Consider the following 230686-nt stretch of genomic DNA (forward strand, 5'->3'; position numbering starts at 1 on the left):
TTGAGATAACGGAATCCAATTATTACCATTAGTACTTATATATGAATTATTAGTATATGATTTGTTTATTGATTCAATTAAATCCTGAACTACTATGTATGTAGGAAAATTATCAATATTTTGTATTTTTACGACTGTGGTAATATTATCATTCTTTTCTAATGGTATGGTTGAATCTAATTCTATTGTTTTATAGCCTATTGATTTTATCGTGTTATTTTGTATGTATTGAAGCTTATTATTTTTGTAGATGTAAATTGTACAATTTGAAGGATTGAGGAAAAAGGTTCCCACTGCTTTTATACTTTCATTATTTAATGATTCATAATTATTTTTAACCCAGACAGTACTAGAATAATTTAAATCTATAGCATCACCTGATAACTTGGTATTTTGGTATATATTTGAATAATTAACTGTATCATTTAATACAAATACATAATTATTCCTATTGTTTTGTATGTTTATTCCTGCAAGTGTTTTATCATAATATGAAATATAAACATATCCTTTTTTGTCGAAATTTTTACCCCAACTATTTTTTATTATGAACGCTCCATTACCCTCTGGTCTAGTACCATTGTATTCAAAGTTATTTTTACTATAATTATCATCCCATCCTATGATAGCTACAGAGTGTGTAGTACCTAATGAGGGATTATTACAATACCAGTTATCTCCATCGAATTGTGCATAGATTACTGTTTCTACTGCACCGTATTTTAGAATCATTTCTTTAATTAGGTTATTGTCTGTGCAATTTTTTCTGTCTGGTACAAATATTACATTTTGAATATGTAAGTCAGGGTCTAATGTTGGTGAAAATATACTGTATTCATCGTAGGGGTCTCTGTTTTCCTTTATTGGTCCTAACCAACTTATGAGATAACTAATACTGCTTAATGCTGATCGTCCAGTGTTAGGCTCCCTATTTATTCCATCGTATGAATTTTTACTTATAATATTTTTGATATTGTTTTCAGATAAATCTATGGTCTTATTTAATGATTTTAATATGTTTGATTCTAGTGCGCCGTATGTTCCAAAAGCCCAGCAACTACCACTAGCTCCCTGATCTCTAACATCAGTTACAAGATGATATTTCCTTAAGTCGAATGTGTTGTTGTTTTGTTGTATATATAGGTTAGTATTGATTGTTTTTGCATTATAATTTGAATTACCCTTATAAGTGTATTGAACTTTTTTTATAGTATAATAGGAATTATTCCATGTTGTTGGAACTTTATAGTTATACTGAATTGTTCCTTTATTAATTATTACTGAAGATATTGTTGTTCCATCTATTTTAATTGTAATATTTCCAGTTATATCGTTGTTTATTTTTGCTTTTAATATGATTGTTTTTCCAGGTATTGCTATTTGATCATTTGATTCTATTATTGGATTTTTTTTAGTTGAAATTATTGTTTTTTCTATTGTTTGGTTTTTTGATGCTATTGTCATGTTTATATTTATTCTTTTTTCCTGATATTTGCTGTTTCCACCATATACAAAGGTTACTTTGTAAATTCCTGTCCATGTGAATGGTACTGTGAATTTATGTTGTATTAATCCATTATCTGGTCTGATGTATAAAGGGAGATTATTTTCATCTTTTAGTGTTACATCATTTATTTTTATGCATGTTTTTCCGGTTATGTCTTTATTAATATGTGCTGTTAATATTATTGTACTACCTGGTTTTACTGTTATATTATTAGATTTGAAATCTGGTTCTAATTTTGTATTTGATGGAACTATTTGGTTGTCTATTTTAGTAGTTATTTCATCTTCTAAGTTTGTTGTAATGTATTCAAGGTTATCTTGGATATTATATGTTTTAGTAGTCCCAGATAATTGTATTATTAATTGGCGTGTTGGTAGTGTGTATTTTATTACTTTTCCCGTGTTTAATGTGTTTAGTGTTATTTTTATTTTTCGTGTATTATTTGTTATTGTATTTGTTACTTGCATGACGTACCATGTTTCAGGAACAATATTATTAGTCACTATTTTAAAGTCTGGGTTATTGACACCCCACCAATTATCATTGATGTTATATATACTGCTGTCATCAAATGATATTAAGTTTTTGGCTTTGTAGAAATCCTATTTTTGCAAAATTTGAATAGATCTATAAATATTATAAAACACATTTTTTAATTTTGTTTCTTTTATTTGTAATTTCGTAGATCTACTATTGTTTATTCCATTAAATCTTCTTTTTTGAATACTATTCACACATTCTACTTGATTTCTGAAGTTATATACTGGTTTTAAGAAGATAGTTCTACATTTACTCCTATATTTTCCTGATTTTTGTCTAGTTTTCACAGGTATTTGTGGTAATGCTGTTGTTTCTTCTACTATTGTTTTTTTAATTATTTCTGAGTCATATGCTCTATCTGCTAATATATACCGTGGTTTGTACTTCTTTATTGCTCTAATTGCACTTATTGCAAATACTGTATCGAATTTTGGTCCTTTTAAAGCATTGTAATGTCTTATTAACATATATTTTGAATCGATTGTGATATGGTTTTTTATGTATTGTCGTCTTGTTTTATTTGTTCTATTGTTGTAATAGATGTCTGAATAGGAATTAGTGTATCCTGTTCCATCTAAACTGAAATAACACTCTTTCACAGGGAAATATTGTAATAATAGTCTGTTAATATTGTTTATTTGTTTTGTTTCTATTCTTTTGAAGAATTTCTGAATTGTTGTGTGATGTGGTATCGTTTTTAGTCTTAAAGCTTTCTGTAATTTAGTTGATACGTTTAGATTATCAATTGTTGTTCTGTAATCGTATTTATTGTATATTTTATAAGCTATTATTGCAAATAATTGTGGTTGTGTGTATTTTTTCTTTGAATAGTGTGATGAATATTTGTTAAAAGTTAATTTAGCATAATTATATGCTGTTAATACGAAATCTAACATCATATTGTGTGTTAAATTTATTTTTTCATTTTTGGATATTTCTGATAAATAATTATTATTTTGTCTTTGAATTCCAAAATCGAAAAGTTTAAGTTGTTTAGAATTCAAATACTTATTTGTAGAATAGATATTTTCGTTTAGCATATTTATATCTATTCTACTCTTTAAATAAATACTTATTCTTATTGTATTACTTTTAAACTTATTATTATTCTTTGATTTTATAATTTAGATTAATTTCAAGTGTAATTTTTTTATTTAATTATCTATTTTCTATTATAATTTAATTTTAAAAGATCTGATAATGTTTTCATAAAGATTTTTATTATAAAATTATATGTTTTCTACAAAGCCAAGTTTTTATTAGTATTTGATATTATGACGTTGTTTGTTAAATCGAAGTTGCCTCTTTTTATGTTAACTGCTGTTCCGATTTTATTAGCTGTATTATTTAAAAATATTGATTTTTCTATTGATGAAAGATCACTTGATTCTAATGAAATTGCTCCGCCTGTTGTGTTAGCATAGTTATTTGTGAAATTAGATGATTCAATGTATAAGTAGGGATACATTCCATATATAGCTCCACCTTCGTATACTGTAGCTGTGTTATTATAAAAAGAGGAATTGTTAATATTAAGAAGTGTGTTACCCATGTGAAATATTGCTCCACCACATTTAGCATGATTACTGGAAAATATTGTGTTATTAATCTCAATATCTGAATCTATTGAATAAATGGCACCACCCATAGTAGCATGGTTATTACATAAACGTGAATCATCAATATTTATAGAAGAATTAGTTGTGTAAATAGATCCGTATTTGTTTACTGTATTATTATTGATATTAGACTCGTTAATATTTATAATAGAATTATTAGAATAAATTATATTTTCTTTAGCAGAATTATTGGTTATATTTGAATTTAAAATGGATAGATTTCCAGATTTGAAGTTAATTATACTATTATTTTTATTTATATTGTTTTTGATAATACTATTGTTTAATTGAATATTGGATTTAATAATATAGAAGACTCCATTTGGGTTATTACATGAATTATTTTCGCATGTCAAATTATTAATTGCTACGTCGCTGAAAAAACTAGTTATTAAGTGGTTATTATCTCCTGAATTATTCATAAATGTATTATTTTCCATATTTATTGTAGAAGATTCCGAATAAATTATTTCAGAATATTCTGATGCGTGATTGTTTTTAAATATTGAATTTGATAGGAATAATTTAGTGTAGGAACAAAATATACAACTTGTTGTCCTATTAATATTTGTAAAAATACAAGATGTTATAGTATTGAGTTCAACATAATGTATAGATTTAATAAAAATAGGAGAATGGTTATTGTTTGTAAAATTGTTATCAGATAAATAAATAATACCTCGAGAATATATTGCACTACCTCCATAATATATAGTATTACCCTCTGATATTATATTTTTATCATAAGTACATCTAGTCATATTTAATGTTCCATTATTATATATTGCACCACCCTTACTTGATGCGGTATTTCCTTTAAATGTTGATTTTTTTGCTATTAGAATTCCATTATTAAATATTCCTCCACCATAAGATGCATGTGAAGATGTTATTTTAACAGAATCTAACATTAAATTACCCTCATTTAGTATTGCTCCACCAATATCATAGTTGAGTGATGAATTATTAGCAACACCATTTGTTATAGTAAGAGCATGAAAGGTAACCTTACTTCCATTTCCAATGGTAAATATGTGATTTTGTTTTCCATTAATTATTACATTATTAGAACTGTTTCCATGGATATTAATATTTTTTGAAATGGTAATGTTATACTCTGTGTATGTACCATTATCAAGATATATTGTACCTCCATCATTAACTATTCTTAATGCTTCTCTTATTGTAGCTTTAGGAGAACTACTATTACCTGTGTTAGAATCTTGTCCAGTTTTACTAACATACACTTCATCTAAACTATTTGTAGAAGTTTTAATTATTTTAGTTGATGAATTAGTAGAATTATTTGAATTAATAGAGATAATTTTGTTATTTATATAATTATTTTTAGAAGAATTAATTATGCTTGTATTTATTGAATCATGATTGAGTTTAGTATTCTTTTTTGAAGTAATACTCTTATTAGAATTAATTGCACTATTATCTTTATTGTACTCTAAATTATTGGTATGATTATGTATTATTTGATTAGAATAAATTGAATTATCGCTTACATGATGATTATAACTTGATTGATTAGATACGGAATATATCTGATTTGATGCAAATGCCGTAGAACTTAATAAGATTAACAGGATAATAAATAGTAATAATTTGTTAATTTTCATTTCTTTTCCCTCCTGCTGATTTATAATAAAAATCATTGGTTTAAATTGAATAAACCTAATACTATATCACTACTCAAAAGTATATAAAATTATCATTATTAATTATTATAATTTATTTGAAAATATAGCATTACAAAACCATTTATAATAATTAGTATGGATTAAATACGTAATATCAATTAAAAATATTAAATATATTTAATTTTATTAGTAATACCTCTTATATAACGATAAATCATACAGCAATTAATGAAATAATAACCAAATGGTAAACAACTACTTAAAAATAACTAATAGAAAAATATTCTAATAGTATACCTCCTAACAGATAATACTATTGATTAATTATTATTTTTTAGAGAATAGGGGAAAAATATTAATTAAATGAAGATTTTCAAGATAAATATAGTATGTCGTACTTTTATTTCATCGTTTATTATACTTATTGAATTATATCATATTTTAAAAAAGATTTGGTAAAATCAATATTAATAACTTTAAGTTAGAGTTTTCACGTGATATTATTAACTTTTTTTTAAATTAGCTGAATCCGTTATGAATTGATATATTATTGTATAAAAGTTAGGTGATTTTGGTAATGTCTCTAATTGTTATTTCAGATTATATCAAAAAAAATAAATAAAAAATACAAGTAATATATAATCATGCTTAAAATCCCTTGGTGGAGGCATTAATATTACAGATAATAATATAGAAAATGATGAAACTCAACTTTTAATAAATGAAAATAATAAGATTATTTTGAAAAATCTTAGTAATGCTGGTTTACGTGTATTGATTATGTGGTTTTTATCTAAAGAGAAATTACATGGATATATATTGATAAAGAAAATTAATCAGTTCTTTAAGCCTCAAATTGATCATAATTTGATGACACCTATAAGAGCTAGTAAAATGTATCCTGTATTAAAACGTATGGAAGAGGATGGCTTAATTATTAGTTCTGAGGGTATGCATAATAATAAAAAGGTTAAGGAATATGAGATAACACCACAGGGTTATGAAGTATATCATACAATTAGATTACAATTAAAAGAATTTATAGAATCAGATATGTGGTTTGATTTTTTATTGGATTTATTAGTAACAGAATAAGGGTTATATCAATTAATTAGAGTTTTCATATAAACAGTTATATAAAAAAAAAGAAGTAGTGTAAAAAAAAAATAATAGTTGAATTAATAACTTTTTTTATTCTTTACTAATTTTAATCATTTCACTTAGTAGTGTGTGTCCAACGATTGTACCATATTTTCCTTTTGACATGTCTTCAGAGAATACTTCTGTTGCATCTGGTTCTTTTATGCTGGTACTGTAGATTGCAAATGGTACTGGAGTCATAGTATGTGTTTTTACATTAATTGGTGTTGGATGATCAGGTAATACTGCTATTGTGTATTCTTCATCTATATTTGGTAATTCTTTTAATAGTTTTTCAAGAATTATACTGTCAATGTTTTCTATTGCTCTTATTTTTTCAGGTAAGTTACCCTCATGACCTGCTTCATCAGGTGCTTCAATGTGTATGAATTGTACATCATGTGTTTTAAGAGATTCTAGTGCATAATCAACCTTGTTCTGGTAGTTTGTATCAAAGTATGCTGTTGCTCCAGGTACTTCTATTACATCTAATCCTATGTATGTACTTATACCTTTTAGTAGGTCTACTCCTGTTATTGTTGCTCCTTTTAATCCGTATTTTTCTTGGAAGTTGCCTATAACTGGTTTGGATCCTTGTCCCCATAACCATATCATATTAGCAGGTAATTTTCCTTCTTCTATTCTTTTCTTGTTTACAGGATGGTTTTCCAGTACTTCTATTGAATCTTCCATTAGTTTGTTGATTATTCTTGATTTCTCGTTATCTGGTTTTAGGTTGTTGTCAGATGTTTGTTGTCCTACAACATCATGTGGTGGTGTTGATGTTAAATCTTCCATTTCTATGTCATTGATTACGAAGAGGTTTCTGTAGCTTACTCCTGTGTAGAATTTTCCTATGTCTCCGAATTTTTCATTTAATGTTTTTATTAGTTCATCTGCCTCTTCTGTTGTTATGTGATCTGCTGTGAAGTCATTTATTGCTCCATCTTTAATGTTGATGAAGTTTAGTCTGAATGCTACGTCATTATCATTTAGTTCAACTCCTACACTTGGTGCTTCGAGTGGTCCTCTTCCTTTTAGCATTGATGGGTCAAATCCCATTATTGACGTGTTTGCCACATCGGATCCTGGTGTTTTTCCATCTGGTACATTTTTTGTTAATCCTGTATATCCATTTTTTGCTATGAAGTCCATGTTTGGTGTGTTTGCATGTACTACGGGTGTTTCTCCGTTGATTTCTTTTATTGGTTCGTCTGCCATTCCGTCAGCTATTACTATTACGTATTTCATAGAATCACTTAATTTTTATATTTTCTTATTTTATTATATTTAATTAGATATTTTTAATTCTTTTCATAATTTTTAGGTTAACCTTAAATTTTTGTGTTGTGTACATGGTTACACATGCATCTTTCCTTACTATATGGCTGTCCAGAGATATCCCAGTCAATCATGTCATAATTTTTAAACACGTCCTTGACAACATCCCTAATTTCCATCATTGCAAGACCAAAATAATTATGACCCCTGTATTTACCATCATCTTCGATAATACCAAATTCCAGGTTATCACTCTTAAATAAGATAGGATGGTCACCAGTTTTTATTAATTCCTTAGTAAAATTAATATCTGCTATAATCTTATAATATAATGCATTAAGATAAACTGTATACTTTAATTCATCCCATACAACTGATGGTTTATCACGGAAATCCTCTTCTGATAATTCAATAATCTCCTTAACAGAGGAATAGGTACCAGTGCCTATATGAATATGGTAGGAAGTATCCTTATATATTGTATCATACATGAAAATATTTTCACCAGCAGTATTAACATCCAGATCATATTTGGGCCTACCATCTTCACTCCATAACTTAATGAATAATGGCTTGGATTTACTTGTAAGATACTTAACTGTATCATCATTTAATGATTCTGACGGACTTATCTCAGATGCGAATGTTGGAGCTACTGGGAATAACTTTTCATATTCTGTCCTGTTTTCCACTTGTTTATTATATTTAACAAGGTACTCTGCACCTGTGCCTGTCTTCCAGAAACTAGAATTTTGAGGGGTTGTCGGATATTTTATCCATGGAGGTGCTATATATTTTCTATTATCTTGCATAAGTTAATCAATTCCTTTTAAATCTTTTATTGTATCTGTATTTATTACGAGAGATTTATTTTAAATTCTTTTAAATTCCCGAGAAAAAGTAGTGAAAATTAGTTTTTAGTATATGATATAATAAAAAAATGTAGAAGCAGAATATAATACATTTAATTTGTATTATATTTTCCTATACTAATTATATCACTTAGTAATGCTGAAGCAGTTTCAATACTACCAGCACCAACACCTACAACTGTAACATCCTCTGATAAATCAGTTTTAAGTGTTATTACATTTAATGTACCGTTTACTGCAAATGGTGAACCTTCTTTTACTAACATTGGAGCAACAGTTAATTTACCATCATTTGCTTCTGCTACTAATTTAATTAAATATCCATCTTTAAGAGCAAGTTTAACTGCATTTGATGAAATATCTGAAATTCCATGTAGTGATACATCATCTAGTGTTACATCCCATCCCATTAAAGAGTTTGCTATGATAACAATTTTACATGCAGCATCTAATCCTTCTACATCCTGGTATGGATTTGTCTCTGCAATACCTAGCTCCTGTGCCTCTTTAAGTGTTGGCTCATATTCTGTTCCTTCATTTGCCATACGTGATAGTATGTAATTAGTTGTACCATTTAATATACCTTGTACTGAATGAATTTTGTTACCTGCTAATGATTCTCTTGCTAGGTTAATAACAGGCATTGTTCCACCAACAGATGCTTCAAATCTGAATTTGATATTATTTTCACGTGCTGTGTCAATTAATGTTTTGAAATTTAATGCTAATGGACCTTTGTTTGATGTTACAACATCCTTCTTATCATTCATAGCTTTAAGTATATGTGACTGAGTTGGTTCTCCATCTTCAATATTTGTAGGAGTTACTTCTACCAGACAATCATATTCTGCTTTGTCTAATACTGCAATACCATCAATATCACTTACACCATAATCAGGGTAATCTTTTATTTTTCCAGTTTCTTCTTTAGTATCTAAAGCTAGTTGTGGATCTAATCCATCAGGATTTATTGCAGCTCCTGATCTGTCAGATATAGCAGTAATCACTAAATCTAGATTATATCTTTCAATTAATTCATCATGCTTCATCTGTACTACTTTTGCTAGTCCCTGTCCAACAGCTCCAAAACCAAGAATACATAATCTCATTTTATTTGAACTCATCAAATTAACTCCCCTAGATTTCCTTAATTAATACTAAATCGTCTTCATCTGCAATTTCTTGTATTTGACGAATAGCTTCTAAGCGTTTATTATTCCTAGTTTCAATAACTACTTTACATACAGATTCTTTAAGGTCATTACCTATGTTAAGATCGACGCTAGAGATTTTAATGTTTTTTAGTTGGTCAATTTTATGCACTGTATCCATCATGTTATTTGTTGAAATATTTCCTAATAGTAGGAATGTCTGTGTTTCCTTCTGTAATACACCATCTATCTCCACTATATCTATATTTTCTGCACGGATTACTTCAAGACCTCTTTTTAGTATATCACGTGATCCTTCTATTGTGAAGTGTACTGGTATTTTACCATCAACGGTTCTATTATCATGTTCATGTATAATAGTGGATACATTAGCACCTAACCCTGATAATGGTCGTAAAATATTAACTAATTGCCCAGGAGTATCTGGTAATTCTATTAATAATTTTAGTCTCATTTTGTCCATTTCCCCTTCTCGGCTATTACACTGCCCTGTTTATCAACGTGAGCGTTACGTAAGATTTTTTCAGGATTTTTTTCTACTTTTTCATCTTCTCGTGTTCTGTTTAGATTATCTACCATGTATTGTGTTTCTTCTAAATCTGGTATTTGATCTAATACATCTGAGAACTTTTTCAATATATTTTCTGCTTCTTTTTCTATTTCCATACATAATGCTCCTTTGTATTTTTTTAGTGTTATTATTAATATACGCTATTGTTATTTATTATATTTATTTTAATTTAAATAGATTTATATAATATAGCTTCTATTTTATTTAATTATACTCTTGTAGGGTTCTTTTTTAATAATTTTTTTTCTGATTATTTTATCAATTCCTGTACCATATTGTGCCGCCTTTTTAGGCCTGTATGCTATCTGTTCTGGTACACCGATTTCATATGCTGCATCTCTAAGTATATGTTTTCGCATGTTATCCTCTGCTGAATCTAAGAGGTACTTTACTGGCATGTGCAGTGCTGTGTTTATCACCTTCTTGTCAAGAAATGGTACTCTTAGTTCTACTGAGTTACTCATTGTTGCCTTATCATCTCTTTCTAAGTTAACATCATAGATATTGTTAAGGTCATGTTCTAGTTCTTTGATTAGTTCGTCTTGCTGGCTGTATTTTTTCTTGTATCTATTGTATCCGGCAAATAATTCATCTGCTCCTTGTCCTGATAATATGACTTTATGATTATTTTCATGTGCTAGCTGTGATGTTAGCTTAATTGTCATGCCAACCCCTATTTTCATAAGATTCTTGTCTTCAATTGTATCTATTGTAGGACAGAATTCATCTAACACCACGTCCTTATCAATTATCCTAGTTACTATAGGTAAATCTATATTTGATGCTGTTTTTCTTGCTACTTTTAAGTCCTGACTATTTTCAGTGCCAATAGTATACAATGTAGTGTCAACATCATACTGTTTTAGTATAGTAGCAATCAGTGTACTGTCTACACCGCCAGAAAATAATAATGCCACATCATCCAGGTCATCTACACGTTTAAGAACAGCTTCTATTATTGCTTCCTTTAAAGATTCCTTAGCATAATCATAATCTGTGTATGGCTCCGCATGCTTCCATTGTGAGCGTACCTCCACTATATCATCATTATATATCATACAGGTAGGCTTAAGATTATAAATACTAGTCATGCCAATTTCCTTTAATGCCTTCTGTTCAGATGCAAATGCAAATGTATTATCATCATATGCATAGTATACTGGTTTAACACCAACACAATCACGGATAACAATATAATCCGCGCCATCCGTAATACAAAAAGCATAATCACCATCAAAGAAGGGTATAGCTCTTAAAACAGCGTCCTTTAAATCATCATCATAGAAGTGTTCAATAACCTTTAAGATAATCTCACAATCAGAGTTAGTTTTTAGATTAGTTAAATTAAATTCATCAATCAGATTCTTATAATTATATAATTCAGCATTGGATACTAATACCAGATTGCTGGCAACAATAGGCTGTAATTCATTTGTACCTACAATTGATAATAAATTATGTCCAATCATAAAATCCGAGTCATTAATATCATCTACCTGACTATTATATGCTATCCGGGTACCTGAATAAACGCCCTTTCCATCAGGTCCTCTGTGGGATAAAACATCTAGCATACATAGTAATCTGTCTTTAACATTTACTCCATTAATACCAGCAATTGAACACATAAAAATATTACCCTAAATAGATTCTATTAAAAAAAGTTTTATTATGGGTGGTTATAGTAATTTAGATAAAATAAATAATTAATTTATAAATAATTTAAAAGCATGATCCAAACTACTAACCACATGAAATAAAATGGTAATATACCATTAGTAATCCATGATCCTAATGATATCTTTTCTCTTCCGTATTTACTTTCAGCCAGTTTACCTAATAAGTATACAATTACAATAGATATTAGTACACCTAACATTTCATTAGTTATAGGTAATACTCCTGTACTGAAAGCATATGATATGATTCCTGCTACAATTCCGCCTATGATATGTTCATAGGACATTATACTTACTTCATCCATTATATCAACGTCTTTATATTATTCCCTAAATCAGATTATATATAGATTTCTATAATATTATTAATATACTTTATTCTATTAACAGAAAACTGACAGTAGTATAATAATTCAATAGATAACAATAATTTAACTATTTTCTAATCAAATGACGCCTATAAATGTCTAAGTACTCATCAGCCATCTGTTCTGTAGATTTAAACTGTATTTCCTGTATTTCACGGGCAACCTTCAAGTAATTATCATAATCATCAAAAATACTGATTATCTGATGATATGCTTTCTCCGGATTACCTGAAATTAGGAAACCACCACCATTAGCATGAATTCTCTCACCTAATGCACCAATATCCATCGATACAACTGGAACACCACAGCTCCATGATTCAGATAAAGTATGACAGTATGTTTCAGGCCATATTGAGAATATACCAATTAAATGTGGATTAATCTCATATACTAACCTGCAAAACTCACTTCTTTTATATGGTCCATGAAGTACACCCACCTCTTCTAGATGATAATCCGGATTAACATTACCTATAAAGTGTAATTCCAGCTTATTATTTACATCAAACTTTTTCATAGCTTTAATAAATAATCCGCCCTTACTTGCACTAATATTACCTGGAATAACAATTCGTATAGGTTCCTCACTATCAAGTGGTGGTATAATCTTATCCACATTATCAGGTGTTTTTAAGTCACGTCCATGCTCTATAATATCAAACTCCTCATCACCTAATTGAGGATAGAATTCATTATAGATATCATATGCTGACTTGGATGTTGTTACAAAAGCTGAGCAACATGATAACATGTCACTAACATATTTTCTCCAAGTAGTGATGAACGGTTTTAGTAATGGAGCATCTAATCCCATTGTAATATTACATTGTCCTTCATAGGTATCTGTACTGGTTATTGGCGTACAGTGTCCTCCGCAGTAATTATTCTTGTCATCAATTAAGTTATGTGCCGGGCATACATAGTAGAAGTCATGGAATGATAATATTACTGGAATACCCATTGCCCGTGCAATGTATGGCATGTCAAATGAGTGTCTTATAAGATGTCTTATATGAACTATGTCTATATGCAATATTTTTAGGATATTGAAGTATATTATTGCAAACTCCTTAATTCGTGGATTTTTAATTGAATATTTTGACTTATAATTCCATGATGCTAACTGGAATAGATGACCCTTAAATTCATCATCATTTCCCTCATCGCTACCAAAATCACTGTACTTATACAGTTTAAAGTCTTTTCTGCTAGCTGTAAGAAGGTAAACATCCATTGTCTTATTAATATGCCTCATAAGATCTACACTAGTATATAATGTGCCGCCCTTTCCTTGGTGTATCACGTATAATATTCTCTTCCTATTATACTTATCTTTACAATCTGACTGTAGAGTATAGCCTATTTGTCTTCTTATATTAGCATATGAAGGTGATTTAACAAAATTATTTACTCGTTTCTTATATGATGGATGTCGTTTTTTAACATAGTTTTTATGTTTATCTATTAATTTCTGTTTTTCTTCACCAAATGACACGTTACGATTATGATAAATGTATGTTGATGTATCTACTACATTCTTCCATCCAGCATTTACTAGTCTCATACAGAAATCATTTTCTTCACCATAACCTTTACCATATAATAGGTCTAATGGTCCTACATCACGTAATGCTTCCTGTTTAATATACATACAGAATCCATTACCTGTTGGAACATCAATAAGTACATTATCACTAATCTTCTCTACTATATTAGCTGTACCCTGTATTCCTAATTCTTCATCAATGATATTATCCTTATTAATTACAGGTACAGAGAATGCTCCAGCATTATTAGATACAGGTGTCACTGTTGCTATCTTTGAATCAGAGTATGCTGCAAATTTCAGTTTCTGCAGCCATTTATATGTGACTATTGTATCACTGTTTAGCATCACAACATCCTTATCACCTGATATGCTAAATCCTATGTTAATGTTTCTGACAAATCCCTGGTTTGACTGGTTATTCACAAAGAATACATTATCCTCTTTTGATAACTCTGTTAGTAATTGCTCTATTCTTGAATCAGTACTGCAGTCATTGATTAATACCAGTTCATATGGTAACAGTGTATATTTCTTCACTGATTCTATACATGCCTTTGTTTCCTCGTATGCATTGTATATTGGTATGATTATTAATGTCTTCCTCTGCATTTCATCAATTATAGGATCTAACTCCTTTGATGCATATTTTAATTCTAGTTTTGATTGTGTTTGATGCAGTACTCTTTGGAAGTATTGATTTTTAAAGTAGAATATATCGCTTTTATCATATTGGAAGTTATTCTTCCAGCATACATAGTTGAAGCTTATCTGGTCTCTACGGCTATGATTTATTACTTCGTTATACCATTGTTCCATGATATTTATTACTTCTCTATCATGATGATTCCTGAAGAGTATTCCACTTGCTATTAATCCATTATGTGCTGGCAGTCCTTCCTCTTTGTATTTCTGCACCTGTGAATCTATAATTTCTGGTGAATCCTTTTTGAGTCTTTTACATGCCTCTGCTTCATCATATATACAGTTTCGTTCCTCGTGTTGGATTGCTAGTAGTTTTCCATGTTTATTGTATTTGTTAATGTAGTGTTTTATGTCACCTATAACATCAAAGTTGGAGTCTATCCATATTGTATAATCATAGTCTGCCAGGTATTTGTGTGGAAGTATTTTATAGTGTCTTGCCTTTCTTATTTCATCCAAGTCCAGATCTTCCATCATTCTAATCTGCCAGAAGTTTGATTTAAGTTCAGGGTTATCTGTATAGCATATGTAGTCAAAGTCCGGTTCTATTACTGTTGGCAGTATTAATTCATCATAGTTTCCGGTTACTGCCGTATATACTGCTACTTTCTTATCTGTGAAATCTATGAATTGTTTTTTCTGTTCTACTATGTCTTCGAATGAATCCTGCGGATTTAATGTGTTTTCTATGACATCTAACAGTTCTTCATCCTTGAAGTATAATCCCTCGTATAATGTTTCTATTTCCATGTATGTGACTAGTTTCATGAATTCTGATTGCTCTGTATGATCTGGCCTGTAGTAGTTGTAGAAGTGTCTTACATATAACATGTCTATTTTCAGGTTTACTAGGATGTTAAAGTAGAATGTTTTGAAGTCTTCTATCTGGTCTATTGCCCATTGTCTTACTGTGATGAATGTACCTATATGGTTATATATCTGTAGTGCTAGTTTATTTTCATCATAATCTATTGTTAGTATGTAACAGTAGTAGTGCCTAGACATTTCATAGAAGTTCTTATCCAGGTATGGTTCTGTATCATTCATACGTGTAACGTATAATATTCTCTCAGAATCCTTGTATGGCTTTATATGCTGTTTCATACGATTTAATGAGTTTTTTAGTTTATCTGAGTCAACAAATTCATCCCATAAATCATATACATCTGGATGTCTTTGTCTTATTATCTTCTTATTAGCCTGTTTTAGTTTTGCTGTTTTTTCTGTTGTGAATGAGGCATGGCGTCTATGATAAACAAATACTGATGTGTTACGTATGTTTTTCCATCCTTTCTCTCTTGCCCTTGATGTGAAATCTGTTTCCTCACCATATCCCCTGCCAAATATTTCATCAAATAAGCCCACATCATCTATTGCCACACGCTTAATAAATAGGCAGAATCCATTTCCTGTCGGACTTTGAATGTATTCCTCCTTTGAAAGCTTGTTTACTTGACGTGCATTTTTATCCAGATATAATAAGTCATTGGTTTCTCCTAGCTCTTGCACTGCTATATCTGATGAGTTACTAATTGGTGTCACTGTTGCTATTCTACCATCACGGTATGCGGATAATACTATCTGAGATAACCATCTAGGTGTTACTATTGTATCACTATTTAATAGCACTACATCTCCCGTTGATGCTTTTATACCCATGTTAATGTTTTTCACAAATCCCTGGTTCTGCTTGTTTTGTATTATTCTGACAAATGGTATGTCCTCCACATAGTTTAGCAGTACATTTATTCGCGGATCTGTACTGCAGTCATTGATGAGTATTAATTCATAGTTTATATGCGTGTTTAATAGTACGCTTCTGATGCATTCCTTAGTTTCCTCGTATGCATTATATATCGGTATGATGATTGATACCTTGTCCTGTAAGTGGTTATAGATTTTATGTGATAGTATTCCATGGAAGCGTGTGTCAAAGTTATCTTTTACTTCTCCTGCGTATGGGTATGCCCTGTATGATGCTGTATTTCCATATTCCAGGTAGTGATATAGCGGGTTTATTGTTATTTTATCCCCGGCTATGTTGTTTGTGTATTCCTTGGTGTTGAAGAATCTGGATGGATTTAATCCTTTTTCTGCACCTATTAATATGTAGTGTATTATTGGATCCATGTCTCCTATTGGTTCATCCAAGTTTTCTAGGTAGTAGTTAGTGTCAAATAGTGTTGAATCATAGATTTTATTATAGTATCTTTGTATTTTTTCATTGTTTTTATATTCCTCGTGTTCATCGAAGTTTATTCTGTCATATCTATAGTTTCTTTTCTCGTCTATTCCGAGCTTTAAGAAGTGTATGAGCGGATTCATCTTTGATCTTTTCACATCAGGATATGCGTCCCGGTACCATTCCTGGCTAAAGTATCTGCTTGTAGGACATAGTTCTGTTCTTCCATGTAGTAGGAAGTATTGAATTGGTATGTCTTTACTGGTTATGTTTGGATTATTGTTGTAGTAGTAGGTGCTGTCGAAGAATTTTGATTGTTTAAGCAGTTCATAATCCTCATAGTATGCATCATATACGTGAATGTTATCTTTTTCCAAACTTTTACTCCCCTATATTAATTGTTATAATATCATAGAATTAAAAATTAAATATCCTTGTAATCATTGTTAATGTTAGATTTGTATTGTATCTTCATTAACTTGATTACTCTATTAGAGTTTTATTTTTTAGTCTAATAGTTTTATGTTAGTTTAATGTTTGTTAGAATCAGGATATAAAAATTATGTAATTAAGAAAAATAGTTGGTTTAAGTGTAATATTATAAAATTAGCATAATAAGATTTAAAAAAAATAGGGAAATGAAGATAAAAACATGCTGTATTTATTCATATGTTTTTTTATCCTTTAATCCCTCGAATGGTTCTATGTGAATAATTATATCTATTACTTCTGGAAATTCCTTTTTAATAGCATCTTCACATTCATGGGATATTTTATGAGCCTCTGTTAAGCTTAAGTCATCATCTAATACTAGGTACATGTCCATAAATATTGCTGAATGTGTACCTCTTGAACGTACATTATGAACATCTCGAACTCCCTTAATATATGCTACAGTTTGTCTTACTTTATCCTCGGAGATTATTGATTTATCCATGAGAACATTAATATTTTTATATAATATTTCAATTCCAGCCTTTAATATGAGAATTGCTACAAATATGGATAGTATTGGGTCAAGTATAACATAACCCATCTGTATAAATACTAAACCGATAATAATTACCAGTGTAGCAAGTGAATCACTCCTAGTATGCTTACTATCAGAAATCAATATGTCACTATTATATTCCTCACCCATTCTCTTTTCATATAATGACACAATATAATTTATAACAACAGTAGCCAGGAGTACAATGTAACTTATCAGTGTTACACTAGGAATTCCAACACCATTGAATCTATCTATAGCTGATGTTATAATCTCATAACTTACAATCAATAATGATATTGCAATAAGTATGGATGCAAATGTTTCAATCTTAGAATGACCATACCTGTGCTCTGAATCACCTGGCTTACAGGCTATCATCATAGCAACGATACCAATAATATTAGATACAGCATCGAATAATGAATCATATCCGTCTGCACTTATACTTAATATATTAGCATGATAACCATATCCCAGCTTAATAGCAGCTACAAATAAGTTAAAGAAGAATACTATAATTAATATTCTATTCACTTTTTTATAATAAGTCCCCATATTCACCACCATAATCACATAATTAATAAATAATTTAACCAGTATTCTAAATTCCAGTAATTAATCTAATATTAGAAAATAATACAGTATATAAATATTGTTTTTTAAGTATAACTAAACCAGTACTGTTTAAAAGAATAAAAGATTAGGCTAAGCTAAATATATTGAATATAATAGGATAAAAAAATCAGAGTACAAAAAAGCGAAATAATATGTAATCATAAAGTCTATGTGGATATACTTATAATTAAGATAAGAATCAAAAATATAATATAAATGAATAATGAATAAAAGGGGTGCAGTAAAATATGAAATCAATGTCAAATGTAGACATTCATACAATAATAAAAGAATTAAACAATGAACTAGTAGATGCAAGAATCGATAAAGCATATCAGCCGGCAAACGACACAATAAGGATAAAAATAAGAAAGGCTGGAGAAGGAAGAAAAGACCTTGTAATACAAGCAGGAGTAAGAATACACTTAACAGACTATCCGCAGCCAAATCCTACAATACCACCAAACTTTCCGATGCTGCTAAGAAAACATCTAAGTGGCGGAAGCATAACATCCATAAAACAGCATAACTTTGACAGAATACTAGAAATAAATGTTCAGAAAAAGGAACAATACACAATAATTGTTGAATTGTTCAGTAAAGGAAATGTTATTCTACTAGATAAGGATAAGAACATAATATCACCCCTAAAACATAGACAATGGCATGACAGAAAGATAACATCTCATGAAAAATACAAGTATCCGCCAGAAAAGGGAATAAACATAAACAATACAAATCCCGAGAAACTACGGGAAATCATAAAACAATCAGATAAAGATATAACAAGAACCATTGCAACAAACGGATTAGGAGGATTATATGCAGAGGAAATAATAAGCTACACCAACATAGACAAACAGAAACCTGCACAGGACATAACAGACGAGGAAATCATCCAACTAGACAATGCAATAAAAACATTACTAGATAAGATAGAAAATCATCCAAATCCACAGATAATCATAGAAGAAAAAGATGGAAAACCTAAAGATAAGGATTTTGTACCAATAGACTTAAACAAGTACCAGGACTATGAAAAGAAAACATTTGACAGCTTTAACAAGGCAGCTGACGAATTCTACAGTAAGAAGATTGTGAAAGACGTAGAATCAAAAGAAGAAAAAATATGGGCTAAGAGAATAGGAAAATATGAGAAACGTCTGAAGATGCAGGAAGATACACTGGAAGGATTCTATAAGACAATTGAAGACACACAACATAAAGGAGATACAATATATGCCCATTATAATGAAATACAGGAAGTAATTGATATCATACTACAGGCAAGAGAAAAATATTCCTGGAAGGAAATATCCACAATCATCAAGAAGGCTAAAAAGGATAAAAGTGTTCAGGGATTAGATATGATAGAATCCATTGATAAAATGGGAATTCTAAGTCTTAAATTAGATGATACTCATGTGCAAATAGACCCAAAAATAGGCATACCTGAAAGCACAGAGAAATACTATAATAAGGGTAAAAAGGCAAAAAGAAAAATAGATGGAGTAAATATTGCTATAGAGAATACTAAAAATGAAATAAAAAAACTTGAAAACAAGAAAGAAGTAGCAATAGATGAACTAAAAGAAAAACAGCAGCATAAAGAAAGAAGAGAGCTTAAATGGTATGAAAAGTTACGCTGGTTTATTAGCAGGGATGGCTATCTTGTAATCGGCGGTAGAGATGCTAATAGTAATGAAAAAGTAGTTAAACATTACTCTAAAACTAATGATATATACTTCCACTGTGATATTCATGGTGCACCTTCAACAATAGTGCAGAATACTGGCGATGATGAAATTCCTGAGACCACCTTGTATGATGCAGCATGTTTTGCTAGTAGTTTTAGCAGTGCCTGGACAGAAGGATTCAGTTCATATGATGCTTACTGGGTGAATATGGACCAAGTATCTAAAACTCCTCAAAGCGGTGAATTTCTTAAAAAGGGATCATTTGTCATCAGAGGTAAAAAGAATTTCATACGTAACGTGCCTGTTCTGGTAGGTTTAGGTATTGTTGATTATGATAATGATAAGAGGATAATGTCCGGCCCTGTAGAATGTGTTAAACGTATGACTGATAAATTTGTTGTCATAAAGCCAGGTTTTACAAAAAAAGAACGTATATCTAAGGAAATATTACATATTATTGACCCTGACAAGAACTTTAGTATTGATGATATTGTACGTAGTTTACCAAGCGGTAAATGTGATATCATGGATATTAGAGAATATAATCAGAAGTACGCTAATAAGTAAATTCTCAACTTCCCTATTTTTTTTATAACTTATATTATTGATATTATCACATGTTTTTAATAATATACTATATTAACTAGCAGTTATAATTAATAAAAAAGTTATTTGTTAAAAAAAGTTAAATTAGTATGGAAAGATTATTGTTTTTAAGAGTATTGATTTATTCAATATTCTTTAGGTTTGATATAGGATATAATTTAGTTAAACCTTTCCTACTATTATAAAAATTTATTTTTGTTTATATATAAAGTTTAGTTATTATGAGAATTATTCTTCATAATCCTCACTGTAAGATTCACCCGGCTGTAATGGTACTGTGAATGTGCCTATACTTTCATCTTCAACAAATTTTGCAAAGAGTTCCGGGTCTTGTTCTATTTCTGGGAATGTGTTATAGTGCATTGGTATTACAATTCTTGCCTGTACCCATGCTGCTGCTATTGCTGCATCCTCTATTCCCATGGTGAATTTATCTCCTATTGGCAGTAATGCTATGTCCGGCTTGTATATGTCTCCTATCACTGTTTTCATATCTCCGAACAGGCCTGTATCTCCTGCATGGTAGATTTTCTTTCCGCTTTCTAATGTTATGATAAATCCTGTTGATACTCCGCCTTCTTCTAAATCCTCCATGAAGTCTATTGCTGAGGTATGTCTTGCATCTACCATTGTAATGTTTATCAGGTTGTTTACGGATATTGATCCACCTATGTTCATGCCTATTGCATGGAATCCCTGTTTCTGTACGAATGTTGCTAGTTCGTGTGTTGTTATGACTGTTGCTCCTGAGTTATTTGCTATTTCCAGTGTATCTCCGAAGTGGTCTGAATGTCCATGGGTTACTAGTATTATGTCCGGTTTTAGTTCTTCGACCGGTGTTGTGCATGCAGGGTTACTGCTTATGAATGGGTCTATTAATATTTTTAATCCTTCTTCTGTTATTATTTTAAATGCTGAATGTCCTAGATATTCTATTTTCATATATTATCAATCCCCTTTCAATTATTTTAATGATATATATTATTTTTCTTTTTTTCTATATATTTACATTTTCAATTAATTTTAATGCATTTTCCTTTCCATTATATTGTATGAAGTCCTCGTATGATTCCTTGTTTACTTCTATTTGGTCCAGATTGTCTAGTGTGTTGTTGATTATTGTCAGTAGTTCTTCCTTGTTGTTAATTGATGCTTTTTCTGTTATATTGTATTCCATCATTCTTGCTATGTTTTTTTCTTGTTCTACGTGGTTATTCAGTGGTATTAGTATGTTTGGCTTCTTGATTGATAGTAATTCCATTGATGTTGTATGTCCTGCTATTGCTATTGTCAAGTCTGATAGTTTCATCCATTCTATCAGGTCATATGTGAATTGTCTGATGATTATCTTCTCATCATTTTCAGGTATGTTGAAGGAGTTTGGATTTATTTCTAGTCCTGTGAACATGAATATTTTATCTGCTTTTATTTTATCTGATATTTCACATATGTTTGTTAGTAGTTTTTTTCCGAAGTTGCTTCCGCCTATTGTCACAACGATTACTGTATCTTCCTGTTTTACGTTGTATTTTTCCCGTAGTTTTTCTTTGGATTCTATTATATCAACGTCTTTGTGCAGCAGTGGTCCTATGAATTGTGATTTGTTTTTGAGTTGTTCGGGTATTTCAATTGATCCTGGTATGTCCGGCACCAGTATTTTCTGGCATCCCTTTGATATTTCCATTATGAATTTGCTTACGCTTTTTTCAAAGTATTTTACTATATGTGCATTTGTTGAGTCGGAGAATCCGAATGTCAGGTCATTGGTTATTATATAGCAGGGTATGTTTAGAAATTTGGCCATGATTGGTGCTGAGTAATCTGAGTCTGTTAGTATCAGGTCCGGTTTTATTTTTCTTACTATTTTTGCTTCTTTGTACATGCTTTTTAGGAATGTGAATGGTATGTCTTTTGATTGTTTTAATGATTCCTCGACATCTATTCCTCCGTCTGATGCTTGAAAGTTCATTTCGGGCAGATGGTATGGTTTGTAGTTATTTTTTTGATAGTAGTGTAGTCCTGAGCCATAGCTTGCAAATTCTATTTGGTGGCCGTGTTCTTTCAGTTGTTCTGCTAGGGCTAAATCACGTGATGCATGTCCTATACCTACTCCACAGGTGAATATTAATATTTTCATGTTTTTTTACTCCTGATATTATAATATTGTTTGGAAGTATTATATTAAACGTTTTAATTGTCTGCATCAACATACGTATTACTATTAAGTATAAAAAGTAATACTTTTATAATTTGTATTACTAATAGTAATATGTAGTAATACTATGGAGGTGAAAATTATGAATATACTAGAAGACGAAACAGGACAAGGAGCAGCAGAATACATCCTACTATTCGGGGGAGTGATAATCATAGCACTTGTAGCACTGGAAATATACTCAAACTACTTCTCAAACGGTAACACATTCAGTGCACATGATGATGCACAGCAAATAAGACAAAATCTGACAACAAGCAAATGAAACTAGATAACAAGGGACAGACAAGTGCAGAGCTAATATTAATACTAGCCTCAATGAGCATGATAGTGCTGGTAGCAGCTTATTACACGACTAACTACTTAAACACTATAACAAATCATACAAAAACAGTGATAATAAATAGTAGAAATAATTTTCTATCACAGATATAAGATAAAAAAAAGAGAGATTATAAGGAATATGAGATTATAATAAGTTACCCTTCTGGTCTATTTCACCTTTACGAATACGTGTAGATGAAATAGGTACGCCATCATCAGCTAAAATCCATTCAATAACAATAATATCCAATGGGTCTAATCCATTTTTAATACGAATCTTATTAATATTTACCGCGGATTGCTCGGTTTCCTCACTAACAACTATTGCTTCTAATTCAGGGTCTTTATCAGCAGTTCCACTAGGATCAACTATTTCTTTAATCTCATATTCTTTATCATAATCACTGATAATATTAGTTAATCTTTTTATTCTAGTTTGACATGATTCAATGTCATGGCTTTTATTACTAGCAAATTCATCAGAGGTTATACCTATAAGTACACAATCCCCCATTTTAAAGGCTGTTCTTATAAGTGCCTCATGACCCTTATGTAGCTTATCAAAAGTTCCGCCGACAGCTACTTTTTTATATGTTTCTTCCATTAAAAACCTCTAATTCCTATTTGATTAAATGATGATATATCATTCAACGTTAAATCTATTTTTGTTATTTATTTTATATAAATAATTTCGTGGATAATATGAGGTTATGTGTACTTAATTTGGATGTTATGTTATTTTTTGTTGTATTCCTGTATTGTTTTGTATGTTTTTTGGTAAAGTATAAATAGTATGAATGATTTAAGTTTTAAATACATCATTGCATAGGCAACTATTGTGATGTAAAGAATCAATTTTATTTTTTAGTTAATTTTTATCAATTGCATAATTAATCATAAAAATTATTCAGTAATACTTGTATAAGCAATAGTTTGAAATACAAGTGTTATTGGGAAAATCAAATAAAAGGAGAGGTGAGCTTTTGAGTCCTGAGATAGAACTAAAAGATGAAGCACATACAAATGAGAAAATAGAATTAATAAAGGGAGACCCGAAAGCAGCTATCAGAGCCATAGCATGGCCAATGATTATAACACTAGTACTAAACATGGTATATAACATGGTTGATAGAGTATGGGTATCAGGATTAGGATCTGATCCCCTAGCAGCACTAGGATTTGTAACACCATTATTTATTATATACGGTGGACTAGCAAACGGATTTGGAGCAGGAGCAAATTCACTAATATCCAGATACATAGGCTCAGATGACAGAGAAAACGCAAGTAACAGTGCACTACACGGAGTACTGACTGGAATAATAATATCAATTCTACTGATAATAATAGTAATACCATGCCTAGATCCAATGCTTGTAGCAATGGGAGCATCATCAGTAATGCAATATGCAAAACCATACGCAGCAATAATAACCCTAGGATCATTTACAATCATATTTAACGGAATACTATCCAGTGAACTAAGAGCAGAAGGAGATGTGAAAAGAGCAACTCTAGCACTGGCATTCACTGGTATACTAAATATGATAATAGACCCAATATTCATATACACACTAGGATGGGGAGTAGAAGGAGCAGCAATAGCAACCATACTATCAGCACTAGTAGCAACATGTCTGATGATATACTGGATGTTCATCAAAAAAGACACATATGTAGACCTATCCAGAAAACAATTCAAATACAGCAACAAAATAATGAAGGAATTAATGAGTGTATCCATACCAGCAAGTGTAGAACAGCTGATAATATCACTCATATCAATAATACTAAACGCACTGATAGCAATGGTAGCATCAACCCAAATAGTAGCAGGATTCACAGCAGCATTCAGTATCATACAAGTATTCATGATGACAACAGTAGGTATATGTACATCAGCAATCACAGTAGCAGGAGTAGGGTTTGGAGCACACGACTATGATAAAGTAAACACAACATGCTACTACTCAATGAAAATATCATTAATCGTAGCAGTAATAGCTGTGATAATCATACAGTTATTTGCACCACAGCTAGCACTACTATTTAGTTACTCAGAAACCAGTGCAAATCTAGGTCCGATAATAACAGAAATACTAAGAATACTATCATTCTTCCTTGTAGCAATACCAATAGGATTCAGCTGCGCATGTGTATTCCAGGGAATGGGAAAAGGTACAATATCACTAATACTAACAGTGCTAAGAGAACTTGTACTAGTACTCGTATTCACACTGATATTCCTATTCATATTCCACACAGGACACTACGGAATATACTATGGAATGATACTAGGAGCACTACTAGGTTCAATAATAGGATTAATAGTATTTAGAGGATACATGAGAAGAATAAGAAAATACAGAACATAAACCATCCTCATTTTCACTTTTTTTTAAACTATATTAAACATTAAAGAAAAAACTAAAATATAATCAAAGAGAGTTTGTGATAAACATGGAATTACCAGAAAACTTTACAGAAAATACAATTGACCAATTTCCAATAAACTTCATATTTGACTTAATAGGCAGACAACACCACATAGCACTGAAAAAGGAACTGGAACCATACAACATAAATGTCAGCGAATATCATATAATCATGAAATTATACACAGAAGGAAAAAAAACACAGCAAGACATAGCAAGAAGCTTCTACCTAACCGAAGGAACAGTAGCCAGGTCAATAAGACACCTTGAAGATAAAAATCTAATAAAACGAGAAATAGACGAAAACAACAGACGAAGAAATTTCGTATACCTCACAGATAAAAGTAAAAAACTAGCATCAAAGATAGATGACCTCGACAATCAATGGGAAAACACGGTATGCAACTTTTTAACAAAGGAAGATATTCATAACCTAAAACAGGTATTATACAAGATAACAATCAACTCCATTAATACAAAAGAAAAACTTTAAACCATTTACTTCTTTTAAAAAAAAAAGCTAATTTTAAAACTCCACCCATATTTTATACTATCTTATTATAATAATAATGAAATACACAATATATAATACGAATAACTAGACTGATAAGGTATATTATATGATAGAAGAATACAATACAGTAATCAAAAATCCGAGAAAAGTAATCACAAGATTCGCGTCATGCTACCCTAACATATACAGAGTAGCTATGTCATCAATGGGCTATCATATCATCTACGACTACCTGAATGCCAGAGAAGACATATACTGTGAAAGAGTAATATATCCGCAGACAAAGAGCATAGAAACAAGATCAGACCTTGCAGATTTTGACATAGTAAGTTTCACACTACAATTTGAACAAGACTACTTTAACATGATAGACATGCTCAAACGCAGTAATATACCACTAGAAAGTAAAAACAGAAGACCGACAGATCCACTGGTAATTGCAGGCGGACCATGTGCAGCATCAAACCCCCTGCCAATATCAACATTCGTAGACCTTTTTGTAATAGGAGACGCAGAAGTAACACTAGACAAAATAATCGACGTAAGAAGTGATACAAACAACCCCCGCGCAGACATCTACGACTTCCTGGACATACCAGGCGTATACAAGCCAGGAGAACCAGCAAAAATACAGCAAGTAAAAAACATGAAAGACGCATGGCGGCCAATATACCAGATAGTAACAAAAACAGACAACAAGAAATTCATGCCAGCATTCGGAGACAACGCATTCCTACTAGAAGTATCCAGAGGATGCACAAGAGGATGCAGATTCTGCATGAGTGGATGCATGTACAGGCCAAGAAGAGAAACACCACTAAAAACACTGCTAGAAACAGCAGAAAAAACAAGACAAGTAACAGGACACAACAAAGTAGCACTAATAGGAGAAGCAGTGAGCGACTACAGTAAAATAGAAGAACTATGCTGGGAACTAACACAGGAAGGATTCCAAATAGCAACACCATCACTAAGAATAGAATCAGTGACAGACGAACTACTGGAAATACTAAAACAAAGCGGCCTGAAAACAATAACCATCGCACCAGAAACAATACAAAAACAACGATGGAAATTAAACAAGCCAATCACCGACACAGAAATATACCACACAGTAGACAGAGCAATAGCACTGAAACTAAAAGTCAAAATGTACCTGCTACTAGGAACACCAGGAGAAACAACAGACGACATAATGGAACTAATCAACTTCCTAAGGCAACTAACCTCAAAAGGAGTACGTTACAATACAATAACAACCAGCGTAAACCCCCTAATACCAAAACCACACACACCACTACAATACATGGGATTCGACTACGACGACCTATACGACAAATTCAAGAAATACAGCACAAGACTAAAACATAGAAACAAGAAAGAAAACCTTAAAAAAGCAACAATACAATACGTACTAACAAACAGCGGAGCAGAACTAAACAGCCTACTGAAAATAGGAAAAAAAATAGCATTCAAAGACTGGCATAAACTTGCATACAAGATAAACGAAGAAAAAGAAAAAGAAAACTACACCCTACCATGGCACGAAATAGACGTGGGGATAAAAAACTCATTCCTCAAAAAAGAATATAAAAAAGTAGAAGCAGGAGAAATAACACCATGGTGTGAAACAGATGGATGTTATAACTGTGGATCATGTGAATAATAAAAAAAATGGAGAAAATAAATATGAATTATGGAGCAGACAGAGTAAAAAATATAAACCTATCACAAGTAAGAAAAATGTTCGAACAAGCAAGTCCAACAGCAATCAACCTAGCACTAGGAGAACCAGACTTCAACACACCACCACACATCATAGAATCACTGAAAAATGCACTAGACCAAAACTACACACACTACTCACAAAACAAAGGAGAACCAGAACTAAGAGAACAAATATCAAAGAAACTGAAAAAAGACAACAACATAAACACAACAAGCGATGATATAATAGTAACAGTAGGAGCAAGTGAAGCATTATACGCTGGAATACAAGCACTAATAAATCCGGGTGATGACGTACTAATACCAGACCCAGGATTTCTATCATACAAGGAATGCGTAACCCTAGCAGGAGCAAACAGCATCCCAGTACAAACAAGTGCAGAAAATGGATTCCAAACAACAATAGAAGACATAGAAAAAAGCCTAACCGATAATACAAAAGCAATAATAATAAACTCACCATGTAACCCTACAGGAGCAGTAATGGAAAAAGAAGACATAAAACAAATAGCAGACCTAGCAACAGACAAGGATTTAATCATATTCTCCGATGAAATATATGAAAAAATAATCTATGACAGAAAACATTACAGCTTCCAAGCATACACAGATAATGCTGTTACAATAAACGGATTCTCAAAATCATATGCAATGACCGGACTAAGAATAGGATACTGCACAAGTAATCCAGATATCATTAATGAAATACTTAAAGTACACCAGTATGATGTAGCATGTATAGATACATCAGTACAGAAAGCAGCAATAACAGCATTATCAGGACCACAGGACTGTGTTACAAGTATGACAAATGAGTTCAGAAAAAGAAGAGACCTTGTAGTTGAATCATTAAATGACATGGGATTAGATTGTGTAATGCCTAATGGTGCATTCTATGTATTCTTCAGATGCGAAAATCCAGAGGAATTTGTTAAAAAGGCTGTTAAAGAAGACGTAGTATTAGTACCTGGTGCTGCATTTGGTGAGATGGGTAAGAATTATATCAGATTATCTTATGCTCAGAGTTATGAAAATCTAGAAGTAGCAATGAGTAGATTAGAAAAAATAGTATAAATATTTTCACTACTTCTATTAACTTTTTTTTATTCCCAATTTTTTAGTTTATCAGCTATTTTTCTTAGTTTTTCAATTATTTCCCTTGTCATTTGCTGGTTATCAGTGTATAATTCTATTTTTTTCTCGTAGATATTTATTAATGGCAGGCAGTCCTGATAGAACTCACTATCTTCATCCTGTGATTTATAAAATTTTAGTGAACGCTTATTCTTATTAACTTCCCGTATGCAGTGGTTAATGTACTGAGTTAACTCATCTTCTTCATCATAGGCATCTTTTCTTATTTGAACATAGTTCTGGTATACTTCATTAATGTTGCTTCTGAAATATTTTGGTAAATCTTCCTCGCTAACTGAGAAATCATGCATATTATCTATTATGAAATGTTCAAGGTCTTTATAGAATTTATCATAACCCTGTATAGCATTTTCCAGTTCTTTATGTTCTGTTTCTACTTTTTCTAGGCTTTTAGTTTCTGTTTTTATTTTTTGTTCAATTTCAGCTTTTGCTTTTGATGAAACTTGTTTATCTGCATTTTCCATAATATCTACTCGAGAAATTTTTTGATTATTTAACTAAGAATAATGAATAATGTTAGTTATTTATTAGATATTATTTTATATATTTAAAAATTTTTTGAAAAGTAATTCTATAACGCTTATATTATCCATAATTTTAGTTAAATTATGCTTAATAAACCAAATGTTGATTAAATTATTTAGAATTGTTATTTGTATAGTTAATATCAGTAAAAATAGTTGGTTAAGCGCCGAGGCCGGGATTCGAACCCGGGTGGGCATCTGCCCAGTGGCTTAGCAGGCCACCGCCGTACCAGGCTGGGCCACCTCGACATGTTAAAACAGTATTTAATAGTTTATATTTTATTACATTTATAATTTACTATATTTTATATTTTTTAAGCGGCATGTAATTGGATGGACATACCTCATAAAAATAGGTTATCTATATCTGTAACTCCACCCCGCTGATCCATAAACATCAGTTGTCTAAAACAGAGCTGCTTCTTTCCAGACCTGACCCATTCAATTAATTAAGATAGTTAACTTTAACCCTACAGTTAAAATCCTACCACCGCTAATCCTACGGGACGAGACTTCGACGTTACAAATATAGGCCTATTAGTATTTAATATGCCTCTCCAAAAACTTCGATTGCTCCATATAGAGGATTTGAGCTTACAAGAGACCACTAACCTCCCAACCTAGCCTATCATTTATTTATATTTGTTTAAGTTTATAAACTTTTTCATACAATTAGAATATATCTTCATTTATTTTGATAACAATAAATTATAAAACTACTGATTATAATATATGACATGTACATGTATTATTAAGTAAATATTGTTTTAAATAATACAATTATAATGATTAGATTAATGTTGAATTAAAATAAATCTATAATTATTTTCTATAATATCATGGATACTTTTTATCATTTACTGGCAAGAATAACTGACCCATAATATACTGCTATTTTCCATAAAAACACTGACTATTTTGTGATATATACTATTTATGATAATATATTTTAATTAAAAAAGAGATAAATATTAAATGTTTAAATTGATTGTTATAGATTTGAGCATATGAATAAAAAAGCTATAATTTGTTGTTTAATTGCATTATGCATATTAATTGTTGGTATTTTTTATATAGATAACCTATATAAACCACAATCCCAGCTTCCATCAATCAATTCAAACCTGGAATCTGGTAACACCAAATATAATGAAGCAGTTGGATATATAAACAATGAAAACTATGAAAAAGCAACTCAATCAATAGATGAATCACTGACAAATTACAATAAAGCAAAAAATGATACACAAATTGCATTAAACAAATCAATAAATCGGAATGATACCGTTCTAACACAATACTTTGACTACACACTAGACGAACTAGACATGAAAATTAATGCAGCTAATGAGATGAAAAATGGTTTAGCACTGATAAATCCAAATGATTATTCATTATCCAAAGAACATTTTAACAAATCAAATGAAATAATGCAGAACACAACACAATATAATGATATACGTGAAGAGTTAGAGAATCAAAATCCTGACAAATTCACTGAAAAATAATCTAAGATTATTTATTATATTATATTTTTTTATTCAAAAATTAGGAGAACCATATATGAAGAAAAATCAAAACGCATCTACTAATGATAAACCAATAGTATATGTGTTAAGTCCTTCATGTCAAATTGAAGACCTAGAAATAGGCAGTGACTATGAAGGAGTCATTACTAGAGTAGAAAAATATGGGTTCTTTGTTAGTCTAAGTAAAAGTGTATATGGACTACTGAGAACACGTAATCCTAAAGAAAAAGTAGGAGATAAAATAGTAGTAAAAATTGCTGAAATCAAGCCTCATAAAGGTAAAATGGATGTTGATTTAGGCTACTCAAAAACAAAATATGGTAATGACTACGAAAAAATAACTGTTAAAAGAAATGTGAAAAGAACTAAGATTTCTGACTTATCAGAGGATAACCTTGGACGTAATATTGCAATTCAAGGTGAAATCATACAAATTCAGCAGACAAGTGGTCCTACAATATTCACAGTTAGAGATGAAACAGATGTAACATGGGCAGCTGCTTTTAACGAACCTGGTGTAAGAATGTACCCGGAATTAGAAGTAGATGATGTTGTAGAAATACTTGGAGAAATATCACTACATAGCGGTAAAATACAGATTGAATCTGAATCAATTGAAAAACTTGATGAAGATGATGAAAACAATCTTAGAGAATTAATAGAGGAATCCATTAATCAAAAAGCCGAACCAAAAGATACTTCTGTAATGATTGAAGAAAGTGAAGTTCTACAGAAACTAAGACCAAAACTTGCAAAAGCAGCAAAAACTATTAGAAGAGCAATACTTGACGGCAGATCAATACTTGTACGTCACCATGCTGATGCTGATGGTATATGTGCTGGTGTAGCAGTAGAGCAGGCAGTATTACCACTTCTAAGAGAAGAAAGTAATGATGCTGATGCTGAATGGCACTTCTTTAAGAGATCCCCTAGTAAGGCACCTTTCTATGAATTAGAAGATGTTGTAAAAGATTTATCTTATGCACTAGAAGACCAGGAACGTCATGGACAAAAATTACCATTACTTGTATTACTGGATAATGGTTCCACAGAGGAAGATGTAGCAGCATTAAGTCATGCTAAAGTTTATGGTATTGAATCAATAGTTGTTGACCATCATTATCCTGGAGAAGTTGAAAATGGTCGTTCATTAATTGATAACTATGTTGACATACATGTAAATCCTTACCTTGTTGGCGGAGATTCACAGTTAACAGCTGGTGCATTAGCAGTGGAATTAGCTGGTATGATAAATCCAGATGTACGTAGTGAAATCAGACATTTCCCTGGTATTGCAGCTGTAGGTGACCATGCTGAATGTTCAGAAGTTGACAGATACCTTGAGATTGCAGCAGAGGAAGGATATTCTCGTGACGACCTCGACAAAGTAGCAACCTGTGTTGATTTTGAAGCATACTTCTTAAGATTCATGAATGGTAGAGGAGTAATGAACACCATACTAGGATTAGAAGACAAAGAACGTCAGGAAGAACTATTAAATGTACTAATGAAAGAATCAGATAAAAGAATTGAAACACAACTTAAAGCAGCAATGCCAAACGTTCAAACTGAATACTTTGATAATGGTATACAATTAAATAGATTAGACGTTGAAAAATATGCACATAAATTCACCTATCCAGCACCTGGAAAAACAACAGGTTATGTACATGATAAAATTGTACAGGAAAAAGGAGAAGATAAACCAATAATGACCCTAGCAAATGGACCAGACTTTGCAGTTATAAGAGCAACTGAAGTAATTAAAAACGACTTTGACTTCAACTTAAACAATGTAATCACAAAAATACAAGAAGAAATACCACAAGCTGGAGCAGATGGTGGAGGACACGAAGTTGCAGGATCCTTAAAATTTGTAGAAGGATTACAAGAAGAAGTTTTAAACTTATTCATTGAAGAGGTTAAAAATCTTAAACGATAAATCAACCTCCTTAACTAAATTTCTCTTTACATAAGAGAAGTTGATTAATTCTTTTTTTAATAAAACAATTTTTTTATAAATAGTATTATTATAAAATTTAGAATATAATTAAATTACTTGTTCTTTTTTATCTAAATTTGAATTAATTCATTACATCTTTTTATTTAAAATTAGTAATCCATAAATTATATGATTAATTAATGTAAAATAAAGATAAATTCAATTAAAAATAGCTATATCTTTTTTTAATAAAAAAAGGTAATGTTAAGGAAGTATTCCCTAATTATCCTTAACAATAACATTTTTTTCAAATCATAAGAATATTAAAACCATAACTAATCCAATGAGATTATGAAAATATTAAATTCCCTGTAAATATGTAAGTAGCATATTTTTCAATATTTTCTATTTCGAGTAATTAGTTACTATTCATAAATATAGCATCATACTATTTAAATATTCCTCTTTTATGTACTATTTTTTGTTGATTTAATCCTAAAATATGCACATTATTATAATAATAGTTCTTATTATAGGAACTATTTATTTAAAAAAATATAAAAAAAGATTTCAATTAATTAAATTTCATCCAGAGATTTATATAATTCACATAAATCAGTGAAAGGACATTCCATGTGCTGTGGATTAATAGGTTTACAAATATTCTGGCCAAACTGCACCATCAAATCATTAATAGGTAACCAATAATTCTTCGGTACTATTTCTCTTAGGACTTCCTCTGTTTCCTCAGGTTCCTTGGTATGAACTAATCCTAATCTATTGGAAATTCTATGAACATGAACATCTACAGGTATAGCATCTTCCTGAAAACCGAACACTAAAACACAGTTAGCTGTTTTACGTCCAACCCCTGGTAATTTAATTAATTCATCAATACTATCTGGTACAATACCATCATATTCCTCTAATAATATATTAGATACTTCTTTTATTCGACCAGCCTTTACATTATAAAAACCAGCAGGCCTGACAAGTTTAGCAATTTCCTCAACAGGTGCCTCAGCAATATCCTCCATTGTAGGATATACTTCAAATAAGTTAGCAGTAGCCCGGTCAGTATTTTCATCACGTGTTCTCTGGGATAATATTGTTCTAACTAGTACTTCATAGGGACTTTGATCCTCAAATGTTCTGCGGTCAAATATTTTCTCTAATTCATCCACAATATACTCTATTTGCTCAACAGTAAAATCTCCCTTCATATCCTCAGTTATCATAATAACCACCTTTATTCTGATATTTCATTCATAACATCCAGGAAGTTAGGAAATGACACATCATAACAAGCAGCATCCTTTATTGTTATATTACCAGTTTTTAATCCTAGAACATAGAATGCCATTACCATACGATGATCTAGGTGAGAGTTTACTACTCCTCCTGTCGGATTCCCCTTGATAATAAGACCATCCTTCATTTCCTCAACTTCTATTCCTACATTAGATAATTCTATTGCACAGTTATGCACACGGTCTGTCTCCTTATATCTTGCATGTTCCACGCCAGTTATCACTGATGTTCCCTCAGCCTCTGCCATGAGTACTGCTACTGTTGGAAGTAGGTCCGGTGCATTTTCAAGGTTTATGTCAAATGCCTTTAACTGTCCATCACTTTCTATGTGAACCTCAGTATCGGATACCTTGACTGTTGCACCCATCTTCTCTATTATATCCAGTATTACCTTATCACCCTGCATTGAATCACTGTAGAGATTCTTAATTGTGATTGATGATGGTATCATAGCTGCTGCTGCTATCATGTATGATGCTGATGAGTAATCTCCTTCTATTATGTATTCTGTTGCCTCATATTTTTGTGGTTCTATGTAGTATGATGAATACTCAGGGACATTTGTTGTATCATATTCGAAGTCTATACCGAACTTACTAATTACGGATAATGTCATGTTAACATACGGCTTAGATACAAATGTTCCACGCACATTTAGTGTTACAGGCTTCTTTGAATATGGAGCAGCCATTATTATTGATGATATAAACTGACTACTAACATCACCCTTGATATCTGTTTCTCCACCATCAAATCCACCCTTTACTATTATTGGTGGTGTTCCATTACTCTGTGAGGAGTAGATTGTTACTCCCAGATTCTTTAGTGCATCAATAAGATCTTGCATTGGACGTTTTCTTAGTGATTCATCACCAGTGAATATTGTATAATTTGCTCTTGGTGCAATAGCTGCTACACTACTTAGTATCCTTACACTAGTACCTGAATTTTTTACATCAATAACATTATCAGGTGTTCTGATATATCCAGCAGTTCCCTGAACTATACATTTATCAGGATACCTCTGAAATAATGCACCTAACTGTTCACATGCTTCAAGAGTTGCTAATGTATCCTCAGAATATAATGGGTCTTTTAATACTGACTGACCCTCAGCTAGTGCGGCTGCGATGAATGCTCGATGAGAATAACTTTTTGATGCTGGAGCCTTAATACTTCCTCCGATTCTACTTATCTTCTCAACTTGTAAATCCATAAGTAATTTCTCCAAATAATATAGTTATAAAAAAATCATATATTTATAAAAAAAGTGGGTAATAAGAAGTAGTTATTGCTGTACTTCTAAGAGAATATCAAATTCCTCTGTACGTAGTATGTCAACAACTTCTCCTGTCTGACTAACTAGTTCTGATTCTGTTGTAACATGTTCCTTGGTAAATGCTACTTCACCAACAGTTACCTGTCCGTCTTTCTCTAGTTTTTCTGCAATTTCTTCTGGGTCATTACTTGCAATGTATGAAATTATATCCTTTGCATGTTGCTTGAATTCCGGTCCTACTTTACTCATTATTGGCTCCATTGAAATTACTTTTTCACGTAAATCTGGTTTACCATTCTGTACTGTTATATTATCCACTTTGTTAGTATTTTTAATATCCTCTATGGTGGTTTCTATTTTCTTTACATCTTCTGTATATATGTTTACAGTATTTAGTAACTGGTTTAATGGTATTCCATGTGATGATTTGTATCTTCTAAGTTCATCTATGATATCTATTGCATAGCTACCTATTAATTCTACATCATCATCAATATATTCTTCATGGAGTTCTGGCCATCCGCCGATATGTAATTCTTTTGATTCCTTACCAAGGTATTGAGACACATTATCTGAGAAGAATGGTGTTATTGGTGCCATTAATGCTAATGTTGTTTCTATTACAGTTTTAAGAGTATACTTTGCATCAGCTGTAGAATCTATGTCTTCATATAATCTGTATTTAACAGCCTCAATATACTCATCACAGAAATCATGCCATACAAAGTCATATATAGCTTGTTCTGCCTTTGCAAAGTTATATTCTTCAAATGCATCAGTCACTACCTTGTTTAATCTGTTTAACTTAGATAATATCCATTTATCAATAATATTATCTCCACTAAGTTCTTCTGGTACATTCTCATCCAGGTGCATGTTAATAAATCTGAATGCATTCCAGAATTTACGTAGGAACTTATATGCATGTTTAATATCCTTCCAGCCAAATGGCACATCTGCTCCCGGTACACTGTTAGCAGACCATAATCTAAGAGCATCAGCACCATACTCATCTATAACAGCCTCAGGCTGTATTACATTACCTAATGATTTACTCATTTTATGGCCGTCCTCACCAAATACCATACCATTAATTACAAGTTCATCAAATGGTTTTTCACCGGTAAGAGCATAACATCTTAGAATTGTATAAAATGCCCATGTTCTTATAATATCATGTCCCTGTGGCCTTAAAGTTGCAGGGTATACAGTTTCCCATCCAGGATTTGGCCAATCAGCTATAGTTAATGGAGTTATTGAACTATCCATCCAAGTATCTAGTACATCCTCCTCTGGTGTGAAGCTGGTGCATCCACAGCTACATGCATGGTCAGGCTGGTCAATAGTAGGATCCACTGGTAACTGTTCCTCACTAGGTAGTACTACCTTATGACAATCATTACAATACCATACAGGTATAGGAGTAGCAAATATTCTCTGTCTGGATATACACCAATCCCAATCCATACTGTTAGCCCAGTTTTCTAACCTGTGATACATATGGTCAGGTACCCATCTCATACTCTTTGCCTGTTCAATGATGTCCTCTGTCATATTCTTTACAGCTACAAACCATTGTTTCTTGGTCATGATTTCTATAGGAGTCTTACATCTCCAGCATACACCAACATTCTGGTCTACATCTTCCTGTTTTATGAGGAATCCTTCCTCTTTTAAGTCATTGATAATAGCTTTTCTACATTCCTTGATAGGCATGCCAGCATATTTACCTGCTACTGGTAGCATTTCACCTTTTTCATCAATAGCATCTATGATGTCAAGGTCATAACGTGTAACCCATTCAACATCAGTCTTATCACCAAAGGTACAAATCATTACCACACCAGTACCATATTCAGGGTCTACTGTTTCATCAGTGATAATTTTAACCTCACGGTTATAGATTGGTAGTTTAACAGTTTTACCATGAAGATTACTGTAACGTTCATCATCAGGATGTACTACAACAGCCACACAGGCACATAACAATTCAGGACGGGTAGTAGCAATAGTAGCATTACCAGAGCCATCAGCAGCTGGGAAGTTAACATAATTTAACTTAGTAGTATTATCCTTATACTCAACCTCTGCAAATGCTATAGCAGTTTCACATCTAGGACACCAATTAATAGGATGAATATCCTGATAAATCATGTCCTTATTATACAATTTAAGGAAAGAAAGCTGAGTTCTCCTCTTATTCTCAGGAAGCATGGTGATATACTCGTGATCCCAGTCCTGGGAATAACCCATCTTACGCATCTGTAAACGCATCTTCTCAATATTATCATGAGTCAAGTCAATACAATAATCCCTAAATGTCTCACGGGAAACATCATTCTTCTTAATATCATGAATCTCCTCAACTTTAACCTCTGTTGGAAGACCATGACAATCCCATCCCTGTGGGAATAAAACATCGAAATTATTCATACGTTTATACCGGGCAATAATATCCATATAAACCCAATTCAAAACGTGACCCATATGAAGCTTACCTGTAGGATAAGGAGGAGGAGTATCAATAATATAAGTTGGCTTAGTACCGTCACCTATAAATCTATACGTATTATCTCTTTGCCATAATTCCTGCAATTCTTCTTCTGTAGTATGATCATAATCCTTTGGAATATCATTATTACTCATATATTATGTATCTCCTAAAATTCAGGTTTAATAAAATAAAAAAATATTATCATAAATACCTTGAATTATCATTAGAGATAAGTAAAAACTCATCAACCAATGATAAATATACAATATGATATTATATATGTGAAAAATAGAATATAATTTTATTTATTGAAATGACTATTAAATAAGTAAAATTATAACCAAAAAAAGTTGATAAATGAATGATTCAATCTTATTATTATACACCCAGGATTCCTCAAAGATTATGTTATTTTCCAACTAATTTCATGAATACTTTCTTTATTATAAAATTATAGGTTTTCTACAAAGCAGTTATTTCAAAAAACTATACTTAATAAACATTTTTACACTTAAGTAATTTTTTTATAAAATAAAAAAGAAAAATAGAAACAATAAAACGTTAGAGTGATATTTTTGAAGAAATATGATTATTTAATAGTTGGTTCAGGATTATTTGGGTCAGTATTTGCACATGAAATGAACAAAAAGGGTAAACAATGTCTAGTTATAGAAAAAAGAAATACTGTTGGTGGAAATATATATACTGAGAAAATTGAAAACATTAACGTGCATAAATACGGTGCACATATATTCCACACAAATAATGAAGAGATATGGCAATACATAAATCAATTCGCTAAATTTAACAGATTTACAAACTCACCAATAGCAAACTATGAAGGAAAATTATATAATCTTCCATTCAATATGAACACATTTTATCAAATATGGGGCGTAAAAACACCTGAAAAAGCAAAAAAAATTATAGAAGAAGAAAAAAAGGAATATAAAACAGATAATCCTTCAAACCTAGAAGAACAAGCAATAAATCTTGTTGGTTCCACAATATATAAATTATTAATCAAAGGATACACTGAAAAACAATGGGGAAAATCCTGCACCGAACTACCATCATTTATCATAAAAAGATTACCTGTACGTTTCACATATGATAACAATTACTTTAATGACCTATATCAAGGAATACCAATAGGCGGATATACTCAAATAATAGAAAAATTATTAAATGGTATTGAAGTAAAATTAAATACTGATTATTTTGACAACAAAGAAAAATGGGATAATATAGCTGACAAAGTACTATTTACAGGAATGATTGACCAATACTTTGATTACTGTTATGGTGAATTAGAGTACAGAGGATTAAAATTTGAAACTGAAATTAAAGATACAGACAACTACCAAGGAAATGCAGTAATCAATTATACCGAAAGAAAAATACCATACACGCGTATTATTGAACATAAACACTTTGAAAACAGTGCATCAGAAAAAACAATAATTACTAAAGAATATCCGCAAACATGGAAAAAAGGCGAAGAAGCATATTACCCTGTCAACGATGCTAAAAACTCAGAGTTATATAACAAATATCAAAAACTAGCTGAAAAAGAACCAAATATCCTATTTGGTGGAAGATTAGGAATGTACAAATATATGAATATGGACCAAGTTATAGAAGAAGCACTAACATTAACAAAAAAAGAAAATAACATGAATTTATGAACATATTCCAACAAACAATAGTTATATTGTTTCAGCCATTATCAACACAATTATTTAAAAAAAAATAAATTCATAAGTATTGTATTACTAGAATCATGTTATAAATTATTTTTAAAACTCTAAAAATACTACTCTATAATCATATTAAAAATTCAAAAATAAGAAAAAAGGAAAGAGATTAATTATTTAATTTAGATAATACATCCTTCCTAGATTTACCTTTATACGTAGGATTTGGCTTTCTACTCTCATCAATTCCATTACATACATAATGTGTTTCAGGTGTTAACAATTTACACCACTTTCGTCTAGTTAAATCTCTATTATTATTCAAATAATAACCAATATTAAACCAGCTATTGTTTTGTAATGCCCGGTATAATCTAATATTCAATACAATGTTAGATAAACCACCTGATTTTAATAATATATATACATAAGGAATCCATAATAATACCTTCTTCTTAAGAGATCCCTTTAATTTATAATATTCAATAGTAGTATCATCATCTTTCAGTTTATCTGTAGTTCTTAATGTGTTAGTATTTATTAATTTATTATGCATGGTAGAGTATTCATTTCGAAGATTCTTCTTTGAAACAATTCTAGACACATTATATACAATTTCATTAACAGAATTATGGTTAAAATACTTAATATTATTATGCATATAAGCCTTTTTGATAATATCATTCCATCTATTCATTACTGCTTCTTCAGAACATTTCTCACGAATTGTCTTTCTAGCATTAACCCCATATTCCATTGATTTCTCAGGATTGTTTATGAAGAATAATATACTTTCTGCTAATTGTTCTACATTATATTGTTCTACAAGTAGTCCATTTTCATTATTTATGATTACATCGGAAGGTCCATAATTTATATCATAGCTTATCACAGGTACCCCATTAGCCATGGATTCTAGTATAACCATAGGTAAACCTTCAAAGTGAGATACTAATATTGTTACAAGTGAAGAAGCCATTTCTTCATTGACATTATTAACATGACCCCTAAAGTTTATAATATCTTCTAAGTCATTTTCTTTAATATATTCCTGTAACTTATCATATTCTTTTATTTCGTTAGGCTTCAATGCTCTTCCAAATATATCTAAATAGACATTAGGATTAGATTCATGAACTATTTTCATAGCTTTTAAAGCATCAATTAAATTTTTTTCAGTAGATACCCTAGCAAATATAGATATCTTATTAACATCTATAGAGTCATAATCCCTATCTTGAATATAATCATCCATATCAATAACATTACTTATATTATATATATTATCCATATGGAATTGATTTTTAAGATCATTATTCAAAGATTCTGTTAAGGAAATTAAAACATCTAAATCCTCTTTATTATTAAATAAAGCTATATCTCTTAGTTCGTTATCGGAGGAAGATGGATTTTTATAAGGATTAGAATGTAAAAAGCCAATTTTATATGCAAGACTTGAATCAACATTTTCTATAGAAGGAACAACACCAGAGCAATCATTGATTAAAAATGGTTTCACTTCCTGACTCTTACATTGTTCAACTACAAAATATGTTACAAATTCTTTATAATCCTCAAAATCTGTAACTGTACTTGTAATTCTATCATTTAATTGTATTGAATAATTATTTTTATTATATTTTAATTTTAAATAATTAAATCCATCAACTGTATAAAAATTACTTTCTATTAATACCGTATGACTTAAAATTGTTTCAATAAATAATGAGTCATTAATATATAACTCTGATCTAGCTAATACTATAGAAGAAGTATCTAAATCGCTTAATTTAAAATCATTATCCTTATTATCACGTAGAGTAAATAAATCATTTACATCAAAGGAATCTTTAAGATAATAATCATATAAAATTGAATCATCATCTTTTACAGTTTTTTTGATGACAAAATCATCAGAAACATATATTTCTCCATCAAAATCTACAAAATAATTACTTTTATAGTTGGAATCTACATCCATAGTATTAATATCACGATAATAATGATACATGTTACGAATTTCGACATTATCATTAAGATAACCTAATTCACGATGATGCTTTTCAATGAAAGAAATATTTTTAAAATTACGAGCTAAATTACTTTTAAAAAGATTAGGATCAACATTTAATAAAGTAACATCATATCCTGCATGATCAAACATATTAGCTCTGTTAAAAACTGCTTTAGCTAGTCCACCTATATCACAATCAAAACCAAAGAATAACATGAAAAATTTAGATTTTTTAATTAACGGATTTATATCTACATCATTCATAGCTATTGCTAAGTAATCAGAGATAGCGAGTGCATTAATATATTCATGTTTAGCAACTAAATCAAAAAATTTTTTTAAATCTTTTGGAGGATTTAAATTATCGGATTCAGCAAATACTTCATATAATTGATTTGCATCCTTTAACAGTTCAACTTTATCTTCAGGGCCTAAATTACTTGTGACAAGTTGTCTTGTCCAGAAGAAAAGATGTCTTGCTGCATACCAATTATATTCTGGATTATATTCATTTAATAAATTATAAAATAAATTATATGATTTAATGAATCCTTTTAAATTTTTTTTACTCTTTTTAGATGTTACTGAGACATGTTTATTCTTGTTATCTACATTAGAACTTGTCTGATATTTTAATACAGGTTTATTAATAAAAACTGTATTACTTGATTTTAATAAACATTCTCCTACAAATACTAAATCCTGGGCAGGTAGATATTCTGGAAATTTTATTTTGTTATCTAATACAAATTCCTTCTTAAAAATTTTAGCCCATACAGAAGGATTTGTTTTAAATAGATCTGTATTCTCATCAATAGTATTTACTTGAATTATGTCATTGTCATCTAATTCTAAAAAGTTCCAATTCATAGGAACATATTTTCCATTTTCATATTTGACATAATTTCCTGAAACAAAATCAGAGTCATACTTTTGTATAGTGTCATATAACACTTCACAAGCATCAGAAGTATACTCATCATCAGGGTCTAAAAACATTAAATATGATGCAGTAGCATTTTCAATACCTATATTTCGAGGTTTTCCTGCAAAACCACTATTTTCGTCCATTGGAATAAATTTAACATTAGAGTATTCAACTGATAATTTAGTTAATATGTCTCGACTGTTATCTGTAGAATAATCATCTACAAATATAACTTCTAAGTTTTTAAAGCCTATAGATTGATTATATATAGATTTAAAAGCAGATTTAATTGTATTTTCTACGTTATATACTGGTATCACTATGGAAATTTTATACATATTTTTTATCCCATTAACTGTTTTTCTTTAGTAATTGTATATGTTTATATTTTCTATAATATATAGTTTGAAATAATAAAAATAATCAGATGAATATTGTTATTATTACATATTTTTTATTATTATTCGAAATAACCTTTTAAAAGTATTATTTAATAAAAAAAAGATGGTAATTATAATACTATATTATATTCAAGGTTTGAATCTTTATAGAATTTTTTTATATAAAGAATATAATCTATTTTTTCTGTCATGTAATGAAAATTTTAATAATAATTACAATCATTTCATGAAAATAATTATTGCAATTTAGCCAGTATATCTTTCTTACTCATTTTTTTAAAGTATTTAGAATTAGGTTTCCTATTTTCATAGTAGCCATTACATATATAATGAGTTTCTGGAGTTAATATCTCACACCACTTTCTTTTAGAAAGATCATTATTTTTATTTAGATAATATCCAACATCAAACCATGTGTTATTTTGTAAAGCTCTGTATAATCTTATGTTTAATATTATTTCTGATGATTTTCTTGAATTAAATAAGATATATATGTATGGTAGCCAGGAAAATAATTTTTTTCTTGTTAATCCGTTATATTTATAATATTCAAGTGTTGTTTTCATATCATTTAGTTGTTGTTTTTGGTTATTTGCTTGATTATCTGCTAATGATGATGTTAAATTAAATATTTTTCCTCTCTCATATTCTCTAGTCAGATTGAATAATCTAATTTTATTAGATAGGAATGCATCTTCAAACACTTGTTCCCATTTACTTGCAACTGCATTTGATGAGAAGTTTTTTATTATTGATTCTCTAGCATTATCCCCATATTCTTTTGATTTATCTGGATTGTTTATGAAGAATAAAATACTTTCTGCTAATTGTTCCACATTATATTGTTCCACAAGTATTCCATTGACATTATTTATGATTACATCGGAAGGTCCATAATTTATATCATAACTTATCACTGGCACTCCATTAGCCATGGATTCTAGTATAACCATAGGTAAGCCTTCAAAGTGAGATACTAGTATTGTTACTAGAGATGTTTGCATTTGTTTGTTAACATCATCTACATGACCCCTGAATATTACTGTATCTTCTAAACCATATTCTTTTATTAATGTTTGTAGTTTATCCTGTTCCTCTAATTCTTTTTGTTTTAAAGCTCTTCCAAAGATTTCTAGTCTTACATCAGGATTAGTTTCATGTACTATTTTCATTGCTTCAATTGCATCTTCTAAATTTTTTTCAACACTAACTCTTGCAAATATGGATATTTTATTTTTGTCAACTTTGTTAAAATCTCTTTGATTAGGATAATCTTCTATGTTTATAAAGTTTGGAATAGTATATATTTTTTCATAATCAAATTCCTTATTGAAATCTTCTCTTTCCCTGTTTGTTAAGGTCACTAGTGCATCCAAGTCTTCAATATTATCCAGAACTGCTACATTCCTCATTTGTCCGCCATATCTATATGGCTTTTTATATGGATTTGAATAAATATTTCCTATTTTATAAACTAGCTGAGGTGATATTGTCTCTATTGATGGAACAGAACCTGAACAATCATTTATTAAGAATGGTTTAGTATCTACTTGTTTGATATAATCATATAAGAAGTTATTTACAAAATCTTTAAATGAAGTATATGTAGTTTTTGAGTCTAATGTTCTATTAAATAAGTTTATTTTCAGATTTTTGTTTATATCATATTCTACTGAAACAAACTTAAAACCATCACAAGTATAAATATTATTTTCTTTTAGTATACCATTAGAATATATTGTTTCAGTTTTTAGACTATTATTAATATATAATTCACTTTTAAACAGCTTATCTTCTACATTAAGATTATCTCTGATGATAAATTCTTCATTTTTTACATTCTCTTGTAATAATGTTATTTCCTCTGTTGAAAAATTATTTCTATTATAATAGTTATATAACTGTGAATCATCCATATGATTAATTTTCTCTATAATATATCGGTCATCAACATAAATATTATTTTCAAAATCTATATAATCTAAACTTCTATTAGATTCCGTATAGTCCACAGTGTTTTTCTTACTTAAGTATTCAAACATGTTAACAAATTTTACATTATCATTGATGTATCCTAAGTCTCTGAAGTGATTTTCAATCAAATTAACATTTTTATAAGTCTCAGATAAACTTTTATCTATAATGTTAGGATCTATGTTTAATAATGTTACTCTGTATCCATTTTCATCTAACATGTTAGCTCTATTAAATACTGCTTTTGCTAATCCGCCTATGTTCATATCAAAGCCATAGAAGAGAATTAATACATCCTTGTTCTTTGTTATTCTGGTTATATTACTATCATTTAGATACAATGATAATAAATCTGATAATTTAATAGCGTGGTAGTAATCTTTTTGATATACTAATTCAAAGAATAATTCAAATTCTTTCTGTGGTTTTAGGTTATCTGATTTCTGGAATTTTTCATATAATTCTCCAGCATCTGTTAATAATGATAATTTATCCTCAAATCCTAGTTGACATGTACAGAATTGTGTTGTCCAGAAATAGAGGTGTCGTACAGCTATCCATGTGTAACTAGGATTATATTCTTCAAGTAAGTTGTATAATAGTTTATATGATTTAATAAATCCGGATAGTGTATTGAAACTTTTTCGTGATGTTACAGATACATGTTTATTACCAGAGTCAATATTATCACTAGTAATATATTTTACTACAGGTTTATTAATGAATACCGTGTTTTTTGATTTTAGTAGACATTCACCTACAAATACCATGTCCTGTGCAGGTAGAAATTCAGGAAATATAATATTATTTTCTGTTATAAAATCTTTTCTTATTATTTTAGCCCATACTGATGGATTAACTTTCAATAAATCTACTTCTTCATCAATTGTTTTTACTTGTATTATACTATTCTCTAGATTTAAATAATCCCAATTCATGGAACTATATTCATTATTTTCATATTTAACATAGTTTCCAGATACTAAATCTGCATTATAGTTTTTAATAGCATTATATAGTATCTCACATGCATTGGATAAGAACTGATCATCAGGATCTAAAAACATCACATAATCTGATGACGCATTTTTTATTCCAATATTACGTGGCTTTCCAGCATATCCACTATTTTCTTCTAATGATAATGCCAGAACATTATCATATTTAGATGCATAGTCTTGAATTATGTTAAGGCTATTATCTGTGGAACAATCATCAACAAATATAACTTCAATATCCTGGAAATCAATGCTTTGATTATATATAGAATCAAATGCCTTTGAAATAGTGTTTTCCACATTATAAACCGGTGAAATTACTGAGATTTTATACATTTTTACACCCAATCATATAAACTCTTGAATTAATAAAAAGAAACGCTGAGTCTATTATTATATTTAATTTAATTCCCCTATTTTAATAATAGATTAATATTAATAATATATAGTAATTGTAACTTTATAAAATTTAGTTAAATATTTAGTATGAATTATGTATAAAATAATTTAAAAATAGTATCTAAATATAAAACAATAGTAATATATAAAAAAGGAAAGAAAATAAAGGTTAGAACCATGTGATAAAATCATATTTAGGTGTGCATATGATTCCCTGATTTTTTAATCCATAAAATGCCTTAAATGTGTATTCTATACCTTTTTCATCCAATTTTTCCTGGAGGTTTTTCATAGTATTTTGTTCACCAGTTCTATCATAATCATCAAGAATAATTATAAATTCATCATCTAATTTATCAATTAAAGTCAATATATTACTTCTAGGATAACTCTGAAATTCTCCGGAAGGTAAGAATCCTGTAGGACCATCTATGATTACTAAATCTAATTTATTATCAGATAATTTTTCTTCTAAATCTCTGTATCTTGTGTTGGTAGTGTTATTGTATTCGAATTCCTCTACTTCTACATATTTAATTGATATATTTTTACAGAAATCCAGATTTTTAGAGAAGTTTTCAATCCATGTCTTATCCTGATCGATTATTGTTAATTTTGAATGAGTGAATTTATTTGTGTATTGAGTGGTTAATTTTGATGATTGACCTAATCCCAGTTCTAGAATATTTGATGGTTTTACCTCATTTAATATTCTGTATAAGAGGTATAGGAATGAATAATTAGCTGCTCCATTATTTGATGAGAAATTTTCATTATGTAGCCATGATGAATTCTTTATTGTATCATTAAATACTAGTCCATAATTTACTTCCCTAATTCTTCTTAGAATATCATTATATGTCCCTTTATATTGTTCTAGATTGTTTTGTGATTCCTGGATGTTAGAATGAAATATTCTGAATTTAGCTTCTAAATCTTCAACATTTTCATTAATACAATCTAATCTATCATTCAAATCATTTTCTACTAAATTATCCTTAGTAGTCATATCCTGACTAAATTCCTTAAAGTTTCCATCCAGATTAGTAATAGTATCTTTTAAGTCAGAAGTACTTTTATCAATAGATTTAATATCTTGACTAAAATCATTGAAACTATCATTTAAATTATTAATAACCTCTTTTAATTCAGAAGTATTTTTATCAAATGATTCAATACCTTGACTAAATCCCTGGAAGTTATCATTTAAATTAGTAATAGTGTTTTTTAATTCTGAGTTGTTTTTATCAGAGGATTCTGTCATTACTTCTATATCATCTTGTATCAATAGACTGTTCGTTCTGATATTATCCTTTATTTTATTAATATTCTCGGATAATTCATTGTTATTCTGATTAATTATGTTGAAATTATCATTAATCCTGTCACTAAGTGCATTGAGGTCTTCTTTAATGTTTTTATATTGGTTATCTGATTCTTTGAGTTCTTCATTTATTCTATGTAGATTTTTATTTTCTTTTTGTAATGTTTTGATAAGTTTTTTATTATCTGTATTCTGTGAAACTAGTTTCTTATAATTATCTTTGTAAAATTGATAACTATTACTAGATGTAATTATCTTCTCCTTCATGTTGTCTATAAATGACATATCTTAAAACACCTCTATTTAGAAACTTGTCTGTGTTACTTGATGATTATCTCTAGGTCGAATTTATCTAATGAATTCAAGAATTAAATTTTATTCAAGTTTATTATTAAGATCTTCTTTAATTGAAGAACCAGTGGATATGAGTTCTTTTAAATCATTAGACATGTTCAAATGATTGTATTCAATTTTTTTAACTAGTTCTCTGTTGTTATTATTTAAATTATTAAAGTTATTTGAAACATTTCTATTTAGATTATCTATATCATCTTTTATGGATGAATATGATTCATTAACTCTGGTTAAATTAGAATTTATCCTATTTAAATTCTCATTTTCCTTAAATAGATTCTCGTTTTCTCTTTTTAGTACTTGGATTAATGTTTCTTTCTTATGGATTTCCTCATTCAACTTTTCATAGTTTTCTTTGTAAAATTTAAAACTATTACTTGAACTTATAATTTTTAATTTTATTTTACCAAAAAAGGACATAGATTTTACCTCATAACTAAAAAAAATTTTTATATTACTAATATATTTACTTTTTTTCATATTAAATTATTTGCAAATTATCAAAAAACAGCAAGTATTTATTATTAAGTAACAATGAAAAATAATTCTCAAAATAAATAATTAAATATTCAGTAAATAAAAAAATAATAATATACTAAATCAAATAGGGATAAAAGGGAAAAACATGGTTAAGATTTCAGTAATAATGCCAGTATATAATGAAGAACAATACCTTGAAAAAACATGTCAAAGTCTAAAACAACAAACACTGGATGACATAGAACTTATCTGCATAAATGATGGCTCAACAGATAATTCAACAGATATACTAACTAATCTAGCAACTGAATATGATAATATAAGAATCATAAACCAGGAAAATCAGGGTTCAGGAATAGCAAGAAATAAAGGAATAGATGAAGCTAAAGGAGAATACATAGCATTCTTAGATGCTGATGACAAATACATTGACCCCTATAGTTTAAAAAAAATGTATGAATACGGCTATAAAAATAATGCAGACATTATTTGTGGAAATCTGAAACGAATATCAAGTGAAGGCAAATTAGAAGATAACTTTAATTATGTTGAAGGAAACTATGCATACTTCCCAGAATACGATAAATTAACACCACAGGACTATGGAATACCATGGGCATTCTATAAAAATATCTACAGAAAGAAATTTCTAGATGAAAACAATATAAGATTTCCTGATCTTAAACGTGGCCAAGACCCTGTATTTCTTGCAGACGTGCTGACAAAGGCTGATGTAATCTATACTGTGCCTGTATATCTTTATGGTTATAATTATTCAGCTAGTGGTGGAGCAAATAGTAAAGTAAACTCACATGACAAGAAACTAGATTATCTCGAACACTTCAAGGAAACATTTAGAATACTTGAAGATAACGGATTCTACAATATTTCCCAGAAATACAAGGAACGTTTAATATTATACTTGCAATTACAGAATAACAGAACTGATAAAGAACTAATCCAACTAGTGCATGAAGTATTTGAAGATGATGACCCTCAATACTTCAACAATATTGAAGATGAAGTATTGTATCTTCAAATTTATCTGATAAACAATACAAATCCCATAGCTTATAAAACTAGTATTGCTGATGTAAAAGAACAATTATACATGAAGGTAACAACTGATAATGTAAACTATGATATCATGAAGAAATACCTGGAAATCATGGATAAAAACTATGAGGACAATGAAATTATAGTAGAAAAACTTAAAGAAGAAAATGATAATACTAAAAATTCCAGTAGTTGGAAAACAACAGGATTCATAAGGTCTATCGAAAAAATAGCATTCAAGGGAAAAAATAAATGTAAAAGAATGTTGGTGAGCATATGGTAAAAGTATCAGTAGTAATACCAGTATATAATGTAGAAGAATATCTTAGAGAATGTCTTGATACTATTGTAAATCAGACACTGAAAGATATAGAGATAATATGTGTAAATGATGGTTCAACTGATAAATCACTAGATATACTAAAGGAATATGCAGATAAAGATGACCGTATGACTGTTTTATCACAGGAAAATTGTGGTCATGCAGTAGCTACAAATAGGGGAATAGACCTTGCAAAGGGAGAATACCTATTTCTCATGGATTCTGATGACATGCTAAAATTAAATGCATTAGAAGATACTTATAATATTGCACAGCAAAAAAATGTGGACTTTGTACTATTCAGGGCATTAAATTATAATGATAAAGAAGATAAAACCTACAAAGCAGAAAATTATAGTATGAATAGGCTAGCAAGAAAAGTAGGAGATAACATCTTTAACTACAAAGATATTGGTGATTTGATATTTAAAATAACAGTTACGCCATGGAGTAAACTCTACAAAAGAGATTTTATAGAAGAAAATCATGTGAGATTTCCTGAAGGCTTAGTATTTGATGATAATGTATTCTTCTGGAAGGCACTCTTTAGTGCAGAAAGAATATACTTCTACAAGGAATATTTATTTATGAGAAGATGGTATCCAACATCATCAACAACTGCTGGAAATCAGCACTTTATTGATTCAATAGCAATATATAATCTTGTATGGGATGTATTTAAGGAATATGATTTATTTGGTAAATACAAGGTAACACTATATAATAATAAGATGTTTCTAGCATACATGAGATTTTCAAAGATTAAAGAGGAATTTAAAGAAGATTACTATAATACTATGCGTGAGGATTTCATGAAAATATTCAATGACAAAGAATTATACAGGGATATGATGAAAAACATTGAGCCTAAGTATAAAAAAATGTTTGAATTAGTGCTAATATCAGACACATCAGAGGAATTCATATTATCAAAAGAATACTGTCAGATGAAAAATTCACTAAGCTGGAATATAACAAAACCATTACGTAAGATAAATACACTAACAAGAAAAGCTAAAAATAAGCTATAATCCCCCTTTAACATTTTTCTCATCATACTTTTTTTATAATAAAATTACATACAAATTCCAGGATTATTAAAGAAATAACATTTACATAATTAATAAATTATTTCATACAAGAAAAACAGAAATAGTAATAGTAAATAAATTTTTTAAATAATGGTGGATGTATAATCGTGGATTTTGAAATTAAATACAAAGATGCTATGGGTAGAGTAGGTAAGTTTAAAACACCACATGGTACTGTAACTACACCAGCACTCATGCCAGTAGTTCATCCAGGTAAACAAACATTAGATGTGAAGAAATTTGGAGCAGAAATTGTTATCACAAATTCTTACATCATATACAAGAATGAAGAACTTAAAAAGAAGGCACTAGAGGAAGGAGTGCACAGTTTAATTGATTTTCCGGGAACTATAGAAACAGATTCCGGTTCATTCCAATTATCAGTTTATGGTGATATTGACATAACAAATGAAGAAGTAATAAAATTTCAGGAAGCAATAGGAACAGATATAGGAACTTCCCTTGATATTCCGACAGCACCCTATGTAAAACGTGAAGAAGCAGAAGAAGACCTTGAAATAACAATAAAAAGAGCAGAAGAAGCATCACGTGTTAGAAGTAATCTCTTGCTAAATAGTGTAGTTCAGGGATCTACATTTCCTGATTTAAGAGAAAAATGTGCAAAAGAAATAGCACAATATGATGCAGATATTTATCCTATTGGTGCAGTTGTACCCTTAATGGAAATGTACAGGTATGCTGATTTAGTTGATGCAGTAATTTATTCTATGAGAGGATTACCAGAGAATAAACCTAGACATCTTATGGGTGCAGGTCATCCAATGGTATTTGCACTAGCTGTTGCAATGGGATGTGACCTATTCGATAGTGCCGCATACATACTTTATGCTAATAAAGACAGATTCATGATGCCTGAAGGTACACTTAAACTAGAAGATCTTATAGAAATGCCATGTAGCTGCAGAGTTTGTACAGAATATACTGTAGATGAATTAAAACAAATGGATAAAGAAAAAAGAGCTAAACTTATAGCTGAACATAACCTTCATGTTAGCTTTGCAGAAATAAGAAGAATAAGACAAGCTATCGTTGATGGTGAATTAATGAAACTTGTAGAATTACGTTGCAGGTCACACCCATTCCTATTAGATGGTCTTAGAAGATTAAAAGAATACCAGCAGGACATGGAAAAACTTAATCCTAGCAGTAAAAAAACAGCATTCTTCTACACAGGATACGAATCATTATCCAGACCCGAAGTTTCAAAACACATAAAATGTCTTAATAATCTTAAACCAAAGAATAAAAATCTTGTAATACTACCGCATACTCGTAAACCATATAGCAAGTATGTTCATAGAGAATACATTAAAAAGTATACTCCAAAGATTCCAACATTCTACTCTAACAATGATACATATTTAGATTACAGTAATAGTGATGTTGTAGTGGCAGATGTTCCATTCGGAATTATTCCACTTAGTTTAGATGAGTATTATCCATTAGCACAGAACGAATCTCCATCAATACATGATGAGGACTCAAAACAATTTATCAGAAATGCTATTGATGAATATACAACCATATATGATAATATATTAATTCACAGGAAAGTTATGGACAAGTTTGATTTAAAAGGATATAATCTTGTTGAAGAAGAGCTTGAACTACCAGATGCAATTGTATCTGATTTTGATAGATTAAAGGATATTGCTGATTACCAGTTTGGTACTGGTGCTGGAACAGCATTATTTGGTGATAATCCAGATAACATAACTATTGAGAAGAGTCGTAAAACCAAGAAGATTAGACACGTCTTCGAGGATGGTGCTAATATTGTTAACATGAGAGCTAATGATGGATTTCTCATATTATCTGATTTAGGTGCTATCAGATTACATGAATTCTTTGATGCTCCTCATATGCGTGTTGTTGTTACAGAGGATTCAGAGCCATTTGCACTTAAAGGAAAATCAGTATTTAACAAATTCGTCATGGATTGTGATGAAAATATAAGACGAAATGATGAAGTACTGATTGTTAATAAGGATGATAAATTACTAGCATTCGGTAAATCATTATTATCTAGTTATGAGATTAATGATTTTATGAGTGGTCAAGCAATAAAAACACGTAAATGGAAAAATCCCCGTGAATAGAGGTTGATTTATATGGTTAAAGATGAATTAAAAGTAAAACGTATAAAAAATGGTACAGTTATTGATCATATTAAGGCTAATCGTGCTTTGAATATATTAAGCATGCTTAATTTACCTGATGATGAAACTCCTATCATGGTTGCTATTAATGTTGAATCATCACATATGGGTAAGAAGGATATTATTAAGATTGAAGGTCGTGAATTATCACAGGAAGAAGTTGATAAATTAGTACTTCTTGCTCCTCAGGCTACTCTTAATATTATACGTGATTATGAAAATATACGTAAATCTCCTGTTGAACTTAAGGATGAAATTGTTGGCGTTGTGAAATGTAGTAATCCTAATTGTATTACAAATTCTAATGAACCAATAGAAAACAGATTCTATGTACAAAATAAGGAGCCTGTTAAATTAAGATGTTATTATTGTGAGAGAACTATGGATTATGAAGACATAGAATCACAATTCTAGGAGTGTACACTAATATGTCAATAATACATGACATGATACATACCAACACAAATCAAAATGTTGAAGTTATCAATATTACAAGTAATGTAAATGATATTATTAGAAAACATGATATAACAAACGGCATAGTAAACATATCCACCAAACATACAACTTCAAGTATAATGATTAACGAAGATGAAGAAGGTCTGAAAAAAGATTATGTTAAATTCTTAGAAAAAATAGTTCCTAATGATAACTACCTTCATGACAGAATAGATAATAATGCTACTAGCCATTTAAAAGCAATGCTTACAACACCAACACAAACATTACCCATAATTGATGGAAAAATAAGCCTTGGAACATGGCAAAGCATATTCTTTGTAGAATTAGACGGACCAAGAAGTAATAGAACAATAAACATAATGATAATAGGTGATTAAACCTATTCATCTATACTACTTTTCTAAGAGTAAATTATTCAAAAAACAGTTATTGATATTCTTATTTTTAATGTACATTGCCCAGTAATCGTAATTAAATATCATTATTTAATTTAGTTATAATGAAAAAAAACTACTCCAAATTACATAAAAATTAAATATTATCTCTTAAAAAAATATGAATAATAGTAATAAAGGATGTAAAATATGGTTGAAATTTCTGTTATTATTCCTGTTTTCAATAGTGAGGAATTTTTGAATAAATGTTTAGATTCCCTATTAAACCAATCGTTCACAGATATTGAGATTATTTGTGTTGACGATGGATCTACTGACAACTCATTAAAAATTTTAAAATCATATGCCAATAAAGATGATAGAGTAAGAGTTTTCACACAAGAGAATAATGGTGCTGGTGCTGCCCGTAATTTAGGATTAAAATATGTTAATGGTAAATATATTTTATTTGTAGATTCTGATGATTGGTTTGAAGAAGATGGGTTTAAATCACTTTATGATAAAGCTGAACAGCTTAATGTTGACCTACTTTTATTTGATTCTATCGAATATAAAACAAATAATCAAGTTGCAGAAAGAAGATTTTTTAATAAAAATGAAGATGATTTTAGTAATTTAGTATTTGATTATCATTACAAAAATAATAAATTAGTAATGAATAGTTTTTTTGTTCCATGGACTAAACTGTATAGAACAAAATTCTTATTAGACAAGAATATTAAATTTTCAGAAATACCTATTTTTAATGATATGTATTTTAACGTTGCTGTCACTATTTTAGCTTCAAAAATTGCATATTATCCTAAAATTCTATACCATTACAATAAAATAAATGAATCATCTATACAGGCAAAAATTAAATCAAATAGAAAAGCTCTTATTATTGTAGATGTTTATAAAAGTATTGAGAATTTTTTAAGAAAAAACAATTTTTATGAAGAATTAGAACTTGATTATTTGTCTTCTAAAATTGCAGAGTATCGTAGTATTTTAAATAGAGTTCATAAAGATTGTAAAGAAATATTATTTAATAAAATAAAAGAAGATTTTATGAATTTAAACTTATCTAACGAAGCTATCTTTAAAAAATTATATTTGAAAAGATATTCCTTTTATATTCGTGTGCTAAATTCTAATTCTTTTGAGGAATTGGATAAATTTAATAAAGTTAATTTATTAGATAATATTGAAACAGATATAACACATCAAAATGTTTTATATGCTAGTTATGTTGATGCTGATTATGTTAAATCTTTTGAAAAAATAAAAGATGATATTGATAAGTTAGAATTATTTGATAAAGACTATTATGTTAATAACTACGACTATAATGGTGATATAGACCCTCTTATTGATTACTTGTGTGATGGAGTTTATAAGGGATATAATCCATCACAAAGATTTAATACTGAATTTTATTCAGAGGAATATAATATAACCTCTAATCCACTAGTATATTTTGTTAATAAGGGCTATTATGAAGGAAAAATAAAAGTAAATCCCACAGTTAATAATATCAAATCAATTAATAGATTAAAATTAGATGATGAAATTTCTAATTTTAAAGAGGTAGGTGTTAATAATAATATTGAAGGCCGTGAAGAAATTATTGTTTCATTAACCTCTTTTCCAGAACGTATGCATGATATTAAATACTGCATATATTCTCTGCTCACTCAATCTTTTAAACCCGACAAAGTAATTTTATGGTTAGCTTATGATGAATTTCCAAATAAAGAAGAGGATATTCCACAATCCGTTTTAAATTTAAAAGAAAATGGTTTGACAATTAAATGGTGTGAAAATTATCGTTCATATAAAAAATTAATACCTACATTAAAAGAATACCCTAATTCATGTATAGTTACAGCGGATGATGATTTATATTATCCTAAAGATTGGTTACAGAATTTATATGAAGACCATATTAATTATCCAAATAATATTATATCAACAAGATGTAGAGAGGTTCAATTAGACGATTATAATAATTTTAAAAAATATAATCAATGGAAAGTAGCTACTGCTGGTACTGATAGTTCCTTTTTAAACTTTCCTACAAATGGTGCTGGAACGTTATTTCCACCACATTCATTAAATGAAAAAGTAACCGATGATAAATTATTTAGAAAACTATGTCCAAATACTGATGATATATGGTTTTGGACAATGGCTGTTCTAAATAAAACAAAAATAAAAAAATGTAAAAAATTAATACCATATTGCACATATATTAATCCTTATCGAGAAATATACTCAGAAAACATATTATGGCGTGAAAACAGTAAAGGACGTAATGACACCGAATTAAACAATGTTTTAAAAGAATTTCCAGATATTGAAGAAATAATGATAACTGATAAACCATAGGAATGGATAAAATGTTAAATTATGAAAATAACGTAATAGATAAAGAAAAAGATAATGAAAAAATAATCTTTGAAAATAAAGAATATATTTTAACATTAGAAGCATCTTTATACAAAAGATCACAGGAATACGATACATTATATGGTATTTACAATAGAACAAAAGATAATTACAATAAATTATTAAATAATTATGATAAATTAGCTAATAATTATGATAAAATATCCAGTAACTATGATAATATATCTGATAAATATGAACAATTAGCTAACAATTATGATAGAATATTTAATGATTATAATCAACTAACTGATAAATATGAAAAAAAATCCGCAGAATATACTCATTTATCCAATGACCACGAAAAAATAATGAATAATTATAACCAATTAAATGATAAATATGATAAAATATCCCTAGATTATAGTCAGTTATCTAACAAATATAATGAAAAAATAGATGATTACACACAATTATCTGAAAAATATGATAAAATATCCCTAGATTATAGTCAATTATCTAACAAATATAATGAAAAAATAGATGATTACACACAATTATCCGGTAAATATGATAAAGTAGTTAGAGATTTAAAAGTGGTTATAAATTCAAAAAGTTGGAAAATTACAAAACCTTTTAGAGATTTTATGAACTTCTTTAGAAAAAGAAAGACCAATAAAAACTAATTATGGAATTTCATATTTATAGTTATTCATTTTATATTTTTTTATTTAAATACAGTATTATCCTTAGTAAACCATTATTTTTTTCACTGTAATAGTTAAATTACTAATATACAAATATGAAAAAAATGCAAAAATAAATAGTATTTCATAAAGATATACTAAGTACTAAATGATAAAGATGAAAAAATATGGTTAAAATTTCTGTTATTATTCCTATTTTTAATACAAGGAAATTTTTGAATAAATGTTTAGATTCCCTATTAAACCAATCTCTCACAGATATTGAGATTATTTGTGTTGACGATGGGTCTACTGATAACTCATTAAAAATCTTAAAATCATATGCCAATAAAGATGATAGAGTAAAAGTTTTAACACGAGAGAATAATGGTGCTGGTGCTGCCCGTAATTTAGGATTAAAATATGTTAATGGTAAATATATTTTATTTGTAGATTCTGATGATTGGTTTGAAGAAGATGGGTTAAAATTGCTTTATGATAAAGCTGAACAGCTTAATGTTGACCTACTTTTATTTGATTCAATTGAACATAAAATAAATAATCAAGTTACAGAAAGAAAATATTTTAATAAAAATGAAGATGATTTTAGTAATTTAGTATTTGATTATCATTATAAAAATAATAAATTAGTAATGAATAGTTTTTTTGTTCCATGGACTAAACTGTATAAAACAAAATTCTTATTAGACAAGAATATTAAATTTTCAGAAATACCTATTTTTGAGGATATGTTTTTTAACGTTGCTGTCACTACTTTAGCTTCAAAAATTGCATATTATCCCAAAATTCTATATCATTACAACAGATTAAATTCATCCTCAATAACATCAGATATTAAATATGGTGCAAAAGCTCTTATTATTACAGGGGTTTATAAAAATATTGAGAATTTTCTAAGAAAAAACAATTTTTATGAAGAATTAGAACCTAACTATATATTATCTAAAATTAAGGAGTATATTAATGTTTTAAACAGAATTCATGAAGATTACAAAGAAATATTATTTAATAAAATTAAAGAAGATTTCATAAATTTAAACTTATTTAACAAAGATATCTTTAAAAATCTATATTTAATAGGATACTCCTTTTATATCCATGTACTAAATTCCAATTCATATAAAGAACTGAATAAATTTAATTCATTAAAAGCTATTGAATCAGATATAACGCTGAAAAATGTTTTACATCCAAATTATGTTGATGCTGATTATGTTAAATCTTTTGAAAAAACAAAAGATGATATTGATAAGTTAGAATTATTTGATAAAGAATATTATATCAATACTTATAATTATGATGGTCTTTTAGACCCTCTAATTGATTATTTATGTGATGGAGTTTATAAGGGATATAATCCATCACAAAGATTTAATACTGAATTTTATTCAGAAGAATATAATATAACCTCTAATCCATTAGTATATTTTGTTAATAAGGGCTATTATGAAGGAAAAATAAAAGTAAATCCCACAGTTAATAATATCAAATCAATTAATAGATTAAAATTAGATGATGAAATTTCTAATTTTAAAGAAACAGGTATTAGTAATAATAATAGTATGGATGAAGATATTATTCTTTCATTAACATCTTTTCCGGAACGTATGGATGATGTTAAATACTGTTTATATTCTTTGCTTAATCAATCTTTTAAACCAAACAAAGTAATTTTATGGTTAGCTTATGATGAATTTCCAAATAAAGAAGAGGATATTCCACAATCCGTTTTAAATTTAAAAGAAAATGGTTTGACAATTAAATGGTGTGAAAATTATCGTTCATATAAAAAATTAATACCTACATTAAAAGAATACCCTAATTCATGTATAGTTACAGCGGATGATGATTTATATTATCCTAAAGATTGGTTACAGAATTTATATGAAGACCATATTAATTATCCAAATAATATTATATCAACAAGATGTAGAGAGGTTCAATTAGACGATTATAATAATTTTAAAAAATATAATCAATGGAAAGTAGCTACTGCTGGTACTGATAGTTCCTTTTTAAACTTTCCTACAAATGGTGCTGGAACGTTATTTCCACCACATTCATTAAATGAAAAAGTAACCGATGATAAATTATTTAGAAAACTATGTCCAAATACTGATGATATATGGTTTTGGACAATGGCTGTTCTAAATAAAACAAAAATAAAAAAAATGTAAAAAATTAATACCATATTGTACATATATTAATCCTTATCGAGAAATATACTCAAAAAATATATTATGGCATGAAAATAGTAAAGGACGTAACGATACCGAGTTAAATAATGTTTTAAAAGAATTTCCAAATGTTAAAGAAATAGTAATAAATGATAATTATAGAAATGAATAAAATGTTAAATTACGAAAATAACATAATATTTAAATAAAAATATAATGAAAAGACAGTTGACTATATTCATTAGATATTGTACTGATTCTATTTAACTGAACAATATTCTTGGATTGAAAAAGTACTGTAATATATTATTATCTTAATATTATTTATTTATAATAATTCATACAAATTTCAAGTTTTAATTTGTATAAAAAAAAGAGTTATTTAAAAAAAAGTATGAAATTAATTAAATAATTTCAATTAGTGCTTATAAGAATTTCAAGAATATACTTAATCCGAAATTGAAGAAAAAATAATAATTTATAGTTTAAGTATTTTTATTAATTTACGTAGGGGATACGTTATTTTCCAACTTTTTGAATTATATACATCTTTTTTAAATTGAAGTAATTCTTGATTTTTTTCCATGACTTTATTGTATTTTTCTTCATTTGTTTTTAAAGCTTTTTGTTTTTCGTCGATAGTTTTCATAGCTTTCTTATATTTTTCCTCTTGAGCTTTTATTGTTTTTTGATATTCATCGTTTAACTGTATAACTTTTTGATATTTACTTATTTCATCGTATTCTATGAATTCCACATTTTTCAGAAATTTTATTAATTCATTATTCGTTATACATAAATGATTTTTATTTTTTCCATCTAGTCTAATTTTAATTTTATTTCTATTATTATTAGCTTTGTAAGGAAGAGTATCTAATTCTTCAAAAAATGGAAGAAAACTTACTTTGAAATCATGTTCATAAGTACAGTCAAGAATAAGATAAGCATTAGGGATATACTGTTCCTTTTTCATCAATTCAATTATGTCAAAACGATATTTGTATTTTTCAAATTCTTCATCAGACAAACCATTATAAAGATAAGATCTTATAGCAGGATACTGTTTATATGCATTACTTTGAAGAATTTCAGCAATACAAATAGAATTTTTCAGTAATATTGAAAGCATAAATGATATAGAACCACCCATAGAACTTCCATGAAATATAATATTATTATAACGATTACTGTCATTATAATCGAAGATATTATTAGCTATTGTTTTTATTATGTCTGCAGTTTTCTTTAAATGCCAGTCTTCAGGAGTTCCGACTAACCAGGATCCCCTTATTTCAGGATTAACATAGCGTCCTGTATCATTTATACAAATAGATGATTCTTCCCATTCCCACATTCTATTATAATATGGTTTTCCTTTGAACTCATTTACTTGTTCTCTTGTTACTGCTCCTGGTGATAGAACTAATAATTTATCTGATTTTTTTAAACGACAGAAAAATTCATATTTTAAATTATTAAGGTTAACAATTAGATTAAATGGTTCTCCGTTAATTGGAAAATTAAAATTAGACAAAGAATCCAAGTCATTGAATTCATATGTTTTATATTTCAAAAGATTTTTCTCTTTATTATTTTCCATATAAAATCCCTTTTATTATATAATTAGTAATTATAAGTAAAATTTATTATCTATACTTTGTTTATATTTGATATTTTTTACTTTTATTATTTATTCTATAAATAATTTTTATTTTAATTTATTTAATATATGTTTTATAAATAATAGCTTTGTATATGCCTTTTTCAAGTGTTTTAATACATATGATAAAAAGTAAAGATAATTTTTCGTTCTATAAGTTATTATAATGTTGATAGAGGTTTTATAAATACTATTTAGTACTAACCAATCATTAAAAAAAAGAGTGTAAATAGAAAAGTTATTTTATTATAGTATTTTTAGTCATCGAATAGATTTTTTGATATTTTTATTAGTTCTGCATCTTGTTTTAATAGATTTTTTTCTGTTACGTTTTTTGTGCATTCTTTTTTCTGTGAACTGTATTCTTGTGCAAATGATATGCTCATAAAGTCTATGCCTTTAAAGTCTAGTATTATATCATTATCACTTATTTTGTTTATTTCCTTAAATAATTCTATTGCTGCTACGTCGGCTGATAGCATTCGTGGTAGTATATCTATTACTTTAATCTCTTCAGTCATATTATTCACCAAAATGTTCTTCTACTATTTTTAATTTTTCAGGAATATTTATTGATTGAGGACATGATTCTATGCATTTTCCGCATCCTACACAGTTATGGGCTTTTTTGTCTTCATGCATATGAAATCTGTATTGTACTGAGTTTATTGTTTCATCTCCTAGCATGTCCATGTTGTATTCTCTAAAACACTTAGGTATATTTACGCCAAATGGGCAGGGCATACAATAGTTACAGGCTGTACATGGAATACTTATTAGTTTATCGTATTCTTCTTTTACATCTATTAGCACTTGTTTATCTTCATTGTCTAGCATGCCTATTTCTGCATTATCTACTAATGCTATGTTTTCTTTTACTTGGTTTAGGTTACTCATACCACTTAGTACACAGTCTATTTCTGGTTTGTTCCATAGATAGTTAAATGCCCATTCTATTGGTTTATAGTTTCTCTTGGATTTGTGGAATATTTCCTGAACTGGTTTAGGCTGATTATTTGCTAGTTTTCCACCCCGGAGTGGTTCCATAATCATTGTGCCTATGCCTTTATTGTCAAGTGTTTTTATTCCTTGCAGTCCTGTATTATCATTTTCATCCAGATAATTTAGTTGGGTTAGTGTGCATTCCCATTTGTCATAATCATCTAGTATTTGATTTAATAATTCATTAGATCCATGTGTTGAGAAACATGCATGTTTTATTCTGCCATCACTTAGGGCTCTGTCTACAAATTCGTATAATCCTCCTTCTTTAATATTATCATAGAATGAGTCTTTTATGGAGTGTACGAAAAATAGTTCTATCTGATCTGTTTTTAATCGTTTTAATTGTTCATCTAATGTTTTATCAAAGTATTCCCAGCTTTTTATTTCCCATGATGGCATTTTGGTTGAAACGTGTACTTTATCATAGAATCCTGAGCTTAATATATCACCAAGTATTGATTCACTTACACCTGGTTTTGATCTGTCAGTTGTATGATAAACCCATGCTGTGTCAAACATGTTTACTCCATGTTTAACTGCATACTCTATCATTTGTTCTGTTTGTTTTATATCGACGTGTTCAGGATTTTCATCTAATAAGGGTAACCTCATAGCACCGAATCCTAGAATTGATGCTGATATACCTGTTTTTCCAAGTGTTCTATATTTCATAAATATTATATTTGATATTAATATACTAAATATTTAATGATTTATTGTTATAAATTTTTCGATAATATGAAATAAATACACACTTTTTTTAAACATTATTACATTTAGGATATAGTCCCTATAAGATTTATAAGAAAAAAAGGTATATATAGAAATGAAATATATAATATATGATAATCTGAGGTGAAATAATATGACAGAATTACCATTAGCACCCCTAAAAAGAATTCTTAAAAATGCAGGTGCTACACGAATTAGTGACGAGGCAGTAGAAGAACTAGCAAAAGTATTAGAACAATTAGGGAAGATGTCGGCGGTGAAGCAGTTAAATATGCAAAACATGCAAATAGAAAAACTGTTAAGGCAAACGACATTAAATTTGTAATTGATAATAAATAATTTCACATAGAATAACTATATCTTTTTCTAAGATAATCTAATAAAAACATATAATTATTTCCCAATATCCACGACATGTATTGGGAATAAAATTACTCTTTTTTATAATGAAAAATTATCCAACATAAATACAAACTAATTAAACTAAAAAGAATCTTCTAAATAAATAAGGAGTTATCCATTTTGTCAGGAAAATCACAAACTACACACGGGAAAATAACAGATAACATATTTAAATTCACGATATTCATTAAAATATCCTGTGATATCTACTTAGATAATACAATTACATCAATAATTAACCAAACAATGGACTTCAAAAACAATATCCAAGTAATATTATTAATTGATACCTATAAAACTCCCATAAATATAGATGAACATATTAGAAGATATCCTGAAAATATCACTGTTATTCACCTCAAGGACTCAGCTAATTATATAACTAATAAATCAGAATTAATAAAGGGAAAATACGTCTCATTAATTAACTGTGGAGATTATATAACAAGCACCACACTAGAGAATACTTATAACTATCTGGAAGAATACTTCGATGAAATAGATTTAGTATCAATACCCGTATACACGACTGATAAACACGTTCCTGATAACTTAAACTATAAATTCAGTACTAGTAATGTTATTAACCTTGTAAATAAGCCTAACAATCCATTAACCTATATTAAATCTACATTTATCAAAAAAGATGTGCTATTAAGTGTATACTCAGAGAATAATCATGAACAACTACCAGGTTCTACAGTAATTAATCAAATAATATTAAAACGATTGAAGTATGGTGTTCTAAGCACTGATAAATACTATGCAAATACAATTAATAACCCGCACGTTGAGAATATACTAGATTACATGGATAATTATCTTATTAAACTATTAAACATAGTCCGTGATAATAAGAATAGTTTTCCATACATATCCTATCTAATAACATATGAATTACAGAACATAATCAGAATACACACACTTGACATGTTAAATAATAAAGAAAAAAAGCTGTTCTGGAATAAGCTAGAATATCTTTTAAGCTTTATAAATGAGCAATATATTATAAACAATCCTAATATTACAAGTGAAAATAAAACATTTCTGTTATACCTCATAAACAAGGATGAAAACACAATCATCACAACTAGCAGTAATGATGCAGTCATTAAAATTAAGGATTATGACATAGACAGGTTAAGTAATAACAAGATTATAATAGACATTGCAGAGATAAAGGATGACGTGCTTGATATTGAAGGCTGCTATTCATCAAGTTTTAACAACCAGCGAATAGATGTAAAGCTCATCGTCAATACAAAGAGTGACAGTCATGAGTATAATCCTGAATACATTACATATGATAGTCCTGAACGTAGTAATATACAGCATATCTCGATAACATGGAAATATATCAAAAACTTTGTATTTAAAATTCCATTAGAAAAAAATGTTAATGCTACATATACCTTGGAAATTGTGTTAAAACATGGGGGAGAAAGAATTGTATATAAACCTCTTATAAGCTTTGGTGGATCAGCATCAATATCCATGTCTACACCATACCATGTAAGAGATGATAAAATATTATCATTCAAGGATAACAAGTTACAGGTAGAAAAATATTCATTCCATAAAATGATTAAATATGAAGCTAAATCATTGATGAAGATATTACATGAAAAAAAGAAAGGATACATGCATGCATTGAAATTACACCTACTGTACCTGATTCTTTATCCATACATGAATAATAAGAAAATATGGTTATTCATGGATAGATCAGACTCTGCTGATGATAATGCAAAATACCTATTTGAGTACTGTAACAGTGCAGAAGATAATATCAGTAAATACTTTGTAATCAGCAATGAATGCAGAGATTATACCAAATTAAATGATAAATATGATAATATAATATGTTTTCAGTCATTAAAACATGAATTATTATACTTGTTTGCCAAGAAAAATATTAGTTCATATGTGAATGATTTTCATACAAATCCATTCTATGATAAGAATAACCAGTTATACAGGGGAATAGCCAGACCGGATAAGATATTCTTACAGCATGGCGTTACTAAGGATAATCTATCAGAATACACTAATAAATATAAGAAAAATGTATCACTGTTAACAACAGTATCCACATTAGAACGTGACGCATTCCTAAGGGAAAACTATAATTATGATGAAAATGTAGTGCAAGTGCTAGGATTTCCTAGATATGACTCACTTACAAGTCAGCCTGAGAAAATAGTTCTATTTGCACCCACATGGAGAAATAATATTAACAGTGCCGAGAAATTCATTAACTCCGGTTATTATGAGATGATACAGGAGGTCTTATCTAGTAAACAGTTAGAGAATACTATCAAGGAAACTGGTTATAGGTTAGTGTTTAAAGCTCATCCACTACTAGAGGAGTATGTTGACCTGCTAAATATACCTGATTATATAATCGTTTCCAGGAATGAATCATATCAGGAATTATTCATGAAAAGTTCTCTGTTAATCACTGATTATTCCTCTGTCTTCTTTGATTTTGCATACCTTAAAAAGCCTGTTATATATTACCATCCGATAAAGGATTATCATTACAGGGGAGGTTATTATAACTATGATACTATGGGCTTTGGAGAAGTATGTGTAACAGAGAATAAGTTAATAAGTATAATAGAAAAGTATCTTAGTAATGATTGTATTATGGAGGATGAATATAAATCTAGAGTAGATGCATTCTTCAAGTATCATGATTCCAGTAATTGTATGAGAGTCTACAAATGGCTCTTAAAACATTGAAAAAAAATAAGTATTGAAATAAAAGGGAGAATAATTTAATGTTCTCCAAAAATCTTTTTTTTATTCATTTTTAGCAAATTCCACTTCAAATGCTATGACAGGATATTCTAATTCAAAGTTTGTTAATACTTCCGGATGTATTTCTCCAAAGTATCCCTTGAATGTGAATGGTGTGTTATCATTTAATGGTTTTGTTGTGAATTCTGCACATCTGCCCTGTATGAATGTTGGATTATCAGAGTCAGCTAATTCCATTTCAAATCCCATGTTAGCTACAAATGATTCTACTATTGATTTTATTGTTGTAAAGTTTGCCTCGGATGATATCTGTGCTGCTGCAAGTTTTTTAACTGTGACCATTTGTGTTTCCTGTTCTGGGTCCAGGTATGCAACATCACCTATCTCGAATATTTTCTGTGGTAATTCCTCGTGTTTGTTATCCTCTAAAAATTCCAGTAGACTATTTATTAATGATTTTCTTATCATTGTTCTGTCTTGTGTGATTGGCTGTGCTACTGTTACTCTGTCTTCTTCCACTTCTTTTCTTAGTTTTGTGTAGTGTTGTTCTTCACTTGTTAACATTAAGCTTTTTATTTCTGTGAATGATAATCCTATCATTACTTGTTCTATTATTTGGTCAAACTGTCTTTTAGGGTCTGGATTTGCTATGGTTGCAAAGTCTGGTAGTTCAGCTGGTAATTCATTGAATCCGTATCCTAGTGCTATGTTTTCTATTATGTCTACTTCGTGTAGTATGTCTATCCTGTATCTTGGCACTGTTACTCTTACTGTGTTTTCATCTATTTTCTCTGCATTGAATCTGGTTCTTTCTAGTGTTTCTACTATTTTATCTGATGTTAGATCTATTCCTATGTATTCTTCTGCTGTTTTAGTATGTACATCTATTATTTTTGGTTCAAATTGTGGGTATGTTATGTTGTCCCTGTATGGATAGTTTACTTCTATTGTTTCTATTGTTGCTCCGTTTTCTGATAGGTTTGCTGCTATTATGTTTAGTGAGTTTGTTACTGCTGTTAGGTCTGTTCCTGTCACATCTATGAATAGGTTTTTTGTGTCTGTTGTTAGTTTTGTTAGGTCACTGTTTATGATTGGTGGCATTGACATTATGTTTCCTTTTCCATCGACTATTAATGGGTATTTGTCAAAGTCTTTTAGGAGTTTTGCATATTTTTCTCCTTTAGCATGTTTTTCTAGTATTTCGTTTAAGGTTAGGTTTTCTGTTGATTCTAATGGGATAAATTTTACTTCATCTGGATTTCCTGCTTTGTAATAAAATGGTCCTTCTACTTTATCGAAGTCGTGGATTCCTATTGCTACTTTTTTTCTGTCTCTTCCTATTACCCAGTGTAGGTGTTCCTGGAATTCCATTATGTTGACTAGTTCTGCATCGTCTATTTCTACATTTCTTATTATGCAACTTGCAACGTATGGTCTGATGTTTTCTAGTTCAGGGTCTACTGTTATTGTGTTATCTGATTCTTGTACGTTGTATTCTGGTATTCCTTTTTCTAGGTTCAGGTATCCTTTTAGTGATCTTACTATTCCTTCGATACTATAGTTGTCTGGACGGTTTGGGAAGAATTCTGCCTTGACTTCGGTATCATCGTATGATTCTACATCACTTGATATCATTGGTAGTATGTTTATTAGTTCGTCTTTTGGTAATTCTTCTCCTAATTGTTTGTATAATTCTTCATATGTAAAATTTATTACAGGCATTTTATTATCATCCTTTGTTTTATTTTTTTAGTTGTGAAATTGTATTATAATTATTTTAAGAAGTTTATGTGAAAAAAAATTAAATTTATTTTTTATTTTTGTGTGGAATCAAGTGTTTTCTTTTACATTGCTAGTATTATCATAAAGAATATTGATTCTATCACAAAGTGTAGTGATCTGTGTTGGAGCCACGTCATCTCTAGGTTAAAGTAGTTGTGGTATAAGTCTATTACTAGGTGTATTGCTCCTGCCAGTATTCCTATTGTTGGTGACTGGAATACTAGTGTTAGTATTATTACATGAAATATTGCTTCTAATACTTCGTGTGTTATCCATGTTATGAATGATGATTGTACTATGTTGTATACCATTTCTCCAAAGATAATATAGAAATCTGAGAATGTGTGCCATATTATTCCGTGGAGTTCATCGGAACAAGCTAGTACTATTGCTATATAAAACCATTCTATGTTCATTGATTTCACCAAAAAGTTGTTAAAAATTTATACATTTTATTTGTTCAACTTTTATATTATATTTATTTATATGTATTTCTTTTCTTATTATTTTTTTCTAATCTTTTTGTTTGTTTACTGATAAACTTACTATACTATTTTTATTAATTTATGACTATATGTGAAAATAACGATATACTTTTCTAAATAATTAAGTCATCATATGTTCTTTAACAATGTGAAATTTATATATATCATAGAACTATATTATAATTATTAAATAAGAAAAAGAATAATTAAATAAATAAAATAATAAAAAAATATTTTTAATTAAAACGAAATTAATTAATAAGTAATAAAATAGGAGGAAATAATCATGAAACCACCATGTGAAATAGTCGTATGGTATGTTATACCATCAATAAGATCAAAATTAGCTAAAGAACTATTAAATTTAGGAATGAAACAAAAAGACATTTCTGAGTTATTAGATATTACCCAGCCAGCTGTATCACAATACATCAGTGACAAACGTGGACATGAAATAGATTTCGCACCAGAAGTAGAACAATACATTAAAGACATGGCAAAAGACATGAAAAATGGTGATCTACAACCTATAGACTTAATACCAAGATTCTGTCATGTATGTAAAACCATCAAAACACAGGAAGTTTTATGTCAATTACATAAAGAAAAAGTTAACATTCCTGAACACTGTAATGTATGTATGGGTAGCTTATCCAATAGAACTGCAGATGAATTAAGAGAATAATCTTAATAAATTTTCAGTATTTTCTTTTTTTTAAAAATTAAAAATTTTATGAAATCATTTTTTTTTATACTAGAATAATACAGTTTGTTTAGAATCTCTTAGTAGTAAACGTTTATTCTTGGATTGTGTTATCTTATCTTTTTCTGTGATTTTACCTAACAAGAGTGGTGACTCTGGATTATGTAATTTATAGTTATTTTTTGCTAATCTCTGATTTCTGTTAGCATAACAGTATTTACATTGATTAGGACAGGTATTATATGCTCCAAAGTCATGTGTTGGAACACATCTGCAGCCGTCTCTTAGTCCGGTATGCTTAATTTTTCTGAATTTTATGTTATTAGCCTCTTCTAGTATCTTTGTTGTTACACATGCACTATTTCTGATTCCATACTTAGTTAAATCTTCATTAATTAAACAGGTTTGTATAGGTATACTGTACTTATTTGCTATTTTTCCTAAGTGCTTTATTATATATTGAGTATCTTCCCTTGTAAATGGTATTATCTCTGGCATGTTTATTTTTACTTTCCTGTACATGTCAACAAAACTAAAGATTGAATAATTAATATAATTGTTTATTTCTGAGGCAATATATTCAAATGTCTCCAGGTGGTCATCTATTGTATAGTTGTCTGTTATTAGTATTGGATCATATCTCCATGCTATCCTTTCTTTTCCTATTATCTCTGATAATTCTGTTAATGTTTCTATGCTTTCATCTATGCTTGGTACGTTGGGCTCTACGTCTTTTCCATAGGCTGTGATAGTGTACTGACATAGTATATTATAATTTTTGTTTATCTTGTCTATGTGGTCCAGGAGTGGTTTGTAGTTTTTTGAGCAGAATATCATTGCATCAACTTGTTCTGGTCTTAGGTCAAACTTTGATACTTGGTGCTTGTCGTATGGATTTCTTGAGTAAACATATCCCTCTTTCAGTCTATTAAGTAGCCATGGCGTGTAGTAGTTTACTATGTCTGTTCTTATACTTACGTTATATATCATGTTTTGACCAGCTGTTTTTCTCGGTTATTAATTGTTTTGTTATATTTTTTTATAAATGTTATTTTCTATTATATCAATAATTTTATAACAATGTTAAAAATATTTAATAAGAACTAAAAACTAATAAAATATTATGACACTATTTACAACGAAAACTCTGCAAAAAACATTAACTCCACAAGAGATATTAGCAGGAAACTTTGGATTAGAAAAAGAGGGACTACGTATAACCAAAGAAGGAAAACTAGCAACACCACCTCATCCACAAATATTCGGAAAAAAACTCGAAAACCCATACATAACAACAGATTTCTCAGAAAGCCAAGTAGAAATAGTCACACCAACATACGACACAATAGACAAGGCATACTACAATATATCCTTCCTAGTAGACATAGTAAACACAAACATACCCGACGATGAATACATATGGAACAACTCACTGCCATGCATACTACCACCACCAGAAGAAATACCGATAGCAAAATACGATAAAACCAACAAAGCAGGAAAACAGGCAGAAGAATACAGAAAACAACTATCAAAAAAATATGGAACAAAAAAACAACTAATATCCGGTATACACTACAACTTCTCATTCAAAGAAGAAACAATAGAAAAACTATACAAAAACACGACACACAACTACACCTACCGTGAATTCAAAGACCAATTATACCTGAAAATAACAAGAAACTACCTGAGATACAGATGGCTAATAATATACCTAACAGGATGCTCAGTAGGAGCACATAAAACATTCACCAAACAATGTCTCAGTCTACTAGAAAAGGAAGACGGAAACGACGGATACTACAGTACAAAAGGACCATCATTCAGAAATGGTACAAGCGGATATAAAAACATAGAACACCTCTACCCACGCTATGATACAGTGAAAAACTTCCTTGATGATGTAAACAGATTTATAGATAATGGAAAACTATCAGAAGCCAAGGAATTATACACTCAAATCAGACTAAAACCAAAAGATAAAAACAACATGATACAATCATTAAGAGATGATGGTATACTATACATTGAAATAAGAACTGTAGATATTAACTCATTCGATAAATGTGGAATATCTAAAAAAGACATGCAATTCCTACATCTATTTATAATATATCTCTTAATTAAAGAAGAAACAGAATATGATAAATGGCAGGAAGAAGGAGTATACAATGAAGAAAAAATAGCAGAGCAGGGATATAATCCACATACAGTACTACTAAAAAATGGCCAGGAAACAAATCTGAAAGAATGGGGACAAGAAATAGTCAATGAAATGAAGGAAATGAATAAAGAGTTAAACCTACAGAAAGAAGAACTAATTAATATGGCTGAGGTAAAAATAAATGATTTCTCAAAAACTCATGGAAAAGAATTAGTAAATATTATACAGAACAAGGGATTTATAAACAGTCAGATATCAATAGCTAAAAATAATAAGGAAACAAGTATTGACATGATTGACGAGGAATATATAAGAAATAATAAAAACCTAAAAGAAACATATGTCAAAGCATTACCTGGAAGATTCAAATACATATCCTCCCAGTAAATACTTCTTTTAACCATCAATTATCCGAATAATTATAGTAAAATATTCTATAATAGATACTACTACTTTTAAATAAACAAGTCTCTAACTATAAAATAAGAAATTATAAATAATCCATGTACATACAACACTCTATTTTTATTAGAATTCATATTATGAAAAAAATAAATAACTACAATTCAATAGATAATTAATATATAACAATATTATATTACACTTACAAAAAAAATTAAATACAATACAACGGAGAAAAAGATAAAATGAAAAAAGATATAAACGACTCAAACTGGATAAGACCAATGCCAAACGCACTAGTATCCTGTAAAAGCAAAGATGGAAAAGAAAATGCACTAGCAATAGGATTCATATCAAACGCGGGAACAGATCCACTACTAATAATGGTAGCAGTAAGACCATCCCGTTACTCAAACAAGGTAATAAGAGAAACAAAAAACTTCGTAGTAAACCTACCAACAAAAGACTACCAGGAAGAATTCAGCTACCTAGGCAGTGCATCCGGATTTGATGAAGATAAACTGGAAAAGATTAACACAGAAAAAGCAGATATCGTTGATTCACCAATACTCAGTGACTGTCCAATCAACTATGAATGCACATTAACAGATATATACTCACCAGGTAGTCATGACTTATTCATAGGAAAAGTAGAAAAAGTACACTGTGATGAAGAATACTTAAACGATGACGGAACAGTAAACTGGGATAAAATAAATCTATTATAACATTACTGGAGGAAAATAAAATGAAAAAAGATGCTATAATTGATAAATCAAGAATTGAACCAAAACCTAACACAATCATATCCTGCCGTAAAGATGATGTAGATAATGCATTAGCAGTAGGATTTGCATCCAATGCAAGTCTAGAACCAGCAATGGTAATGGTAGGAATTGTACCAACAAGATACTCATATCATATGATAAAAGATACAGGAAAATTTGTAGTTAACATACCTGGCAAAGACTTTGCTGATGAATTCAAGTATCTTGGAACAGTATCACGCAGAGATGAAGATAAACTAGCAAATATTAACACTGCTGATGGTGATGTTGTAGATGCACCTATTTTAACAGACTGTCCTGTTAACTTTGAATGTACTGTTGTTACTTCCGTAAAACCAGAGAATGGTACTCATGAATTATTCATTGGTAAAGTAGAGAAAGTACACTGTGATGAGGAATACCTCGAAGAGGGTATAATTCAGTGGGATAAAATAGACTTATTATAATTTCTCCCCATCATATAACCTTTTTTTTAACTTCTTTTATCTAGATTATAAATACATCCTAATTTTATAATACTTTAAATGAAAAAAAAGTAGGGTGGTTATTTTAATACATTAACTTTTAACAGTATATGTATATTATATTCTGTTTAGAAATCTGTTTCTGTTTCTGCTAGTGTTTTCCATTTCTGGTCTTTTTCTGATAATATCAATTCATCAATATCATCCATAGGCCATTCGATTCCTATTTCTGGGTCATCCCATTTAATTCCGCCTTCATCTCCAGGGTTATAGAAATCTGTACATTTGTATGTGAATTCTGCTATATCGGATAATACTAAAAATCCGTGTGCGAAGCCTTCAGGGATGTAGAATTGTTTTTTGTTTTCCTCTGATAGGATTACTCCTTCCCATTTTCCATATGTTGGGGAATCTTTTCGGAGGTCTACTGCTACATCAAATACTTCTCCTTTTATTACTCTTACCAGTTTTCCTTGTGGTTGTGTGTATTGGAAGTGTAGTCCTCTGAGTACTCCTTTCTTTGAGCGTGACTGGTTGTCCTGCACAAAGTTAAATTCTAGTCCTGCCTCGTCAAATAGGTCTTTTTGGTATGTTTCCATGAAGTATCCTCTTTCATCACCAAATACCTGGTTTTCAATTATGTATACTCCTTCAATTGATGTTTTGTTAAATGTGAATTGTGCCATAATTATCTGTTCCTCATATTTTTGGTTATTATATGTTTTATCATTTTTGTGTTATACTTCTTATTAGTACAATTTTAATTGTATGGTTAATAAGTGATAGTTAACTCTTTTATTAAAGTATTCTTTATTTTTTTTAATTAAATATTAATATATTATTAAATATAGATTAATATTACTTAACGAATTAATCATAAGATAAAACAACAAAGAGAGGTGTTATGATGAAAGTTGTTATTCTAGCTGGAGGATTCGGAACAAGAATATCAGAGGAATCACATTTAAAACCTAAACCGATGATTGAAATTGGTGAAAAACCTATACTTTGGCATATTATGAAAATATATTCATACTACGGATTCAATGAATTCATCATATGTTTAGGATACAAGGGACATATGATTAAGGAATTCTTCGCAGATTACTATCTACACACATCAGACGTTACATTCGATTTATCAAAAAATGAAATGACAGTACACAACAATTACTCAGAACCATGGAAAGTCACACTAGTAGACACAGGATTAAATACCATGACTGGTGGTAGAATAAAAAGAATAAGAGAATATTTACCAGATGATGAACCATTCATGCTAACATATGGAGACGGGGTATGTGACGTAAACTTGCAGGACCTACTGGAATTCCATAAAAAACATGGAAAACTAGCAACAATAACCGCAGTGAACCTGGCAGGACGATTCGGAGTACTGACAATAGACGAAGACGAGACAATCACACAATTCTCCGAGAAAACAAAAGAAGATGGTGGATGGATAAATGGTGGATTCATGGTAATGCAGCCAGAAGTAATAGACTACATAAAGGATGACACAACAGTATTTGAAAAAGATCCACTGGAAAATCTAGCACATGATGGTGAACTAAAATCATACAAACATCATGGATTCTGGAAATGTATGGATACAAAAAGAGACCATGACGCACTGGAAAAACTATGGCAAGAAGATAAAGCTCCATGGTATATATGGAAGGAATAAATCAGTATTATGGTGATATAATGCATGAATTTTATAAAGATAAAAAAGTATTAGTTACAGGTCACACAGGATTTAAAGGCTCCTGGATTTCAGAATGCCTGGCTAATATGGATGCAGATGTAGTGGGTTACTCCCTTAATCCACCTACAGAACCTAATCTTTATAATTTATTAGATCTTAATTCAAGAATAACATCTATAATAGGAGACATACGGGATATTGACAATCTGAAAAAGGTCTTCAATGAATATGAACCGGAAATTGTTATTCACATGGCAGCTCAGCCAATCGTCAGAGATAGCTACAAAGACCCATTATACACATATCAGACAAATGTCATGGGTACTGTCAATATCTGTGAATGCATAAGACAAACTGGTAGTGTAAAATCATTTCTGAATGTTACCACAGATAAGGTTTACGAAAATGTGGAAAAAGATGAAGGATATGTGGAAGATGATAAATTAGATGGCTATGACCCATATTCTAATAGTAAATCATGCTCAGAACTTGTTACACACTCATATAACAATTCATTCTTCAAAGATATAGGTATAGCTTGTTCGACAGCCCGTGCAGGTAATGTTATTGGTGGTGGTGATTTTGCTAATGATAGAATCATTCCAGACTGTGTGAGAGCAGTTGGTAGAAAAGAAGATATAATCATCAGAAATCCATACTCTATCAGGCCATATCAGCACGTTTTAGAGCCAATATTTATCTATTTAACAATAATGAAAGAACAATACAATAACAGTAAGTATGCAGGTTACTATAATATTGGGCCAGATACCAGTGATTGTATTACTACTGGTGAATTAGCAGATTTATTCTGTAAGTACTATAACAAGGATAATGATTTTAAAGTTAAATGGGTCAACAAATCAGATGACGGACCTCATGAAGCTAAGTTCCTGAAACTTGATAACAATAAAATTAAAGAAGTATTTAACTGGAAGCCTGTATGGAATATAGAAAAAGCGATAGAGAAAACAGTGAAATGGACAAAAGCTTATTATAATAATGATAACTTATTAGAAGTAACTCATGAACAAATGCATGAATACTGTCAAGAATTACATGGAGGTAATTAAAATATTTGAAAATAAAACAGAAGGAGAAGCACGGAAAAAAATACTGGAATTAGTAAAGGAATATACTGACAGATATCATAACCAGGAAAAGCCATTCAAGCAGGGAGATAGGATATCTTATGCTTCAAGGGTTTATGATCATGATGAAGTTATGAATCTAGTAGATAGTGCTCTTGAGTTTTGGTTAACCTCTGGAAGATATACTGAGGAATTTGAGAAAAAATTAGCAGAATATCTTGGTGTTACCTATTGTTCCTTTGTAAACTCTGGATCATCAGCTAATCTTCTTGCATTCATGTCATTAACTTCACCATTACTGGAGGAACGTCAGGTAAAACCTGGTGATGAAGTGATAACGGTAGCTGCAGGATTTCCTACAACAGTAGCTCCTATTATACAGTATGGTGCTGTACCAGTATTTGTTGATGTTACTATTCCACAGTATAATATTGATGCTGAACAAGTGGAAGAGGCCATAACTGATAAGACAAAGGCTATAATGGTTGCACATACTCTTGGTAATCCATTTAATCTGGAAAAAATTGTGAAAATATGTAAGAAGTATAATTTATGGTTAATTGAGGATAACTGTGATGCTCTTGGCAGTACTTATACAATTGATGGTAAAACAAAACTTACAGGTACAGTAGGTGATATTGGTACTAGTAGTTTTTATCCACCACATCATATGACTACTGGTGAGGGTGGTGCTATTTATACTAATAATCCCCTTCTTAATAGAATTGTAAGGTCCTTCAGGGATTGGGGTAGAGATTGTCAGTGTGCACCTGGCCAGGATAACTTCTGTGGAAATAGATTTACACAGAAATATGGTGAGTTACCTGTTGGATATGACCATAAATATGTTTACTCTCACTTTGGATATAATTTAAAGGCTACTGATATGCAGGCGGCTGTAGGATGTGCACAGCTAGATAAATTCCCATCATTTGTTGAGAGAAGAAAACAGAATTTCAAAATGTTATATGAGGGATTGAAGGATTTAGATGATAAACTAATACTTCCAGAGAAAGAGCCTAATTCAGATCCTAGCTGGTTCGGATTTATGATTACTGTCAAGGATAACTTAAACAGGAATGATATTGTTCAATATCTCGAAACTCATGGTGTTCAGACAAGAATGTTATTTGCGGGTAATCTTATTAAACATCCATGTTTTGACCAGATACGTGGCGATGATAGTAAATATCGTGTTATAGGTAATCTTGAAAATACTGATAAAATAATGAAAGATACCTTCTGGATTGGAGTATATCCTGGTATGACAAATGAAAAACTAGATTACATGATTAAATGTATAAAAGAAGCCATAAATCAATAAAAAAATAGATAGTTAATTATGGTAATGGTTAATTATTTTCTTTAAACCATTCCACTGTCTTTTTAATTCCTTCCTTGAAGGATGTTTCTATTCTAAAGTTAGTATCCTCTTCTAACTTTGATATATCACCCGTAAGATACATTACTTGATTAGGATTATAATCTCTTTTTCCAAATCCTAATTCATAATCAGGATTAATACAATCTTTTAAATCGATCAGATAATCCTTTAACCTTCTTTTTTTACCAGAGCATATTATATATGTTTGATTATTAACTCCATTTATTGCTATTTCATACAGTGCCTTTGCACAATCCCCTGAGTATATATAATCCCATACCTGGTCACCATTAGTTGTGTCAAATGGCTGATTATTTAATATTGCATTAATACAGGACCCTATGAGAGTTTTTTTATCTCCTGGTCCATATACACTTAAGATTCTAGTCCAGCAATGCTTGATATTTAATTCATCAGCATATAATCTGCTTAATTTTCCAGAAGTATATTTGGCTATTCCGTATGGTGTTACTGGATTAATACTAGTGTCCTCTGTTAAGGTTTCATTATGATTACCATATTCTGCCTGGGAACCTGTACCTACAAAGGATTTACATCCTAATAGTGATGCTAGTTTCACTGCATCCATGGTAATTTTTATATTATCTATCTGTGAATAGATGTCATTACGATAATTTCCATAGGTTCCCCTCCATCCTAGGTGGAAGAATATATCTGCCTGTTCTATCTTATCTTCCAGGCTACTTAGATTATTTAAATCACATTCTATGATTTTAACGTTAGAGTGCTGTGGAATATATTTTATCTTATCTGAATTAGGACGTGTGATAGCATATACAATATTTTCATTTTTCAATAAATTAATCAATGCTAATCCTATCATTCCTGTTGAACCTGTGATGACTATTTTCATATACTGCCACCCCCCCACCATCTTACTCATTTTTTAATAAGTCGATGTACATGTTTTCCTCTAATTCTTTTCTATCAAGGAATGGTTTCATATCTTCAAGCGGTGCAGATACCATTTTACCGTCAGGTAACTTTTTAGATGCAGATTTTGGTTCAAATGATTGTTCTGTATCAACAAATACCTCACAAATCATAGGAGTGCTTGCCTCTAATGTAGCTTTAATCACGTCACTTAAAGTATCTAATGAATCAGAGCTAATATATGGTATGTCAAATGCATAAGCAATCTTCTTCATTTCAGGGAAGCTTATGTCACCGCTATCAGGTCCTATTCCTACAAATGGTTTTTCAAAGAAGGAACGTTGTGTAATTCGTATTGACTGATATCCTTCATTATTTATTATAAATATCTTGATTGGCAAGTTAAGATGTGCAATTGTTTCTAGTTCCTGGATATTCATCTGAATACTTCCATCACCACATACACATATTATATTCTCCTCAACACCCAGACATGCTCCAATAGCTGCTGGTAAATCATAGCCCATTGATGCTACTCCGGAATTAACTACTAATCTCTGACCTTTCTTAAGCTTATATCCATGGATACATGCACATGCAGCTCCATTTCCTGCAACTATTTTATCATTCTCTTTCATATTTTCAGACAAGGTATCTAGAAATGCATAGACGTTGATTTTTTCTCTCTGTTCATATTTTGAATTATCACATACTGGATATTTATATTTCCATACATTACACTGTTTTACCCAGTCAGAGTAGTCAAAGGTATAATCATGATAATTATCATCAAGGTATTTGTTTAGTTTTGTTAAGAATTCCTTAATGTCTGATTGTATAGGCATATCTATTGTTAATGTTGGTTTTTTGATTTCATTCGGATCTATTTCTACCATTATCTTATAAGCTTCTCTTGCCCAGCTGTCATAAGCAAATGATACTTGTCTAGTACTAAGTCTACATCCTAGTGAAAATACGAGATCACTGTTTTGAACTGCAAAGTTTGCAGGTCTATCTCCAAATGAACCACCACATCCAACAGTTAACTCATTTTCATATTCTAGTGAATCAGTTGCATTCCATGCATTTACCACTGGAATATTTAATTTCTCAACTACACTAATAAACTCATCATAAGCACTGTTAGTTCTTATAGCACTTCCAGCATAAATTACTGGTCTTTTTGCTTCTATGATTTTATCTATTACCTTCTGTAATACTTCATCTGTCACTGGTTTACCAAGGTCTAACTCCAATTCATCCGGATTAAAGCTGATAAGGTCATCAGTATCTATTATTGCTCCCTGTATATCTAATGGCACATCTATCCAGCATGGTCCTGGCCTGCCTATCATTGCCAAATATAATGCTTTTTCAAGGCAGTATTTTATCTTGTTAGGGTCAGTCACCATTTCCGCATATTTTGTCATTGAATCTACTGTGGATACTATGTCCCATTCCTGGTCCCCTAATTGTCTTAGGTCTAATCCTGTGCTAGCTACTGTCATCTCATATTTTACCTGTCCTGATATTACTAGCATTGGTATGGAATCCAGATAGGCTCCCAGTACGCCTGTTATTGCATTAGTTCCTCCGGGTCCTGTTGTTACACATACTGCCGGTAATTTGTTTGACATTCTATAGTAGCCTTCAGCTGCGATTGTACATGCTTGTTCATGATGATTGTGTATACAGTGTAGGTCTTTATTATGTCCAAATCCATCATTCAGATGCATCGCACCTCCACCTACAACTGTGAATAAGGTGGTTATATCATGTTCTACTAAAAATTGTGCTATGTAATCTGCTACTCTTATCTTCATCTTTTGCCTCTGAAATATTATATTATTATATTGTTTTGTTATCTTTGTACTCTTCCTGTACCATTACCTTTACTAAGATTTTCTACTTCTTCAACTGTGACTATGTTAAAGTCTCCTTCAATGGAATGTTTTAAACAGCTTGCCGCCGTTGCAAATTCTAGTGAATCCTGTAGTGACATTTTCTGTAGGATTCCGTAGATTAATCCTGCTGCAAAACTATCTCCTCCACCTACACGGTCTACTATGTGAATGGAGTATTCTTTTGGCTGATATATTTTTGCACCGTCATATAGTATTGATGTGAATTTATTATCACTTGCTGATATGGATGTTCTTAGTGTGCATGCTACTATTTTACAGCCAAATTTATCATGTATCTGTTTTGCTACACTTTCATATCCCTGATAGTTTATTTTTCCTTTTTCTACGTCAGTATTTTCAGCTTTTATTCCAAATACTTTATCTATATCTTCCTCGTTAGCTATGCATACATCTACGTATGGCATGATTTCTGTCATTATCTTATTTGCCTCTGTAGTTGTCCATAGTTTTGAACGGTAATTAAGGTCACAGCTTACTGTGACGTTATGTTGTTTTGCTTTTTTACATGCGGTGATACATATCTGGGATAATTGCTTGCTTAATGCTGGCGTTATTCCTGAGAAATGGAACCATTCTGCATCGTTAAATATTTCATCCCAGTTAAAATCAGTTGGTTTTGCCTGTGATATTGAGGAGTATGCTCTGTCATATATTACTTTGGATGGTCTTTGACTTGCACCTTTTTCCATGTAGTATATTCCCAGACGTTCTCCTCCACGTACTATACTATTTGTATCTACATTGTATTGTCTTAATGTGTTTATAGCGGCTTGTCCTATTTCATTAGACGGTATTTTTGTTATGAATACTGAGTTTATTCCATAATTAGCTAATGAGATAGCTACGTTTGCTTCGCTTCCACCATAATTTACATCAAATTTATTTGCTTGGAGAAATCTGTAATAGCCCTCGGGGGATAATCTTAGCATTATTTCTCCAAATGTCACTACTTTATTCATATAATCACTATAATTCTACATCAACTCTGCTTTTAAGGTCATCGAATCTTTGTTTGTCTTCATCTACTATTGACTGGTAATAGTTTAGCTTGTTTTTCAGGTATAGGTATTCGAATGTTATTGCTGTGTCAATTGCTTCTGAGTAATTTCCGTTGAGTTTTTCTATGTCAAATACTATTTTTCTTGTTTCAAATCTATCTATTTTATCTTCTAGTTCTTTGATGAAATCTATACTTTTTACTGATATTGTTCCTCCGAATGCTGAGTTAAATCCGTAATCATTTGATTTGTCAATTATGTTTGTACAATATTCCATCATTTGTTTACCGTTAATATCTAATTTTGGTATGTTGCATGATTTTGAGAAGTCACTTCTTCCAATTACTACTGTGTTTAGAAAATCCTGGTTTTCTTTGAATATGTCATCCATATTGTTGTATGCTGTGATTGTTTCTAGATTTATTATTTTGTCTATTGTTCCATCGGATTTTGAGGGGAATACTTTGTTAAATGCTCCTCTGAATTTTGAAGCTGCGAATGCTGTTTCTATCATTGGTGCCATTATTCCGTCTGCTCCAAATATTTTACAATCGTCTAAATCACGTACGGCTTCACATCCTCCTATTTTGATGTACATTTTTAAGCCTGATTTGGATATGATGTCGCGTAGTTTTGTTAGTTCATCTTTTCTTGATCCTTCTGTTTCAAATTCAGATTTTACTGCTATTACTCCGTAATCTTTCTTTAATGTCTTCAATATTTCAATCATTTGTTTCTCTGTATCATTCATGAAAACACTCCACCGTTATTCAAATATTAAAAATGAAAGATTATTCTAAAAATAGAATAAAAATTCTTATAATAATATATATTACCACTGAATTTATTAAAATTAACTTAATTTTTAATTTTATTAAACAAAAATTAATAAATAATTATTCTAAATATAAATATTAATAAAAAAATGGAACGATAATAATGTTAGAAGACCTATTAGAATTAATACTAATCACATACAACAGAGATTCCTATTTAGATAAAACATTAGAACAATTATTAGATAGCCCATTCAAAAACTGTAAAATAACAATACTAGATAATTGCTCACCAGATAACACCCAGGAAATATGTAAAAAATACGTAGGTAAATTTCCAAACATGATAATAAAACGTCATAACATTAATATCGGGGGAAATGCTAATATACTACGAGCTGTTGAAACATCCACATCCTATTACACATGGATTGTAGGAGATAATGATGATTATGATTTCACAGTTACAGATGATGTGATAGAAGCCATTGAATCTAAAAAATATGATATCATAGATATATGCTCACCAATGCTACCGACAACACCAGAAAATCCGTCAGACGAATCATTAAATCAATTACTAGACAAGAAGAATAAAATTGAAGGAACTGATAAGACAAGCACCCGTGAAATATACACACAGGAATTAATTGACATAATGCAGGGAAACTTCTTCATGGACATGGCATTCATCTCTGGATACATCTACAGAACAAGTATTTATGATACTGAAGCAATGATACATGGATATGATAATATTCCAAACTTCTTCCCGCACTTCGTGTTAATTAATAAGGCAGTTGAAAATAATTATTTCATATATAAATCAGAAAGAGATCTTGTTATTCAACGTGAAAATCCACAGAATGATTCATTCACGTACACATTCACCAAGTTCTATGACGGATGGCTAAACTCAGCATTAATGATAAAAGATTCAAAGTATAGAAAGATTTGTTATCAAAATCTGGATAATCATTCACTAACCACAAACAATTACCTGATAGTATTACCTGTTGCTGTAATGGTAGATAAAGCCACAGGTCGACCTGACATTAAAAATAATCTCATATCACTAATAGCAGTATTATATAAACATAGCGGATGGATTAAGGGATTTTTCATATCATTATTATTATTACTGGTTTATGTAGTTCCTAGTGGAATATATAAACGATTATATGAACCAATGTATAACAGAGAACAGGAAAAATTAAAAAACAAGTAGAAAATGTTAGTTAAGTTATAGTAAAAAAAACTTTAAAAACATTATTTTAGGAAATTAGTCTATTATTATACTATGGCTAAATATAACACAGAATAATTCAAAATAATGTTCCCTGTTAATGTTTTTTTATAAAACTCAAAAGGTGTTTTTATATATAAAACTTATGTATTTGTCTGTATAGGTAACAGACAATAAAAAATCTTAAAATTTTTATATATATAAGTTACCCTAATTTCCTCAAAATATCGCTTATTTTTTAAAATAAAGTAATTACCTATTTAAAAAAAATGATATTAGTATACTTTTTGAAAATAAATCAGATATCATAGAATACTAATAAAATATTCTTAATTATAATTTTTATATAACTATTTGGAAAATTAAAGAATACTTAACCTAAAAATAGATAATATTTATATTATGTTACTATAAATATGAAGTATGTATTTATTATTTATTAAAAATCTACTGTTATAGTAGATATAAAGGAATATAGGACTAAGTTAAAATGAAATTTTGTATGATTTTAGAATCATTTTCACCTAACTCAAAAAATGGTGGAAATTTTCGATGTTGTGAACTAAGTAAAAACTTAGTAAAGCTTGGACATGATGTTGACATAATTTCAATGAAAAGCGAGGATAATGATGCTGAACATGAAGTATTGAATGGTGTTCACATATACCGTATAGGTCCAAAAATGAAACAATCAGAAAATATAGTTAAATACACTGTTTTAAACTATGTGAAATCAATTCTATTATGGATAAGAAAACATGATTATGACATAATAGATATTCAGTCACGTTCATCATCAATATATACAACACTAGTATCTAAATTAAGCCATACACCAGTAATAGGCACAGTATACGAATTAAATAATGATGATACAGAAACATTCAACAATTTTGTTAACAAAGTATCAATTAAAAAGTATGATAAAGTATTAACAACTAATGAATCCACTAAAAATGAATTAGTAAACAAATATGATGTCAATCCAGATAAGATAGCATTAATGTCTATAGGTGTAAATCTTAATAATATTGATAAAATTAAATGCAAGACAAAAAATCATGATAGAATATTGTATGTAGGTACTCTGACAGCATATAAAAATATAGATCATCTGCTAACAATAATATGTCATCTAAAAGAAGTTCAGCCAGGTATTAAACTTGTAATTATAGGTGACGGACCTGAAAAAGAACATCTGGAAGAGATTATTAGGACAAATAATATTCAGAATCATGTTGAATTTATAGACAATGTAAGCCAGGAAGAACTAATCTATCAGATGAAGCTTGCAAATCTTCTAGTATTACCATCAACACATGAGAAATTTGGAATATTGTCTACAACAGCTAATGCTTGTTACACACCGACAATAGCATATAAATCCAAGGGAATTAAAGAAGTTATAAAAGATAAAAAGACAGGATATCTTGTTAAACCTGAAAATATTGAAGAATTAGAAGAGAAAATACGATATGTTCTAGAAAATGATGATGTTAACAAGACACTACGTAGACAAGCAAGAGAATATATTGAAAGCAAGAACAATTGGGATGATATAACATTATCCTACATAAATATGGCATCAAAGCTTGTTAACTGCTCAAAACTATAAGGAAGTTAGTAGTATGAAAGTTGTGGGAATTGTAGGAAGTCCTAGAAGTAAGGGTAACACCGAATTTCTAGTACAGACAGCACTTAACAGAATAGCCAGTGAAGGTATAGAAACTAAATTAATCACATTACATGATAAAGATATTAACTTCTGCAGGGGATGTGATGCCTGTAAGAAGACTGATAAATGTGTCATTGATGATGACATGATTGATATTGCAGAAATTGTCAGAGATGCTGACGGTATTATTATGAGTAGTCCTGTATACTTCGGGGATATGACTGGACTTGCTAAGACATTTATTGACAGATTACGTCCACTACGTAATAATCATGCATTGAAGAATACTGTTTGCGGTGCTATCAGTACTGGCGGATTCCGTAACGGCGGTCAGGAGAGTACTATTGCATCTATTCATGATTTCTTCCTGATACAGGGTGCTATTATTATTGGAGATAACAGGCCTACTGCTCATTATGGTGGTACTGGTGCCGGAAATACCAGTGCGGATGATGTGGGTATTGAAACATCTGTAAATCTTGCTACTAGAATGGTTGATGTTCTAAGACTGGTGAATGAATAATTATTTAACTTGTGAATTTAGTCCCATCTTATTTTTTTATTAAATTTTTTTGGAATTTTTTTTGATTACCTGTGTATATAATTCTGTTTCTAAGTGATAAATTCAAGTTATTTTTAAAAAATATAAAAAGAACTTTCTATATAAATATAACATAACATTTTAAATAAAATTATTAAAGGAAATAAAACAGGTCAATAACAAAATGAACAAAGAAAACATACCTCCGATAACATCTAAAATTTACATTATACTATCCTGTTACAATGAAGAAAAAACTCTTGAAAAAGTAACCTCCGAACTTGTTGAACGTGGATTTTACGTATTAATAATAGATGACGGATCAATGGATAATAGTCCGGTAATAGCACGTAAATTAGTAAGAAAATATCGTGGAAAAGTATGGCATTACAGACATGCTATTAATATTGGACTTGGCGGTGCTATTCAAACAGGAATTAAAGCAGCCTTAAGTAAAGATGCAGATATCATAATCACATTTGATGCTGACGGCCAGCATAATCCGGATGATCTTTATAATATGTATCCACCATTACAAAATCATGAGGCGGATGTTGTAATCGGTGCAAGAGATTTTGAAGACATGCCATCAGGAAGAAAATTTGGTAACACAGTAATGAATCATATAACATTTCTATTCCAGGGAAAGATGGTAACAGATTCACAGTCAGGACTAAGAGCATTCACAGCAGATGCAGCACGTAAACTACAGTTAAAATCACCGCAATATGGTGTTTCATCAGAAATTATCGGTGAAATAAAAAGAAGAAATCTAAAACTGCTAGAAGTACCAATGACAACAATATATGATAAAAGAACCATAGAAAAAGGAACAAATACCCTTGTAGGTATAAAGATTTTACTAGAATTCCTAAATGAAACAATAAAATAGGAGTAGGACACTTTGTTTACATATCAAATAATTATAATAATAATAAGCCTTCTTGCCATGTTTCTGATAACTAGGAGATTTCAAAAAGATACTCTTAACCTTGGAATGTATCTGCTATGGCTAGCAATATGGATACTGGTAATAATAGCAGCAGTATTCCCAGAGATAAGTATACATCTAGCTAGTATCTTTGGATTAGGAAGAGGTCTTGATGTATTATATATTACAGCGATAATTATACTGTTTTACCTATTATTTAAACTATTTAATAGAATAGAAGACCAGAAAAAACGTATAAATAAGCTTGTAAGTGAATTAGCCCTACAAGAACATGAAAACGATGAAGATGATGAATAATATACCAATACTTCCCTCCCCCCACTCACTATTTTTTTTAAAGATAAATTTAATAATTTAATCCAACTAATTAAATAAAATCATTTAAACTACATAACTAATTCTAAAATCATAATATTAAAAAAGATTAATTTTAATATAATAAAAATCACATATAGATATAAATAGAATACAATGATATAATCTTAAAAAATATATCATTAGTTTAAGGACTCGATTTTTATTAACACGATAATAACGAGAATTCAAATTATAGGAGGAATAATGTTATGTTTCCAGGTGGAAAAATAAATCCAAAACAATTAAAACAAATGGAAAGAACCATGAAAAAAATGGGTATGAACATGAAAGAACTTAAAGGAGTAGAAGAAGTAGTGATTGTACTCAAAGACAAAGAAATAGTAATCAAAGATGCTGAAGTAAACATCATGAACGCTATGGGACAAGAAACATACCAAGTTACAGGTAAAGCAGAAGAAAGAATAAAAAACAGTGAAAGTACTGAAGAAGCAGAGATATCTGATGAAGACATTGAATTAGTAGCATCACAGACAGGAAAATCCAAAAAAGAAGCAGAAAAAACTTTAAAAGAAACTAATGGAGATTTAGCTGAAGCTATAATGAGGTTATCCTAGATGACAACTATTGTCCATATATCAGATTTACATACTGGTTACACTCAGTTTAGAGAAGACCTATTACTACAAACTATTGATGAAATAAATGAAATGAAACCATCTGCTGTAATTATTACAGGAGACTTGACAGATCATGGATTCTATAGGGAATTTGTTGAAGCAAAGAAATACATTGACATGATAGAACCTACTAAGATAATAGTACCGGGAAATCATGATGCACGTAATATTGGTGACGAAGTATTTGAAGATCTCTTTGGTGAAAGATATGGTACTCTTGAATTAAAAGAGGAAGCAATAAAGATAATAGGATTGGACAGTAGTGAACCTGATCTAGGACATGGTAAAATTGGTCGACTTCAGAAGAAATTCATGGAAGAAGAAATAGCCGATGCTAAGGAAAGAGGATTATTTATAATAATAGCTCTTCACCACCATATCATCTCTATACCAAACACTGGAAGAGAGAGAAATATTCTAAGTGATGCTGGAGATATATTGTTAGCATTACTGAAAAATGATGTTAACCTAGTATTATCTGGACACAAACACGTTCCACATTTATGGAAGATGAAAAATACGATATTCTCTACTGCAGGAACAGTTTCATCAATGAAGCTAAGAGGAAATACTTGTCCTTCCTATAATATTATAGAGATAGACAATCAATATGTTGAGATAACACAGCATAATTCTGATGGAACAGAGAAAGAATTAACACAACCATAAATCTAATTTAGATTATAAAAGATAACTATAAAAAATGTTATATACAGATATAATTATTAATAATGGAACAGTTTTTTAAATTAAAATAAACATATAAAAGGTGATCTTTTGAAAATAATTGTTGATGGGTCAAATGTAGCATATTACGGACAACAAGCTGATGAAGAAACAGGAAAAGTAACACCCAGCTTAAAGACTCTAAAAGTAGCTATAAATACCCTTAAAAAGTTAGGACATGAACCAATCGTTCTAGCCGATGCACCACTACGACATGAAATTGATGATAAAGATGGCTTTAATGAAATGATTCAGAACGAAGAAGTATTCCCAGTACCAGCTGGAACTATAGCTGATCATTACATATTAAACCTAGCATATGAAAAAGACGCAAAAATATTATCAAACGATTTATTTAGAGATTATAGAGACGAATTTCAGGATATAGACAGTCGAAGACTACCATACAGAGTAAAAAATGGTCGCTTCCAAATTGGAAAACCAGCGCCTCCTAAAAAAGTAAAAAACATACTTCAAAAAATCTGTTCTAAATCATTAAATGAATTTGAAAAAAGAGGATTTGACGTATATAAATCTAAGAAAAATCGTAAATTTTCAGGACTTGCAGTAGCACAGGAAGCTATAAGCAGAGTAAGTGATGAAGACGCAAACGCTATTGATTCAAAACTAGAAGATGTATTCTTAAAAATACCAATATTAAACAAAATGGTAAGCTTTGTAGATGAAGGAATGGAAGAATCAGACTTCCTAATATTCGTACTGGTAAACCCAAAAGATTACAAAGAAGCAGTACGTAACGCAGGAACAATAGCAATAACCGTAAGAAACAAGTTAAACCTTGACCACTCACCACTAGTAGCAGTAAGAAATGACTTATTCACAAGACCTGGAACATTCGAATTAAACATAATATACTCAGATGAAGTACTAGAAGAATCACCATACAACCTAGACATAATAATAAATGACTCAGATTACTCATTTATTAAACACAACTCAAGAAATATAGCAAGTACAATGGCAGCCAGACTAGGAACATGGAAATTCCCAATAGTATCAGTAAAACCAAGTATGTTAATGGAAAAACCAGGACAATTCGAAATTTCAATAGAACGTGGAGGCAAAAGATAAATGGCTTTTGAAGGATTATTAAAAATCCTATTCTCTCGTCTATTAAATAAAAAAGTTATTAGTATAGGAACAAATTACTACGCTACAAATGATTTAGAAACAGAATATGTTTCACTCATAAACCTCACAAAAACAATGCTTGTAGAAATCAAGCCTGCTGAGATAAATAGTCAAAGTATTTTTCAAAACCTTGAAAGAGAAATAGATCAACGTGACCTACCATTAAACAGGAAATTCATTGAAATCAGACCAGCAGAAAATAAAATCAATGAATATGCACTGCTAAGTAACATTATAATGGGAAATGATCGTTATCTATACATAGAAATATTCAAACGATCACCAGTTATAGAATCTTTCGCAAAGATGGTTGAAGTAGTAGGTGGAGAAATCATAGAAAAAAGTAAAACAGAACTTGTTTCACACATGCCTTCAAAGAAGGAAGGTATAAGAATAGCAATTAAAATGATTTCTCTGGGAATGCAGCAAGGAGTTAACGTAAGAGGAGCAGTGGGAATGACTGGTGCAGCCTCCATTGAAAGAGCAATAGAAATGGATGCTCAAATAGGAGAAGTGTCAGGAGTCGGATTCACCAAACTCGGAGGAGAATATGGTGTAATATTCGAAACAATACCTACCACTGAAAAAGTTAAACTCACACCTGTACAAGTAGACAATTTTATGTATATAGATGCAAAGGATTCCACAGGATTTATATCAAAATACGGAAAAGACAGGCTCATAGAGATTATGAATGATATTAATGCATACATAGCCAATGAGGGACAAGGTAAAATTGAGGGTTACCGTGTAGGTGGAGACGATTTAATTATTAACTATCCATCAAAGTCCATAGCACTGAAAACAGGACTGGACTGTGCATGGTATGCATTAAATAATGGACTAAATCTACGAGTAGGAATAGGAAACAGTAGAAAAGAAGCTGGAGAAAATGCTCATCTAACAGATTCAATCAAGATACATGACAACACACCAGTAATAGTATTTGACATGGCAAATGGTAAATACGCATACTACATACCAACAGAATTCACAAGATCAATGATAGACTATCTTACAACAAAATCTGCAACACTAATTGGAGTATTCATATTCATATTCTTGTTAACACTGGTTGGTTGGAATACTGGAAACATGTGGCTAGGATTAATAGGTATACTGATAACCCTGATAATCGTAGTAGCCACAGGAGAATAGGGGAGGTATTAAAATTAAGTCATCAACAAATTCAAAGATAATACTTGTATTAGTTGTAGGAATAATTGCAATGCTATGTGGCTCACTAGGCGCAACTGTAATACACTTCGATGCACCCTCCCTAGATTTAGGAAGTTTATTCGAAAACAATGGCACAAATAATACAACACTGAACAATACAACAAACGAAACAAACAATACTACAATAATATACGAACAAACAAGCAATAACAATTACAACAACTACAATACAACTTCAGGTAAAGGAAATAATTCAAATAACAATAATAATAACCACAATAAGAACAATAACAATAATAACAACAATAACAACAACAATAATAATAATAATAATAATAACAATAATAACAATAACAATAATAAAAACGGTTCTGAAAATCAACAACAAAAGAACAATAATTAATGGAAACAACATATAAATAATAAAAAATTATTATTAAAATAAAATATTACGAATACTCAAATAAAATAGGGGAGTATTCATTTTTACTCTTAATCTTCTTTTCTAGAATGAAAATTATTTTTTAAAAATTTCTTTTTATAATACGGATGATATGATGAAAATTTTAGACAATGGTATATGTTCCATTAGTAGTTTACAAGCTAGTGGATATAAGGAAGGTAAATATGGTGTAAGCATACTTTACCATGAAAACTCAACAGCTGCTGCTGTTTACACACAAAACAAGGTATATGCAGCTCCTATTGATATTACAAGAAAACATTTAGAAAATGGTAAAATTTCAGCTGTTATAATTAACAGTGGAAATGCTAACTGTTATACTAAAGAGGACGGTATGAAAAAAGGTTTAGAATTAGCACAGCTTGTTGCTGATACATTAGACATTCCGGTTGAGGATGTTGCAACAGCATCTACTGGTGTTATTGGTAGGCAGATGCCTATGGATATTATTAAACCAGTAGCAGAGGAATCTCTTAAACGTCTTGGTAATAGCAGGGAATGTGCCAGCTGTGCAGCTGATGTTATTCGTACAACAGACCTTGTCAGTAAGGAATGTGCTGTTGAATCAGCATTAAATGATGGCACCGTCTTCAGAGTAGCTGGTATGTGTAAGGGTTCTGGTATGATTGCACCTAATATGGGTACTATGCTAGCATTCATAGTCACAGACCTTGAAATGGATAAGGATACATTACAGGATGCTATACGTGACAGTGTACAGAAATCATTTAACATGGTTGTTGTTGATGGTGATGAAAGTACTAATGATACTGCATTATTAATGAGTACTAATGATGTTAAAGGTGCTGTTGATGATAACTTCTATGAGGCACTTGATTATGTATGCACTAACCTTGCTAAGAAGATTGCGAAGGATGGTGAGGGTGCCACCAAGTTAATAGAAGTTGTATGTGATGGTGCTGATAGCTATGATGATGCAGTTGTTGTGGCTAAAAGTGTTGTATCCAGTAGTTTAGTTAAAACTGCTGTTGCTGGTGCTGATCCTAATTGGGGTAGAATTATTAGTGCTATGGGTTATTCTGGTGTTGATTTTGACCCGGATAATATTTCTATTAGTATTGGTTCTGGTGATGATAATGTTGTTATTGTTGATAAGGGTACAGTTACAACTTATGATGACCCTGAGAAGTTAGAGGCTGCTGAGAATCTTATGCAGAAGGATGAGTTAATTATACGTGTTAATCTACATGAGGGCAGTGAAAATGCTACTGCTTACGGCTGTGATTTAACGTATGATTATGTTAGAATTAATGCGGAGTACACTACGTAGATATTTTATTTATTTTGGATTATTTAATGGAGTTAGTTGAGATTTATGGTAGAACAAGAACAGTTAGAAATTAGTAATGTTTTAATTGAAGCATTACCTTATATTAAGAAATTTCATGATAAGAAGATTATGATTAAGTATGGTGGACATGCTATGATTGATGAGCATGCTATGAGTTCCACTGCAAGAGACACAGTATTACTTAAATATGTAGGTATGCAGCCTATTGTAGTTCATGGTGGTGGTCCTGAGATATCACGTTCCATGGATAAAATGGGTAAGGAACCTAAATTTATTGGTGGTTTAAGAGTTACTGATAAGGAGACCATGGAGATTGTTAAGATGGTTCTTGTTGGTAAGATCAATACTGAGATTGTGTCTAAAATCGGTTTACATGGTGGTAAGAGTTTAGGTATTTCTGGTAAGGACGGATATCTTCTTGAATCATCACGTAAGGGTCCTACAAAGATCAGACATGAAGATGGTGAAATATTAGAGGTTGACCTTGGATATGTTGGTAAGATTGATAAGGTTAACAGGAAGATTGTTGATGATTTAACTGATAATAATTATATTCCGGTTATATCACCTCTTGGTATTGATAAGGATGGTAATACTCTTAACTTGAATGCTGATACTGTTGCAGGTTCTATTGCTAGTAGTGTTGATGCTGAGAAGTTAATTGTATTGACTGATGTTCCAGGTATTTTAACTGACCCTGATGATCCTGATAGTCTTATTAGACGTATCAGAACTGATGAGTTAAAAGAGTTAATCCGTGAGGGTGTTATTACTGGTGGTATGATTCCTAAGGTTGAAACTTGTATTAATGCTGTGGAGAATGGTGTTAAAACTGCTCATATATTGGATGGTAGACTTAATCATTCTATATTACTTGAGATTTTCACTAAGCATGGTATTGGTACAATGGTACGTGAATAATCACCCTCTCTTTTTATCTATTTTTTTAAGTGAAGAATATTTTTTTATGTAAAAGTTATTTTCAGTGTTTTATTATGAAATCTATAAAGTTAACAGATGATGAGATTAGTAAGTTTATTTATCAGACTCGTAATTTACGTCATGAAAAGCCTCACCAGTATGAACGTATCCGTATTAAGGATGGTGATGTTGTTCTTATTTTGTATAATTCTAGGAAGTTAGTTTTTAATGACAATAGTAGTACCCGTAATTTGCTGGGTTCTGTCTTAGAATTAAAAGAATACAATTCCACAGGTGAAACTTATACTAATAATAAAAGTATGCAGTATAATCCTGATATTTTACTAGATGACTATAGTTTTACCATAGGCTCTGATGAAACTGGTAAAGGTGAATGGTATGGACCGCTTGTTGTAACAGCAGTATCTACATCACATGATGATAATTTGAAATTAAAACGTATTGGAGTGACTGATAGTAAGAAATTATCAACAAAACAAATCTATAAACTATACCCTAAAATAGAAAAACTAGGCATTAACAGCAGAACAATCATTCTTAAACCATTCAGTTACAATAGATTATACCAGAAATTCACCAGTAAGGGAAAAAACCTGAATCACTTACTGGCATACCTTCATTCAAAGGTTATAACAGAATTACTGCAGGATATTCAGACAACAGATGTACTGGTTATTATTGATAAATTTGATTATAAAAAGATGAATGAATATCTTAACATTAATGATAAAATCAAAGTAATACAGGAATCAAACGGTGAAAAATACATACCCGTTGCTACAAGTAGCATAATAGCAAAATACAATTATGAACAAACCTTAAAAGAAATAGAAGAAAGATATAATATTAACTTAAGAAAAACAAAACCAAAAAATATTAACAAAGACGTAATAAATAAAGTTGCAAAAACACACTTCAAAAACGTTAAACCATACGCATATTAATAAATTAATTATAAGGAGCAATATAAAATGAGTAAAATAGATGTAGCAATAATAGGTGCTAGTGGATATACTGGCGGAGAACTAATGAGAATACTACTAAGACATCCAAAAGTAAACATAAAAACTGTTACAAGCCGTAAAAATGAGGGAGAATATGTATCAGAACTACATCCAAATCTAGAAGGAGTAGATCTTAAATTCACAAACCCAAAACCAGAGGATGTGGATGCTGATGTTGTATTCAGTGCACTTCCACACGGAGCATCAATGAAACTAGTGCCAGAATACCTGAACAATGGATCAAAGGTAATCGATCTAAGCGGAGATTTCAGATTCAGTGATTATAAAGTGTATGAGAAATGGTATGGAATGAAACATTTACATCCAGAATTAGATGCAGTATTCGGATTACCTGAGATAAACAGAGACCAGATAAAAGATGCAACATTAATAGCTAACCCTGGATGTTTCCCAACAGGAGGAATATTATCTAGTCTACCAATAGTAGAAAACCAGTTAGTAGATAGAATAATTCTAGACAGTAAAAGTGGTGTAAGTGGAGCAGGAGTAAAACCTAATGAAAGAACACATTACCCGACCTGTACTGATAACGTTAAACCATACGCTATAGCAAACCACAGACACACACCTGAAATAAGAGAACAACTAAGAAACTTTGGTAGTAAAGATGTTAAAGTATCATTCACACCACACCTTGTACCAGTAATTCGTGGAATACTCACAACTAATCACAGCTTCCTAATAAAAGATGATGTGACAGCAGAAGATATATACAACCTATACAGTGAATACTATAAGGATGAACCATTTGTACAGGTGTTAAAGGATAATAAAGTACCACTGCTAGCAAGTGTACGTGGATCTAACAACTGCCAAATAGGTGGTATTTCTCTTGATGATGAAGACCAGCTAGTAGTTATCTCTGCAATTGATAACCTTGTTAAAGGAGCATCAGGTCAGGCAGTTCAAAACATGAATATCATGTTTGGATTTGATGAGACAACAGGATTAAAAGAAGTAGGATTATATCCTTAAAAGTACATGTAAGTATAAATATCAAAATAAACTTTATATAACTAGGTGGCTTATAAATGACAGACTTAGTAATATACTATACAAGAACAAATAAAACAAAGACTATTGCAGAGGAAATAGCAAAAGAAAAAGATGCTCAATTATTAGAAGTTATTGATAAAACAAATAGGGATGGATCAATCAAATTCTTAACTAGTGCAATAGATGCAATGCGTGGAAAGAAGACAAGCATTGAATATGATGCTGTGGATTTATCAGAATATGACACAATATATATTGGTTCTCCAGTATGGGCATCTAAAGCAACACCAGCCATACTTGAGTTTGTAGAGGAAAATGACTTTAATAATACTAATGTAGTAAGTTTTGTAACACTTACAAGTAATGGTGCAGAAAAGGCTCTGGATAACTTAAACGATGCTATAAAATCAAAGGGTGGAAAGATTATCAGGTCTTTCTCTATTATAACAAAAGATACAGATATCATTAAATTAACCCATGATGCATTAAATGATGAATAAACTATATTCATCTATCACCCCTTATACTTAAACTATTTTTTAAAAGAAACTAAATCAAAAAATATAAACTTGAATGAAAAACATAATAATAAGTATAGAACAAAAATAAAGTAAATTTTTTTTAAATTATATAAACAATAATTGAAATAGGGGTTAAAAAAAATATGAATGATATAGTAATTTATTATTCAAGAACAGGAAAAACAAAATTAGTAGCTAAAACAATAGCAAAAGAAATAGCTGCTGATACACAAGAAATTAAAGATTTAACAAATAGATCTGGTCTACGTGGCTTCGTAAAAGGAGTTATAGACATAAAATTCAACGCAAATACCGAAATAAGTCCTGAAAGAGTAGATTTAAAAGATTATGATACAATATATATCGGTTCCCCTGTATGGGGTGCAAGAATAGCACCAGCCATAATGCAACTAGTAAACAACTGTGACTTTGAAGGCAAAAACGTTATAACATTTGTAACAATGAGCGGATCAGGTTCAGATAATGCATTATCAGAATTAAACAATCAGATAAAAACAAAGAAAGGAAACATAACCAACTCCTTTGCAATAATTACTAAAAACACTGACATTCCCAAATTAACAAAGAAAGCATTAAATGATTTGGAGAATTAAGATGAGAAGCTTAGTTATAGTATACTCTAATTCAGGCAACACATTAACCGTTGCAAAAACAATTAAAAAAGAATTAAAAGCTCATTTAAGGGAAATTACTGATTATACTATCCATAGAACAGTTCTAGATTATCTGTTTACTAGTGCTATTGATTCAGCTAGTATTAACCCAAGAAAGATAGATGTTGACTATTATGAAACAATATTTATTGGTACACCTGTATGGTTAGGTAGTGTAACTCCTGCAATAAAGAAAATTATAGATAACACCGATTTCAAAAATAAAAATGTAATATTATTCAATACACTAAAATGTATTGGTGGCGACATTGCCATGAAACGTCTTGCAAGACAAGTGAAAAAACATAATGGCAATGTCATAGGTGGCTTCTCCATATACAGTAATGGAACAAAAGAAGATATGATAAATAATACACGAATAGCCTTATCAGATTTTAATTTAGTATAAACATGTAAAAGAGGATTATTATGACTGTTTTAGTAACATATTCAACAAATAAGGAAATCAGAATTGTTTCAGAATTCTTAGCTAAAAGGGTGAATGGTGAATGTATAGAAATAATTGATTTAAAAAGAAAGAAAGGTTTCTTTAATAGTATTCGTAATAATTATAATGCTATGCGTTCTACTAAAACAGAAATTCAGCCAAATAGTATAGATTTAAGTAAATATAATCTTATTTTAATGGGAAGTCCTTCTACACTAGGTAATCCTTCACCCGCTATATTAACTTTTATAGATAATTGCGACTTTAAGAATAAGGATGTAATTATATACACAACAACTCATACCAGGCAGGGACATGGCGTCTTAAATGATATGAAAAAAAGAATTGAATCAAGAGGTGGTCGTATAATCAATTCTTTTATCATAAGAGTTAATGATAAAACTGAGGAAGAAATTATTCGAAACACTTTACGCGTAATCTATGCATTAGATTTAGATTTATATCTATAATAAATCATTATTCTTATTTTATTTTAAAAAAAATTAGTAGTGAAGGAGATTAGTATTAGTTTTTGTTTTCTTCTTTTATTTTATTCTTAATTATATTCCATACAGCTTGTTCTTCACCACAGCCCGTGACTATTATATTAGAATATTCTGATTCATTAATTAGTTTTACAATTCCTTTTATTCGTTTGTCGAAATCATATTCTATTGGATAGTAACTTGCATTTAATCCACTTTCAACTATTTTCTCATAGTACTTCTCTGCAGCATCTAAGGATACTCTTCCAGGAACTACTGTTATATGTGTTGGATTAACTGTTTTTAATGTTTTTAGATGATCTTCAAATATTTCTTCTTCATTAGCATCTGGCGTACAGTATATGAATTCTGCTTCTGAATTAAATAATTCCCTTTTCATGAATAATACATTTACTTTTAATGCATCACATTATCTCCCTGACCTATTCCTACTAGTTTATCACCTAGTTTTTCTACTTCAAATCTGCCTGGTGGTAGAATTGAGAAATCAAGTGAATTGAAATAATTTGTTATATTAGATTCAATATTTTCAGGTTCAGGTGTGAAGCATGCATATGCTGTGAGTGATGCTAGTGTATTATATACGTTATGTGTACCAAATAATGGTAGACTTAGCTCTACATCTATAGATACATTATCATCAAATGAATAATTGTACACAGAACCTATCACATGAACATCTAATCTACCATTTGAACTTAGTACTTTTGTAACTTTAATATCTGGTTCATGACGTGCGAATCCACATTCACATGAATACACTCCTCTCTGATTCATGTAATGACGTGAATATTCTAATTTTTTACCACATCTTGGACAATAAGAATCTGCTGGTTCATAAACATCTTCCACCATGTCTGTATCTAATCCATAATAAATTACATGGCCCTCCTCTTGCTTGTTTAATCCAATATTACATGTATTTGGATCATCAGTGTTTACCATTACAACTCCATTCATCATGTCCTTAGATAGTAATGTTTTAGCCTTCACATATTGTTCAAATGAATTCTTCTTACCAAGTACCTGTGTATGCTCACGGGATATACTGGTGTATAATACTCCTTTTGGCTGAACATACTTCTGTACTTTGTCAGGTATTCCATGTTCAATATCTCTTATACCATATTCAAAGACTCCGATATTAGCCTTTTTTGAAAGTAATGCCGTTGTAAGAGCATATATTGTATTATTATCCACACTAGATATAATATCCGTATCTTTAGATAATAGGTTTATTAGCATGGTTGTAGTGGTTGTTTTACCATTAGTTCCAGTAATAAGAATTGAACCTGTTTCTAATTGTTCGTTTGCAAGTTTTTTAATAGAATCTAGGCCAGCATACTTTATAAATAAATACCCCGGATAAGATTTACCTCCTGTTGGTAAGACTTTTAATAATTTATAAGTAAACTGGCTAAATTTTTTAGTTAAGTTATAATTATTCAACCTCGTATCTCCAAAAAAAAATTATCAATAAAACATATAAACTAAATATAATTAAGTTATAATCTAAAAATTTAATCTTTCTAGTTACTTTTTTGTATAATATACTATATATATTTGATATTTTTTAAATGAATTAAAAGATTCGATTATGATTAAATAAGATAAAAAGAGGTTATATTCAATAAATAGAATAATATCAAGAAATCAAAATTAAAAAAGAACTATAATACTTGAAAATAAAAAAACAGGATTAGGAAATTCAAGTAAAATTAATAGTAAGTATATTCCTATTTCAAAAATAATTTAGTATATATCTAATTTTATATATTTAAAAAAATATAATTATACTATAATAAATATCCTTATGATAATTATTAAAAAAGTTTCTTAATAAACAAAAATTATAAGAAAAAATATTAAAATCATAGACATAGGAGACAAAGATACATGGTAGATATAATAAAATATATTACCCGCCAGTCTCATAAACCTCTGATTTTAATTCCTGTGATATTAATGATACTTTCACTCTTATATCTAGGAGCCTTCGGATTAAATGAAGGTGTAGATTTAAAGGGAGGTACCATGGTCACAGTAGAACTAAAACAAAGTATGACAGAATCACAAATAACAGACTTAGTTCAAAGTAACCTGGGAGTAAGTGATGTTGAAACATCCTTATCAGGTAACACAGCTACAATAACCATATCTGGGGATGTAGATCAGGCCGAATTTGACCAGAAATTCAGTAATCAATTCAATATACTGAGCTTCAGAAGTGTAGGTGCTCTGCTAAGTCAAGCTGCGATGGATCAGATAGTATATGCATTACTTTTTGCATTTGTATTTATGGCCATAACAGTATTTTTTGTATTTAGAGATTTAGTTCCATCTGCTGCTATAGTCTTATCAGCATTATGTAACATATCTATTGCAGTTGGTAGTATGTCACTATTTGGCATACCATTATCTGTTGCTAGTGTAGGTGCATTACTGATGCTTATAGGTTATGGTGTGGATACAGATATATTATTAACTACACGTTTACTAAAACGACACGCTGGAGATCTTGATGATCGAGCAGAAGGTGCATGTAGAACAGGTATAACTTTAACATTTGCAGCATTAGCCTCAATGGTTGTATTATTTGTAGTTGTTAAAGTATTCATTCCATCAGCACAAGTATTAGAAGACATATCAGCAGTACTTATTATGGGATTATTATCAGATTTATTATCAACATGGCTTATGAACCTGGGTATACTCAAATGGCACATGGAAAGAGGTGGTCACAATTAATCAAGCCACTAAACAATTTCTAAAAAGACCTAGAACAATAATATTAGCAGTACTACTTATTGCTAGTGTTGTATCTATTGCTGTATTTGGATTACAAGAAGGTCTTGACCTTGCAGGAGGATCAATGATACAATTACATCTTGAAAAACCTGTAGACCAAGATACAATGAACACGGTAACCGCAGTGTTAGATAAAAGGTTAAATGCATTTGGTATTAGTGATGTTCAGGTAAGACAGAGTGGTGATCAAGATATTATAGTTGAAATAGCGGGAGTGCGACCTGAGGAAGTAGAACATATTATTAGTACTCCGGGTAAGTTCGAAGCTAAAATCAACAATAAAACAGCTCTCACTGGTTCAGATATTACTAGTGTTTCAGGAGCAGAAGTAACAGGTACCCAGTGGAAAGTACCGTTTTCAGTATCAACAGATGCTGCAAATAAATTTGCATCTGTTGCTGAAGGTCAAGCTGGATCTACTGTAGATATGTACCTTGATGATAAATTAATATCATCACCACAATTAGATGCTGGACTAGCTAACGGTGTAGGATCAACTGATATTGAAGTATCTGGTGGAGAACAAACAAAAGAACAGGCACAAAACCAGGCAAATGAAATACACACAGTTCTAGAATCTGGTGCATTGCCTGTAAAACTTTCAATTAGTGGAGTTAACAGTGTATCAGCAGAACTAGGTTCCCAATTTGAAACCGGTGCATTAATTGCTGGTTTCCTAGCATTACTAGCTATTGTAGCCGTAGTATCTATTAAATATAGGTCACCATCATTAGTAGTTCCTATCATAGTAACTAGTTTATCAGAATTAGTGCTTATCCTAGGATTTGCAGCTGTAACACATTGGAACTTAGATTTATCTGCAATTGCAGGTATAATTGCTTCCATTGGTACTGGTGTAGACGACCAAATTGTAATGACAGATGAAGTACTTGCTAGACGAGACAGAAGTGACAGGAAAAACATTGTTAAAACAAGAATTAAACATGCATTTTTCATAGTATATGCTTCAGCAGGTACTTTAATTGCAGCAATGCTACCTTTAGCTTACATTGGATTTTCAAGAGGTGCAACAGGAATAGGTATGCTTACTGGTTTTGCAGTAACTACTGTAGTAGGTGTACTTGTAGGTATCTTTATCACAAGACCTGTGTTTGCAGATTACATGGAAACATTCCTTATTAAAAGTCCTCAAAGTCAGATGCGTGAAAGAAAATCTGGAAAAAAACCTAAAAGAAATAAGAAAAAAGGTAGAAAAACTATTGCTAGAGAAGAAGCTCAGAATAAATAGATTTCTTCTCTATTCTTCTAATTTTTTTTAACATTTTTGTATTATTATCTACTTTTTATAAAAATTATACTAACTTCTAAATATTAAGAAAAACTAATTTTATATTATGTTAAATAAGAATCATCCAAGATATCAATCATTAGTATATAGAGATAAAATAGTTAAGGCTCATGAGAATGGAATACTAGCAGATTCTGGTATGATAGCACATGGACGTGGAGAAACATTTGATTATTTGATTGGCGAGAAAACAACAGATAATTCACAGAATACTATTGATGTTGCTGCATGCTATTTTTTAACTAGTAAAAATCCTGTATTAAGTGTTAATGGTAATACAACAGCACTTGTATCCGAGGAAATTGCACAGTTAGCTGATTTATTAGATATTCCTGTTGAGATTAACTTGTATTATAGAACACCTGAAAGAATTGTTAATATTGAGAAAGTTTATAAGGATTTAGGTGTTAAAAACATACTTGGTACAGATGATGATGATTTTATTGATACTCCTGATTTAGACGGACCAAGGTCTCCTGTGAGTATTGAGGGAATTAAAAAGGCTGATTTAGTATTTATACCATTAGAGGATGGTGACCGTGCAGAGAAGTTATATGCTCTTGGTAAAGATATTGTTAATGTTGATTTAAATCCATTATCTAGAACAGCACAGACTTCTACAGTTACTATTGTTGATAATATTGTAAGGGTTATGCCGGCACTTATTAAATCTGTTGAGAAATACAGTGATTATGATAATTCAGATCTTCAGGAGAAGATTGATAAATTTAATAATAATGTTAATTTAGATACAGCTATTCATGATATAATTAAAAGATTTGAGTAAGATTAGTATCATATTATTATTTTTATTATTTTTAGATAAGTTAATTAGGAGATAGTGATTTTGAAGGTTTTTGGAGTAACAGGTCTTCCAGGTTCAGGAAAAAGTATAATTTCACGTATTGCTAAAAAAGAGGGAATATATACCATTAGTATGGGTGATGTTATACGGGAAGAAGCTGAAAGACGTAATATCACTACTGGTAAGGCAGCAGTTATTTTAAGAAAGAAATATGGTAATAATGTTGTTGCTAGCAGATGTGTTACAAAGATTAAAAATCACTCTAAGAATAGACATAATAAGAGAGCTACTGTAAAGAAGATGTACAATAGTCGTACTAATCATAATAAGCATCCACCTAAGAAGTATAAGAAAATAGAACAGGATATTTATCTTATTGAAGGTATTCGAAGTCCATATGAAGTAGCATATTTCAAGAAACATTTTAATAATTTCAAGGTAATTGCTATTCATTCTAGTCCAAATGAACGCTTTAATAGATTGAAAAGAAGAAAAAGAAATGATGATTCTCCTGATTATAACAAGTTTGTTGAAAGAGATCAGAGAGAGTTAAATTTTGGAATTGGTAAGGTTATTGCATTAGCTGATTATATGTTAATTAATGAGGGACCGATTCCTAATTTTAAGAATAATGTGAGAGCACTGATTACAAATGAAATCAAACCTAAACGGAAAAACATCAATAGAAAACGTAAAAGTAAAAATAAAAACAAGAGTAAACAGAACAGAAAATATCAAAAAGGTAAAAAACAGTATAATAAACATAACAACAGAAAAAACCATAATAAACAGAACAGAAGATAATTACCTATATACTATAGGTGACATTGAATTATTAAGAACTATTAGTAAGCTCATTAAATCTAATGAAATAAGTGAAGTTGCAAACACTATACTTAACAAGAATAAACAAGATAATGGTATAACCTTTTTTATTAATAAACAAGCAGCATATCATAATAAATTTCATATGATAGATGAGAATATGTCCACACTGGATGATATTGAAGTAATAATAAATACTCAACAGCCAGATGCTGTTATAGATTGGATATTAAACTAAGAATAAAAAAAATAGTAAAAAGATAATTCATGAAGGGGGATTATAGTATAACTATTCTAAACTATAATCATATTTTTCTTCTAGATGAGCTTTGGTAATATTATAAATACCGCTATCAACATCCCAGTAAACATCAGCCTCATCAACTACAATACGTCTATCATACATTGGAGCATCAAGTACTAGTGTTTCAGCTTCTCCTCCCTCAAATGCTGGATGAATACCATATTTCTTATTTAGTTTTACTAATTCATCCACTGTTTCTCTTGTTATTTTACGTCCCAGCCATTTCTTATCAAGACCATATGCTGCCACACTTGTGATTATTACTTCAAATCCAAGGTCTACTATTTCATTCATATATTCAACAGGGTCTTGATGCCACATAGGTGATATGCATTTTAATGATAATTTTTCACAAATACCCCCTATACGTGACCTTTGATATTCAGATGCTAAAGCACCAGTATATACTGCTTCCACATCTTTATCTTTCATACGTATGAGTAATGATTCTAAATCACCTAATTCCTCTTCTTTTATTCCATCAGTTAATACATCAATCACTGGAATTTCCATTGCTGCTGAGCAATAATCAACCATGTGTATATCAGGTACATGGAACATGTATGATTCCTTATTTCTAGATACCATTGTTAATAAAGCATATACCTCATCACCATTTTTTAGTGCATGATATACTGCCATTGTACTATCTTTACCACCAGAATATAAAACAACTGCTTTCATTTAATAACTCCCTATACTTATATCAATGTTTAATATTATTGTTTTTATTACTTTAAAAAAATATGTTATGTAAACTTGTTTTAATCAAAAAATAAGTATTATATAAAAATAATTTAATAAAAAAAAGTTAAGAAAGTGGAATATAATATTACTCTCTTCTTTTCGGTTTGATTCTCGGAACTTTTCGTTCTTTAGAAGAGTTATTATGTTTTTCCTCTTTCTCTTGTTTTCTAGGCTCTGATTTTTTATTATTACCTGATGATCTACGGAATATATTAGATAATCCACTGAATCTGCCGCCCTTATTTTCATCAGTTTTTTCTCTTGTTTTCAAATCATCTTCAGATAATTCTTTAAAGTTTTTGTTTGAACCGATATTCTGTTTAGGACTTTGATCAAATGAATCATCAAATATATCTATTGAATCTTTTCTAGGTACTTTATCATTTTTAGAACGCCTACGATTCTTAGAATTATTCTTCTGTCCAGTTCCCGGGACTGTTTTTCTTTTAATTCTATCTCTTGATGTTTCTCTGCGTGAATTTCTTCTTTTCCTATTATTTCTGAAAGTGTATATACTATCAATAAAGAATCCTGCAAGTGCTACAATAACACCTATTATACCAGATATTAAAATTACATTTGTTTTGTCTGGCATGTATTGATTTATTGCATTGGTTCTGTCCTCTGTCGGACCAGAAACATTAACTATCATTGCATTATTCTGAGATATTGCTGACATAATATTAGTAACATTATTAGCTTCTACTGTTGCATTAGCTGTCATTGCAGTATATCTCAAGTTGGTATAGGTACCTTCACTAAATACCCCGTAAATACTATTTAATACAGCTTGTGGGTCTCCACCTTCACTAATTCTAACAAAGAATGTATTATTACCTGTATCTTCAACAGAAACAATATTATCATTACTGTTATTTATTGCTGTTTCAAAGTTCGATTGGGCATTATCCGAGTCAAAGTTACCGTCAACTTTTATTGTAATTCCTTCATATTCAACCTTCTGAACTCCATGTATAGAGCTTATATTTTGAATGATTTCTGTCAGATTTCCGTTTGTTGATAAATCCATTTCTATAACATCGCTTCCAGTAACACTATCCTCTACGAGTGTACGGGTAAAATCTGGTACATCATCCATTATAGGTGATAACAAGAATGCTCCTCCAACCACACCTACAATTAATCCTAGTAGAACTACTGTGATTAGATTCTTTTTACCAATGTACGGTGTTAATAGTGCTGTTGAAAATACGAATATCATTGCTATAACAAATAGTATCAACATTATTACAATTGTCAATGCATCCATATTTTTCCACTCTCTTAAAAAAAGAATAAAATATTCTTTCCCTATTAGTTTTTAATCATGAATATTTTTGTTAATTACTTTATTAGTAGTTTATCATAAATAATAAAATAAAATAATTTAATAAGTAAAAGTAACTATAATATTATATATACAGAATAAAATGTATAAAAAAAATAATTTAATTCGATTTATTTAACCGAAAATAATCATTTAACATAATAAATGCGAGGTTTAACAATGAAAGAATTACTAAAAAAATTATCTGAAGCTTGCGGAATTTCAGGCTTTGAATCAGAAGTACGCGACATAATAAAAGATGAACTAAAAGATCACGTAGATGAAATGGAAACAGACGTAATGGGAAACCTAATAACAACACACAAAGGTAAAGAAGGAAAACCAACAGTTATGCTAGCTTCACACATGGACGAAATCGGTCTAATGGTAAGTTTCATAGATGATGATGGATATTTAAGATTTGTTAAAATCGGTGGAATCAACGACCAAATGTTACTAAACCAGAAAGTATACGTACAAACAGAAAATGGAGAAGTACCAGGTATAATCGGATCCAAACCACCACACATTACAAGTGCAGCAGAAGCTAAAAAAATCATACCATACAAAGACATGTTCATAGACATCGGAGCAAAAGACAAAGAACAAGCAGAAAGTTTAGTATCAGTTGGAGACCCAATCGTATTCCACACTGACTTCGAAGAATGTTTAAATGATCTTGTAATGGGTAAAGCATTAGATAACCGTGTAGGCTGTGCAGTAATGACAGAAGTAATGAAACAGACAGACTGTGATGCTACAGTATACGGTGTAGGAACAGTACAAGAAGAAGTAGGATTAAAAGGAGCAAAAACAGCAGCATTCAAATTAAACCCTGACATGGCAATTGCATTAGATGTAACTATTGCAGGAGACCACCCAGGAGTAAAACCTGAAGATGCACCAGTAAAAGCAGGAAAAGGACCTGTAATATCATTCGCAGATGCTAGTGGTAGAGGTTTATTAACACATCCAATGATGAAAAAATTATTAGTAGAAGCAGCAGAAGCAGCAGGAATTGACTACCAAATAGAAGTAGGAGACGGCGGAACAACAGATGCAACAGCAATACACCTTACAAGAGAAGGAATTGCAACAGCAACATTATCCAGTGGTTCAAGATATATCCATACACCTATAAGTGTAGTTAACGTAAAAGATGTTGAAGACACTGTAAAGCTAATCCTCGAATTCCTTAAAAGATTATAGATGAACTCTACTTCATCTACCATTTTTTTTAAACTCCACAAATAGAATAAGATAATGCTATTTTTCTATAAAACTAATTTTAATAAAAAAAGAAAGAAGTATTGATGAAATTAATTTATATTAACTCCACCCATCTGAATATTACTATTCAATTCTAATCTATTAGATGAACTATCAAAATTATTTCCCTTAAATTCTGTAGCAGAAACATTCTGATAATTATTATTTGAATTTGTTCCTCCAAGATTAATCTTAGATATAATATGACCTACTGGCTGATTTAATCCTATATTTACACCACCAATATCAATAGTAGTAGCAATATTAGTTTGGCCGTTAGGAATTCCTTCAATATTAACTCCACCAACACTAGTTTCAAAGTTTAAATTATTTAAAGAACCACCATTTAAGTCAATATTTGCTCCTCCAGCTGTCATGTTACTATTCAATGAGTTAACTCTTGCACCATTGGATACGTTAATAGCATATCCGCCAGCAACATAATTTACATTAATATCATAATTGTACTTATTACTTAATACAATATTATTTCCTGTCTCATTACCTGTTACATTAACTTCTAATGTATCTCCATTAACAGCGTATGTTACTTTGCCTTTATTATTATCTGAGGATATGTTGTATATATTATTAGAATCTGTGAAGTTTATATTTGCTCCACCTGTCGGACTGTTGATATTTAGTACAACTCTTTGTATTGAACTGTTATTTGTATTGTTTTGTAATATTTGAGATAATTGATCCTCAGTTAATTGCTGATATGTTATGTTTGATTGTTCTTCCTGAATACCATTATATAATGAATAACCAACAAGACATACAGATATTATTAAAGCTATTATTATTAAAATACCTATTATTTTATCGCCTTTCATTATAATAACCCCACGATAACAGTTAATATTAGAATTAGTATACCATATGTTGCTAAGAATGATTTACCAAAACCAATTTCAAATTCAGTGTTCACAGCTGTAATATTAATAACCATTCTCCATGGAATTACTAATAATATAAGTGGCATTATTACCATGTTATTAATACTTGTTAATGCTAATCCTAGGATTAAAAATACATCTAATACACTTGAATATGATATTAAATTCAGTGTACTACGATAACTTCCTTTACCTCCCAGAATCCTTGAAAAAATGTATATGAAAATAGCTTGTATTACCTTAAATAGTAATGTTACAATAATAGCGCCTATTACCAGGAATACTATGACTATAGGTTCTCCCGTAAGAAGCCCGATAATCAATCCAAGAAATGCAGAGTAAAATATAGCAGATATAATACCATTATAATCTCTACTCTGACTTTTTAGATAGAATAGTTCGTCTGGCGATATTAGAACTTTACCACTTTCAGTAAAAAAGCTTATAAGTCTAGACATCATGATTTATAGTCTATCATAAATATTATTTATATATAATAGTGAAAGAAGAATAATATTTAAAAAAAGAACTAAATTAACAGGTTACACTGAGAACATGAGTTTTAGAGATTTTATATATTCAATTTTAATTGAATAAAATTTAATAATAAAGAAGTATGAAGTATTAAGTAATACTTAATAAGGATGAAAAATTATGAAAGTAATAACTGTAATCGCAAGTCCACGAAAATACGGAAATTGTAGTACAATAGTAAAAGAAATGACAAAAAGTATACAAGAAAATAAGGGTGAAAATACTATTTACTACGTAGATGATATGAATATAAAACCATGTCAGGGATGTAAAGCGTGCAGAAATCCTAAAAAACCAAGTAAATGTATAATTAATGATGATTTTAGAAAAGTTATGGATGAAATGGAAAAATCAGATGCCCTTATATTTGCTGCTCCTAATTATTTTGGAGAAATAAATGCACAAGGCCATATATTCATGGACCGTTTTTATTCCATGACAAAAAGTACACCAAACCAGTTAAAAGGTAATAAAAAAGCAGTAATTATATTCACTTATGGTGCAAAAACAGGTACTTATGATGAATACATACAAAAACGAGCAAGACTTTTTGAATCAATAGGCCTCAAGGTACATGAAATACTATCTGTTGGTGATGGAAAACCATTAAGTGGAAACAGTGAAGAATTACTAGAAAGGGCTAGACAAATTGGACGCGAAATATCAGTAAAACGAAACGATGAAGAATACGAGATAATAAGAATACTTAGAAGTAAAGACCGAGTATTAAAAGCAGAAATAATGTCTGACGAATTAAAAAAGAAGATTACAAAACTTGAAATGAAAAGATTAGATGAAATGGTACCTGTAATAAACAAGGGATTGAAACAAGCATTAGATGAAAAAGAAGCAATAGCAGTAGTTATTGACAATACAGATGTAGATGTTTCAATCGAGGATTACACTCCTTCACTAACACTACAATCAAATAAAGGTACAATAATTGGAGAAGAAATCTATGACCCAAATGAATTAGAGGAATTAAAACATAATCCTAATGTTTATTTCATATCAGACTATTTTGCAACATACCCTAATCTATCAGTACCCGGCGAAAAACAATTCTTCGTAGTATCAGAATTAGAAGGTGAATTAGATTACGAAGATGAATTAAAAAATAGTGTAAGTAGAATGGTAATCTCATCACCATCAACAGAAGCAGATCATTACATTAAAAAAATATTAAATATCCCACAGAAAGAAAAAATCACAACATTAATCATTGGATTCACAGAATAATTAATAACTAAATAAATAAAATAATAACATTTAATCCTGACTTTTTCTATTAAAAACTATGAATAAAATCAAAGACCATTTAAATAAACGATATACCCAATTTTAGCCTTATTATTATCTATAATTACTTAAATATAAAAAAACATAGTAAATATCAATCATTTTAACTAAAAATAAATAGATGAAAACTATGGAACAAAAAATGGAAAAAGAATACACGATACTAAACATTCTTAGAAGTAAGGATAGAGTATTAAAAGCAGAAATAATGTCTGATGATTTAAAAAAAGAAATTACAAAACTTGAAATGAAAAGATTAGATGAAATGGTACCACTGATAAACAAGGGATTAAAAGAGGCATTAGATGAAGAAGAAGCTATTGTAGCAGTTATCGATAAAACAGATATTATTCTTCCGGATGAAGAATTAATACCTACATTAACTCTACAATCAGAAAATGGTAGAATAATAGGAGAAGAAATATATGACCCCGAGGAATTAGAGGAACTGAAAAATGATCCAAATGTCTATTTCATATCAGAACATTTTGCAACATATCCTAACCTATCCGTACCTGGTGAAAAACAGTTCTTCGTAGTATCAGAATTAGTAGGCGAACTAGACTATGAAGATGAGCTGAGAGATACTGTAAGTCATATGGTAATAGCCGCACCATCAACAGAGGCCGACCATTACATTAAGGATTTATTTAAAATCCCACAGGAAGAAAGAATAACCACATTAATCATTGGATTTACAGAATAAAAAAATACAGCATATCTTTTTTTTAATTATTCACCTGATAAATTTTGTTTAATTAATTTAATTATAACAAAAACATCCCCTCTTGTTTTTAACTTTTCATATATAATTACTTAAATATATAAAACCATAATTATTATTAATTTAGTTTAACTACAATTAACAGGTGAAAAACAATGGAACAAGAATATGAAATAGAAAAAATGCTAAAAAAAGAGGATAATGTTATACTAGTAAAAGTATTAGACGACGAAATGAAAAAGAACATCCTATTATATGAAATGAAACGTTTAGACGAAATTGTTCCATTCATTAATCAAGGAATGAAAAAAGCTATGGGCGAAAAAGAGGCTTTATTATTAATAAAAGAAAACAAGGATGATTTTAATACCGATCAAAATAAGCCTAAAGCTTCTGAAAATTCATTTACACTAAGAACAGAAAACGGTGAGATTATTGGTGAAATGATATATGATGAAGATGAACTAGAAGAGTTACGTAATGACCCTAGTGTATATTTCTTGTCTGATAATTTCGTAACATATAATAATGTAGGTAGTAGTGGTCAAAAACAATTCTTTGTAATGGATGAAGAGCCAAGTTCTTTTATAACAGATCAAGATATAGATAGTACAGTAAAAAGTCTGGCTGTAGCAATTCCATCTACTGAAACAGACCATTATATTAAAGATTGTTTTGACCTACCGCATGATGAAGCTATAGGTACTGTTGTTATTGGTTTTACACCTTTTGATGAATAATAAAGTTATTTATTATGTAGGATGTGTTATTATGAGAATAATGGAATATGCAAAATCATTAAGTGATGTGTGTGGTGTTGCTAATCTTGCAAAAGATGAAAAAAAGTTAATTGAAAACTATGGAGATGATATTTGCAAGTATCCTTATGCTATTGTTATTGGCCATAAGATGATTGAGGAAATTATTGAAAAAATACCTTTAACCTATAATAATGATAAATATGCTCAGGAGTATCTTGATGAATACTTTAATTCACATCAGAGAGTATCTAAGATTGCATCAGAGATAGCGTTATATATTGAGGATGAAGGTTATCATGCGATTGTATTAGATGTTTCTGGTAAGAGTGATGAGATTGATTTGAAAAAACCTTTTAGTAATAAGGCTAGTGCTCATATTGCTGGTGTAGGATGGCTTGGTAAAAATAATCTTCTTACAACAGAGGAGTTCGGTCCTAGGTTAACCTGGGCTACCGTTCTTACTGATGCACCACTTGAAGAGTATGCTGGTGATGAAATGGAATCTTTATGTGGTGATTGTACAATGTGTGTTACTGCTTGTCCTGGTAAAGCTATTGTTGACTTACCAGACCCAGCAGAGTCTTATAGTCCTGAGAAATGTGGTAATTATCTTATGAAAAGAAAAGAGGAGAATCATCCCGTAGCTTGTGGGATGTGTTTATACATATGTCCTTATGGTAATGAAAAAAGTAGAAAACTGTTAAACAAGAATTAATTGTTTTTATCCTTTTTTCTATCATTTTGTAATGTGTCATATATTGTTTTAGCTAATTTTTTATGTATACCATTGACTTCCTCTATTTCCTCTAAACTAGCATCATATATTGCATCCAGACTTTTGAAGTGTGTGAGTAATGCTTGTTTTCTCTTCTTACCCACACCAGGTATGTCATCAAGAACAGACTTCGTGAAAGCTTTACCCCTGATAGTTCTATGGAAAGTAATAGCAAATCTATGTGATTCATCACGAACATACTGAAGTAACTGTAAAGCCGTTGACCTTCTAGGAAGAACAATAGGTTCACTTCTACCAGGAACATACAATTCCTCAAACTTCTTAGCTAAACCAACCAGTGGAACATCAGTGATATTTAGCTCCTTGAATACTTCAACAGCCATTCCAAGCTGACCCTTACCTCCATCAATTAATACTAAATCAGGACGTATATTAATTGAATCATCAGGATTTTTAACATCATCCTGATAATCAGGTGATATATGAGAGTATCTTCTTGTAAGAACTTCCTTCATCATAGCAAAATCATTAGGTCCGGGAGTATTCATTTTAAACTTACGATACATGTTTTTAGCTGGTTTACCATTTTCAAAGACAACCATTGATGCTACAGCATAAATACCTGATATATTTGAAATATCAAAACCCTCTATATGATATGGAAGTCGTGGAAGGTTAAGATATTGTTCCAATGTTAATAATGGATTTTCTTCTTCCTTAGTATTTTCTGTTAGACTAATATGAGCATTTTTCTTAGCAATCTTTATTAATGTTAGATAATGACCGTCCTCTGCCACCTTAATCTTAACATTATGGCCTTCCTTGTCAGATAACCATTCCTTGATAATATCAGCATCTTCAATATCATCCTCAATAATTATCTGCTCTGGTATAGGTGCTGTTGAATAATATTGTTTAATAAATTCTGTGAGTATCTCCTTATCTGAAAAGCCATTAATACCTTTTAGTATTAAATCATCTTTCTTATTTGTTTTACCGTTACGGACAGATATTATCACAACGGCAGCTTCCTGGTCATTATGGTCAATTCCAATAATATCTTGGTCTACATCTTTTGTTGGCTGTATATTCTGTTTTTCCAATGTTATTTTTATTGTTTCTATCTGATCTCTTATCATTGCAGCCTTTTCAAATTCCAGATTTTTAGAGTAATGTTTCATATCTTTTTCTAGCTTCTTGATTGTCTTCTTGTATCTTCCCTGCAGTAGTAATTTTGCTCTTCTGATATTTCTGTTATACTCCTTTTGTGATATCTTATTAATACATGGTGCACTACACTGTTTAATCTGATAGTTTAAACATGGGCCATCCATATTTTTACATGTTCTTATCTTAAAGTTCTTATTTAGAAAGTCAATGAATTGTCTTGCATTTGTAGAATCAGTGTATGGCCCATAATATGATGCTTTATCATTTTTAAGGCTTCTTGTTATCAGTATTCTTGGAAATTCATCTTTTGTTATCTTAATATATGGATATTGTTTCCCATCTTTAAGGCTTATATTGTAATGAGGCATGTATCTTTTAATGAGATTTGCTTCTAGTATTAATGCTTCTTTTTCTGTGTCTGTTAATATGTATTCTAGGTATGCAAAGTGTCTCATTAACACTTGTGTTTTTGGTCTGTCTAGTTTGTCTTCATCTCTAAAATAACTTTTAACCCTGTTTCGTAATTTTTTTGCTTTTCCGACATATATTATTTCATCATCACTGTTGTGCATTATATATACGCCAGGTTTTTTTGGTAATTCATTTGGATCTGTTATTTTCATAGACATTAATCTTACCTCAATAATTATCTATTTTAGTTTAAATCTGAGTATCTAATTTATCATCATATTTATTAAATAGTATTTAATAATATTAGTATTACAATAATTATATATTTATGATTAGTTTAATCAATTACTTTTAAGAGATATAATAATATGTCAAAATTCAATTTACATTCTGATTATAAACCATTTGGTGATCAACCAAAAGCAATTAATTCATTAGTTGAACATTTTAAAAATGGAGATAATGAGCAGACATTGGAGGGAGTTACTGGTTCTGGAAAAACGTTTACCATGGCTAATGTTATAGAACAATTAGATAAGCCTACTCTTGTAATGTCACACAATAAGACTCTTGCATCACAATTATATGAGGAATTTAAAGAATTTTTCCCAGATAATGCTGTTGAATATTTTGTAAGTTATTATGACTTCTACCAACCAGAGGCATATGTAGCACAGACTGATACATTTATAGACAAAGAATCAGCAGTTAATGAAGAAATAGATAGGCTACGTCACTCAGCAACACAGTCACTACTTACAAGAGATGATGTTATAGTAGTATCAAGTGTATCATGTATCTATGGTATTGGTTCACCAGAGGATTATTTGGAATTCACATTACCCTTAGAAGTTGAGCAGGAAATTTCACGTGATGAAATAACACGTCAACTAATTGATATGCAGTACTCAAGAAATGACATTGAATTTGAAAGAGGCCGATTCAGAGTACGTGGTGATGTTCTAGAAATATACCCGATAAACGCTAACTATGCTATACGTATTGAAATGTGGGGCGATGAGATAGATGTTATATATAAAATAGACCCACTAAAAGGTGACATAATAGAAGAACTAAGAAAAGTTATAATATTTCCGGCAAAACACTTCGTAATAGCTAAAGAGAAACAAGAAAAAGCAATAAAGAATATTAAGAAAGAATTAGAAGAACGTGTTAATACCTTCAAGGCTACTGGAAAATATGTTGAAGCTCAAAGAATTGAGCAAAGAACTAACTTTGACATAGAAATGATTCAGGAAATAGGATATTGTTCAGGTATAGAAAACTATTCAATGCACATGAACGGACGCCAGTGGGGTGAAACACCATACTCTCTTCTAAGATATTTCCCTGATGACTATCTGACAATAATCGATGAGTCACACGTTACAGTACCTCAGATTAGGGGAATGTATGAAGGAGACAGAGCAAGAAAAGAAACATTAATACAGTATGGATTCAGATTACCAAGTGCTAAGGAGAATCGTCCACTGAGATTTGATGAATTCATGAGACAACAAAACCAGATACTATACGTGTCAGCTACTCCTGGAGCATTTGAGCTTGGACGTAGTCAGAATAAGGTTGAACAGATTATTAGACCAACGGGACTAGTGGATCCTAAACCAATAATCAGACCTGTTAAAAACCAGGTGGATGACCTTCTTGGAGAGATACGTAAGAGAGTTGATAAAAATCAGAGGATTCTTGTAACATCCTTAACTAAGAAGATGGCTGAAGATTTAACAGATTATTATATTAAGATGGATGTTAAGGCCAGATATTTACACTCTGAGATTACAACTTTAGAGAGAACTGAAATCATTGATGATTTAAGAAGAGGAGAGTTTGACTGTCTAATCGGTGTTAACTTATTAAGAGAAGGATTAGACCTCCCGGAAGTATCACTTGTTGCAATTTTAGATGCTGATAAAGAGGGATTTCTACGTTCACAAACATCACTCATACAGACTATTGGTAGAGCAGCACGTAATGTTGATGGTGAAGTAATACTATACGCAGATAACATGACAGACTCAGTGAGAAATGCAGTTAACATAACAGAAAGAAGAAGAAAAATACAAATGCAATACAACAAGGACAATCATATCACACCAAGAAGTGTTGTAAGAAAACTTAAAGACAAGAAAATTGAAGATAAAGTTGAAGATATACAGGAAATTGATAACATATCAATTGATGAAATAGATGAATTAATAGATGAACTTGAAAAAGAAATGAGAAAAGCAGCAAAAGAATTAGACTTTGAGAAAGCTGCAAAACTAAGAGATAGGATAAAAGAATTAAAAGAGGAATAAGAATATGGAATCAACAGATGACTTAAGAAGAAAAGCTATCCAAGATAGAAAAATCATCATAAAAGGAGCACGTCAGCACAACCTCCAAAACATAGACGTAACAATACCACGTGATAGCTTCATAGTAATAACAGGATTAAGTGGATCTGGTAAATCCTCACTAGCATTTGATACAATATATGCTGAAGGACAAAGAAGATATGTTGAATCACTATCAGCATATGCTAGACAATTTTTAGGACAAATGGACAAACCGGAAGTAGATTACATAGAAGGATTATCACCTGCAATATCCATAGACCAGAAAACAACAAGAGTAAATCCTCGTTCAACAGTAGGAACTGTTACGGAAATATATGATTACCTCAGATTATTATATGCAAGAATAGGAATACCACACTGCTACAATTGTGGAAAAGAAATATCTCAGCAAACACCAGGACAAATAGCAAACGAAATAATAGACAAAAATGATCAACAAAAAATATACATCCTCGCACCAGTAATCAAAGATAGAAAAGGAATGCATAAAAAAATATTCACAGAATACAAACAAAAAGGATTTGTAAGAGCAAGAGTAGATGGAGAAATACGTTCACTGGACGAGGAAATAAACCTAAACAAGAACAATAAACACGTAATAGAAATAGTTATAGACAGATTAAAAGTAACAAACAATGAAAATTTCAGAAAAAGATTAGTAGAATCAGTAGAAACAGGACTCAAAATAAGTGATGGTCTAATAACAGTAGCAAACAGTGATAACAGCATACCTGACCAATTCTACAGTGAATCACTAGCATGCCCTGATTGTGGAATAAACTTCACAGAAATAAGTCCAAGAATGTTCTCATTCAACAATCCACAAGCAGCATGCCCGGCATGTAATGGTATAGGAAGCATACTTGAAATAGACCCGGAGCTAGTAGTACCGGATAGAACATTATCCATAAGAGATGGAGCAATAAAACCATGGAGTAACTCAAACAGAACAGAAAGCTACTACAATAAAATACTAGCAGGACTAGCAAATCATTATGGCTTTAAACTAGACTCACCATACCATACATTACCAGATGACGTGAAAGATGCAATACTATATGGTAGTAATGGCGAGAAAATAACCTTCATCTTCACAAGAGGAGACTCTGAGAGAAAGGTTACAAAACCATTCGAGGGCGTAATTCCACATATGAAAAGAACATATATTGAAACAAGCTCCCGATACCGAAGAAAAGCTATACGTAATTACATGACCCTACGTGATTGTCCGACATGTCATGGAGACAGACTTAAACCCGAAATGTTAGCAGTGACAATTAATGACATGAACATAGCAGACCTAACAAAACTATCCCTTGTAGATACAAAAGAATTCTTTGACAATCTAAAACTAACAAAACGTCAGGAATTTATTGGTAAAGAAATACTAAAGGAAATAAAAGAAAGACTGGAATTTCTTAATAATGTAGGATTAAATTACTTAACACTAGCAAGATCATCTGGAACATTATCCGGTGGAGAAGCACAGCGTATCAGACTAGCAACACAAATAGGTAGCAGATTAGTAGGAGTATTATATGTCCTAGACGAGCCAAGTATAGGATTACATCAACGGGACAACATGAAATTAATAAACACGTTAAAACACCTACGTGATATTGGTAACACATTAATAGTAGTAGAACACGATGAAGAGACAATACTCGAAGCAGACCATGTTATAGATATAGGTCCTGGTGCAGGTGATAAAGGAGGACGTCTGACAGCACAGGGAACACCAACAGAAATAAAAAATAATCCTAATTCACTCACTGGACAGTACCTATCAGGTGCAAAAGAAATACCAGTACCACAAAAAAGACATAAAGGAAATGGTAAATCAATAAAAATCATAGGAGCTAAAGAGAATAATCTTAAAGATATTGATGTAACATTCCCATTAGGTGAATTTATCTGTGTAACAGGAGTATCTGGTTCTGGAAAAAGTACACTTGTAAATGAAATATTATATCATGGAATCTATGAACAATTAACTCACAAACATAAACATAAAATAGGTAAACATACTGCAATAGAAGGTGTGGAAAACATTGATAAGATAATTGTCATAGACCAATCTCCTATAGGACGTACACCAAGATCAAATCCAGCAACATATATTGGAGTATTTACATATATTCGTGAACTATTTGCACAAACACCAGAAGCAAAACAACGTGGATATAAACCAGGACGATTCAGCTTTAATGTTAAAGGAGGACGTTGTGAAGCATGTTGCGGTGATGGTATTGTAAAAATAGAGATGCACTTCCTAGCAGATGTGTATGTACCATGTGAAGTATGTGAAGGAAAACGATACAATCAGGATACACTTAATATTCGATACAAAGGTAAAAATATCAACGATGTACTAGAAATGACTAGTGAAGAGGCTCTTGAATTCTTTGAAAATATTCCAAAAATAAAAAGAAAACTACAAACATTAGTAGATGTAGGATTAGGCTATGTGAAATTAGGACAGCCTGCTACAACATTATCTGGAGGAGAAGCACAACGTGTAAAATTAGCAAAAGAATTGAGTAGACAAAACACATCTAACACTCTATATATTCTTGATGAACCTACAACAGGTCTACACTTTGATGATATCAATAGATTATTAAAAGTACTACTAAAGCTACGTGACCAAGGAAATACATTAATAGTAATAGAACATAACTTAGATGTTATAAAAACCGCTGACCATATCATTGACCTTGGACCAGAGGGTGGAAAGGATGGTGGTCAATTAATAGCTGAGGGCACACCTGAAGAAGTTGCAGAAAAAGGTACATATACAGGCATCTATCTTAAACCTATGCTTAAAAAAAGCAAGGAGAATTAGTTATTAATGAAATCTATCATGATTAATCAGTTAATTTTATTGTAAAAAAAGTATTTATTAGTAATAAATTATAGGTAATTATATATACGTCGATACAATAATTAATAATTAGATAATTATTATTACGGTAATAATTAGAAGATAAACAAATAAAAAGGAGATAGTATGAAACTACAATTCTTAGGAACTGGTGGTGGTAGATTTGCTACCATTAGTCAGAAAAGAATGACGGGTGGTTTCAGAATTGACGATATCGACGGTAAAAATATACATGTAGACCCAGGACCAGGAGCTTTAGTACGAAGCCATCAGTATGGGTTAAATCCACGGAAAATAAATCTTCTTTTAGTTAGTCATAGTCATACGGACCATTATAATGATGCCGAAGTATTAATAGAAGCTATGACACAAGGAATGACTAAAAAGACAGGACATATTGTAGGTAGTGAAAGTGTCATAAATGGAAGTGGCGATTTAGGACCCTGTATATCACAATATCATCAATCGAAACCAAACGTATCAGTATTAAAAGCTGGTGATACAGTTAAAGAAGGTAATATTACTATAAGAGGAACTAAAACACATCACGGTGACCCAACATGTGTAGGTTTTAACATTAAATATAAAAACTTATGTATTAGTTATACCTCAGATACAGAATATTTCCCTGAATTAGCTGAAGAACATAAAGATGCAGATATCCTGATTGGAAATGTAATAAAAGAAGGGGAAAGAAAGATTAAAGGTCATTTACGTACCATTGACTTTAAAAATTTAATTGAAGAAGTACAACCTAAAGTAGCTATTATGACTCATTTAGGTGTTAATTTAATTATGAATAACCCTTTCCAAAATACAAGAGTAATAACTCAAGAAACAGGAATCCGAACAATAGCAGCAACAGATGGATTAACTATGAATTTAGACCAGTATCTAAATACTTAATCCATTATTCTTTTTTTAATGCCCCAATGGCTCAGCCAGGAACAGTACCTGACTCGTAATCAGGGGGTCGGGGGTTCAAATCCCTCTTGGGGCTTCCAATAATCTTAAAACTATTGTATTCTATCAGGGTTGATGTGGCCAGCTCTTATCATATGGTCTGCTATAACCATTGCACATGCTGATTCTGCTACTGTTGTTATTCTAGGACATATACATGGGTCATGACGTCCTTCTATTTCTATAGTTGTCTCTTTTCTGTATTCTAGATTAACAGTATCCTGTATTCCATTTACTGATGGTGTTGGTTTTACAGCTATTCTTAGAATTAAAGGCATACCATTGGTCATACCACCTAATACTCCTCCAGAATTATTTGTTTTTGTTTTTATTTGATCATCATCTAAGTAGTATTGGTCATTCATCTCTTTTCCTGTGAGTGTAGCACTTTCAAATCCTAGACCTACTTCTACTCCTTTTACTGCACCAATATTCATTAATGCCTTCGCAAGGTCTCCATCTATTTTATCAAATACTGGTTGACCTAATCCTATTGGTAGGTTATCTATAATTATTTCTACTATTCCACCAACACTATTTCCTTCCTTTTTATATTTTAGTATTTCTTCTTCCATTTTCTCAGCTATTACAGAATCTGCACATCTTACATTATTTTCTGTGATGTTTTGTTTTATTTGTTCTAGTGTGTATTTCTTGGTAGATTTTATATTATGTATTGCTGTTACATGTGCTGTTGTTGTTATATTGTATTGTTCTAAGAGTTTTTTACTTACTGCTCCTCCTATTACATGACCTATTGTTACTCTTCCACTGCTTCTTCCTCCACCACGGTAATCATAGTTTCCATATTTTTCTTGCCAGCATAGGTCTCCATGTCCTGGTCTTGGATTATTTTTTAGGTTATCATAGTTTTTACTTCTTTGATCTTTGTTTCTTACTATTGCTGCTATCGGCGTACCATCTGTTTTTCCTTCAAATACTCCTGATAGTATTTCTACTTTATCTTTCTCATCTCTTGCTGTTGTTATCTTGCTTGTTCCAGGTCGTCTCTTGTTTAGTTCATTTTGTATATCTTCCTCTGTTAATGGTAATCCTGCCGGACATCCATCTACTACTGCTCCTAATGCAGTTCCATGACTTAATCCAAAGGTTGTTACTTTAAATATTTCTCCTGTTATGTTTGCTGCCATATTTTTACTCTCCTATTCTAATATTTTTCTTATTCTATTGCGTTATCATCTAGGTAGGTTACTGATTGTTTTATGGATTCATTTACGTTTGGTATGTGTTTTTCTAGGAAGTTTAGTATGTCTGCTGCGGTATCATTTTCTTGTTGTGGTTGTGTGTGCTGTATATCTGTTGAGTTTATCCAATCAATTATCCACTGGTAAGATACATGCATTAATGGATATATTGTATTTTCTTCGTAATGGTTTGTTATTTTATTTCCAGATATCATTAAATTAATATATTCTAATGCAAATTTATCTAGATACTTGGGATTTGCGTTTATTGTATCATTATCTTTTTTGCTTGTTATTGTTATTCCATATTTTCTCTGATAAGGTTCTAATAATACATGTAATAATATATTCTCTGGTGCTAAATCATCACTTATGTATATCTTATCACGTGGCTTAACCTGATTTTTTATTGTTCGTGATGCTTTTATACATATTTTCTGAAATATCTTTGACCTTATCACTTCTATTTCAGGATATTCTTTGTGGAATTTTTCTTCCTTGTTTCTTGAGAATTTAGAGAATTTTAGATTATTAATATATATTTTATTATTGTATAGACTAATGTATCTAGTATCTACGCCTATCTTATTCAGTTTTTTAATAATGATTCGTTCTTCGTCATTCATACTATCAAATCAGTATTTTAGCTTTCTAATAATTTCATCTGTTGTTTTTATATCTAATTGTCCAGGAGCTGATTGGATATCAATAGCTGCATATGTAATAGGAGCGCCAATAATAGGACCAATAACTCTTGTATATGCACCTATTTTATCCATGGAAATACCAATCATATCCCTGTATTTCATCATTAATTTTAATAAAATAAATGTATCCTCTAGTTTCTGTGGTTTAACAGCTACTTTAGGTATGTCACCAATATTCTTGGCTTTTATTACAATATTTTCAAGATATTCAAAAGAAGGAGTTTCATTAAAATTATGATATGATATAATTGTCTTATTTGCATTATCAATTACTTTTTGTCTTAATGTACTTTCTGTGCTAAGTTCAACATCGGTGTATTCAACAAAACATGCATTATCACTGAGAATTTTAATTCTTTCCTCTTCACTTCCCTGGAAGAATCCACCCTCAATTTTTGTTCTATTAGTAAGAATAATAGGAATATCAGATATGGACTTCATTTTATTAATAATATATGATACTCTTGCAGATGTAACATCCTTTATAACATCTGCTCTTAGCTCAACATAATCAACATCACAAGATATAGCTTTTTGAAATGTATTAATTATATCATCCTCATTTTCCTCAACTATAGATCCACAAACTCCTGTAAAAATATTAACTACACTCCTTTTAATCAAATTATCATTCTCTCATTACTATGTAAATATTAATATATCTATTAATCAAATAAAAAAAATTTTTTGTAAAAAAAAAGTAAAGTTAGTATAAGAGAATATTAATTTTATGTTACCTGTTTCTTCTATCATATTCTTTAGAAAGTATGATGGTTAAAATCTATAAATTATTTTATTCACTTTTTTTATGGGATTAGTTTTTATTATTAGGATACATAGTTATTATTAGTAAGAAAAATTTTTTAGGAGTAAATTTTTTATGAAGATGGTATGCTTTGGAATTGATATTTCAAATAATGATATTTCTTGTAGTGATAGTCTTATTAATAATGTCGAAGCTGATCTAAGTAATATTGAGGATGCTGGCGCTGAATTTGCAAGATTAAGTAATATTACTGGTGATGATATTGTTATAACCGCTGTGACTAATGATGATTGTCTTGAAACTGTAAATAAGGCTATTTACGATGTTTTATATGATAATGCTGAGGGCTTTGATGATTTGAATGGTGTTGGTTCCAGCCCCAGTGAAGCTGGTGAAGGTATTTCATATGCCTGTATTGATTTAGATAGGAAGTTCTATCCTGATGCTGTTATTCTTGCCTTTGACACGTATTGTGGTGAGCCTTTTGTTGACAAGGTTGCGAATTCTGCTATGAAAGCTGCTATTGGTATGGATTCTGTTGGTGATGTGGCTTGTAGTAGTGTTAAAGAGGTACGTGAGATTCCTGGTGTAGGATATGTTTCTAGTCAAACTGATGACCCAGTAGTTGTTGCTTCTGTTAATAATGTTGAGGATGTTGGTGTTGTTGCTGGTGCTATGATTGGTGCCGTTCTTGGAAGTAAGAATACTTATCTAGTTAAACGTCATACTCCTGCTAATGTTATTCCAGGTAGTGTTATTTGCAGTGTGACTGCAATTATGAATAGTAATGTTATTGATCTAGCTAAGCCATTAGCTTATAAAATGAGAATTCTAGAATAATCTTCTAATTTCAACTTCCTATTTTTTTATTCCTTTTAAAGTGATGATTTATGTTAATCATGAAAAATTTAAATATTGTTTAAGATTTCTTAAAAAGACTATAGGAATTAATATATATCATTACTACTTTTTAATGCAAGTAAAGATAAAATAAGTAACATTTAATATAAAAATAGGATAAATATAAAAGTAATGAAAGAATTGTTAAAATACAATTCAATATAGTTAGTTTTTAAAAAATTTTTCTATATCCATTACATTAAAGGGGGACTTTTTGTGATTTTAGTAAATGAAGAAACTAAAGCAATTGTACAAGGAATTACAGGAAAACAGGGAAGATTCCATACTAAAGAAATGTTAAAATACGGTACAAACATAGTAGCAGGTACTAGTCCTGGTAAAGCTGGTCAAAAGGTTGAAGACATACCTGTATATAATTCTATTGAAGAAATAAAAAGAGATTTTCCAGATATAAATGCTAGTATTATTTTTATACCAGCACCATTTGTTAAAGATGCAGCTTTTGAAGCAATATCAGAGTTAGATTTAGTTGTAATCATCACAGAACACATACCAATACATGATACAATGGAAATTGTAGAATACGCAAAAGAACATGATACTATCCTAATAGGACCAAATACTCCTGGAATAATCACACCAGGTGTTGGTAAACTAGGAATTATGCCAACACACATCTTTAACAAAGGACATATAGGATTAGTGTCCAGAAGTGGTACATTAACATATGAAATTGCAAGTCAAATATCAGATGATGGCTATGGTATAAGTACTGGTGTAGGAATTGGTGGAGACCCAGTAACTGGTCAGAACTTTATTGATATTCTTAAAAGATTTGAAAACGACCCTGAAACAGAACAAATTGTTATGCTAGGTGAAATTGGTGGAGTACCAGAAGTAAAAGCTGCTAAATATGCAGAGGAACACTTATCCAAACCAATCGTATCATTCATTGCAGGAGTATCAGCACCATTAGGTAAACGTATGGGACACGCTGGAGCTATCATCGAGGGAACAGATGGTACAGCAGAAAATAAAAAGGAATTACTAAGACAGCATGGTGTCCACGTTGCTGACACACCAAAGGATATTGTAAAAATAATAGAAGAGTTACAATAAACATTTTATAACCCATATAACTCTTTTATAATATTGATTGAAAATAATTTTTTTTAAAAACTAGTTATATTTAACCTTCCTTTCTTTTTTTAATAACTATCTAATTATAGATAAATTTTATTATATTACAATCCAGTTTTATATTTCCAAATAATTTTTTTATTAGAATATTAATAATATAATAAACAAAAATAAATCATAATAAAATAATAATTGGTGTATTTTTATGGACTTAACAGAAAAGGAAATATTAGAAAAACTAGATTCTGGTGAAATCAGAATTTTTGAAATAGAAAAATATACTGATACAGCTAATCATGCTACAGATATTAGACGTAAATATATTGAAAATAAAACTGGAGTAGACCTTAATCATATTTCAAAGTATTCCATTGATATGACAGATACCTCAAAGAAGAATATTGAAAATCCTATAGGTACAGTACAGGTACCTGTTGGAGTAGCAGGACCACTGTTAATACATACTGAAGATGAGGAAATAGAAACATACATACCACTTGCTACTACAGAGGGAGCATTACTTGCTAGTATTAATAGGGGATGCTCAGCAATAAGAAGATCAGGTGGATGTAATGTTGCAATACTTGCAAATCAGATGACAAGAGCACCAGTGTTAAAAACAAAAAGTGTTACTGATGCAAAAAAATTAAAAGACTGGATAAAAGAGCACTTTGATGAAATAAAAGAAAAAGCTGAATCCACTACTAGTCATGGAAAACTGTTAAAGATAGACCCAATAGCAATTGTCGGACGTTTTGTATATCCAAGATTTGTATATGAAACCGGGGACAGTATGGGAATGAATATGGTAACAATAGCTACCGAGGAATCTTTAAAATATATTGAAAAAGAAAATGATATTTCTATACTAGCACTTAGCGGTAATTTCTGTATTGATAAGAAACCCTCTGCACTTAATCTCATAGAAGGAAGAGGAAAAAGTGTAGTGGCAGAGGTAGTAGTACCAAAAGAAGTAGTTGAAAAAACACTGAAAACAACAACTGATGCAATAGTTGAGGTTAACTATGCAAAAAATCTACTAGGCTCAGCTATAGCCGGCAGCTACGGATACAATGCACATTATGCAAACATAGTAGCAGCACTATTTATTGCAACAGGACAAGACCCAGCACACGTAGTAGAAGGAAGTATCGGTATAACATCAGCAGAAAACAATGATGGAGACCTATACTTCAGTATAACACTACCCGACCTACCTGTAGCAACTGTAGGTGGAGGTACAAGACTTGAAACAGCAACAGAAGCACTAAACCTACTAGATGCTAAAGGTTCAGATAAGGTAGAAAGATATGCTTCAATAGTAGGTGGATCCGTACTAGCAGGAGAACTATCACTAATAGGAGCACTAGCAGCAGGACATTTAGCAAGAGCCCATAAAAAACTAGGACGATAAAAAAAAAAGAATAAAACTTTAAAATTAACAAATCATAAGAGTAAGATTATATGAAGATAACCTTAAGAAAAATAATACATGATTATATTGAAATGAGTAGATACGTAGCACTAGGGTCACTCGACGGAATACTAACAGTGCTAAGTATATCATTAACAGCAGCAATAATGGGAATGGCATCAGGAGGACATGTAAATCCCTCAACAGTAGGACTAACAGGTCTGAGTGGTGGTATAGCTATCGCATTATCCAATGGATTTGGTTCATACGTTGGTGAAAGAGCAGAAGAAGGAAAAACCATACGTGAACTTGAAGATAAAATGATGCTTGAGGAACGTCAACTAGACGATACAATAATCCAACAAGAAGCAAGATATCGTATATTCATGAGTATGTTAACCCATGGAAGTGCAAGCTTCATGGGATCATTCATACCATCAATCCCATTCTTTGTATGTGGTGATATCTACACAGCAGTAACCATAAACCTAATATTATGTTTTGTCATGCTAGCAATACTAGGAGCATACCTAGGAAAAATATCAAAAGAAAGCATGTCAAAAACAGCACTGCAAATCATTTGTGTAGGTGTTCTTATTGTAATAATAAGCTATCTCATGGGTGGAGGACACGGATAAAATTAAAAAAAAACTTATAAATAGAGTGATTAAATGTTATACAAATACCATGTAGCACTAATAAAAGAACAAGTCATAATAAACGATCAATACTATAAACGAGAAGAAAAACCAGATAACAATGAATATAAAAGATTACTGGATCAATACCATCCAGACCAAATAATCCTAAACACAATAGAAGACGATGAACTAAACTCAATCACAAAAGAAGAAATAGATATAACAAAACTATAGTCCAGGAAAATAGGAAAAAAACACCATACATCACCACCACATCTTTTTTTTATAAAACAATATATAATAGATATAAACTCTAATTCTATTAAGATACCTCTTAAATTACTAACAATAGTTTTAATATTTTTATGAAAATACTTTTATCATATAATAAACAAACATACATTTATATCAAAAACTAATCGATTAAAAGGAGGGAAAATAATGGTTAAGTATAATTACGTGTTAGCAATAGTAGCATTAATATTTACTCTAATTAGTGTATTGTTTGCATTTTTCGTGTCAATATTTGCCGATGAAATAGCAGTGCTAGCTACCTCTGCATTATTGTCAGGTATTCTTGGACTTCTGGGTATCTGGCTATTTGATAAAGATTATAAAATTGCAGCAGTACAATACATTGTTAGTGGAGTATGTGTTCTAATATCTATTAGTATGTTTGGGATAATAGGTTTTGTATTCTACTTAATAGCAGGAATTTTAGCAATTGTAGAGAAAGATAAATCTAAACAGATGAATACCCAAACTACTATAACTACAGCTCCTAATGTACATTACTTTGGAGATTCAAATCAGAATCAAGAATCACAGCAACAGGCTACTACTGTACCATCTGATAAAAAATTATGGTTAGTACCTATAATAACATTTATAGTAATATTCGCTATACTATTAATTGCATATCCTAGCGGTGGTTCCTTTAATTTCGGAGAAACTGAAACATTAGACGTTAGTAATGTATCCATAACTAGTGATGGTTATTCCATGTACACTGTATCCTGTGATGTCGTACCAAAACAAGCATATGATTATTTAGAAATGGAAGTAATATTCTATGATAGTAATAATGCTCAAATAGGTAAAAACACCCTAGTATGGAATGTAAACAATCCTACTGAAAACCAACAAATAAAAGTCTCAGGTACAGCAATGACTAATAACCAGAATTCAGTACCTAAAACAGCTGAAATAATATTCTATGATGACGTATTAAATAGTGACCCTACAGATGCTATATATGACCAGAATGTAACTATTAACTAGTTATTAATTCTTTTTTTATTTTTTTAAATTATTCTTAAAACTTCTTTTTAGCATTACTTTATTTATATCTTATTTTGAATACATCTTTATAGAGAAACGTTTATAAAGGATTACTAATTAATATCTATATTAGTATATGGCATGCTGTAGTTTGTCCGAATAGAATCAAGACATAAAAAGTAAATAATATCCATAAATTTTTGACATATAATTGTTGTTAAATTCTAGATTAATATCCTTTTCACCACACACATGATATTAATAAAGAGGCTACATGCCCCATATACTACTTTTACTTTTCAAAAAATTTTATTACTGATTTTTATTATATTAAATTTAATTCTATTTCTACTAAATAATACTATGAATATAATTAATAGATACAACAAAAATATAGTATAATACTAAAAAAATTATTGTAAGTAGTCTAATTATTTTTTTACAATAACTATATTAAATTTTATAGGAGAATTTTGATGATACGATGTATTTCTTGTGGAGAAGAATACGATAATAATGAAATAATATATACATGTAAAAAATGTGGATCAATTCTAGAAGTAGAAACCGAAGTTGACGATATTCCACGTGATACCTTTGAAAATAGAAGAGACAATATCTGGAAATACAAAGAATTTTTACCAGTTAATGCTGAAAACAGAGTAAGTCTTGATGAAGGTGGAACACCATTCTGTAAATGTGATAAAATAGGAAAAGAATTAGGTATAGACCTCTATGTTAAAGTAGAAGGATCAAACCCTACAGGAAGTTTCAAAGACAGAGGAATGAGTGTTGGTACAACAAAAGCTATAGACCTCGGAGTAAACATGGTCGGATGTGCATCTACTGGTAACACATCAGCTTCATTATCAGCTTACGCAGCACGTGCAGGATTAAAATGTGCAGTAGTATTACCATCAGGTAAAGTTGCACTGGGAAAACTGGCACAGGCTATGTTCCACGGAGCAAAAGTATTTGCTATTGATGGAAACTTTGATGATGCATTAAAAACAATTACAGAACTTGCATTAGATGGTGAATTATACTTATTAAATTCTATTAACCCATACAGGTTAGAAGGACAGAAAACTATTGGATTTGAAGTAGTACATGATTTAGGATGGCAATCACCAGACAGAATCATACTACCAGTAGGTAATGCAGGTAACATTTCTGCTATCTGGAAAGGTATAACTGAATTCAGAGATGCTGGATACATAAAAGACACACCTATGATGACAGGTATACAGGCAGAAAACAGTGCACCTATAGCAAATGCTGTTAAAGCAGGAACTGATACTGTAACTCCAGTAGAAAATCCTGATACTATTGCTACTGCTATAAGAATTGGAGCTCCTGTAAGTGCTGTTAAAGCTATGAGAGCAATTAAGGAATCAAATGGTACTGCTGAAACAGTTTCTGATGATGAAATTCTTGCAGCACAGAAGTATCTTGCTAGAACAGAGGGTATTGGTGTAGAACCAGCATCTGCAGCTAGTATTGCTGGTCTTAAGAAATTAGTTGAAAATGGTGAAATTGATAAGGGTGAACGTGTTGTATGTATTGTAACAGGACATGTTCTTAAAGATCCTAACATAGCTATTGAAGCATGTGAAGATCCTACACCTGTATCATCAGACCCTAATGAGATTAGAAAAGTTTTAAAAAACTTATAAAATAAGGAATTTATACTTTTCTTTTCCACACCATTTACTTTTTAATTGAATATAGAACTTTTCAACTAAAAGAAAAATTATTTTTTTTGTTCTGATTAATATGATGATAATAGTTACTGGAACTCCAGGTACTGGAAAAACAACTGTCACACAATTACTAGCAGATAAAATAGATGCTAAACTTATTAGTATCAATAGTTTACTAGAAAATTATGATTTGAATCTTGGTATTGATGAGGTTAGAGGTTATAAAATTGTTGATACTGAGAAGATGATTCCTATTGTTGATAGTATTAAAGATAAGTATTCTGATGATTTAATAATATTTGAGGGTCATCTTGCACAGGATTATCCTAATGCTGATAAAGTTATAGTGCTTAGATGTGATCCTAAGAAGTTAGAGATGCGTCTTAATACTCGTGACTGGCCTGATAGAAAGGTTCATGAGAATGTTTCTGCTGAGATATTAGGAGTGTGCACTAGTGAGAGCTATGATACTTATGGTGATATTGTCCAGGAAGTTGACACTAGTAATTTAACACCTGATAAGGTAGTTGATGTGTTAATTAGTATTATTAATGATGAAAAGACTTATCCCTTAGGTGAGGTTGATTTTCTTAGTGAATATTTCACATACCTTGACTAGTATAAAAAAAATTTTATTATTTTTCTTTATTTAATAGAATATAAAGTTTTTTGATAAAGATGTGGAAATAGATATTTTCTATTTAAAATAGATTGAAATTTATATAAAAAAACATGTAATTGTCAGGATTATGTGTTTAAATTCTTTTTTTGAAAGCCTTAAAACAGAAGGTATTTAAATAATAAAATATAAAAATTATATTATTATTCTTAAGTTTACTATCTAGATTTTATGTATTTTTCATAATTTCATTCCTTGCACTTAAGAAGAATATTCTATATTTTTTAGAGGATTAGATATTTTTGAGTAGAAGAAAACGACCTAACTGGATAAACAATATAGCACTCGAGAGAATGCAGATACTGTTTGAACAAGCAGAGAATGAATTTTCTGATCACCCAGAACGATCTGATCGTTATGTTAAGCTAACTCGTGATATCTCTACTAAATATAATATACCGTTACCTGATTATTGGCGAGGAAGGTTTTGTAAAAATTGTAATAAATTCCTAAAACCAGGAATTAACTTAAGAGTAAGACTTTCAAATAAAACCATTACAAGAAAATGTCTTGAATGTGGTAATTTAACGAAAGTGCCATACACTCATAAGAAAAATTAGGTTTTAATTAATGGAAGGAGAAATGATAATTTGAGCAAAGTCCAGAGTAAAAAAGAAATAATGAGAAATTCCCTTAATGCAGTTGAACTTAACATTGGTAAAAATGGTGTTAATGATAATGTTATTGAGGAAATTAAACGTCAGCTAAAAAATAATGAGATTGTTAAAATAAGATTTTCTAGAACTGTTGCATCTAATAAGGATGAATTTTTAGAAACTATTGTATCTCAAACAAGATCTAAACTAGTTGATGTTAGGGGTAATGTTGCAGTATTATATAAGAGAAAATAATCTCTAAAAAGTATAGTGCACAACTAAATAACATTATAATTTAATAGGAGGCAAATTAAACCATGACAACAGCATTTGATGTACCTGCTGACAGTTTAATTAGCGCAGTAAGTAAAGAATTAAAAGAAAATGATAAAATAAACGCACCTGCATGGACTTTATTTGTTAAAACAGGTGTTCACAAAGAACGCAGACCAGAAGACCCAGACTGGTGGTATGTTAGAACCGCTGCATTACTCAGAAGAGTATATGTGGATGGTCCTGTAGGAATTAGCAGATTACAAACTAAATATGGTGGCAACAAAGATAGAGGAACCAACCCTGAAAAATTCAGAAAAGGTAGTGGATCTATCATAAGAACCGCATTACAACAGTTAGAAGATGCTGGATACGTACAACAAACCGAAGAAGGAAGAATTGTTACACCAGCAGGCCAATCATACTTAGATAAAAAATCAGCTGAATTAGTTAAAGATATTCCAGAATTATCAAAATACTAATTAAAATGTATTATTTATATTAGATATGAAAATTTTAAGGAGTTGTATTAAATGAGTGAACTTGACGAAATTAAACGTAGAAGAATGCAACAGCTACAACAACAATTAGCTGCTCAACAACAGCAAGGTCAAAACCTTCAACAAATCCAACAAGAGCAACAAATGCAACAAAAATATGAGGAAGAGAAGAAAAACGCGTTGAGACAAATCCTAACACCTGAAGCACGTCAAAGACTCGCAAACTTACGATTAACAAAACCGGATTTTGTAAGTGCAATAGAAATGCAACTGATACAATTAGCTCAGGCTAGACGTATAAAAATACCAGTATCTGATGCAACATTAAAACAAATATTAATACAAGCTACTGGTAAAAAACGTGAAATTCATATCACAAGAAAATAATCTATCAAAAAATATAATATATGTGTGTTCAAATGAAGGCAGCTGTATTATATAGCGGTGGAAAAGATAGTTCATTAATGGCCGTGATACTTGATAAACTCGGATATGATGTCGAACTAGTAACCATCAACTTTGGCAAATTTGATTCAAGCATACCTGCAAGAAAATCAGCAGAAAGCCTGGGATTTAAACATAAAGTTATAAAACTAGACCAGAAAATACTGGCTGATGCAGTGGATATGATAATAGAGGATAATTTTCCAAATAATGGGATAAATCATATACATCACACAGTACTGGAAATACTAGCTGATGATTATGAAGTGATAGCCGATGGAACAAGAAGAGAAGATAGAATTCCAAAACTAAAATTCTCAGAAATTCAAAGTCTGGAAGACCGTAAAAACATCCAATACCTAAATCTAACCGGTATAGGCTATAAGACAATTAATGATACTAGTGAAAGATTATTCAAACTCCAAAAAGGAGAAAGTAATATTCATAACAGTTCCGACTATGAAATGGAAATAAGAGTATTATTAAAAGAAAAAGGATACGACACTGATGAAATATTTCCACAGCACATACAATCAAGAGTAATAGGATGGCGTGAAAATGAGTAAAAATAAACAATTACCTAAAAAAATAAGATTAGCTAAAAAAACAAAACAGAACAGAAGAGTTCCTATCTTCGCAATGATGAAAACATCAAGAAAACTAAGAACTCATCCAAAAGCTAGACAATGGAGTAGAAGCAAAATTAAAGTATAAACTTAGCTGTTTAAACTTTATATTTTTAAAACTGTATAGGAGTGTATAAGAATGGAAAGAATTTACACAATTCCACTAAGAGATGTAAAAAGAGTACCTAGAACAAAGAGGTCACCAAAAGCAATGAGATACATCAGAGAATTCATTCAAAAACATATGAAAACAGAAGATGTTATCATTGATCAAGCAGTTAACGAAAAAATTTGGGAAAGAGGAATTGAAAAAATCCCTTCAAAAATAAAAGTTAAAGCTGTAGAAGAAGATGGAACTGTAGAAGTTACATTAATAGATGAATAGAAATAAATTATATAATTTAATTAGTAAATGCTAACTATGAGATTATTATGTTATCTAACTTCTTTATCATATAAAAACGAGTTACTAAAGAATTAGATAATAATGTATACATGTAACGGAGAACTTAATCAACTCTCTACCTACTTAAACATAATTAAAATGTTTTTAGAGATGGGCATTTTATTTATGTTGATACATATTTTAATAGCAATAGTACACAGATGGAGTATAATAATATGATACAAAGATTTGACATTGATGGAAACCCAAATTTAGGTGTTTCAATATTAGCAAAGGATAATGTTGCTATAGTTTCACAGGGACTCCAGGATTCATACTTAAAAAATATTGAAGAAACATTAAGTGTACCAATAATCAAAACACCAATCTGTGGTAGTAATCTAGCAGGAGCATTAATGGCTGGAAATTCTAACGGTCTACTTGTATCACCATATGTCTTTTCACATGAATTAGATATTATTCGTGAACATGATATTAATGTTGAAATTATGCCTGATAAATTAACAGCAATAGGAAATATTATAGTTGCAAATGATAATGGTGCTATAATAAATCCAGACTTATCCAATAGAGCAAAAAAAGTAATTAGAGACACACTTGACGTAGAAGTTGTTCCTAGTTCAATTGCAGGATTAGATATTGTTGGTTCAGCAGTAGCTGCAACAAATAAAGGCGCATTAGTACATCCTGATGCATCTGAAGAGGAATTAGATTTAGTAGAAGATGTTTTAGGAGTACCTGCAGAAATTGGTACAGTTAACCGTGGAGTAAAACTCGTAGGAGCATGTATCATTGCAAATTCTAATGGGGTTATTGTAGGAAATAAAACTACAGGACCCGAACTAGCAAGGATTGATCAAGTATTCAATTTATTTGGGGAATCATTATGAAAACAAAAATATTTAGAGTAAAAGGAAAATTATTAGATATTGATAAAACTAAACCATTTACAAGAGAATTAAAAGCTACAAAAGAAGAAGATGTAAAGGAACAATTACTTTCTGAATTTGGTAGTAAACACAGATTAAACAGAAGTCAAATTATCTTCGACGATATTTCTGAAATAACAGCAGACGAAGTTACAGATCCTGTTGTAAGAGATTTAATATAAGTGCATTTGTTCACCATTAACATAGTGGAGTGTTATTTATGGATGATAGACAAAGATTAGAACAAATGGTTACAGAAATTAATCAATTACAAAAACAGGGCGAAACAATCGCCCAACAACTTGAACAGCTAAATGCATCATTAGCTGATATTAGATCTGCTTACGATGCTGTTGATAACATGGCTGGCTCAGTAGGTAAAGAAACATTATTACCAATTGGTGCTGGATGTTTTGTTAAAGCAGAACTTAAATCTGAAGATGTTATAGTAGGAGTAGGTTCTAGCGTAGCAATCAAAAAAACAAGAGAAGAAACTTTATCAACACTTAAACAAGATCGTGAAGAAGTAGAAAAACTCATTAAAACATTAACTGAACAATTAGAAAACATTAACAAGTACATTACAGAGAAAAGACCTGAAGCAGAAAAATTAATGAGAGAAACTGGAGTACAACAATAGATTATATTCAGTTAAACACTTTTCTACCCTTCTTTATTTTCACCACCCATAAAAAAGTATTACTTTTAACTCTATTTTATACAATTTTGTAATAACATTATATATTTAATACAACATACATTGTTACTAGATAATAGAACTAGTGATTATTATGTTTGATAAAATTAATAAAGAAATAAAAAACTTCATAAAATATTCAATTAATGAAGATAAAAAAGAAAAAAAGGATGATGAAGAGGAGTACATACCTAAATGCAGATGTTAAGTATGATACATATCTGTCTACTTTGAAATTTATTATTGTCTTCTTCTCTCTTTTTCTAATTTACCTTTAACCCCTTTAATATAATTAATTTGTTTCTTAAATACCATCTAAAATGATTACTTTTTTTATAAATGAATTACATAAAAATAAATAACTAACTATCCACCAAAAAAAAAACAAAATAAGGAAAGTGAAAAATTTGTTTGATTTTCTACGAAAGAGGTTAAATAAAACTATAAAAGATGCATCAGATTCAATACCTGAAGAAGAGTTAGAACAAGAAAATACTGAAAATAATGTTGAAGAACAAGAAACTATGAATAAAGGAGAATCTACAGAAAAAGTAGAAGAATCTAAACAAGATAATTCTGATGAATCAATTGACGAATCCAGTGATGAAAAAACAGAGGATAAAGAGGAAAAAAACGAAAAAGAAGAATCTGAAGATAAAAAGGAAAATAAAAGTCGTTTTGGATTCTTACACCGAAATAAAAATAAAGAAGATTCTGAAAAAGAAGAAAAAAAAGAAGAATCTGAATCCCCTGAAGAACCAGTTAATGATAAAAAAGAATCAGTTGAAGAAGAAAAGTCTTCTGATGACAAAAAAGAAATCATCGAAACTAGTGAAGAGCCAATAGAAAACAAGGAAGAAGAAAAGGAAAATAAAAAAGAAAATAAAAGTCATTTCGGATTCTTACATAGAAACAAAGACAAAGATAATTCAGAAAAAGAAGAAAAAGAAGAAGATAACAAAGACGAAGATGAAGATAACGATAAAGAAGATGAAGAGGATTCATTAAAATATGATGGTGAACAAGAAGGTGGAACATTCTCATTCATCACTAAGAAAACAATATCCGAAGATGACATTGATGATATTCTTGAAGACCTGGAATTATCATTAATTGAAGGTGATGTAGCATTTGATGTTGCTGATAAAATAGTAGAATCAATGAAAGAGGACCTTGTTGGTAGAAAAATAAAACGTCGAGGAGATATGGAATTATTCACTACTAATGCTCTTAAAAAGGCTATAACTGAAATTATAGATAATGGTTCATATGATTTATTAGCAGATATTGAAGCATCAAAACAAAAAGGCGAACCATACAAAATCATGTTTGTCGGTATTAACGGTACAGGAAAAACAACAACTATTGCAAAATTAGCAAGGTATCTTGAGAAGAACGGATACTCCTCAGTATTTGGTGCATCTGATACATTCAGAGCAGGAGCTATAGAACAATTAGAACATCATGCAAATAATCTTAACATGAAAATAATTAAACACGAACGTAACTCTGACCCAGCAGCAGTAGCATATGATGCTGTCGAACATGCACGGGCAACACATAAAGATGTTGTATTAATTGATACATCAGGACGTATGCAGACAAATGTTAACCTCATGGATGAAATGAAGAAAATTAAAAGAGTATCTCAACCAGATATTGTTATCTATGTTGGTGATGCTTTAATGGGTAATGATGCTACAGAACAAGCAACTAAGTTTAATGAAGTAATTGATATTGATGGTATCATATTAACCAAGGCAGATGCTGATGCTAAAGGTGGAGCAGCTCTATCTATAGGTCATGTTATTCATAAACCTATATTATTCATTGGTACTGGTCAATCATATGATGATTTAATGGAATTTAAACCAGAATGGATGATTAATCAAATATTTGATGAAAAAGCTGAAGCTTAAACAATAAGTATATATTTCTCCTCCACAATCTTTTTATTAATATTTTTTTTAATATAATGTCTATTATCTTTATTTATAGAAAAAAATTAGTTAATTTTATATGCATTTCAGTGTTAGAAAATTAGTAGTTTAATAAAAAAAATAGTAAATAGTGGGAAAAGATTAGATTATAATCTTGTTCCACCATATACTGCATTAGCATAGTATTTCCAAATTACATCTATCTGTTCGAATCCTACTTCTTCTAATAGTTTAATATGAGTTACTAATGTTGATGGTACATCATTGTTTTCTCTGTCTTGTTTATGACTTGTTTTTTGTTCATTTGATACTCCATGTTCTTCCATATATTTATCATTCATTTTCTCATTGAGTATTTGATTATATTCACTGTTAGGTTTTATAACATCTGCATTATAGAATACTCCACCAACATTTAAAGCATCATAGATGTGTTGATACATTTCTTTTTTCTCTTCATCGGATGGTATATGATGTAATGCTAATGATGATATAATTGCATCATACTTATCGATTATATCTACAATTGTAAAGTCACCATTTACATATTCAATATTATCATAATCTGATAATTTTTCCTTTGCAATATCTATCATTTTATCAGATACATCTAAACAGGTAATTTTTGCATCTGGAAATCTTTTTAGAACTTTTTCTGTAATATTACCTGTTCCACATCCAAGATCTAAAACTCTTGGACTTTTCTGATCAGGTATAGCATTTATTAATGCATCTGTCATTTCATCATAGTTTACTAACGTCTTTGTAATTAAATTATCATATTCATCTGCTGCTTGGTTAAAATGTTCTCTTAAGTCAGACATGTTCTTCAAGTTCTCCTATTAGTTAGTTCTTAAAATAATTGTATTAATGTATATTGTATTTAATTCCACATTTTATGTGGATGAACATTTCTTATCTATATTATTATACTTCTATTACAATGTATAAGTATGTTTTTTCTACTTTATATTATTCTTGAAATTGTATTAATTAGGATTATCTTTACCCTATTAATAATCGAATAAAATATGATTAGACATGTTCTCTAGAAAATATGAAGAAATCTTAAAAAATAAACCATTATAAAAATCTATAAATGAAATAAAAACATGTTTATTATATGCCCCATTCAATAATAGAGATTATCTATTATCTAAAATAACAGGTACACAAGAATTTTTATATCATTATAAACAAATATTTAATTGATTTTAATTTTTAGTTAAATTTAGTTTATTAATTCAATTATGGAGTTATATAATATAATGAAAAAAATATTTCAAATAACCATAATACTATTACTACTTTTATGCACAATTTCTGCTGTATCAGCAGATAATTTAGAAAATTCTAGTAATATGAATAAAAGTAATTCTGATATTTCAAGTTATGAAAAAATTAATTTGGAAGATACTGAGGATTTAAATAGTAATATGCCTATTAGAGAAATCTCAAATAAAGATAGTAAATATTTTCATGATGAAAATTTCAAAGATAATTCATTTTCAAATTATGAAAAAGATAATAATACTTCAAAAAACATTAAAATAAATAAGACAAATAATAACAAGACAAATAGTAATTCAAATATTACACGTAATTCTAATAATGCACCTAACGTTGTAGTTCATGAAGTTAGTGAAATAAGAAACAATACGCTTAATATTACAATGTCCAGTAATGTAGAAGGTACCATCTATTATACTCGTAATGGATCAACACCAACTAAAAATAGCCGTGTGTATACCAATGGACAAGTATTAAAGATATATGTGAAAACTCAAATTAAAGCAATAGTTATTACTAAAACAGGAATAACATCCACACCTATAAAATATCAATCCGCACAAATAATAACACCTCCTGTTTCTGTAGTTGTTCCTACCACAGATTTAGTCAATAATAGACAAAATATAACATTTAAGTCAAATTGGAATAATGTGACAATATACTACACTACAGATAGATCAAACCCTAAAAAAAATAACAATAGAATTAAGTATACTAAACCTTTCTATATTACCAGAGATAATACTTTAAACTATTATACAATAGATAATTTAGAAGGATATACTTCCACTGTTTACACATATAAAACACCGAGATACACTGGTCAAAGACCAGTATTAACTGTTTATAATACTACAAAACTATATTCAAACAACCATCAACAGATAATGATACAAAGTAACCAGCCTACAATAATAGAATACTATAGCTACAAAGGAAAAAACAATGCAGTACACAGGAAATATATCTCAGAAATAGATACAACAAACGACACACAATTAATAATAACAGGTAAACATAAAATAACAAGAGAAATGGCATCATCCATTGAATACACGCCAACAAAAGGAACAAGACCAATAACAAATTACACATACACAATATCCATACCCTACCAAAAAATAAATAAAGTTGCTAGTGATCAACTCAAAAGTTATCTAAGATATATGAAAGTACCTGGAGAATAAAGTCTAACAAAAAATCGGAGTTAATTTTGATGAATTTATTGACATTTCTTATTATGATTATACCAGTATTATTTTTAGGTATAGTCAGTCAGGAATATCCAATATTTTTTAGTAGATTGGGTAAAAAGATAGGTGTAAAAGTATATTATGAGGACATTAGTGAAACTTATAAGGATATGTATGTTAATGATCAAATGACAACGGTGGGATATTTATTTGTTTACTCAGTTATTTGTTTGATATTACTTATTATATGGGGAGGATACTACCTGTGCGTAAGAGACAAGGATACGCTCATATTTATACTAATATTAGGATATAGTTTATATATTATTACAATAATATATCTTAGACGCGACGTGTTTGATGTAATGGGCTTACCTGGAAGTATTTATGGTGAAAAACACGTGTTTAAAGGTGGAAAAATATTCAAATATAAACCAGAATATTATTCTATTGACCGTTATATCCTTCTCATCACATTAACTAGTGGTATTCCATTTTTGATGAGTTTAGGAGGTAATATAGCCCTATTTATATGGTCTATTATTATTACTACATTATTCTTATTTCCAGATAAACTTCAAAGAGTTTCACCTGTTAATTTAAAAACATGGAAGGGATGGTTTTTCTTATTATTATGGAATATTCCATTTTATTTAGTTACATTTAAAATTATATCATTAACTATTTAATAAATAGAAAATCATTAAAAGACAATAAATGTAATTTTAATATTATAATTAGTAAAACTCTAATCAAAAAAAGAGTGATTTAATATAAATCATTGTTAGTAAAAAAGAGAAATATTTTTATATATAATACTACAAGAGAAGCAATAAAATGATAATCATGATTATAAACGTAAATTATTCATATATAAATGTAAATAATGATACCATAGTATATAAAGTGGCAAGTAGTAAACTAAAAGATTTTTTAAGATATATGAATGTATCTGGAGACCCAGAAGCTAAAAAAATAAGTATGGTGATATGATGGATTGGTTATCCTTTCTCATTCTCGTGATTCCCACAGTGATATTAGCTGATATTAATCTAAAACATCCTAAATTTTTTAGTATTCTAGGTGAAATGTGTGGAATAACAGTATATGATATAGATATAGATATACCACACGACCCACAGGAAATTAATTATAATGGGACAAGAATAGGATATTTATTTACGTAGTATATTCTTTAATTATTTTCGTGATAAATATTACAGCGATTTTATTAGGTTTAAACGATCCAATGTTTTACGGTGTTATTTTTTCAAATGCTTATGTAATCTTTCTTATTTTCATAATGTATATTAGGAAGGAGGTGTTTAGTGTTAGAGGATTACCTAAACCTAAATCATATTTAAGTATTTTATTTGAATTTGATTCAAGTCGTTATTCTACAGACAGATATCTCCTTCTTGCCGTGTTAGCAGGAGCTCTACCTGTTTATATAGGTTCTATGAGAAGTTATGCTGGAGGATTTATCTCTCCTTTATTATTATGGGGTATTTTTATATCAGTGATTATGCTTTTTCCTGATGTATGGGACAGGTTGTTTCCTATTGATTTTAAGACATGGAATGGGATAACATTTCTATTCTTCTTGGGTTTTATACTCAATTGCACCATAGGAACATATATTAATTTTCATTAATTCCATACACTCCCCCTACTTTTTTTTATTTTTATCAGCTGTGAAAAAATATTATTCTATATAACGCTATACTATTTCTACGAAAATATTAAAAAAAAGAAAGTTAAATGTGGAGTTTAGTTAAATTAATTCATAGTTTGAGTTTAGTTCTACTACTAATACAATTGCCATTCCTATTATTCCTATGATTATACATATTGGTATTGATGTCATTGGTACTCCTACAATTTCCTGGAGTGGTACTCTCATTGAACCTAGCATTATACCAATAAGTGCTGCAACTGTTGATAATTTATGATTTTCTAATAGATATTTAATTACTCTTGACATTCCCATAAATCCTAGGATAGCTCCCACAATAAACACTATGATATCAGCCATTGCTAGGGTATGTAATGCATTTATCATGTATTCATATTGTCCTAGTAGTAATAGTAATGAAGAGCCTGATATTCCTGGTAGTAACATAGCACATATAGCTATGAATCCTGATACAAATAGAACAGGTAGTGAATGTGCTGTCTGCACTGGATTTAATCCTACAAATACATATCCTAGAATTGCAAATATCACTGTTATTAGTATAACTTTTATGTTAAATGCATCTAATTGTTTATATAATATGTATATTGATGCTAGAATTAATCCTGCAAAAAAGGAATATGTAAATCCTGCGTAATCAGTTAATAAGAAATTAATTATGCCCGCCATGATTATCATAGCTATACCAATACCTAATATTAGAGGTATAAAAAATTCAAAATCTACTTCTTCTAATAACTGGTTCTTAAAACCATTTATATCACCCTTTAATAATGGCTTTAAGAAAAGTAATTTAATATTACTTATTGAACTAATCAACTTATCATATATTCCTGTGATAAGTGCTATTGTTCCACCTGAAATTCCCGGCATGATATCTGATGTACCCATCAATAATCCACGCAGAAATATTTCAAGCATATACTTTAATTCTACCATATATAATTTTTCTCCAAAAGTTTTTAATTCTAAAATAAATCACATCTATAAGAAAATCATATGATATAATTTCATAAATTCATATTTGATGTTAACTTAATAAGAATCGTATTATATATTTAATTTTCAAGAATATAAAGCTTTTCTAATAAAGAATAAGAATAGTCTTTAAAATTAAATATACTTAATTATTATAAGATATTTTACTTAAATACCCCTAAATAATCATTCTATATTCATGAAATATAGTTCATGAAATAAACACTATTTTTTTAATACAGTATTAATAACATGAATATAATAAATAAAAAATATAATATTAACTAATAATGGAGAAATGGTAACATGTTAGGCGAAGAAGAATTACTAAAATTATTTCCAGAATACTCAGATTCAATACAGCCATCAGGCATAGACCTTAAAATGGATAAATTATACAAACAAGTAGGATCAGGCTCCCTACTAGACAATCATAAAAATCTCCCCGATCTTAAAGAAGTAGAATGTGAAAATAACATATACACACTAGAGCCTAAAACAGCATACAGCGTCACAATAGAAGGTAAAATTAACATACCAAAAGGTTATACAATGCTATATCTTCCACGTTCAACACTGCTACGCTCATTCGTATCAGTCCATACTGCTGTAGGAGACCCAGGATTCTATGGAACATTACAATTTTTAATAGTAAACAATGGAGAGTATCCATACAAAATAAAAAAAGGTGAACGTATAGCACAGGCCGTAGTATTTCCAGTAAAAGGATCCGGAGAATATAACGGATCATACCAAGAAGAAAAAGGTGAATAAATGAATATAAACATAGCTGAATATTTAGTAAATAAATTAGAGGAGAATGGTGTTAAATACGTGTTCGGTTATCCTGGCGAACAAGTACTGCCCATCTATGAAGCTCTAAGAAAATCAAAAATAAAACATGTGCTTATGAGACATGAACAAGCAGCAGCACATGCGGCTGATGCATATGCTCGTATAACTGGTAATTATGGTGTATGCTTAGCAACAGCTGGTCCTGGAGCAATGAATCTTGTAATGGGTGTATCAGCAGCATATAAGGATAATGTACCATTACTAGTTATTACGGGTGATGTTCCAAAAACTGTGAAAGGACAAGATACATTTCAAGACCTGGACTTAAACTGTGTTTTTAAGCCTATCACCATAAAGTCATTTAATTCTACAACATCAGAGAAAATTGAAAATAACATTAGTGAGATTTTTTCACGTAATAGTGAAGGAATTACTGGACCATATCATCTCAATATTCCGAAAGATGTGCAAAAAAAACAATTAAATATAGACCACAAGGTAATAACTAACCAGAAAATAAAAGCCCCATCAGAATATGATATTAAACATATCCTTAAACTAATAGAAGAATCAAAAAAACCATTAATTATACTAGGTTCTGGAATAATATACTCAGATGCAATAGATGAAGTGAATGAATTTGTTAACAAGACAAAAATACCAGTTACAACAACATACCCTGCAAGAGGTATAATACCAGAAGACAATCCTAAAAATCTAGGATTAATAGGAAACAGAGGAACAGCCAAGGCAAACTATGCCTCAGAAAATGCAGACCTGATAATTGCATTGGCAACAAGATTATGTGACAGAACAATAAGTCATATAAATACTGATAATATAATACAGGTAAACACAAATAAAGAACAAAACAATGCCAAATATTTCTACAATAACAATGTAAATGAATTCCTACACGAACTAAACAAACAAGAACTACCAATAACAGACAATACATGGAAAACACGAATAGACAATCAGAAAGAAAATACAAAGAAAACCTATGCTGAGACTGAATACTTACATCCTGAAAAAGTAGTACAGTCAATTCTGAAAAAAGCAGATGATAATACAACAATTATATTAGATGCTGGAACAACACCAACATACTTCACAATAAATTCAACACTAACAAAACATTCACAGATGCTATTTTCCGGTGGATTAGGACCGATGGGCTACTCATTACCTGCAAGTATTGGAGCATCATTTGCAAGACCAGATGATATAATATTTGCCACTACCGGAGATGGGTCAATACAGATGACTATTCAGGAATTAGCTGTGATAAGTACATATAAACTACCAATAATAATATTTGTAATAAATAATAGTCTATTGGGAATAATAAAACAATGGCAGGACATGGCAGGTATACCAAAGTATCAGGTTGACCTTGATAATCCTGATTTTGTAAAACTAGCCCATGCATATAATATTGAAGCAGATGACATAAAATCATATGACGAATTAGAATCAAAACTAGAAAAAGCTATAAAAGCTAAAAAACCTCATTTATTCAATATAAATGTAGATGATCTTCACATACCTCTACCTTAATATTTTTCATGGTTGAATAATACCATGTGAATACTTTTATAACCTCCCCTAAAAAATAACCTTTATAAATTATAGAAACAATAACTTTACTTATAAACTTTCTTGATTTATAAAATAATTCATTTTTTATTAATGTAGTTAACAGATGAGATTAATGTATGAGAAAATAAAAGATTCATTATACAAGATTAAAACAGAAAGACCTAGTTGTACAAGTTATTTAATATTAGATGATCAGAAGAATATTCTGATTGACCCTGGATTATACCAGAAATATCCTATTCTTAAAGAAAATTTAGAAGAAATAGGTGTTAGTCCGGAAGATATTGATATTGTTCTTAATACCCACGAGCATGCTGATCATATTGGTGCTAACAAATACTTCCAGAATTATAGTATGATTATGGCACATAGATATGCTGCTACTAAAATAATTTATCAAGACAAAGAGATTCTGCATTGTCGTGGAAATGATCATGATTTAAAAGGATATGAGGTACATTCATGGTTAGAAAATAATAGTGTAATAGAATTAGGGGACTGGTTTATAAGAACTATATATACTCCAGGACATACTTCTGGCTGTGTATGTTTCTATGAACCAAGAAAAAGATTATTATTTACTGGTGATACTGTATTTGCTAGAGGCAAAATATCAGATACAGGTACATCAGGCAGTTATGGTGAATATATAAATAGTTTATCTATATTAAGAACATTGAAAGTAGATATGATACTTCCAGGTCATGGCTCAATATCATCCAAAGTAGATGAGGATATTAATGAAGCTATAGATAATGCTAGTAAAAGAAGAGAACGGTCCCTGTAGAACAATAAAAGGAGTTTAGTTTTTAATTAGAATAAGTTATTACACTTTTTCTAATACTATTTTTTTGATAGAATTATTATTTAAGAGCAATATCCATTACAGTGAATTTTTTACCATTTTTTATATTGCCTTCATTTTCAAATCCAACATTTAATGTGAAATTATAATCTTTTTCAACAACATTATCTAATTCATCAAATGCATTGTTAAGTTTTTGATTCATTAATTCATCAATCTTGTCAAATATCATTTTATATGCTTCACAGTGAGGGTCCACACATTTCACTTCATGGTCACTTATTGCAAGAGCATTATATGGACATCCTCCCCTACAGTAATCTATATGTTTACAGTCCTTGCAATCTTCATCAACAAATTCTTTGTATTTGAATAATAATTTTTCTGCCTTACTATTCATTAATTCATCATATGTTGGCTTGTCTGATACATGTCCTATAACATATTCCGGCATGTCCACAAATCTGTAACATGGATAAATACTTCCGTCAGGACCAACTGCAAAAGTACTTCCCATACAATCAACGTATGTGCATACACATCCTCTGCGCATGAATACTCCCCTACATAGATGGTCAATATTCTTCAATTCTATCTGGTCTGCAAGGTCAAGGTATTGATCTAATAAGTATAATAAAAGATTACCATAATCTTCTGGTTCCAATGCAAAATTATCACTCTTATGACTCTTAATAGAAGGTAATGCTGGATGAATTTTCATGTTAAATCCATTATCCTTGAAAAAGTTGAATATCTCCTCCTTACGTGTGATAGAATAATTAGTAAATGTACTAATAAAACTTACACGTAGACCATGCTTTCTTGCTATTTCATACCCCTTTAATGTCTTCTCATAATAACCTGGTCCTCTCTGAATATCATTTAAATCCTTTGGACCATCAAGACTACTGCCTACGGGAATCTCATATTGTTTAAATAATTCTGCAATATCATCATCCATCAGCCATAAGTTAGTCTGTATTGCAAATGCTGGATATAAGAAATCTAGTTCTGTAGCTATTTTATTTAATGCATGTTTATAGAAATCATAACCTGCTAGTAAGGGTTCACCTCCATGGAAGGTGAATGTAACAGGTTCTTTCTTAAAATCTTTTAACCATTCAACAGTATCATCAATAGTTTTATCTGACATGACTAGTGATGTTGTTTCAGAACTCCAGCAGTAGCTACAATTTGCTGGACATCCCATTGTTGGTATTATCATTACATGCATGTGTTCACTCTCCTAAATAATATTACCACGTTTATTCTTCTAGGTAATAATATTCTCCTTTTTCTTTCTGTTCACGATCTAGGTAGCTGTCCGTCTTGTTTACTCTTGGTCTGTTAGTTTCTTTATCACGTCTGAATGTTATTTCTACATCTGATAGGAATTTATTCATTGCATCACGTAGGTTTATCGGAGCTGTTGCATGACCCTTACTACTTGGTTCTCCATAAAATACCATTGCTCTGTCTGATATATAATCTATGAATACTATATCGTGGTCTATGATTATTGCTGATGTATCATCTCTTAGTACTATGTGTTTTATTGCTTTTGCTACTTTTAATCTTTGTTCCACATCAAGGAATGCTGTTGGTTCGTCTAATAGGTATACGTCTGCATCTTGTGATATTGTTACTGCTGTTGCTAATCTTTGTAGTTCTCCACCGGATAGTTTGCTTACTTGTTTATCTAGTATTTTGTTTAGGTCAAATGGTTTTGCTATGTCTGTGTTAAATACGTTTGTTCCATAGCCTTTTGCATACATGTATAGGAAGTCTTGTACTGTTCCTTCGAAGTCGGAGAGTATGTACTGTGGTTTGTATGCTATTTTTATTTCATCTTCCACTTCTCCAGAATCAGGTTCTACCACTCCTGCTAATATCTTTGCATATGTTGTTTTTCCTATACCGTTTGGTCCGAATGCTGTGATTACTTGGCTTTGGTTTATTTCTCCTTTGTCTACTGTTAATTCGAAGTTGTCGTATTTTTTGTGGAAATCTGTGTAGTTTGTTATTGTTTCTGAATCTATTAGTTCGCTTGGTGGTCTTATTTCAAATTCTATTGGTTGTTTTCTGATTCTTATGTTTTCTTCATTTAAAAATCCGTTGATGTATGCATTGATTCCTACTCTTACTCCTCTTAACTTGGATACTACTCCGTATCCTCCTTCTTCACCGTACATTACATGTACATAATCACTCATAGCATCTAATGTTGCAAGGTCGTGTTCTATTACTAGTACACTTCTATTTTCTTCTGTGAGATCTCTTATAACTTCAACTGAGTTTAATCTTTGTTTTACATCTAACCATGATGTTGGTTCATCAATGTAATAGAAATCTGCATCTCTTAATATTGTTGCTGCTATTGCTATTCTCTGTAGTTCTCCACCGGATAGATTTTTAAGTTCACGGTCTAATGTGGATGATAATTCAAGTTTTTCTATTACATCATCCATTTTATTTCTTTCATCCACTCCTTTTAATAGCTCGGATACTTTACCTTTTACTACTTTTGGTAATTGATCCACCATTTGTGGTTTGTATGCTATTTTAAGATCGTTATTACTTAATTTTTTGAAGTAATTTTGTAGTTGTGATCCTTTAAAATGTTCTATTACATTATCCCAACTATTTTCTTCTTCATAGTTTCCAAAGTTTGGTATTATTTGTCCTGATAGTATGTTTAGTATTGTTGATTTTCCTATACCGTTTGGTCCTAATAATCCTACTACTGAACCCTCTTTTATTGTTGGCATACCAAATAATTCAAAACTATTCTGTCCATATCTGTGAATTGGTTCCTCTGTTAATTCTTCCGGCAGATTTATGATATCTATTGCATTGAAGACACATCTATTAACGCAGATTCCACATCCAGAACACAATTCCTCTGATATTAATGGTTTTTTATCTTCTTCACTAATTACTATGGTATCTTCTTCCATTCTTACTCCTGGACAATAGGAGATACATGCATAGTTACATTTTTTTGGTTGACATTTATCTTTTTCTAATATTGCTATTCGACTCAAGAGTATACTCCCTATTATTGTGTTATATTAATAAAAAAAATATTATGATTATTTTATATCAATGTAAATCATTTATTATTATGAGACTTTATATTCAATGATTTATAGTTATATAGTATTTTTGTCTTTGAATGTATATATAATGCATTAATTTATCATGAAGATAGTAGATTTTTTTATTTTTATTTTAATATTCATTTTTTAATCATTGGGAAAATAATACTTTTTATTAAATATTTAGTAAAAATTAATAATATTAATCATTGATTAACTTAAAAAAGAATTTATTTCAATAATTATAATAATTATCAATTTAATAATTATTAAAAAACTTATTTAATACTTATTATATAGTAATTTATGATTTAAGATTTATCCGGAATGGATTTTATTAAATAAAAGTATTTAATTTATTTTATCATCAATTATCATATTAAAAAAATATTATTGCTATAAGCTTGAATTTATGTCTGGTTAAAGGTGTTTTACTGTTTTTATCTATAATTAAAGTAATATTGTGTATTTTAGATATATGTGTTGAATATTCTTCAAAAAACAAAAATATTCAAAAATAGCTATTAATCTATTTTTCTTTAAAAAACGAATAAATAATTGATTTTATATAGTATATCTAATTAATAATGCTCATATAATAAATTAAAATAATATCATTATTATTAATTAAAAAACAATAGATATAAATACTACAAAAATATATTACAATTTATAGGAGTGATACTATGGAAACATTACCAATAGCACCTATAGGAAGAATATTATCCAATGCAGGTGCACCTCGAGCAACTAAAGATGCTAAAATAGAATTATCAGAAAAGCTTACAGATCTCGGTGAAGAAATAGCTAAAGAAGCTGTTGAAATAGCAAAACATTCTGGTAGAAAAACTGTTAAAGCATCTGATGTTGAATTAGCTGTAAAACTTAAATTCTAAGTTTTTAGCTAAATTACTTAAAATAAAAGTTTGAAATATATAATATTTTTTTTTAAAAAAAAATATATTTAAGCTATTTATTTAAGTATCAAAATTTTGTTTTTTTATTTTTTTTAAAATATTTTAACAGAGGATTCATCCTCTCCACCCATTTAAATTCTAATTTTCAAAACTATAAACTTATAGAAAAATTAATTAAATATAATTTCAATTAATAACAGAAATATAAGTAATAAAAAGTATTATCATAAAATTATGATAGTACTGGAGTTATTTCTATGATAAATAAATTTAAAAGATTCATCCAAGATAATAAGAAGGATTTACATTATATTCTAGCTTTAACAATTATCTTACTTATTATTAGTATTCCCAAGCTATATCTTCAATATTCAATTGGTATAGGAAATTGGGACACTTATTTATACTTAGAAAACGGCCGTAATTTTGCAAAAATGGGATGGGGTGATGTGTCTAGTATTGCACCTGTTCTACCAATGATTCTGGCAAAGATATTTCTAATCACACATCATACATTCCAGGAAGCAATATTCAATGTAGATGTAATAGCATACATAATGGGAGTAATCTTCCTATATTTAATACTACGCTTCAAATTTAACGAAAATGTCAGTCTTGTTGGAAGTTTCATATATGCAACATTTACCCTATTATTCTCATGGGTTGCCATTGGTGGAAATGATATTATAGGAGTATCAGGTACCCTTGCAACAATATACCTGATACTAGCAGCACATAAATACAATACTAAAATATACTACATAGCATTACCTATAGCTGCCTATTCATTCCTGACACGATATACTGCTGGTATAATGGCATTTGCAATAGTATTTTATTTAATAATCAATAGAATAAACTTAAAAGAAATACGAGATATAATAATAGGATTTATATTAGGAGTAATAAGTATAAGTTGGTTCTTAAACCAGTTTAATAAGGTGCTTGGAACACCATTTCCATTTTTAGGACAATTTAGTGGAACAGTTTCAAACACTCAAGTTATGGATTCAGGATATCTGCCTGACACATGGTACTATATCACACACATCCCTAACTACTTATCAAGCACAATACCCCTAAGATCCACATTCAATGCAGTAGTTAACCCTATGGGTAACATACCAACAACACTATCATACTTATACATCATACTAATGATATTAGGATTTGTAGTTATATTATACCAAACATATAAAATTATTAAAAACAGTGACAAGAAATACTTTACAACAATAAATATCCTATTACTCATAACAGTAGCAATTCTAAGTATAGCTTGTTTGATAACATTAAGTCAAGTATCATATATTACAACATTTATTCTATTCTTTATAATAATGGGACTAATATGGCTAACATTATATCAGTATAATATTGACACACTAGACTATGACTTGCTAATGATTTCATTATTTGTAATCTACATAGTATTCCAATCCATACTATCCACTAAAAATGATAGATATTTCATAACAGTACTTCCATTTATCGCATACTTCATAGCAAATGCAGTAAATAGTATTTATAATTACGTTGACGATAAGATTACAGCTAAGAATGTTAAGCCAACTACAATATTAACAGCTGCAATAATTGTGCTTCTGGTGATAAACAGTCTGGCATTTGTAAGCAGTATCCCACAAAATAATCATTATAAGGATGTTGAAGATGCATGCTACTGGCTAAATGAGACACATGCACCGTTAAATAATACAACTATCATATATTCTGATAACTGGCCGGGAGCTACATGGTATCTTAACCTGTATATTCAGAGAGGAGTTCCAGATACCAATGTTGAAAATAGCTCATTAGAATTTTCAAAGCAGATACTGGCAAGTAATAGTTCACATAGCCCAGCATCATATTATATTGAGACTAACAAGGTTACTGATGGTAATTATCCAGGATTAACTGCTATTAAGCGTATAGGTGATGTGACAATATATGAAAATAATTATTTATTAGAGAACACTGATAAAAATTTAACAACACAGGAATACAGGGATTACTTGAACAGGACATTAAGTAATTATGATAAAATAGGAGGTGAATAGTGATGAAACACATCCACATAGATACTTTAAAAGATAAGCTATTAGTAATTCTAGCATTATTCATGTTAGTATATACTGGAATTCTAGTTTATTGTCAAAGTGTTATTGGAGTTAGTTACTGGGATATATTCGTATATCTTCAAGATGCATTACTATTTGCTAATATTAATATTGGTAGTCAGCTAAGTGTTCCGCCAGTACTCTCCCTATTAACATCAATACCCTTCAGGTTAGGCTTTATATCCGAAACAAGCATGTTTATTGTTTCAGGTGTTCTGTTTTTCCTCTTAATTATTGGTGTTTATGAATTATTTAATGAAAAATATAGTCCAAAGGTATCCTTTATTGGAAGTATCATTCTTTCAATGTTATCTCTTATAGTTACATGGGCTGTCAGCGGATCTAATGATGCTCCAGCTCTTACCTTCAGTGTATGGGCTATATATTTCACAATACAGGGATTAAATAAGGATTTTAAATACTATTATCTTGCATTTATATTATTTGTATTTGCATTTTTCACCAGATTTACAGAGGGTTTCATACTTCTGGTTATGTTATGTTATCTTGGGCTTAATCATGATAAGTTCCATACCCAGTGCAAAGAGAATAACATATTTAAATTAATAGCTTTCATGATAGTTACACTTGCCGTGATAATGGCAGTTTATCTTATAAGTCAGGGATCTATTCCTTTCCTTAGCCAGTTTGTCGAGGTCTCTAATAGTAATCAGGTTTCTAGTGTTAATGTGGGATATGAACTAAATCCGTTCTATTATCTTCAACATTTACCCGAGATTTTAACTTGCTGGAGTGCTAGTTCACAGTATTCTATGATGTTAACTACTGCTGTTAATAATCCGACATTCCTATCTTATGTAATGTTATTATGTGCCATACTTGGTGTAATATCATTTATATTTGATATAATAAGACGTGATGAAAGTATTGACAGATGGAATTTGAAGTTTGGTATTATTATCATTTTATCAGTTTTTACCATAATTAGTTATACTCATATATCTTATATCTTCACAGAATTACTTTTTATAGGTATAATGTTATTATCTTATAAGTTCTTCCCAAATAACGTAGATAAACTGGACATAGTTATGTTTATATGGATGGGAATTTTCCTTATAATGCATTCATACCATCCAGTAAAAGTAGACCGTTACATTATGCCAACACTCATACCCCTACTATACTTCATGATAAAAGGAATACAAGACACTACAAAAACACTGAAAATAAAAAACAAGAAAACACCATTAATCATACTAACAATAATACTACTAATACTCATACCAATAAATGCAAACTATATATCATCAATGACACATGAAAACCCACACACACATGAAGAAAAACAAGCAGCACAATGGCTACAAAACTATGACGAAAACATAGACAACTATAACATATCCTCAGATAGAGGAGTATCATTCTCATGGTATCTGAAAAAATATACATACTCCACAATACCAAGAGTACTGGAAGCAAATAATGATACATTAGAAAACAAACTAAACACTATACATGCTAAGTACTATATAGATTCAACAAGTAAACTACAATCCATAAAGGGATATCATGTAATATATGATAATAACAAAACAACATACAAGCTAAGAATATATGAAAGAGATTAGATTATCATGTACACTAAAGAAGAAATAATAAAAAAAATAATGAGAATAAGAAAAGAAATAGGACATGACCAGGTAGAACCAGAAATAAAAGAACTACACTACCATAATGATGAATTAACAATAATAACACCAGATAGGCCTGAAAAATCAATAATAATAGGAAAAGGTGGATGGGTAGTGGGAAAACTAAGAGAAGAATTAAAAGTTAAATCAATCCATGTAATATCCTATACTGACATAATACTAAAAGAATATCAACTAGGATTATCAGTAAAACATGTGAAAAAAATACTAGATAACAATATTATTCCGGAAGAATGTTTAGAACCATTTGATAACTTATATGATTTATTGAAACTAAGAGAAAAAACACCATACAATAACACTACACTCAAGGAATATATTGAAGAAAACATTAACAGAAAACCCGTACAAGATGCAAAAATAGTTGTAGCATTATCAGGAGGAGTAGACAGTAGTTTTTCCACCATACTATCAAAGGCATTAGGATTTAATGTACTAGCTGTAACAGTGGATCCCGGTACAATAATACTACCTAACCAATTCAGACGTAACATAAATAACCTAACAACTACGATAGATGTACCGCATGAATATGTTAAAACAGACATGACTCCCATAATACAGGATGCATTAAGTGGTAAAATTCATCCATGTGGCAGATGTTCTAGTCATATAGAAGAAGTAGTGTTAAACAAAGTAAAACAAGAAGAAATACCCATAATGACATATGGTGATTTATTATCCACAGGATCACAATCAATAACAAAAAAAGAGGATATTATCAGAATAAACCTACCTGCATTATTTAGAATGGAAAAAACAGAAATAAAAGATATTGTAACAAAATATTCAGTAAATATAATAAAAGGGTATGGATGTCCCCTAGTAGTACAGGTTCATAAGAAATATCCGCAATATAGGCCATTTTCAATACAAAGAGTACTACGGGAAACACGTGCAGGTATACTTGAGCCTGGTGAAGCTCTTGATTTAATTAATACTATTTAATTATTTCAAGAACTCCATATCCTATTAAGAATAAACCTAAAATATATGCTACTAATGGTGGATAGATTAATAAGAGAAATCCTACGATAATCAGTATAACATATAAATATAAATTTTTTTTATTATCATCCAAAATAATCATCCCTAATATTTTTTTTAAACATATTATAAAAATATTTATTAATTATCACTATTATTCTTTTAAAAAGTTTTCCATATTTTTAATTGCTTCTTCAACAGCTTCAGGTGCACATCCGCCTCTAACAGTTCTTGATTTAACATTTTTAAGTGGATCAAGTGCTTGTCTTACTAAATCTTCACCTAAATCTATTGGTTCACCTGTAACCTCAACAGATACCTTATTAACATAATCATTATCAATGTCTTTCGTTGTGATATTATCAGCTATAGCCTCTGATACTATTCTACCTACTATTCTATGAGCTGTTCTGAATGGAAGCTCTTTTTCTCTAACCATAACATCAGCTAATTCTGTTGCTGTAGCAAAGTTTGCACCAGCTAATTCCTCTGTCCTATCCTTATTAATTGTTAATGTACTTAACATTCCATGTACAATTCCCAGAATATCATTAGTATTATCAATAGCATTCCATAAGTGCGGAGTTACTTCCTGTAAATCCCTATTATAACTATGAGGAATACCTTTAATCATTGATAGGACTGTCATTAACTCACCATAAGCTATTGTGCTTTTACCACGTGCTAACTCTGCTATATCAGGATTCTTCTTCTGTGGCATTATTGATGATGTTGAAGAATATTGATTTGAACATTCAACCATTCTAAATTCATAACTACTCCATATTACAATTTCATCAGAGATTTTTCCTAGTGTTGTTGATAACATTGCATAGTCAAATATTGCTTCTGCTGCAAAATCTCTGCTGCTTACTCCATCAATACTATTATCCATTACCTGACTAAATCCTAGTAGCTGTGCTGTTCTTTCACGGTTTATTGGAAAGCCTGTTGTGGTTAATGCTGCTGATCCTAATGGACTCATATCTACTCTTTTATATGTATCCATTAATCTTTCACAGTCTCTTCTTAGTTCATTAGCATATGCCATTAGATGATGTCCAAATGTTGTTGGCTGTGCATGTTGAAGGTGGGTATATGCTATAAATAATGTATGAGTATTTTCTTTTGCCATTTCTACAATAGTTTTTATGAAGGCTTTAATGTTATTTATAGTATTTTCTATTTCATCTTTTAAGGTTAATCTGATATCTGTACATACCTGGTCATTTCTACTTTTTGCTGTGTGCATAAATCCTGCTTCTGGACCAATTTCATTTGTTACATAATCCTCTAATGCCATATGAATATCTTCAAATGATGGGTTAAGATCTAATGCATCTATTCCTTCTTCTTCTAGTTTATCTAATGCTTTTAGTATCTTTTTTCCAGATTCCTCAGGTATGATTTTCTCTTCTATGAGCATTGTTGTATGTGCCCTGTTACATTTAATATCTGCTTCAAATATTCGTTTATCAAATTCTATTGATGATGAAAATGCTGCGGCGTCATCAGTCATTTGTCCATCAAAACGTCCTGCTCTAAGATCCATGTTATCAACTTCCTATAATTATTTAATATAAGGTTATATTATTCCCTTTTGTTATGTATATATTTATAAAATCTAATTATTTTATGTTACGGCGAGTTTACTTATATCTTAAAACTGCATTCATATTCATAGCCGTCAATCTTTTTATTTTCTTTACAGTTAATGAATTCAAAGGTATCCTTATTTGTAAGATACATGTGTGCTAATGATATTCCTATGTCCACCTTATTAAATTTATCCATGAACTTTCTTCTGATGATATTATTTTTTCGACGATATACATGGTATATGTCATTATCATGAGTGAAGTACCATGGCTGACTGTTTGAAGCTGATGGAGCATACTGTGCTGGTTTTAGTTTTTCATCGTTGATATCTGAAATATCATTTAATGATAATCTGTTAAATTCAGATAATTCTCTGTATGGAGTTGTCCTTACTTTTCCAAATCCTATTAATATAATAAATTTCTGGGAATCTTTCTGGACACTGGATTTTACTTTTCCTAATCCAATCCAACATGAGCCTAAACCAATACTTTGAAGATATAAATCAAGTTGTTGATACATGAATCCACTGTTTTCAAGATAATATTCTTTTTCTTCAGAGAATATTGCTACATAGTAAGGTGCTCTCCAATTAAGTAGTAATGTTACCTGACTATTATCTACTATTTCATAACTAGTCTTGATACCTGGTACGAGTGGTTTTAAATTATCTGCAAAGTTAGTAATAGACTCCATTATATCAGAGCTTATTTTCTCATCGGTAAAATCACGAGATGAACGACGTTTATATATAATATCTGTTAAATCCATGATAATCACGTTAATTATTATTATTTAGTTAATATATTTATGAATATGAATTATTAAAACTTTTATAAAAAGATAAAAATCAACAGATAAATAAAATTGCAATTTGATAATTAAAAATAATATAAAAAGTGGGTGGAGAAAAATTTTTAAATATATGTTTTATGTATTTTTAGATTCGTGTTTCGGATTCGTGTTTCTATAAAATATTATGTAATTCATAATATATATTTATTCATTTTTCCATTGTGTGTATCCACAACGACCACATGCATATCTGTCACCATGGTCTGCCATGAAGATACCATGTGAACATCTTACACATTCAGGATTTTTTCTTATAAGTTTACCATCTTTTACTTCATATAATTCATATTTTTTTGACATTATAATCAATCCTCTTGTTGTAGTATTTATTCTGCATCTTCTGTTTCTTCTGCAGGTTCTTCTTCAGGTTCTTCATTCTTTGCTATTACTGATTTAGTTTCAATTTCATTTAATTTTTCAACGGAATCATAAACTTTAGCTAATCCAACTGCTGTTGTAACTCCGTAACTAGGCTTCATGCTGTCCACCACGAGGAGATCGTTGGATGAGTCTTCTAATGCAACAAGTTTATGTTTTACATCTAATATCTTAGGTGTTCCTTCTGCAGGATATTCACATTCAAATTTAATTTCAGTCCTATTTAATAATGGGTTTTCTTTTCTTTCAATGATTTTAATTTCCATATTATCGTTATTCCTTAATTAATTGTTTATAATATTCAAGAGCCTGATTATAGGCTTCATTAACTTTAACCAAAACAACACCTTCTTTAGGTTGTCCGTAAAGAATCATGGTATCTTTTGGTGCATTTAATATGCAGGGTAGCACTGCTAAATCTTCTTCACCCTCTACTACTATGATAACAGGATTATCACTTGTAGCATGGTTTATTGAATCAATTAATACATCAATTAATTCATCAGTTATTACACCTGCTGGATTATTAACATGTTTAATGTTATCAGTATGATTTAATTCATTCTGTACAGGATGTCTTTCAATTTTATTATCAACTATACATATCTGCGGCTGTAAATTATTATCCACAAGATTCCTAGTTGTGACATCACCTATACCAATTATAAGTTTATTTTCGGATAATTGTTCTTGTAGTGGATTTTCAATTAAATTGATAGACTTGTGCAATTCACCTAATGGTTTTTTTAATTCTTTTCTTAAAAATTTTGGTAGTTTAAGCACAATTAATCTCCTTATTATTTACTCTCTGACTTTTAATGCATATCTTCCAGGAATATTAATGTTTAATTCCTTTGCAAGATCTGATTCATCAGGATCAATCACTACTATTAATCCAGTCCAATTATCTGATGTATTTGTACCACATACTGGACAAACTTTGTCGAATGTAACACGTTTACATCTTGGACATGCTCTTTCAGCCATGGTAATTCTCCTTAAATATTAATTTTTGTTATTTTTCATTTTTTCTTCTTCAATCCATTCGAAACGACCAAGTCCTGGTTGTCTCATGGTTAATCCTATTTTACAATCTTTTGTAGAATTACCTTTTAAACTTAATGCTACTATTCTTGCACGAACAAAGTCGGTTTCATCTAAGGATTTATTAGATTCTTTAGCTAGTAAAGCTCCACGTTTTACATCATAGTTTATGTAATCATTAGTAATCTGTGAAACGTGTACTAATCCATCCATTGGACCAATTCTTACAAAAGCACCGAATTCGATTATTTCAATAACTTCTCCATCAATTACTTCATGTAACATTGGTTTATAGAATAATGCATCAAATTTTATATGATAAAATGCTGACCCATCACCAATTACAACTTTTCCTTGATTATGTTCAAGTACGTCTGTGACCATTATTAATATACCTAATTTTTTATCTAGTTTACCTACATATTTTCTATTAAGTATTTTAGCAGCCACTTCTTCTAGTGGTTGATCAAACATGTTAGGTGGTACTCTTACTGTATCTTCAATAGTTGCTATTTCGTACATTTAATACCCTCATTTTGGCTTATTTTTTCTTATTTAATTCTATAATATATTTAAACTTATTTAGTTATCATCGGTAGAGTTTCGTTTTATATAACCATCTACTTCTAGAAATCTGTGTTGTCTTAGATATATAACAGTTATTCCTCTTTTTCTTGCTCTTTTACGAAGAATTCTATCATTTGTACATAGAACATCATTATCTGTACAGTAATCTAGTAATAGATTATCTACATGATCTGTTTTCTTTATATATACATTTTTGAAAGGTTCGTTACATGCAATCTTGTATGCAACTGATGCTGCTATCTTATCCTTTCCTTTAGATTTCTTTTTGAGTTTGGCCAATTCATCTATGACAAGTGATGGTACAATTAAATCATAATATGATGGTAGTAGATTCTTCAAATCAGTGACTACATCAACATCTAATTGAATCATCATCATCAAAAATTTGTATCAACAACTGCTCTATTTTGTGATGATACCATAACCAATAAGCCTCCATCTGGCTCCTACACGACGACTTAATGCTACGCGCTGTCCTTCCTCTGCACATACTGGTAGTTTTAGATTAACGTCAACAATATCTCCTCTTGCACTTGTAACAAGTCCGACAGTTGTGGTTGTACCAATATTTATCATTAAGTTTTCAGAGGAATGTATAGGTTCTACCTTTGTTTCATCCTTAGTACCTACTACACGATCAAGTAAATGAGTTTTCATTGTAAATCCTTGAATCGTTGGTGGTAGTGTTCCAGGTTTTCCAGCTATGGAACCTGATAATGAATCTGCTTTGGTTAATGCTGGATCTAATAGTAAAGCTACACCAATTAAACCTCCAGGACCTACTTCATCAACAAAGTTATCTGCTGCTTCTAGTCCTGTGATAGTTGATGTTAAACTTCTCCACTCAGATTTTCCTTTGTGCTTTACTTGGATTCCAGGTTTAATCTCAATTTCTTCTCCAACTTTGAGTTTTCCCTGTACTAGTGATCCTCCAATGATTCCACCATTAATTTTCTTTGGGTGTGTACCTGGCTTATTTATATCAAATGATCTTGCTACATATAATTTAGGATTTTTACGTAGTGATCTTCTTGGTGTTTTAATATATTTCTGAATAGTTTCAATTAATATATCAATGTTAGCACCTTGTTGAGCTGATATAGGTATTATAGGTACTCCTTCAGCACATGTTCCTTTTACAAATTCTTTGATTTCATAGTAGTTTTCTATTGCCTTCTCTTTAGGTACAGTATCAATTTTATTCTGGACAACAATAACATTTTTAACACCAATTACATCTAAAGCCATTAAATGTTCTTTAGTTTGTGGCTGTGGACAATGTTCATTAGCTCCTATTACAAGGATAGCTCCATCCATTATTGCTGCACCTGAAAGCATTGTTGCCATCAAAGTTTCGTGTCCTGGTGAATCTACAAATGATACTTTTCTAAGTACCTCTGTTTTAGAACCGCAGTGTTCACAAGTTTCTTTTGTAGTGTAACATTGAGGTGCTTCACATTCAGTACATTTTCTGAATGTTATATCAGCATAACCTAACCTAATTGAAATACCTCTTTTTGCTTCTTCACTGTGTGTATCAGTCCATATTCCAGATAAGGCCTTGGTTAATGTTGTTTTACCATGATCAACGTGACCTACTAATCCAATATTTATCTCGGATTGTACTTTCATAAGTTACACCTCCATAGTATAGATATTCTATTAATTATGATTAATTAATAGTGTACCTATTCTTCTTGTTCTTCTTCTGGTTCTGCAAAGATTTCAGTTAGTGTTTGTTCTCCTCTTTCTGAAACTTTAACATTGATTTGTGAGATATCATCAGCAATTGTGTTTCCACGTACTGTTTTTCTTCTTCTTAATCCTTTTACTTGTGGTTTAAATCCTGTTCCTTCACTTACAAGACTTTTGAATCTTCTGGTTCCATCTACATCTGCTTTCATTGGGAAACCGTTTTTGTCAGATCCACCAGTAATTCTTAATTTGTAACCTTTTAATCCAAGAACTCCACCGTTGAATTCTTCTCCAATTTTAAGTCCGTTTACAACTTTTGCATCTTTATCATCTAACTCTAATTGGTAGGTTACATCTTCATCTGATACTACTACTTTGTATACCATTCTATGTCTCCTTTTAATTTTTTATGTTTTAGTAAGTTTCTTTTCTAATAATATTTAAATCTACTGCGTCATCTTATTGATTTAGTAGAAATCTTCATACTCATCTTCATCTAAAGTGTCAAGTTCGCTCCAATCAGTTCTTATTATACCCCAGTTAGGGTCTTCAGTATTTTGTTTGATTTCCTTGAGCTCATCTAATGTAAGTATTTCGTCATCCAATAGTTTGTCTCCAAACTCATCTTCTAATGCAAATAGATTTCTTTCAGACATGTCCACGTATAGTACATCGCCTTCTTCAAAGTCTTTTTCAAATACTGCACCACCTATTGCCATTGCAACTTGGGAACCTCTTGAAACTTTTTGAAGACTTTCTCCATTGTCTTCCATACTTTCTACTACACCTACTTCATGACCTTTCTCATTAATGAGTGTTACTCCTCTTTCAATAATACCGGACATAACTTCTATTCCAGCTATAGCAGGTTTACTATGTCTGAATACTAGTTTTGGTATTATTCTTATCTTGGATGGACGTACGATTTCGTTGAGTCTTTGTTTTTTCTGACGTTCTTTAGCCGTCTCTATCCAGTGCATGTAATCTTCTGTTAATTGATAAATTACACTGTCTCTGAATACTATAACTTCCTGATCATTATTCAATTCTTCCTCTGCTGATGGTAGTATGTTAACATTAAATGCTATAACTACACCATACTTCTCATCTTCCTCAGCCATTATTGATGCATTAATTATATCCCTACGGGAAATGTCACCGATTTCTGCTGATTTTATAGGTATGTCCTTTTGATCAAGAATATTAATGAGTGCTTCTAGAGAACCAAGTGTGTCTGCTTTTACTATTATACCAACATCATTTGTTTGTATTCTTATATTATCTACTTCTGATAGTAATTCATCCTCAATACCTAATTTTTCATCATTAACTACTCTTAATGGTGAACCAGATACAACATCATCTACATGCGGTGCAACCACTTTTACTCCAGCTGCCGCTACAATATGATCAGTGTCCTCAAATAAGGTTTTAGATTCTCTTATCTCTTCTAAAGGCTTAGGCTTTAGTAGTGACCTAATCTTTGTTGAGATTACTTTATTATCCTTTGTCAACATCATTATGTGGTCATTCTTATTAAGAACTCCATCATAAAGAATTGTATCTATGGTTAATCCTAATCCTTTCTCTTCCTTTACTTCTAATACTGTTCCAGAAGCAGGTGCTGTTTCCTCTATCTGTAGTTGTTCACTAAGGTATTGGTATGCTAATCCTATAAGCATAGTTAATAATTCAGATAATCCTTCACCAGTTACTGCACTAGTTGGAACTATTGTGATTTGACTAGCAAAATTATTCACTCTGTCAAAACGTTCTGATTCAAATCCTTCCTCATGTAGTATTCCTACTAATTCATAGATTTTCTGGTCTAATTCAAATGCTACTTTCTTATGTTGTTCTTTAATAACTTTACTAAAGGATGTTTTAGGTATAGAATTCCATCCTGGTATCCTATCTATTTTATTAGCAGCTACAACAAAAGGTGTTTTAGATGCCTTTAAAATATTTAAAGCTTCATATGTCTGAGGTTTAAAACCCTCTGTAACATCAACAATAAGTATAGCTAAATCAGCTAATGCTCCTCCACGTTTACGTAGTGTTGTAAAAGCTTCATGACCTGGTGTATCTACGAAAAATAAACCTGGTAATTCATTCTGAATATTCATTTTATCAAGATACTCACCACAAATTGATGAAATGACATCCATTGGAATTTCAGTTGCACCTATATGCTGAGTAATACCACCCGCTTCCTTAAGTGCAATAGTACTACCTCTTATATTATCCAAAAGAGTAGTTTTTCCATGGTCTACATGACCTAAAACAGATACTATAGGTGATCTAGTTTTCATTTCTTTATCTCCCTAAAAAACATATTACTTTACACCTTAAACTAGATTTAAGGCTTATTAACTAAATTATTTAACAGTAGGTTAAATAAGCATTTGTTCTATAATTTAATTAAGTGTTAATACTGACATCTGTTATAATCTATATGAATGTCCCTGAAAAATGTTACTATCCCTTGTAGAACACACTTATTTTTCTATATTTTATGAATTATTGTCCTAATCAATAATGTGTATATATTTTTCTATTATTTTTTTACGCGTAAATTAAAATAAATATTGTTTTGGGTTCTGAAGTATTGATTAATTCCAATGACTTCATAAATATATATCTACATTTTCAATAATAGCAAAAAAGAGCTAATGAAAGAAATAAATTCTTATGGCTCTTCGTAAATTATATCTTCGTCAGGTAATTCGTAATCACAGAATTCTGATTCATCGAAGAATAAATTAATTTCTCTTTGTGCTGATTCCTCTGAATCTGAAGCATGAATTATATTTCTACCTGTGTCAATTCCATAATCTCCACGAATAGTTCCTACATCTGCTTCTTTAGGATTTGTTGCACCAACCATTTTTCTGACTAAGCTTATTACGTCATCGCCTTCTAAGACCATAGCAAATACTGGTCCACTAGTGATGTATGAGATTAAATCATTGAAAAATGGTTTATCACTATGTTCACCATAGTGTGTTTTTGCAAGGTCATCTGAAATCATGAGAGTTTTTGCTGCTATTACTTTTAATCCACGTTTTTCAAACCTGGTTAAAATTTCACCTGTTAATCTCCTTTTAACTGCATCAGGTTTTAACATGGTAAATGTTCTTTGTTTCATTGTTTAACCCACTTAACTTTTCTTGGTATTCTGCCAAGTTTACTGTTTTTCTCACATTTGCTGCTGCAGAAGAAAGAAATTGATCCATCTCTACGAACATACATTTTTCCTGTACCTTCTGGTATTTCTTCTCCGCAGAATGAACATGTTCTCATATTTAAACTCCTATTAAATATATAAAAGAATATTCTTCACAATAAAAGTTAATCAAAAAACATCCATACTTATGGAGTTCTGATTTCTTTAGCTTCTCTTATTGTATCTAGTAACATTAAAATGTCGCCTTCTTTGATAGCGCCCATTACGTTTCTAGTGAGTATTCTTCCTTTATCTCTTCCATCAAGTATTCTGCATTTTACTTGCATTACTTCTCCAGTCATTCCTGTTCTTTTTAAAACTTCGATAACTTCTGCTGGAGTTCCGTCTTCCATATAATCACCTTATCAAATTTTGATTGGTTAAATAAAATATTATAATAGCGAAGTGTTTTAGAATAATTTAAAAAAATTTAAAGAAAGAAATATTCTGTTAAATTAATACCCATTTTGAATATTTAATTTATTATATGAATCTATCTTTATTGTAAAATTTTTAACACTAAAAGCATACTTCTAAATATAGATACTTTATTTTCCTAGTATAGGTCCAATCATGATTAGTTTTTGAGTTCTGCAACTTTTTCGACTATTTCGTTTACGAGTTCTTGACCTTCACCAGCATCGATTATACATGCAGATGCTGTACCTACGTTAAGTCCTGCAGCTTCTCCTAATTCTTCTTTGGTTGGAAGATATACGTAAGGAATTTCTTTTTCTTCTGCTAAAATAGGTAAGTGTGCAACAATTTCTGCTGGTTCAATATCTTCAGCAATAACTGCTAATGCAACATTGTTTCTTTCAATGTTTTTTGTTACTTCGTTTGTTCCTTTTCCTATTTTACCGGTATCTCTTGCTATTTCTAAAGCTTCGTATACTTTATCAGCTATTTCTTTTGGTACTTCAAATTTTACATATACTGAATTTGCCATTTAATTTCCTCCATTATCATCTGGTTTTTTAACCATCCATTCCAAGTAGGATAATCCAATTAACTTAATAGACTATGATTACTTGTTGTCTGATTAAATGACCTTAAAATATAATTTATATAATAAAATAATATTCTAATTTAAAACTCCTTAATGAGTGAGATACTCATTCGCTCACAGTTTTAAGTATGTTAAAAATTAGTTATTAATTACTATCTATTTAATATAATATATACTTTATGCTTATACCACATATTATAATCACAATTCTTATAATATATTATATTATTATGTATCTTATTACATATAGAAATTACTCCTACATCCTAGCTCCATATAATAGAATACTTACCACAAGAGGAACTAAACACTATAATTAAAATCAATAAGTGAAAAGATAGCCCCAGTATCTATGAAATATCTTATTAATATAATCAAACATATACTAAATTATTATTAAAATTTCTAGCAACAATAAGTTATAGGTGATATAATACATGAATCCCTATATTGAAATACTAAGACCTGGAAATGCAATGATGGCACTTATAGCAGTACTGCTCATGGCAATCATAGGTCATACATACAACTGGGAAATCATACTTGGAGCTATAACAGTATTTATTGCAACTGGTTCCGGAAATACTATAAATGATTATTGTGATTATGAAATTGATAAAATAAATAAACCATACAGACCAATACCATCAGGTAAAATAGAACTAAAAACCGCATTGTATTATAGTCTAATTCTATTTATAATAGCAATAATAATGGGATTTATTATATCAATTGAAAACGGAGTAATGGTAATAATATGTACCATACTTATGATAGTATATGCATATGATTTTAAAAGAAGATGTCTTATAGGCAATATAACAGTATCCTTACTTACTAGTCTAACCTTTGTATTCGGTGGATTAATAACAGGCGATGTTATAGTCAGTATGTTAATAGGATTATTTGCATTCCTAATGACATTATCCAGAGAAATCATAAAGGATGCTGAAGATGTTGAGGGAGACCTCCGAGAACATGCACATACATTCCCCATAGTATATGGTAAAAGAAATGCAATAATAGTAGCTGTAATATTAAATATACTAACATGTCTACTTAGTCCAATACTATATATTCTAAACATATTCACAATATCCTATTTAGTAATAGTATTAATTGCTGACATCATATTCATATATTCAGCAGTGCTAGCTCTGAAAGATCAATCAAAAGAAAAGTTACATAAAATTTCAACATACATGAAAATAGGAATGTTCATAGCATTCATATCATTTGCAATTGGAAGTATAATATAAATATAGTAGGAAGGCGAAAATAGATGGATTTGAATGATATTTTACTTCATGATGAAACAATATTTCAAGATATAACTGTCTTTAACTCTGATTATTTACCTGAAAATTTCAAACTAAGACAGCCACAAATGGAAGAAATGGCATTATCATTAAGACCAGCATTACAGGGTGGAAAACCTATAAATAATATAATCCTAGGACCACCAGCAACAGGAAAAACAACAGCTATTAAGAAGTTATTTGAAATGGCAGAGTATGATTGTGGCGATGATATAATCTGTGTATATGTTAATTGTCAACTTCACTCAACAAAATTCGATATATTTTCACAAATACATAAAAAAATACTTGGACATGCTCCACCAGAAACAGGAGTGCCCTTTGCACGTATATATAATAATATAATGAATGAGTTATATGATTCAAACAAGGCATTAATAGTTGCATTAGATGATATAAATTACCTGTTTCAGGGCAATGTCATAAGCAAGGTGTTCTATGATATACTAAGAGCACATGAATCATTTGAAGGAGTACGTACAGGTATATTTGCAGTTCTATCGGATGTTGACTTCAGATACGTCCTGGATAAAAATGTTGGATCAATATTCAATGCAAATGAGATAAACTTCAAGCCATACACATATGAGGAAACATATAAAATACTTGAAGAAAGAGCTAGAATAGGATTTTATCCAACAGTAATAAGTAAGGATTTAATAGAAAAAATAGCCATGTATACATATGAACGTGGTGATTTAAGATTAGGAATAGACTTACTACGTATAAGTGGAAATAATGCTGAAGTAAAAGCATCAAAAATCATAACAAATGAAGATGTTGAAAAGGCATTTAACTCTGCCAATAGTGTAAGTTTAAAATATGTATTAGATACATTATCTGAAAAGGAACAAGACCTATTAAGATTCATCACAAGAATCACAACCAAGAATATAACATCCGGTGAACTATTCAAGGAATACAACCGGGAAAAGAAAATCAGTTATGCTACATATAATAGGTTAATCAATAAATTAGAATTTCTAAGATTAATTGACACAACTTATACTGGTGCCGGACAGAAGGGCAATTCACGTTATATTAACTTAAGATTTGATGGTAAAGAAATACGTGACAATTTACCTCGGAAAAATCCAAGAGTATAAACTATATTCTCTTAATATTTTTTAAAATAAGTAAGTTAATTACTAAGAAAAAGATTTTGAATTATCAGTATAAAAATAAAAAAATACTGAAATAGAAAAAAGAATTATGATTGTTTATTGAATGTCATAGAATCTAATTTCTTATTTCCTGTTTTATAAAAAGTAACATTCATTACCTTCTTATTATTTTTAAGATTTTGTTCTATTTTGTATCTTGTAATTCTATCTGGGATTAACATTTTTCTAACCTCACTTTTTTTATAAATTTTTACGTATGATTATTTACTCGGATTATATGTGACCAGCGATTAATACTAATTTCATGGATACTAGGAATAATGTTGTTATTGCTATTAGTGTGAAAACAGATCTCATATCATATTCTGTTATATCAATGTCATTATTGATTAAATCTCTTTTTGGTTCTAAAGTTTTAATTTTATTTTTTCTTATTGATTCAAACATTTTTAACACCTATTTTTATTATTCCAAAAAACTTCTTAGATATGTTATTTGTACATATTCTATCAGTTTCTATTCTTTTTCTATCTATTTTTAGTAATATAAATGGTATCTAAGCGCGTATGATAAGTATTAAGGGGATTTGAGAAGTAATAAAAGGGGTGTTGATAAATAAAACGAGAGGCCATGAGAAGTAATAAGCAAGGGGTATTGATAAGTAATAGCAAGAGCACATGATAAGTAATAGGGGCTAATAAAAACTAAAAAAATTCATGATAACCCTAGAATAATTATTACATTTTTCATCAAAAATCTATGGGCCAGTGCAAAATAATAAGGAGAGGGTCATGATAACTAACACCTAAAAATCAAAAAAGCAGAAATTTTTCATAAAAAAATACAGGAGGAGGGCTTAGGATAACAAAAAAATAAATGATAACTAAAAAAAAATTAATAAAAAAATAAAGATAATTTTACAAAAAAGAGTAAAATAAGATAACTGCTTATTAAATATATTTTGCAGTTATACTTTCATTAAAATCTTTTATTTGACTAGGAGTACCTTTAGCAACAATCCTACCACCATCAAGACCACCACCTGGTCCTAAATCTACAATATAATCAGCATTTCTAATTACATCAAGGTCATGTTCTATCACAATTAACGTTGCACCATTATCTACTAATTGTCTAAAAACATCAAGTAAAACTTTAACATCTAATGGATGTAATCCTATTGTTGGTTCATCAAATACAAATAATGAATTTGATTGGCCATGCTTTAACTCACTAGCCAACTTTAATCTCTGTGCTTCACCACCTGATAATACAGGAGTCTGTTCACCTAAAGTAAGATAACCAAGACCCAAATCATGTAAAACTTCCAATTTATTATGTACAGATTTTATATCACTACATACATTTAATGCTTCATCAACACTTAATTCCATTAAATCAGGTAATGTATATTTATGACCATTCTCTGATTGCCTGTATATTTCCCGTGCTTCATCAGAATATCTGGAACCTCCACAATCAGGACAGGTTATCTCAACATCTGGTAAAAATTGAACATCTAAAGTAATAGAACCTGTTCCATCACATGTAGAACATTTAAGTTTTCCAGTATTATAAGAAAAATCACCAGACTTATATTTTCTTTCTTTAGCATCACTTGTCTTAGCAAACTCTTTACGTAACTTATCATGAATATTTGAATAAGTAGCAACAGTCGAACGAACATTAATTCCAATAGGCGTAGAATCAATAAGTTTAACTTCACTAATACCATCAGCTTCTACTGATTTCACATGACTTGGCATTTTTTTATCATTAAGTATTGCTTCTAACGCCGGTACTAAACTTTCTAAAACCAAAGTAGTTTTACCAGAACCTGATACACCTGTGACAACAGTCATTCTACCTTTTGGGAATGATATATCCAATGGTTTAACTGTGTGAATATTATCTGTTGACAAATTAATAGAACCTAACTTAAATATATCATTCTCTTTAATATCCATATCCTTTTCAATATGAGACTTACCTAGCAGATATTTTCCAATTCTAGAATTATCATTATTCACAATATCTTCAATTGTTCCTTCTGCAATAATATTTCCACCATTAGAACCACCTTCAGGTCCAAGCTCAACTATCCAATCTGATTCAGATAAAATATTAACATTATGATCAACAAGTATAACAGAATTACCATCATCAATTAAATCCTGCATCACCTTTTTTACACCTTCAAGATTTGAAGGGTGAAGTCCTATAGATGGTTCATCTAGAATATAAAGAACACCTGTTGTCCTATTTCTAACTGCTCTTGCAAGTTGCATTCTTTGTCTTTCACCATTAGAAAGTGTTGAGGATGGTCTATCTAAACTAATATAATCTAATCCTAGAGAAAGTAATCGTAAAGACGTATCTGTAAATGATTCACAGATTTGTTCACCCATCTTTTCCATTTCATCTGGAAGAGTACTAGGTATCCCTTTAACCCATTCAACTAATTTATTTAAAGGCATCTTACAAGCTTCTGAGAGACTCATTCCACATATTCTTGGAGCACATGCCTGGCTAGATAATCTGCTCCCCTTACAATCAGGACATGTATCTTGTTTTAAAAATTTCGCTACACGTTTCATTCCTTTTTCATTCTTAACCTTTGATAAAGCATTTTCTACTGTATAAATTGCATTATAATATGTGAAATCCATATCTCCTGATGTACCACTTGTCTTATTTTGATATAACATGTGCTTCTTAACAGCAGGTCCATGAAAGACAATATCTTTTTCTTTATCTGTAAGATCTTTGAATGGAACATCTGTTCTAACACCCATTTCACGTGCAATATCCTTCATTAAAGACCACATTAATGTTTGCCATGGAGCAACTGCACCCTCATCAATAGTTAAGGATTCATCTGGTACTAGTGTAGATTCATCAACGGTACGTACAGTACCCGTACCATTACATGTTTTACATGCCCCAGAACTATTAAATGATAAATCTTCTGCAGACGGAGCAAAAAAGTGTGCACCACATTCAGGACATATTAGTTCTTGTTCAGCTGCAACATTAAGTGATGGCTGTACATAATGACCATTAGGGCATCTGTGACTAGCTAATCTTGAAAAAATTAATCTAAGTCCATTTAATAATTCTGTTCCAGTACCAAAAGTACTGCGTATATCAGGAACACCTGGACGTTGTTTTAGTGCTAGTGCTGCAGGAATATATAAAACATCATCTACATTAGCTCTAGTTGCCTGTGTCATACGACGTCTAGTATATGTTGATAATGATTCAAGATATCTTCTTGAACCCTCTGCATATAATATACCAAATGCAAGTGATGATTTACCTGAACCTGAAACACCAGCTATACCTACAATCCGATTAAGTGGAATGTTAACATCAATATTTTTTAAGTTATGAACCCTAGCATTTCTAACTTGAATATATCTAGGTATTTCATGTTTTTCTTCTGTCATTAACATACTCCTATTGCTTAATAAGTTATACAAGTTTAAATTAAAAGATGATTTTATATATCAAATTTTATTAAATTAAATAGTAGTATGTGATTAATGATATAATATATTATTTATATTGTTATCCACTGTTTCAGGGGATTAGATGAATTTAGAAATAAAGATCTTGTCAATTATCTGTATAATTATGTGGGTTGTTTTAATCATCTTATATGATACTTATGGAAAGATGATAAAAGAAAAAATATTAAAATAATAATCAATTAGTAATATGATGAATTATTTATTTTTAATATTCATAATATATTAATATGAAAAAAACAGATTTTGATTTTGAATACTTTGACACTACAGCAGATATTGGTATTGATATAAAAAGTGACAACATGACCCATGCATATATAAATGCAGGTTTAGCAACTCTTAATCTTATTACAGATATTGATAAAATAAAACCAGTTACTATTAGAGATGTTGTTATAGAATCTGAGGATGAATATGGATTATTATATGATTGGGTTACAGAATTACTTATTTTATTAGATAGTGAAAACTTCATTGCATCAGAATATAATATTAACATAGAACCTGCAGAACAGGGTTATATCTTAAAAGGCACAATTTCTGGTGACATATATAATACTAATAAATATAATTATAAAACAGAAGTTAAGGCTATAACATATCATAAAATGGAAATTATTCAAGAAAATGATTTATATCATGTTAGATTTATTGTTGACTTATAAAAAAAAATAGGTGAGAGATACTTATTTTGATGCAAGTTCTCCCTGTTCTTGCATTTGGGATAATTCATCATAGAATTCATTCATTACTCTCTGGAATTTTGATCCTTCTGATGCAGAAACCCAGTCATGTTTAAATCTTCTTTGATCTATACCCATTTCATCAAGGATAAATCTGACTAGATGTGCTCTTCTTCTCCATTTGTAGTTTCCTGCATCATAGTGACAATCTCCTAAGTGACATCCCCCTACAAATACTCCATCAGCTCCTTCGTGGAATGCTTTGAATATCATCTCAGGATTTATTCTACCAGAACACATTACTCTAATTATTCTAATACTTGGTGGATATGCCATCCTACTTGTTCCTGCATTATCTGCTCCACCATAACAACACCAATTACAACAAAAGCCTATAATTGTTAAATCTTCATCTGCCATTTTAATACACCCAGAATTTATTCTACTATTTCCTCTTTTTCTCCACTATACATCATAGGTTTATCTTCAGTTACACCTGAGATATATCCTGTTTCTTCTCTATATTTTAATTGTACTTTTTGGAAGATTTTTGATAATGGTATTTCCATTGGACATACATCTTCACATTGACCACAGTTTATACAGCTAAATGCCATGTGTCCCATTCTTATTGCATGTAGCATTAATGGGTCTGGTTCTGCAAATGGGTCTTCTTCATAGTATGGTTTTTCTAATGAACATACTTTACAATTACATACTGGGCATACATCTCTGCATCTGTAACATTTTAAGCATCTTGTGAATATTTCTGACATTTCATCAGGATATTCGTTTATTATAGTATTTTACCAAATGTTTATACCTAAATATTCATTAACCCAATTTGTGTAAAATGATGTTAAATCAACTATTTTATAGAATTCACGTTCAAATATTTCTATTAATTTGTTTAAATTTTCATACATTGATTTATATATTTTAGATTTAATTTTACGCCATACATCTTCAATTGGATTTAAATCAGGGCAATATGGTTTTAAAAAGATTAAATTTATGTTCAATATTTCACAGGCTTTTTCAACAATTTTAGCATGATGTATTCTTGCGTTATCTAAAATAATATTTATTCTTTTTTCTTTTGAGTTTATTTCCATTATTTTTGGATTTGATAGGTTATTCAGTAATCTTAATCTTTTTTCATACCCTATTTTTCTTGAATTGTTGTTGTCTTCTTTCCTGCAAATCTTTTGAATTTTTTCTATGGAAATTTGTTTGGAATTGTCATTATATAGTTCATCATTGATTTTATTTATCAAATCCATTTCATTTAGTGATTTAGAGGATAGATATTTTTTTATTTTTTCATCAGATAAGTTTTCATTGTTTATTGCATCTTTGATTAATTGTTTACCTAATCTATTAGTCATGTTTTCAATACGGTAATGGCATAAGGTAATTACAAAGTGAAATGCATTGTTTTTTGTATTTACCTCCATATATGAGTTGCAATTGATTCCTTGAAATCCAGTTACATTTATTCCAAATTTTACTGGATGTTTTGTTTGTATATTTTTTTCTCCAGGAGCATATAATATTCTTGTAACATTTGGAACATTTTGACAAGATGTTTCATCTAAAAAAGCAAAATATTCTGTTTGTATGTCTGTTGTCTTTAGTTTTTTTTAAGATCTTCTTCAGGATTCTTAGGACGTGTGTTGTATTTAATGAATGGTTTTCCATAGTTTAAATTTAATTTTTGTCTTGTAATAACCCATACTTGCTTCTCACTATATGTTATACCATATTTTTCTTTAATTAAGTTTCGTACATCTTTTAAATTATATTTCTCTTCATTTCCAGTTATGATTTCATTCAATTCTTTTAATTGTTGATCAGTTAAATATGATTTTCTTCCACAATTGGAATAATTTGAAAATAAACCATCAACGCCATTTTCATTATATTGTTTGACCCAACGTTCGCCTGTTTTTCTTGAAATATTAATGTTTTTTGAGGCTTTAGCAATACTTTCACCATTTGCAACCATGTTAATTAACAAAAGACGCCTATAAACAGTGTAATATTCCTTGTACTCTTTCAGCATGTCTGAAATTTCTGAAAGTTCTAAATGTTTTTCAATTTTATTATTAAATTTTTCCATGAATATACATTTATAATCCATTAGGTATAAACTTTTAGTAAAAAACTATAATTGTTTTTTCTGTGTTTTCTTAGCCATCTTTATCATGATGTTTTCTACTTTTTTCCTGATTTTTATTTGTTTTTCAGATGCTTCTTTGGCTTCTATGTATCCATTGTCTATTGCATTCTGTATTAGTTGTTCTCCTTTTGGAGTGTTGATTTCTACAAAGGTGTATCCTTTACTGGATCCCCAGTTTCCACATGCTACATCCGCTTTTCGTGGTATTTTTAATTCACATCTTTGACAGTTTTCTCTTCGACCATAACCTTCATCTTCTAGGTCATCTATTTTCACTGATTTTTCTGTTCCGTCTGCTAATTCTACAATAAATTTTCCTTTATTTATCTCCTCGGATACTACTTCTTCAGGATTAATATCATAGAATAATTTAATCATTTTTTCAGCTACTATAGGTTGTACTGTTCCCCCACAGTTTAGTCCTATCATATATACATTATCTCTATTTATTCCACATCTTTTGATGATTTCATCTATAGCCATTGCATCACAGGGTTTTGTTGTTACTGCTATTTTTTCATCTTTAAGATGTCTTGCAATTATATCTGAAATCATAGTTGGAGCACAGTGAAGTGAACCTGCTGTTTCTATTAATTCATCAGCATCAGTTGTGAATGTTGGTATACCATCATATACATCTTTTTCTTTTTTTATGTTTAATACGCCTTCAACAGTATTTGATTCTAATAAGAATTTTAGAAGAGATGTTACTGCTCCACCATTTTCTGCTTTTTCTAATATTTCAGGATTTGTTGCTTTAACCTGTAAGTATTTCTCCATTTTTACCACCCTTATTATAATGCATTTTCTAGTTCATCAAATACCATTCGTATTGTTTTTAATTCATTTGTATCATCTTGAATAGTATCTATGAATTCCTGAGTTTTTCCTTCATTATTAGTAAAGGAACCTTCTTGTTCATACCATGCACGTACTGGTATATTAACATCTGAATCCTGGAATAATTTCTTTGTAGTATTAAATGAAATAATTTTTTTATCTGCACCTATTTCTTTATCTACATATTCTGCAGGATTTTCATCAACTAGTATTAGTATATCAGAATTATTACATTTCTCTACCAGATCATGTATTGTAGAAGGCGTTGTTTTTTCTAATACTGAAAAACTATTAGGATGATTTAGTACAGGTAATATTTTTATATTATTTTCTTTTACAAAATCTACTAGTTCCTGATATTGTTTGTTTGAACTAACCTTGTTAACAACTATTATTGTGTTGTCGGTTAAGTCCTGTGATTTCACAGTATCCATAACTTCTGAGAATGCATCAAGATTGATAAATTCATCACTGTTGTATGCAGTTAAATTTTTATGGTTGTTAATATTAATTGTGTAACATCCATTCTCTTTTGCATGTATTATTCTACGTGCTATTAATGGATTGTTACGATATATATCTCCTATTGTAATTATCTTGTCTGCTTTTTCTACTTCTTCATAGGATGCTAATATATCTGAATCTATCTTTGAGAAGTTATATTCATAGGTTATCAGATTGTATTTTTGATTATTTGTGAAAGATATTATTTTATCTAAATCCTCATTATTTAATCTTCCTGAACAAATCACTGTTATTCTACTCTTGTCTGCTGAGTTTAGTAAATCTGTCACCTTGTTTAATATTGTCTCATAATCCTCAGATAATTCTTCTTTGTTGTTTTTGAAGAGTTCTATTGTATCTGTACAGTTGTTACAATTTCTTCCTTCGTTTATTTCGTGATTTTTATAGGCGTTTATTCCTACTATTGTATCATTTTTACTTATGATATTTAACCCACAGCCTACACTACATGTGGGACAAATTGTATGTTCAATTTTTAACATATTATTTCACCTTAAAAATATGTTATGATTTCATAATTCTAATGAATCAAATATTCTCAATATAAATGTTGTCCCTATTAATCATCACGAATTTTAAAGAACAAAGAAATTGTAATGATTAATAGTTATATATTTTGATATATGATTTAAACTATATAAACTATTCCTTAGCCTATATACAAAAATTAGAACTGAAAAAGCGTTTTTAATTAAAACACGGAAAAATAGCCCATTCAAGAATTCAAAATTAAAAGATATAGACAATTTAACAATAAAACAAATTATTAACTAGAAAAAAATAAACAATTTTTATATAAATTATAAAAAAATAACAAATATTCAAAATTAAAAATCTAAACAAAAAAATCAATACGATAACCAGATTATAAAAAAATAATAACTTTAGACAAATAAAACGAAAATCTAATAAAAAAATAATAATAACAATGAAAATAAAAAACATTATATAAGAAAGATGAAACAAGAAACATAAAACAAATAAAATAATTTAACCATAATATAAGAAAAAACAATAACAACTATAAAAAACAAAAAGAGTGAAAAACATGGTAGGAAAAGCCGATTTAGAAAAGATAAGAGACTGTGTATATGAAATACCTTCATCAGCTAGACATGATATGAGAGTTCCTGCAAGAATATATCTAGACGAGGACTCCATTAAAACAATAGAAGATGGAGCAATAGAACAAGTAGCAAACGTAGCATGTTTAGAAGGAATTCAAAGACGATCCATAGGATTACCAGACATACATTTCGGATACGGATTCAGTATCGGAGGTGTAGCAGCATTTGCAGAGACAAATGGTGTAATAAGTCCAGGAGGAGTTGGGTTTGATATAAACTGTGGAGTAAGACTATTAAAAACAAATCTAACAAAAGAAGACATACAACCACACATGAAAGACCTTGTAAATGAATTATTCAACAAAATACCATCAGGCCTTGGAAGTAATGGAATAAAACACTTAAAAGAATCAGAAATAGATGATGTTTTACAACTTGGGGCTAAATGGGCTATTGAAAATGGTTATGGATGGGAAGAAGATTTAAAATTCCTGGAAGAAAATGGATGTATGAAAAATGCAGACCCTGAAAAAGTAAGTACTAAAGCAAAAAGAAGAGGAATTCCCCAATTAGGATCACTTGGTAGTGGAAATCACTTCTTAGAGATACAAACAATAGATGATATTTACGACGAAGAAACTGCAAAAGCATACGGTGTAGAAAAAGACCAAGTAGTAGTACTAATACATACAGGTTCAAGAGGCTGTGGATACCAAATATGTGCAGATAATCTAAGAGATATGGATAAAACAGCAAAAAGATTAAAACTAAACTTACCAGATAGACAATTAGCATGCGCACCAATAGATTCAGATGAAGGACAAAATTATCTAAAAGCAATGGCAGCAGGAGCAAACTATGCATGGACAAACAGACAAATGATTCAACATTGGGTAAGAGAATCCTTTGAAAACGTATTTAAACAAGACGCAGAGTCCTTAGGCTTAAATGTATTATATGACGTTGCACACAACATAATCAAAAAAGAAAAACACACAGTAGGAAAAATAAACAAGACAGTATATGTACATCGTAAGGGAGCAACTCGAGCATTTGGACCTGGAAGAAAAGAAATACCAGAAGAATATAGAAGTGTAGGACAACCAGTACTCATACCTGGTACCATGGGAACATCATCATATCTATTAGCTGGAACAGAAACAGCAATGAAAGAAACATTTGGTTCAACAGCACATGGTGCAGGACGTGTATTAAGCAGGTCAGGAGCAAAACGTGAATTCAGTCCTGAAGAAATATCCAAACAATTAGCTGACAAAGGAATCATACTTAAAGCAAACTCTCAACCAGTAATTGCAGAAGAAGCACCTGGAGCTTACAAAGATATTGATTCTGTTGTAAAAACTGCAGATAAAACAGGAATAAGTAAATTAGTTGCAAGAATGAAACCATTAGGTGTAATTAAGGGGTAATACTAATGATAGGAATCATTGGTGGAACAGGAACAGGTTCATTACTTGAAACATATCCCATAACTAGAACAGAACTCCTAAAAACAAAATATGGTGATGCACCAACAATCAGCATACTTGAAATAGATAATAAAGAAGTAGCTTATATTCCTCGTCATAGTGAGGGACATAGTGTACCACCACATAAGATAAATTACAGAGCAAATATTGAAGCATTGAATATTATTGGAGTTAATCAGGTTTACGCTACAAACTCTGTCGGATCTCTTGACACCAACATCCAACCAGGTGACATATTAATTCCAGATAACTTCATAGACTTTACACATAATCGTGCTTCAACATTCTTTGATGATAAGGTTGTACATATTGATTGTACTAATCCTTATTGTAAAGATTTGAGAAATATTCTAATTTATTCAGGGGATGTTCATCCATATGGTGTATATATTGCAACTGAAGGACCAAGATTTGAAACTGGGGCAGAGATTCAGTTTTATAAAATGATTGGTGGAAAAGTTGTTGGTATGACGGGAGTACCTGAAGTTGTTCTAGCAAAGGAAAAACAAATGTGTTATAGTAGTATTTGTGCTGTAACTAATTATGCTGCTTCCATTTCTCCTACTAAGTTAACTATAACTGAAGTTGTTGATGCAATGAAAGCATGTGAGGAAAAATTAATTAATTTAATTACTAATTGTGTGAAGAACACAGATTCAAAACGTGATTGTACTTGTCATCATATATTAGATGAAGCTGAAATATAAATTTAATATATTGGTGATAACAAAGTTATATTAATAAGTGTTAAGATATAGGGGTTAAAGTATGACTGATGAAATTATCAAAGAAATTGAAAAATTAAAAGAGGAGAAAAATGCTATTATATTAGCACACAATTATCAGCCAAAAGAAATACAGGAAATAGCTGATTTTGTAGGAGATTCACTAGAACTATGTATTAAGGCAAGTGATGTTGATGATTCTGACATGATAATATTTTGTGGTGTGAACTTCATGGCAGAAACAGCAGCTATTTTAAATCCAGATAAAAAAGTTTTATTACCTGATAATAGAGCAAATTGTCAGATGGCTGACATGATATCTTTAGATGAATTAATACAGGCAAAAAAAGAACATCCTAATAGCGAAGTTGTATTATACGTAAATAGTAGAGCAGAAACAAAAAGTGAAGCAGATATAATTTGTACGTCTGCTAATGCAGGAAAAGTTGTTTCAAGTCTAGAATCTAATGACTTCATATTTGCTCCAGATCATAATTTAGGGATTTATGCTGGAAAACAGTCAGGAAAGAATCCTATAATAGTTCCAGAGGATGGACATTGTTATGTACATACAATGTTTAAGCCAGAAGATATTGAAAATGCTAGAAAAGAATATCCTGACGCAAAGATTGTTGTTCACCCAGAATGTAATGATGATGTAAGAGAATTAGCTGATTATGTTGAAAGTACTGGTGGAATGGTTAGATTAGCAAAAGACCCAAGTATTAAACAACTAGTAGTCGGAACAGAAATTGATCTTTGTACTAGATTAGCTAGAGAAAATCCTGGAAAGGAATTCATACCACTTAGACGTGATGCATTCTGTTTAACAATGAAGATTATAACACTTGAAAAAGTACGCGATGCTCTTAAAGAAGAAAAGTATGAAGTTGTTGTTGACGATGACATTGCTGATAAGGCACGTGTAGGAATTCAGAAAATGTTAGATTTATCTAAATAAGTTAAATCTATCATTACATCTTTTTTTATATATTTTAGTAACTATTTTTATTATTCATTTCTTATTTTTAATATTATCTTTACCTGATTTTCCATTAACTAAATATTTTATAAAATTCATAATTAGAAGTAATAAAAAATTTATAGAGGGAGGTGTTGTAGTATTGAATAAGAAAAACTTATCATCAGTAAAGTTATATCTGTCATCTGGTGTTCTTTTTATATTATTAGGTGTTATTATATTATTTACTGATTATCTTGATAGTTTTGTTACTTCATTACTATGGCCTATTCTTGAGGGTTCGTCTGAAGGAAAAACTGTACTATTTCTAGGATTAATAGGTAGTATACTTATATTTAGTGCTCTTATACAGTCTAGTCCAAAGCTAGAAGATAAGTTATATAAGGATAAGAATTATCATTTAAGATATCTTGCCATTGCTATTGTTATATTACTCTTTGCAGCATTTTTCGGATTGTTTATAGAGGCACTTATTAGAAATCGGTTCGGAGTATCTTTTTTCACAATTTTAACAGCAATGGATCCTAATACTAGTACTACTAGTCCTATACATTCACATGCATATAAGTCAATTCTGGGTTACTTAGCATATAACTTTGTTCCAGCTCATGTTAATACTGCTTCATCAATTCTAAAGTACGTGTTACCTTATGCTTTAATCATTATTCCTATATGGATTAGTGCATATATTCTTGGTATTATTGGTTTAACTAGAATGCGTCCACTTCATAGAGTTGTTAGTATTTTTGGTTTAAGTATTGTGTTAATTGGTATTCTTGATGGTGGATTATTCTCTCAGCCATTTCTTATAGGTATTGCCATACTGCTTATAACATATTATTCCAATGATAGAATTAGTATTAAATATTTCATTAAGCCGGTAATTATTCTAGGATATATATTATTAATCGGTATAATAATAGAAGTTGGAGGCAGTGACATGTCAGATCATACTTTAACTGTGGTAAATCAGACAGAACCTGTTGATATGACACAATATAATGTTACTGATGTACAGGTTCATGGTGATCTTACAATTTATACATTAAACACTACTACTCCAGATAAACAATTAATAAGGGATGTGTTCCAAACATTTGAGGGAAAAGCTGATGTAACATTTATGTCGTGGAATTTCTACACATACTTGGATAATCCAACTATGGAAGCACGTCTGCACGCTTAACAACCCACTTAACCCCCCCCTCCCCTCCCTTTTTTTATCACAACTTTTTTATATATAACAATAAATATCATATAAGTATGACAACTTACGTAACATACTATGATTCATGTGTTGGAAGATTAACTATTGCTAGTGACGGTGAAAACATAACAGGATTATGGATAGAAAACCAGAAATACTATGGCTACAAACAATTAGATAATGCAGTTAGAGAAGATGGACTTAAGATTTTTAAAAAGACCAAAAACTGGTTAGATGCATATTTTAATAAAGAAAATCCTGATATAAGTAAATTATCACTTAAACCAGTAGGTACTCCTTTTAGACAAGAAGTTTGGAAAATAATAGAAACAATACCCTATGGTACAACAACAACCTATGCTAATATAGCTAGTATTATAGCAGAACATAGAAATATAGATAAAATGAGCAGTCAAGCAGTAGGTGGAGCTGTCGGACATAATCCTATATCTATAATTATTCCATGTCACCGTGTTGTTGGTAAAAATGGCAGTTTAACAGGATATGCTGGTGGAATCAATAATAAAATTAAATTATTAGAACTAGAAGGCGTTGATGTTTCCAAGTTTTCTTTACCATGAACTATTTTCAAAAAAAAAGTATAGAATAGAATTAATTATTCTAGTATAACCTATTTTTTATCTATTTAATACATCATCTGATTTTAATCCAATTAATGATAAGATCACTGCTAATACACATAGTATAGTTGATATAATCATAGTAATCTGACTACTTGTTACTAGTAAATTATAATTTGATGGTTCAATAGGTACATTGCCCATAACTATAGCAAATACTAGTGTTAATAATCCCAGACTAAATGATTGTCCAATGGACCTTACCGTGGCAGTGGAAGCTGAGGCTGTTCCTATATCTTTTTTATCCACAGATCCCATTATTACATTATTATTAGGTGATGAGAATAATCCGAATCCTATTCCTTGAAGTATCATTGAAATAATAATTAGATACATCGGTGTATTTTCGTTTAGGAAACATAGACCAAATAATGCTACTGAGACTATTGCCATTCCTATTGCTGCTAGTATTTGTGGATCTATTTTATCAGATAATTTTCCTGAAAATGGTGAGAATATTGCCATTAGTAGTGGTGTGAATATTAATATTATTCCTGTTGTCTGTGCATTTAATCCTTCCAGGTATTGGAAGTGATAATTTAAGATATAAGTAACTACAAATGTAGCAAAATAACTTATTAGTGATGCAATATTAGCTGATATGAATTTAGAATTCTTAAATAACTTAATATCATAAACAGGATTATTAATTCTTAACTCATATCTTGTAAATAGAACCAAGATAATTAATGCTGCTATAGTTATTAAGATTCCAGTTATATCATACAAGATTGTAAATCCATATAACAATAATATAATACCAAACATGTATAATGCTGACCCTTTAACATCCAATGATTTATCAGCGTCAATAAACCATTCCTTATCAATACGTAATAATAGATATAAAACAATCAGCATTAATGGTATTGTTATATAAAATATCCATCTCCATCCAATATTATGTGAAATAATACCACTAATTGTAGGAGCTAAGGTTAAACCTATATATACACCTGTAACATTAATTCCAATAGCCTGACCTCTTTTTTTAGGACTGACCTGTGCGGTTATTAATGCCATTACATTAACTGATAATATTGCTGTACCTATACCCTGTATGATTCTAGCAATAAATAGTATTGTCTCATTTGGTGATAAACCAGACATTAAAGCAGAGAATATATAAATAAATATTCCCCAGAGATACGTTCTTCTTAACCCATATTTACCGCAGATTTTACCAAAAGGTACAGATGCGGCTGCTAAAACTAATAAAAATATAGTTACAATCCAATTTTGCATTATATTACTCATATGGAATTCCAAAGCAATAGCTGGAAGAGCAATTGAAACTGCATTAGAAATAAATGCAAATGAGAAAGAACTTATAAATGCAATAAGTATTACATACTTATCTAACTTACTATATTCACTCATATAATAGTATATAAACTTATAACTTTATAAATTTTCTTAAAAAGGATTTTTCATAATATAACACTAGAAAATAAGTGATTAAACTTAGTATATTCCTAAAAAAATGATATTAAACTATAATAAGGAAAATATTCACTTTTAAATCAATATTATAATCCATAAATAATCATAACTATTACAAAAAATATATTAAAAAAACAAATTTAAATGATGAAAATATAATAATTAAATGGCTAAATGAAAATGATAAAAAAATAAATAAAAAAATTCAAGGGGTAAAAAAACAAATGGAAATAAGTAATACTCAAATTACAGGACACATCTACGAAACCAATCGAGAAAATGCAAATCTCGTAAAAAACCCGGAAGAAGTCAGTTTTCACTTAGCTAATGATATACTAGAACAGTATGCATTAGAAATGCTACCTGAACATCTAAGAAGATTACATACAGACTGTAAAGTTCATTACCATGATTTAAACAGCCTACCTCATCGTAGTATAAACTGTATGCAACACGATGCTAGATTTACCGCACAAATGGGTTTATCTCCAGCAGGATTAACAGGTAGAGGAGTATATGCAAAACCAGCAACAAGACTTCACAGCTTCATGCACCAATTAAGTGAAGCAATGCATGCAGGTCAAAGTAATTTAAGTGGAGGGCAAGGTATACCATCATTCAATACATTCTGTGCTCCATTTGCTGAAGGTTTATCATATCCAGAAATAAAAAAAGCAGTGCAATCCTATATATACAATATGGGAGTATTATACTCCTCACGTGGAGGTCAAACAGTATTCTCATCAGTACAAATGGATATTGGAATGCCTGAATTTCTACGTGATGAACCAGCATATGCTCAAGGTGGAAAAGTAGTAGGAACCTATGGAGACTACTACGATGAAAGCCGTCAAATATTAAAAGCTTTCACTGAAGAAATGTATAGAGGTGACGGTCATGGACATCCATTCCTATTCCCAAACACAATCTATACACTAACCGAGGAAAGTTTTAAACCAGAATTCTCAGAAGAAATGGAACTTGCACACAAAGTAAGTGCAAAACATGGAAATAATTATTTCTTAAATCTAACAGGAAAAACAAGTCCTGAATATATATCTGTAATGGGATGCCGTACTAGTCTTCCAAGTAACTGGACAGGTGATCCGTTAACAGATTGTTTCCGTGCAGGAAACCTATCTTATGCAAGTATTAACTTACCACGTATAGGATTAGATTGTCAACAAAATGAAGATTTATTCTTTGAAATTCTTGGAGAAAGAATGGATTTAGTAAGAGAATACTTAGCATTCCGTAGAAATCAGGCAGAAAAATTATTCTCATTTAACATGTTCCCCTTCCTTAATCAATATGACCATGAAGGACGTCAATACTATGAAATTAACAATTCCACAGACAGTTTCGGAGTTGTTGGTATGGATGACCTTTGTCATAATATGTTAAACAAAGGAATAGAAACACCAGAGGGACAAAAATTCGCCACAAAAGTACTTGAATTTATGAATAATCGTAAAGACGAGTATAGTGAGGAAGAAAACAATAAGATAAGATATAGTATTATTGGAAGTCCAGCAGAAAGTGCATGTGGACGATTTGCCCAGTATGACCATAAATTATATGGAGATAAAGCATACAGTAATGGTGAAGAAGGTAACTACTACTATAGTAACAGTTGTCATTATCCTGTAAATACTAATCAAAGTCTTGTTGATAAAATTAAATGGGAATCAACTACTCATCCTTTAATGGCTGGTGGTGCTATACTTAACTGTTGGATTGGAGAAAGTTATACAGACTGGGATTCTTTAAGAAGCTTTACAGATAAAATCTGTAACACAGAAGCTCGCTATTACACTTATTCCTCCGCTCTCACTATATGTGATCGTTGTGGATTATCCATGAAAGGTATTCAAGATAAATGTGTAAGATGTGGTTGTACTGATGAACTCAGAACACTTGACAAAATTACAGGTTATTTACAGAATACTGCTGGATGGAATAACGCAAAACAAAAAGAATTTGTAGACAGAAGAAGAGTATGGTAAATGTGTTCGTATAACCCTTCTTTTTTTTATTTATTTTTTTTAACTTTAAACTACAATTTACTTGAAAAAGAGTAATGATTAAATATGCTATTTTTATTAGAGTTTTTATGCTAATTTTATTATAAAAAAAAGTATTTGATTAATTATGGTGATGATTTTATTTTTTGAAAAAAGAACAGGTTGAGGGCTATATTTTTTTTATATTCATCTTTTATTCAAAGGTCTTGTTCTTTATTCTTTTGCTTTCCGATTTCTGTTGCTTCTTTTACTTCTACTAATTTTCCTGTTTCTACTTCATAAATATATCCATGTATTGGTATATTTGCTGGTACTAGTGGATGGTTTCTGACTGTTCTTACATCGTCAACTACACTTTTTGCTAAATCGTTTATTGGTAAGAAGTTTATATATTGTCCTGCTTCTGATCCTCCTTCTTTTACTGGATTGTACCATCCATCTTCTCCAATTGCTGCGGATTCTAAACTTTCAGATAGTAAATCATATATTTCATCGTTAGTAAATGTTAACATTCCACAGTCTGTGTGGTGTATTATAAACCATTCCTGGGTTCCTAGAAGTTTGTGTGATATTATTAATGATCTGATTATGTCTTCTGTTACTCTTCCTCCTGCATTTCTTATTACGTGTGCATCTCCTTCTTCTAGTCCTGCAAATTTTGCTGGGTCTAATCTTGCATCCATGCAGGTTACTATTGAAAATTTTCTTCCTGGTGGTATTGGTAGTTTGCTTTTTTCTCCAAATTCTGCTGCATATTTTTTATTTGCTTCTAATACTTCTTGTAATACTTTTGTCATGTTTTCACTTCCTTTTTGTTTTTATTCCATTTTAGTGAAATAAATTAACACTGTTAATTTTCACTATTATTAATTTAATTAACCATGTTATATAAACTTTGTTAAATTCCTGAGAAAAAATAATGGAAATAAAACAAGAATATTTATTTTAAACTTAAAAAACAAATAAATAATTATAATTATGATTTAACAAATCATGAATACGGACAGTTAAATAGTGATTGTGATTCGATGAAACTCAGCATAATAATACCAACATACAACGAAGAAGAATACCTTCCAAACCTATTAGAAAGTATAAAACGACAAAACTTTAAAGAAGACTTTGAAGTAATAATAGCTGATGCAAATTCAACAGATAAAACAAAAGAAATAGCAGAATCATACAACTGTAAAATAGTACCTGGTGGATTACCTGGAATAGGAAGAAACAATGGTGCAAAAGTAGCAAAAGGAGAATTACTATTATTTTTAGATTCAGACTCAGTATTAACAAATGACTACTTAAACCTAGCGATAAAAGAATTTGAAGAACGCAACCTAGGAATAGCAATAACACAGATAGTACCATTAGAAAAAGGATTTATAAATGAGATAACACATGAAATAGCAAACTATATGACAAAACAAATATCCCACATAAAACCACATGGAGCAGGATGCTATGGTATATTAACATACAAATCACTACACGAAAAAGTAAACGGATTTGATGAAACTCTTGACTTTGGAGAAGACACAGACTACATAGAAAGAATAGGAAAAATTAGTAGATTCAAAGTATTAGACAAGCCAAAATTACTTATCTCCACAAGAAGACTTGAAGAAGAAGGACTAAAAAATATTACAATAAAATATGCAAAAAGTACGGCGAAACAAATGGTAGGAAAAAAAGTAACACTAGACGAGTTAGATTATAGTTTTGAACACTCAAAATCCCAGAAGAAAAAAAGGATATTTTACTCATTGTGTGGAGAAGGACTAGGTCATGCAATACGCAGCGGAGTAGTAATAAAATATCTCATAGACCAGGGATATGATTTAATAGTATTTGCAAGTGACAGAGCATATCAATATCTAAACTCAAAATTTGACAACATATATGAAATAACAGGATTTAACACAGTATACGAGAATAATAGTGTACGTAATAAGAAAACATTTGTCTACAATATGAAGGATGTTCCAAGTGATCTTAAAAATAACATGAATAAAATGTATAAATTAGCAAAGAAATTTAAACCTGATTTAATAATATCTGACTTTGAATTCTATGCGAACCTCTTATCACATATAATTCATGTCCCATTAATAAGTATAGACAATATGCACGTACTAACAGAAGCAGAATATGATTCACCAAGAAAATATAGTAAAGACAGATTATTTTCTGAAGCTGTAGTGCATGCATTCATTCAGGGAGCTGATAAAACATTAATCTATTCATACTTCTTCCCGCCACTAAAAGATGAGGAAAATACTAGATATGTTGACCCTATAATAAGAGATGAAATCTATAAATTAAAACCAAGAAATGGAGACCATATTCTAGTATATCAGACAAGTGACTCTAACAAGAAGTTAATAAGGCTACTAAAAAATAATCCTGAAAAACAATTTATAGTGTATGGATTCCATAAGGATGAACGTGACAATAACATATTGTATAGAGCATTTAATGAAGAACAATTATATAATGACTTTAAAGATGCACATTGTGTAATAACTAATGGAGGATTCTCCTTTATAACAGAAGCATTACAACTAGGAAAGCCTATACTTAGTATACCTGTAAAAAAACAATTTGAACAAATACTCAATGCAATATACATCCAAAAACTAGGATATGGAGAACACCATGATACCATTAATCAAAGGATTTTAGATAACTTTCTAGATAATGTACCAGAATATAAGAAAAATATCAGGGAAAACTATAGAAGACATATTGATAACTCTGAAACATTAAATGTACTTAAAGAAACAATCGAAGAAGTATTAAATAAATCAGAATAGTCTTATTCTTCAACCACTTCTTTTTTTATTCCAGGCTTATTGAATAAATCTTCTCAATATTATCTTTATGAATAATATATGCATCTTCCTCTGTCATTATCCCCTTGGATATATAACTATTAGTTCTTCTAGGAACTGTTCTCGGACCTAATACTCTTCCAGGATATAATGGGTTATCCATGTAATCTGTTTCCATGAGAAATTTAGGTTTAATATTATGTTCATGTGTTTTAGACAATGCTTCTTTTATTAAGATTTTACTAGAATTTACTGATGATGTTATTCCATAGGTTTCCTGGGGTAATACTTCACTACCTGCATAATGCTTAATTAACTTGTATTCTTTTAAATTAGTATCTTTTAAGAGATTATGTAATTCATGATAAGTATTATTATCTGCTTCTTCCATGTGTAATTGTACAGGACAATCAATATCACTAGCTAAATCTATTGCATACTTCATTATCTGAGTATGTACCTGCCAAATATTATCATCTACATTATAATGTGGACGTCCTACTTCTCCTATTGCTACAGCTTTACCTTCCAAGACAAGATTCTGTGCTAATTCCAAATTTTTATACATTACTTCTCTAGCTTTATCTATGGACATTCCCTGTTCAATCATCTTATCAAAGGCTATTGGATGAATTCCTAGTACTGCATATGCCTTAACTGGCGTTTCATCATTTATATGTTTTACTGCATCTATTGTTATTTGCATTGCTTTTTCATGATTCATAGGGTCATTTGGTAATAGATTCCATGCAGGCAGATTTGGTATAATCATTGTTGTTCCACCAGATCTGTAGAAAGTATTTGCAGTCTTTATAGGTCCTAGTTCTCCTACTGGATTTACATGTATATGATTATCTGTTACTGGTATTTTCATAATAAAAATTTTATGATTCAGATAATATAATATTATTAGAATCTAACAAAGTAAGGGATTTGTTTATTCATGGAATTTTTAGATGCTAAAACTATTTTATCAAGAAATCAGAATCCTGACGGATGGTATGGTGCTGATTATAATATGAACCTGTATCGTGGATGTCCTCATGGATGTATTTACTGTGATAGTAGATATGATGTATATCATGTGAATAACTTTGATGTGGTTAAGTCTAAGAAAAATGTTTTAGAACTACTAAGAAAGGAATTAAAAAGTAAAAGAAGTAGGGGTGTTGTTGGTATTGGTGCTATGAGTGATACCTATAATCCCATGGAGAAGAAGTACCTGATTACAAGAGGAGCTTTAAAGTTATTATTAAGGTATGGTTATGGTGTTTCTATTGATACAAAAAGTAATCTTATTCTCCGTGATATTGACTTGTTAGAGAAAATTAATGAAATAAATGATGTTATTATAAAAATATCTATTACTACACCATATGATAATCTTTCTAAAATTATTGAACCGAATGTTTGTTCTCCAAGCAGCAGATTTAATGTTGTTCATAAATTAAGTGATGTTGGTATTTTTGCAGGTGTTATGATGTTACCAGTTTTACCTTTTATTACTGATAGTGTTAGTAGCATACGTGACATGGTGAAATTATCTTATGAAAATGGTGCAAGATTTATCTATACTATGATGGCCGTATCACTTAGAAGTAATCAGAAGAAATACTATTATGAGAAGTTAGATGAATCATTTCCTGGTCTAAGAAGTAAGTATGAACAATTAGATAATTATAATTATAGATATGCTAGTTCTAATGAGAGAGAATTATGGTCTGTATTTAAGGAAGAATGTGATAAGTATGGATTATTATATGATATGGATGATATTATAAAAGCTTATAAAAAAGAGAATAGAAAGGATGTTCAGACAACCCTTTTTTAAGATTATTGTTGTTTTTTAAGACTGGCTAGTAATGGTTCTTCGAATGATTCATATGATGGTGTTTTGCCAGTGAATATTTCAAATGCTGTTATACCTTGATTTATCAGCATTTTTGTTCCTGGTATTGTTTGTGCTCCGCGTAATTTTGCCTGTTTTAATAATTCTGTTTCTAGTGGATTGTATATTATGTCCATTACTGTTTGTTCTGCAACTATGTTATTTACTTCTATAGGTGGTTCTACGTTATGATTTGGATACATTCCTATTGGTGTAGTGTTGATTATTATATCCATTTCTGAAATTATTTCATTTGTATCTTTAATATCCTGGTATGATATGTTCATGAAGTTAGTCTGATTTCTGAGATTTGATATTAATTTACTAGCATTATCTTTACTTCTGTTTGCAATTGTAAGTGTGTTTATATCCTCATTAATAAGTGTGAATGTTATTGCTTTAGATGCTCCACCAGCACCTATTACTAGTACATTTTTATCTTTTAGGGATGTGTATTCTTTTATTGATTTTACAGCACCCATTCCGTCAGTATTATATCCTTTTGCTATGCCGTCTTTAAAGCTTATAGTATTTACAGCATTGATTTTTCGTGCGGTTTCATCTATTTGGTCAAGATAGGGTATTATTTCTGTTTTATACGGTATTGTTACATTCAGTCCTTGTATGTTCAATGTTTTAGCAGCTATTATCACATGTTCTATATTTTCTGGTTGAACATGGAATGGTACGTATTTATAATCCATATTCATTAATTTATATGCATTATTATGCATTGGCGGTGAAAAACTATGTTCTATAGGATGGCCTATTACTCCAGTTATCAGAGTTTTTCCAGTTATCATGATTAATCTCCTAAATCTATAATCTATTGTTAAAATTCTTATAGTATAAAATTTATATCTATATATTAAATTATAGAATAATTTAATCTCTGTTTAAATAATCATATAATCTACTATTTAATGTTATGGTTATATAAGTGGATGTTCTGTTATTCTGGATTGTTTTGTAATAATATAGTTTCAAAGGGATTAATCACTGGTAATATTACTATCATTTTATCTAATGGTTAATACTTGAAAGGATAATATTGCAACACTAATTATATTAGTTTATTTATCCATGCAAAAAGAATAAAAGATAGTAAAATAATTTTTTCATGTGTAAGTATTCTAGTGTAGATAAACATGTAATAATAATTTTTATGGGAAATAATAGCAATTGTTATTATTGATTTGGAGTAATAAAGTATGGATTTTAAAAAACCAAGAGGAACACGAGACTTCTTATTCGATGAAATGGAAGAACGTAAATATGTTGAAAATACTATACGTAGTGTAGTTGAAAGTTATGGATTCAAAGAAATAAAAACACCAATATTTGAGGATTTAGAATTATTCACAACAAGATCTGGTGAAGGGATAAAAGATGAGCTTTACCACTTCCAAGATAAGGGTGGAAGAGATTTAGCATTAAGACCAGAAATAACTGCAAGTGTAGCTAGATTATATAATAATAACCTCCAAAGAGAAGCAAAACCACTTAAAATGTACTATTTTGGTAGTTGCTTTAGATATGAACGACCACAAGCTGGAAGATACAGACAATTCTGGCAGTTTGGTATAGAAGTAATTGGTGGAACTCCAATATACAATGAGGCAGAAATCATAGCAATGGCAAATGATGCATTAAGTAAAATAAATATACAAAACTATGAAATAGCAATAGGACATTTAGGCATTATAAAAGGAGTTTTATCAAAAATAAACATACCATCAGAGATACAGACACAGATAATTGCAAGTATTGATAAGCAAGACTATGAATTACTGGACAAACTATTAACAGACAATAATGTAACTGAGGAATATAAAACAATAATCAATGACTTAATTAATGTTAAAGGCAGTCGTGAAGATTTAGAAGCATTTAAATCAACACTAAAAAATATACCTGAAAGTTATGAGGCTGCAGAGGAACTTAATAATATACTTGAAACATTAGAAGTATTTGGATTTAATGATTATACTGTTAATTTATCTATTGCAAGAGGTCTTGACTATTATACAGGATTAGTATTTGAAATTTATGTACCTGATCTTGGAGCAGAAAAACAGATAACCGGTGGAGGAACATACAACCTAATGGGATTGTTTGATGCTGAGGAAGTTGAATCTACTGGTTTTGCATTTGGATTTGACAGGATTATGGAAGCATACAAGAGACAGAATATTCAACTGCCTGAAAATGATTCACCAAGAGTACTTGTTATACCTGTGAAAAAAGAGTTTAAAAACGAGGCTATATTAATTGCACAGCAGCTTAGAAGAGAAAATATTATAGCTGATATAGATCTTAAAGGTAAAAAACTTAAAAAGAATCTGTCCTATGCAAACACTCATAAATTCAACAAAGTAATCATGATTGGACAAAAAGAAGTTGAAGATAATGCAGTGACACTCAAAGATATGGCTAGTGGAGATCAAGTAACAATACCACAAGATGAATTAATCACAAAAATACAGGAATAAGGAGTAACACCAATGATAAAACCTAACTTTAGGCATACAATCAATGGAAAAAAGCTGGCAATAGGAATAGCACAGGACTATAAAACTGGAGAAATACTAATGGCAGCATATATGGATGAAGAAGCTTATAATAAAACCGTGCAAACAAAAAAAGCACATTATTATAGTACAAGTAGAAACAAAATCTGGTTTAAAGGGGAAGAATCAGGACACATACAACAAGTAAAAGAGATATACCTTGATTGTGACAAAGATGCTATTCTTCTAAAAGTAGAACAAATTGGTGGAGCTTGTCATACAGGACACTACTCCTGCTTTTACAATAAATTATCAGATGATGGCGAAACTATAACCGAAAAAGAGGACAAAGTATTCGACCCAGACAATGTATACAACCACTAGGAGGATGAGTATTCTTGACAAAATTAGTACCAGATACTAGTATAGTAATAGACCAACAAGTAAGTAGAATAGTACAGGAAGAATACGAAGGTGCAGAAGTACTTATACCCGAGGCTGTACCATCAGAAATAGAAAATCATGCAAATAAAGGAAAAGAAATAGGATATCAAGGTTTAGATGAACTAAAAAAGTTAAGACAGCTCAGCGAAGAGGGAATAATAACACTAAGCTATGTTGGAAGAAGACCAAAACTAGATGAGATATCAATTGCTAGTGGTGGAGAAATCGATGCAATGATAAGAGATATTGCAAGAAAGTATCATGCAATACTACTAACAAGTGATAAACTACAAAAAGAAGTAGCAGAAGCACAGGGTGTTGAAACATACTTCTATAAAAAAGAGCCAGAACATGTCCCAACAAAAATAACAGAACTAGAAAAATATTTCTCTGATGATATATCCTCAGTTCATCTAAAGGAAAATACCACACCAATAGCAAAGAAAGGTACACCTGGACATGTGGAATTAGTTGAACTAGACTATGTTCCCCTAAGATACCGTGACATGAATAGAATATCTAAAGAAATCATAGAACAATCAAAGATTAGACATGATAGTTTTATTGAAATAGATAAGAAAGGAGCAACAGTAGTACAATTTGGTGATTTAAGAATAACAATAGCTAGACCACCATTCTCTGATGGACTAGAAATAACTGCAATCAAACCAGTGAATCAATTAGACCTTGAGGATTACAACATCACAGATAAATTACTAGAAAGATTATCTAATGATGCAAAGGGAATACTAGTAGCAGGTTCACCTGGAGCTGGTAAATCTACATTTGCACAGGCATTAGCAGAGTACTACTACTATGACATGGAACAGATAGTTAAAACCATGGAATCACCAAGAGACATGAATCTTGACGATAACATAACCCAGTATGCACCACTAGAAGGTGATATGGAAAATACTGCAGACATCCTATTACTTGTCAGACCTGACTTCACAATATTTGATGAAGTACGTAAAACAAGAGACTTTGAAATATACTCTGATATGAGATTAGCTGGAGTGGGAATGATAGGAGTAGTTCATGCTACAAGAGCAATAGATGCTGTGCAAAGATTTATAGGACGACTTGAACTTGGAGTAATACCTTCAGTTATAGATACAGTAGTATACATTGAAGACGGACAGGTAGAAACAGTATACTCCATAGAACTAACAGTCAAAGTACCAACTGGTATGATAGAAGCTGATCTTTCAAGGCCGGTAATTGAAATCAAAGACTTTGAAACTGAGGAGTTATTCTATGAAATCTACACATATGGTGAACAGACCATTGTAATGGATATTAACAAGGCTTATAATGATAAAGATGTAGAGGAAGAAGAAAAAAGTCCTGTTAGTAAAATTGTTGAAAGAGCTATTAGAAAAGAAGTTAACAGAGTATCACCTAATGCTATTATGGAAGTATCACTTATATCTGATAAACGTGCATTACTAGAAGTTGACCCAGATCATACTGGTGCAGTAATTGGTAAAAATGGTAGAACAATTGCTCAAATAGAAGAGCGTGCCGGTATTAGTATTGATGTTGAAGAATTAGAGTTAAAAGATATTGATAGTAAAATACCAATTAATGTTAATGTGTCTGGTAATTATTTATCTCTCAACTTTAAAAAAGAGGATATTGGAGATAGCTTCGATATAATTGTTGAAGATGAGTATCTGTTCACAGCTACTGTTGGTAAAAAGGCAAATATTCGTCTTAAAAAGGATATTGAAATGGCTGAAATTATTATTAATGCTATGAAGAAAGATGAACCAATATATGCTAGACTACGTAATGAGGATTTATACTAATAGGAGAGTTAAATATGAAAATAAGTGTATCTACTTTAGGATTATATCCTGCTAAGATTGAAAATGTATTAAATTTTGTTACTGAGCAGAAATTAGATTATCTTGAAATTATAAATGAATATCCTTATAACTCTGTTACTAGTGATGATTTAAATTCATATGATATTGGATTAAGTATTCATGCTCCCATGTCTGATGTTAATATATCATCTCATATATATAAGATTAGAAATATTTCCGTTGAACTAATGATTGACTCATTTAAAACAGCAAATAAGTGGGGGGCAGATAGAGTTGTAGTACATCCAGGTTCCATTCCCGTGATGGCTCTAAAATATCCTGAGAAGATATTAAAATATAATATAGAATCATTAATCAAATGTCAAAAAGCAGCAGAGGATTATGGTGTAATGATGTGTGTTGAAAACATGCCTCTTATTGAAAGAGCATTATACACTAATATTGAAGCATTATTTGATGATGTTGATAGTAAGCTACATTCCGGTATAACAATGGATGTCGGTCATGGACATAACAATGGATTTACAGAGGAGGAAATGCTTCAATCAGATAATATTCACCATATACATCTAAGTGATAATGATGGATCATATGATATGCATGACGCACTGGGAAGTCATGATATTGATTTTCCCAAAATATTTGATATTCTCAAAAACAAGAAATATGATGACATATGCGTTATCGAAGTAAATACACTACACGATGTCTATAAAAGTATAGATTATCTTAAAAAAATCAATGTATTATAATAAAAACAGGATGTGAAAATTAAATGTACTCATTACTAACAACAGATAAAGTAATCGTTAAAGATGAAAATGCTCATAATCTATATAACAAACGATTTTATGGTAATCTAACTGAATCAGGACTTGAATTATCATATATTGAAGCATTATTCTTATTAAATAAAGGAAAAATTGAAATATATGACTCTGATGAGAACCCTGTAACAAGGGAAAAACTTACAGATATTATACGAAAACAGAATGATTATCCACATTATCTTGTATACAAAGATCTTCGTATACGTGGATATATTATCAGAACAGGCTTTAAATATGGAAGTGACTTCAGAATATATGAAAGAGGTCATTCACCAGGTGACGGTCACTCAGCTGCCCTAGTAAAAATATTATCAGAGGTAGAATCAATCAGGGTAAGAGATTTCTCAAGTTATGTTCGTGTAACTCATGGTGTACGTAAACAATTACTACTTGCTGTTGTTGATAGTGATTATGATATTACATACTATAATGTATCATGGACTAGACCATAAAAAAATAAAGTTTTAATTAAATGAATAAAAATATGAAAAAAAGGAGTGTGTTAAAAGTGAATATGATAGACCCATGGGGTTCCTCAATTATTGATTATGAAAAGTTAACTGAACAATTTGGTATAAGACCATTCTCAGAAGTTGTGGATGATATAGATAATCCTAGTAAACTAATGACTAGAGGTATTATTTTTGGACAGCGTGATTATAAACAAATAACTAATGCCTTAAAAAATAATAAAGAATTTGCAACTATGACTGGTATGATGCCTAGTGGACGTATGCATATAGGACATAAAATGGTTGTAGACCAACTAAAATGGTACCAAGAACAAGGCTCAGATATTTATGTTTCCATTGCAGATATGGAGGCATATGCTGCCAGAGGTATTAATAAAGAAAAAGCAAGAGATTTAGCATTAAATGAATACATTGTAAACTATATTGCATTAGGTCTTGATGTTACAAGAGATAATTTTCATCTATACTTACAATCAGAAAATGATGATGTTAAAAACCTTGCATATATATTAGGAAAAAAGGTTACATTCAGTCAAATGCGTAGTATTTATGGATTTGATAACAGTGCTAATGTAGCACATATTTACACGCCATTACTACAAGTTGCAGATATATTACATCCACAATTAGAAAAATATGGTGGACCAAAACCAGTTATTGTACCTGTAGGACCAGATCAGGATCCTCATATTCGATTAACAAGAGATTTAGCATCAAAATTTAATGAGGAATATGGATTTATTGAACCATCAGCAACATTCCATCGTTTTATGACTGGATTAACTGGTGAAAAGATGAGTAGTAGTAAACCTAAAAGTGCTATTTACTTAACAGATACTATTAAAGATGCTACTAAGAAGGTTAAAAGTGCAAAGACTGGTGGACGAGAAAGTCTAAAAGAACAGAAAGAACTTGGTGGACATCCTGACCAGTGTTCAATCTATGAATTACTTGTATATCATCTTATTGATGATGACAAAAAACTAGAAGAAATAAGAAACAAATGTTTATCTGGAGAAATTGTCTGCGGTAACTGTAAACAATGTGCTAGTGAATTATTAACCGATATGTTTGAAGATATAAATTCTAAACGTGAAGAAGCACAGAAAATTGCACAAACACTACTCAAATAGAAAAATATAATCTGAATAAATCTATCATATTCAATAACATCACTAACCCCCAAATCTTTTTTTACAATACTACAACAAAAACTGGAGTCTACTTTTAATTAATCCATTAATAAATAGTGAATATACTATTTTAACTTAATATCCTTAATAATTATAAATATTAATTTTAATATAAATATTAGATATATTTATACAGAATTTCTATGAATTACAGAAAATAACTAGTAATTAACGATATAATAAATCTATAGATAAAATAAATAATAAGCAGGATAATTAATAATAAGTGTATTTATAGAAATTAGATAAATAATTAAAAATTTATGGAATGAAAACAAATGGCTGAAGAATTAGAAGAAATCTGGACTAATTATGATAGACAAACCGTGTTCAATTACGTGGAAACTAGATTACACCATTACCTATTTACAAAAATATTCAAAGATGAAGCAGAAATAATGAGTAAAATCATTGAAATTTCTGAAAGAGAATTAACAGGATTTAAAGTAAATTACTACCTTAACATACCTGAAACACGTGATTTAATACAAAACTTTTCCAAACTAGAAAAAGAATTAGAAGGAAAAGATGTAACACAAGAACCATACTCTGAAATTCTTAGTGTAATTAAATACATGTTTGAACATGTGAAAAATAATGATGTTAATAAAATCAGTAATAAAAACTTTGATGAAGACAAACTTAACATTATCAATGATAACCTTTTAAAAAACAAAAAAGAAATGTCAAAAATACTTAAAAAAGATTTATTTAAAGATATTGAAACTCCTGATATTATTGACATTAACTTATTAGAAGATGCATGTAAAAATACTGATAAAATATACAATTTAGCAAGAGTTTATGAAGTATATGATGAATTATTTGTATTCCCAAGTAAAATGGAATTATATAATACTATTACTAATGAGATTCTTGTAGCAATGAGTAATGATAAATTATTCGAATTATATGTATTACTTAACACCTTAGAAGTTCTTGAAACAACAAAAGGTACTATTACCTTCCAAAAAGCTGGTGTTCGTGAATTAACTGAGTACTACTACCAAGTAGAAGAAAATAATATGGAACACACAACAGTAATGCAAATATTCTTCCACGATTTACCAGAAGAATTAGATGCAAAATTCAAACCAATCCTAAAATATCCATACATTTGTCTACGTATGAAGAACTCTGTTAAAGCACGTAACCTCACACGTACAAGTTACTTACTACTAGAAATTGAAAGAATTACTGATAATCAGATAAAATACAAATGTAAAGCAACAGAAGATATACGTAACATCCTCGTGGTATGGGACCATAGGTTATTCAATGATGAAAAATCACACATTAAGGTATTAGACTATAAAACATTACAAATGGGATTAAATAAATCATTTGGTAACATATTCAAATTCCCTAATATTGAAAATGTTGATGCTATTCTTGAATACTTACCATACTTTGAAGATACTAGTAATGAATTTGTAAAAGTTGAAAATGGTCAGAGATATTACGATGATGAAGCTGACTTCTTTAAAGATGATTTATATCAAGAAAATATTTACAAAACTTTTGATAATCTTAAAGATTGGGAAGAAAAAGGATGGAAGTACATTAATAATCATGAATTAATTAAAAGAGTTGATCTTTTAACAATTATGAAAATTGTATATCTTATCATGCAAAAAGAGAATACTAGACCAGGATTCCTTGGTAAACTTATGGAAGATGGTACTGTTCTTACAATTCTCAGGAGACTTAAAGAGATTAGGGATGTTAATGAAAGTGAGATTACTGAATTATACTCACCATATAAAAAACTTAAATGTTGTCCTATTCATGACCCTGATTTCTATGCTGAGAAAGAAAAAGAAATGGATGATCTTTTATCTAGAAAAGCAGATGATGTTGAAGAATAATCTCCTCCCTCTCTTTTTTATTATTCGTTAGTATAATTAAAGTATTATTAATCTATTATAAAGCTATTTTTAATAACTATTTGATAAAAAGTATTACTTATTTAATTTAACATATAAATAGCAGTATTACAAAAACACGATTTATACTAGCCTAAACTCAATGATAATAAGAATAAATGATTATTAATAATATTAAACAACTGTAATAACGATATAAAGAAAGATAAGGTCAAATAAGTATTATTAATCAAAACGTTTATATAGAACAAAATATAAAATTTTTAGTATAAAATTAATAATAACAATTTTATATAAAGTATTACTTATTGGTATTTTTAATATAAAATAGTAATAATTTATTTATCATCATAAAAGATTAAAAAAAATATTTTTTAATCGTGATTAAATCGGTCATTACACGATTAAAAAATAAGGTGTGAACAAAAAAATATTATCAGTATAAATTATCTAAAAAATAAGTTATACTAATGTAATTTATTTTTTTCAACTATTAAAAAATTTTCTAAATTTTTTTATTTTTTCTTTTTTTTCACACTATTAATCTTTTTTTATTTTAGAATAAAAACATGAAAAGGAGATTTAAAATTGCATATACCAGATGGTTTTATCTCAATTCCACTTTGTATTGTTTTATATGTAATAGCAATAATTTTCATATATCTTTCAGCAAAATGGAGTAGAGAACATTTAGACGAAAAATATATACCATTACTCGCAGTATTAGCTGCAGGAATATTTGCAATAATGTCATTTAACTTACCAGTACCTTTCGGTTCTAGTGGACACTTATTAGGAGCAGCATTAGTAGCAATCATATTCTGTAGTCCATACGCAGCAATATTAGTATTAACAGTAGTATTAATAATTCAAGCATTATTCTTCGGAGACGGAGGAATCACAGCATTAGGAGCAAACATCATAAACATGGGAGTTGTTGGTGGATTTGTAGGTTATTACGGATTCAAATACCTCAAAGATATAATTGGAAAATATCAAAGTATATTTGTATCTTCATGGGCAGCATGTTTCATAGCAGCATTAATAGCAGCTGTTGAAATGTCAATAAGTGGAACATTCCCGTTAGAATTAGGATTATTCTACATGGGTGGATACCATGCAATGATTGGTATTATTGAAGCAGTGATTACTGTAATCATTATTAAAGGTATCGAATCCTCCAGACCTGATTTATTAGCTTGGAATCGGAAAGAAGGTGAATAAAGATGGAAACTAAACAAGTTTACATAGCAATATTTGCAGTAGCATTAATCATATGTATCTTATCACCATTTTTAGCTTCAAGTGCTCCTGATGGTTTAGAAGCTTCTGCTTATCATATTAACCCGGCATTAAATGATGCTGCTCAAGTAATTAGTCCTATCATGCCAGATTATACTCTTGAAGGTATGGAAGATAATCCTTTAGTGGGTGTAGGATGTTTAATAGTAGGAGCTCTTATTTCTGTAGGTTTAGCATACGGAGTATTTTATCTAGTTTCAAATAAAAATGGAAATTAAATAAAATTCCCCTCCAATTTTTTTTTAAGAAATCATATATACTAATAAATTTTTGGAATAATCGATTTCTAGAAGATTATATTATCTATTATTAACAAATATACATATTATTAAATTGAGGAACATACTATGGTTGGTGTTGAAGAACTAAAAAAACAGGATTATCTTTCTAATCAAGATAGCATACTACACAATATTGATGGTAGAATAAAACTTATTACTCTAGTACTAATCATTGTATATGCTGTATCTTCACAAAATAACTGGGTATTTTTAACTTTAGAAGTTTATTTATTATTATTGGTTATTATTTCAGGTATTCCTCTAAAAGATGCTATTATCAGAGTTCTTTTAATATTACCTTTCGGATTTTTCATTGCGATTTTTCAACCGTTTATACATCCAGGTCAAATATTATATACATTACCTTTAGGAATTCATGTAACATTAGAGGGTCTTCAATTTGCTGAATTATTAATGTATAGATTAACTATAAGTATAACAGCAATAGTATTATTCTCATACATCACGCCAATGAATGATATAGCAACTGCATTTAGGAGATTACATTTTCCAAGTGAATTTGCAATGATTTTTTCATTATTTGTCAGATTCATATTCCTATTTTACGATGAACTCTCCAGTATTAGACAAGCACAGGCAAGTCGTTGTTTTGATATAAGTGGCAATACACCATATAAATGGAGAATCAAACAAGTTGGAAATCTTTTCCTTATGATGTTTTTAAAAGCATATGAACGTGGAGAAACAGTTTTTAACACTATGGCAAGCAGAGGATATAACTCTGAAAGTACCCTTTATACATCAAATGATAAAATTTCCACAAATAGTATATTGTACATATCAATACCCATCATTATTATGATTATATTATCCGTTTTACAGTATATTTCAATAATATAATACTTCTTTTCTATTTTTTTAATATTTATTCAATATTTAGACCATACTCTTATTAAAATAAAAATACATATAGTATAAATATAGATTACTTTAATTAATTTATTGACTTCTAATAATAAAGAGGGATAAAATGAAATCAATAATAAATCTAGAGGATATGACTGTAAAACAAGGCAGAACTGGAACAATCCACTTTACAGTTACAGACGAAAACAATAATAACATAAATGGAAAAACAGTGATAAAATTTAATCAAAAAACATTTCTAACTGGAAAAGTTGTTGATGGTCTGTTTTCAAAGGAATGTGACTTTTCTGATTTTGGAAATGATTCATATGAAATGACTGTTATATTTGCTGGAAATGATACGTGTAATGCATCTAAAGCTGATGCAATATTATATATTGATAAAAGTACTTCCAGATATGGAGACAATGGTAAATTAAACTCTAAGATTATTATCAATGATCTTAATGTTAGACCTGATCGACTTGAAAATATGGCATTCAAAGTAAAAGATATGGATAATAATCCCGTATCAGGTAAAGTAACAGTTAAACTAAATGATAAGACATTTATCATGGGACATGTTGTTAATGGTCTGTTTTCAGAAAAAATTGATTTCTCAAATTTACGAAATAAGGCATATAATATGACTGTATTATTTGCTGGTAATAAAAAATGTAATCCCTCAAGTACAAGTGTAAAATTATTTGTTAAACAAGATAAAAAATTTTTAAGGGCTAATAAAATGGATTCTAAAATTGATTTAAAAGATTTTACTGTAAAAAAAGGTGCAAAGAAGAGAGTTGAATTTACGGTAACCGATGAAAATGGTGAACCTGTTAGTGGTAAAGTTGTAATGAAAATAAATAAGAAAACTTTCCTACGTGGAAAAGCTGTTGATGGTGTATTTTCAGAGGAAGCTGATTTTTCTAATTTAAATAATGATTCATACGACGTGACTGTTTTATTTGGTGGAAATATGGATTGTGATCCTGCTTCTGTTGATGTTAAGTTATACATTGATAAAACTAAGGATATTGAATTAAGTATCCAGGATATTCAAAATGCTAGTTACAGATTATGCAAATGGATTGAAATCAATAAAAGATTACCTGGTAAAATAGCTATCAACAAGGAAAAAATTACTATTGGTAGTTTATTAAGTGTTTTAACTAATACTATTAAAAATATTGGTGATAACAATACAGGCATAGTTGTATCTGGAAGAGCTAAAACTCCTAAGGTTTCAAGTGAGAGTATTACGGAAGTAGAACTTATTCCATTTGATGATTATATGGATATTGTTGAAAAAGTTAGTAGTTATATTGCAGAAAATAGAGAAGCTCCTTCAACTATTGAGAGTAGTTATGGTAATATCGGCTTTATGAATTTAGTCTATACTTCTGCTAAGATAGTTGCTAATAGTTCTTCTACTGGACTTTTATCTTCTGTATATGTAAGACCTTGGAAGAAAATCATAGCTAAATAATCCTTTTCTCTTTTTTTTTAATTGTATTTGATTAGTATCCTTATTTTAGAGAATATAATCTTAAAACACGATAAAAATAGTCTTTTTTTGAATAATAATTTTATAAATAGTTTACATGAAAAGTAGTGCATTTAATAAAAATAATATGTTATAAAAAAAAATCAAATGTGACTATATAATTTTATTATATAGAAATTATATGTTCACAATTTAAAATATATTGTTTTGTGGGTACAATTAAATATTTAGTCTTTCTAGGATATAAATAATTTTACTAATATGGTAAATTTTACATTAAAAACATTAAAATTAATTTAAAACATGCTTCCACACAGTAATATTACTATTTTTTGATAATTATTCTTACTATATCATGATCCATTAACTCATGGTCAAGTCCGACTTTTTGTCCAGGGAACTTTACAGAATCTCCCCATACCTTAGCATATTTAAAGTTCTTTACAAAATCCCTATGTAATTTTCTTGCAACATCTTCTACTGTTGAACCTCTACGGATAATTAATGGTTCTTCCATATCAGCCTTTTTTCCCTGAGGTTTAAGATATAAACGAATTAAATCTAAGTCCACAAATATTCTTTCCTTTAATTCTTCCATCTTTATACCATCATCTGCTGATACAAACAATGCATTTGGTAATTTTTTTCTTAATTGTGCTAATTGTTCATCAGTAGCTAAATCTATTTTGTTAACCACAATTGTCATTGGAATGTATGCTCTGTTTGGTTCTAATGCATCGATGAATCTGTCAATTGTTACATCCTCTCTTAGTACAACATCTGCACTATGTATTCCGTATTCACTTAGTATGGAATGTATTGTTTTTTCATCAATATGTGTTTGTTCCACTGTGGATATTATGTTTAATCCACCTCTTTTCTTAGGAGATACCTTTACATTTGGTTTTTTCTCGTTCGGTCTTACACCAATATTTCTAACTTCTTCAAGTATTACATCCATGTGTTCTGGCTGAAATACATCTAAAACCATGATTATTAAATCTGCATTACGTGTAGCAGATAGAATTTCTCTACCTTTTCCTTTACCTTTAGATGCTCCTTTAATGATTCCTGGTATATCTAATATTTGTATTTTAGCATCTTCATACCTCATTATTCCCGGAACTATATCCAGTGTTGTGAATTCATATGCTCCTACTTTAGAGTTTGCATTTGTTAAGTAGTTTAATATGGTTGATTTTCCAACTGATGGAAATCCAAGTAATACTGCTGTTGAATCTCCACTTTTTCTAACAAGGAATCCTTCACCTTTAGTACTTGAACTGTTACGTTTTTCTATTTTCTCTTTTAATTGTGCTATTTGAGCTTTTAATTTACCTATATGGTGTGATGTTGCCTTGTTTTTCTGAGTATGTTTTATTTCTTCCTCTATCTCTTTTATTCTATCCTCTGCTGACATATTCTCACACTATAAGTTTTTTCTTATTCATAGTTTTATTTTCTATGAATTTTTTTTTTGAATTAATCTTTTATCAATGCTCATCTAAGATGTATAGTATCTTATCTTAGTGATTATTGTCTTAATAAGTATTTTATTAATTTAAGATAAAAATTAGTATTCATAAAATTAATATATATTTATATTTGTTTTTATTCTTTATTAATTATTTTATTAACTTCACAAAATATTTATACTTCAATTAATAGACAATTGTATAGGATAAAGAATTTTTTTTGAATTAAATTTCAATAAATATTTTAAAATATTATAATATTTATAATATTTATATATTTTAGTTAAATTTTTTTAATTTATGAGAAATATAACTGTATTTTTTAAACAATATATATTATCATGATAAAGGGGAGAATCATATGGTATATACTATTACAATGGAAAAGGAATTAGAGGAACAATTAGAGGATTTAAAAAAATCTAATTTAAAAGAATATACTATTTTAATTAGAAAAATAGATGAAATGAAAAATTACGCTGATGTATTACAGAATCATAGACGAATATTTAATACATTTAGTAAACCATTACAGAATTATAAATGGATAGATATTAATGATAAAATATTAATATTCACTACTGATATTGAAAATAAGGAATTACACTTATGTGAATATATTCCACGTGAAGAAGTGTTTCAATAAATAACTGTGGAAATATTAATTCTAATTACATTAATACATTTCAAACAATTTTTGTAATAATAAAGAAAATTTAAGTAAAAATAGGGTAATTATATAAAAGAGTCTTTTTACATATATATAATTGTACCCACAGAACATATAATTAAAACTTGTGATTTCTTATAACAAGCATTTCACTTATTATAACCTTTCACAGTTTTGTTTTCTTTTTATTTGATTTACTTTATAAATATACTTTTTTTCATAGATAATTACGCGAAGAATATGAGAAATTATAAATCTTTTTAATAAATTTAAAGTAATAATTAATAAAAATAGCGTATATTTTAATAAGTAGTTTTAAAAAACTATTACTATATTATAATTAACAATATTATTTATAATAGAAAAAATTCATATCTCAGAAAAGTAATATCTAAAAAACATTTCTAATTAAAGTGTAAAGGACCTCACTTATAATTTAATATATTAATTATTATAAGTTGAGGATTATTTTTTTTTAAATTTTCAATTAATTTTTCAGCATATGCTAACTTTTTTTTCTTAATATCATCAGCATGAACTAGCATATTATTTATTTCAGGTCTTGAATATTTTGTTATAATTTCACCAAAATCCATTCCTGCAAGAATTATTTTATTCATATTAAGACCATATGTTGCTATATGTACTGCCCTATCACCATCAGTAAAACCACCATAATTTTCAAGTAAATCATGTGCCTCTGACTGTGATGTAGGAATTATATTTTTTAGCAGTGGTACATATTGGTTTATTTTCTCAATATTATCACCATGCGCATGCACATATAATATTGATCCCTTTTGGTTTGCTTCTACTATACTATCAATACTTCCATCAAGATCTGTTACAATTATTGTTGGAATAATATCTTCCTCAAGGAGTGCAGTAGTTGCACCATCAGCAGCAATTAAACAATAGTCTTTGATATTAACCTTATTTTTAATAAGAGCTATATGTTTTTTTATTGAAGGTCCTGCTCCAAAAACAATACATTGATTAGGTAGATGTAGATTACCTATATTAAATTTACCTTTTTTTCTAATTTTATCATTAAGTAGTCCAGCTGATTTCTCATCTGAAGATTTATCAAAACCAAAATCATCACAAATAATAGGATACCATTCATCCCAATCATTATATACTCTTGTCATAAAATCACAACAAATAAATTAGTTATACTTATAATTTTTATAAAAAGTAATTAATTAAGTTTATAACTACTAAATTCTCCTATACTACATATTAAAAAGAATGACGTACATAAATATAAATATAATAAGGTTAGATAATTTTCAAGAATTTTATAAATACTATTTTATTATATATTCAAGACGACTTTTTAGACAATCTTATTATAAATTAAATAAACGTTTATTAAAAAATAATTTTTTGGAGGAATATTCCCAATGGATGATACTTTATTAATGATTCCAGGACCAACAACTGTTCCTAAAAGAGTACTAGAAGCAATGTCAAGGCCAATAGTAAACCACAGAGGACCAGTTTATGGAGAAATTTTAGAAGAAACAACAGCAATGATGTCTGAAGTATTCAAAACAGATAACGAATCCTATTTAATCACAGGATCCGGAACTTCAGCAATGGAAGCTTCTATCGCTAACATCATAGAAAAAGGCGATAAAGTAATAAATGTTGTTAGTGGTAAATTCGGTGAAAGATTACAACAACTCACAGAGGTATTCGGTGGAGAATCAATACCTATAGAGGTACCTTGGGGTCAAGCAGTAGATCCAGCAGAGATAAAAAGAGTAATGGAAGAAAATGATGATGCAAAAGCATTAACCTTAATACACAATGAAAGTTCAACTGCTGTAGTAAATCCTATTAAAGAAGTAGGAAAAATAATGAAAGATTATGACACATTATTTGTAGTTGATACAGTATCTTCATTAGGTGGAGATTATGTAGATGTAGATAAATATGGATTAGATATTTGTCTTACTGGTGCACAAAAATGTATAGCAGCACCACCAGGCATGGCAGCAATAACATTAAATGATGATGCATGGAAAGTAATTGATAGTGTAGATTCAAGTACATATTACTTAGATTTAAAAGCTATGAGAAAAAGCGGAAATAAATCTCCTGCACAAACACCATACACACCTAGTGTATCATTAACATATGCTATGCGTGAAGCATTAACAATGGTTCTTGAAGAAGGATTAGAAAACCGTATACAACGTCATCATACTGGTGCAATAGCTGTTCGTTCAGCAGCAGAAGCATTAGGTTTAAAATTATTTGCACGTGAAGGCGACCGTTCTAACACTTTAACTGCTATGTACTTACCTGAAGGAGTAACTGATGACCAACTTCGTGGAACTATGAGAAACAAATATAACATAGAGTTAGCTGGTGGACAAGATCACTTAAAAGGTAAAATTTTCAGAATAGGTAACATGGGTATTACTGGTTTACCAGAAATTGCAGCAACCATTACTTGTCTAGAAATGACCTTGAAAGAATTAGGAATCGAGTTTGAAAGCGGAGCTGGAGTAGCAGCTGTAGAAGATGCTTTCCTTAAAAACTAATATTTTTTTCTTCGAGAGTTTTTATTTCTCTCAACTTTTTTTTGTTAAATTATAATTAATAATTATTTAATTTTACTTTGATAAACTTCATTAATTTTCTGGTTATTAGAAAATTTATATTATATCTTATTATTATTTTAAAAGTTACAATTATTTCTGATTTTTTTTAGTATTGTTCATATTTTTTATTGTATTTTTATCGATTTTTGTTAGTGGGAAAAACATAACCTTTATATACTATGTAAGTTAAACTATTAGTAACGGAAATGTATTTCCTACTTCCGATTGAATTAAAAAAAATGAAATCACTATATGAAAAAACAATTAAGAAGAAATATAGAAACGAAATAGAAAGCATGACCGTATATTATTAAATTAAATAAATTTACATTAAATGGAGGATTTTACAGTGGTAGCAGAATCGTTACTAAATACAGGTGACACTGCCTGGATTCTAATGTCAACGGCATTAGTTATGATTATGACCTTACCGGGTCTAGCACTATTTTATGGAGGTATGAGCAAAAAGAAAAATGTTCTTAACACAATGTTCTTATCTCTAGTAGGATATGCAGTTGCATGTCTAATCTGGGTAATATATGGTTATCAATTTACATTTGGAGCAACAATTGGTGGATTCATAGGAGCACCAACGAACTTTTTCCTATCTGGAATCTCATTAGAAATGATTCATCCAGATTCAACAATACCTGAATTATTATATGTTGTATTCCAAGCAACATTCGCAGCAATTACAGTTGCATTAATTTCAGGTGCAGTAGTAGGTAGAATGAAAGCAAAAGCATGGATTGTTTTTGTAGCATTATGGGTAACACTAGTATACGTCCCAATTGCCCACTGGGTATGGGGTGGAGGTTGGTTATACCAACTAGGAGCTTTAGACTTCGCAGGAGGTGCAGTAGTACACCTTAACTCAGGTATATCAGCACTCGCATTAATATTAGTACTTGGACCAAGAAAAGACAGACGTCTATTACCTCACCATCTCGGTTATTCCGTAATAGGTGCAGCACTATTATGGTTTGGATGGTTTGGATTCAACGCTGGATCAGCTCTCGGAGCAAACGGATTAGCAGCAAACGCATTCATTACAACAAACACTGCAACAGCTACAGCAATGATTGTATGGATCCTAGTAGATATCTGGAAAACTGGAAAACCAACAATACTCGGTGCAATAACTGGTGCAGTAGCAGGATTAGTAGCAATCACACCTGCAGCAGGTTTCGTAGATGTACCAGCTTCAATCGTAATAGGAGCTACAACAGTATTTGTATCATACTTCGCAATATCATACTTAAAACCAAAACTCGGTTACGACGATGCATTAGACGCATTCGGTGTACACGGTATGTCCGGTACATGGGGAGCAATCTTAACTGGTGTATTCGCAGCACCAGCTATTAACGGAGCAACAGGATTATTATACGGTAACCCTAGTCAATTAGGTATACAAATAATAAGTATTGTTGCAGTAGCAGTATATGCATTTATAGTAACATACATAATTGCTCAAGTACTCGATAAAACCATGGGTATAAGAGTAGATGAACAAACTGAAATCGAAGGTTTAGATGCAAACGAACACGAAGAATTAGGTTACAGAATATAAGGATTGTGATAGAATGAAAGAAATTACCGCAATTATTAGAAGTGAACGATTAGATGCAGTAAAAACTGCATTAGAAAAAGTAGGTTGTAAAGGTATCACAATCACAGAAGTAAAAGGTAGAGGTGAACAACTAGGTATTGAAGAAAATTACAGAGGTACCAGTTACAGAATAGATCTCTTACCTAAAGTAAAAGTCACATCAGTCGTATCTGATGATGCAGTAGAAACAGTAGCAAATGCAATCACCGAAGCAGCTAGAACAGGAAACATCGGTGATGGTAAAATATTTGTTAAAAACGTGGAAAATGTAATCAGAATAAGAACTGGAGAAAGGGGGGACGATGCAGTGTAAGCCCCCTTTCTTTATTCCATCATACATAAAAGTATAATGAGAATTAATAATTTATTTAACTAATAGGAAAATCCTCGTGGAAGAGTTTTTAAACTCTTCCTCTCCTTTATCCAATATAAGAATTAATATAAATAAAAGAAGGAATCTCCTCATAATCCTTTTTTTTAAACCAATATAAATCCCAATTTTTTCCTAATAGATGAATAATATCTCAATAAAGAAATTATCCCCCCGTTTTTATCTTATTCTTTTTTATTTTTTATGATATAGACTATTCAATTCATTAATTAGAACAATAGCAATACTATGTTTATTTTAACAGTATGTCTAATAATTCTTAAAGTTAATTAGTGTACAATTATTTTAATTAACGATTATTTAAAAATTAGTATAATTAAATTATAAGTTAATCTAGGATTTTTAAAGAAATTAGTATAATTAGTACCAGAAAATTAGTTTATCAAATAAATAGAAAATACTAATAAAAAAAAGAAAAAATAAATTTAATGAAAGTTATATCAACTTATTTTTTAGGAATACCTGTTATTCTTATTCCACCAAATTGTGATTTATATTTTATGTTTAAACCTATTAATAATGGTGTGATCTTCTCAATCATTCTAGCTTTTTCTAGTTTACCACAATCTATACAGTCGATTCCAGGTATTTTTTCAATTATTTCTTTTACAACTTGTTTAGCTTCATTATCATTACCAGCTAATAGACAATCACAGTCAATTGGTTCTGGTATATTAGCTAATAAGGAATTACTTACATTGTTAAATGCAGCTACAACTTTAACATCTGTCTTTTTAAGTATTTTAGCTGTTCTTTCTGCAGCTGATCCTTCCATTAAATCTATAAATCTTGCTGGTGATCCACCAATAGCTGTTTCTAATGGTACTGTTGCATCTACTAATATTTTATCTCCAACATAATCTTTTATTGATTGTAAGGTTGGTTTTTGTGCTGCCAATGGTACTGTTAATATTAGTAAATCTCCAGCTTGTGCGGCATCTTCATTAGACATTCCTTCCATTTTAATGTCATCATAATCTTTTAATAATTCTAGAGATTCTTCTACTTTAGTAAGAGCTTTTTCTTCTTTTCTTGATCCTATAATTATATCTTCACCAGCAATTGCAAGTCTTTTTCCAATATTTAATCCTTGTGAACCGGTTCCACCAATTATTGCTATTCTCATATTAAAAACCTCTTGGTATTTTTACTTGAATAATTTTCATATTACGTTTTTTTTTCTTTGGAAGTGAGACTAATTACAATCATAATTTATAATGATTAATAATTACTATTAATTCTATGTATAATAATATATAAAATTATGTAAAATAAATAATAAAAAAAACTAGAAAAATAACTAAAAATAAAAAAAAGAAAAGGAATTAAATTGCATCAATACCTTTTTCACCAGTACGAATACGAATAACTTCCTCTACATTAGAAATAAAGATTTTACCATCACCCATTTTACCAGTGAAAGCACTATTCCTTATTGTTTCAGCAATGTTATCTACTTCATCATCAGTTGTTACTATTTCTAATTTAATTTTTGGAATTAAATCAACTTTGTATTCAGTACCCCTATATTTCTCAATTATACCTAATTGTTCTCCTCTACCTTTAACCTCTGAAACTGTTAAACCATTACATCCAATTTTTTCAAGATTATCTTTAACAACTTCTAATTTTTCCTGTCTAATAATTGCTTCTATTTTTTTAACCATACTACTCACCTCTATCTAACTAATGGTACATCTGTTATTTCGGAAGCTTCCATTGTTAATGCTATTAAATCAGCAAATTCTAATTTTTGTAGATCGGTGTGACCAGCTTGTTGTGCTAACATTTCAGCTTCTTTAGTCATAGCATTAATGTAATTAGCAACAGCATTTCCTCCACGTACAGGATCTAATCTTCTTCTTAATACCCTATCCTGTGTAGCTATTCCTTTAGGACATTTACCTAGACTACATCCACGACATACTTTACATCCTATTGCTACTAAAGCTGCAGTACCTATATATGTAGCATCTGCACCTAATGCTATAGCTTTAGCTACATCTGCACCTGATCTTATACCACCTGCTGCAACAAGACTTACTTCAGATCTTAAATTAATATCTTTAAGAGCAATGTCTGCTTTTCTAATTGCTTCTATTGTAGGTATTCCTGCATGTTCTGTAATGATTTCTGGTGCTGCACCTGTTCCACCTTGCATACCATCGATTACTATAATATCTGCTCCTGCTTTTGCAGCAATTTTAACATCTTGTTCTACTCTACCAGAAGTAAATTTAACTATGATAGGTATTTTCCAGTCAGTAATTTCACGTAATTGATCAATTTTCATTCCTAAATCTTCTGGTCCTACAATATCCATGTGTCTAGCTGGACTTAATGCGTCAGAACCTTCTGGAATATTTCTGATTTTAGCTACTTCAGCTGTTACTTTTTTACCTAGTAAGTGTCCTCCCATACCAGCTTTTGCACCTTGACCAATTTTTATTTCTACTGCTTCAGCATTGTTAAGGTAGTTTGCAGATACTCCAAATCTACCAGATGCATATTGTGCTATTAATTTATCAGCAAAATGACGTTCTTCTGGTAACATTCCACCTTCACCTGTATTGGTGATTGTACCTACAATACTTGAACCTCTAGCTATTGCAATTTTTGCTTCTTTACTAATTGCTCCAAATGACATAGCACCAATCATTATAGGAGTGTTTATTTTTATAGGATTTTCTGCAAAACGATCTCCTAATACTACTTCTGTTTTACATGGTTCCCTGTATGAATCTATTGGTGGTCTTGAAACCTGTGCTGGTAATATACTTAAATCATCAAATGATGGTAATTTACGTGTTGCTCCACATCCCCTGATTTTATCTTTACCAGTTTGTGTTTTACGTTTTATTTCTAACATTGTCTGACTTGACCATATTCCCCTACCTTCATCAGGAAGTGGAGTTACATATATAGCTTGAGTTGGACACATTTCTTCACATATTTTACATCCAACACAGTTTTCCTGATGAACTGGTTGAGGTTCATCATTAATTACCTCATATACACCATGAGGACAATTAGAATAACAACTATAACAATTTTTACATAATGATTTTTTAGGATTGTCACATAAATACCAACAACAACCCGGCCTATCATTATTTTGTTTACAAATCTCAGATCTTCTATTTACATTAAAAGACATTATATCACATCCTCAGTATAATCTTTTAATGGTTTAAACACAGGACAAACAGCATATTTTGTTCCTGATGCTTTTAAAATTTCATCTATATCATCAGTTATTTTAGCTACTGGTTTCCATGGTGAATCCTCTTTTGTATCAACTACAAGTGCTCCAGTAACTATTTGATATGTTATAAGGTAGTCTAGTATTGAAGTTACTACTCCACCATCCTGACCATGATAATTCTTTGCTGATCTTACTGTTACTATTTTCTGGTAGTCACCAAGATTATTAGAATTATCATTTCTTAAATTTGTTGGAATGAATGTTCTTGGACATACAGCAAAACATGCATGACAATCTTCTGGACATTTTCCTCTTTTTCTTGGTTTTGAATCAGCTATTGTGATTATGTTTTCTGGACAAATGTATTCACATGCACCACATAATACACATGCCCCAACATCAATTACATTACCTTTTAGGTCAGCAAAGTTAGCTGATGATATTTCTCTAAATATTGTTTTATCAGATATTTCTCTCTGATATAATACTGGTCTTGCTTTGAATTCTCTGGTATCTATATTTTCAAAGTTTCTTTTTATTTTATTTCCAGCAATTTTATTTAATAGATTTAATTGTGTTGATGTTAGATCTTTTGCTTCAATATATCCGTGTTCTATTGCATCATTTATTACTTTTAGTCCTGCATCTGTTCTAATAATAACAGTTGACCATCCTTTATCAGAACCTATTGATCCTACAGAGATATCTGATGTTTCAGATGTTAATTCTACACAAATATTACAATTTTTTCTTACAACCTTCTTTGCTACAGATAAAGGAATTTTCATTTTTTGTCCATTTTTTAGGAACATGAATGCGTATCCTTTTTCTATTCTGAATTTCTCAATTTCTTCCATTGTTAAATCATATTCTAATAATAATGCTTGGAAATATGAGTAGGAAAAGTTTTCCATACAAAATAGTCCTATTTTAAATTCTATTGGAGATTCTGTGAAATGTTGGATTTTAGATGCTGCCATTATTTCACATGGTGTTCCTACTAATGCTACTGTTTTATTTACCATGTTTATTTACCTCCGTTAGATTTAGTTATTTTTTTGAAGTTTGTATAATCAATATCTGTTAATTCAAATCCATATTTGGTTAGTATTTGTTTTAAGTCTTTTTGATCATCTAATGTTGTTTTTTCCATTACTGCATCTTTTCCTAGACTTTTTACATTACCTAATACGTAGATGGTTCCTCTCATTATAGATTCACCAGCGTCATCTGTTACATCCCCTAGAACAATGAGTTTTCCACCCATCATTAATAATCCAGTCATGTAACCACTGTTACCTCCTATGATAACAGTTCCACCTTTCATGATTTCACCGGTTCTTGAACCTGTGTCACCTCTTACTACAACGGTTCCACCATAGATTCCCTGACCTGCACCATCACCAGATCCACCTTCAATGATTATTTCACCAGTAGTCATGTTATCTCCGGCAAACCATCCAGCATTTTTAGTTATGTGGATTTTTGCTCCATCAACCATTGTTCCTACAAAGTATCCTACGGATCCATTTATTTCGATTTCAACATCCTCCATAAGACCTGCAGCTATGTTATGTTTGGACTGTGGGTTGTTTATGATTATTTTATCATAATCTGCTGCATGTTCTTTTATGGATCTGTTTAATTCTTTTTCATCCATATCTTTAGCTTCAATAACATATTCAGTCATAAATATTACTCCTTTTTTATATTGTGTATGATCTTGTTTCTCCAGGAGCTATTTGTTCTACATGATCTGTTTCAAGTACATCCTGTAATGCCATTTCCTCTGATGCTATTGCAAATACATCATCATTTTCTGCCATTACACCTGGTCTTAATCCTAATTTATCTTTTGCTATTCCTATACCATTTGGAGTTCCTACTAGTAAAGAGAATGGTCCGTCTAAATCTTCTACTGCATTTTCTAATGCTTCTTCTAGTTTGTATCCTTCAGATAATTTATCAGCCATGTAGTGTACTACACACTCTGTATCATTATCTGTTTCGAAATGATGTCCTTTTCTTTCTAGTACATCTCTTATCTTCCAATAGTTAGTAATTTGTCCATTATGTACTACTGTTATATCTGGTATAATATAACTTTGATATGGGTGTGCATGATATCTGTCTACACCACTTTCTGTTGCAAATCTGGTATGTCCTATACCATGTGTTCCTTTTCTTGATGGTAAATCAAATCTTTTAGATATATCTTCTACTAATCCCACATCTTTTATCATTTCAAATGAATGTGCACCATTTATTACTTGAACATCTTCAAATTTATCTAAATTACTGATTAATGGTTTTAACATATTGTAGTTATCAAGTTCTATTTCGCATCTGTAAATATTATAATCATCTACAGAGTGAAATAGTTCTTCACTTATTATTGGACTTGACTGAGTTAAATATGTCTTTAGATTTTCAAGCACTTTTGAATTATCCTTAACTTCTATATTTAATTGATAATGATTTTCGGGGAGATTTAATCCTCCGTAAATTGCGAAGCCTGCAGAATCAGGACCTCTGTGTTGTAGGGAATTTAACATCGCTGCTAGTGATTCTCCAACGTTATGGGTTTTTTTATCTTTATAAATTACACCTGCTATTCCACACATCTCAGCACCTCCTCTATAAATAACCTGTGAACTAATGTATCTTCTGTTAGTTCAGGGTGGAAAGCTATTCCAATATATTGATTTTGTTTAACTGCAATAATTTTATCATCATATTTACTTAATACTTCTACATCATCGCCAATATTATTCACATATGGTGCTCTGATAAATATGCCATGATATTTTTTGTCAGTAAATTCGATTTCAGTTTCAAATGATAATCTTTGTCTTCCAAAACCATTTCTTTCTACAGTTGCATCTATTAAATGAAGTAGTGGCTGTTCTTTATCTGTTTTATCACACAGTAATACTAATCCTGCACATGTTCCTAGTATTGGTATTCCTGAAGTTTGAAGATATTTCATTAATCCCGTTTTCTCTAAGTGTAAACCAATAGTTGAACTTTCACCACCAGAGATTATTAGACCATCACAATCCTGAATATCTTCTAATACATTTACTAGTTTTATTGAGCCATCAATCCCCATTTCTTTCAATGCTTTTTCTGTTATTATTTGATGTTCTTCAACGTCACCTTGTAAATCTAGAATTCCTATTTTTATCATGTCATCACCTAATTAATAATGAATTTCTAATAAAAAAATAAAGTATTGCATATAATTAATCATTATAATTGTATTTTTTCATCATATTAATCAAACATGAATATATAATAAGAATCATATTTATTGATGAAATGATTTAAAAAACCAACTAAATCCGTAAAAAAACATGTTTTATTCATTCTTTTTAAACATGTTAACTATCATTAGTTTTATATTAAATCAATGTATTATTTTAATGAAATAATGATTATTACACTTAATATTATATTGGTTTTTAATATATATAAATATATTGAAAATTGTTTAAGTTTATATTTAAATGACGTAAAGAACATATAGAAACTATTACAATAAATTTAATAAAAAAAATAAATTTTACAAAAAAATAGAAAAAAAATGAACAACATAAAAAAATATGGCTTAAAAAATAATAATGTACAATATATAAAAGTACCTCTTAAAAAACCAGAAAATAAATAAGAAAAAAGAATAACTAAATAGATTATTCCTCCAACTCTTTTTTAACTTTATAAGTAACCTTCTTAACCGTACGAGCAGCATCAAAAAATTCAGTACGCTCATCATCATTCATTTTTAAAGGAACAATCGCTTGAATACCATTTCTACAAAGAATAACAGGTACACCTAAAGAAACATCATAAACTCCTTCAACTTCACCCTCAAGATAAGTACTAACAGTTAAAATCTTACGACTATCATTAACAATAGTTGAAATTAAATTAGCTATAGCGTGAGCAGGTCCATATTCAGTAGCACCTTTTTTACTAATAATAGTACTTCCTGCTGATTTTAATCTAGTAACCAAGCCAGGAACATCTAAATCACTACTCTCTACAAAATATTTTAATAAAATACCACCAATAGTAGTAGAACTTAATAAAGGAACCATATGATCTCCATGTTCACCAATAACTCTTGTATGTATTTCACCACTATTAATATTGAAATGTTTTGAAAGAATAGTCTTTAATCTTAAAGAATCTAAGTGGTTACCTAAACCTATCACACGACTTTTATCAAATCCAGAAGCTTCTAAAGCAACAGTAGTCATGACATCAACAGGGTTAGTAACTATTAAAATTATTGAATCTGGAGCATATTTAGCAATCTGCTCAGCATAATCTTTCACAATCTTAGCATTAGGAACTGCTAAATCAAGCCGAGACATACCTTCTTTTCTATGTATACCTGACGTTATTAATACAATAGCTGAATCTTTTAAATCTTCATAATTTGTTGATGGTGTTAATACTGAATCAATATCCTCTACAGCTAATGCATCATAAATATCAAGAATTTCTCCTTTAACATTTTCGATACTTGATGGCCTAGAGAACATCACTATTTCATCAATACTATCTTCCTCAGCTAATGTAAAAGCAACATTTTTACCTATTGTTCCTGATGCTCCCATAATACTAACTTTTACCATCATTATCAAATCCTAATCATAATTATTTTAATTAAATTTTATTATTATATTTGTATTTTCTATTAATAAAAGCTTACTAAGAAAAATTGTAAATAACAAGTTACCCTTAAAAAACAGTTAACAATGTTTAATAAATTAGTAAAAAAACAAGAAAAAAGACAGATAATAAAATAAAAAAATATATAAAAAGAAAAGGTTAAACTAATTTTCTAATTTATCAATGAAAGTTAAAGCATTAGCTCTTACATAACCACTTTCATCATTCTCAGATAATTCTTTAAGAATGTCAAGTGCTTCATCTCCACCAATATTACCTAGGCCAAATACAGCACCTGAACGAACAAAACTTCTTTCATCCTTAGAAGCTTTGATGAAGACATCAAGAGTATCTTTATTAGCAATTTTAGCTAAAGCCCATACAGCTCCACCGCGAGCTCTCCAATTTTCATCATCCACTAATTTAAGTAAAGTATCTACCGCATCATCTCCATACTCAGAGAGTGCTGAGCTTGACTGTCTTCTAACCCATTTATTTTGGTCATGTAATAATTCACCAAAAACATCAATAGAACTAGGGTCTTTAACACTTTTAATAATATCGATAAGACTTAACTTAATAGACTTAGGATAATATGGTTTAACAACTTCTTCATGTAAAATATCCAATTCATCAGGCATATTGGTTGAAATTGTACTTTCAGCTTCTAATTTTACAAAATCATCTAAATCATTAAGATCTTTTATTGCATTTCTTACATCTTCTGCACTCATTGTTACTCCTCATTAAATTTAATTCTAGTATTTTATTTATGTTTTAACTTTTTCCTTATAGATATATTAGTTTAATAAATATAAGTAACTATACTTAATAAGAACCTATATAATTATACTATAAAAGAAAAATAAAGGAGTAAAAAATATTGTACAAAATAACAGTAATACCTGGTGATGGTATTGGACAAGAAGTAATGAAACCTACTATAGACATACTAGAAACATTAAATACGAAATTCGAATTTATCGAAAAAGAAGCTGGAAAAGAATGTTATAAAAAACACGGTACCAATCTACCTGAGGACACAATACAACAATGTAAAGAAAGTGATAGTGTACTCTTTGGGGCAGTAACTTCAATTCCTGAACAAAAAAGTGCAATAGTAACCTTACGAAAAAAACTGGATTTATATGTTAATCAAAGACCAATACACTCCTATACTAATCAAGACATAAACTTCACAATAATAAGAGAAAATTCAGAAGGATTATACTCACACCTAGAAGAACAGAAGGGTGATGAAGTAATAGCTCTCAGAAAAATAACAAACAAGGGTTCAGAAAGAATTATTAAATACGCATTCAACTACGCACAAAAAACAGGACAAAAAAGAGTAACAGCAGCTCACAAAGCAAATGTATTACCATTAACTGATGGAATATTCAAAAACACATTCTATAAAATAAGTGAAGAATATCCTAATATAGATAGTAATGATTACTATATCGATGCAACTGCTATGTATTTAATAACAGATCCTGCTAGATTTGATGTTATAGTTACAACAAATTTATTTGGAGACATACTCTCTGATGAAGGAGGAGGTTTACTAGGTAGCTTAGGATTAATACCATCAGCAAATATTGGAGATAATAATGGATTATTTGAGCCTGTGCATGGTTCAGCTCCAGACATAGCAGGACAACACAAAGCAAATCCTACAGCAATGATATTATCTAGTTGTTTAATGCTTGAATTCTTAGGAAAACAAGAAGAAGCAGATTTATTACATAAAGCTGTAGACGATGTAATACTAGAAAATAAAATAAAAACTCCTGACATGAATGGAACTAATACAACTCAAGAAGTAGCTGATGCTATTCTACATAAGATGTAATTGTTGAAATTCAAATTATAATAAAAAATAATATAAATAAATTTATAAACATTAAATAAAAGAATATTATATAATATTAAAAATTTTGTTTATTCATCATTTTATTAATAATAGGAAAATAATAGACGAGAAATTAACTCATCTACTAATAATTTTGATAAAATGCTAATATCAATAAAGTTTTACCCTAGGAGGTATAATACAACATGAAAACAACTGTAAGTATAATTAAAGCAGATATTGGTAGTGTTGGTGGACACGCAGTAACACACCAAAAACTAATGGATACATGTAATGCACATTTATCTAAAGCAAAAGAAGAAGGACTATTAACCGACTTTTATATAACCCATTGTGGTGACGACATAGATATGATTATGACCCACACAAATGGTCCAGACAATGAAGAAGTACATAAACTAGCATTTGATACATTCATGGATGGAGCAGAAGTTGCAAAAGGTCTTAAATTATACGGTGCAGGTCAAGATTTATTAAGTGACACTTTTAGTGGAAACATAAAAGGTATGGGACCAGGAAGTGCAGAAATAGAATTTGAAGAAAGAGGAGCAGACCCTGTATTCACATATTGTTGTGATAAAACAGAACCAGGAGCATTTAACTTACCTCTATTTAGAATGTTTGCAGACCCATTTAATACAGCAGGATTAGTAATCGACCCTAAATTACACGGTGGATTTGACTTTGAAGTATACGATGTTATAGAAAACAGGAAAGTAACAATGTCATGCCCAAGTGAAATGTATGATTTACTAGCATTAATCGGTTCAACTGGAAGATACGTAATAAAAAGAATCTTCAGACACTCCGATGGTGAAATAGCTGCAGCAGTAAGTACTGACAGATTAAACTTAATGGCAGGAAAATACATAGGTAAAGATGACCCAGTAGCAATAGTAAGATCTCAATCCGGATTCCCAGCAGCTGGAGAAACAACTGAACCATTTGCATTCCCACACTTAGTAAGTGGATGGATGAGAGGATCACACAACGGACCTTTAATGCCTGTAGGACAAGCAGACGCAAGACCTGTAAGATTCGATGGACCTCCACGAGTAATCGGTCTTGGTTTCCAAGTATCAAACGCTAAATTAGTTGGTCCTGTAGACATGTTTGCAGATCCAGCATTTGATGAAGCAAGAACAACTGCTACTAAAGTAGCAAACTACATGAGAAGACATGGTCCATTTGAACCTCACAGATTACCTGCAGATGAAATGGAATACACAAGTCTTCCAGGTGTACTTGAAAAACTAGAAGGCAGATTCGAAGATATGTAAGTACATATCCAATATAACCTCCTTTTTTTAGTAATAACTATTTTCAAATAAAATTTTCCTAATTTTTAAAATACAACATTTTTATCAGAGCCATTATAACTAATTTTACATGATAAGAAAGAATTTACAAGATTATTTTACATCTATAAAAAAGTTGATGAAAATAAAAATACAACAATTAAGTTATAAAATTACATCATTTTTGTTTACAATACAACATTTTTCAAGAAAATGAAACATTATAAAAAAGAGTAATGAAACATTTCAACTGTAAATACAACATATTAAAAAAAGAATACAACAATGAATATATAAAAATCTAACATTCCAAATATAATACAACATTCCAACAAATGTTCTATAAAAAAAGATAATTGTTTCATTTAAAAAAAAAATAATAAAAAAAAAGGAAATAGAGTCTATTTATCTAATAAATTAGATATATGAGCAGTAGTAATACTACCAATAACTTTATCCTCTTCATCAATAACTGGTAAACCAGATATATTATGTTCCTTCATTTTAGTAGTAATATCAAAAATTGAATCATTTTCATGACAAGTATATACATTTCTAGTCATGATATCCTCAATATTTTCTGCATTAGTAGCTATTGCCTTGGATAAATCCCATGCTGTAACAAGTCCTACAATTTTCTCATTAGTATCTACAATAGGAATATGTGTTTTATTACAAGTCATCATTAATTCGGCAGCTTCTTTAATATCAGCACCATCAGTTAATGTTATAACCTTATGAGACATTACATCTTTTACCCTTGCTTTTGATAAGAAATTACTGATTATGTAATTCATTTGTCCATTTTCAATTAGAAAAGCATCATGTCCATATTCAGAATTTAATCTAGAATAACTAACATCTACATTATTTGATCTGAGTGCCATTACTATATCTTCCATGTGTTCATGTGTATATAGCCAATCTGAAGTTATTGACATTATAAGCATTCTTGCTGTTATTGGTTTTAATGCTTCTTCTAATGAATTATTGTTTCTTATATCAAAATAATCTAATGCTTTTGTAAGATATAAATAACTATTTGCATCAAATCTTTGCGTGAATGTAACTCCTTGATGTTCAAGATAACTTTCTACCTGAAATTCATTACTAAAATCATAACTAAATGTATTTTTGTCCTGTAGCCTACGACCAAATTTTTCATACATTGATTCATTACTTAGATAAGTTATATGAGCCATCATACGTGCAACAGATAATCCTTGTTCTGGTCTTTTATCAGTATGATAATAATCACCATTATTCCAGTTTACATCTTCTATGATAGAACGTCTTTCAACAGCATTGAATGCAATTTGTTGTGGTGTTGAATATGCACCTGATGCTATCATTATTGCATTACGTACTATGTCTGGATAAGATATTGTCCATTGTAGTACTTGCATTCCACCCATAGATCCACCTACTACACAATATAAGTAAGGTATTTCAAGATGATCAATTAGTTTTTTCTGTGCATGTACCATGTCTGTTATTGTAACTATAGGAAAATCAAGACCATAATAATCACCAGTGTCAGGATTTATATCAGAAGGCCCTGTTGTTCCTTTACAACTACCTATAACATTAGAGCATATTATGAAATATCTATTAGTATCTAAGGGTTTTCCCGGACCTATTATTATATTCCACCAACCAGGTTTTTTATCACCATTATGCCATCCGGCAGCATGTGCATCACCTGTTAAAGCATGACATACTAGTATTACATTGCTTTTTTCATTATTTAAAACACCGTATGTTTCATAGGCTATTGTTGGCTTTTTTAAAATATCTCCAGTTTCTAATTTTAAATCCTCATCCATATGAAAGTAATGTGTATCTACAGTTCCTAAAGATTTCTCATATGACATTGATTTTCTCCCTTAACAATTGTAATTAAAAATATATTTATTTTTTTATACATTTAATTATTATTATGTTTCTTAGTCCAAATTTAATTATTTTTTAAAAAATTAATAATTAATTTAATTAGAATTTAAAAACAGGCTTTAATTTAATAAATAATGTAGTATTGTGAGGGTCAAAATATAATATAAATGAGAAATGATTCATTCATATCTTTTTTTCTTAAATATAAATTTAGAAGAGAAATGATTCTTCTAATAATAATATTCATTGTATTTAATTAACTTTTTCTAATGCTTGATCAATATCAGCAATAATATCTTCGATATCTTCAATACCTACAGCAAATCTGATAAGATCTGGTGTTACACCAGTAGCTCTTTGTTGTTCTTCAGTTAACTGTGAGTGTGTTGTTGATGCTGGGTGAATTATTAATGATTTAGCATCTCCAATATTTGCTAATAAGGATAATAATTCTACATTGTTAATAAAGTCAATTGCACCTTGATATCCTGCTTTTAATCCAAAGGAAACTATTCCACCATAACCTTTTTCAACATATTTTGATGCTATTTCGTGGTTTGGACTACTTTCTAATCCAGAGTAAGTTACCCATGCTACTTTTGGATGTTGTTCTAAGTGTTTTGCTACTGCTAATGCATTTTCACCATGTTTTCTAATTCTTAAATCTAATGTTTCTAGTCCTTGTAGTAATAAGAATGATCCAAATGGGCTTGGTATTGCACCTGTATCTCTTCCAAGTACTGCTCTTATTCTTGTGGTGAATGCTGCAGGTCCTACATCTTTGTAAAATGATAATCCATTATAGGTTTCATCTGGTTCAACTAGTGCTGGGAATTTTCCATTGTCCCATGGGAAGTCACCTTTTTCTATGATGATTCCGCCCATTGTTGTTCCATGTCCTCCAATATATTTTGTAGCGGAACTGGCAATTATATCTGCTCCATGATCAAATGGTCTTATTGTTCCAACACCTACTGTGTTATCTACTACAAGTGGTATTCCATGGCTGTGTGCTATTTCTGATAATACGTCAAAGTCAGGTACATCTAATTTAGGGTTTCCTATAGATTCTACATATATTCCTCTTGTTTTTTCATCTATTGCTTTTTCAAATTCATCTGGTGATTGAGAATCTACGAATTTAACTGATCTTCCTAAATCTTTTAATGTATTTTCAAATAATTCAAAGGTTCCGCCATATAAGTTATCTCCTGATACAATATTATCTCCTACTTTTGTTAAGTTGATAATAGTGTAAAAGATTGCAGCTAATCCTGCTGATGTTGCATATGCTGCACTTCCACCTTCAATTGCAGCCATTCTTTTTTCGAATGCTTCAGTTGTTGGGTTTGTTAATCTACTGTATATGTTTCCTGGTTCTTGTAATGCGAATCTTTTTGCAGCTTGTTCTGTATCTTTAAATACATAAGATGTTGTCTGATATATAGGTACTGCTCTAGAACCTGTTTCATCAGTATCTTCTTGTCCTGCGTGTAATCCGATTGTTGCTATATTTTTCTTATTCTTAATTTGGTATGACAATTTAACACTTCCTTATAATTAATTTTGATTTATTCGTACTGATTATATGTTTATTTTTCTTTTAATTTAAGATTTTAATGCAATAATTAGATTCGCATTATTTCATGATTGTTATCTATATTTATATATTTGTATTTGAAAATAATCACTTTCTTATTATTTGTTTAATATTATAATTTTAAATTCATATTGCTATATTGTTAATAGGAAATAAATTATATTCATGTTTTGATTGTTGTGTAATAATCTTATGGTATACTTAGGGGGTATATTAAGTATACTTTGCTTTTCTAATATAATTCATTATTTCCATTTATATGAAATTCAAATCGTTACCTCTAAGGATATAACAATAGTTATATTTTAGGTAGTATATAAACGTTATGAAAAAAGACACCTAATAATCAAATACAACATTCAACATTAAATGCAACAATTAATAAAAACAACATTCAACAAAAAATATATTAACAAAGAAAATAACGGGAATAACATGACAGAAGATAAAATAGTAAGAAAAAGTATACAAGTAAAAGACAAAACATGGAATCAATTTTTAGAAAAAATAGAATCAATATATGGAACTACATACAAAAAAACAGGAGAAGCAATTGAAGTAGCACTAGAAAATTATATAAACAATGTAAATAACAATCAAGATAACACAGAAGAATTAAAAGAAACAATAAACAACTTAGAAAATAATAAGAAAGAATATGAAAAACAAATACAACAATACAAAAACAACAATACAGCAATTCAACAAGAAATACAACAATTCAAAGAACAAGAAAAAGAAACAAAAAACAATATAACAACATACCAAGAAACAATAGACAAACAAAACAACCAATTAACTGCCAACAAAACTACTATAAAAGAACTAGAAGAAACAATAAACAATCAAAAACAAGAAATAGAACAATTAACAAAGAATAACAACCAACTACAAGAAAATAAAATACAAGAAAAAACAACAACAGAAAATCTAACAAATAAAATAAAGGAATTAGAAACAAACATTGAAACCTACAAAAAAACAGAAAAAACATTACAAGAAGAAAATAAAAAGCTAAATCAGGAAAATATTCAACTAAAAATGGAAAATAATAATTATATAAAAGATAGTGAAAATAAAAATGAAAAAGAAGAACTATTCCAACAAGCCATAGATGAAACCAATAAAAGAAATCAATTACTAGAAGATGAACTTGTAAATCTTAAAGAAGATAAGAAAACAAACAAAGAAGTGATTGAAGAATTAAAAAATGAAAGAAAAAAATTACGTACGGATAATAATCAGATATCTCAAACTCTAGAAGTAACAGAAGAACAATATGAAAATCAATTAATAGAATATAAGAAATTAGTTAACAAAAGAGAACATACACAGGAAGTACTTAACAAACAACAATTTGAATTAAATGAAGCATTGAAAAAACTTGAAAGATATTCCTATGCAATGGGAAAACTAGAAAATATGAGTTTAATTGATAGAATACTAAATCGTATTCCATCAGAAGTAAAAGAATTATCCGCACCAAAAGAGGATAATCAATAAAAAGAATTTCACATATTCCCATTTTCTTACTACTTATTTTTTATCAATAGAAATCATTTAAAAATATTGTATTTAGTGGTGATACCACCCTTACTAATGCTTGAAAATTCTCTGCATGGGACAATAGAGAAATATTTCCAATCAATATCAATTTTTTTCTAGATCTTGTTATTGAAACATTTAGCTGATTCTTATCTGCTATGAATCTTTTCTGAAATTTCGTTAAAGACCCCCTAAAACTCTTACAAAAACTTATAATTATAATGTTTTTCTCTCTTCCCTGAAATCTATAAATTGTATCTGTTTCAATATTATACTCCTGTTTTTGTAGTATCTTTTGTATGTATAGTTTTTGTTTTCTATATGGCGTTATTATACCTATTTCCTCTTCAGAAATATTATTCGATATTAATGTTTTTATTAAGTTTAATATTAGTTCAACTTCATATTTATTACAACATCCATTAGATTTCTGTGTTTCATCATAATTCATATTAGAAGTATCTATAAATGTTATTGGATCTTCATTTAATAGAATATTATCCTGTTTTTTTAAAATAATTCTCTGATTAGCATTGGTCTCATTTGTTTTTAATCTACCATTATAATAAAGTTTACTTGCTATATCGGATATTTCATGATTCATTCTATATTGAATATTTAGGAACGTATAATTATCAGGATATTTTTCTATAAGTAGATTAAATATAGATTTATTTAATGAGGGTATTGTATTATTATTAGTTATTGGTTGTAACTGTTTGTTATCTCCTATTAATATAAATTTATTAGTTTTCATCAGGGGTATTAACGAAAGATATACGGGTACTTGGCTTGCCTCATCCATTATCATATAATCAAATTCTATGTCCTTAGTTAAGTAACTTGATGATGAGAGTACTGTTGAAGCTATTATAGGTATGGTCTTGAGTAATTTGTTTTGTATAGCTTCCTTTATTTCTTGAATTTCGGAGTTTAACTCAGTAATCTTTTGCTCGTAATTCTTATTCTGAGTTTCTTTAATATTTTTATGTATGATGTATTCAGTATTCTTAGTTCTTGTTATTTTCTGTATTATTTTTGATAATAGTGATTCTTCTATTTTTATATTTGGTTGCTGTATTACATCTTGTCTTTGTATACTTCTTTTTACTTCCTGTAACTCTTTTTTTCTTTTTAATATCTCTTTGTATTGTTTATCTTGTTTTATTTGATTATTTATAGTGTATTTCTTTGATGTATCCTGTATTTTTGAAGTATTTCCTATTCTTAATATATCTTCTTGTGGTATATCATCTAATTTTTCTAGGATGTTATCTAAAGCTATATGAGTATGTGTTGTTATTAGTATCTTCATTCCTTGTTTGTATAGTTGTTTAATTATTTCTATTATTGTATGCGTTTTTCCTGTTCCAGGTGGTCCTTGTATTATATGGAATTTGTTTGCATTTAATGATCTTTGTACTGCTAATTCCTGGTTTTTGTTAAGATTTTGAATGTTGTATTCTTTATTCTGAAATGTTGTATTTGTCTTATATACTATTGTATTTAATGTTTCTTTGTTGGAATTATTTATTTTATCATCTTCTATGGATGATTCTAATTCATGTAACTTTTTAATGATTATATCTTGCTGTATATTATGTAGTTTTACTTCTTGATTTGTATGGAATTCATGTTTTTCTTGTAGTTTTATTGTAATATTCTTATTTCTATTCTTGATTATTGTTCCTTTGATTCTATTTAATTCTATTTGTGTATTTACTTTTAGTGCTGTAGGATTATTTAAGGATATTTCTATAATATTATCCTGTATTTTATTTATTTGAGCTTTTTGAGTTTGATTATCTTGTTGTTCTCTTTTTATTAATTGTTTTAATTGATACGTTAATTGAGTATATTTTTTATTCATAATAAGTTATTACTATTTATAGTAATTTGTATTAATAATTATTGTGATATAACAATTAAAAAAAATAGTTTTAATATGTGTTAGAAAAATGAATATAAAACATGTTAATTGTTCTATACTCATTTTCCATAGGATATAATTTTCTACTAACCTACATTAGTAGATATTTGAAATATATTATTTCATAACATCTATAATATAATAGACTAAAATATTTTTAGATATTAAAAATTAAATTTAAGTTATTTTTATAAATTTAACATAATATCCAATTGTTTAATTTTTTATAATTAAACAAATAATATTTTATTTGAAGTATATAATAAATTTTTTATCAAAAACTCTAATAATTAACTGAAAATAAATTCAAAATATATTATTTTAAATATTATTTTTACCTGTATAGAGCTTCATACTTATTATAATAAGATTATATGATATTTAATCTAATTTAGAGCTTTTTTATGGAAATGTTGAAATTTATAAATATTCATAACACAATGTTGTAATCCCTCATGAAATGTTGTATTCTCGAATAGTAAATGTTGTAATTCAAAACTTTGTTAGAATTACTATATTAATAATATTATGTTGGAAAAATAACAATATACTAATATATTTATTTTCATAAAGTAGTTAATAAGTAGAATCATAAGGAGTATTTTTTCATGAGTGACGAAAATAGCATTGAAAATCTTGAAAAAAGAATTAAGATACTAGAAAATGAATTAAATGAAGAAAAATTAAACTATAAAAAGCAGGCAATGGAAATAGGTAAATTTGTTTTTCAAAATGAAGATTATGAATATGAAATAAAAAAGTTAAAAGAAGAAAATAAAAAACTAAAAAAAGAAAATGCTGAGTTAAATGCATTTAAACAGGAAGTAGAATCCTCAACAAGTTGGAAGTTAAAATCAATACTAAAATGAGTTTATAATAACTCATCTAAATTAATTACATAATCTTCCTTTCTAGGATTTTCAACAGGTTCAAAGTCATCTGCAGGATATCCTAATATCACATGACCAATACCAATATAATTATCTGGAATATTCCATACTTTAAGTAATTCCTTACCTTGAAGACTTTCTATTTCTTCACAAGCTCTATGAATCCAACATGCTCCAACACCTATTGCATGAGCAGCATTAAGCATATTACCTATTACTAAACTACCATCTTCAACACATGTAGATATATTACTATCTGCTAATACTATAATTAATGTAGATGCCCCATAAAATGGATCAACATCACCCATCTGGTCAAGTAATTCACTAGGGAAATAAGATTTATTCCATTCACCAATTCTTTCTATAATATCTTTTCTTTGAGTTACTAGTATTATTGGCGATTGTTTATTTCCTCCTGTAGGTGCATATGTACCTGCTTCAATAATTTTTTCTAAGTCTTCTTTACTAACAGGTTCATCTTTAAATTTTCTTACACTACGTCTTGTTTTTAAATCATCTAATGTTGATTCCATAAATACCAAATTTCCTAATTGTTTATTCTATTAATTTATATTTATTTTATACTACTTATTTTTTATTTAAAATGTTATTATTATAAAACTAGATAAGATTATAAATTTTTTTATAAAAAAAGAGAAATAAGATAATGAATTAAATGAGTTTAAAATTATTCTTGTAATCATCAAATAATGCACGATGAATAACCATGTTCTCTTTTTTATAATCTATTAACATTGTTGAATCATCATAACTTTTATCTAAATAAAATAATGATAACATAGCCCAATCATCAGAGATTACATAGAATAGGTTATGTGCATCTTTATCACTTGTCCATATGTTAATTCGTTTATTTGTTCTTAATCTTTCAAATGATTCATTGAATTCAGATCTTTGTATTGCTTTAAGAATATTTCTAGATGTTACTAGTTGTAATGTTGTGTCATTATCAATTAGTGAATGAATTATTGCCTTCATATGATACTTTGAATATATTGGTAAAATCATTCGAATATCTCCCGCATCCTTCATTTTCTCTGTGAATATATCCAGTGTCTTATTATAATGAACATAATCAGATTTGATTATATTAGCATCCTTCCATAAATAAAGATATCTTGAGAAATAATAGGGTATATTATCTATGCTATGAACATCCCAACATTCCTTCATCTTATTAACTGTATACCAATTATCAAAGAAGTTCTGTAAATTTCTAGATACAAGATATCCTGCAGAAGTTAAAAAATATAATTTATCATCATATGCTACTAGTTTCTTTTCTTGAAGTTCTTTGATTGCTCTTGAAACATTACTTTCCTGTTTATTTAACCTTTTAGTTAGTTTTTCTAGTGAACAGGATTCATGATTAAATAATAGTTTTAAGATATTCAATCTTAGTTCAGAGCTCAATACAAATCGCACATGGTCATAAGAATCTGATGTTATTACATCTATATTTTGATCTATCATTGTATTTCACCCCACCTATAAATCATTATGTTTTCTTACTAATTCTTTTATATCAATATAGCCTTCTTTAAGAACTTCAAATTCTCGGAATACTTGAATACCCCAGGCTCTTGCACTTGAATCCTCTGACCGTAGAACACAATTTTTATTAAAATTTCCTTCTTTTCTTACTAAACCCACTACTATTTCATGTTCAGATACTACTAATACTATTCTTAATGGCGTTTCACGTAATGGTTTAATATTAAAGCGTATATTTTTTAAGGGAATATCTGTTAGGTATTCATATGCATGTTTTATAATGTATTGTGCAAATTCTAAGGGTACTATAACCTCAAAATCTGATTCTTGATTCATCATGAATTGAATCATACCCGAACAATTTGGATGTAAATATATACATATAGACTTTACTCTACCTTTTCTCATCATAGTCTCTTCTATTGTCTCAGTAGCAAGGTAAGGATTAATATTATTTGCTTGTATTAATTCAATATTTTTTATATAAGGTAATGTTCCTATTGCCTGTAAGTCATCATTGACTACTATATGATTATTTAAGAATTCATCATATTCATGAATAAATTCAAGGTTATTATTTAAGTAGAATATATTTAACAATTGTAAACGAGTATGTGTTTTCAACTGATATTCATTATCCTCCTTAGTTACATAGTCTAATTCAACTAATTTCTTCAAATTACTAGTTATTGAACTATATTTTAAATCTGTGATTTCATGTATTTCACTGACTGTTGCTGGCGCATCATATAGACAAGTTAATATTTGAAATCTTACTTTTGAGTTTGTTAGAAATTTTAATTCATCTTTGATTTCATTAAAATATAATTTATCTTCCATCATCACACACATATAAATACCCCCTCTTAACCTAAATACTACTTTACTATTATATAGATTTATATTTATTATCCACCATGATTCAAAATACTTAAATTTTATTAAATAATGCTTTAATAAGAATAAGATTAACTATTTTCATCCAATCATATTATCAAACAATAGCAATTAAAAGAAATATAAGTATAATAATAAAGAAGAAATAATAATATAATAAATAACACCATTATATTTAATAATTTATAGTGGAGGAGAAAAATAATGACAAAATGTCCCAATTGTGGCTTTGAAAATAATGATAAAGACACATGTATAATCTGTGGTCAAAGCCTTAAAGATATCCCAAATAATATAAATGAACAAAACATACAAGAAAACAATCAACCAAATCCTAATAAACAAAACAAGCCACAGCAACCAATCAAATCACAATACCAACAAGAATACAATAACCAAGAATATCAAAACCAGAATAACCAACAGAACAACCAATACTCAACTCAAAATAATCAACAAAATAACCACTATGATAATGGAAATTCTAACTACTATCAGCAATATAATCGAATGGACAATAATAATCAAAATAATTATCAACGCTTTGGACAACAAAACCAATACAATGAATACAGCAATCCTGAATATCAGAATTACGGAAATACTCAAGGAAATCAAAATTATGGAAATCAAAATGGACAGTATCTATCACACAAAAGTAAAACTGTTGCATTTATATTAGGTTTTTTTATTGCTGGAGCAGGTTATGCCTATATTGACCAATGGGGAAAAGGAATAGCAGTATTTTTAATAGTTTATGTCTGTGTTGCACTTTCCATACTTATCATCCCACCATTTATAGCACTAATAATATGGATATATTCATTATATGATGTGAACAGACAAATAGGTATTATGAATAATAGAACTACCAATAACTTCAACAATTAAATTCCCATTACAACAAATCTTTTCCTAATTTTATTTTTTTTATAAAAACTTGTTTAATCGTTTTATAGCATCTAATTTATCTTTTTTATCAAGTTTTGCCTGGTCAAGTGCATCTTTAATTGTTTCAATAGAATGGTCATATACTTCTTTATCAACAGGGTATGGAAATCCATCTTTTCCACCATGAGCAAAACTATATTTAACAGGGTCTTCCCAGCTAGCTTTTTCACCATAAACAAGGTCACTTATTAATGCTAATGCTCTTATCTTTTTTGGACCAATACCCTTTAAGGAAATTAATTCTTTATAGTTTTCAGGTTGTATTTCATAAGCGTTTTTAAGAACTTTGAATTCTCTGTCTGATAAATCCATGTCTAGCACTTCATGATGTGCTGGCATGCTAAATGCTTTTTGATTCTTAAATCCTGTTGGATCTTCATCATCATGTTGATTAAAATCAAAAAAGTCAGTTAGTAGTGTTTGTTTTGGGTCTTCTCTTCTGAAGTATGTTCTTAAGTGTTCAGGATTATCATTTATCAAGTCTACACTTGTTTTTTGTACTTC

Annotated in this window: 214 protein-coding genes, 2 tRNA genes, 1 other RNA gene and 2 pseudogenes (2 of these 219 only partly in view); 122 read left to right on the forward strand and 97 right to left on the reverse strand. The window is 29.9% G+C overall.

Annotated features, from left to right (window positions below):
• The 3 genes from OTK55_RS06910 to OTK55_RS06920 form a co-directional block, all read right to left on the reverse strand.
• Window positions 1-2010, reverse strand: the 5' end (the start) of a protein-coding gene (locus tag OTK55_RS06910; protein WP_274871435.1) for a C1 family peptidase. 3693 nt of this gene lie to the left of the window's left edge; 2010 of the gene's 5703 nt are visible here — the first part of the coding sequence; the start codon lies at window positions 2008-2010; the stop codon falls past the left edge of the window.
• A 99-nt stretch (window positions 2011-2109) separates the two neighbouring features.
• Window positions 2110-3087, reverse strand: a complete 978-nt coding sequence (locus OTK55_RS06915; RefSeq protein WP_274870513.1) for a transposase — start codon at window positions 3085-3087, stop codon at window positions 2110-2112.
• Window positions 3088-3287: 200 nt separating this feature from the next.
• On the reverse strand, window positions 3288-5294 hold the full coding sequence (locus tag OTK55_RS06920) for a hypothetical protein (protein ID WP_274871437.1): 2007 nt from the start codon (window positions 5292-5294) through the stop codon (window positions 3288-3290).
• 762 nt (window positions 5295-6056) lie between these two features.
• Between OTK55_RS06920 and OTK55_RS06925 the strand changes: the two genes are divergently transcribed.
• Window positions 6057-6410: a PadR family transcriptional regulator gene (locus OTK55_RS06925; RefSeq protein WP_274871439.1), complete on the forward strand. Its 354-nt coding sequence runs from the start codon at window positions 6057-6059 to the stop codon at window positions 6408-6410.
• Between the two features lie 96 nt (window positions 6411-6506).
• Here OTK55_RS06925 and OTK55_RS06930 read toward each other — a convergent pair whose 3' ends face one another.
• The 9 genes from OTK55_RS06930 to OTK55_RS06970 form a co-directional block, all read right to left on the reverse strand.
• Entirely contained in the window at window positions 6507-7706 is a 1200-nt protein-coding gene (locus tag OTK55_RS06930) for a cofactor-independent phosphoglycerate mutase (protein ID WP_274871440.1), read from the reverse strand.
• Window positions 7707-7789: 83 nt separating this feature from the next.
• Window positions 7790-8548 (reverse strand): NADAR family protein, encoded by a 759-nt coding sequence (locus tag OTK55_RS06935; protein ID WP_274871441.1) that lies wholly within the window; start codon window positions 8546-8548, stop codon window positions 7790-7792.
• Window positions 8549-8700: 152 nt separating this feature from the next.
• Window positions 8701-9732 carry a homoserine dehydrogenase gene (locus OTK55_RS06940; RefSeq protein ID WP_274871442.1) on the reverse strand — a complete coding sequence of 344 codons (1032 nt, stop codon included), beginning with the start codon at window positions 9730-9732 and terminating at the stop codon, window positions 8701-8703.
• A 13-nt stretch (window positions 9733-9745) separates the two neighbouring features.
• Window positions 9746-10243: a hypothetical protein gene (locus tag OTK55_RS06945; protein ID WP_274871443.1), complete on the reverse strand. Its 498-nt coding sequence runs from the start codon at window positions 10241-10243 to the stop codon at window positions 9746-9748.
• Window positions 10231-10446, reverse strand: a complete 216-nt coding sequence (gatC, locus tag OTK55_RS06950) for an Asp-tRNA(Asn) amidotransferase subunit GatC (RefSeq protein WP_274871445.1) — start codon at window positions 10444-10446, stop codon at window positions 10231-10233. Before gatC ends, OTK55_RS06945 begins: the two co-directional genes overlap by 13 nt.
• A 105-nt stretch (window positions 10447-10551) precedes the next feature.
• Window positions 10552-11979 (reverse strand): asparagine synthetase B family protein, encoded by a 1428-nt coding sequence (locus tag OTK55_RS06955; protein ID WP_274871446.1) that lies wholly within the window; start codon window positions 11977-11979, stop codon window positions 10552-10554.
• Window positions 11980-12062: 83 nt separating this feature from the next.
• The gene (locus OTK55_RS06960; protein WP_274871447.1) at window positions 12063-12335 is read right to left on the reverse strand and encodes an EMC6-like membrane protein; all 273 of its coding nucleotides are present in this window, start codon (window positions 12333-12335) and stop codon (window positions 12063-12065) included.
• Between the two features lie 130 nt (window positions 12336-12465).
• Entirely contained in the window at window positions 12466-17211 is a 4746-nt protein-coding gene (locus tag OTK55_RS06965; RefSeq protein WP_274871448.1) for a glycosyltransferase, read from the reverse strand.
• 284 nt (window positions 17212-17495) lie between these two features.
• Complete coding sequence (locus OTK55_RS06970) at window positions 17496-18362, reverse strand: cation diffusion facilitator family transporter (protein ID WP_274871450.1); 867 nt, start codon at window positions 18360-18362, stop codon at window positions 17496-17498.
• A gap of 329 nt (window positions 18363-18691) precedes the next feature.
• On the opposite strand from OTK55_RS06970, the gene rqcH reads away from it, so the two are divergent.
• Window positions 18692-20707 (forward strand): ribosome rescue protein RqcH, encoded by a 2016-nt coding sequence (rqcH, locus tag OTK55_RS06975; RefSeq protein WP_274871451.1) that lies wholly within the window; start codon window positions 18692-18694, stop codon window positions 20705-20707.
• A 267-nt stretch (window positions 20708-20974) separates the two neighbouring features.
• Here the strand turns inward: rqcH and OTK55_RS06980 are convergent, their stop codons facing one another.
• Window positions 20975-21688 (reverse strand): metal-dependent hydrolase, encoded by a 714-nt coding sequence (locus OTK55_RS06980; protein WP_274871452.1) that lies wholly within the window; start codon window positions 21686-21688, stop codon window positions 20975-20977.
• Between the two features lie 55 nt (window positions 21689-21743).
• Window positions 21744-22883, reverse strand: coding sequence for a UDP-N-acetylglucosamine--N-acetylmuramyl-(pentapeptide) pyrophosphoryl-undecaprenol N-acetylglucosamine transferase (locus OTK55_RS06985; RefSeq protein ID WP_274871453.1), 1140 nt, complete (start codon window positions 22881-22883; stop codon window positions 21744-21746).
• Between the two features lie 160 nt (window positions 22884-23043).
• Here OTK55_RS06985 and OTK55_RS06990 point away from each other — a divergent pair, with 160 nt between their 5' ends.
• Window positions 23044-23226 carry a class III signal peptide-containing protein gene (locus tag OTK55_RS06990; RefSeq protein WP_274871454.1) on the forward strand — a complete coding sequence of 61 codons (183 nt, stop codon included), beginning with the start codon at window positions 23044-23046 and terminating at the stop codon, window positions 23224-23226.
• Window positions 23223-23396: a hypothetical protein gene (locus OTK55_RS06995; RefSeq protein WP_274871456.1), complete on the forward strand. Its 174-nt coding sequence runs from the start codon at window positions 23223-23225 to the stop codon at window positions 23394-23396. The genes OTK55_RS06990 and OTK55_RS06995 overlap by 4 nt, the downstream gene beginning before the upstream one ends.
• 34 nt (window positions 23397-23430) lie before the next feature.
• Here the strand turns inward: OTK55_RS06995 and OTK55_RS07000 are convergent, their stop codons facing one another.
• Complete coding sequence (locus tag OTK55_RS07000) at window positions 23431-23889, reverse strand: phosphopantetheine adenylyltransferase (RefSeq protein WP_274871457.1); 459 nt, start codon at window positions 23887-23889, stop codon at window positions 23431-23433.
• 379 nt (window positions 23890-24268) lie between these two features.
• Between OTK55_RS07000 and OTK55_RS07005 the strand changes: the two genes are divergently transcribed.
• From OTK55_RS07005 to OTK55_RS07020, 4 genes are all read left to right on the forward strand, one after another.
• Complete coding sequence (locus OTK55_RS07005) at window positions 24269-25660, forward strand: MATE family efflux transporter (RefSeq protein WP_274871458.1); 1392 nt, start codon at window positions 24269-24271, stop codon at window positions 25658-25660.
• Window positions 25661-25745: 85 nt separating this feature from the next.
• Complete coding sequence (locus OTK55_RS07010; protein WP_274871787.1) at window positions 25746-26213, forward strand: MarR family winged helix-turn-helix transcriptional regulator; 468 nt, start codon at window positions 25746-25748, stop codon at window positions 26211-26213.
• Between the two features lie 127 nt (window positions 26214-26340).
• Window positions 26341-27900 (forward strand): radical SAM protein, encoded by a 1560-nt coding sequence (locus OTK55_RS07015; RefSeq protein WP_274871459.1) that lies wholly within the window; start codon window positions 26341-26343, stop codon window positions 27898-27900.
• A 23-nt stretch (window positions 27901-27923) separates the two neighbouring features.
• Window positions 27924-29036 (forward strand): pyridoxal phosphate-dependent aminotransferase, encoded by a 1113-nt coding sequence (locus OTK55_RS07020; protein ID WP_274871461.1) that lies wholly within the window; start codon window positions 27924-27926, stop codon window positions 29034-29036.
• A gap of 29 nt (window positions 29037-29065) precedes the next feature.
• Here OTK55_RS07020 and OTK55_RS07025 read toward each other — a convergent pair whose 3' ends face one another.
• The 3 genes from OTK55_RS07025 to ffs all read right to left on the reverse strand — a co-directional run bounded on the left by OTK55_RS07025 (window position 29066) and on the right by ffs (window position 30272).
• Entirely contained in the window at window positions 29066-29581 is a 516-nt protein-coding gene (locus OTK55_RS07025) for a hypothetical protein (RefSeq protein WP_274871462.1), read from the reverse strand.
• A 225-nt stretch (window positions 29582-29806) separates the two neighbouring features.
• A tRNA-Ser gene (locus OTK55_RS07030) sits at window positions 29807-29890 on the reverse strand.
• 66 nt (window positions 29891-29956) lie between these two features.
• An RNA gene (gene ffs, locus OTK55_RS07035) (signal recognition particle sRNA) lies at window positions 29957-30272 on the reverse strand.
• A gap of 376 nt (window positions 30273-30648) precedes the next feature.
• Between ffs and OTK55_RS07040 the strand changes: the two genes are divergently transcribed.
• Window positions 30649-31149, forward strand: coding sequence for a hypothetical protein (locus tag OTK55_RS07040; RefSeq protein ID WP_274871463.1), 501 nt, complete (start codon window positions 30649-30651; stop codon window positions 31147-31149).
• Window positions 31150-31204: 55 nt separating this feature from the next.
• Entirely contained in the window at window positions 31205-33112 is a 1908-nt protein-coding gene (locus tag OTK55_RS07045; protein ID WP_274871464.1) for a DHH family phosphoesterase, read from the forward strand.
• A 578-nt stretch (window positions 33113-33690) separates the two neighbouring features.
• On the opposite strand, the gene OTK55_RS07050 is transcribed toward OTK55_RS07045, so the two are convergent.
• From OTK55_RS07050 to OTK55_RS07060, 3 genes are all read right to left on the reverse strand, one after another.
• Window positions 33691-34350 carry an endonuclease III domain-containing protein gene (locus tag OTK55_RS07050; protein WP_274871465.1) on the reverse strand — a complete coding sequence of 220 codons (660 nt, stop codon included), beginning with the start codon at window positions 34348-34350 and terminating at the stop codon, window positions 33691-33693.
• Window positions 34351-34361: 11 nt separating this feature from the next.
• Window positions 34362-35639, reverse strand: coding sequence for a 3-phosphoshikimate 1-carboxyvinyltransferase (aroA, locus tag OTK55_RS07055; RefSeq protein ID WP_274871466.1), 1278 nt, complete (start codon window positions 35637-35639; stop codon window positions 34362-34364).
• 72 nt (window positions 35640-35711) lie between these two features.
• On the reverse strand, window positions 35712-38348 hold the full coding sequence (locus OTK55_RS07060; RefSeq protein ID WP_274871467.1) for a valine--tRNA ligase: 2637 nt from the start codon (window positions 38346-38348) through the stop codon (window positions 35712-35714).
• Window positions 38349-38771: 423 nt separating this feature from the next.
• Here OTK55_RS07060 and glf point away from each other — a divergent pair, with 423 nt between their 5' ends.
• Entirely contained in the window at window positions 38772-39884 is a 1113-nt protein-coding gene (glf, locus tag OTK55_RS07065; RefSeq protein ID WP_274871468.1) for a UDP-galactopyranose mutase, read from the forward strand.
• Window positions 39885-40062: 178 nt separating this feature from the next.
• On the opposite strand, the gene OTK55_RS07070 is transcribed toward glf, so the two are convergent.
• From OTK55_RS07070 to OTK55_RS07085, 4 genes are all read right to left on the reverse strand, one after another.
• Window positions 40063-43173 (reverse strand): glycosyltransferase, encoded by a 3111-nt coding sequence (locus OTK55_RS07070; RefSeq protein ID WP_274871470.1) that lies wholly within the window; start codon window positions 43171-43173, stop codon window positions 40063-40065.
• 299 nt (window positions 43174-43472) lie between these two features.
• Window positions 43473-46544 carry a glycosyltransferase gene (locus OTK55_RS07075; protein ID WP_274871471.1) on the reverse strand — a complete coding sequence of 1024 codons (3072 nt, stop codon included), beginning with the start codon at window positions 46542-46544 and terminating at the stop codon, window positions 43473-43475.
• A 232-nt stretch (window positions 46545-46776) separates the two neighbouring features.
• Window positions 46777-48216, reverse strand: coding sequence for a coiled-coil domain-containing protein (locus OTK55_RS07080; protein ID WP_274871473.1), 1440 nt, complete (start codon window positions 48214-48216; stop codon window positions 46777-46779).
• Between the two features lie 90 nt (window positions 48217-48306).
• Window positions 48307-48705, reverse strand: a complete 399-nt coding sequence (locus OTK55_RS07085; RefSeq protein WP_274871474.1) for a hypothetical protein — start codon at window positions 48703-48705, stop codon at window positions 48307-48309.
• Window positions 48706-48910: 205 nt separating this feature from the next.
• On the opposite strand from OTK55_RS07085, the gene OTK55_RS07090 reads away from it, so the two are divergent.
• The 8 genes from OTK55_RS07090 to OTK55_RS07125 all read left to right on the forward strand — a co-directional run bounded on the left by OTK55_RS07090 (window position 48911) and on the right by OTK55_RS07125 (window position 59525).
• The gene (locus OTK55_RS07090) at window positions 48911-50104 is read left to right on the forward strand and encodes a glycosyltransferase (protein ID WP_274871475.1); all 1194 of its coding nucleotides are present in this window, start codon (window positions 48911-48913) and stop codon (window positions 50102-50104) included.
• Window positions 50098-51174 carry a glycosyltransferase family 2 protein gene (locus tag OTK55_RS07095; protein ID WP_274871476.1) on the forward strand — a complete coding sequence of 359 codons (1077 nt, stop codon included), beginning with the start codon at window positions 50098-50100 and terminating at the stop codon, window positions 51172-51174. Before OTK55_RS07090 ends, OTK55_RS07095 begins: the two co-directional genes overlap by 7 nt.
• Before the next feature lie 167 nt (window positions 51175-51341).
• Window positions 51342-53354, forward strand: a complete 2013-nt coding sequence (gene tgtA, locus OTK55_RS07100) for a tRNA guanosine(15) transglycosylase TgtA (protein WP_274871478.1) — start codon at window positions 51342-51344, stop codon at window positions 53352-53354.
• Window positions 53355-53366: 12 nt separating this feature from the next.
• Window positions 53367-53828, forward strand: a complete 462-nt coding sequence (pyrI, locus tag OTK55_RS07105; RefSeq protein ID WP_274871479.1) for an aspartate carbamoyltransferase regulatory subunit — start codon at window positions 53367-53369, stop codon at window positions 53826-53828.
• A 14-nt stretch (window positions 53829-53842) separates the two neighbouring features.
• Window positions 53843-54253: a secondary thiamine-phosphate synthase enzyme YjbQ gene (locus OTK55_RS07110; protein WP_274871480.1), complete on the forward strand. Its 411-nt coding sequence runs from the start codon at window positions 53843-53845 to the stop codon at window positions 54251-54253.
• A 207-nt stretch (window positions 54254-54460) separates the two neighbouring features.
• Window positions 54461-56641: a glycosyltransferase family 2 protein gene (locus OTK55_RS07115; protein WP_274871481.1), complete on the forward strand. Its 2181-nt coding sequence runs from the start codon at window positions 54461-54463 to the stop codon at window positions 56639-56641.
• Window positions 56642-56652: 11 nt separating this feature from the next.
• Window positions 56653-57327, forward strand: a complete 675-nt coding sequence (locus OTK55_RS07120) for a hypothetical protein (protein WP_274871483.1) — start codon at window positions 56653-56655, stop codon at window positions 57325-57327.
• Window positions 57328-57515: 188 nt separating this feature from the next.
• Window positions 57516-59525: a glycosyltransferase family 2 protein gene (locus tag OTK55_RS07125; RefSeq protein WP_274871484.1), complete on the forward strand. Its 2010-nt coding sequence runs from the start codon at window positions 57516-57518 to the stop codon at window positions 59523-59525.
• Window positions 59526-60003: 478 nt separating this feature from the next.
• On the opposite strand, the gene OTK55_RS07130 is transcribed toward OTK55_RS07125, so the two are convergent.
• From OTK55_RS07130 to OTK55_RS07140, 3 genes are all read right to left on the reverse strand, one after another.
• Window positions 60004-61125, reverse strand: a complete 1122-nt coding sequence (locus tag OTK55_RS07130) for a hypothetical protein (protein ID WP_274871485.1) — start codon at window positions 61123-61125, stop codon at window positions 60004-60006.
• 317 nt (window positions 61126-61442) lie between these two features.
• Entirely contained in the window at window positions 61443-61706 is a 264-nt protein-coding gene (locus tag OTK55_RS07135; protein ID WP_274871486.1) for a hypothetical protein, read from the reverse strand.
• Between the two features lies 1 nt (window position 61707).
• Window positions 61708-62862, reverse strand: coding sequence for an aldo/keto reductase (locus OTK55_RS07140; RefSeq protein ID WP_274871487.1), 1155 nt, complete (start codon window positions 62860-62862; stop codon window positions 61708-61710).
• A 193-nt stretch (window positions 62863-63055) separates the two neighbouring features.
• Between OTK55_RS07140 and OTK55_RS07145 the strand changes: the two are divergent.
• Both OTK55_RS07145 and OTK55_RS07150 read left to right on the forward strand, forming a co-directional pair.
• Window positions 63056-63261: pseudogene (locus tag OTK55_RS07145) on the forward strand (histone family protein).
• A gap of 183 nt (window positions 63262-63444) precedes the next feature.
• Window positions 63445-66069, forward strand: coding sequence for a CDP-glycerol glycerophosphotransferase family protein (locus tag OTK55_RS07150; protein WP_274871488.1), 2625 nt, complete (start codon window positions 63445-63447; stop codon window positions 66067-66069).
• Window positions 66070-66129: 60 nt separating this feature from the next.
• On the opposite strand, the gene pheT is transcribed toward OTK55_RS07150, so the two are convergent.
• Together pheT and OTK55_RS07160 are read right to left on the reverse strand one after the other, a co-directional pair.
• Window positions 66130-67809, reverse strand: a complete 1680-nt coding sequence (gene pheT, locus OTK55_RS07155) for a phenylalanine--tRNA ligase subunit beta (RefSeq protein WP_274871490.1) — start codon at window positions 67807-67809, stop codon at window positions 66130-66132.
• Window positions 67810-67931: 122 nt separating this feature from the next.
• A complete protein-coding gene (locus OTK55_RS07160; RefSeq protein WP_274871492.1) occupies window positions 67932-68285 on the reverse strand; it encodes a hypothetical protein in 354 nt (117 codons plus the stop codon).
• A gap of 355 nt (window positions 68286-68640) precedes the next feature.
• Here OTK55_RS07160 and OTK55_RS07165 point away from each other — a divergent pair, with 355 nt between their 5' ends.
• Window positions 68641-69039: a transcriptional regulator gene (locus OTK55_RS07165; RefSeq protein WP_274871494.1), complete on the forward strand. Its 399-nt coding sequence runs from the start codon at window positions 68641-68643 to the stop codon at window positions 69037-69039.
• 69 nt (window positions 69040-69108) lie between these two features.
• Here OTK55_RS07165 and OTK55_RS07170 read toward each other — a convergent pair whose 3' ends face one another.
• Window positions 69109-70047 carry a DUF1848 domain-containing protein gene (locus OTK55_RS07170; RefSeq protein ID WP_274871496.1) on the reverse strand — a complete coding sequence of 313 codons (939 nt, stop codon included), beginning with the start codon at window positions 70045-70047 and terminating at the stop codon, window positions 69109-69111.
• Between the two features lie 133 nt (window positions 70048-70180).
• Here OTK55_RS07170 and OTK55_RS07175 point away from each other — a divergent pair, with 133 nt between their 5' ends.
• From OTK55_RS07175 to OTK55_RS07185, 3 genes are all read left to right on the forward strand, one after another.
• On the forward strand, window positions 70181-71611 hold the full coding sequence (locus OTK55_RS07175; protein ID WP_274871497.1) for a glutamate--cysteine ligase: 1431 nt from the start codon (window positions 70181-70183) through the stop codon (window positions 71609-71611).
• A gap of 260 nt (window positions 71612-71871) precedes the next feature.
• Entirely contained in the window at window positions 71872-72354 is a 483-nt protein-coding gene (locus OTK55_RS07180; protein ID WP_274871498.1) for a flavin reductase family protein, read from the forward strand.
• Window positions 72355-72374: 20 nt separating this feature from the next.
• Window positions 72375-72860, forward strand: coding sequence for a flavin reductase family protein (locus OTK55_RS07185; protein ID WP_274871500.1), 486 nt, complete (start codon window positions 72375-72377; stop codon window positions 72858-72860).
• Window positions 72861-73006: 146 nt separating this feature from the next.
• Here the strand turns inward: OTK55_RS07185 and rfbC are convergent, their stop codons facing one another.
• Window positions 73007-73564, reverse strand: coding sequence for a dTDP-4-dehydrorhamnose 3,5-epimerase (gene rfbC / locus OTK55_RS07190; protein WP_274871501.1), 558 nt, complete (start codon window positions 73562-73564; stop codon window positions 73007-73009).
• Between the two features lie 221 nt (window positions 73565-73785).
• On the opposite strand from rfbC, the gene rfbF reads away from it, so the two are divergent.
• Genes rfbF through rfbH form a run of 3 tightly spaced genes read left to right on the forward strand, consistent with a single transcriptional unit; the run spans window position 73786 to window position 77001 of the window.
• On the forward strand, window positions 73786-74565 hold the full coding sequence (rfbF, locus tag OTK55_RS07195; protein WP_274871502.1) for a glucose-1-phosphate cytidylyltransferase: 780 nt from the start codon (window positions 73786-73788) through the stop codon (window positions 74563-74565).
• Window positions 74544-75659, forward strand: a complete 1116-nt coding sequence (gene rfbG / locus OTK55_RS07200) for a CDP-glucose 4,6-dehydratase (RefSeq protein WP_274871504.1) — start codon at window positions 74544-74546, stop codon at window positions 75657-75659. Before rfbF ends, rfbG begins: the two co-directional genes overlap by 22 nt.
• Window positions 75613-77001: a lipopolysaccharide biosynthesis protein RfbH gene (rfbH, locus tag OTK55_RS07205; protein ID WP_274871505.1), complete on the forward strand. Its 1389-nt coding sequence runs from the start codon at window positions 75613-75615 to the stop codon at window positions 76999-77001. The genes rfbG and rfbH overlap by 47 nt, the downstream gene beginning before the upstream one ends.
• Before the next feature lie 28 nt (window positions 77002-77029).
• Here the strand turns inward: rfbH and OTK55_RS07210 are convergent, their stop codons facing one another.
• Genes OTK55_RS07210 through OTK55_RS07225 form a run of 4 tightly spaced genes read right to left on the reverse strand, consistent with a single transcriptional unit; the run spans window position 77030 to window position 81629 of the window.
• The gene (locus OTK55_RS07210) at window positions 77030-77935 is read right to left on the reverse strand and encodes an NAD-dependent epimerase/dehydratase family protein (protein ID WP_274871506.1); all 906 of its coding nucleotides are present in this window, start codon (window positions 77933-77935) and stop codon (window positions 77030-77032) included.
• 22 nt (window positions 77936-77957) lie between these two features.
• Entirely contained in the window at window positions 77958-79778 is a 1821-nt protein-coding gene (locus OTK55_RS07215) for a thiamine pyrophosphate-binding protein (RefSeq protein ID WP_274871507.1), read from the reverse strand.
• 38 nt (window positions 79779-79816) lie between these two features.
• On the reverse strand, window positions 79817-80839 hold the full coding sequence (locus OTK55_RS07220) for a sugar kinase (RefSeq protein ID WP_274871508.1): 1023 nt from the start codon (window positions 80837-80839) through the stop codon (window positions 79817-79819).
• A 7-nt stretch (window positions 80840-80846) separates the two neighbouring features.
• The gene (locus OTK55_RS07225; RefSeq protein ID WP_274871509.1) at window positions 80847-81629 is read right to left on the reverse strand and encodes an aldolase/citrate lyase family protein; all 783 of its coding nucleotides are present in this window, start codon (window positions 81627-81629) and stop codon (window positions 80847-80849) included.
• A gap of 188 nt (window positions 81630-81817) precedes the next feature.
• Here OTK55_RS07225 and OTK55_RS07230 point away from each other — a divergent pair, with 188 nt between their 5' ends.
• The 18 genes from OTK55_RS07230 (at window position 81818) to OTK55_RS07315 (ending at window position 96971) form a co-directional block, all read left to right on the forward strand.
• On the forward strand, window positions 81818-82882 hold the full coding sequence (locus tag OTK55_RS07230; RefSeq protein WP_274871510.1) for a glycosyltransferase family 2 protein: 1065 nt from the start codon (window positions 81818-81820) through the stop codon (window positions 82880-82882).
• 520 nt (window positions 82883-83402) lie between these two features.
• The gene (locus OTK55_RS07235; RefSeq protein ID WP_274871511.1) at window positions 83403-84515 is read left to right on the forward strand and encodes a glycosyltransferase family 4 protein; all 1113 of its coding nucleotides are present in this window, start codon (window positions 83403-83405) and stop codon (window positions 84513-84515) included.
• A 13-nt stretch (window positions 84516-84528) separates the two neighbouring features.
• The gene (locus OTK55_RS07240) at window positions 84529-85098 is read left to right on the forward strand and encodes a flavodoxin family protein (protein ID WP_274871512.1); all 570 of its coding nucleotides are present in this window, start codon (window positions 84529-84531) and stop codon (window positions 85096-85098) included.
• Window positions 85099-85300: 202 nt separating this feature from the next.
• On the forward strand, window positions 85301-86008 hold the full coding sequence (locus OTK55_RS07245) for a glycosyltransferase family 2 protein (RefSeq protein WP_274871513.1): 708 nt from the start codon (window positions 85301-85303) through the stop codon (window positions 86006-86008).
• Between the two features lie 12 nt (window positions 86009-86020).
• Window positions 86021-86365, forward strand: a complete 345-nt coding sequence (locus OTK55_RS07250) for a DUF2304 domain-containing protein (protein ID WP_274871514.1) — start codon at window positions 86021-86023, stop codon at window positions 86363-86365.
• A gap of 269 nt (window positions 86366-86634) precedes the next feature.
• A complete protein-coding gene (locus tag OTK55_RS07255) occupies window positions 86635-87000 on the forward strand; it encodes a nascent polypeptide-associated complex protein (RefSeq protein WP_274871515.1) in 366 nt (121 codons plus the stop codon).
• Entirely contained in the window at window positions 87001-87732 is a 732-nt protein-coding gene (locus OTK55_RS07260; RefSeq protein WP_274871516.1) for a metallophosphoesterase family protein, read from the forward strand.
• 108 nt (window positions 87733-87840) lie between these two features.
• On the forward strand, window positions 87841-88881 hold the full coding sequence (locus OTK55_RS07265) for an NYN domain-containing protein (RefSeq protein ID WP_274871518.1): 1041 nt from the start codon (window positions 87841-87843) through the stop codon (window positions 88879-88881).
• Complete coding sequence (locus OTK55_RS07270) at window positions 88882-90099, forward strand: hypothetical protein (protein WP_274871519.1); 1218 nt, start codon at window positions 88882-88884, stop codon at window positions 90097-90099.
• A 70-nt stretch (window positions 90100-90169) separates the two neighbouring features.
• Window positions 90170-90523 carry a hypothetical protein gene (locus OTK55_RS07275; RefSeq protein ID WP_274871521.1) on the forward strand — a complete coding sequence of 118 codons (354 nt, stop codon included), beginning with the start codon at window positions 90170-90172 and terminating at the stop codon, window positions 90521-90523.
• Window positions 90524-90677: 154 nt separating this feature from the next.
• Window positions 90678-91874, forward strand: coding sequence for a bifunctional ornithine acetyltransferase/N-acetylglutamate synthase (gene argJ / locus OTK55_RS07280; protein WP_274871523.1), 1197 nt, complete (start codon window positions 90678-90680; stop codon window positions 91872-91874).
• Between the two features lie 45 nt (window positions 91875-91919).
• Complete coding sequence (gene argB, locus OTK55_RS07285; protein WP_274871524.1) at window positions 91920-92816, forward strand: acetylglutamate kinase; 897 nt, start codon at window positions 91920-91922, stop codon at window positions 92814-92816.
• A gap of 74 nt (window positions 92817-92890) precedes the next feature.
• Window positions 92891-93781: a ribonuclease HIII gene (locus OTK55_RS07290; RefSeq protein ID WP_274871525.1), complete on the forward strand. Its 891-nt coding sequence runs from the start codon at window positions 92891-92893 to the stop codon at window positions 93779-93781.
• A 27-nt stretch (window positions 93782-93808) separates the two neighbouring features.
• Window positions 93809-94837 carry an N-acetyl-gamma-glutamyl-phosphate reductase gene (gene argC / locus OTK55_RS07295; RefSeq protein WP_274871526.1) on the forward strand — a complete coding sequence of 343 codons (1029 nt, stop codon included), beginning with the start codon at window positions 93809-93811 and terminating at the stop codon, window positions 94835-94837.
• A gap of 56 nt (window positions 94838-94893) precedes the next feature.
• Window positions 94894-95358, forward strand: coding sequence for a flavodoxin family protein (locus OTK55_RS07300; RefSeq protein ID WP_274871527.1), 465 nt, complete (start codon window positions 94894-94896; stop codon window positions 95356-95358).
• Window positions 95359-95522: 164 nt separating this feature from the next.
• Window positions 95523-95993: a flavodoxin family protein gene (locus tag OTK55_RS07305; protein ID WP_274871529.1), complete on the forward strand. Its 471-nt coding sequence runs from the start codon at window positions 95523-95525 to the stop codon at window positions 95991-95993.
• A 1-nt stretch (window position 95994) separates the two neighbouring features.
• A complete protein-coding gene (locus OTK55_RS07310; protein WP_274871530.1) occupies window positions 95995-96462 on the forward strand; it encodes a flavodoxin family protein in 468 nt (155 codons plus the stop codon).
• A gap of 20 nt (window positions 96463-96482) precedes the next feature.
• Window positions 96483-96971, forward strand: coding sequence for a flavodoxin family protein (locus OTK55_RS07315; RefSeq protein ID WP_274871531.1), 489 nt, complete (start codon window positions 96483-96485; stop codon window positions 96969-96971).
• Window positions 96972-97026: 55 nt separating this feature from the next.
• Here the strand turns inward: OTK55_RS07315 and OTK55_RS07320 are convergent, their stop codons facing one another.
• Together OTK55_RS07320 and OTK55_RS07325 are read right to left on the reverse strand one after the other, a co-directional pair.
• Window positions 97027-97386 carry a hypothetical protein gene (locus OTK55_RS07320; RefSeq protein ID WP_274871533.1) on the reverse strand — a complete coding sequence of 120 codons (360 nt, stop codon included), beginning with the start codon at window positions 97384-97386 and terminating at the stop codon, window positions 97027-97029.
• Window positions 97387-97403: 17 nt separating this feature from the next.
• Window positions 97404-98456, reverse strand: a complete 1053-nt coding sequence (locus tag OTK55_RS07325) for a Mur ligase family protein (protein ID WP_274871535.1) — start codon at window positions 98454-98456, stop codon at window positions 97404-97406.
• A gap of 447 nt (window positions 98457-98903) precedes the next feature.
• On the opposite strand from OTK55_RS07325, the gene OTK55_RS07330 reads away from it, so the two are divergent.
• The 5 genes and pseudogenes from OTK55_RS07330 to OTK55_RS08625 all read left to right on the forward strand — a co-directional run.
• Entirely contained in the window at window positions 98904-99755 is an 852-nt protein-coding gene (locus OTK55_RS07330) for a protein translocase subunit SecF (RefSeq protein ID WP_274871536.1), read from the forward strand.
• Window positions 99742-101064 carry a preprotein translocase subunit SecD gene (locus OTK55_RS07335; protein WP_274871537.1) on the forward strand — a complete coding sequence of 441 codons (1323 nt, stop codon included), beginning with the start codon at window positions 99742-99744 and terminating at the stop codon, window positions 101062-101064. Before OTK55_RS07330 ends, OTK55_RS07335 begins: the two co-directional genes overlap by 14 nt.
• 106 nt (window positions 101065-101170) lie before the next feature.
• The gene (locus tag OTK55_RS07340) at window positions 101171-101911 is read left to right on the forward strand and encodes a phosphopantothenate/pantothenate synthetase (protein WP_274871539.1); all 741 of its coding nucleotides are present in this window, start codon (window positions 101171-101173) and stop codon (window positions 101909-101911) included.
• Window positions 101912-101971: 60 nt separating this feature from the next.
• Window positions 101972-102733, forward strand: coding sequence for an AAA family ATPase (locus tag OTK55_RS07345; protein WP_274871540.1), 762 nt, complete (start codon window positions 101972-101974; stop codon window positions 102731-102733).
• Window positions 102684-102857: pseudogene (locus tag OTK55_RS08625) on the forward strand (hypothetical protein); the annotation flags it as partial. The gene OTK55_RS07345 and the pseudogene OTK55_RS08625, both read left to right, overlap by 50 nt.
• A 186-nt stretch (window positions 102858-103043) precedes the next feature.
• Here OTK55_RS08625 and OTK55_RS07350 read toward each other — a convergent pair.
• Entirely contained in the window at window positions 103044-103742 is a 699-nt protein-coding gene (locus tag OTK55_RS07350; RefSeq protein WP_274871542.1) for a diphthine--ammonia ligase, read from the reverse strand.
• 148 nt (window positions 103743-103890) lie between these two features.
• Window positions 103891-105075 (reverse strand): hypothetical protein, encoded by a 1185-nt coding sequence (locus OTK55_RS07355; protein ID WP_274871543.1) that lies wholly within the window; start codon window positions 105073-105075, stop codon window positions 103891-103893.
• Window positions 105076-105312: 237 nt separating this feature from the next.
• Between OTK55_RS07355 and OTK55_RS07360 the strand changes: the two genes are divergently transcribed.
• Complete coding sequence (locus OTK55_RS07360; RefSeq protein ID WP_274871544.1) at window positions 105313-106341, forward strand: M42 family metallopeptidase; 1029 nt, start codon at window positions 105313-105315, stop codon at window positions 106339-106341.
• 110 nt (window positions 106342-106451) lie between these two features.
• Here the strand turns inward: OTK55_RS07360 and OTK55_RS07365 are convergent, their stop codons facing one another.
• The gene (locus OTK55_RS07365) at window positions 106452-107237 is read right to left on the reverse strand and encodes a hypothetical protein (RefSeq protein ID WP_274871545.1); all 786 of its coding nucleotides are present in this window, start codon (window positions 107235-107237) and stop codon (window positions 106452-106454) included.
• Entirely contained in the window at window positions 107237-107761 is a 525-nt protein-coding gene (locus OTK55_RS07370) for a YIP1 family protein (protein ID WP_274871546.1), read from the reverse strand. Before OTK55_RS07370 ends, OTK55_RS07365 begins: the two co-directional genes overlap by 1 nt.
• Before the next feature lie 193 nt (window positions 107762-107954).
• On the opposite strand from OTK55_RS07370, the gene OTK55_RS07375 reads away from it, so the two are divergent.
• The 4 genes from OTK55_RS07375 to OTK55_RS07390 all read left to right on the forward strand — a co-directional run bounded on the left by OTK55_RS07375 (window position 107955) and on the right by OTK55_RS07390 (window position 111333).
• Entirely contained in the window at window positions 107955-109073 is a 1119-nt protein-coding gene (locus tag OTK55_RS07375) for a flavodoxin family protein (protein ID WP_274871547.1), read from the forward strand.
• A 190-nt stretch (window positions 109074-109263) separates the two neighbouring features.
• On the forward strand, window positions 109264-109839 hold the full coding sequence (locus tag OTK55_RS07380) for a hypothetical protein (protein WP_274871549.1): 576 nt from the start codon (window positions 109264-109266) through the stop codon (window positions 109837-109839).
• 173 nt (window positions 109840-110012) lie between these two features.
• Window positions 110013-110597 carry a hypothetical protein gene (locus tag OTK55_RS07385; RefSeq protein ID WP_274871550.1) on the forward strand — a complete coding sequence of 195 codons (585 nt, stop codon included), beginning with the start codon at window positions 110013-110015 and terminating at the stop codon, window positions 110595-110597.
• 31 nt (window positions 110598-110628) lie between these two features.
• Window positions 110629-111333: an epoxyqueuosine reductase family protein gene (locus tag OTK55_RS07390; protein WP_274871551.1), complete on the forward strand. Its 705-nt coding sequence runs from the start codon at window positions 110629-110631 to the stop codon at window positions 111331-111333.
• Here the strand turns inward: OTK55_RS07390 and uvrC are convergent.
• Window positions 111330-113153: an excinuclease ABC subunit UvrC gene (gene uvrC, locus OTK55_RS07395; protein WP_274871553.1), complete on the reverse strand. Its 1824-nt coding sequence runs from the start codon at window positions 113151-113153 to the stop codon at window positions 111330-111332. The two genes, OTK55_RS07390 and uvrC, sit on opposite strands and share 4 nt — an antisense overlap.
• A 150-nt stretch (window positions 113154-113303) precedes the next feature.
• Between uvrC and uvrB the strand changes: the two genes are divergently transcribed.
• From uvrB to OTK55_RS07415, 4 genes are all read left to right on the forward strand, one after another.
• Window positions 113304-115253 (forward strand): excinuclease ABC subunit UvrB, encoded by a 1950-nt coding sequence (gene uvrB / locus OTK55_RS07400; protein ID WP_274871555.1) that lies wholly within the window; start codon window positions 113304-113306, stop codon window positions 115251-115253.
• A gap of 4 nt (window positions 115254-115257) precedes the next feature.
• A complete protein-coding gene (uvrA, locus tag OTK55_RS07405) occupies window positions 115258-118140 on the forward strand; it encodes an excinuclease ABC subunit UvrA (protein WP_274871557.1) in 2883 nt (960 codons plus the stop codon).
• A gap of 165 nt (window positions 118141-118305) precedes the next feature.
• Window positions 118306-119085: an MBL fold metallo-hydrolase gene (locus OTK55_RS07410; protein ID WP_274871558.1), complete on the forward strand. Its 780-nt coding sequence runs from the start codon at window positions 118306-118308 to the stop codon at window positions 119083-119085.
• Between the two features lie 20 nt (window positions 119086-119105).
• A tRNA-Thr gene (locus OTK55_RS07415) sits at window positions 119106-119179 on the forward strand.
• A gap of 16 nt (window positions 119180-119195) precedes the next feature.
• On the opposite strand, the gene aroC is transcribed toward OTK55_RS07415, so the two are convergent.
• Genes aroC through aroD form a run of 3 tightly spaced genes read right to left on the reverse strand, consistent with a single transcriptional unit; the run spans window position 119196 to window position 121678 of the window.
• Complete coding sequence (gene aroC / locus OTK55_RS07420; protein ID WP_274871559.1) at window positions 119196-120293, reverse strand: chorismate synthase; 1098 nt, start codon at window positions 120291-120293, stop codon at window positions 119196-119198.
• Between the two features lie 29 nt (window positions 120294-120322).
• A complete protein-coding gene (locus OTK55_RS07425; RefSeq protein WP_274871560.1) occupies window positions 120323-120973 on the reverse strand; it encodes an ATPase in 651 nt (216 codons plus the stop codon).
• Window positions 120974-120982: 9 nt separating this feature from the next.
• A complete protein-coding gene (gene aroD, locus OTK55_RS07430; RefSeq protein ID WP_274871561.1) occupies window positions 120983-121678 on the reverse strand; it encodes a type I 3-dehydroquinate dehydratase in 696 nt (231 codons plus the stop codon).
• A 256-nt stretch (window positions 121679-121934) separates the two neighbouring features.
• Between aroD and OTK55_RS07435 the strand changes: the two genes are divergently transcribed.
• The 19 genes from OTK55_RS07435 to ftsY all read left to right on the forward strand — a co-directional run bounded on the left by OTK55_RS07435 (window position 121935) and on the right by ftsY (window position 135929).
• Complete coding sequence (locus tag OTK55_RS07435; RefSeq protein WP_274871563.1) at window positions 121935-122660, forward strand: hypothetical protein; 726 nt, start codon at window positions 121935-121937, stop codon at window positions 122658-122660.
• Between the two features lie 276 nt (window positions 122661-122936).
• Window positions 122937-123800: a succinate--CoA ligase subunit alpha gene (gene sucD / locus OTK55_RS07440; RefSeq protein ID WP_274871564.1), complete on the forward strand. Its 864-nt coding sequence runs from the start codon at window positions 122937-122939 to the stop codon at window positions 123798-123800.
• 226 nt (window positions 123801-124026) lie between these two features.
• Window positions 124027-125235, forward strand: coding sequence for a hydroxymethylglutaryl-CoA reductase (NADPH) (gene hmgA / locus OTK55_RS07445; RefSeq protein ID WP_274871565.1), 1209 nt, complete (start codon window positions 124027-124029; stop codon window positions 125233-125235).
• Window positions 125236-125285: 50 nt separating this feature from the next.
• Window positions 125286-125873 (forward strand): TIGR00267 family protein, encoded by a 588-nt coding sequence (locus OTK55_RS07450; RefSeq protein ID WP_274871566.1) that lies wholly within the window; start codon window positions 125286-125288, stop codon window positions 125871-125873.
• A 33-nt stretch (window positions 125874-125906) separates the two neighbouring features.
• Window positions 125907-126110 (forward strand): hypothetical protein, encoded by a 204-nt coding sequence (locus tag OTK55_RS07455; RefSeq protein ID WP_274871567.1) that lies wholly within the window; start codon window positions 125907-125909, stop codon window positions 126108-126110.
• A gap of 207 nt (window positions 126111-126317) precedes the next feature.
• A complete protein-coding gene (locus tag OTK55_RS07460) occupies window positions 126318-127157 on the forward strand; it encodes a hypothetical protein (protein WP_274871569.1) in 840 nt (279 codons plus the stop codon).
• A 476-nt stretch (window positions 127158-127633) separates the two neighbouring features.
• Window positions 127634-128833, forward strand: coding sequence for a threonine synthase (gene thrC / locus OTK55_RS07465; RefSeq protein ID WP_274871572.1), 1200 nt, complete (start codon window positions 127634-127636; stop codon window positions 128831-128833).
• A 100-nt stretch (window positions 128834-128933) separates the two neighbouring features.
• A complete protein-coding gene (locus OTK55_RS07470; RefSeq protein ID WP_274871573.1) occupies window positions 128934-129479 on the forward strand; it encodes an adenylate kinase family protein in 546 nt (181 codons plus the stop codon).
• A 353-nt stretch (window positions 129480-129832) separates the two neighbouring features.
• Window positions 129833-130099: a ribonuclease P protein component 4 gene (locus tag OTK55_RS07475; RefSeq protein ID WP_407652439.1), complete on the forward strand. Its 267-nt coding sequence runs from the start codon at window positions 129833-129835 to the stop codon at window positions 130097-130099.
• Between the two features lie 60 nt (window positions 130100-130159).
• Window positions 130160-130390, forward strand: a complete 231-nt coding sequence (locus tag OTK55_RS07480; RefSeq protein WP_274871788.1) for a YhbY family RNA-binding protein — start codon at window positions 130160-130162, stop codon at window positions 130388-130390.
• A gap of 62 nt (window positions 130391-130452) precedes the next feature.
• Window positions 130453-130890, forward strand: a complete 438-nt coding sequence (locus tag OTK55_RS07485) for a 30S ribosomal protein S19e (RefSeq protein WP_274871575.1) — start codon at window positions 130453-130455, stop codon at window positions 130888-130890.
• 51 nt (window positions 130891-130941) lie between these two features.
• Window positions 130942-131295: a DNA-binding protein gene (locus tag OTK55_RS07490; RefSeq protein ID WP_274871576.1), complete on the forward strand. Its 354-nt coding sequence runs from the start codon at window positions 130942-130944 to the stop codon at window positions 131293-131295.
• Between the two features lie 32 nt (window positions 131296-131327).
• Entirely contained in the window at window positions 131328-131918 is a 591-nt protein-coding gene (locus tag OTK55_RS07495) for a DUF7411 family protein (protein ID WP_274871578.1), read from the forward strand.
• Window positions 131911-132066, forward strand: a complete 156-nt coding sequence (locus tag OTK55_RS07500) for a 50S ribosomal protein L39e (RefSeq protein WP_274871579.1) — start codon at window positions 131911-131913, stop codon at window positions 132064-132066. The genes OTK55_RS07495 and OTK55_RS07500 overlap by 8 nt, the downstream gene beginning before the upstream one ends.
• Before the next feature lie 51 nt (window positions 132067-132117).
• A complete protein-coding gene (locus OTK55_RS07505) occupies window positions 132118-132363 on the forward strand; it encodes a 50S ribosomal protein L31e (RefSeq protein WP_274871581.1) in 246 nt (81 codons plus the stop codon).
• A 236-nt stretch (window positions 132364-132599) separates the two neighbouring features.
• On the forward strand, window positions 132600-133274 hold the full coding sequence (locus OTK55_RS07510; protein ID WP_274871583.1) for a translation initiation factor IF-6: 675 nt from the start codon (window positions 132600-132602) through the stop codon (window positions 133272-133274).
• Window positions 133271-133495, forward strand: a complete 225-nt coding sequence (rpl18a, locus tag OTK55_RS07515) for a 50S ribosomal protein L18Ae (RefSeq protein ID WP_274871585.1) — start codon at window positions 133271-133273, stop codon at window positions 133493-133495. The genes OTK55_RS07510 and rpl18a overlap by 4 nt, the downstream gene beginning before the upstream one ends.
• Window positions 133496-133533: 38 nt before the next feature.
• Entirely contained in the window at window positions 133534-133953 is a 420-nt protein-coding gene (pfdA, locus tag OTK55_RS07520) for a prefoldin subunit alpha (protein WP_274871586.1), read from the forward strand.
• 1154 nt (window positions 133954-135107) lie between these two features.
• The gene (gene ftsY, locus OTK55_RS08630; RefSeq protein WP_407652440.1) at window positions 135108-135929 is read left to right on the forward strand and encodes a signal recognition particle-docking protein FtsY; all 822 of its coding nucleotides are present in this window, start codon (window positions 135108-135110) and stop codon (window positions 135927-135929) included.
• A 167-nt stretch (window positions 135930-136096) separates the two neighbouring features.
• Here the strand turns inward: ftsY and OTK55_RS07530 are convergent, their stop codons facing one another.
• Window positions 136097-136774 (reverse strand): class I SAM-dependent methyltransferase, encoded by a 678-nt coding sequence (locus tag OTK55_RS07530; RefSeq protein WP_274871588.1) that lies wholly within the window; start codon window positions 136772-136774, stop codon window positions 136097-136099.
• 444 nt (window positions 136775-137218) lie between these two features.
• Between OTK55_RS07530 and OTK55_RS07535 the strand changes: the two genes are divergently transcribed.
• The 5 genes from OTK55_RS07535 to OTK55_RS07555 all read left to right on the forward strand — a co-directional run bounded on the left by OTK55_RS07535 (window position 137219) and on the right by OTK55_RS07555 (window position 140090).
• Entirely contained in the window at window positions 137219-138430 is a 1212-nt protein-coding gene (locus OTK55_RS07535; protein WP_274871589.1) for a chitobiase/beta-hexosaminidase C-terminal domain-containing protein, read from the forward strand.
• A gap of 29 nt (window positions 138431-138459) precedes the next feature.
• Window positions 138460-139125 carry a hypothetical protein gene (locus tag OTK55_RS07540; RefSeq protein WP_274871590.1) on the forward strand — a complete coding sequence of 222 codons (666 nt, stop codon included), beginning with the start codon at window positions 138460-138462 and terminating at the stop codon, window positions 139123-139125.
• Between the two features lie 148 nt (window positions 139126-139273).
• Entirely contained in the window at window positions 139274-139429 is a 156-nt protein-coding gene (locus OTK55_RS07545; RefSeq protein ID WP_274871591.1) for a hypothetical protein, read from the forward strand.
• Window positions 139429-139623, forward strand: a complete 195-nt coding sequence (locus OTK55_RS07550) for a hypothetical protein (protein WP_274871592.1) — start codon at window positions 139429-139431, stop codon at window positions 139621-139623. Before OTK55_RS07545 ends, OTK55_RS07550 begins: the two co-directional genes overlap by 1 nt.
• Window positions 139624-139757: 134 nt before the next feature.
• A complete protein-coding gene (locus tag OTK55_RS07555; RefSeq protein WP_274871594.1) occupies window positions 139758-140090 on the forward strand; it encodes a hypothetical protein in 333 nt (110 codons plus the stop codon).
• Between the two features lie 120 nt (window positions 140091-140210).
• On the opposite strand, the gene OTK55_RS07560 is transcribed toward OTK55_RS07555, so the two are convergent.
• Window positions 140211-141023: a DUF368 domain-containing protein gene (locus tag OTK55_RS07560; RefSeq protein ID WP_274871789.1), complete on the reverse strand. Its 813-nt coding sequence runs from the start codon at window positions 141021-141023 to the stop codon at window positions 140211-140213.
• 393 nt (window positions 141024-141416) lie between these two features.
• On the opposite strand from OTK55_RS07560, the gene OTK55_RS07565 reads away from it, so the two are divergent.
• The 3 genes from OTK55_RS07565 (at window position 141417) to OTK55_RS07575 (ending at window position 144294) form a co-directional block, all read left to right on the forward strand.
• Window positions 141417-141884 carry a dCTP deaminase gene (locus OTK55_RS07565; RefSeq protein ID WP_274871595.1) on the forward strand — a complete coding sequence of 156 codons (468 nt, stop codon included), beginning with the start codon at window positions 141417-141419 and terminating at the stop codon, window positions 141882-141884.
• Window positions 141885-143465, forward strand: a complete 1581-nt coding sequence (locus OTK55_RS07570) for a thiamine pyrophosphate-binding protein (RefSeq protein ID WP_274871596.1) — start codon at window positions 141885-141887, stop codon at window positions 143463-143465.
• A 154-nt stretch (window positions 143466-143619) separates the two neighbouring features.
• Window positions 143620-144294, forward strand: coding sequence for an MBL fold metallo-hydrolase (locus tag OTK55_RS07575; RefSeq protein WP_274871599.1), 675 nt, complete (start codon window positions 143620-143622; stop codon window positions 144292-144294).
• A 76-nt stretch (window positions 144295-144370) separates the two neighbouring features.
• Here OTK55_RS07575 and OTK55_RS07580 read toward each other — a convergent pair whose 3' ends face one another.
• Both OTK55_RS07580 and OTK55_RS07585 read right to left on the reverse strand, forming a co-directional pair.
• Window positions 144371-145546, reverse strand: coding sequence for a TIGR04083 family peptide-modifying radical SAM enzyme (locus OTK55_RS07580; RefSeq protein ID WP_274871600.1), 1176 nt, complete (start codon window positions 145544-145546; stop codon window positions 144371-144373).
• 31 nt (window positions 145547-145577) lie between these two features.
• Window positions 145578-147356 carry a ribosome biogenesis/translation initiation ATPase RLI gene (locus OTK55_RS07585; protein ID WP_274871601.1) on the reverse strand — a complete coding sequence of 593 codons (1779 nt, stop codon included), beginning with the start codon at window positions 147354-147356 and terminating at the stop codon, window positions 145578-145580.
• 722 nt (window positions 147357-148078) lie between these two features.
• Here OTK55_RS07585 and OTK55_RS07590 point away from each other — a divergent pair.
• The 4 genes from OTK55_RS07590 (at window position 148079) to OTK55_RS07605 (ending at window position 153071) form a co-directional block, all read left to right on the forward strand.
• Entirely contained in the window at window positions 148079-148306 is a 228-nt protein-coding gene (locus OTK55_RS07590) for a histone family protein (protein ID WP_274871790.1), read from the forward strand.
• 278 nt (window positions 148307-148584) lie between these two features.
• The gene (locus OTK55_RS07595; protein WP_274871603.1) at window positions 148585-150387 is read left to right on the forward strand and encodes a glycosyltransferase family 39 protein; all 1803 of its coding nucleotides are present in this window, start codon (window positions 148585-148587) and stop codon (window positions 150385-150387) included.
• Between the two features lie 2 nt (window positions 150388-150389).
• Window positions 150390-152039 (forward strand): glycosyltransferase family 39 protein, encoded by a 1650-nt coding sequence (locus OTK55_RS07600; protein WP_274871605.1) that lies wholly within the window; start codon window positions 150390-150392, stop codon window positions 152037-152039.
• Window positions 152040-152045: 6 nt separating this feature from the next.
• Window positions 152046-153071 carry an ATPase gene (locus tag OTK55_RS07605; protein WP_274871606.1) on the forward strand — a complete coding sequence of 342 codons (1026 nt, stop codon included), beginning with the start codon at window positions 152046-152048 and terminating at the stop codon, window positions 153069-153071.
• On the opposite strand, the gene OTK55_RS07610 is transcribed toward OTK55_RS07605, so the two are convergent.
• From OTK55_RS07610 to rpl7ae, 16 genes are all read right to left on the reverse strand, one after another.
• Window positions 153064-153204 carry a hypothetical protein gene (locus OTK55_RS07610; protein ID WP_274871797.1) on the reverse strand — a complete coding sequence of 47 codons (141 nt, stop codon included), beginning with the start codon at window positions 153202-153204 and terminating at the stop codon, window positions 153064-153066. The genes OTK55_RS07605 and OTK55_RS07610 overlap by 8 nt on opposite strands.
• 60 nt (window positions 153205-153264) lie before the next feature.
• A complete protein-coding gene (gene argH, locus OTK55_RS07615) occupies window positions 153265-154662 on the reverse strand; it encodes an argininosuccinate lyase (protein WP_274871608.1) in 1398 nt (465 codons plus the stop codon).
• 101 nt (window positions 154663-154763) lie between these two features.
• Window positions 154764-155480 (reverse strand): nitroreductase family protein, encoded by a 717-nt coding sequence (locus OTK55_RS07620; RefSeq protein WP_274871609.1) that lies wholly within the window; start codon window positions 155478-155480, stop codon window positions 154764-154766.
• A 228-nt stretch (window positions 155481-155708) separates the two neighbouring features.
• Window positions 155709-155864: a 30S ribosomal protein S27ae gene (locus OTK55_RS07625; RefSeq protein ID WP_274871610.1), complete on the reverse strand. Its 156-nt coding sequence runs from the start codon at window positions 155862-155864 to the stop codon at window positions 155709-155711.
• 26 nt (window positions 155865-155890) lie between these two features.
• A complete protein-coding gene (locus OTK55_RS07630; protein WP_274871611.1) occupies window positions 155891-156208 on the reverse strand; it encodes a 30S ribosomal protein S24e in 318 nt (105 codons plus the stop codon).
• A gap of 7 nt (window positions 156209-156215) precedes the next feature.
• Window positions 156216-156725 (reverse strand): GTP-dependent dephospho-CoA kinase family protein, encoded by a 510-nt coding sequence (locus OTK55_RS07635; RefSeq protein ID WP_274871613.1) that lies wholly within the window; start codon window positions 156723-156725, stop codon window positions 156216-156218.
• Window positions 156726-156743: 18 nt separating this feature from the next.
• Window positions 156744-156929: a transcription elongation factor subunit Spt4 gene (gene spt4 / locus OTK55_RS07640; RefSeq protein ID WP_274871614.1), complete on the reverse strand. Its 186-nt coding sequence runs from the start codon at window positions 156927-156929 to the stop codon at window positions 156744-156746.
• Between the two features lie 18 nt (window positions 156930-156947).
• Window positions 156948-157508: a DNA-directed RNA polymerase gene (locus OTK55_RS07645; protein WP_407652428.1), complete on the reverse strand. Its 561-nt coding sequence runs from the start codon at window positions 157506-157508 to the stop codon at window positions 156948-156950.
• Window positions 157509-157568: 60 nt separating this feature from the next.
• Window positions 157569-157952, reverse strand: coding sequence for a type II toxin-antitoxin system VapC family toxin (locus tag OTK55_RS07650; RefSeq protein WP_274871792.1), 384 nt, complete (start codon window positions 157950-157952; stop codon window positions 157569-157571).
• A 24-nt stretch (window positions 157953-157976) separates the two neighbouring features.
• On the reverse strand, window positions 157977-159206 hold the full coding sequence (locus tag OTK55_RS07655) for a translation initiation factor IF-2 subunit gamma (protein ID WP_274871616.1): 1230 nt from the start codon (window positions 159204-159206) through the stop codon (window positions 157977-157979).
• A 56-nt stretch (window positions 159207-159262) separates the two neighbouring features.
• Entirely contained in the window at window positions 159263-159655 is a 393-nt protein-coding gene (locus tag OTK55_RS07660; RefSeq protein ID WP_274871618.1) for a 30S ribosomal protein S6e, read from the reverse strand.
• An 81-nt stretch (window positions 159656-159736) separates the two neighbouring features.
• Complete coding sequence (gene infB, locus OTK55_RS07665; RefSeq protein WP_274871619.1) at window positions 159737-161581, reverse strand: translation initiation factor IF-2; 1845 nt, start codon at window positions 161579-161581, stop codon at window positions 159737-159739.
• A gap of 377 nt (window positions 161582-161958) precedes the next feature.
• Window positions 161959-162417, reverse strand: a complete 459-nt coding sequence (ndk, locus tag OTK55_RS07670; RefSeq protein ID WP_274871621.1) for a nucleoside-diphosphate kinase — start codon at window positions 162415-162417, stop codon at window positions 161959-161961.
• Window positions 162414-162572, reverse strand: coding sequence for a 50S ribosomal protein L24e (locus OTK55_RS07675; protein WP_274871622.1), 159 nt, complete (start codon window positions 162570-162572; stop codon window positions 162414-162416). Before OTK55_RS07675 ends, ndk begins: the two co-directional genes overlap by 4 nt.
• Window positions 162573-162641: 69 nt before the next feature.
• A complete protein-coding gene (locus OTK55_RS07680; RefSeq protein ID WP_112124000.1) occupies window positions 162642-162848 on the reverse strand; it encodes a 30S ribosomal protein S28e in 207 nt (68 codons plus the stop codon).
• Window positions 162849-163072: 224 nt separating this feature from the next.
• Window positions 163073-163444 (reverse strand): 50S ribosomal protein L7Ae, encoded by a 372-nt coding sequence (gene rpl7ae, locus OTK55_RS07685; protein WP_274871623.1) that lies wholly within the window; start codon window positions 163442-163444, stop codon window positions 163073-163075.
• 497 nt (window positions 163445-163941) lie between these two features.
• Here rpl7ae and OTK55_RS07690 point away from each other — a divergent pair, with 497 nt between their 5' ends.
• Window positions 163942-164763 (forward strand): UbiA family prenyltransferase, encoded by an 822-nt coding sequence (locus OTK55_RS07690; RefSeq protein ID WP_274871625.1) that lies wholly within the window; start codon window positions 163942-163944, stop codon window positions 164761-164763.
• Between the two features lie 23 nt (window positions 164764-164786).
• A complete protein-coding gene (locus OTK55_RS07695) occupies window positions 164787-165929 on the forward strand; it encodes an ORC1-type DNA replication protein (RefSeq protein WP_274871626.1) in 1143 nt (380 codons plus the stop codon).
• 104 nt (window positions 165930-166033) lie between these two features.
• Here the strand turns inward: OTK55_RS07695 and OTK55_RS07700 are convergent, their stop codons facing one another.
• The 3 genes from OTK55_RS07700 to OTK55_RS07710 all read right to left on the reverse strand — a co-directional run bounded on the left by OTK55_RS07700 (window position 166034) and on the right by OTK55_RS07710 (window position 169396).
• Window positions 166034-166168 (reverse strand): hypothetical protein, encoded by a 135-nt coding sequence (locus tag OTK55_RS07700; RefSeq protein ID WP_274871627.1) that lies wholly within the window; start codon window positions 166166-166168, stop codon window positions 166034-166036.
• Between the two features lie 52 nt (window positions 166169-166220).
• Window positions 166221-166394 carry a hypothetical protein gene (locus OTK55_RS07705; protein ID WP_274871629.1) on the reverse strand — a complete coding sequence of 58 codons (174 nt, stop codon included), beginning with the start codon at window positions 166392-166394 and terminating at the stop codon, window positions 166221-166223.
• A 503-nt stretch (window positions 166395-166897) separates the two neighbouring features.
• Window positions 166898-169396: an excinuclease ABC subunit UvrA gene (locus tag OTK55_RS07710; RefSeq protein ID WP_274871631.1), complete on the reverse strand. Its 2499-nt coding sequence runs from the start codon at window positions 169394-169396 to the stop codon at window positions 166898-166900.
• 311 nt (window positions 169397-169707) lie between these two features.
• Here OTK55_RS07710 and OTK55_RS07715 point away from each other — a divergent pair, with 311 nt between their 5' ends.
• Complete coding sequence (locus OTK55_RS07715) at window positions 169708-170145, forward strand: archease (protein WP_274871633.1); 438 nt, start codon at window positions 169708-169710, stop codon at window positions 170143-170145.
• A gap of 21 nt (window positions 170146-170166) precedes the next feature.
• Here the strand turns inward: OTK55_RS07715 and OTK55_RS07720 are convergent, their stop codons facing one another.
• The 6 genes from OTK55_RS07720 to OTK55_RS07745 form a co-directional block, all read right to left on the reverse strand.
• On the reverse strand, window positions 170167-170583 hold the full coding sequence (locus OTK55_RS07720; RefSeq protein WP_274871635.1) for a hydrogenase iron-sulfur subunit: 417 nt from the start codon (window positions 170581-170583) through the stop codon (window positions 170167-170169).
• A 17-nt stretch (window positions 170584-170600) separates the two neighbouring features.
• Window positions 170601-170939 (reverse strand): 4Fe-4S dicluster domain-containing protein, encoded by a 339-nt coding sequence (locus OTK55_RS07725; protein WP_274871636.1) that lies wholly within the window; start codon window positions 170937-170939, stop codon window positions 170601-170603.
• Window positions 170940-170969: 30 nt separating this feature from the next.
• Window positions 170970-171620: a transposase gene (locus OTK55_RS07730; RefSeq protein WP_274870718.1), complete on the reverse strand. Its 651-nt coding sequence runs from the start codon at window positions 171618-171620 to the stop codon at window positions 170970-170972.
• A gap of 176 nt (window positions 171621-171796) precedes the next feature.
• A complete protein-coding gene (locus tag OTK55_RS07735; protein ID WP_274870716.1) occupies window positions 171797-172285 on the reverse strand; it encodes a helix-turn-helix domain-containing protein in 489 nt (162 codons plus the stop codon).
• A 45-nt stretch (window positions 172286-172330) separates the two neighbouring features.
• Complete coding sequence (locus OTK55_RS07740) at window positions 172331-173125, reverse strand: Coenzyme F420 hydrogenase/dehydrogenase, beta subunit C-terminal domain (protein WP_274871638.1); 795 nt, start codon at window positions 173123-173125, stop codon at window positions 172331-172333.
• 14 nt (window positions 173126-173139) lie between these two features.
• Window positions 173140-174192 (reverse strand): molybdopterin-binding domain-containing protein, encoded by a 1053-nt coding sequence (locus OTK55_RS07745; protein WP_274871639.1) that lies wholly within the window; start codon window positions 174190-174192, stop codon window positions 173140-173142.
• Window positions 174193-174758: 566 nt separating this feature from the next.
• On the opposite strand from OTK55_RS07745, the gene OTK55_RS07750 reads away from it, so the two are divergent.
• From OTK55_RS07750 to OTK55_RS07770, 5 genes are all read left to right on the forward strand, one after another.
• On the forward strand, window positions 174759-176207 hold the full coding sequence (locus OTK55_RS07750) for an RtcB family protein (protein ID WP_274871640.1): 1449 nt from the start codon (window positions 174759-174761) through the stop codon (window positions 176205-176207).
• 5 nt (window positions 176208-176212) lie between these two features.
• Window positions 176213-176974, forward strand: a complete 762-nt coding sequence (locus OTK55_RS07755; RefSeq protein ID WP_274871641.1) for an MTAP family purine nucleoside phosphorylase — start codon at window positions 176213-176215, stop codon at window positions 176972-176974.
• A gap of 61 nt (window positions 176975-177035) precedes the next feature.
• Window positions 177036-177953, forward strand: coding sequence for a quinolinate synthase NadA (gene nadA / locus OTK55_RS07760; RefSeq protein WP_274871642.1), 918 nt, complete (start codon window positions 177036-177038; stop codon window positions 177951-177953).
• 163 nt (window positions 177954-178116) lie between these two features.
• Window positions 178117-179160, forward strand: coding sequence for a hypothetical protein (locus tag OTK55_RS07765; RefSeq protein WP_274871643.1), 1044 nt, complete (start codon window positions 178117-178119; stop codon window positions 179158-179160).
• Window positions 179161-179237: 77 nt separating this feature from the next.
• Window positions 179238-179762 carry a methylated-DNA--[protein]-cysteine S-methyltransferase gene (locus OTK55_RS07770; RefSeq protein ID WP_274871644.1) on the forward strand — a complete coding sequence of 175 codons (525 nt, stop codon included), beginning with the start codon at window positions 179238-179240 and terminating at the stop codon, window positions 179760-179762.
• Between the two features lie 57 nt (window positions 179763-179819).
• Here the strand turns inward: OTK55_RS07770 and OTK55_RS07775 are convergent, their stop codons facing one another.
• On the reverse strand, window positions 179820-181202 hold the full coding sequence (locus OTK55_RS07775; RefSeq protein WP_274871645.1) for an MFS transporter: 1383 nt from the start codon (window positions 181200-181202) through the stop codon (window positions 179820-179822).
• Between the two features lie 287 nt (window positions 181203-181489).
• Here OTK55_RS07775 and nrdD point away from each other — a divergent pair, with 287 nt between their 5' ends.
• Entirely contained in the window at window positions 181490-183271 is a 1782-nt protein-coding gene (nrdD, locus tag OTK55_RS07780; protein WP_274871647.1) for an anaerobic ribonucleoside-triphosphate reductase, read from the forward strand.
• A gap of 215 nt (window positions 183272-183486) precedes the next feature.
• Here the strand turns inward: nrdD and OTK55_RS07785 are convergent, their stop codons facing one another.
• On the reverse strand, window positions 183487-184086 hold the full coding sequence (locus OTK55_RS07785; protein ID WP_274871648.1) for a beta-class carbonic anhydrase: 600 nt from the start codon (window positions 184084-184086) through the stop codon (window positions 183487-183489).
• 231 nt (window positions 184087-184317) lie between these two features.
• Here OTK55_RS07785 and OTK55_RS07790 point away from each other — a divergent pair, with 231 nt between their 5' ends.
• Window positions 184318-186102, forward strand: a complete 1785-nt coding sequence (locus tag OTK55_RS07790) for an MJ1255/VC2487 family glycosyltransferase (RefSeq protein ID WP_274871649.1) — start codon at window positions 184318-184320, stop codon at window positions 186100-186102.
• 25 nt (window positions 186103-186127) lie between these two features.
• Here OTK55_RS07790 and OTK55_RS07795 read toward each other — a convergent pair whose 3' ends face one another.
• Entirely contained in the window at window positions 186128-186994 is an 867-nt protein-coding gene (locus OTK55_RS07795; RefSeq protein WP_274871650.1) for a TatD family hydrolase, read from the reverse strand.
• A gap of 69 nt (window positions 186995-187063) precedes the next feature.
• Between OTK55_RS07795 and OTK55_RS07800 the strand changes: the two genes are divergently transcribed.
• Entirely contained in the window at window positions 187064-187951 is an 888-nt protein-coding gene (locus OTK55_RS07800) for an SPL family radical SAM protein (protein WP_274871652.1), read from the forward strand.
• A 2-nt stretch (window positions 187952-187953) separates the two neighbouring features.
• Here OTK55_RS07800 and aroE read toward each other — a convergent pair whose 3' ends face one another.
• Window positions 187954-188811, reverse strand: a complete 858-nt coding sequence (gene aroE, locus OTK55_RS07805; RefSeq protein ID WP_274871654.1) for a shikimate dehydrogenase — start codon at window positions 188809-188811, stop codon at window positions 187954-187956.
• A gap of 408 nt (window positions 188812-189219) precedes the next feature.
• Here aroE and hisS point away from each other — a divergent pair, with 408 nt between their 5' ends.
• The 11 genes from hisS to OTK55_RS07860 all read left to right on the forward strand — a co-directional run bounded on the left by hisS (window position 189220) and on the right by OTK55_RS07860 (window position 201118).
• The gene (gene hisS / locus OTK55_RS07810; RefSeq protein WP_274871655.1) at window positions 189220-190500 is read left to right on the forward strand and encodes a histidine--tRNA ligase; all 1281 of its coding nucleotides are present in this window, start codon (window positions 189220-189222) and stop codon (window positions 190498-190500) included.
• Window positions 190501-190512: 12 nt separating this feature from the next.
• Window positions 190513-190902 carry a phosphoribosyl-AMP cyclohydrolase gene (hisI, locus tag OTK55_RS07815; protein WP_407652430.1) on the forward strand — a complete coding sequence of 130 codons (390 nt, stop codon included), beginning with the start codon at window positions 190513-190515 and terminating at the stop codon, window positions 190900-190902.
• Window positions 190903-190916: 14 nt separating this feature from the next.
• Entirely contained in the window at window positions 190917-192776 is a 1860-nt protein-coding gene (locus OTK55_RS07820; RefSeq protein ID WP_274871656.1) for a PINc/VapC family ATPase, read from the forward strand.
• A gap of 14 nt (window positions 192777-192790) precedes the next feature.
• A complete protein-coding gene (locus OTK55_RS07825) occupies window positions 192791-193549 on the forward strand; it encodes a sugar phosphate isomerase/epimerase family protein (protein ID WP_274871657.1) in 759 nt (252 codons plus the stop codon).
• 23 nt (window positions 193550-193572) lie between these two features.
• A complete protein-coding gene (gene endA / locus OTK55_RS07830) occupies window positions 193573-194079 on the forward strand; it encodes a tRNA-intron lyase (protein ID WP_274871658.1) in 507 nt (168 codons plus the stop codon).
• 62 nt (window positions 194080-194141) lie between these two features.
• Window positions 194142-195233, forward strand: a complete 1092-nt coding sequence (locus OTK55_RS07835; protein WP_274871794.1) for a tryptophan--tRNA ligase — start codon at window positions 194142-194144, stop codon at window positions 195231-195233.
• Window positions 195234-195571: 338 nt separating this feature from the next.
• On the forward strand, window positions 195572-197161 hold the full coding sequence (locus OTK55_RS07840; RefSeq protein ID WP_274871659.1) for a DUF6508 domain-containing protein: 1590 nt from the start codon (window positions 195572-195574) through the stop codon (window positions 197159-197161).
• 606 nt (window positions 197162-197767) lie between these two features.
• On the forward strand, window positions 197768-198403 hold the full coding sequence (gene cbiM, locus OTK55_RS07845; protein ID WP_274871660.1) for a cobalt transporter CbiM: 636 nt from the start codon (window positions 197768-197770) through the stop codon (window positions 198401-198403).
• 2 nt (window positions 198404-198405) lie between these two features.
• Window positions 198406-198699, forward strand: a complete 294-nt coding sequence (locus tag OTK55_RS07850; protein WP_274871662.1) for a PDGLE domain-containing protein — start codon at window positions 198406-198408, stop codon at window positions 198697-198699.
• Window positions 198700-198828: 129 nt separating this feature from the next.
• Window positions 198829-199623, forward strand: a complete 795-nt coding sequence (gene cbiQ, locus OTK55_RS07855; RefSeq protein WP_274871663.1) for a cobalt ECF transporter T component CbiQ — start codon at window positions 198829-198831, stop codon at window positions 199621-199623.
• 130 nt (window positions 199624-199753) lie between these two features.
• Window positions 199754-201118, forward strand: coding sequence for a carboxypeptidase-like regulatory domain-containing protein (locus OTK55_RS07860; protein ID WP_274871664.1), 1365 nt, complete (start codon window positions 199754-199756; stop codon window positions 201116-201118).
• Between the two features lie 343 nt (window positions 201119-201461).
• Here the strand turns inward: OTK55_RS07860 and OTK55_RS07865 are convergent, their stop codons facing one another.
• Entirely contained in the window at window positions 201462-202556 is a 1095-nt protein-coding gene (locus tag OTK55_RS07865) for an OBG GTPase family GTP-binding protein (protein WP_274871665.1), read from the reverse strand.
• A gap of 416 nt (window positions 202557-202972) precedes the next feature.
• On the opposite strand from OTK55_RS07865, the gene OTK55_RS07870 reads away from it, so the two are divergent.
• On the forward strand, window positions 202973-203257 hold the full coding sequence (locus OTK55_RS07870) for a hypothetical protein (protein ID WP_274871667.1): 285 nt from the start codon (window positions 202973-202975) through the stop codon (window positions 203255-203257).
• Between the two features lie 449 nt (window positions 203258-203706).
• Here the strand turns inward: OTK55_RS07870 and OTK55_RS07875 are convergent, their stop codons facing one another.
• Window positions 203707-204432: a 6-hydroxymethylpterin diphosphokinase MptE-like protein gene (locus tag OTK55_RS07875; protein WP_274871668.1), complete on the reverse strand. Its 726-nt coding sequence runs from the start codon at window positions 204430-204432 to the stop codon at window positions 203707-203709.
• A gap of 255 nt (window positions 204433-204687) precedes the next feature.
• Between OTK55_RS07875 and OTK55_RS07880 the strand changes: the two genes are divergently transcribed.
• From OTK55_RS07880 to OTK55_RS07890, 3 genes are all read left to right on the forward strand, one after another.
• Window positions 204688-205836 carry a pyridoxal-phosphate-dependent aminotransferase family protein gene (locus OTK55_RS07880; protein WP_274871669.1) on the forward strand — a complete coding sequence of 383 codons (1149 nt, stop codon included), beginning with the start codon at window positions 204688-204690 and terminating at the stop codon, window positions 205834-205836.
• Between the two features lie 394 nt (window positions 205837-206230).
• On the forward strand, window positions 206231-207469 hold the full coding sequence (locus OTK55_RS07885; protein WP_274871670.1) for an ammonium transporter: 1239 nt from the start codon (window positions 206231-206233) through the stop codon (window positions 207467-207469).
• A 13-nt stretch (window positions 207470-207482) separates the two neighbouring features.
• On the forward strand, window positions 207483-207821 hold the full coding sequence (locus OTK55_RS07890) for a P-II family nitrogen regulator (protein ID WP_274871671.1): 339 nt from the start codon (window positions 207483-207485) through the stop codon (window positions 207819-207821).
• Between the two features lie 523 nt (window positions 207822-208344).
• Here OTK55_RS07890 and npdG read toward each other — a convergent pair.
• The 9 genes from npdG to OTK55_RS07935 all read right to left on the reverse strand — a co-directional run bounded on the left by npdG (window position 208345) and on the right by OTK55_RS07935 (window position 216518).
• Window positions 208345-209025, reverse strand: a complete 681-nt coding sequence (npdG, locus tag OTK55_RS07895) for an NADPH-dependent F420 reductase (protein WP_274871672.1) — start codon at window positions 209023-209025, stop codon at window positions 208345-208347.
• 199 nt (window positions 209026-209224) lie between these two features.
• Window positions 209225-209566: a P-II family nitrogen regulator gene (locus OTK55_RS07900; RefSeq protein ID WP_274871673.1), complete on the reverse strand. Its 342-nt coding sequence runs from the start codon at window positions 209564-209566 to the stop codon at window positions 209225-209227.
• A gap of 11 nt (window positions 209567-209577) precedes the next feature.
• Window positions 209578-211056 carry a glutamate synthase-related protein gene (locus OTK55_RS07905; RefSeq protein WP_274871674.1) on the reverse strand — a complete coding sequence of 493 codons (1479 nt, stop codon included), beginning with the start codon at window positions 211054-211056 and terminating at the stop codon, window positions 209578-209580.
• A complete protein-coding gene (locus OTK55_RS07910) occupies window positions 211056-212129 on the reverse strand; it encodes a Coenzyme F420 hydrogenase/dehydrogenase, beta subunit C-terminal domain (RefSeq protein WP_274871676.1) in 1074 nt (357 codons plus the stop codon). Before OTK55_RS07910 ends, OTK55_RS07905 begins: the two co-directional genes overlap by 1 nt.
• Before the next feature lie 2 nt (window positions 212130-212131).
• Entirely contained in the window at window positions 212132-212794 is a 663-nt protein-coding gene (locus tag OTK55_RS07915) for a GltB/FmdC/FwdC-like GXGXG domain-containing protein (protein WP_274871677.1), read from the reverse strand.
• A 16-nt stretch (window positions 212795-212810) separates the two neighbouring features.
• Complete coding sequence (locus OTK55_RS07920) at window positions 212811-213728, reverse strand: class II glutamine amidotransferase (protein WP_274871678.1); 918 nt, start codon at window positions 213726-213728, stop codon at window positions 212811-212813.
• Window positions 213716-214294 (reverse strand): pyridoxal 5'-phosphate synthase glutaminase subunit PdxT, encoded by a 579-nt coding sequence (gene pdxT / locus OTK55_RS07925; RefSeq protein ID WP_274871679.1) that lies wholly within the window; start codon window positions 214292-214294, stop codon window positions 213716-213718. The genes OTK55_RS07920 and pdxT overlap by 13 nt, the downstream gene beginning before the upstream one ends.
• Window positions 214295-214796: 502 nt before the next feature.
• Window positions 214797-215747: a malate dehydrogenase gene (locus tag OTK55_RS07930; RefSeq protein ID WP_274871680.1), complete on the reverse strand. Its 951-nt coding sequence runs from the start codon at window positions 215745-215747 to the stop codon at window positions 214797-214799.
• A gap of 201 nt (window positions 215748-215948) precedes the next feature.
• Window positions 215949-216518: a HEAT repeat domain-containing protein gene (locus OTK55_RS07935; RefSeq protein WP_274871681.1), complete on the reverse strand. Its 570-nt coding sequence runs from the start codon at window positions 216516-216518 to the stop codon at window positions 215949-215951.
• A 149-nt stretch (window positions 216519-216667) separates the two neighbouring features.
• Here OTK55_RS07935 and OTK55_RS07940 point away from each other — a divergent pair, with 149 nt between their 5' ends.
• Both OTK55_RS07940 and fbp read left to right on the forward strand, forming a co-directional pair.
• Complete coding sequence (locus OTK55_RS07940; RefSeq protein WP_274871682.1) at window positions 216668-217639, forward strand: isocitrate/isopropylmalate dehydrogenase family protein; 972 nt, start codon at window positions 216668-216670, stop codon at window positions 217637-217639.
• Between the two features lie 206 nt (window positions 217640-217845).
• Window positions 217846-218940 carry a fructose-1,6-bisphosphate aldolase/phosphatase gene (fbp, locus tag OTK55_RS07945; RefSeq protein ID WP_274871683.1) on the forward strand — a complete coding sequence of 365 codons (1095 nt, stop codon included), beginning with the start codon at window positions 217846-217848 and terminating at the stop codon, window positions 218938-218940.
• Window positions 218941-219359: 419 nt separating this feature from the next.
• On the opposite strand, the gene metX is transcribed toward fbp, so the two are convergent.
• Complete coding sequence (gene metX, locus OTK55_RS07950; protein ID WP_274871684.1) at window positions 219360-220832, reverse strand: homoserine O-acetyltransferase MetX; 1473 nt, start codon at window positions 220830-220832, stop codon at window positions 219360-219362.
• A 271-nt stretch (window positions 220833-221103) separates the two neighbouring features.
• Complete coding sequence (locus tag OTK55_RS07955) at window positions 221104-222393, reverse strand: O-acetylhomoserine aminocarboxypropyltransferase/cysteine synthase family protein (protein ID WP_274871686.1); 1290 nt, start codon at window positions 222391-222393, stop codon at window positions 221104-221106.
• A gap of 493 nt (window positions 222394-222886) precedes the next feature.
• Here OTK55_RS07955 and OTK55_RS07960 point away from each other — a divergent pair, with 493 nt between their 5' ends.
• Complete coding sequence (locus tag OTK55_RS07960; RefSeq protein ID WP_274871688.1) at window positions 222887-223954, forward strand: coiled-coil domain-containing protein; 1068 nt, start codon at window positions 222887-222889, stop codon at window positions 223952-223954.
• A gap of 43 nt (window positions 223955-223997) precedes the next feature.
• Here OTK55_RS07960 and OTK55_RS07965 read toward each other — a convergent pair whose 3' ends face one another.
• Complete coding sequence (locus tag OTK55_RS07965) at window positions 223998-225866, reverse strand: AAA domain-containing protein (RefSeq protein ID WP_274871690.1); 1869 nt, start codon at window positions 225864-225866, stop codon at window positions 223998-224000.
• 668 nt (window positions 225867-226534) lie between these two features.
• Here OTK55_RS07965 and OTK55_RS07970 point away from each other — a divergent pair.
• Entirely contained in the window at window positions 226535-226795 is a 261-nt protein-coding gene (locus tag OTK55_RS07970) for a hypothetical protein (RefSeq protein ID WP_274871691.1), read from the forward strand.
• A 2-nt stretch (window positions 226796-226797) separates the two neighbouring features.
• Here the strand turns inward: OTK55_RS07970 and OTK55_RS07975 are convergent, their stop codons facing one another.
• The 3 genes from OTK55_RS07975 to OTK55_RS07985 all read right to left on the reverse strand — a co-directional run bounded on the left by OTK55_RS07975 (window position 226798) and on the right by OTK55_RS07985 (window position 229186).
• On the reverse strand, window positions 226798-227352 hold the full coding sequence (locus OTK55_RS07975) for a nitroreductase family protein (RefSeq protein WP_274871692.1): 555 nt from the start codon (window positions 227350-227352) through the stop codon (window positions 226798-226800).
• A gap of 139 nt (window positions 227353-227491) precedes the next feature.
• Entirely contained in the window at window positions 227492-228313 is an 822-nt protein-coding gene (locus OTK55_RS07980; RefSeq protein ID WP_274871693.1) for a helix-turn-helix transcriptional regulator, read from the reverse strand.
• 15 nt (window positions 228314-228328) lie between these two features.
• Window positions 228329-229186 (reverse strand): helix-turn-helix transcriptional regulator, encoded by an 858-nt coding sequence (locus tag OTK55_RS07985; RefSeq protein WP_274871695.1) that lies wholly within the window; start codon window positions 229184-229186, stop codon window positions 228329-228331.
• Window positions 229187-229435: 249 nt separating this feature from the next.
• Here OTK55_RS07985 and OTK55_RS07990 point away from each other — a divergent pair, with 249 nt between their 5' ends.
• Window positions 229436-230122: a hypothetical protein gene (locus OTK55_RS07990; protein WP_274871697.1), complete on the forward strand. Its 687-nt coding sequence runs from the start codon at window positions 229436-229438 to the stop codon at window positions 230120-230122.
• Between the two features lie 39 nt (window positions 230123-230161).
• Here the strand turns inward: OTK55_RS07990 and OTK55_RS07995 are convergent, their stop codons facing one another.
• A protein-coding gene (locus OTK55_RS07995) for a DUF763 domain-containing protein (protein ID WP_274871698.1) crosses the window boundary here: on the reverse strand, window positions 230162-230686 show its 3' end. The gene runs 630 nt beyond the window's last position; 525 of the gene's 1155 nt are visible here — the last part of the coding sequence; its start codon lies beyond the right edge, outside the window; it ends in the stop codon at window positions 230162-230164.

The organism is Candidatus Methanosphaera massiliense, from assembly GCF_028890305.1.
Classification (GTDB): Archaea; Methanobacteriota; Methanobacteria; order Methanobacteriales; family Methanobacteriaceae; genus Methanosphaera; species Methanosphaera massiliense.

What these genes read in the sequence shown, in the direction of transcription:
- OTK55_RS06915 (WP_274870513.1), bottom strand. Translation starts at nt 3,087, where the DNA reads ATGCTAAACGAAAATATCTATTCTACAAATAAGTATTTGAATTCTAAA.
- OTK55_RS06920 (WP_274871437.1), bottom strand. Translation starts at nt 5,294, where the DNA reads ATGAAAATTAACAAATTATTACTATTTATTATCCTGTTAATCTTATTA.
- OTK55_RS06930 (WP_274871440.1), bottom strand. Translation starts at nt 7,706, where the DNA reads ATGAAATACGTAATAGTAATAGCTGACGGAATGGCAGACGAACCAATA.
- OTK55_RS06935 (WP_274871441.1), bottom strand. Translation starts at nt 8,548, where the DNA reads ATGCAAGATAATAGAAAATATATAGCACCTCCATGGATAAAATATCCG.
- OTK55_RS06940 (WP_274871442.1), bottom strand. Translation starts at nt 9,732, where the DNA reads ATGAGTTCAAATAAAATGAGATTATGTATTCTTGGTTTTGGAGCTGTT.
- OTK55_RS06945 (WP_274871443.1), bottom strand. Translation starts at nt 10,243, where the DNA reads ATGGACAAAATGAGACTAAAATTATTAATAGAATTACCAGATACTCCT.
- gatC (WP_274871445.1), bottom strand. Translation starts at nt 10,446, where the DNA reads ATGGAAATAGAAAAAGAAGCAGAAAATATATTGAAAAAGTTCTCAGAT.
- OTK55_RS06955 (WP_274871446.1), bottom strand. Translation starts at nt 11,979, where the DNA reads ATGTGTTCAATTGCTGGTATTAATGGAGTAAATGTTAAAGACAGATTA.
- OTK55_RS06960 (WP_274871447.1), bottom strand. Translation starts at nt 12,335, where the DNA reads ATGGATGAAGTAAGTATAATGTCCTATGAACATATCATAGGCGGAATT.
- rqcH (WP_274871451.1), top strand. Translation starts at nt 18,692, where the DNA reads ATGAAATCAATGTCAAATGTAGACATTCATACAATAATAAAAGAATTA.
- OTK55_RS06980 (WP_274871452.1), bottom strand. Translation starts at nt 21,688, where the DNA reads ATGAAAATAGAATATCTAGGACATTCAGCATTTAAAATAATAACAGAA.
- OTK55_RS06985 (WP_274871453.1), bottom strand. Translation starts at nt 22,883, where the DNA reads ATGAAAATATTAATATTCACCTGTGGAGTAGGTATAGGACATGCATCA.
- OTK55_RS06990 (WP_274871454.1), top strand. Translation starts at nt 23,044, where the DNA reads ATGAATATACTAGAAGACGAAACAGGACAAGGAGCAGCAGAATACATC.
- OTK55_RS06995 (WP_274871456.1), top strand. Translation starts at nt 23,223, where the DNA reads ATGAAACTAGATAACAAGGGACAGACAAGTGCAGAGCTAATATTAATA.
- OTK55_RS07000 (WP_274871457.1), bottom strand. Translation starts at nt 23,889, where the DNA reads ATGGAAGAAACATATAAAAAAGTAGCTGTCGGCGGAACTTTTGATAAG.
- OTK55_RS07010 (WP_274871787.1), top strand. Translation starts at nt 25,746, where the DNA reads ATGGAATTACCAGAAAACTTTACAGAAAATACAATTGACCAATTTCCA.
- OTK55_RS07015 (WP_274871459.1), top strand. Translation starts at nt 26,341, where the DNA reads ATGATAGAAGAATACAATACAGTAATCAAAAATCCGAGAAAAGTAATC.
- OTK55_RS07020 (WP_274871461.1), top strand. Translation starts at nt 27,924, where the DNA reads ATGAATTATGGAGCAGACAGAGTAAAAAATATAAACCTATCACAAGTA.
- OTK55_RS07025 (WP_274871462.1), bottom strand. Translation starts at nt 29,581, where the DNA reads ATGGAAAATGCAGATAAACAAGTTTCATCAAAAGCAAAAGCTGAAATT.
- OTK55_RS07040 (WP_274871463.1), top strand. Translation starts at nt 30,649, where the DNA reads ATGAATAAAAAAGCTATAATTTGTTGTTTAATTGCATTATGCATATTA.
- OTK55_RS07045 (WP_274871464.1), top strand. Translation starts at nt 31,205, where the DNA reads ATGAAGAAAAATCAAAACGCATCTACTAATGATAAACCAATAGTATAT.
- OTK55_RS07050 (WP_274871465.1), bottom strand. Translation starts at nt 34,350, where the DNA reads ATGATAACTGAGGATATGAAGGGAGATTTTACTGTTGAGCAAATAGAG.
- aroA (WP_274871466.1), bottom strand. Translation starts at nt 35,639, where the DNA reads ATGGATTTACAAGTTGAGAAGATAAGTAGAATCGGAGGAAGTATTAAG.
- OTK55_RS07060 (WP_274871467.1), bottom strand. Translation starts at nt 38,348, where the DNA reads ATGAGTAATAATGATATTCCAAAGGATTATGATCATACTACAGAAGAA.
- OTK55_RS07070 (WP_274871470.1), bottom strand. Translation starts at nt 43,173, where the DNA reads ATGTATAAAATTTCCATAGTGATACCAGTATATAACGTAGAAAATACA.
- OTK55_RS07075 (WP_274871471.1), bottom strand. Translation starts at nt 46,544, where the DNA reads ATGTATAAAATCTCAGTAATTTCACCGGTTTATAATGTGGAAAACACT.
- OTK55_RS07080 (WP_274871473.1), bottom strand. Translation starts at nt 48,216, where the DNA reads ATGTCATTTATAGACAACATGAAGGAGAAGATAATTACATCTAGTAAT.
- OTK55_RS07085 (WP_274871474.1), bottom strand. Translation starts at nt 48,705, where the DNA reads ATGTCCTTTTTTGGTAAAATAAAATTAAAAATTATAAGTTCAAGTAAT.
- OTK55_RS07090 (WP_274871475.1), top strand. Translation starts at nt 48,911, where the DNA reads ATGGTTAAGATTTCAGTAATAATGCCAGTATATAATGAAGAACAATAC.
- OTK55_RS07095 (WP_274871476.1), top strand. Translation starts at nt 50,098, where the DNA reads ATGGTAAAAGTATCAGTAGTAATACCAGTATATAATGTAGAAGAATAT.
- pyrI (WP_274871479.1), top strand. Translation starts at nt 53,367, where the DNA reads ATGGTTAAAGATGAATTAAAAGTAAAACGTATAAAAAATGGTACAGTT.
- OTK55_RS07110 (WP_274871480.1), top strand. Translation starts at nt 53,843, where the DNA reads ATGTCAATAATACATGACATGATACATACCAACACAAATCAAAATGTT.
- OTK55_RS07115 (WP_274871481.1), top strand. Translation starts at nt 54,461, where the DNA reads ATGGTTGAAATTTCTGTTATTATTCCTGTTTTCAATAGTGAGGAATTT.
- OTK55_RS07120 (WP_274871483.1), top strand. Translation starts at nt 56,653, where the DNA reads ATGTTAAATTATGAAAATAACGTAATAGATAAAGAAAAAGATAATGAA.
- OTK55_RS07125 (WP_274871484.1), top strand. Translation starts at nt 57,516, where the DNA reads ATGGTTAAAATTTCTGTTATTATTCCTATTTTTAATACAAGGAAATTT.
- OTK55_RS07130 (WP_274871485.1), bottom strand. Translation starts at nt 61,125, where the DNA reads ATGGAAAATAATAAAGAGAAAAATCTTTTGAAATATAAAACATATGAA.
- OTK55_RS07135 (WP_274871486.1), bottom strand. Translation starts at nt 61,706, where the DNA reads ATGACTGAAGAGATTAAAGTAATAGATATACTACCACGAATGCTATCA.
- OTK55_RS07140 (WP_274871487.1), bottom strand. Translation starts at nt 62,862, where the DNA reads ATGAAATATAGAACACTTGGAAAAACAGGTATATCAGCATCAATTCTA.
- pheT (WP_274871490.1), bottom strand. Translation starts at nt 67,809, where the DNA reads ATGCCTGTAATAAATTTTACATATGAAGAATTATACAAACAATTAGGA.
- OTK55_RS07160 (WP_274871492.1), bottom strand. Translation starts at nt 68,285, where the DNA reads ATGAACATAGAATGGTTTTATATAGCAATAGTACTAGCTTGTTCCGAT.
- OTK55_RS07165 (WP_274871494.1), top strand. Translation starts at nt 68,641, where the DNA reads ATGAAACCACCATGTGAAATAGTCGTATGGTATGTTATACCATCAATA.
- OTK55_RS07170 (WP_274871496.1), bottom strand. Translation starts at nt 70,047, where the DNA reads ATGATATATAACGTAAGTATAAGAACAGACATAGTAAACTACTACACG.
- OTK55_RS07175 (WP_274871497.1), top strand. Translation starts at nt 70,181, where the DNA reads ATGACACTATTTACAACGAAAACTCTGCAAAAAACATTAACTCCACAA.
- OTK55_RS07180 (WP_274871498.1), top strand. Translation starts at nt 71,872, where the DNA reads ATGAAAAAAGATATAAACGACTCAAACTGGATAAGACCAATGCCAAAC.
- OTK55_RS07185 (WP_274871500.1), top strand. Translation starts at nt 72,375, where the DNA reads ATGAAAAAAGATGCTATAATTGATAAATCAAGAATTGAACCAAAACCT.
- rfbC (WP_274871501.1), bottom strand. Translation starts at nt 73,564, where the DNA reads ATGGCACAATTCACATTTAACAAAACATCAATTGAAGGAGTATACATA.
- rfbF (WP_274871502.1), top strand. Translation starts at nt 73,786, where the DNA reads ATGAAAGTTGTTATTCTAGCTGGAGGATTCGGAACAAGAATATCAGAG.
- rfbG (WP_274871504.1), top strand. Translation starts at nt 74,544, where the DNA reads ATGGTATATATGGAAGGAATAAATCAGTATTATGGTGATATAATGCAT.
- rfbH (WP_274871505.1), top strand. Translation starts at nt 75,613, where the DNA reads ATGAACAAATGCATGAATACTGTCAAGAATTACATGGAGGTAATTAAA.
- OTK55_RS07210 (WP_274871506.1), bottom strand. Translation starts at nt 77,935, where the DNA reads ATGAAAATAGTCATCACAGGTTCAACAGGAATGATAGGATTAGCATTG.
- OTK55_RS07215 (WP_274871507.1), bottom strand. Translation starts at nt 79,778, where the DNA reads ATGAAGATAAGAGTAGCAGATTACATAGCACAATTTTTAGTAGAACAT.
- OTK55_RS07220 (WP_274871508.1), bottom strand. Translation starts at nt 80,839, where the DNA reads ATGAATAAAGTAGTGACATTTGGAGAAATAATGCTAAGATTATCCCCC.
- OTK55_RS07225 (WP_274871509.1), bottom strand. Translation starts at nt 81,629, where the DNA reads ATGAATGATACAGAGAAACAAATGATTGAAATATTGAAGACATTAAAG.
- OTK55_RS07230 (WP_274871510.1), top strand. Translation starts at nt 81,818, where the DNA reads ATGTTAGAAGACCTATTAGAATTAATACTAATCACATACAACAGAGAT.
- OTK55_RS07235 (WP_274871511.1), top strand. Translation starts at nt 83,403, where the DNA reads ATGATTTTAGAATCATTTTCACCTAACTCAAAAAATGGTGGAAATTTT.
- OTK55_RS07240 (WP_274871512.1), top strand. Translation starts at nt 84,529, where the DNA reads ATGAAAGTTGTGGGAATTGTAGGAAGTCCTAGAAGTAAGGGTAACACC.
- OTK55_RS07245 (WP_274871513.1), top strand. Translation starts at nt 85,301, where the DNA reads ATGAACAAAGAAAACATACCTCCGATAACATCTAAAATTTACATTATA.
- OTK55_RS07255 (WP_274871515.1), top strand. Translation starts at nt 86,635, where the DNA reads ATGTTTCCAGGTGGAAAAATAAATCCAAAACAATTAAAACAAATGGAA.
- OTK55_RS07260 (WP_274871516.1), top strand. Translation starts at nt 87,001, where the DNA reads ATGACAACTATTGTCCATATATCAGATTTACATACTGGTTACACTCAG.
- OTK55_RS07270 (WP_274871519.1), top strand. Translation starts at nt 88,882, where the DNA reads ATGGCTTTTGAAGGATTATTAAAAATCCTATTCTCTCGTCTATTAAAT.
- OTK55_RS07275 (WP_274871521.1), top strand. Translation starts at nt 90,170, where the DNA reads ATGCTATGTGGCTCACTAGGCGCAACTGTAATACACTTCGATGCACCC.
- argJ (WP_274871523.1), top strand. Translation starts at nt 90,678, where the DNA reads ATGAAAATTTTAGACAATGGTATATGTTCCATTAGTAGTTTACAAGCT.
- argB (WP_274871524.1), top strand. Translation starts at nt 91,920, where the DNA reads ATGGTAGAACAAGAACAGTTAGAAATTAGTAATGTTTTAATTGAAGCA.
- OTK55_RS07290 (WP_274871525.1), top strand. Translation starts at nt 92,891, where the DNA reads ATGAAATCTATAAAGTTAACAGATGATGAGATTAGTAAGTTTATTTAT.
- argC (WP_274871526.1), top strand. Translation starts at nt 93,809, where the DNA reads ATGAGTAAAATAGATGTAGCAATAATAGGTGCTAGTGGATATACTGGC.
- OTK55_RS07300 (WP_274871527.1), top strand. Translation starts at nt 94,894, where the DNA reads ATGACAGACTTAGTAATATACTATACAAGAACAAATAAAACAAAGACT.
- OTK55_RS07305 (WP_274871529.1), top strand. Translation starts at nt 95,523, where the DNA reads ATGAATGATATAGTAATTTATTATTCAAGAACAGGAAAAACAAAATTA.
- OTK55_RS07310 (WP_274871530.1), top strand. Translation starts at nt 95,995, where the DNA reads ATGAGAAGCTTAGTTATAGTATACTCTAATTCAGGCAACACATTAACC.
- OTK55_RS07315 (WP_274871531.1), top strand. Translation starts at nt 96,483, where the DNA reads ATGACTGTTTTAGTAACATATTCAACAAATAAGGAAATCAGAATTGTT.
- OTK55_RS07320 (WP_274871533.1), bottom strand. Translation starts at nt 97,386, where the DNA reads ATGAAAAGGGAATTATTTAATTCAGAAGCAGAATTCATATACTGTACG.
- OTK55_RS07330 (WP_274871536.1), top strand. Translation starts at nt 98,904, where the DNA reads ATGGTAGATATAATAAAATATATTACCCGCCAGTCTCATAAACCTCTG.
- OTK55_RS07340 (WP_274871539.1), top strand. Translation starts at nt 101,171, where the DNA reads ATGTTAAATAAGAATCATCCAAGATATCAATCATTAGTATATAGAGAT.
- OTK55_RS07350 (WP_274871542.1), bottom strand. Translation starts at nt 103,742, where the DNA reads ATGAAAGCAGTTGTTTTATATTCTGGTGGTAAAGATAGTACAATGGCA.
- OTK55_RS07355 (WP_274871543.1), bottom strand. Translation starts at nt 105,075, where the DNA reads ATGGATGCATTGACAATTGTAATAATGTTGATACTATTTGTTATAGCA.
- OTK55_RS07360 (WP_274871544.1), top strand. Translation starts at nt 105,313, where the DNA reads ATGAAAGAATTACTAAAAAAATTATCTGAAGCTTGCGGAATTTCAGGC.
- OTK55_RS07365 (WP_274871545.1), bottom strand. Translation starts at nt 107,237, where the DNA reads ATGAAAGGCGATAAAATAATAGGTATTTTAATAATAATAGCTTTAATA.
- OTK55_RS07370 (WP_274871546.1), bottom strand. Translation starts at nt 107,761, where the DNA reads ATGATGTCTAGACTTATAAGCTTTTTTACTGAAAGTGGTAAAGTTCTA.
- OTK55_RS07375 (WP_274871547.1), top strand. Translation starts at nt 107,955, where the DNA reads ATGAAAGTAATAACTGTAATCGCAAGTCCACGAAAATACGGAAATTGT.
- OTK55_RS07380 (WP_274871549.1), top strand. Translation starts at nt 109,264, where the DNA reads ATGGAACAAAAAATGGAAAAAGAATACACGATACTAAACATTCTTAGA.
- OTK55_RS07385 (WP_274871550.1), top strand. Translation starts at nt 110,013, where the DNA reads ATGGAACAAGAATATGAAATAGAAAAAATGCTAAAAAAAGAGGATAAT.
- OTK55_RS07390 (WP_274871551.1), top strand. Translation starts at nt 110,629, where the DNA reads ATGAGAATAATGGAATATGCAAAATCATTAAGTGATGTGTGTGGTGTT.
- uvrC (WP_274871553.1), bottom strand. Translation starts at nt 113,153, where the DNA reads ATGTCTATGAAAATAACAGATCCAAATGAATTACCAAAAAAACCTGGC.
- uvrB (WP_274871555.1), top strand. Translation starts at nt 113,304, where the DNA reads ATGTCAAAATTCAATTTACATTCTGATTATAAACCATTTGGTGATCAA.
- uvrA (WP_274871557.1), top strand. Translation starts at nt 115,258, where the DNA reads ATGGAATCAACAGATGACTTAAGAAGAAAAGCTATCCAAGATAGAAAA.
- OTK55_RS07410 (WP_274871558.1), top strand. Translation starts at nt 118,306, where the DNA reads ATGAAACTACAATTCTTAGGAACTGGTGGTGGTAGATTTGCTACCATT.
- aroC (WP_274871559.1), bottom strand. Translation starts at nt 120,293, where the DNA reads ATGGCAGCAAACATAACAGGAGAAATATTTAAAGTAACAACCTTTGGA.
- OTK55_RS07425 (WP_274871560.1), bottom strand. Translation starts at nt 120,973, where the DNA reads ATGAATGACGAAGAACGAATCATTATTAAAAAACTGAATAAGATAGGC.
- OTK55_RS07435 (WP_274871563.1), top strand. Translation starts at nt 121,935, where the DNA reads ATGAAGATGGTATGCTTTGGAATTGATATTTCAAATAATGATATTTCT.
- hmgA (WP_274871565.1), top strand. Translation starts at nt 124,027, where the DNA reads ATGGACTTAACAGAAAAGGAAATATTAGAAAAACTAGATTCTGGTGAA.
- OTK55_RS07450 (WP_274871566.1), top strand. Translation starts at nt 125,286, where the DNA reads ATGAAGATAACCTTAAGAAAAATAATACATGATTATATTGAAATGAGT.
- OTK55_RS07455 (WP_274871567.1), top strand. Translation starts at nt 125,907, where the DNA reads ATGTTATACAAATACCATGTAGCACTAATAAAAGAACAAGTCATAATA.
- OTK55_RS07460 (WP_274871569.1), top strand. Translation starts at nt 126,318, where the DNA reads ATGGTTAAGTATAATTACGTGTTAGCAATAGTAGCATTAATATTTACT.
- thrC (WP_274871572.1), top strand. Translation starts at nt 127,634, where the DNA reads ATGATACGATGTATTTCTTGTGGAGAAGAATACGATAATAATGAAATA.
- OTK55_RS07470 (WP_274871573.1), top strand. Translation starts at nt 128,934, where the DNA reads ATGATGATAATAGTTACTGGAACTCCAGGTACTGGAAAAACAACTGTC.
- OTK55_RS07475 (WP_407652439.1), top strand. Translation starts at nt 129,833, where the DNA reads ATGCAGATACTGTTTGAACAAGCAGAGAATGAATTTTCTGATCACCCA.
- OTK55_RS07480 (WP_274871788.1), top strand. Translation starts at nt 130,160, where the DNA reads ATGAGAAATTCCCTTAATGCAGTTGAACTTAACATTGGTAAAAATGGT.
- OTK55_RS07485 (WP_274871575.1), top strand. Translation starts at nt 130,453, where the DNA reads ATGACAACAGCATTTGATGTACCTGCTGACAGTTTAATTAGCGCAGTA.
- OTK55_RS07490 (WP_274871576.1), top strand. Translation starts at nt 130,942, where the DNA reads ATGAGTGAACTTGACGAAATTAAACGTAGAAGAATGCAACAGCTACAA.
- OTK55_RS07495 (WP_274871578.1), top strand. Translation starts at nt 131,328, where the DNA reads ATGAAGGCAGCTGTATTATATAGCGGTGGAAAAGATAGTTCATTAATG.
- OTK55_RS07500 (WP_274871579.1), top strand. Translation starts at nt 131,911, where the DNA reads ATGAGTAAAAATAAACAATTACCTAAAAAAATAAGATTAGCTAAAAAA.
- OTK55_RS07505 (WP_274871581.1), top strand. Translation starts at nt 132,118, where the DNA reads ATGGAAAGAATTTACACAATTCCACTAAGAGATGTAAAAAGAGTACCT.
- OTK55_RS07510 (WP_274871583.1), top strand. Translation starts at nt 132,600, where the DNA reads ATGATACAAAGATTTGACATTGATGGAAACCCAAATTTAGGTGTTTCA.
- rpl18a (WP_274871585.1), top strand. Translation starts at nt 133,271, where the DNA reads ATGAAAACAAAAATATTTAGAGTAAAAGGAAAATTATTAGATATTGAT.
- pfdA (WP_274871586.1), top strand. Translation starts at nt 133,534, where the DNA reads ATGGATGATAGACAAAGATTAGAACAAATGGTTACAGAAATTAATCAA.
- OTK55_RS07530 (WP_274871588.1), bottom strand. Translation starts at nt 136,774, where the DNA reads ATGTCTGACTTAAGAGAACATTTTAACCAAGCAGCAGATGAATATGAT.
- OTK55_RS07535 (WP_274871589.1), top strand. Translation starts at nt 137,219, where the DNA reads ATGAAAAAAATATTTCAAATAACCATAATACTATTACTACTTTTATGC.
- OTK55_RS07540 (WP_274871590.1), top strand. Translation starts at nt 138,460, where the DNA reads ATGAATTTATTGACATTTCTTATTATGATTATACCAGTATTATTTTTA.
- OTK55_RS07545 (WP_274871591.1), top strand. Translation starts at nt 139,274, where the DNA reads ATGATAATCATGATTATAAACGTAAATTATTCATATATAAATGTAAAT.
- OTK55_RS07550 (WP_274871592.1), top strand. Translation starts at nt 139,429, where the DNA reads ATGGATTGGTTATCCTTTCTCATTCTCGTGATTCCCACAGTGATATTA.
- OTK55_RS07560 (WP_274871789.1), bottom strand. Translation starts at nt 141,023, where the DNA reads ATGGGTACATCAGATATCATGCCGGGAATTTCAGGTGGAACAATAGCA.
- OTK55_RS07565 (WP_274871595.1), top strand. Translation starts at nt 141,417, where the DNA reads ATGTTAGGCGAAGAAGAATTACTAAAATTATTTCCAGAATACTCAGAT.
- OTK55_RS07570 (WP_274871596.1), top strand. Translation starts at nt 141,885, where the DNA reads ATGAATATAAACATAGCTGAATATTTAGTAAATAAATTAGAGGAGAAT.
- OTK55_RS07575 (WP_274871599.1), top strand. Translation starts at nt 143,620, where the DNA reads ATGTATGAGAAAATAAAAGATTCATTATACAAGATTAAAACAGAAAGA.
- OTK55_RS07580 (WP_274871600.1), bottom strand. Translation starts at nt 145,546, where the DNA reads ATGCATGTAATGATAATACCAACAATGGGATGTCCAGCAAATTGTAGC.
- OTK55_RS07595 (WP_274871603.1), top strand. Translation starts at nt 148,585, where the DNA reads ATGATAAATAAATTTAAAAGATTCATCCAAGATAATAAGAAGGATTTA.
- OTK55_RS07600 (WP_274871605.1), top strand. Translation starts at nt 150,390, where the DNA reads ATGAAACACATCCACATAGATACTTTAAAAGATAAGCTATTAGTAATT.
- OTK55_RS07605 (WP_274871606.1), top strand. Translation starts at nt 152,046, where the DNA reads ATGTACACTAAAGAAGAAATAATAAAAAAAATAATGAGAATAAGAAAA.
- argH (WP_274871608.1), bottom strand. Translation starts at nt 154,662, where the DNA reads ATGGATCTTAGAGCAGGACGTTTTGATGGACAAATGACTGATGACGCC.
- OTK55_RS07620 (WP_274871609.1), bottom strand. Translation starts at nt 155,480, where the DNA reads ATGGATTTAACAGATATTATATATAAACGTCGTTCATCTCGTGATTTT.
- OTK55_RS07625 (WP_274871610.1), bottom strand. Translation starts at nt 155,864, where the DNA reads ATGTCAAAAAAATATGAATTATATGAAGTAAAAGATGGTAAACTTATA.
- OTK55_RS07630 (WP_274871611.1), bottom strand. Translation starts at nt 156,208, where the DNA reads ATGGAAATTAAAATCATTGAAAGAAAAGAAAACCCATTATTAAATAGG.
- spt4 (WP_274871614.1), bottom strand. Translation starts at nt 156,929, where the DNA reads ATGGCTGAAAGAGCATGTCCAAGATGTAAACGTGTTACATTCGACAAA.
- OTK55_RS07645 (WP_407652428.1), bottom strand. Translation starts at nt 157,508, where the DNA reads ATGTACGAAATAGCAACTATTGAAGATACAGTAAGAGTACCACCTAAC.
- OTK55_RS07650 (WP_274871792.1), bottom strand. Translation starts at nt 157,952, where the DNA reads ATGATGATGATTCAATTAGATGTTGATGTAGTCACTGATTTGAAGAAT.
- OTK55_RS07655 (WP_274871616.1), bottom strand. Translation starts at nt 159,206, where the DNA reads ATGAAAGTACAATCCGAGATAAATATTGGATTAGTAGGTCACGTTGAT.
- OTK55_RS07660 (WP_274871618.1), bottom strand. Translation starts at nt 159,655, where the DNA reads ATGGTATACAAAGTAGTAGTATCAGATGAAGATGTAACCTACCAATTA.
- infB (WP_274871619.1), bottom strand. Translation starts at nt 161,581, where the DNA reads ATGAAAACTAGATCACCTATAGTATCTGTTTTAGGTCATGTAGACCAT.
- ndk (WP_274871621.1), bottom strand. Translation starts at nt 162,417, where the DNA reads ATGAAACAAAGAACATTTACCATGTTAAAACCTGATGCAGTTAAAAGG.
- OTK55_RS07675 (WP_274871622.1), bottom strand. Translation starts at nt 162,572, where the DNA reads ATGAGAACATGTTCATTCTGCGGAGAAGAAATACCAGAAGGTACAGGA.
- OTK55_RS07680 (WP_112124000.1), bottom strand. Translation starts at nt 162,848, where the DNA reads ATGGAAGACGGAACTCCAGCAGAAGTTATCGAAGTTTTAAAAAGAACA.
- rpl7ae (WP_274871623.1), bottom strand. Translation starts at nt 163,444, where the DNA reads ATGGCAAATTCAGTATATGTAAAATTTGAAGTACCAAAAGAAATAGCT.
- OTK55_RS07690 (WP_274871625.1), top strand. Translation starts at nt 163,942, where the DNA reads ATGAATCCCTATATTGAAATACTAAGACCTGGAAATGCAATGATGGCA.
- OTK55_RS07695 (WP_274871626.1), top strand. Translation starts at nt 164,787, where the DNA reads ATGGATTTGAATGATATTTTACTTCATGATGAAACAATATTTCAAGAT.
- OTK55_RS07700 (WP_274871627.1), bottom strand. Translation starts at nt 166,168, where the DNA reads ATGTTAATCCCAGATAGAATTACAAGATACAAAATAGAACAAAATCTT.
- OTK55_RS07705 (WP_274871629.1), bottom strand. Translation starts at nt 166,394, where the DNA reads ATGTTTGAATCAATAAGAAAAAATAAAATTAAAACTTTAGAACCAAAA.
- OTK55_RS07710 (WP_274871631.1), bottom strand. Translation starts at nt 169,396, where the DNA reads ATGACAGAAGAAAAACATGAAATACCTAGATATATTCAAGTTAGAAAT.
- OTK55_RS07715 (WP_274871633.1), top strand. Translation starts at nt 169,708, where the DNA reads ATGAAAAAAACAGATTTTGATTTTGAATACTTTGACACTACAGCAGAT.
- OTK55_RS07720 (WP_274871635.1), bottom strand. Translation starts at nt 170,583, where the DNA reads ATGGCAGATGAAGATTTAACAATTATAGGCTTTTGTTGTAATTGGTGT.
- OTK55_RS07725 (WP_274871636.1), bottom strand. Translation starts at nt 170,939, where the DNA reads ATGTCAGAAATATTCACAAGATGCTTAAAATGTTACAGATGCAGAGAT.
- OTK55_RS07730 (WP_274870718.1), bottom strand. Translation starts at nt 171,620, where the DNA reads ATGGAGGTAAATACAAAAAACAATGCATTTCACTTTGTAATTACCTTA.
- OTK55_RS07735 (WP_274870716.1), bottom strand. Translation starts at nt 172,285, where the DNA reads ATGGAAAAATTTAATAATAAAATTGAAAAACATTTAGAACTTTCAGAA.
- OTK55_RS07740 (WP_274871638.1), bottom strand. Translation starts at nt 173,125, where the DNA reads ATGGAGAAATACTTACAGGTTAAAGCAACAAATCCTGAAATATTAGAA.
- OTK55_RS07745 (WP_274871639.1), bottom strand. Translation starts at nt 174,192, where the DNA reads ATGTTAAAAATTGAACATACAATTTGTCCCACATGTAGTGTAGGCTGT.
- OTK55_RS07750 (WP_274871640.1), top strand. Translation starts at nt 174,759, where the DNA reads ATGGTAGGAAAAGCCGATTTAGAAAAGATAAGAGACTGTGTATATGAA.
- OTK55_RS07755 (WP_274871641.1), top strand. Translation starts at nt 176,213, where the DNA reads ATGATAGGAATCATTGGTGGAACAGGAACAGGTTCATTACTTGAAACA.
- nadA (WP_274871642.1), top strand. Translation starts at nt 177,036, where the DNA reads ATGACTGATGAAATTATCAAAGAAATTGAAAAATTAAAAGAGGAGAAA.
- OTK55_RS07770 (WP_274871644.1), top strand. Translation starts at nt 179,238, where the DNA reads ATGACAACTTACGTAACATACTATGATTCATGTGTTGGAAGATTAACT.
- OTK55_RS07775 (WP_274871645.1), bottom strand. Translation starts at nt 181,202, where the DNA reads ATGAGTGAATATAGTAAGTTAGATAAGTATGTAATACTTATTGCATTT.
- nrdD (WP_274871647.1), top strand. Translation starts at nt 181,490, where the DNA reads ATGGAAATAAGTAATACTCAAATTACAGGACACATCTACGAAACCAAT.
- OTK55_RS07785 (WP_274871648.1), bottom strand. Translation starts at nt 184,086, where the DNA reads ATGACAAAAGTATTACAAGAAGTATTAGAAGCAAATAAAAAATATGCA.
- OTK55_RS07790 (WP_274871649.1), top strand. Translation starts at nt 184,318, where the DNA reads ATGAAACTCAGCATAATAATACCAACATACAACGAAGAAGAATACCTT.
- OTK55_RS07795 (WP_274871650.1), bottom strand. Translation starts at nt 186,994, where the DNA reads ATGAAAATACCAGTAACAGATAATCATATACATGTAAATCCAGTAGGA.
- OTK55_RS07800 (WP_274871652.1), top strand. Translation starts at nt 187,064, where the DNA reads ATGGAATTTTTAGATGCTAAAACTATTTTATCAAGAAATCAGAATCCT.
- aroE (WP_274871654.1), bottom strand. Translation starts at nt 188,811, where the DNA reads ATGATAACTGGAAAAACTCTGATAACTGGAGTAATAGGCCATCCTATA.
- hisS (WP_274871655.1), top strand. Translation starts at nt 189,220, where the DNA reads ATGGATTTTAAAAAACCAAGAGGAACACGAGACTTCTTATTCGATGAA.
- hisI (WP_407652430.1), top strand. Translation starts at nt 190,513, where the DNA reads ATGATAAAACCTAACTTTAGGCATACAATCAATGGAAAAAAGCTGGCA.
- OTK55_RS07825 (WP_274871657.1), top strand. Translation starts at nt 192,791, where the DNA reads ATGAAAATAAGTGTATCTACTTTAGGATTATATCCTGCTAAGATTGAA.
- endA (WP_274871658.1), top strand. Translation starts at nt 193,573, where the DNA reads ATGTACTCATTACTAACAACAGATAAAGTAATCGTTAAAGATGAAAAT.
- OTK55_RS07835 (WP_274871794.1), top strand. Translation starts at nt 194,142, where the DNA reads ATGATAGACCCATGGGGTTCCTCAATTATTGATTATGAAAAGTTAACT.
- OTK55_RS07840 (WP_274871659.1), top strand. Translation starts at nt 195,572, where the DNA reads ATGGCTGAAGAATTAGAAGAAATCTGGACTAATTATGATAGACAAACC.
- OTK55_RS07850 (WP_274871662.1), top strand. Translation starts at nt 198,406, where the DNA reads ATGGAAACTAAACAAGTTTACATAGCAATATTTGCAGTAGCATTAATC.
- cbiQ (WP_274871663.1), top strand. Translation starts at nt 198,829, where the DNA reads ATGGTTGGTGTTGAAGAACTAAAAAAACAGGATTATCTTTCTAATCAA.
- OTK55_RS07860 (WP_274871664.1), top strand. Translation starts at nt 199,754, where the DNA reads ATGAAATCAATAATAAATCTAGAGGATATGACTGTAAAACAAGGCAGA.
- OTK55_RS07865 (WP_274871665.1), bottom strand. Translation starts at nt 202,556, where the DNA reads ATGTCAGCAGAGGATAGAATAAAAGAGATAGAGGAAGAAATAAAACAT.
- OTK55_RS07870 (WP_274871667.1), top strand. Translation starts at nt 202,973, where the DNA reads ATGGTATATACTATTACAATGGAAAAGGAATTAGAGGAACAATTAGAG.
- OTK55_RS07875 (WP_274871668.1), bottom strand. Translation starts at nt 204,432, where the DNA reads ATGACAAGAGTATATAATGATTGGGATGAATGGTATCCTATTATTTGT.
- OTK55_RS07880 (WP_274871669.1), top strand. Translation starts at nt 204,688, where the DNA reads ATGGATGATACTTTATTAATGATTCCAGGACCAACAACTGTTCCTAAA.
- OTK55_RS07885 (WP_274871670.1), top strand. Translation starts at nt 206,231, where the DNA reads ATGGAGGATTTTACAGTGGTAGCAGAATCGTTACTAAATACAGGTGAC.
- OTK55_RS07890 (WP_274871671.1), top strand. Translation starts at nt 207,483, where the DNA reads ATGAAAGAAATTACCGCAATTATTAGAAGTGAACGATTAGATGCAGTA.
- npdG (WP_274871672.1), bottom strand. Translation starts at nt 209,025, where the DNA reads ATGAGAATAGCAATAATTGGTGGAACCGGTTCACAAGGATTAAATATT.
- OTK55_RS07900 (WP_274871673.1), bottom strand. Translation starts at nt 209,566, where the DNA reads ATGGTTAAAAAAATAGAAGCAATTATTAGACAGGAAAAATTAGAAGTT.
- OTK55_RS07905 (WP_274871674.1), bottom strand. Translation starts at nt 211,056, where the DNA reads ATGTCTTTTAATGTAAATAGAAGATCTGAGATTTGTAAACAAAATAAT.
- OTK55_RS07910 (WP_274871676.1), bottom strand. Translation starts at nt 212,129, where the DNA reads ATGGTAAATAAAACAGTAGCATTAGTAGGAACACCATGTGAAATAATG.
- OTK55_RS07915 (WP_274871677.1), bottom strand. Translation starts at nt 212,794, where the DNA reads ATGACTGAATATGTTATTGAAGCTAAAGATATGGATGAAAAAGAATTA.
- OTK55_RS07920 (WP_274871678.1), bottom strand. Translation starts at nt 213,728, where the DNA reads ATGTGTGGAATAGCAGGTGTAATTTATAAAGATAAAAAAACCCATAAC.
- pdxT (WP_274871679.1), bottom strand. Translation starts at nt 214,294, where the DNA reads ATGATAAAAATAGGAATTCTAGATTTACAAGGTGACGTTGAAGAACAT.
- OTK55_RS07930 (WP_274871680.1), bottom strand. Translation starts at nt 215,747, where the DNA reads ATGGTAAAAGTTAGTATTATGGGAGCATCAGGAACAATAGGTAAAAAT.
- OTK55_RS07935 (WP_274871681.1), bottom strand. Translation starts at nt 216,518, where the DNA reads ATGAGTGCAGAAGATGTAAGAAATGCAATAAAAGATCTTAATGATTTA.
- fbp (WP_274871683.1), top strand. Translation starts at nt 217,846, where the DNA reads ATGAAAACAACTGTAAGTATAATTAAAGCAGATATTGGTAGTGTTGGT.
- metX (WP_274871684.1), bottom strand. Translation starts at nt 220,832, where the DNA reads ATGTCATATGAGAAATCTTTAGGAACTGTAGATACACATTACTTTCAT.
- OTK55_RS07960 (WP_274871688.1), top strand. Translation starts at nt 222,887, where the DNA reads ATGACAGAAGATAAAATAGTAAGAAAAAGTATACAAGTAAAAGACAAA.
- OTK55_RS07965 (WP_274871690.1), bottom strand. Translation starts at nt 225,866, where the DNA reads ATGAATAAAAAATATACTCAATTAACGTATCAATTAAAACAATTAATA.
- OTK55_RS07970 (WP_274871691.1), top strand. Translation starts at nt 226,535, where the DNA reads ATGAGTGACGAAAATAGCATTGAAAATCTTGAAAAAAGAATTAAGATA.
- OTK55_RS07975 (WP_274871692.1), bottom strand. Translation starts at nt 227,352, where the DNA reads ATGGAATCAACATTAGATGATTTAAAAACAAGACGTAGTGTAAGAAAA.
- OTK55_RS07980 (WP_274871693.1), bottom strand. Translation starts at nt 228,313, where the DNA reads ATGATAGATCAAAATATAGATGTAATAACATCAGATTCTTATGACCAT.
- OTK55_RS07985 (WP_274871695.1), bottom strand. Translation starts at nt 229,186, where the DNA reads ATGTGTGTGATGATGGAAGATAAATTATATTTTAATGAAATCAAAGAT.
- OTK55_RS07990 (WP_274871697.1), top strand. Translation starts at nt 229,436, where the DNA reads ATGACAAAATGTCCCAATTGTGGCTTTGAAAATAATGATAAAGACACA.